General features: G+C 66.5%; 185 protein-coding genes, 2 tRNA genes and 1 other RNA gene (2 of these 188 cut by a window edge). 96 read left to right on the plus strand and 92 right to left on the minus strand.

All coding sequences use genetic code 11. From position 1 onward, the window contains the following. Positions 1-910, plus strand: the 3' portion of a protein-coding gene (locus DL238_RS05620; RefSeq protein ID WP_115491364.1) for a type II restriction endonuclease. It extends 386 nt beyond the left edge of the window; only the last 910 of its 1,296 coding nucleotides appear in the window; its start codon lies beyond the left edge, outside the window; it ends in the stop codon at positions 908-910. Here the strand turns inward: DL238_RS05620 and typA are convergent. Next, positions 828-2,666 (minus strand): translational GTPase TypA, encoded by a 1,839-nt coding sequence (gene typA / locus DL238_RS05625; protein WP_115491365.1) that lies wholly within the window; start codon positions 2,664-2,666, stop codon positions 828-830. The genes DL238_RS05620 and typA overlap by 83 nt on opposite strands. 201 nt (positions 2,667-2,867) lie before the next feature. Between typA and DL238_RS05630 the strand changes: the two genes are divergently transcribed. The 4 genes from DL238_RS05630 (at position 2,868) to DL238_RS05645 (ending at position 7,941) form a co-directional block, all read left to right on the plus strand. Next, positions 2,868-3,506 (plus strand): hypothetical protein, encoded by a 639-nt coding sequence (locus DL238_RS05630; protein WP_115491366.1) that lies wholly within the window; start codon positions 2,868-2,870, stop codon positions 3,504-3,506. Continuing rightward, a complete protein-coding gene (locus DL238_RS05635; RefSeq protein ID WP_115491367.1) occupies positions 3,506-4,429 on the plus strand; it encodes a hypothetical protein in 924 nt (307 codons plus the stop codon). The genes DL238_RS05630 and DL238_RS05635 overlap by 1 nt, the downstream gene beginning before the upstream one ends. 207 nt (positions 4,430-4,636) lie before the next feature. Then, the gene (locus tag DL238_RS05640) at positions 4,637-7,294 is read left to right on the plus strand and encodes a TonB-dependent receptor (protein WP_115491368.1); all 2,658 of its coding nucleotides are present in this window, start codon (positions 4,637-4,639) and stop codon (positions 7,292-7,294) included. 188 nt (positions 7,295-7,482) lie between these two features. After that, on the plus strand, positions 7,483-7,941 hold the full coding sequence (locus DL238_RS05645; RefSeq protein ID WP_115491369.1) for a DUF805 domain-containing protein: 459 nt from the start codon (positions 7,483-7,485) through the stop codon (positions 7,939-7,941). A gap of 7 nt (positions 7,942-7,948) precedes the next feature. On the opposite strand, the gene recF is transcribed toward DL238_RS05645, so the two are convergent. Next, the gene (recF, locus tag DL238_RS05650) at positions 7,949-9,055 is read right to left on the minus strand and encodes a DNA replication/repair protein RecF (protein WP_115491370.1); all 1,107 of its coding nucleotides are present in this window, start codon (positions 9,053-9,055) and stop codon (positions 7,949-7,951) included. A 540-nt stretch (positions 9,056-9,595) separates the two neighbouring features. Between recF and DL238_RS05655 the strand changes: the two genes are divergently transcribed. Further along, positions 9,596-9,811 carry a PspC domain-containing protein gene (locus DL238_RS05655; protein WP_115491371.1) on the plus strand — a complete coding sequence of 72 codons (216 nt, stop codon included), beginning with the start codon at positions 9,596-9,598 and terminating at the stop codon, positions 9,809-9,811. An 87-nt stretch (positions 9,812-9,898) separates the two neighbouring features. Here the strand turns inward: DL238_RS05655 and DL238_RS05660 are convergent, their stop codons facing one another. The 6 genes from DL238_RS05660 to DL238_RS05685 form a co-directional block, all read right to left on the minus strand. Then, a complete protein-coding gene (locus DL238_RS05660; protein WP_115491372.1) occupies positions 9,899-10,681 on the minus strand; it encodes an SDR family oxidoreductase in 783 nt (260 codons plus the stop codon). After that, complete coding sequence (locus DL238_RS05665; protein WP_115492787.1) at positions 10,666-11,175, minus strand: NUDIX hydrolase; 510 nt, start codon at positions 11,173-11,175, stop codon at positions 10,666-10,668. The genes DL238_RS05660 and DL238_RS05665 overlap by 16 nt, the downstream gene beginning before the upstream one ends. Before the next feature lie 74 nt (positions 11,176-11,249). Further along, positions 11,250-11,921, minus strand: coding sequence for a TPM domain-containing protein (locus DL238_RS05670; protein ID WP_115491373.1), 672 nt, complete (start codon positions 11,919-11,921; stop codon positions 11,250-11,252). Next, on the minus strand, positions 11,921-12,745 hold the full coding sequence (locus DL238_RS05675; RefSeq protein ID WP_115491374.1) for a TPM domain-containing protein: 825 nt from the start codon (positions 12,743-12,745) through the stop codon (positions 11,921-11,923). Before DL238_RS05675 ends, DL238_RS05670 begins: the two co-directional genes overlap by 1 nt. After that, the gene (locus tag DL238_RS05680; RefSeq protein WP_115492788.1) at positions 12,742-13,254 is read right to left on the minus strand and encodes a TPM domain-containing protein; all 513 of its coding nucleotides are present in this window, start codon (positions 13,252-13,254) and stop codon (positions 12,742-12,744) included. Before DL238_RS05680 ends, DL238_RS05675 begins: the two co-directional genes overlap by 4 nt. 11 nt (positions 13,255-13,265) lie before the next feature. Further along, positions 13,266-13,940 carry a LemA family protein gene (locus tag DL238_RS05685; RefSeq protein ID WP_115491375.1) on the minus strand — a complete coding sequence of 225 codons (675 nt, stop codon included), beginning with the start codon at positions 13,938-13,940 and terminating at the stop codon, positions 13,266-13,268. 170 nt (positions 13,941-14,110) lie between these two features. Here DL238_RS05685 and mscL point away from each other — a divergent pair, with 170 nt between their 5' ends. Both mscL and ssrA read left to right on the plus strand, forming a co-directional pair. Beyond that, positions 14,111-14,611: a large conductance mechanosensitive channel protein MscL gene (mscL, locus tag DL238_RS05690; protein ID WP_115491376.1), complete on the plus strand. Its 501-nt coding sequence runs from the start codon at positions 14,111-14,113 to the stop codon at positions 14,609-14,611. 149 nt (positions 14,612-14,760) lie between these two features. Further along, positions 14,761-15,115: a transfer-messenger RNA gene (gene ssrA, locus DL238_RS05695) on the plus strand. 149 nt (positions 15,116-15,264) lie between these two features. Here ssrA and DL238_RS05700 read toward each other — a convergent pair. The 8 genes from DL238_RS05700 to DL238_RS05735 form a co-directional block, all read right to left on the minus strand. Further along, a complete protein-coding gene (locus DL238_RS05700; protein WP_115491377.1) occupies positions 15,265-15,516 on the minus strand; it encodes a hypothetical protein in 252 nt (83 codons plus the stop codon). A gap of 122 nt (positions 15,517-15,638) precedes the next feature. Then, positions 15,639-16,904: an N-succinylarginine dihydrolase gene (locus DL238_RS05705; RefSeq protein ID WP_115491378.1), complete on the minus strand. Its 1,266-nt coding sequence runs from the start codon at positions 16,902-16,904 to the stop codon at positions 15,639-15,641. A 96-nt stretch (positions 16,905-17,000) separates the two neighbouring features. Further along, on the minus strand, positions 17,001-18,014 hold the full coding sequence (locus DL238_RS05710; protein ID WP_115491379.1) for an arginine N-succinyltransferase: 1,014 nt from the start codon (positions 18,012-18,014) through the stop codon (positions 17,001-17,003). Then, positions 18,011-19,204: a hydrolase gene (locus tag DL238_RS05715; protein WP_115491380.1), complete on the minus strand. Its 1,194-nt coding sequence runs from the start codon at positions 19,202-19,204 to the stop codon at positions 18,011-18,013. The genes DL238_RS05710 and DL238_RS05715 overlap by 4 nt, the downstream gene beginning before the upstream one ends. Before the next feature lie 54 nt (positions 19,205-19,258). Continuing rightward, complete coding sequence (rsmA, locus tag DL238_RS05720) at positions 19,259-20,086, minus strand: 16S rRNA (adenine(1518)-N(6)/adenine(1519)-N(6))-dimethyltransferase RsmA (RefSeq protein ID WP_115491381.1); 828 nt, start codon at positions 20,084-20,086, stop codon at positions 19,259-19,261. Further along, positions 20,083-21,087, minus strand: a complete 1,005-nt coding sequence (pdxA, locus tag DL238_RS05725) for a 4-hydroxythreonine-4-phosphate dehydrogenase PdxA (RefSeq protein WP_115491382.1) — start codon at positions 21,085-21,087, stop codon at positions 20,083-20,085. The genes rsmA and pdxA overlap by 4 nt, the downstream gene beginning before the upstream one ends. Next, positions 21,084-22,499, minus strand: coding sequence for a peptidylprolyl isomerase (locus DL238_RS05730; RefSeq protein ID WP_181883836.1), 1,416 nt, complete (start codon positions 22,497-22,499; stop codon positions 21,084-21,086). Before DL238_RS05730 ends, pdxA begins: the two co-directional genes overlap by 4 nt. Positions 22,500-22,678: 179 nt before the next feature. Beyond that, positions 22,679-25,027: an LPS-assembly protein LptD gene (locus DL238_RS05735; protein ID WP_115491383.1), complete on the minus strand. Its 2,349-nt coding sequence runs from the start codon at positions 25,025-25,027 to the stop codon at positions 22,679-22,681. Positions 25,028-25,173: 146 nt separating this feature from the next. Here DL238_RS05735 and DL238_RS05740 point away from each other — a divergent pair, with 146 nt between their 5' ends. The 7 genes from DL238_RS05740 to DL238_RS05770 all read left to right on the plus strand — a co-directional run bounded on the left by DL238_RS05740 (position 25,174) and on the right by DL238_RS05770 (position 30,409). Next, a complete protein-coding gene (locus DL238_RS05740; protein WP_115491384.1) occupies positions 25,174-26,634 on the plus strand; it encodes a leucyl aminopeptidase in 1,461 nt (486 codons plus the stop codon). A gap of 21 nt (positions 26,635-26,655) precedes the next feature. Continuing rightward, positions 26,656-26,805 (plus strand): DUF2256 domain-containing protein, encoded by a 150-nt coding sequence (locus DL238_RS05745; protein WP_199798054.1) that lies wholly within the window; start codon positions 26,656-26,658, stop codon positions 26,803-26,805. Then, complete coding sequence (locus DL238_RS05750; protein WP_115491386.1) at positions 26,805-27,251, plus strand: DNA polymerase III subunit chi; 447 nt, start codon at positions 26,805-26,807, stop codon at positions 27,249-27,251. Before DL238_RS05745 ends, DL238_RS05750 begins: the two co-directional genes overlap by 1 nt. A 97-nt stretch (positions 27,252-27,348) precedes the next feature. Next, positions 27,349-27,771 carry a nucleoside-diphosphate kinase gene (gene ndk, locus DL238_RS05755; protein ID WP_115491387.1) on the plus strand — a complete coding sequence of 141 codons (423 nt, stop codon included), beginning with the start codon at positions 27,349-27,351 and terminating at the stop codon, positions 27,769-27,771. Between the two features lie 389 nt (positions 27,772-28,160). Continuing rightward, the gene (locus DL238_RS05760; protein ID WP_115491388.1) at positions 28,161-28,433 is read left to right on the plus strand and encodes a PadR family transcriptional regulator; all 273 of its coding nucleotides are present in this window, start codon (positions 28,161-28,163) and stop codon (positions 28,431-28,433) included. Beyond that, a complete protein-coding gene (locus DL238_RS05765) occupies positions 28,430-29,062 on the plus strand; it encodes a hypothetical protein (RefSeq protein WP_115491389.1) in 633 nt (210 codons plus the stop codon). The genes DL238_RS05760 and DL238_RS05765 overlap by 4 nt, the downstream gene beginning before the upstream one ends. A gap of 69 nt (positions 29,063-29,131) precedes the next feature. Beyond that, positions 29,132-30,409 carry a DUF418 domain-containing protein gene (locus tag DL238_RS05770; RefSeq protein WP_115491390.1) on the plus strand — a complete coding sequence of 426 codons (1,278 nt, stop codon included), beginning with the start codon at positions 29,132-29,134 and terminating at the stop codon, positions 30,407-30,409. A 63-nt stretch (positions 30,410-30,472) separates the two neighbouring features. Here the strand turns inward: DL238_RS05770 and DL238_RS05775 are convergent, their stop codons facing one another. After that, positions 30,473-31,927: a tetratricopeptide repeat-containing sulfotransferase family protein gene (locus tag DL238_RS05775; RefSeq protein ID WP_181883837.1), complete on the minus strand. Its 1,455-nt coding sequence runs from the start codon at positions 31,925-31,927 to the stop codon at positions 30,473-30,475. A gap of 317 nt (positions 31,928-32,244) precedes the next feature. Between DL238_RS05775 and DL238_RS05780 the strand changes: the two genes are divergently transcribed. From DL238_RS05780 to DL238_RS05800, 5 genes are all read left to right on the plus strand, one after another. Further along, the gene (locus tag DL238_RS05780; protein ID WP_115492790.1) at positions 32,245-34,746 is read left to right on the plus strand and encodes a TonB-dependent receptor; all 2,502 of its coding nucleotides are present in this window, start codon (positions 32,245-32,247) and stop codon (positions 34,744-34,746) included. Between the two features lie 4 nt (positions 34,747-34,750). Next, positions 34,751-36,013: a Xaa-Pro dipeptidase gene (locus tag DL238_RS05785; RefSeq protein WP_115491392.1), complete on the plus strand. Its 1,263-nt coding sequence runs from the start codon at positions 34,751-34,753 to the stop codon at positions 36,011-36,013. 39 nt (positions 36,014-36,052) lie between these two features. Further along, positions 36,053-36,451 (plus strand): ACT domain-containing protein, encoded by a 399-nt coding sequence (locus DL238_RS05790; RefSeq protein WP_115491393.1) that lies wholly within the window; start codon positions 36,053-36,055, stop codon positions 36,449-36,451. 150 nt (positions 36,452-36,601) lie between these two features. After that, the gene (gene cls / locus DL238_RS05795; RefSeq protein WP_115491394.1) at positions 36,602-38,056 is read left to right on the plus strand and encodes a cardiolipin synthase; all 1,455 of its coding nucleotides are present in this window, start codon (positions 36,602-36,604) and stop codon (positions 38,054-38,056) included. 4 nt (positions 38,057-38,060) lie between these two features. Next, a complete protein-coding gene (locus DL238_RS05800) occupies positions 38,061-38,786 on the plus strand; it encodes an endonuclease/exonuclease/phosphatase family protein (RefSeq protein ID WP_115491395.1) in 726 nt (241 codons plus the stop codon). A gap of 30 nt (positions 38,787-38,816) precedes the next feature. Here the strand turns inward: DL238_RS05800 and DL238_RS05805 are convergent, their stop codons facing one another. Further along, complete coding sequence (locus DL238_RS05805; protein WP_115491396.1) at positions 38,817-40,691, minus strand: ABC-F family ATP-binding cassette domain-containing protein; 1,875 nt, start codon at positions 40,689-40,691, stop codon at positions 38,817-38,819. A 92-nt stretch (positions 40,692-40,783) separates the two neighbouring features. Here DL238_RS05805 and DL238_RS05810 point away from each other — a divergent pair, with 92 nt between their 5' ends. The 4 genes from DL238_RS05810 (at position 40,784) to DL238_RS05825 (ending at position 46,863) form a co-directional block, all read left to right on the plus strand. Further along, the gene (locus DL238_RS05810; protein ID WP_115491397.1) at positions 40,784-41,044 is read left to right on the plus strand and encodes a hypothetical protein; all 261 of its coding nucleotides are present in this window, start codon (positions 40,784-40,786) and stop codon (positions 41,042-41,044) included. Between the two features lie 127 nt (positions 41,045-41,171). Beyond that, positions 41,172-42,983, plus strand: a complete 1,812-nt coding sequence (recQ, locus tag DL238_RS05815) for a DNA helicase RecQ (RefSeq protein WP_407640841.1) — start codon at positions 41,172-41,174, stop codon at positions 42,981-42,983. Between the two features lie 136 nt (positions 42,984-43,119). Beyond that, positions 43,120-46,023 carry a M16 family metallopeptidase gene (locus DL238_RS05820; RefSeq protein WP_181883838.1) on the plus strand — a complete coding sequence of 968 codons (2,904 nt, stop codon included), beginning with the start codon at positions 43,120-43,122 and terminating at the stop codon, positions 46,021-46,023. Positions 46,024-46,146: 123 nt separating this feature from the next. After that, the gene (locus tag DL238_RS05825) at positions 46,147-46,863 is read left to right on the plus strand and encodes a Crp/Fnr family transcriptional regulator (RefSeq protein WP_115491400.1); all 717 of its coding nucleotides are present in this window, start codon (positions 46,147-46,149) and stop codon (positions 46,861-46,863) included. Between the two features lie 86 nt (positions 46,864-46,949). Here DL238_RS05825 and DL238_RS05830 read toward each other — a convergent pair whose 3' ends face one another. The 5 genes from DL238_RS05830 to DL238_RS05850 form a co-directional block, all read right to left on the minus strand. Next, positions 46,950-48,317, minus strand: coding sequence for an efflux transporter outer membrane subunit (locus DL238_RS05830; RefSeq protein WP_115491401.1), 1,368 nt, complete (start codon positions 48,315-48,317; stop codon positions 46,950-46,952). Next, the gene (locus tag DL238_RS05835; protein WP_115492791.1) at positions 48,314-51,430 is read right to left on the minus strand and encodes an efflux RND transporter permease subunit; all 3,117 of its coding nucleotides are present in this window, start codon (positions 51,428-51,430) and stop codon (positions 48,314-48,316) included. Before DL238_RS05835 ends, DL238_RS05830 begins: the two co-directional genes overlap by 4 nt. Next, the gene (locus tag DL238_RS05840) at positions 51,420-52,505 is read right to left on the minus strand and encodes an efflux RND transporter periplasmic adaptor subunit (RefSeq protein WP_234030979.1); all 1,086 of its coding nucleotides are present in this window, start codon (positions 52,503-52,505) and stop codon (positions 51,420-51,422) included. Before DL238_RS05840 ends, DL238_RS05835 begins: the two co-directional genes overlap by 11 nt. Before the next feature lie 176 nt (positions 52,506-52,681). Beyond that, a complete protein-coding gene (ppc, locus tag DL238_RS05845; protein WP_115491403.1) occupies positions 52,682-55,348 on the minus strand; it encodes a phosphoenolpyruvate carboxylase in 2,667 nt (888 codons plus the stop codon). A 162-nt stretch (positions 55,349-55,510) separates the two neighbouring features. Continuing rightward, complete coding sequence (locus tag DL238_RS05850; RefSeq protein ID WP_115491404.1) at positions 55,511-57,019, minus strand: tryptophan halogenase family protein; 1,509 nt, start codon at positions 57,017-57,019, stop codon at positions 55,511-55,513. 158 nt (positions 57,020-57,177) lie between these two features. On the opposite strand from DL238_RS05850, the gene DL238_RS05855 reads away from it, so the two are divergent. The 10 genes from DL238_RS05855 (at position 57,178) to eda (ending at position 72,649) form a co-directional block, all read left to right on the plus strand. After that, positions 57,178-60,333 (plus strand): TonB-dependent receptor, encoded by a 3,156-nt coding sequence (locus tag DL238_RS05855; RefSeq protein WP_234030980.1) that lies wholly within the window; start codon positions 57,178-57,180, stop codon positions 60,331-60,333. 198 nt (positions 60,334-60,531) lie between these two features. Further along, on the plus strand, positions 60,532-61,587 hold the full coding sequence (locus DL238_RS05860; protein ID WP_115491406.1) for a LacI family DNA-binding transcriptional regulator: 1,056 nt from the start codon (positions 60,532-60,534) through the stop codon (positions 61,585-61,587). Further along, positions 61,584-62,804 (plus strand): MFS transporter, encoded by a 1,221-nt coding sequence (locus DL238_RS05865; protein ID WP_115491407.1) that lies wholly within the window; start codon positions 61,584-61,586, stop codon positions 62,802-62,804. Before DL238_RS05860 ends, DL238_RS05865 begins: the two co-directional genes overlap by 4 nt. 76 nt (positions 62,805-62,880) lie before the next feature. Further along, complete coding sequence (locus DL238_RS05870; RefSeq protein WP_234030981.1) at positions 62,881-65,280, plus strand: glycoside hydrolase family 3 protein; 2,400 nt, start codon at positions 62,881-62,883, stop codon at positions 65,278-65,280. A gap of 89 nt (positions 65,281-65,369) precedes the next feature. After that, the gene (locus DL238_RS05875; protein ID WP_115491409.1) at positions 65,370-66,956 is read left to right on the plus strand and encodes a sodium:solute symporter family transporter; all 1,587 of its coding nucleotides are present in this window, start codon (positions 65,370-65,372) and stop codon (positions 66,954-66,956) included. 112 nt (positions 66,957-67,068) lie between these two features. Continuing rightward, positions 67,069-68,514: a glucose-6-phosphate dehydrogenase gene (zwf, locus tag DL238_RS05880; protein ID WP_115491410.1), complete on the plus strand. Its 1,446-nt coding sequence runs from the start codon at positions 67,069-67,071 to the stop codon at positions 68,512-68,514. Further along, the gene (gene pgl / locus DL238_RS05885) at positions 68,507-69,220 is read left to right on the plus strand and encodes a 6-phosphogluconolactonase (protein WP_115491411.1); all 714 of its coding nucleotides are present in this window, start codon (positions 68,507-68,509) and stop codon (positions 69,218-69,220) included. Before zwf ends, pgl begins: the two co-directional genes overlap by 8 nt. Continuing rightward, positions 69,217-71,052, plus strand: coding sequence for a phosphogluconate dehydratase (edd, locus tag DL238_RS05890; protein ID WP_115491412.1), 1,836 nt, complete (start codon positions 69,217-69,219; stop codon positions 71,050-71,052). The genes pgl and edd overlap by 4 nt, the downstream gene beginning before the upstream one ends. Then, positions 71,049-72,038, plus strand: coding sequence for a glucokinase (glk, locus tag DL238_RS05895; RefSeq protein ID WP_115491413.1), 990 nt, complete (start codon positions 71,049-71,051; stop codon positions 72,036-72,038). Before edd ends, glk begins: the two co-directional genes overlap by 4 nt. After that, entirely contained in the window at positions 72,035-72,649 is a 615-nt protein-coding gene (gene eda / locus DL238_RS05900) for a bifunctional 4-hydroxy-2-oxoglutarate aldolase/2-dehydro-3-deoxy-phosphogluconate aldolase (protein ID WP_115491414.1), read from the plus strand. Before glk ends, eda begins: the two co-directional genes overlap by 4 nt. Here the strand turns inward: eda and DL238_RS05905 are convergent. Continuing rightward, the gene (locus tag DL238_RS05905) at positions 72,646-74,646 is read right to left on the minus strand and encodes a RiPP maturation radical SAM C-methyltransferase (RefSeq protein ID WP_115491415.1); all 2,001 of its coding nucleotides are present in this window, start codon (positions 74,644-74,646) and stop codon (positions 72,646-72,648) included. The genes eda and DL238_RS05905 overlap by 4 nt on opposite strands. A gap of 121 nt (positions 74,647-74,767) precedes the next feature. Between DL238_RS05905 and DL238_RS05910 the strand changes: the two genes are divergently transcribed. Next, complete coding sequence (locus tag DL238_RS05910) at positions 74,768-76,366, plus strand: serine hydrolase domain-containing protein (protein WP_115491416.1); 1,599 nt, start codon at positions 74,768-74,770, stop codon at positions 76,364-76,366. Here the strand turns inward: DL238_RS05910 and DL238_RS05915 are convergent. The 10 genes from DL238_RS05915 to DL238_RS05955 form a co-directional block, all read right to left on the minus strand. Further along, a complete protein-coding gene (locus tag DL238_RS05915) occupies positions 76,350-78,185 on the minus strand; it encodes an ABC transporter ATP-binding protein (protein WP_115491417.1) in 1,836 nt (611 codons plus the stop codon). The two genes, DL238_RS05910 and DL238_RS05915, sit on opposite strands and share 17 nt — an antisense overlap. Positions 78,186-78,306: 121 nt before the next feature. After that, positions 78,307-78,609, minus strand: coding sequence for a DUF6072 family protein (locus DL238_RS05920; RefSeq protein ID WP_115491418.1), 303 nt, complete (start codon positions 78,607-78,609; stop codon positions 78,307-78,309). A 117-nt stretch (positions 78,610-78,726) separates the two neighbouring features. Next, the gene (locus tag DL238_RS05925) at positions 78,727-81,843 is read right to left on the minus strand and encodes a type 2 lanthipeptide synthetase LanM family protein (protein WP_115491419.1); all 3,117 of its coding nucleotides are present in this window, start codon (positions 81,841-81,843) and stop codon (positions 78,727-78,729) included. A gap of 3 nt (positions 81,844-81,846) precedes the next feature. Next, positions 81,847-83,025 (minus strand): cupin domain-containing protein, encoded by a 1,179-nt coding sequence (locus DL238_RS05930; protein WP_115491420.1) that lies wholly within the window; start codon positions 83,023-83,025, stop codon positions 81,847-81,849. After that, a complete protein-coding gene (locus DL238_RS05935) occupies positions 83,016-83,915 on the minus strand; it encodes a phytanoyl-CoA dioxygenase family protein (RefSeq protein WP_115491421.1) in 900 nt (299 codons plus the stop codon). The genes DL238_RS05930 and DL238_RS05935 overlap by 10 nt, the downstream gene beginning before the upstream one ends. Next, on the minus strand, positions 83,912-84,694 hold the full coding sequence (locus DL238_RS05940; RefSeq protein ID WP_181883839.1) for a phytanoyl-CoA dioxygenase family protein: 783 nt from the start codon (positions 84,692-84,694) through the stop codon (positions 83,912-83,914). The genes DL238_RS05935 and DL238_RS05940 overlap by 4 nt, the downstream gene beginning before the upstream one ends. Next, entirely contained in the window at positions 84,691-85,716 is a 1,026-nt protein-coding gene (locus tag DL238_RS16070; RefSeq protein WP_181883840.1) for a prenyltransferase/squalene oxidase repeat-containing protein, read from the minus strand. The genes DL238_RS05940 and DL238_RS16070 overlap by 4 nt, the downstream gene beginning before the upstream one ends. Further along, a complete protein-coding gene (locus DL238_RS05945; RefSeq protein WP_115491423.1) occupies positions 85,700-86,752 on the minus strand; it encodes a hypothetical protein in 1,053 nt (350 codons plus the stop codon). Before DL238_RS05945 ends, DL238_RS16070 begins: the two co-directional genes overlap by 17 nt. A 151-nt stretch (positions 86,753-86,903) precedes the next feature. Next, complete coding sequence (locus DL238_RS16075) at positions 86,904-87,050, minus strand: hypothetical protein (protein ID WP_181883841.1); 147 nt, start codon at positions 87,048-87,050, stop codon at positions 86,904-86,906. A gap of 242 nt (positions 87,051-87,292) precedes the next feature. Then, on the minus strand, positions 87,293-88,975 hold the full coding sequence (locus DL238_RS05955; RefSeq protein ID WP_115491425.1) for a cholesterol oxidase substrate-binding domain-containing protein: 1,683 nt from the start codon (positions 88,973-88,975) through the stop codon (positions 87,293-87,295). A 360-nt stretch (positions 88,976-89,335) separates the two neighbouring features. Between DL238_RS05955 and DL238_RS05960 the strand changes: the two genes are divergently transcribed. Next, the gene (locus DL238_RS05960; RefSeq protein WP_115491426.1) at positions 89,336-90,235 is read left to right on the plus strand and encodes an ABC transporter ATP-binding protein; all 900 of its coding nucleotides are present in this window, start codon (positions 89,336-89,338) and stop codon (positions 90,233-90,235) included. 14 nt (positions 90,236-90,249) lie between these two features. Beyond that, on the plus strand, positions 90,250-93,834 hold the full coding sequence (locus tag DL238_RS05965) for an ABC transporter permease/M1 family aminopeptidase (RefSeq protein ID WP_115491427.1): 3,585 nt from the start codon (positions 90,250-90,252) through the stop codon (positions 93,832-93,834). Between the two features lie 9 nt (positions 93,835-93,843). Here the strand turns inward: DL238_RS05965 and DL238_RS05970 are convergent, their stop codons facing one another. From DL238_RS05970 to DL238_RS05995, 6 genes are all read right to left on the minus strand, one after another. Next, entirely contained in the window at positions 93,844-94,830 is a 987-nt protein-coding gene (locus tag DL238_RS05970; RefSeq protein WP_115491428.1) for a DUF2891 domain-containing protein, read from the minus strand. Then, on the minus strand, positions 94,821-95,783 hold the full coding sequence (locus DL238_RS05975; RefSeq protein ID WP_115491429.1) for a DUF979 domain-containing protein: 963 nt from the start codon (positions 95,781-95,783) through the stop codon (positions 94,821-94,823). Before DL238_RS05975 ends, DL238_RS05970 begins: the two co-directional genes overlap by 10 nt. Further along, the gene (locus tag DL238_RS05980; RefSeq protein ID WP_234030982.1) at positions 95,780-96,577 is read right to left on the minus strand and encodes a DUF969 domain-containing protein; all 798 of its coding nucleotides are present in this window, start codon (positions 96,575-96,577) and stop codon (positions 95,780-95,782) included. The genes DL238_RS05975 and DL238_RS05980 overlap by 4 nt, the downstream gene beginning before the upstream one ends. Before the next feature lie 85 nt (positions 96,578-96,662). Beyond that, positions 96,663-100,295: a hydantoinase B/oxoprolinase family protein gene (locus DL238_RS05985; RefSeq protein WP_115491430.1), complete on the minus strand. Its 3,633-nt coding sequence runs from the start codon at positions 100,293-100,295 to the stop codon at positions 96,663-96,665. A 155-nt stretch (positions 100,296-100,450) separates the two neighbouring features. Then, positions 100,451-100,537 (minus strand) — tRNA-Leu (locus DL238_RS05990). Positions 100,538-100,690: 153 nt separating this feature from the next. Next, a complete protein-coding gene (locus DL238_RS05995) occupies positions 100,691-101,449 on the minus strand; it encodes a zinc-ribbon domain-containing protein (protein WP_115491431.1) in 759 nt (252 codons plus the stop codon). 167 nt (positions 101,450-101,616) lie between these two features. On the opposite strand from DL238_RS05995, the gene ftsE reads away from it, so the two are divergent. Genes ftsE through DL238_RS06015 form a run of 4 tightly spaced genes read left to right on the plus strand, consistent with a single transcriptional unit; the run spans position 101,617 to position 104,477 of the window. Next, positions 101,617-102,351 (plus strand): cell division ATP-binding protein FtsE, encoded by a 735-nt coding sequence (gene ftsE, locus DL238_RS06000; RefSeq protein WP_115491432.1) that lies wholly within the window; start codon positions 101,617-101,619, stop codon positions 102,349-102,351. Beyond that, positions 102,348-103,277, plus strand: coding sequence for a cell division protein FtsX (locus DL238_RS06005; RefSeq protein WP_115491433.1), 930 nt, complete (start codon positions 102,348-102,350; stop codon positions 103,275-103,277). Before ftsE ends, DL238_RS06005 begins: the two co-directional genes overlap by 4 nt. Next, a complete protein-coding gene (locus DL238_RS06010) occupies positions 103,274-103,804 on the plus strand; it encodes a YdcF family protein (protein ID WP_181883842.1) in 531 nt (176 codons plus the stop codon). The genes DL238_RS06005 and DL238_RS06010 overlap by 4 nt, the downstream gene beginning before the upstream one ends. A 1-nt stretch (position 103,805) precedes the next feature. Then, positions 103,806-104,477, plus strand: a complete 672-nt coding sequence (locus DL238_RS06015; protein ID WP_115491434.1) for a lysophospholipid acyltransferase family protein — start codon at positions 103,806-103,808, stop codon at positions 104,475-104,477. 33 nt (positions 104,478-104,510) lie between these two features. Here the strand turns inward: DL238_RS06015 and hisC are convergent, their stop codons facing one another. Further along, positions 104,511-105,608 (minus strand): histidinol-phosphate transaminase, encoded by a 1,098-nt coding sequence (gene hisC, locus DL238_RS06020; RefSeq protein WP_115491435.1) that lies wholly within the window; start codon positions 105,606-105,608, stop codon positions 104,511-104,513. A gap of 130 nt (positions 105,609-105,738) precedes the next feature. Here hisC and metX point away from each other — a divergent pair, with 130 nt between their 5' ends. From metX to metW, 3 genes are read left to right on the plus strand one after another with little or no spacing between them, the layout of a single operon-like run. After that, the gene (metX, locus tag DL238_RS06025) at positions 105,739-106,851 is read left to right on the plus strand and encodes a homoserine O-acetyltransferase MetX (RefSeq protein WP_115491436.1); all 1,113 of its coding nucleotides are present in this window, start codon (positions 105,739-105,741) and stop codon (positions 106,849-106,851) included. Next, entirely contained in the window at positions 106,848-107,270 is a 423-nt protein-coding gene (locus tag DL238_RS06030; protein WP_115491437.1) for a GNAT family N-acetyltransferase, read from the plus strand. The genes metX and DL238_RS06030 overlap by 4 nt, the downstream gene beginning before the upstream one ends. Continuing rightward, entirely contained in the window at positions 107,267-107,869 is a 603-nt protein-coding gene (metW, locus tag DL238_RS06035; protein ID WP_115491438.1) for a methionine biosynthesis protein MetW, read from the plus strand. Before DL238_RS06030 ends, metW begins: the two co-directional genes overlap by 4 nt. Positions 107,870-107,911: 42 nt before the next feature. Here the strand turns inward: metW and DL238_RS06040 are convergent, their stop codons facing one another. After that, complete coding sequence (locus DL238_RS06040) at positions 107,912-108,292, minus strand: VOC family protein (RefSeq protein ID WP_115491439.1); 381 nt, start codon at positions 108,290-108,292, stop codon at positions 107,912-107,914. A 113-nt stretch (positions 108,293-108,405) separates the two neighbouring features. Between DL238_RS06040 and bchI the strand changes: the two genes are divergently transcribed. Genes bchI through DL238_RS06060 form a run of 5 tightly spaced genes read left to right on the plus strand, consistent with a single transcriptional unit; the run spans position 108,406 to position 112,558 of the window. After that, positions 108,406-109,404, plus strand: a complete 999-nt coding sequence (gene bchI, locus DL238_RS06045) for a magnesium chelatase ATPase subunit I (protein WP_115491440.1) — start codon at positions 108,406-108,408, stop codon at positions 109,402-109,404. After that, a complete protein-coding gene (locus tag DL238_RS06050) occupies positions 109,404-111,098 on the plus strand; it encodes a magnesium chelatase subunit D (RefSeq protein ID WP_115491441.1) in 1,695 nt (564 codons plus the stop codon). The genes bchI and DL238_RS06050 overlap by 1 nt, the downstream gene beginning before the upstream one ends. Next, positions 111,095-111,973, plus strand: a complete 879-nt coding sequence (bchO, locus tag DL238_RS06055) for an alpha/beta fold hydrolase BchO (protein ID WP_115491442.1) — start codon at positions 111,095-111,097, stop codon at positions 111,971-111,973. The genes DL238_RS06050 and bchO overlap by 4 nt, the downstream gene beginning before the upstream one ends. Before the next feature lie 11 nt (positions 111,974-111,984). Next, the gene (locus tag DL238_RS16080) at positions 111,985-112,140 is read left to right on the plus strand and encodes a hypothetical protein (RefSeq protein ID WP_181883843.1); all 156 of its coding nucleotides are present in this window, start codon (positions 111,985-111,987) and stop codon (positions 112,138-112,140) included. After that, positions 112,130-112,558 carry a gamma-glutamylcyclotransferase family protein gene (locus DL238_RS06060; protein ID WP_115491443.1) on the plus strand — a complete coding sequence of 143 codons (429 nt, stop codon included), beginning with the start codon at positions 112,130-112,132 and terminating at the stop codon, positions 112,556-112,558. Before DL238_RS16080 ends, DL238_RS06060 begins: the two co-directional genes overlap by 11 nt. Positions 112,559-112,589: 31 nt before the next feature. Here DL238_RS06060 and DL238_RS06065 read toward each other — a convergent pair whose 3' ends face one another. Together DL238_RS06065 and crtD are read right to left on the minus strand one after the other, a co-directional pair. Then, positions 112,590-113,495, minus strand: coding sequence for a hydroxyneurosporene dehydrogenase (locus tag DL238_RS06065; protein WP_325048446.1), 906 nt, complete (start codon positions 113,493-113,495; stop codon positions 112,590-112,592). Next, positions 113,429-115,015 (minus strand): 1-hydroxycarotenoid 3,4-desaturase CrtD, encoded by a 1,587-nt coding sequence (crtD, locus tag DL238_RS06070; protein ID WP_115491444.1) that lies wholly within the window; start codon positions 115,013-115,015, stop codon positions 113,429-113,431. Before crtD ends, DL238_RS06065 begins: the two co-directional genes overlap by 67 nt. Positions 115,016-115,077: 62 nt before the next feature. Between crtD and DL238_RS06075 the strand changes: the two genes are divergently transcribed. The 9 genes from DL238_RS06075 (at position 115,078) to pufM (ending at position 123,962) form a co-directional block, all read left to right on the plus strand. Continuing rightward, a complete protein-coding gene (locus DL238_RS06075) occupies positions 115,078-116,208 on the plus strand; it encodes a methyltransferase (protein ID WP_181883844.1) in 1,131 nt (376 codons plus the stop codon). 208 nt (positions 116,209-116,416) lie between these two features. Then, positions 116,417-117,352, plus strand: coding sequence for a chlorophyll synthesis pathway protein BchC (gene bchC / locus DL238_RS06080; RefSeq protein WP_115491445.1), 936 nt, complete (start codon positions 116,417-116,419; stop codon positions 117,350-117,352). Next, positions 117,349-118,344 (plus strand): chlorophyllide a reductase iron protein subunit X, encoded by a 996-nt coding sequence (locus DL238_RS06085; protein WP_115491446.1) that lies wholly within the window; start codon positions 117,349-117,351, stop codon positions 118,342-118,344. Before bchC ends, DL238_RS06085 begins: the two co-directional genes overlap by 4 nt. Positions 118,345-118,348: 4 nt before the next feature. Beyond that, positions 118,349-119,890, plus strand: coding sequence for a chlorophyllide a reductase subunit Y (bchY, locus tag DL238_RS06090; protein WP_115491447.1), 1,542 nt, complete (start codon positions 118,349-118,351; stop codon positions 119,888-119,890). A gap of 166 nt (positions 119,891-120,056) precedes the next feature. Further along, complete coding sequence (gene bchZ, locus DL238_RS06095) at positions 120,057-121,517, plus strand: chlorophyllide a reductase subunit Z (RefSeq protein WP_115491448.1); 1,461 nt, start codon at positions 120,057-120,059, stop codon at positions 121,515-121,517. 124 nt (positions 121,518-121,641) lie between these two features. Continuing rightward, positions 121,642-121,806, plus strand: coding sequence for a light-harvesting antenna LH1, beta subunit (gene pufB, locus DL238_RS06100; RefSeq protein WP_115491449.1), 165 nt, complete (start codon positions 121,642-121,644; stop codon positions 121,804-121,806). A 77-nt stretch (positions 121,807-121,883) separates the two neighbouring features. After that, on the plus strand, positions 121,884-122,072 hold the full coding sequence (pufA, locus tag DL238_RS06105; protein WP_115491450.1) for a light-harvesting antenna LH1, alpha subunit: 189 nt from the start codon (positions 121,884-121,886) through the stop codon (positions 122,070-122,072). Positions 122,073-122,200: 128 nt separating this feature from the next. Continuing rightward, positions 122,201-123,025, plus strand: a complete 825-nt coding sequence (gene pufL / locus DL238_RS06110) for a photosynthetic reaction center subunit L (RefSeq protein ID WP_115491451.1) — start codon at positions 122,201-122,203, stop codon at positions 123,023-123,025. A 13-nt stretch (positions 123,026-123,038) separates the two neighbouring features. Continuing rightward, on the plus strand, positions 123,039-123,962 hold the full coding sequence (pufM, locus tag DL238_RS06115; protein ID WP_115491452.1) for a photosynthetic reaction center subunit M: 924 nt from the start codon (positions 123,039-123,041) through the stop codon (positions 123,960-123,962). Between the two features lie 70 nt (positions 123,963-124,032). Here the strand turns inward: pufM and DL238_RS06120 are convergent, their stop codons facing one another. The 7 genes from DL238_RS06120 to DL238_RS06150 all read right to left on the minus strand — a co-directional run bounded on the left by DL238_RS06120 (position 124,033) and on the right by DL238_RS06150 (position 130,609). Then, a complete protein-coding gene (locus DL238_RS06120; RefSeq protein ID WP_181883845.1) occupies positions 124,033-124,281 on the minus strand; it encodes a hypothetical protein in 249 nt (82 codons plus the stop codon). Between the two features lie 10 nt (positions 124,282-124,291). Then, positions 124,292-124,771 carry a TspO/MBR family protein gene (locus tag DL238_RS06125; RefSeq protein WP_115491453.1) on the minus strand — a complete coding sequence of 160 codons (480 nt, stop codon included), beginning with the start codon at positions 124,769-124,771 and terminating at the stop codon, positions 124,292-124,294. Between the two features lie 27 nt (positions 124,772-124,798). Continuing rightward, entirely contained in the window at positions 124,799-125,992 is a 1,194-nt protein-coding gene (locus DL238_RS06130; protein WP_115491454.1) for a geranylgeranyl diphosphate reductase, read from the minus strand. Continuing rightward, positions 125,989-127,326, minus strand: coding sequence for a BCD family MFS transporter (locus DL238_RS06135; RefSeq protein WP_115491455.1), 1,338 nt, complete (start codon positions 127,324-127,326; stop codon positions 125,989-125,991). Before DL238_RS06135 ends, DL238_RS06130 begins: the two co-directional genes overlap by 4 nt. Further along, entirely contained in the window at positions 127,326-128,228 is a 903-nt protein-coding gene (gene chlG, locus DL238_RS06140; RefSeq protein WP_115491456.1) for a chlorophyll synthase ChlG, read from the minus strand. Before chlG ends, DL238_RS06135 begins: the two co-directional genes overlap by 1 nt. Positions 128,229-128,294: 66 nt before the next feature. Continuing rightward, positions 128,295-129,713: a transcriptional regulator PpsR gene (ppsR, locus tag DL238_RS06145; protein WP_115491457.1), complete on the minus strand. Its 1,419-nt coding sequence runs from the start codon at positions 129,711-129,713 to the stop codon at positions 128,295-128,297. 14 nt (positions 129,714-129,727) lie between these two features. Then, on the minus strand, positions 129,728-130,609 hold the full coding sequence (locus DL238_RS06150; protein WP_234030983.1) for a cobalamin B12-binding domain-containing protein: 882 nt from the start codon (positions 130,607-130,609) through the stop codon (positions 129,728-129,730). Positions 130,610-130,886: 277 nt separating this feature from the next. Here DL238_RS06150 and bchF point away from each other — a divergent pair, with 277 nt between their 5' ends. From bchF to DL238_RS06225, 15 genes are all read left to right on the plus strand, one after another. Then, entirely contained in the window at positions 130,887-131,366 is a 480-nt protein-coding gene (gene bchF / locus DL238_RS06155; RefSeq protein ID WP_234030984.1) for a 2-vinyl bacteriochlorophyllide hydratase, read from the plus strand. Beyond that, entirely contained in the window at positions 131,363-132,658 is a 1,296-nt protein-coding gene (locus tag DL238_RS06160) for a ferredoxin:protochlorophyllide reductase (ATP-dependent) subunit N (RefSeq protein WP_115491459.1), read from the plus strand. Before bchF ends, DL238_RS06160 begins: the two co-directional genes overlap by 4 nt. 2 nt (positions 132,659-132,660) lie before the next feature. Further along, positions 132,661-134,289 (plus strand): ferredoxin:protochlorophyllide reductase (ATP-dependent) subunit B, encoded by a 1,629-nt coding sequence (gene bchB / locus DL238_RS06165; protein WP_115491460.1) that lies wholly within the window; start codon positions 132,661-132,663, stop codon positions 134,287-134,289. Then, a complete protein-coding gene (gene bchH / locus DL238_RS06170) occupies positions 134,279-137,821 on the plus strand; it encodes a magnesium chelatase subunit H (protein ID WP_115491461.1) in 3,543 nt (1,180 codons plus the stop codon). The genes bchB and bchH overlap by 11 nt, the downstream gene beginning before the upstream one ends. Before the next feature lie 10 nt (positions 137,822-137,831). Beyond that, entirely contained in the window at positions 137,832-138,719 is an 888-nt protein-coding gene (gene bchL, locus DL238_RS06175) for a ferredoxin:protochlorophyllide reductase (ATP-dependent) iron-sulfur ATP-binding protein (protein WP_115491462.1), read from the plus strand. Beyond that, positions 138,719-139,444, plus strand: coding sequence for a magnesium protoporphyrin IX methyltransferase (gene bchM, locus DL238_RS06180; protein ID WP_115492797.1), 726 nt, complete (start codon positions 138,719-138,721; stop codon positions 139,442-139,444). The genes bchL and bchM overlap by 1 nt, the downstream gene beginning before the upstream one ends. Further along, positions 139,441-140,871, plus strand: coding sequence for a BCD family MFS transporter (locus DL238_RS06185; protein ID WP_115491463.1), 1,431 nt, complete (start codon positions 139,441-139,443; stop codon positions 140,869-140,871). Before bchM ends, DL238_RS06185 begins: the two co-directional genes overlap by 4 nt. 22 nt (positions 140,872-140,893) lie before the next feature. Next, on the plus strand, positions 140,894-141,667 hold the full coding sequence (puhA, locus tag DL238_RS06190) for a photosynthetic reaction center subunit H (RefSeq protein ID WP_115491464.1): 774 nt from the start codon (positions 140,894-140,896) through the stop codon (positions 141,665-141,667). Next, on the plus strand, positions 141,664-142,308 hold the full coding sequence (gene puhB, locus DL238_RS06195) for a photosynthetic complex putative assembly protein PuhB (protein WP_234030985.1): 645 nt from the start codon (positions 141,664-141,666) through the stop codon (positions 142,306-142,308). The genes puhA and puhB overlap by 4 nt, the downstream gene beginning before the upstream one ends. Further along, positions 142,305-142,781: a photosynthetic complex assembly protein PuhC gene (puhC, locus tag DL238_RS06200; RefSeq protein ID WP_115491465.1), complete on the plus strand. Its 477-nt coding sequence runs from the start codon at positions 142,305-142,307 to the stop codon at positions 142,779-142,781. Before puhB ends, puhC begins: the two co-directional genes overlap by 4 nt. After that, a complete protein-coding gene (locus DL238_RS06205) occupies positions 142,781-143,083 on the plus strand; it encodes a hypothetical protein (protein ID WP_115491466.1) in 303 nt (100 codons plus the stop codon). The genes puhC and DL238_RS06205 overlap by 1 nt, the downstream gene beginning before the upstream one ends. Positions 143,084-143,154: 71 nt before the next feature. Beyond that, complete coding sequence (gene acsF / locus DL238_RS06210; protein WP_199798035.1) at positions 143,155-144,198, plus strand: magnesium-protoporphyrin IX monomethyl ester (oxidative) cyclase; 1,044 nt, start codon at positions 143,155-143,157, stop codon at positions 144,196-144,198. Positions 144,199-144,200: 2 nt separating this feature from the next. Then, positions 144,201-144,992, plus strand: a complete 792-nt coding sequence (puhE, locus tag DL238_RS06215) for a putative photosynthetic complex assembly protein PuhE (protein ID WP_234030986.1) — start codon at positions 144,201-144,203, stop codon at positions 144,990-144,992. 23 nt (positions 144,993-145,015) lie between these two features. Further along, a complete protein-coding gene (hemA, locus tag DL238_RS06220; protein WP_115492799.1) occupies positions 145,016-146,236 on the plus strand; it encodes a 5-aminolevulinate synthase in 1,221 nt (406 codons plus the stop codon). Positions 146,237-146,319: 83 nt separating this feature from the next. Then, positions 146,320-146,544 (plus strand): hypothetical protein, encoded by a 225-nt coding sequence (locus DL238_RS06225; RefSeq protein WP_115491469.1) that lies wholly within the window; start codon positions 146,320-146,322, stop codon positions 146,542-146,544. Between the two features lie 130 nt (positions 146,545-146,674). Here the strand turns inward: DL238_RS06225 and DL238_RS06230 are convergent, their stop codons facing one another. The 3 genes from DL238_RS06230 to DL238_RS06240 all read right to left on the minus strand — a co-directional run bounded on the left by DL238_RS06230 (position 146,675) and on the right by DL238_RS06240 (position 150,460). Next, entirely contained in the window at positions 146,675-147,256 is a 582-nt protein-coding gene (locus tag DL238_RS06230) for a pseudoazurin (protein ID WP_115491470.1), read from the minus strand. A gap of 88 nt (positions 147,257-147,344) precedes the next feature. Then, positions 147,345-148,589 carry a DUF3422 domain-containing protein gene (locus DL238_RS06235; protein ID WP_181883846.1) on the minus strand — a complete coding sequence of 415 codons (1,245 nt, stop codon included), beginning with the start codon at positions 148,587-148,589 and terminating at the stop codon, positions 147,345-147,347. A 428-nt stretch (positions 148,590-149,017) separates the two neighbouring features. Then, a complete protein-coding gene (locus DL238_RS06240) occupies positions 149,018-150,460 on the minus strand; it encodes an NAD-dependent succinate-semialdehyde dehydrogenase (protein ID WP_115491472.1) in 1,443 nt (480 codons plus the stop codon). A 98-nt stretch (positions 150,461-150,558) separates the two neighbouring features. Between DL238_RS06240 and DL238_RS06245 the strand changes: the two genes are divergently transcribed. From DL238_RS06245 to DL238_RS06260, 4 genes are all read left to right on the plus strand, one after another. Then, a complete protein-coding gene (locus tag DL238_RS06245) occupies positions 150,559-150,948 on the plus strand; it encodes a hypothetical protein (protein WP_115491473.1) in 390 nt (129 codons plus the stop codon). An 80-nt stretch (positions 150,949-151,028) separates the two neighbouring features. After that, positions 151,029-151,700 (plus strand): glutathione S-transferase family protein, encoded by a 672-nt coding sequence (locus DL238_RS06250; RefSeq protein WP_115491474.1) that lies wholly within the window; start codon positions 151,029-151,031, stop codon positions 151,698-151,700. A gap of 94 nt (positions 151,701-151,794) precedes the next feature. Further along, the gene (gene msrB, locus DL238_RS06255) at positions 151,795-152,211 is read left to right on the plus strand and encodes a peptide-methionine (R)-S-oxide reductase MsrB (RefSeq protein ID WP_115491475.1); all 417 of its coding nucleotides are present in this window, start codon (positions 151,795-151,797) and stop codon (positions 152,209-152,211) included. Between the two features lie 216 nt (positions 152,212-152,427). Beyond that, complete coding sequence (locus tag DL238_RS06260; protein WP_181883847.1) at positions 152,428-154,548, plus strand: transglycosylase domain-containing protein; 2,121 nt, start codon at positions 152,428-152,430, stop codon at positions 154,546-154,548. 99 nt (positions 154,549-154,647) lie between these two features. On the opposite strand, the gene DL238_RS06265 is transcribed toward DL238_RS06260, so the two are convergent. The 3 genes from DL238_RS06265 to hflK all read right to left on the minus strand — a co-directional run bounded on the left by DL238_RS06265 (position 154,648) and on the right by hflK (position 158,326). After that, entirely contained in the window at positions 154,648-156,174 is a 1,527-nt protein-coding gene (locus DL238_RS06265) for a Do family serine endopeptidase (protein WP_115491477.1), read from the minus strand. A gap of 164 nt (positions 156,175-156,338) precedes the next feature. Continuing rightward, complete coding sequence (gene hflC, locus DL238_RS06270; protein WP_115491478.1) at positions 156,339-157,181, minus strand: protease modulator HflC; 843 nt, start codon at positions 157,179-157,181, stop codon at positions 156,339-156,341. Between the two features lie 2 nt (positions 157,182-157,183). Further along, complete coding sequence (hflK, locus tag DL238_RS06275; protein WP_234030987.1) at positions 157,184-158,326, minus strand: protease modulator HflK; 1,143 nt, start codon at positions 158,324-158,326, stop codon at positions 157,184-157,186. Positions 158,327-158,443: 117 nt separating this feature from the next. Between hflK and DL238_RS06280 the strand changes: the two genes are divergently transcribed. The 4 genes from DL238_RS06280 to DL238_RS06295 are packed head-to-tail and all read left to right on the plus strand — an operon-like array spanning position 158,444 to position 164,370. Next, positions 158,444-159,454, plus strand: coding sequence for an Mrp/NBP35 family ATP-binding protein (locus DL238_RS06280; protein ID WP_115491480.1), 1,011 nt, complete (start codon positions 158,444-158,446; stop codon positions 159,452-159,454). After that, positions 159,451-161,829 (plus strand): xanthine dehydrogenase family protein molybdopterin-binding subunit, encoded by a 2,379-nt coding sequence (locus tag DL238_RS06285; protein ID WP_115491481.1) that lies wholly within the window; start codon positions 159,451-159,453, stop codon positions 161,827-161,829. Before DL238_RS06280 ends, DL238_RS06285 begins: the two co-directional genes overlap by 4 nt. A gap of 31 nt (positions 161,830-161,860) precedes the next feature. Beyond that, entirely contained in the window at positions 161,861-162,907 is a 1,047-nt protein-coding gene (hemH, locus tag DL238_RS06290) for a ferrochelatase (protein WP_115491482.1), read from the plus strand. Positions 162,908-162,966: 59 nt separating this feature from the next. Continuing rightward, complete coding sequence (locus tag DL238_RS06295) at positions 162,967-164,370, plus strand: cytochrome P450 (protein ID WP_115491483.1); 1,404 nt, start codon at positions 162,967-162,969, stop codon at positions 164,368-164,370. A 159-nt stretch (positions 164,371-164,529) separates the two neighbouring features. Here the strand turns inward: DL238_RS06295 and DL238_RS06300 are convergent, their stop codons facing one another. Then, complete coding sequence (locus DL238_RS06300; protein WP_115491484.1) at positions 164,530-164,736, minus strand: DUF1674 domain-containing protein; 207 nt, start codon at positions 164,734-164,736, stop codon at positions 164,530-164,532. On the opposite strand from DL238_RS06300, the gene DL238_RS06305 reads away from it, so the two are divergent. Next, positions 164,735-165,985 carry an RsmB/NOP family class I SAM-dependent RNA methyltransferase gene (locus DL238_RS06305; RefSeq protein WP_115491485.1) on the plus strand — a complete coding sequence of 417 codons (1,251 nt, stop codon included), beginning with the start codon at positions 164,735-164,737 and terminating at the stop codon, positions 165,983-165,985. The two genes, DL238_RS06300 and DL238_RS06305, sit on opposite strands and share 2 nt — an antisense overlap. Before the next feature lie 96 nt (positions 165,986-166,081). On the opposite strand, the gene DL238_RS06310 is transcribed toward DL238_RS06305, so the two are convergent. The 4 genes from DL238_RS06310 to msrA all read right to left on the minus strand — a co-directional run bounded on the left by DL238_RS06310 (position 166,082) and on the right by msrA (position 168,531). Further along, positions 166,082-166,501 (minus strand): pyridoxamine 5'-phosphate oxidase family protein, encoded by a 420-nt coding sequence (locus DL238_RS06310; RefSeq protein ID WP_115491486.1) that lies wholly within the window; start codon positions 166,499-166,501, stop codon positions 166,082-166,084. A 114-nt stretch (positions 166,502-166,615) separates the two neighbouring features. Next, the gene (locus DL238_RS06315) at positions 166,616-167,053 is read right to left on the minus strand and encodes an FKBP-type peptidyl-prolyl cis-trans isomerase (RefSeq protein WP_115491487.1); all 438 of its coding nucleotides are present in this window, start codon (positions 167,051-167,053) and stop codon (positions 166,616-166,618) included. Positions 167,054-167,209: 156 nt separating this feature from the next. Beyond that, complete coding sequence (locus tag DL238_RS06320; RefSeq protein ID WP_147290994.1) at positions 167,210-167,701, minus strand: hypothetical protein; 492 nt, start codon at positions 167,699-167,701, stop codon at positions 167,210-167,212. A 275-nt stretch (positions 167,702-167,976) separates the two neighbouring features. Next, entirely contained in the window at positions 167,977-168,531 is a 555-nt protein-coding gene (gene msrA, locus DL238_RS06325) for a peptide-methionine (S)-S-oxide reductase MsrA (protein WP_115491489.1), read from the minus strand. Positions 168,532-168,658: 127 nt separating this feature from the next. Here msrA and DL238_RS06330 point away from each other — a divergent pair, with 127 nt between their 5' ends. The 4 genes from DL238_RS06330 (at position 168,659) to DL238_RS06345 (ending at position 170,935) form a co-directional block, all read left to right on the plus strand. Beyond that, positions 168,659-169,489 carry a class I SAM-dependent methyltransferase gene (locus DL238_RS06330; protein WP_115491490.1) on the plus strand — a complete coding sequence of 277 codons (831 nt, stop codon included), beginning with the start codon at positions 168,659-168,661 and terminating at the stop codon, positions 169,487-169,489. A 13-nt stretch (positions 169,490-169,502) separates the two neighbouring features. Next, entirely contained in the window at positions 169,503-170,357 is an 855-nt protein-coding gene (gene aguB / locus DL238_RS06335; RefSeq protein WP_115491491.1) for an N-carbamoylputrescine amidase, read from the plus strand. Between the two features lie 2 nt (positions 170,358-170,359). Further along, positions 170,360-170,869, plus strand: a complete 510-nt coding sequence (gene folK, locus DL238_RS06340; RefSeq protein WP_115492800.1) for a 2-amino-4-hydroxy-6-hydroxymethyldihydropteridine diphosphokinase — start codon at positions 170,360-170,362, stop codon at positions 170,867-170,869. Beyond that, positions 170,860-170,935, plus strand: a tRNA-Lys gene (locus DL238_RS06345). Before folK ends, DL238_RS06345 begins: the two co-directional genes overlap by 10 nt. A gap of 39 nt (positions 170,936-170,974) precedes the next feature. Here DL238_RS06345 and DL238_RS06350 read toward each other — a convergent pair. Further along, a complete protein-coding gene (locus DL238_RS06350; RefSeq protein WP_115491492.1) occupies positions 170,975-172,801 on the minus strand; it encodes a gamma-glutamyltransferase family protein in 1,827 nt (608 codons plus the stop codon). 226 nt (positions 172,802-173,027) lie between these two features. Between DL238_RS06350 and DL238_RS06355 the strand changes: the two genes are divergently transcribed. From DL238_RS06355 to DL238_RS06365, 3 genes are all read left to right on the plus strand, one after another. Then, entirely contained in the window at positions 173,028-174,497 is a 1,470-nt protein-coding gene (locus DL238_RS06355; RefSeq protein WP_115491493.1) for an NAD(P)-dependent oxidoreductase, read from the plus strand. After that, positions 174,494-179,014 carry a glutamate synthase large subunit gene (gene gltB, locus DL238_RS06360; RefSeq protein WP_115491494.1) on the plus strand — a complete coding sequence of 1,507 codons (4,521 nt, stop codon included), beginning with the start codon at positions 174,494-174,496 and terminating at the stop codon, positions 179,012-179,014. The genes DL238_RS06355 and gltB overlap by 4 nt, the downstream gene beginning before the upstream one ends. A 115-nt stretch (positions 179,015-179,129) precedes the next feature. Then, positions 179,130-179,324 carry a hypothetical protein gene (locus DL238_RS06365; protein WP_115491495.1) on the plus strand — a complete coding sequence of 65 codons (195 nt, stop codon included), beginning with the start codon at positions 179,130-179,132 and terminating at the stop codon, positions 179,322-179,324. Positions 179,325-179,366: 42 nt separating this feature from the next. On the opposite strand, the gene DL238_RS06370 is transcribed toward DL238_RS06365, so the two are convergent. The 8 genes from DL238_RS06370 to DL238_RS06405 form a co-directional block, all read right to left on the minus strand. Next, entirely contained in the window at positions 179,367-182,651 is a 3,285-nt protein-coding gene (locus tag DL238_RS06370; RefSeq protein ID WP_115491496.1) for an efflux RND transporter permease subunit, read from the minus strand. Then, on the minus strand, positions 182,644-183,987 hold the full coding sequence (locus tag DL238_RS06375; RefSeq protein ID WP_115491497.1) for an efflux RND transporter periplasmic adaptor subunit: 1,344 nt from the start codon (positions 183,985-183,987) through the stop codon (positions 182,644-182,646). Before DL238_RS06375 ends, DL238_RS06370 begins: the two co-directional genes overlap by 8 nt. Beyond that, a complete protein-coding gene (locus DL238_RS06380; protein ID WP_115491498.1) occupies positions 183,984-185,516 on the minus strand; it encodes an efflux transporter outer membrane subunit in 1,533 nt (510 codons plus the stop codon). The genes DL238_RS06375 and DL238_RS06380 overlap by 4 nt, the downstream gene beginning before the upstream one ends. An 89-nt stretch (positions 185,517-185,605) precedes the next feature. Next, positions 185,606-185,737, minus strand: a complete 132-nt coding sequence (locus DL238_RS06385) for a DUF2474 domain-containing protein (RefSeq protein ID WP_115491499.1) — start codon at positions 185,735-185,737, stop codon at positions 185,606-185,608. Next, positions 185,734-186,741 carry a cytochrome d ubiquinol oxidase subunit II gene (gene cydB, locus DL238_RS06390; RefSeq protein ID WP_115491500.1) on the minus strand — a complete coding sequence of 336 codons (1,008 nt, stop codon included), beginning with the start codon at positions 186,739-186,741 and terminating at the stop codon, positions 185,734-185,736. Before cydB ends, DL238_RS06385 begins: the two co-directional genes overlap by 4 nt. Next, entirely contained in the window at positions 186,738-188,210 is a 1,473-nt protein-coding gene (locus DL238_RS06395) for a cytochrome ubiquinol oxidase subunit I (protein ID WP_115491501.1), read from the minus strand. The genes cydB and DL238_RS06395 overlap by 4 nt, the downstream gene beginning before the upstream one ends. 88 nt (positions 188,211-188,298) lie before the next feature. Beyond that, on the minus strand, positions 188,299-189,363 hold the full coding sequence (locus DL238_RS06400) for a GGDEF domain-containing protein (protein WP_234030988.1): 1,065 nt from the start codon (positions 189,361-189,363) through the stop codon (positions 188,299-188,301). Between the two features lie 237 nt (positions 189,364-189,600). Then, positions 189,601-191,778 carry a S46 family peptidase gene (locus DL238_RS06405; protein WP_115491502.1) on the minus strand — a complete coding sequence of 726 codons (2,178 nt, stop codon included), beginning with the start codon at positions 191,776-191,778 and terminating at the stop codon, positions 189,601-189,603. A 216-nt stretch (positions 191,779-191,994) separates the two neighbouring features. Here DL238_RS06405 and acs point away from each other — a divergent pair, with 216 nt between their 5' ends. The 5 genes from acs (at position 191,995) to DL238_RS06430 (ending at position 198,019) form a co-directional block, all read left to right on the plus strand. Further along, positions 191,995-193,917: an acetate--CoA ligase gene (acs, locus tag DL238_RS06410; RefSeq protein ID WP_115491503.1), complete on the plus strand. Its 1,923-nt coding sequence runs from the start codon at positions 191,995-191,997 to the stop codon at positions 193,915-193,917. A gap of 139 nt (positions 193,918-194,056) precedes the next feature. Beyond that, complete coding sequence (locus tag DL238_RS06415) at positions 194,057-195,466, plus strand: circularly permuted type 2 ATP-grasp protein (RefSeq protein WP_199798055.1); 1,410 nt, start codon at positions 194,057-194,059, stop codon at positions 195,464-195,466. 26 nt (positions 195,467-195,492) lie between these two features. Then, complete coding sequence (locus tag DL238_RS06420; protein WP_115491505.1) at positions 195,493-196,440, plus strand: alpha-E domain-containing protein; 948 nt, start codon at positions 195,493-195,495, stop codon at positions 196,438-196,440. Continuing rightward, a complete protein-coding gene (locus DL238_RS06425) occupies positions 196,437-197,237 on the plus strand; it encodes a transglutaminase family protein (protein ID WP_115491506.1) in 801 nt (266 codons plus the stop codon). The genes DL238_RS06420 and DL238_RS06425 overlap by 4 nt, the downstream gene beginning before the upstream one ends. Before the next feature lie 32 nt (positions 197,238-197,269). Then, on the plus strand, positions 197,270-198,019 hold the full coding sequence (locus tag DL238_RS06430; protein WP_115491507.1) for a peptidase: 750 nt from the start codon (positions 197,270-197,272) through the stop codon (positions 198,017-198,019). Here DL238_RS06430 and DL238_RS06435 read toward each other — a convergent pair. The 16 genes from DL238_RS06435 to DL238_RS06510 all read right to left on the minus strand — a co-directional run bounded on the left by DL238_RS06435 (position 198,016) and on the right by DL238_RS06510 (position 222,897). Further along, entirely contained in the window at positions 198,016-199,983 is a 1,968-nt protein-coding gene (locus DL238_RS06435; RefSeq protein ID WP_115491508.1) for a tetratricopeptide repeat-containing sulfotransferase family protein, read from the minus strand. The two genes, DL238_RS06430 and DL238_RS06435, sit on opposite strands and share 4 nt — an antisense overlap. A 74-nt stretch (positions 199,984-200,057) precedes the next feature. Then, positions 200,058-202,733: a TonB-dependent receptor gene (locus tag DL238_RS06440; RefSeq protein ID WP_115491509.1), complete on the minus strand. Its 2,676-nt coding sequence runs from the start codon at positions 202,731-202,733 to the stop codon at positions 200,058-200,060. 413 nt (positions 202,734-203,146) lie between these two features. Continuing rightward, positions 203,147-205,651, minus strand: coding sequence for a DNA ligase D (gene ligD / locus DL238_RS06445; protein ID WP_115491510.1), 2,505 nt, complete (start codon positions 205,649-205,651; stop codon positions 203,147-203,149). Beyond that, positions 205,648-206,121: an MgtC/SapB family protein gene (locus DL238_RS06450; protein WP_115491511.1), complete on the minus strand. Its 474-nt coding sequence runs from the start codon at positions 206,119-206,121 to the stop codon at positions 205,648-205,650. Before DL238_RS06450 ends, ligD begins: the two co-directional genes overlap by 4 nt. Before the next feature lie 5 nt (positions 206,122-206,126). Beyond that, positions 206,127-206,969, minus strand: a complete 843-nt coding sequence (ku, locus tag DL238_RS06455; RefSeq protein ID WP_115491512.1) for a non-homologous end joining protein Ku — start codon at positions 206,967-206,969, stop codon at positions 206,127-206,129. Between the two features lie 71 nt (positions 206,970-207,040). Then, entirely contained in the window at positions 207,041-208,237 is a 1,197-nt protein-coding gene (locus tag DL238_RS06460; RefSeq protein ID WP_115492802.1) for an ABC transporter permease, read from the minus strand. Continuing rightward, positions 208,237-208,974 (minus strand): ABC transporter ATP-binding protein, encoded by a 738-nt coding sequence (locus DL238_RS06465; protein ID WP_234030989.1) that lies wholly within the window; start codon positions 208,972-208,974, stop codon positions 208,237-208,239. Before DL238_RS06465 ends, DL238_RS06460 begins: the two co-directional genes overlap by 1 nt. Further along, positions 208,971-210,281 carry an efflux RND transporter periplasmic adaptor subunit gene (locus DL238_RS06470; RefSeq protein ID WP_115491513.1) on the minus strand — a complete coding sequence of 437 codons (1,311 nt, stop codon included), beginning with the start codon at positions 210,279-210,281 and terminating at the stop codon, positions 208,971-208,973. Before DL238_RS06470 ends, DL238_RS06465 begins: the two co-directional genes overlap by 4 nt. After that, positions 210,278-211,732, minus strand: a complete 1,455-nt coding sequence (locus DL238_RS06475; RefSeq protein ID WP_115491514.1) for an efflux transporter outer membrane subunit — start codon at positions 211,730-211,732, stop codon at positions 210,278-210,280. Before DL238_RS06475 ends, DL238_RS06470 begins: the two co-directional genes overlap by 4 nt. A 139-nt stretch (positions 211,733-211,871) precedes the next feature. Beyond that, positions 211,872-212,939 carry an ABC transporter ATP-binding protein gene (locus tag DL238_RS06480; protein ID WP_115491515.1) on the minus strand — a complete coding sequence of 356 codons (1,068 nt, stop codon included), beginning with the start codon at positions 212,937-212,939 and terminating at the stop codon, positions 211,872-211,874. After that, positions 212,936-214,540: an ABC transporter permease gene (locus DL238_RS06485; protein WP_115491516.1), complete on the minus strand. Its 1,605-nt coding sequence runs from the start codon at positions 214,538-214,540 to the stop codon at positions 212,936-212,938. Before DL238_RS06485 ends, DL238_RS06480 begins: the two co-directional genes overlap by 4 nt. Before the next feature lie 14 nt (positions 214,541-214,554). Beyond that, positions 214,555-215,577, minus strand: coding sequence for an extracellular solute-binding protein (locus DL238_RS06490; protein ID WP_115491517.1), 1,023 nt, complete (start codon positions 215,575-215,577; stop codon positions 214,555-214,557). Between the two features lie 250 nt (positions 215,578-215,827). Continuing rightward, complete coding sequence (locus tag DL238_RS06495) at positions 215,828-217,000, minus strand: patatin-like phospholipase family protein (protein ID WP_181883848.1); 1,173 nt, start codon at positions 216,998-217,000, stop codon at positions 215,828-215,830. 24 nt (positions 217,001-217,024) lie between these two features. Next, positions 217,025-218,461, minus strand: coding sequence for an efflux transporter outer membrane subunit (locus DL238_RS06500; RefSeq protein ID WP_115491519.1), 1,437 nt, complete (start codon positions 218,459-218,461; stop codon positions 217,025-217,027). After that, complete coding sequence (locus tag DL238_RS06505) at positions 218,458-221,706, minus strand: efflux RND transporter permease subunit (protein WP_115491520.1); 3,249 nt, start codon at positions 221,704-221,706, stop codon at positions 218,458-218,460. Before DL238_RS06505 ends, DL238_RS06500 begins: the two co-directional genes overlap by 4 nt. 3 nt (positions 221,707-221,709) lie before the next feature. Further along, on the minus strand, positions 221,710-222,897 hold the full coding sequence (locus tag DL238_RS06510; RefSeq protein WP_115491521.1) for an efflux RND transporter periplasmic adaptor subunit: 1,188 nt from the start codon (positions 222,895-222,897) through the stop codon (positions 221,710-221,712). A gap of 90 nt (positions 222,898-222,987) precedes the next feature. Here DL238_RS06510 and DL238_RS06515 point away from each other — a divergent pair, with 90 nt between their 5' ends. Together DL238_RS06515 and DL238_RS06520 are read left to right on the plus strand one after the other, a co-directional pair. Then, positions 222,988-223,605 carry a TetR/AcrR family transcriptional regulator gene (locus DL238_RS06515; protein WP_115491522.1) on the plus strand — a complete coding sequence of 206 codons (618 nt, stop codon included), beginning with the start codon at positions 222,988-222,990 and terminating at the stop codon, positions 223,603-223,605. Between the two features lie 299 nt (positions 223,606-223,904). After that, positions 223,905-226,241 (plus strand): TonB-dependent receptor, encoded by a 2,337-nt coding sequence (locus DL238_RS06520; protein WP_115491523.1) that lies wholly within the window; start codon positions 223,905-223,907, stop codon positions 226,239-226,241. Between the two features lie 139 nt (positions 226,242-226,380). Here the strand turns inward: DL238_RS06520 and DL238_RS06525 are convergent, their stop codons facing one another. The 5 genes in view from DL238_RS06525 to DL238_RS06545 are tightly spaced (at most 42 nt apart) and all read right to left on the minus strand, a layout consistent with a single transcriptional unit that may run on beyond the window. Continuing rightward, positions 226,381-226,911, minus strand: a complete 531-nt coding sequence (locus tag DL238_RS06525; RefSeq protein WP_115491524.1) for a nuclear transport factor 2 family protein — start codon at positions 226,909-226,911, stop codon at positions 226,381-226,383. Position 226,912: 1 nt separating this feature from the next. Next, positions 226,913-227,668, minus strand: a complete 756-nt coding sequence (locus DL238_RS06530) for an SDR family oxidoreductase (protein ID WP_115491525.1) — start codon at positions 227,666-227,668, stop codon at positions 226,913-226,915. Beyond that, positions 227,668-228,519: an SDR family NAD(P)-dependent oxidoreductase gene (locus DL238_RS06535; RefSeq protein ID WP_115491526.1), complete on the minus strand. Its 852-nt coding sequence runs from the start codon at positions 228,517-228,519 to the stop codon at positions 227,668-227,670. The genes DL238_RS06530 and DL238_RS06535 overlap by 1 nt, the downstream gene beginning before the upstream one ends. A gap of 42 nt (positions 228,520-228,561) precedes the next feature. Continuing rightward, entirely contained in the window at positions 228,562-229,488 is a 927-nt protein-coding gene (locus DL238_RS06540) for a winged helix-turn-helix transcriptional regulator (RefSeq protein ID WP_115491527.1), read from the minus strand. A gap of 5 nt (positions 229,489-229,493) precedes the next feature. Further along, positions 229,494-230,686, minus strand: the 3' portion of a protein-coding gene (locus tag DL238_RS06545) for an MFS transporter (RefSeq protein WP_325048447.1). 115 nt of this gene lie beyond the right edge of the window; the window shows 1,193 of its 1,308 coding nt (coding positions 116-1,308); the start codon falls outside the window, past its right edge — the gene reads right to left on this strand; the stop codon is at positions 229,494-229,496.

Raw genomic sequence — 230,686 nt, forward strand, 5'->3', positions numbered from 1 at the left:
TCAGCTTCTGTGGTTGTTCGGGCTCGACGAAAGTCCGTTGTTCCAGTTCACTTATACTCCAGTGGAAGGCAATCGCGACGCAGAGCTCGATTTCGCCGCCCGAGTGATCCTTGAAGCGCTGGGCATCGAGCCTGAGGAACCTGAGGCAGCTCTGCTCGATCGATTGATCGAGCCTTACGGCTTGAAGATGCCAAGGCCTGAAGAGCTGTCCACCCTCGCCCGATTATCTGTGGGCAAAGAAGCCGCAATCGATGATCCGGATGATGCACTTCTCCGCTGGATGGACCGAGAGACTCAGCTGTTTCGGCGGATCGAACGGCGGCTTGTGGCCGACCGGATTGCTAGCGGATTTGGCTCGCAAGGGCAGGAAGATGTCGACGGGTTCATCAAATTCTCGCTCAGCGTTCAAAACCGGCGAAAGTCGAGAGCGGGCCTCGCTCTGGAGAGCCACATCGAAGCTCTCCTTAAAGCCAATTCAATTGACTACTCTCGCGGGGCGATCACGGAAAACGGCAACCGGCCTGACTTTTTGTTCCCAAGTAGCGAGGCCTACCAAGACAGCTCTTTCCCAAACGAAAAGCTTCTCATGCTCGGCGCGAAGTCCACGCTCAAGGAGCGCTGGCGGCAGGTTTTGTCAGAAGCCGAGCGCATCCCGCACAAGCACCTGCTGACCCTCGAACCCGGTATTTCCGAAGCACAAACGGACGAGATGCGGGCAAAATGCCTGCAACTCGTTCTCCCACGCGATCTGCACAGAACCTATAAGCCCGCGCAGCAGGCGTGGCTTATAGGCGTGCGTGATTTTCTCGCTCTGGCGAAGGCTGTGCCTAGCTATCCATCTTGCGCTTGTGGCGCTTGCGCTCGTGGGGGTCGAGGTGGCGTTTGCGCAGGCGGATGTTCTGCGGGGTGACTTCGACCATCTCGTCGTCGTCGATATAGGCGATCGCCTGTTCCAGCGTCATCACGCGCGGCGGCGTCAGGCGGATCGAATCGTCCTTGCCGGTCGAGCGGAAGTTGGTCAGCTGCTTGGACTTCATCGGATTGACTTCGAGATCGTCGGGCTTGGCATTCTCGCCGATGATCATGCCTTCGTAGATCTTCGCGCCGCCGCCGATGAACAGTTCGCCGCGGTCTTCCAGCGCGTTGAGCGCGTAGGGCACGGCCTCGCCCGGCACCATCGAGATCAGCACGCCGTTCTGGCGGCCTTCGATCGGGCCCTTGTAGACGTCGTACTTCTCGAACAGGCGGTTCATGATCCCCGTGCCGCGCGTGTCGGACAGGAATTCGCCGTGGTAGCCGATCAGGCCGCGCGACGGGGCGGAGAAGGTGACGCGCGTCTTGCCCTGGCCCGACGGGCGCATCTCGGTCAGCTCGGCCTTGCGGCGCTGCATCTTCTCGACGACCGTGCCGGAGAATTCGTCGTCCACGTCGATCACGACGGTTTCGTACGGCTCCATGCGCTGTTTGCCATTGGGGCCGTCCTCTTCCTTGAACAGCACGCGCGGGCGCGAGATGCCGAGTTCGAAGCCTTCGCGGCGCATCGTCTCGATCAGCACGCCCAGCTGGAGTTCGCCGCGACCGGCAACCTCGAAGCTGTCCTTGTCCTCGGACTCGGTCACGCGGATCGCGACGTTGGTTTCGGCCTCGCGCATCAGGCGGTCACGGATCATGCGGCTGGTCACCTTGTCGCCTTCGCGGCCCGCAAGCGGCGAATCGTTGACGGCAAAGCGCATCGCGAGCGTGGGCGGGTCGATCGGCTGTGCGGCGATCGGATCCTTGACGCTCGGATCGGCGATGGTGTTGGCGACGGTGGCTTTCTCCAGACCGGCCATCGCGATGATGTCGCCTGCCTGCGCACTTTCGACCGGCACGCGCTCGAGCCCGTCGAAGCTCATCAGCTTGGTCGCACGGCCGACTTCGACCACATTGCCATCGCGGTCGAGCGCGTGGATCGGGTCGTTGACCTTGATCTTGCCCTGCTGGACGCGGCCGGTGAGCACGCGGCCCATGAAGTTGTCGCGGTCGAGCAGCGTGGCGAGGAAGGCGAAGGGCCCTTCGGTGTCGAGGCCGGGGGGCGGCACGTGGTCGACGATCAGCTTGAACAGCGGCTGGAGATCGCCTTCGCGCGCGGTTTCGTCGTCGCTCGCATACCCATCGCGGCCCGAGGCCCAAAGGCTGGGGAATTCGAGCTGCTCGTCGTTCGCGTCGAGATTGGCGAACAGGTCGAACACCTCGTCGAGCACTTCCTGGGGACGCGCGTCGGGCCGGTCGATCTTGTTGACCACCACGATCGGACGCAGGCCCAGCGCGAGCGCCTTGCCGAGCACGAACTTGGTCTGCGGCATCGGGCCCTCGGCCGAATCGACCAGCAGGATGACGCCGTCGACCATGGAGAGGATACGCTCCACCTCGCCGCCGAAGTCGGCGTGGCCGGGAGTGTCGACGATGTTGATCCGCGTGGTCTCGCCGTCATGCTCCCACTCAACGCTGGTGCACTTGGCGAGGATGGTGATCCCGCGTTCCTTTTCGAGATCGCCCGAATCCATCGCGCGTTCGTCGACCCGCTGGTTCTCGCGGAAGGTGCCGGACTGGCGGAAGAGCTGGTCGACGAGGGTGGTCTTGCCGTGGTCGACGTGGGCGATGATCGCGATGTTGCGAAGAGACATGGGAAAATTCGCTTTCGGGGGGAGGATAGGGGCGCATGGCGCGCTGGTCGCGCGCGGCCCTTAGCGATTCTGGTGCAATGCAGCAAGGGACCTACGGTGCTAGGGTGGCTTGTGACTCCGCTAAAATACGGACTTCGAATAAGTCGCCCGCTATGCTACAAGTCGCGACGTGTTTGCATCGTCTGCTGGGGGGCGTCGAAGGTGAGCCAAGAAAATCGAGTCGGTGGCCCGCCGGGGAAAGTCGAGCCGAGGTTTGACAGCAAATCTCCGCCCAACACCGACGAATCCATCATTGCCGCGGTAATTGCCTTGGGTGCTTTGATACTGACGACCTTGGCTCTGGCCTGGCTGGTATACCTCGCCTTTAATAATGATCTTGGCGATTTTTCGGACGACTCCAGCCCTCGCCTGCATTTCTCGTGGCAGGCGCTGAGCTGGGTCGCAGCCGAAAGCGGCTGGCTGGGTAAGCTTTTGGCCGGCGTAATCGCGGTGATTGCATGGGGAGCGGAATATCTGGCCGGAATTCACAAACGCCTATGGCATATCTTGGCCGTCGCGCTGATCTGCCTGACGGGAGCAGGGCTCTCGATCTTGCTCATGTTTCTGATTGATACCGGCGATACCCTAACGACGCTCCGCAGCTTCACTGATCTGGACAATGCAGCGATGAACAGGCGTCTCGACGGATTTCTTGGCGGACTGATCGTGTGGTTCGCTGTGTTTTTGACCGTTCTGTTGCACGTGAGCTGGGTCAAGCCGACCGGCACAATTTCCAAGTGGTTGAGTGAAGGTGGCCGATCCGGTCCGCAGGGAGCAGATCGGCATGGGGGAGACGAGTGATGCTTCGATATCTTCTGACGCTCGGCGTCGCTGCCATCCTTTCGTTGCCGGTGACGGTTTCCGCGCAGGCCCTGGTCAGAGCCAAAATAGACTGGGAAGCCGAAAAGCCGAACAAGGTCCATTTTCAGACTCCTGCCACCGGCAATTCTGATTTTTCGGACAGGACCGATCACTATTACGGCGAGGAAACTTTCGCCAACCGCATTTATCAGGTGGTAGACATCGTGGTGCGTTATGCCGACGGTACTAGCATCCCCTTCCGTGTGCGAGGGCAGGTGGGATCGGAACTCTTCAGTTTTACCGTACGGAAACCCAGTGGCTCAATCGCCTGCAACATCTCGGATGTCGAACGCCTTGAGAGACGGTCGCGCGGTCATGACCATTCGGAACTGGTAAGCGCACTGCAGTCGGCTCAGGCAATGCTGGAGAGCCGCGACAGTCCATGCCCTCAGTACCTCGAAAGACGGGTCGCCAAATCGGCGTTCGATGCGAATTGCAATCTGGCCAAGCGCACCACTTTTTTCGACATTAGCCCGCAAATCCGTGATCGCTTGCTTAGGATATACGAGGGACACAGCGGGATGCTTTCCATCAAACGCCAGATTGCCGCTTGCGAAAAGCAGGTGCGCGGCCAGGTCCTCGCACCGACATCGGTGGCCATGCAATCGGCCCTGTCGCGAGGCGACCTGCAAGAGTTTTTTGCTCTGGATAGCCAGGTCAGCGTCTTGCTCGAAGGTTCGGACTGGCGGTCTGGAGCCGCGGTGGTCGATCTGTCACCCGGATTTTTCGAGGATTTGCGCGAACAGGCCGCCACGATGGGAGAAGCTGTCAGCCCGGCTATGATGGAGGAAGGCCTCTATGTTCCGAGCTTTCCCGACGAATTGGACAACGCGGGCCAACCCGAGGCCGGACCCGGGGGGTAAGGGTTATGTCCGGCGAATAGGCGGCAACACACGAGAGCATTTACCTTACGTTACGGCATGCGTGCGGATGTGCCAAATTGGCCACAGCTTGCGCCAAGCCCTGCGGTTTGGGCGTTTTTCCGAGTTGAGCGAGGCTCTTCGCGTGTTTATTGCCTTGTCGTTAAGCGCAAAAACTGCGCGGATGATCATACTGAGAGGAAGCTTCCGATGGCACGTTCGTTCTCCGGCCTTGCCGGTTCTTCGCGCTACGCCCTGTACGCAGGCGTCGCAGCGCTCGCCCTTCCCGGCGCAGCCTTTGCCCAGGACAATGCGCCGGCCGGCGTTTCGGTCGATGGCGAGGATGTGGAAACGCAGGAGGAGCTCGAGCGCGCCCTCGGCGGGAACAACACCATCGTCGTGACCGCGACCAAGCGCGCGCAGACCCTGCAGGAAGCGCCGGTTTCGGTCAGCGTGACCACCGGCGAAACGCTCGAGCGTGCCGAAATCCGCGACCTTCTGGACGTGCAGACGGTTGCGCCGTCGCTGCGGGTCAGCCAGCTGCAGAACTCGTCGACGACCACCTTCATCATCCGCGGCTTCGGCAACGGCGACAACAATTTCGGGGTCGAGCCTTCGGTCGGCGTCTTCATCGACGGCGTCTTCCGCTCGCGTTCGGCGGGTGCGATCGGCGACCTTGCGAACGTGGAGCGGATCGAGGTGCTGCGCGGGCCCCAGTCGACGCTGTTCGGCAAGAATGCGAGCGCGGGCGTCGTCTCGGTCATCTCGCGTGAGCCGCAGTTCGAATTCGGCGGCTCGGTCAGCGCGACCTACGGCAATTTCAACCAGATGATCCTGAAGGGCGACCTCACCGGCCCGATCACCGACAGCGTCGCCTTCTCGATCGCCGGCGGCTACAACAAGCGCGACGGCTACGGCGAAGTCATCGGCTTCGACGAGAAGATCAACGACCGCAACCGCTGGAACACGCGCGGCCAGCTGCTGTTCGACAATGGCGGCCCGCTGCGCGTGCGTGCCATCGCCGACTACTCGAAGATCGACGAGCTGTGCTGCCAGGTGCAGAACCTGGTAGCCGGGCCGACCACGCCGCTGGTCTTCGCCGCGGGCGGTAACATCGTGACCGGCGATTTCTTCGGCGATGTGTCCGCGCTCAACTTCCTGCCGGTCAACGAGGTGGAAAACTACGGCGGCTCGGTCCAGGCCGACCTCGATCTGGGCGACACCCTCAGCCTGACGTCGATCACCGCCTACCGCCAGCTCGACAACTTCTTCAACCAGGACGTCGATTTCACCGGGCTCGATTTCATCCGCGAATTCCGCGACCAGCAGGCCAAGACCTTCACGCAGGAAGTGCGCGTGACGTCGGACTTCGACGGGCCGCTCAACTTCCTGCTCGGCGGGTTCTATTTCAACGACGATATCACGCAGGAAAGCGGCATCACGAACGGCGAGGACACCCGCCTGTTCTTCGATCTGCTCGCTGGCGGCGGAACCCCCGGAACGCTGGCCGGCGTCGAAACGGCGCTGGGCTTCCCGGCGGGATCGATCTTCGCCCAGGGGCCGAGCACGCGTGAGAACTTCGCGCTCCAGAATGAAAGCTGGTCGGTCTTCGGCACGGTCGATCTCACGCTGTTCGACGACCGTCTGACGCTGACCGGCGGTTTCAACTATACCGACGACAAGAAGGATTTCGCGCTGTCGCAGGACAGCTTCGATCCGCTCGCCAACACCAACCTGGTGGACGCGGTCATCGTCGGTCAGATCGCGGCGGCCACGATGACGCCGCCGTCGCAGATCGGCGCGCAGCAGATCCAGGCCTTCGCCGCCGCCAACCCGGCAGCTTTCGGCCAGATCGCGACCGTCGCCACGACGCCGTGCCCCGCAAGCGGCCCGACGCCGACCTGCAACCCGCTGCTCGGCCTGCAGGCGCTGCAGTTCCTGCCACCCTTCCTCGCCGTTCCGAACGCGGTGGAAGACGGCAAGACGCGTGACGACAACTTCAGCTACACCCTGCGCGCATCCTTCGAGATCGCGCCGGAGCTGAACGCGTATGTGACCTACGCGACGGGCTTCAAGGCGAGCTCGGTCAACCTCTCGCGCGACAGCCGTCCGCTCGCGAGCGACTACACGCCGGGTCCGTTCGGCAGCACGATCCTCGCCCCGTCCTCGCCGATCCGCGATGCCGGGCTGGCGGTTCCGAACCTGACGACCGGTACGCGCTTCGCCGGGCCGGAAGATGCCGAGGTCTACGAAATCGGCCTGAAGGGCAACTACCCGGGCCTGTCGTTCAACCTCGCGCTGTTCGACCAGACGCTGAACGGCTTCCAGTCGAACCTGTTCACCGGCACCGGCTTCGCGCTGTCGAACGCCGAGCAGCAGTCGACCCGCGGCTTCGAATTCGACACCGTGATCACCCCGGCCGATGCGCTGGCGGTCACTTTCGCGATGACCTATCTCGACGCCGTATACGACAGCTTCGCCAACTCGCCCGTCGGCGACCTGACCGGCGCGCGGCCGGGCGGGATTCCCGAAATCGCGCTGTCGACCTCGGCGACCTACACGCACGACTTCGGCGCGTCGGGGAATGCGCTGATCGGTCGCGTCGACTACAGCCACGAGAGCAACGTGTTCATCAACAACGGCCTCAACACGGTGCGGGACAACGATTTCCGCCGCGAGGTCAACCTGGTGAACGCATCGCTCACGCTGGCGCTGGCCAATGGTCTGGAAATCGCGGGCTATGTGCGCAACCTGACCAACGACCGCTACATCCTGACGGTCTTCCCGAGCGTCGCGCAGGCGGGCTCTGTCTCGGGCTACCCCAGCGCGCCGCGCACCTATGGCGGCACGGTGCGGTTCAAGTTCTGATCGCAACCCGATCCGACGAAATGCAAAGGGGGCCTTCGCTGGCCCCCTTTTCTTTTGCGAGCCGTGCTTCGGGCGGGCGCATTTTCACAAGGCGCCGCGAATGACCCGGGGCGAGAGACTGCGGCCATCGGGCGCGCTATAGGCGGGCACCTGCCCGGACGCGTCGGGAAAAGAGGAGAAGCGATGTCATGCGTTGGATGATCCTGCCGTTCCGGCGCTATTTCGATTTCGAGGGGCGCTCGCGCAGGCGCGAATACTGGGCGTTCACCCTGCTGAACATCCTCGTCACGGCTGTTCTCGCCACGCTCATCATTGCGGTCTCATACGATCCCGGCCGGATCGACCCCGTGGACGCCGGCACGCCCTTCGCTTCGCTGGGCGCGCTGTTCGGCGTCCTCGGTCTCCTGATACTCGGGTGGTGGCTTGCGGTGCTCATCCCAAGCATCGCGGTGACCGTGCGTCGGCTGCACGACCGCGACATGAGCGGGTGGTGGTATCCCGGCCTGATCGTCCTGGGCGCGATCCCGATGGTTGGCCTGATTGCCTCGATCGCGCTGCTGGTCATGATGCTGCTCCCCGGCACCGAGGGGCCCAACCGGTTCGGCCCCTCGCCCAAGAGCGAAGTGTCGGCCGAGGTTTTCTCCTGAGCGCGTCCTAGCCGTCCGCGCGCCGCAGGCGTCCGCCCGCAACGTCCCACAGGGCCGCGTGCGGCAGGATCGCTTCGAACGGCGCGCGTTCGGTGCCGGTCATCCAGACCTGTTCGCCATTGGCGGCCAGCCGGTCGAACAAGGCGGCGCGGCGGTCGGGATCGAGATGCGCGGCCACCTCGTCGAGCAGCAGGACGCCCGCCCGCCCGCCCTCGGGATCGCGCGCGCCGACGAGGCTGCCATGCGCGAGCGTGATGGCGATCAGCATCGCCTTCTGCTCGCCGGTGGAGGCATGGGCGGCCGCCACCCCCTTGTCCGCCAGCGTCACCGCAAGCTCGGTCCGGTGCGGGCCCAGCAAGGTACGGCCCGCCCGGCGGTCGATGGTGCGATTGTCGCGCAACGCGCGGGCCAGCGCATCGCGCTCTTCGGGGCCAGTCGGTTCGAGTGCCAGGTCGGGGCGCGGGAAGGGCAGGTCGGCGGCGGCGAGCAGCGCGGCGTTCAGTCCCTCGACCAGCACGCGGCGGTTGGCGGCCAGCACCGCGCCATGTTCGGCCAGTTGCGCCTCGAGCGCGTCGAGCCAGCGGGGATCGGGCGCGGCCTCGTCCGCCAACAGGCGGTTGCGGTTGCGCAGCGCGGTCTCGTAGCGGTTCGCCAGCGTCGCATGGCCGGGTGTCGTGGCGAGCACCAGCCGGTCGATGAAACGCCGCCGCGCGCCCGCGCTGTCGGTGAAGAGCCCGTCCATCGCAGGGGTCAGCCAGCGCACGGACAGCCACTCGGACAGCGCCAGCGCGCTGGCCTCGGCGCTGTTGATCCGCACGCGGCGGCGCGTGGGGTTCGCCGGATCGACCATCGTGCCAAGCTGCACCGGCTCGGCCCCATCCGCCGGTTGCAGCCGCGCCCCTATGGTGAAGCCGCCGCCACCGCCTTCGCGCGCCATCTCGGGCAGCTTCGCACGCCGCAACCCGCGGCCCGGCGCGAGCAGCGACAGCGCTTCGAGCACGTTGGTCTTGCCCGCGCCATTGGCCCCGACCAGCAGATTGAACCGTGCCGGGGCTTCCAGCGCGGTCTCGGCATGGTTGCGGAAATTGAGGATCGAGATGCGGTCGAGCGCCATGGATCAAGGCCTTTGAACCGCGCCTAGCGCGGGTAGCGCATCCATGCCAGCCCGGCGGGTGGTCTGCGGCCCGGAAGCCCCCTTCCAACAGTTGGGAAAAATTCCCAAGCTTTCGCATCCATGAACGATCGCTTCACGATCCGAGCCCTTGGAAACTTCGGAAATCCGCCATTTTTCAAGTTTGGCACGCCTCCTGCAATATACTGGCTGTCCGGCGGGATGGTCCCGCCAAGACGCCAAAAAGGAGACTACCAATGACCAACACCGATATCCGCAGCCGCCTGTTCGCCGCCGTTTTTGCTCTCAGCATGTCGGCCGTCTTCTTCGCCACCGCGATCGTTCCCGCCAGCCCCAACGGCCTGACGCTCGTCTGATCGCCAAACCACCGACCTTCTCCCAGACACACCAACACAAGGAAACAGTCACCATGTCTTCGCTCATCCGCAACCTGATCGCCGGCACCGGAGCCCTCGCTTTCACCGGCCTCGCCTTCGCCTTCGCCATCGCGCCCGTGATGGTCGACACCGCCGGGATGGTCGCATGAGCCATCCCGACGACAGCCGCCACGCAGGCCCGCCTGCCCGCACCTTCCACCTCGACAAGAACCGCGCCGCACTTGCTGGCGTATGTTCGGGGATCGCGAACTACGCCGGATGGGACGTGACGATGGTTCGCCTGGCCTTCGTGCTGACGACCATCTTCCTGACCGGCACGCCGATCCTGCTCTACCTGATCATGTGGGCCATTGCAGACTGACCCGGCCGGAGGCCCGCTCCGGCCATGACACCCGGTCGGGGGCGACGCGATCGCCCCCGCACCACACACCTAAGCACCATTCCAAGACTACATCGCGGAAATCCCGCCATCGAGCTTCAGCTCCGCCGCGGTCATGAAGCTGCTCTCGTCACTCGCGAGGAACAGGACGCCATCGGCGATTTCCCGCGGCTGGCCGACCCGCCCGAGCGGGATCTGACGCGCAAGCTTGCCCATCACGACCTCCTTGTCGATCCCCGCATTCTTCCCGATCCCGTCGAGGATCGGCGTATCGACGAAGGTCGGATGCACCGAGTTGCAGCGGATGTTCCAGCCCATCTTCGAACAATAGAGCGCGACCGACTTGCTCAGCATCCACACCGCCGCCTTGCTGGCATTGTAGCCCGGCATCGTGTCGCTCGCGATCAGCCCTGCGATAGAGCTTATGTTCACGATCGATCCCGGCTGGTTGTCCTTGAGCAGCGGCAGCGCCTTCTGGCAGCCGAGGAACACGCTATCGACATTGACCGCGAAGCCGCGCCGCCATTCGTCCAGCGTGCAGGTCTCAATATTGCCGCGAACGCCGACGCCCGCATTGTTCACTAGCACGCTCAGCCCGCCGAGCTTGTCCTTCGCCTCGGCCATCGCCGCGTCCCACTGGATCGCCTCGGTCACGTCGTGCGCCAGGCCGAAGGCGGTGCCATCGCCATACTCGACATTGATCGCCGCCGCCGTCTCGCGCGCGCCGTCGCCATTGATATCCGTACACAGCACGCGCGCCCCTTCGCGCGCCAGCGTCGTCGCCGCCTGTGCGCCAAGGCCCTGCGCCGCGCCCGTTACCAGCGCGAGCTTGCCCGCTACCCGTCCAGCCATCCGTTCTCTCCGATCTTTTGTGTCATGAGCAGCATTGCGATGCGCACGTCGATGCCGACGCCTGCCGTGCGTTTCGCCTCGACGAATTGCGCGAGGTGCTTCAGCGCCACGCGATGCACGGTAATGTCTTCGCTGTCGGTCCCGCCGCCTTCGCCGACCTTGGTCAGCCCTTCGGCCCGCAGCAGCGAGAAGCCTTCGGAGACCATGCCGGGGCTGGAGAAGAACATGCCGAGATCGGTGATGTTCGCCGCCTTGTAGCCGGTCTCTTCCTCCAGCTCGCGATGCGCCGCAGTGATCGCGCTCTCGTCGCTCGCCCCGTCATCGTCGCCGACCAGCCCGGCGGGGATCTCGAGGCAGCGGCGGCCCAGGGGCACGCGGTACTGTTCCACCAAGATTACGTGGGCGCCCTCTTCCGAGGTGTCGATCGCGATGATCGCGGCGGCGCGGATGCCGCGCGAACGGCTGGCATATTCCCAGCGGCCGCGCTGCTTCATGGTGACGAAGCGGCCCTGCCACTTGATATCCTCCGGCGCGTCCGCGTCGGGTGGCTTGCGATTGCTGTTACCGGTCAAAGCGAGATCAGCCGGTCGGGCAATTCGTTCTGATCGTCATCGGCGCGCGGGAAGTGCGGAGCGAGAATTTCGCCCACGTCGCGCACCCCTGCGGCGATACCTGCACCCAGCTGGCCCGCCTTGATCTCGCGCAGCATGTCGACCATCGCATCGCCCCACACTTCGGGCGGCACCTTCTCGGCAATCGCCGAATCGGCGACGATCTGCGCGCGATGTTCGCGCAGGGAGACGAAGATCAGCACGCCCGTGCGGCCATGCGTGCGGCGTTCGGCGCCGACCTTGAAATGGCGGATCGCGGCGTCTTCCACCCTCAGCGTTTTGACCCGCCCGGGCAGGATGCCGAAACGTACCGCCGGGATCAGCGTGAGCGCGAAGGTGACGAGGAACAACGCGATGCCGATGGCGCTGGCAATGCCGAGCAGGCCAGAGGGGGTCCATTCGGTGTTCCACCCGCCGGAAAGCGCGTCGAAGAGGCCCAGCACCGGCGCAGGAAAGAAGGCGAGCAGCACCAGCCCGGTAAAAGCGACGAAGGCCGACAGGGCGAGCGCGACATCGGTATAGCCGTCGCTTTCCTGCGCGACGACCGTGACGATTTCGCCCGATGTGGTGAGTTCGGCCGCCGCGACCGCTTCGGTCACCGCCCGATGATCTGCCTGGGTAATTTGCATCACCAGCCTCCGCTCGCGCCGCCGCCGCCGGACATGCCGCCACCGAAGCCGCCGAAGCCGCCGCCTCCACCACCGCCGAAGCCGCCACCTCCGCCGCCCCAGCCGTCGCCGTCACCTGCGTTGAGCGCGGAGTTGATCGCGGTCCACAGCAGGACGTCGCCCACCGCGCTGCCTGCGCCATAGCGCCGCCGCCTGCGGCCTTTCTTGCCGCGCCCGAAGATCGCGATGAAGGCGAAGATCAGCACCAGCCACACGACCGCGCCGCCGATGGTCGCACCGGTGATCTCGTCACCCTCGGCGCGGGCGGCGGCTTCCGCCTCCTCGATCGCGCGCGCGGTGGCCGGATCCATGTCGAGCGCCTCGATCATCTGCCCGACGCCCGCCACGATCCCGCCGGTGAAATCGCCCTGCTTGAACGCGGGTGTGATCGTGTTGCGGATGATCCGGCCTGCGGTCGCGTCGGTCAGCGTGGGGGTGGACCCATAGCCGACTTCGATCCTCATCTTGCGCTCTTCCTGCGCGACCAGCAGCAGCGCGCCCTCGTCGGTCTCCTCACCGCCGATGCCCCAGGTCTCGTAGAGTTCGACCGCGTAGCCTTCGATCGTTTCGCCATCGATGCTGGGCACGGTCGCGACGATCACGGCGCGGCCCGTCTCCTCGTTATAAGCGCGCAGTTGCCGATCGAGTTGCGCCTCCGCCGCGTCGTCGATCATGTTCGCGCCGTCGTAGACCGGCCCGTCCGGGCGCGGCGGCAACTCCTGCGCCGCAGCGGGGAGGGCCAACAGCGCCAGAGCCAACAGGAGCAGGGTTCTAAGCAGGGTCACGACGGGGCACCTTCGCGGCATTGCGGGGGATTGGGGGCGGTACGCTTGAGCTCTTCGATCCCGGCTAGCGTCCCTCCGGGAAGGTCGCCCGCGCGATAGAGCGGGATCATCGCATTTTCGATGATGCGCTTGGCGCGAACGTCGCTGACGTCGCCTTCCAGCCCAAGGCCCACTTCGATCCGCACGCTCCGCTCTTCGGGTGCGACGAGCACGAGCAGCCCGCACTTCGTCTGCTCGTCGCCGATGCCCCATTCATTGAAGGTCTCGTTCGCCACATGCTCGATCGACTCGCCGTCGAGCGAGGCGTCGGTGAAGACCACCAGCGCGACGCCGGATTCGCGCCAGTACTGGGTCAGGTCATTTTCGAGCGCGGCCTCGGTGTCGGGCGCGAAAATGCCGGCCTCGTCAAGCACCGGACCATCGGGCCGCTGCGCCACCTGCATCGCTGTGTCCGGCAGCGCACACGCGGCCAGCAGCAGTGGCAGGACAGCGGCCAGGCGGGCGGGCATGAACCGCCCGATCAATTGTCGGTGCCGGTCGCGGCCTGGCCTTCGGCGCTGTTGTCGTTGGCGGGTGCCGCGGCATTGCCGCCGCCCGACAGATCGCTCAGGTCGACATCGGGAGCGACCTCGCTGCCCGCCTCGGCCTGGAAGCCTTCCATCGGCTCCGCCCCGTAGATCACGTTCGCGGCGATCGTTGCGGGGAAGGTGCGGATGGTGGTGTTATAGTTCTGCACCGCCTCGTTGTAGCGGTTGCGCGCCACTTCGATGCGGTTCTCGGTGCCTTCGAGCTGCACCATCAGGTCCGCGAAGCGCGCCTGGCTCTGCAGTTCGGGATAGCGTTCGACCGTCACGAGCAGCCGCGACAGCGCGCCGCCGAGCTGGCTTTGCGCCTGGTCGAAGCGCTGGATCGCCTGCGGATCGTTCAGGTCGTCGGTCGTCAGCTGGGTCTGCGTGGCGCTGGCGCGCGCCTCGATCACCTGGGTGAGGATTTCCTCCTCGGACGAGGCGGCGCCGCGCACCACTTCGACCAGGTTGGGGATCAGGTCCGCGCGGCGCTGGTACGCGCTCTGCACGTCGGCCCAGCGGGCCTTGGCCTCTTCCTCCGCCGTGGGGACCGAGTTGATGCCGCAACCGCTCAGGGCGACGAGGCCGAGCGCAAGCAGGATCGAGCGAACGAAAGTGCGGTACGCCATCGAATTATCTCTCCGGAAAAATGGTGTATTGCCAATATACGACACGTGCGCGCGCACGCAAGGCCGGGTGCGACGACAGGGCGAGAAAGCAACAGGGCGACAGATTGTCTGGTTCCCGCCGCTATGCCAATGCTCATGCGACGAATAGCAGGAAAGGGGCCGCGTCGCACATGTTCAGGGAATTCAAGAAATTCATCGCGCGCGGCAACGTGATCGATCTGGCGGTCGGCGTGGTGATCGGCGCGGCCTTCAGCGGGATCGTCACCCAGCTGACCGACGCGGTGCTGATGCCGGTCATCGGCTGGCTGTTCGGCGATATCGACTTTTCCAACTGGTTCCTGCGGCTTGGCGAGATACCCGAGGGCTACGAGGGCGCGCTGGACAACTACGAACAGCTCAAAGAGGCGGGCGTGGCGATGATCGGCTACGGCGCGCTGATCACCGCGATCATCAATTTCGTGATCGTCGCCTTCGCGCTGTTCGTGCTGGTCCGCGGCGTCAACCGCGTGACCGAGGAAATGCAGCGCAAGCAGGCCGAGGTGGAGGACAGTTCCAAGAGCGACGAGGTGCCGACCGACCCGCAGCTCGACGTGCTCAAGAAAATCCTCGCCGAGCTGAAGGCGGAGCGGGGCGGGGCCGATTACGCGCCGGACAAGGGGCCGATGGGGTGAGAGGAGAAGCCGAGTAGCTTCCTTTCCTCGTCTTCGTCATTCCCGCGCAGGCGGGAACCCATCACCCCAGCATCTGCAATTTCGGCGGCAGGAGCTGGGCCCCCGCCTCCGCGGGGGTGACGATTATCGGAAAAATCGTAACGTCCCATCCACTTCACATTAAGCCGCAAACGCCTATATAGGTCGGTGCCGGTTTCGACCGGCTATGGTGATAAACTGCGGTGTATAATAGACGCAATGGACCCGGGGGCAGTACCCGGCGGCTCCACCAAAAGGCCCGGTCCCGATAGCGAGAGGGGCGGGCTTCCTGATGGGGCCGAACCAGGATCGACATGCGTTGAAAGGCACCGTTTTTGCCCGGAATGAGCACTCCGTAAAAAGCTCTTTTCACAAGTGCCAACGATAACGAAGCACTCGCTCTCGCTGCGTAATTTGATGGCCTAACGGCCTGAATTTACAAAGCTAAAGCGCGGTTGGACCGACCGGGCAACAGAACGGATACCGGGGGCCCGGGGGAGCCTAGCAACAGAATCCCCCACTTTCCCAATCGTCAGAATGCTCTCACGCAAAGACGCTAATATGCCGCGCGACGAGGAACTGGCCTGAACCGCATCTTGAACAATTACGACGAACGAAGCCCCTAGCGCGGCATATTAGCGTCTTTGCGTGAGACCAGGAGGCGCCACCTTCTCACCGCTTTCGTACTTGAGGCAATCGAGGATCTTCGCGCCCGCCATGAACACCGCGCCCGTGCAGGCAAGATACAGCAGCCAGCCGAACACGCCGGGATATTTGGTCAGGTAGGCCGCGCCCCGGCTCATCGCGCCCAGCGCCAGCGCGTAGATGATCAGAAACGCCTCGATCCGGGTCTTGATGACGAACAGGCGGGAAATCTTGCGAAGCATCCGGAATCCTTAACGCGATGGCGTTTTCACCGTCGCAATTCGCATGCCAACCCAAGATTTCGGGTCATGCGAAGGTTAACGTGGATTCGAATGTAAGCCTGCCCGACGCGGTGGCCAGAGCGTTAACTCAGTTCGGACAGATCTAGCGTGTCGAGAAGCGCGTTTCGCGCGGTTTGCACCTCCTGCGTCAATGCATCCGTCCCAAGCTGGGTCGGTTCGATGCTTTCCGGCCAGTGCCGGGCGATGACGGACTCGATCCGGTCGGCGTTCGTTTCGTCGAGCAGGAAGCGCGAATCGACCTTTGCGGGGTCCGCGACCACCCGCAGCCGCAGGCAGGCGGGGCCGCCGCCATTGGCCATGGACTGGCGCACGTCGACCGGAATCACCTGCCGGATTGGACCATTGCCCGCGATCATGCCTTCGCAGAATCGCCAGACGCTTGTCGACTCGCGGCATTCGCTCGGCACGATCAGCGCCATCGTCGAATCGGCCCCAGAATCGGGCAGCGTCACGAGCTGTGCGTTGAACAGGTAGGTGCGGATCGCCTCTTCCAGGCTGACCGCATCCTCGGGCACTTCGACCAGTTCGAGGGCCGGGAAGGCCTCGCGCATCGCGCCATAGGCCGCCTGCGGATCGGCGAAGGCGCGCGCATGGGTGAACAGCACACGCTCGTTGGCGACCGCGACGACGTCGTTGTGAAACGCGCCCGCTTCGATCGCCTCGGGGTTCTGTTCGATGAAGACGGTGCATGCCGGGTCGAGCCCGTGCATCCGCGCCACCACGCGGCTGGCCTGCTCGTGCTGGCGCGCAGGGAATTTGCCGCCCGGTCGGCCATAGACGAACACTTCGACGCCCACCTCGCCGTGGCTCTCGCACAGCCGCATGTGGTTGGCCGCGCCCTCGTCGCCGAAGGTGGGTGGCACCGCGTCGTGGACCGCAAAATGCTGTCGGTCACCGAAGGCGATGTCGAGCTGGGCCTTGGTGTCCTGCCACTCCTGCGCGCGATGGAGCATCGTGATGAGGTTGGCGGGCGTCAGATGGCAGCGCCCGTCTGCGGTGTCGGGGGCGGGCGAGACGGTGGCCGCATTGGCGGTCCACATGGCCGAGGCCGACCAGGGCGCGGCGCGTAGCCCGGGGTCTTCCGAACCATCGAGAGCGAGCACGCTCGCGAGGACCGGGTTGGGGCGGGGCAAGGGCAGCAGGAAGCCCTGCGACAGGCCCCGCGCCAGGTTGCCGCGCATCTTGGCGAGGCCCTGCAGGGCCGCCTCGCGCGGGTGGCTGGTCTGCCCGCGATGGCTCGCGCTGGCGATATTGCCGAGGCTGAGCCCTGCATAGTTATGCGAGGGGCCGATGATCCCGTCGAAGTTTATTTCTTTGAGCTTGGTCACGAATAACTCCGTCCGTGCTGAGCCTGTCGAAGCGCGGCCAGCGCTCTGTTGCCATTCGCCCTTCGACAAGCTCAGGACGAGCGGGGTGCCCCTAGACTATCGCGGGACGCTCCACACCGTGTCGCCTTCGCCCACCTTCAAGGTCTGCGCGCAGTCTGCACCGATTCCGATGCTTTCGCCGTCGATCTCGCGCGCTCCGTAGCAGCAGCGGAAATCGGTCAGCGTGCCGGTCGCGAGGAGGGCTTTCTCGCCGCCCTCCAGCGCCGTTCCGCCAACCGGACGCGGCGCGGCATCGGCCACGCTCACCACATCGTCGGTCCGCGCGAGCATGGTCGGGCCGCCGTCGAAAATGTCGACATAGCCTTCGTAGCGAAAACCTTCCTTCTCCAGCATCCGCATCGCCGCGCGGCCGGTGGGGTGGGGCAGGCCGATCACATCGCGCGCATCGTCGTCGAGCATGGCGACATAGACCGGGTGCTTGGGCATCAGGTCGGCGATGAACTGGTTGCCGTTGATCGCGTTGAAATAGTCGGCTTCCTGGAAGCTCATTCCGAAGAAGCGCCCGGCGACCCCGTCCCAGAAAGGCGAACCGCCGCGATCGTCGATGATGCCGCGCAGCTCCGCCAGCACCCGGTCGGCAAAGCGTGCGCGGTGCATCGCGATGAACAGGTAGCGGCTGCGCGCGAGCAGCAGGCCGAGGCCGCCGGCGCGCTCGTTGGGATGAAGGAACAGCCCGCCGACCTCGCTGCAGCCTTCCAGATCGGTGGACAAGCTCAGCATTTCGGCGCGTACCGTCCGGTCCAGTTCCTGGCTGTACTGGGTCAGCGTGTTGAGGCGGTAGGAATAGAACGGCCATTGCTGGCCGACCTGCGTCATCAGCTGGCAGGTGCCGCGCACCGCGCCGGTCTCGGTATTCTCGAGCACCAGCACGAAGGTTTCGTCGACCAGCTCGTCGCCGGTGTTGGCGAAGGCCTTGGCCGAGGTTGCCAGCTTGCCCGCCAGCGCATCGCGGTCGGCGGGCAGGTTGGTGAAGCCGCCGCCGGTCAGCTTGGCCATTTCGTACAGATGCTCGAGGTCGTCCTCGCGCGAGGGGCGGATCACGAAGCTCACAGCGCGTCTCCCTTCGCGATGCGGGAGAGGACGAGGGCGGAGAGTGCGGCGCGTTCGGACAGCGAGGGCACGATCATGAATTCGTCGGCCGAGTGGATCTTGCCGCCGCGCACGCCCATCGTGTCGACCACCGGCACTCCGGTGGCTGCGATATTGTTGCCGTCGCACACGCCGCCGGTCGATTTCCAGTCGATCTCCTGCCCCAGCTGCGCGCCGCAGTCGCGCACCAGGTCGAACAGCGCCTGCGCCTTGCGGTCGACCGGCTTGGGCGGGCGCGAGACGCCGCCGTGGACCGAGATGTCTACTTCGCGTGCCTGCTGCACCTCGCCGACGAGTGCGGTCAGCTGCTGCGCGAAGCGATCGGCCGCATCGGGGGCCTTGGGCCGGATGTTGAACCGCAGCACCGCGTGCTCGGGTACGACATTGTTGGCCGATCCGCCGTCGATCTTCGCCGGGTTGATCGAGATATCGTCTTGCTGGAGCGCTTCCAGCTTGAGCGCGATGGCCGATGCGGCGAGCACCGCGTTGCGCCCGTCCTGCGGGTTGCGACCCGCATGGGCGGCGCGGCCCTTGATCGTCAGCGAATAATTGCCGCTGCCGCCGCGCGCATGGGCCAGCATGCCCTCGGGCGTCGCAGCAGGCTCGTAGGTCAGCGCGGCGTATTTTCCGCGCGCCAGGTCCTCGATCAGCGCGGCGGAGGAAAGCGAGCCCGTTTCCTCGTCGGCATTGATCATCACGTCGTAGCCGAGCTTTGCGCCGTCGCCGCTGCGCTCCAGCGCCATCAGCGCGTGCAGCATCACCGCGATCCCGCCCTTCATGTCCGCCGTACCGGGGCCGTTGACCACCTTGTCGTCCAGCCAGCTATTCTCCTGGAACGGGTGATCGGGCGGGAACACCGTGTCCATGTGCCCGGTCAGGATCAGGCGCCGCTCCGCTTCCGGCCGCACGCGGCAGACGAGATGCCTGCCATTGGCGACCTCGACCTCGCGCCCTTCCGCATCGATCGCGACGACGGGCGCGGGATCGACCAGCTCGACCTTGCCGGGAAGGGCGGAGAAGGCCTCGGTCAGTTCGTCGGCCATTTTGGCAAGGCCATCGAGATGGCCGGTGCCGCTGTTGATCGCCGACCAGCGCAGCGCCTGTTCGCACATGGCCGCCTGGTCGATCGCTTCGAGATGTTCGCTGTCCATATTGCGCGCGGGTCTAGCGGGGCGGGCGCGCAACGCCAAGCGGTGTGGCGAGAGCTACTGCGAGAGACGGCGCGCTATCGCGACGAACTCGTCGACGCTCAGCGTCTCGGCACGCCGTTGCGAATCGATACCCAGCGCCTCCAGCGCGCCCAGCGCACCCGCCACGCCCTTGAGGCTCTGGCGCAGCATCTTGCGGCGCTGGCCGAAGGCGGCGGCGGTGATCGCCTCGAGCTTCGCGGCGGAGACGCCTTCCGGCATCGCGGCGGGGGTCACGTGGACGATGGCGCTCATCACCTTGGGTGGCGGCGTGAAGGCGCTGCGGTGGACCTTCATCGCGAGCTTTGCGGTGCCCCGCCACTGCGCCAGCACCCCGAGCCGCCCGAAGGCACTGCCGCCGGGCTGCGCGACGATCCGTTGCGCCACCTCCTGCTGGAACATCAGCGTCAGGCTGGTCCAGTTGGGCGGCCAGCCCTCTCCCCCCATCCAACGCGTGAAGAGCCCGGTGCCCACGTTGTAGGGCAGGTTGGAAAGGATCGCGTAGGGCTCGCCATCCATCAGCGCATCGTGATCGAGCTTGAGCGCATCGCCCTCGATAATGGTGAGCCGACCGGGGAAGGCCGCGCCCAGTTCGGCGAGGGCGGGGAGGCAGCGCCGATCCATCTCGATGGCGGTGACCTTCGCTCCGGCGCGCAGCAGCGCCCGTGTCAGCCCCCCGGGCCCGGGGCCGACTTCGAGCACGCGTCGGCCCGAAAGATCGCCCGGCAGGGCCGCGATGCGGGCGAGCAACTGCTCGTCGAACAGGAAGTTCTGGCCGAGCGACTTCGACGCGCTGAGGCCATGCGCGGCGATCACTTCGCGCAAGGGTGGGAGGTCGACGGTCATTCCGCGCTCTGCCGCGCTGCGATCTCGCCCGCCATGCGAATCGCGGCGATCATCGCGTCGGGCCGGGCGACGCCCTGTCCGGCAATGTCGAACGCGGTGCCGTGGTCGGGCGAGGTGCGCACCAGGGGCAAGCCGAGCGTGACGTTCACGCCCTCATCGAAATCGAGCGCCTTGATCGGGACCAGCGCCTGATCGTGATACATCGCAATCGCAACGTCGTAGCTGCCGCGCCTGTGCGGGGCGAAGAGCGTGTCGGCGGGATGCGGGCCGGTGGCGTCGATGCCCTCGGCGCATAGTGTCGCGATGGCGGGGGCGATGATTTCGATCTCCTCGCGCCCCATCCGGCCCTCCTCGCCCGCATGCGGGTTGAGCCCGGCGATGGCGATGCGAGGGTGTTCGATGCCGTAATCGCTGCGCAGCGCCGCTGCGACGATCCGGCTGCGCCGGACGATCAGATCGTGCGAGAGGCGCGCGGGCACATCGGCGAGCGCGCAGTGCACGGTCATCGGCACGGTCTTGAGCGATGGTCCGGCGAGCATCATCACCGCATCCTCGCGTGCCATGCCGCACGCATCGGCGAGGAATTCGGTCTGCCCGACGAAGCCGGGATCGATCTTGGCGATCTGCGATTTGGCGACCGGAGCGGTGACGATGGCGCTCGCATTCCCCGAAACGGCCAGCTGCGCCGCCGCGCTCAACGATTCGAGCGCCAGCTTCGCCCCGTCGCGGTCGGGCGCGGAGGGGGCATAGGGACCATCCAGCTCGCCCAGCACCGGCAGTGCCACGGGGAAGACCCGCGCGGCCTGGCCGGGACTGGCGACGGGCTCTACCGCGATGTCCAGCCCGCGCGCCTCCGCGGCGGCGAGCAGCACCTCGCGCCCGTGCATCGCAAAGAAAGGAGGCAGCGCGAACTCGTCGCGCCGCGCCCAGCTTTGTGCGATCAGTTCGGGTCCGATCCCGGCCGGATCGCCCAGGCTGACCGCGAGGCTCTTCACGCTCAGTTGTATTCGATGATCGCGTCGTTGCGCAGGTCGCGCAGGAAGCGCTGCGCGCGCTTGCTGATACGCTCTTCCTCGATCCGGTCCATGATCTGGTCGAAATCGGGTTCGGCACCGGTTTCAGGATCGTCGCGACCGCACAAAAGCAGCACGCGCACGCCTTCCTCGAGCGAACCGAAGGGCGGTGTCGCCTGGCCGACCTGCAGCTGGAGCATCGAGCCCTGCAACTGTTCGGGCAGGTCGCGAACCCTGATCGAGTTGTTGTCGACCACGTCCGCACCCACCGTCTCGGCGATCCGGTTGGCATCGCCGCAGCCGCGGATCGAGGAAACCGCTTCGGAGAACCGCTTGACGCGGGCATTGGCCTCTTCCTGACTCAGACCTGCGGGCATCCCGATCGAGATCTGCTTGAGGCTGAGCACCGCGTCGCGCGGATCGGCGGTGAGCACCTGCTGCTTGTCCACCAGCAGCATGATCACGTAACCGCCCGGAATCTGCACCGGGCCGACCAGCTGGCCCGGTTGCATCTCCTGCGCTATTTCGGCCATCTCTTCGGGCAGGGTGGCGAGGCGGACGAAGCCGAGGTCGCCGCCGACCGCAGCGGTGGTCGATTCGGAAAACTGCCGGGCATAGGCCTGGAAGCTGCCGCCTTCGCGAATCTGCTGGATGATCCGCGCGGCGTTCTGCTGAACCGCAGCGGCGGTCTCCGGCGTGGCCGACAGATAGATTTCGGCGAGTCGATATTCTGATTGCCCGCGCGAGGTTTTCAGACGCTCCATCGTGTCGTTCACCTCTTCGGCGGAGACGTTGATGAAGGGCGCGACATTGCGGCGGAGCAGATTGTTCCACGCAATCTCGCCCTGGATCTGGCGCTTGAGCGCGGCGGGCGAAGAGCCGACGCCGATCAGGTATGCATCCATCTGGCTCGGGTTCTGGGCGAAGTTCTGCTGGGCGAGCGCGCGATAGCGCTGTTCGACTTCGTCCTGGGATACCGGCAGCTCCTGCGCTGCGGCGGCCTGGATCTGCAGCGTCTCGTCGATCAGGTTGCGCAGCACCTGCATGCGCAGCTGCTGTTCTTCCTCCGGAGCAAGCTCGGTCCGCTCGGAAGCGGCCAGCACCAACGCGACGCGATGGTCGATATCGGTGCCGGTGATGACCGCGCCGTTCACCTTGGCAGTGGCGGTGCGCTTGTTGGGGTCCTGCTGTCCGAACAGCGTTCCGTCGGTGGGAAAGCCGAAGGGATCGTCGGCAGAAGCCTGCTGGGCTTCCTGGGCTTGGGCGTCCTGGGCCTGCGCTTCCTGAGCCTGCTGCGCCTGTGCGGCCACGGGGAGGATCGCCAGCGCCGAGGCCGCGATCGCGCCGATCGCGCCGTGAAGCGTGGAGGAGGGGAACTTGCTGAGAATGCTATCGGTCACGAAGAAAGCCTGTCGTCCTGTGAAATCCGGGCGCGGTCGGTGCGCGCGTCCCTTCCTATGGGGCCCGCGCGGCTGAACCTTTGCTGAGTTTGGGTGCCGCCTCTAGCGCGTTCGCGCGGACCTGCCAATGGACGTGCCCCCGATGCCCTGCCGATCGACGCGCGTGACCCGCGCGCCTTCTAATTGGAGAAGCCGAGATTGAGCAGGCGGAAGGTCAGCTCGATCGTGTTGCCGCGCAGCGCATCGCCCTGGCTCACGAAATCGCGCCGCCAGGTTACGCCCAGATCGATGCAGTCGTCCTGGTAGGCGACGCCGAGCCGGGTCCGGATCGGTTCGAACCCGTCGGTCTCCAGGGTCGGGTCCTCGTCGCGATTGGTCATGTTGACCACGGCTGCGCCGAACACCGACCAGTTGTCGGCAAAGGCCACGCGGCCCGCGGCGCGCAGTTCCTCCCGGTCGCCCAGATCCTCGTTGATCTGGGGGATATTGCGGTCGAGCCTCAGGTAGCCGATTTCCGCATAGGTCTTCCGGCTGCCGATGGTCGCGTCGACCTCGGTCCGGCGCGCGGCGAGATTGTCCTTGTCCATCCGGAAGCGATAGGTGAGCGAGACGAAATCCTTGTAGCGCACGCGGGTGCGCCCGACGATGTCGGAGAACCGGTCCGACAGTCCTGTCCCGTCGGGAAAGATGATCGCCTTGTCGTCGAGCCGATAGGACTGGCCGATATTGGCGGACACGCGCCAGTCGGGCCGCGTCACTTCCCAGTCGACGCCGTAGGTGACGCGCGCGCCATCCTCGAACCGGTCTTCCCCGGGAAAGCGGTTGAGCGAGAACAGGTTCACGTCCTCGAGGTCGATCGCGCGCGAATCCTCATTGGGTATGTCGGTATTGCTGATCGGCGGAGTGCCGACCACCTGCACCCGCGGCGTGAGCACCTGGGTCCCGCCGAAAAGCGGACCTGCCAGCGGCCACGAGACATCCACTGCGGCCAGCGCGATTGCGCGGCCTTGCCAGCCATCCTCGCCGCGATAAGCGGCAAAGCGCGTCTGCGCGCTCTCCTGCGTATGATAGACATCGCCGCGGGCCAGCGCGGTGAATTCGACCACCTGACCGAGCCCCGTCACGCGCCGCAGGTTCCATTGGGCAGAGGCCAGCGCGCGCTGGGTATCCTGCCCTTCGGGACGGACGATCGAGAGGCTGTTGCCGCGCAGGGTCACCGTGCCGCCCAGCAGCGGGTCGTCGATCCGGCGGCGATAGTCGATCAGCGGCAGCGCGACGGGCACCTGGCCCTGCGGCTGGTCGAGCCGCAGCGTCTGGGTCGCGAAGCCGGCCACCACGAAATAGCTGTTAGCATCGATCCGCTCCAGCTCGCCCACGGTCCGCAGGCGATCGTCGCGGCTGATGTCGTACCGGCGCAGGAAGGTCCGGTCGCTGGCGATGCGCGCCGATCCGGTGAAGCGCCAGTGATCGCTCAGGTTGTAGCGTCCGTTGGCGGACAGGTAGCCGCGGAAATCCTGCTCGCCCTGCGACGCCAGGGTGAAGGGATCGACCCGGCGGCTGCGCGTGAGATAGCCGGTCGCCTCGAAAGCGCCGTCATTGCTGAGCTCGCGATAGGTCCCGCTCACCATCGGTGGCGCTTCGGTGAAGACATACGCGCCCAGTTCCAGATCGCGGTTCTCCGCGAGGCGCCAGTAATAGCTGCCGCTGACTTCGACCCCGTTCGAGCGCGAGATGCGCAGGCTCGGCACGAGGAAGCCCGAATTCGGCCCGCCGTCGGTCCGCAGCTCGAGCGTGGGGAGCGGGAGGATGCGCTGGCCGAACAGCGAGAAGAAGCCGTTCTCGAACCGCACGCGGCTGGTGTCGGGATCGTAGACCACCCGTTCGGCCGTGATCTTCCAGCTCGGCGTCTTGGGGCAGCCGTCTTCGGTCACGACCGCGCAGCCCGAATAGGCGCCCCGCACGAGCGAGATGCGTCCGTCCTCGGTCCGCTCGCCGCGTTCCGCCGCCAGCCGCCCGCCTTCGCGCAGGACCAGCAGCAGGTCTTCGAGCGCGCCGGTTTCGAACGCATCGGTCAGCTCGAGCTCGCTGGCGAAGAGCTGGTTTCCGTCGCCATCGACATAGCGCACATTGCCGCTGGCATTGATCGTGCCTGCGGGCCGGTTCCAGCGGACTTCGTCGGCGCGCACCGACCGGTCGCCTTCGCGCAGCACCACCGTGCCGCGCGCAATCACCGTGTCGCCGGTCGAATCATATTCGAGCGTGTCCGCTTCGAAGCCGATGTCCCGCTGGCCGCCCGGCGGGGGCGGGCTGTCGCCGTCGATATAGTCGTTGACCGCCTCTTCGACCGGACCCGCTTCCTCGTCGTCGGCCTGCTGTTGCGCAGTGTCTGGCGCAGGGTCTGGTGCAGTGTCTTGCGCGCGGGCCGGAGCCACGATGGCGAGCGTGGCGAGGGCCGTCAGCGCCACGCCTTCGAGCAGCGATCCGCGATTCGCGATCGGAAACAGGGCGGAACGGTTCGTGGGGCGCATCGCTTGCCTATTGCACTCACCCTGCCTAATCGCAATCGCACTTACCGGGGGGCGCGACAGCGACGCGCTTTGTGGCCGCCAGGCCACGGGTCCGTCAGCCGGCCATCCGGTCGATCACTCGAATTTTTCCGAAGGACTCCCTCTTCATGCACATCACCTTCGCCGACACCCTTCCCACCGACGCCGCCCTGATCGCCTCGATCGCGAACAAGGATTCGCTGCCCGACGGGATTGCCCCCGTGCTGGCCGAAGGGGCCAGGCGCGCTCGCTTCAAGGGTTCGCCCGGGCAGGTGGTCGACGGCTTCGTCGAGCATGAGGGCAAGGTGGTGCGCGTCGCGCTGGCAGGCGCGGGCGATCCGGGCGCGAAGGATCGTCGCGCGAACCTGGAAAAGGCGGGCGGCGCACTCGCTGCGAAGTTCCTCACTTCGGGCGAAGAGAGCCTCGCGCTCGATCTCACGAACTCCAGTCTCTCGGCAGACGATGCCGCCGCCGTGCTGCTCGGCCTGCGGCTGCGCGCATGGCGGTGGGACGAATATCGCACCACGCAGAAGGATGCGGAGAAGGTCTCGCTCAAGGGCGTGGTCGTGGTCGGCGCGCCCGAGGGAATCGATGCGGCATGGGCGCGCGAGGGTGCGCTGGCAGAGGGCGTCGAGTTCACCAAGGAACTGGTCACGCTGCCGGCCAATGTCCTTTATCCCGAAAGCTTCGTCGAACGCTGCCGCAAGGCGCTCGAAGGAACGGGAATCGAGATCACCGTGCTGGACGATGCCGAGATGGAAAAGCTCGGGATGGGCGCGCTGCTCGGCGTGGGGCAGGGGTCCGAGCGGCCTTCGCGTATCCTCGCGATGAAGTGGAACGGTGGCGAGGCGAATGCCAAGCCGACGCTGCTGGTCGGCAAGGGCGTCACCTTCGACAGCGGCGGCATCTCGATCAAGCCGGGCGCGGGCATGGAAGACATGAAGTGGGACATGGGCGGCGCGGGCGCGGTCGCCGGAACGATGGTCGCGCTCGCCAAGCGCAAGGCCAAGGCGAACGTGATCGGTGTGTGCGGCCTCGTCGAGAACATGCCCGACGGCAAGGCGCAGCGTCCCGGCGATGTCGTCACCACCATGAGCGGGCAGACGGTCGAAGTGATCAACACCGACGCCGAAGGCCGGCTGGTCCTGTGCGATGCGCTCCACTGGGCGCAGGAAGAATACAAGCCCGCAGCCGTGGTCGATCTCGCGACGCTGACCGGCGCGATGCTGATCGCCTTGGGTCACGAGCAGGCGGGTCTGTTCTCGAACGACGATACGCTGGCGGGCAACCTTTCCACCGCCGGCCAGACCAGCGGCGACAAGGTGTGGCGCATGCCGATCGGCCCGGCCTACGACAAGCTGATCGACAGCCCGATCGCGGACATGAAGAACGTCGGTCCGCGCGAGGCGGGATCGATCACCGCGGCGCAGTTCCTCAAGCGGTTCATCAAGGACGGCACGCCGTGGGCGCACCTCGACATCGCCGGGATGGCCTGGTCGAACAAGCCGGGCGCGACCTGGGGCAAGGGTGCGACCGGATACGGCGTGCGCCTGCTCGACCAATATGTGCGCGACGTGCTCGAAGGCTAGGCGAGAGCCCGCGTGCCCAAGATGCGCAAGAAGGGCGACCTGCCGAGCAAGACCTGCGCAGGCTGCGGGTTGCCCTTCACCTGGCGCAGGAAATGGGAACGCGACTGGGACGCAGTGAGGTATTGTTCGGAGCGGTGCCGCCGGTCGGCGAAATCGGCTAGCGTCAGCTGATGAAGGTCGATTTCTGGCTCCTGTCCCGCGACCCGGCGGAGCGCGTGGTGGCAATGATTGCCGAGCGTGTGCTGGCCGATGGCGGCCGCGCGCTGGTCGTCAGCGGCGAGCCTGCGCAGCGCGAGGCCATCGGGCAGGCTCTGTGGGACGCGAAGCCCGAAGCCTTCCTCGCCAATGGCGAGGCGGGCGGGGAGCATGATGCGCGCCAGCCGATTCTTATCGCCGACCGCAGCAAGCCGGCGAACGGCGCCGCCGCCTGCATCCTCGCCGACGGGCAGTGGCGGCCCGAGACGCTGGAGGGCGCGGTGTTCGAGCGCGTGTTCCTGCTGTTCGACGATGCGGGCCGCGATGCCGCGCGCGCCGCGTGGCGCGAGGTCTCGGCCGACGAAGGCCTCGAACGCAGCTTCTACGAACAGCGCGACGGACGCTGGGTAAAGGTCGCCTGAGCGCCGCGTTCCCGCCACAGGCTTGCCGTAGGCGTGGAAGCTGCTAGGGGCGCGCGCGATAGTTTTATCTCCCCCTGAAAATCCGAAGGACAAGACCATGGCGGCCACCCGCACCTTTTCGATCATCAAGCCCGACGCCACACGCCGCAACCTGACCGGCGCGGTCACCAAGATGCTGGAAGAAGCCGGCCTGCGCGTCGTCGCTTCGAAGCGCATCCGGATGACCGAGGACCAGGCGAAGAAGTTCTACGAAGTCCACGCCGAACGTCCGTTCTACGGCGAACTGGTCGACTTCATGACCAGCGGCCCCGTGGTCGTTCAGGTCCTCGAAGGCGAAGACGCCGTGAAGCGCAACCGCGACGTGATGGGCGCGACCAACCCCGCCGACGCCGAAGAAGGCACGATCCGCAAGGCCTATGCCGAATCGATCGAAGCGAACTCCGTGCACGGTTCGGACAGCGACGAGAACGCGGCCAAGGAAATCGCGTTCTTCTTCAGCGACGACGAAATCGTCGGCTGATCTTCGGTCCGACCGATCCCAAAAAAGAAGGGCTCCGGAGCGATCCGGAGCCCTTCTTGCATGGTCACTGGCGGCTTCGGTGACCCGGTGAGCGCGCAAGGCCTGCTTGCTTTGTAGGTACCGGGCTTGCCGCGCTGACATTCAGGGGTCGTCTCAAGCGCGGCCTGAACTTGATCCTTCCCGCCCCGGCAGCGCAAAATGGGGGTGCCGCTCACCTTCCTGCGGACTGGACGACAGCGGGCAGCAAATCGCCCGGTCATTCGATCACCAACGTCCCCCGGATGCGCGATGCCAGCATATTCGACGGACCCGCAAAAAGTGGATTGCGCCAATAAGTCTACATATATAAGATTTGTCCGATGGTTCGGTCCCGACGCCCCTCTCCGCAGATGCTCGCTGTGCTTGCCGCGCTGTACGATCGGGCGCCTGAACGCATTCATGGGTACGATCTCATGAAACAGACCGGGCTGAAGTCGGGATCGCTCTACCCGCTCCTGATGCGCATGAGCGACCGGGGTCTGGTCTCTTCGGAATGGTGCGAGCCCAGTGCGCCGGGGCGGCCGCCGCGACATGCCTATCGGTTGACGGCGACCGGCCTGGCGCTGGCCCGCGAGGCGAAGGGCGATCCCGGTTCCTTCGGCCTTTCGGACGCAAAGGCATGAGCATCCTGGTCGCCCGGCCTGTCATGAAGCTCGCTCTGGCGGGGATGGGCTCGCATCGATGCGAATGGGCCGCGGCGATGCGCGCCGAGTTCGACATGGCGGAAGAGGCTGGCGAGGGACTGTCCTTCGCGCTCGGCTGCCTCGCCACTGCGTGGCGGGAACTGCCATGGCATCCCGAGGGCCGCCTTGCGCTGTCGCGCTACATCTGCGCGATCGGGCTTATCCTGCCCACGGCGGCCCTACTGTTGGCCGGCTGGTGGTGCGGCTACCCCTGGGTCGAGCCGCCCTATGCCGACGGCATTGCGCGCGTCGCCAGCATGCCCAGAGGTCTGGCGACGACGCTCTACGCAGGCAATGCCTTCGCCCTCCCGGGGCTGACGGCCTTGCTCTTGCTGCGGATTGCAGGCCTGATTCTGGTCGCCTGGTTCGTGGTCGATGCCGATTGGGACCGGGCTGGTGCGATCCAGCGCGCAGGCGCGGCAGCCACGATCACGCTCACGCTTTTTTCCGCCGTCGCATTGCCTGATCTTACCTGCGTTGTCCTGCCGTTGCTCGCGGTCGGCGTCGAGCTCGTGTCGATCCCCTTGCTGCAACGCTGGCACGAAGGCGGCGACATCGCAGAGGCATAATCCGGTTCAATTCAATCCCGCTCGGTGGCCCCAGGGCACGTTGACCAGCATACAGAAAAGGACGTCACGATGATCGACGACCAGACCGAGCCGCGCGTCGGACCCGTCCCGGCGACGGGACAGCAGCGGTTGGCAAGCCTCGATTTCATCCGCGGCATCGCGATTTTGGGCATTCTTGCTGCCAATATCATCGCCTTTGGCCAGCCCTCGTCCGCCTATATATGGCCCGGCGGTTTCCTGACCGAACACGGGCCGGTGTCCGATTGGCTCTGGGTCGCCCAGTTCACGCTGATCGACGGCAAGATGCGCGGCCTGTTCACGCTGCTGTTCGGCGCAGGCATGATTCTGTTTCTCGACCGGGCCCGTGCGCGGGGCAGCGGCCGCTGGCTGCAGGCGCGGCGGCTCGTCTGGCTGTTCGCCTTCGGCTGTGTCCATTACCTGTTTATCTCGAAGACCGACATTCTCGCGACGTTCGCGACCTGCGGCCTCATCGCCCTGCTGTTCGTGAAATGGAAACCGAAGACGCAGCTTTGGGTCGGGATCGTTGTCTACCTGCTCAGTGCGGTGAAGGATATCGTCGTCTGGGGGAGGATGTATGCGATCGCGGCCGGAGACATGGCCGCGCCTTCGGGCGGTATGGCGGACATGGCCGTAGAAATGCGCGATGCCGGGGCAGCCGATGACCGGATCGAAACCGCGCTGATCCAGTCGGGCAACTACGGTGGCCTGGTCGCGCATAACATCGCCGAGCATTGGTCGCAGCCGCTGCTGTCGTGGTTCCAGAACGGGCTGGAGACGATCCCGCTGCTTCTGATCGGCATGGCGCTCTACCGCCTCGGCCTGTTCGACGGGCGGCTCGATCCGCGCCGCCAGACGCTCTGGGGGTGGATCGGCCTGCTCGCCGGCCTTGCCGGGGCGCTCGCGATCGCGCTGTGGAACCATGCCGGGGGCATCAGCTACATGGGCGCGCTCTGGTCGTTCGACGGGCTTGCGAGGGTCCCGAACCTGCTCGCTATCGTGGGACTGGCGGCGCTGCTGGCGCTGTGTGGGCCGCGCGCGACGGGCTGGCTGGGATCGCGGGTCTCGGCGGCGGGGCGGATGGCCTTCACAAACTATCTGGGCACCTCGATCCTTATGCTGTTCGTCTTCCACGGCTGGGCGCTCGGCCTGTTCGGCGACCTGACCCGCCCGGCCCTGTATGGCGTGGTGCTGCTAACTTGGGCGATCATGCTGGCGTGGTCGCCCGCATGGCTCGCACGCTACCGGTTCGGTCCGCTCGAATGGCTGTGGCGCTGCCTCACCTATGCGCGCTTCTTTCCAATTCGGCGCGAGGCGGCACCCGGCTAACGGTTCTGCAGTTGCCGGGGCCCCTCGGTTCGCGTCCGTCGTCGGCCCAGCTCGCGCGGGCAGTCATCCACTCGAAGGCGCGATCCCGAATTGGGCGAGCTCCTCGACCGCACGATCGGCAGCCGCGCCGTATCGCTTCCAGCGATCGATAGATCCCGAATGGACAGGGGCGCGGACCTGGACGGCACTGGCGGTCGCCACCGCCTGACGATTGCTCTGCGGAGAGAGGCAGGCGTCATCCCATTCGAGGCCACAGAACGCAATCAGCTTTCGCGTCTGTGCCTCCTGATCGATCACCAGATCTTCGTACCGCTGCACCATGAAGCGATCCGCAGGCAGCGTGGCGGCGAAGCGATCGCACAGGCTTTCGAACCGGGCGACGAAATGCGCGGTGTCTACGAAGTCGTAGGCGTAGGAATAATAGCTGAAGCCGGTTGCGAACAGCTGACGGAAATTGGCGAACAGAACATCGAAGGGAGAGCGCCGGAGGCAGACAATCCGTGCCTCGGGCAACGCACGTAGGATCGCCGGTGCGTAGAAGATGTTGAACGGCATCTTGTCGGTGAAGACTGCCGCGTCTCCTGCCAAGCCTGCAACGATCCTGAGATATTCGCGACCGACAGGGGCCAGATCGTCCGTGTCGCTCGCGGCTTTCAGCAGGGCCTCGTCAAGTACATGACGCCCGGGGGTGTCGAGGTGGCGCTTGAGCGCGATTCCGAATTCGGACAGCTCGCCCAGCGACCTCACCTGCGGATGCGCAGCGACGATCCGTTCGATCAGCGTCGTGCCGCTTCGCGGAAGGCCGACGATGAAGATGGGGCGGGCGACCGGTCGTTTGGCGATCGCGGGGAAAGCGCCTTCAGCTCCGGCAGCTGCGGCGCTGAACAGGCCTTCCGCTTCAGCGCGATCATGTGCCACCTCGCGCGCCTTGCGGTCCTTCGCACGCTCCAGCCATTCGAAGCTTGTCTCCCACTCGACGTGCGCTTCATGCCAGCGGGCGAGTGCGTGGCCGCAGACGAGCCGCATCTCGGTCTCGTCGCTGCGGGCGAAGAGCGCCGCCAGCGCCTCGCGCCATGCGACCGGCGGATCGTCGCTCAGCCCGACCAGCGCGAGCCAGCCCTGGGCATGGTCGGGCGCCAACTCCACCAGCGCTTCGAACTCGGCCCGTGCGGCGTCGAGGTCGCCGTTGAACTGGAGTTCGATGGCATGATTGTAACGATAGCCGGGATTGCGGGGTTCGCCCTCAACCGCCTGACCCGAGAACCGGACGGCTTCCGCATGAAGTCCGGTGCGCGCCAGCACGACGCCGATCTGTGCCGCCAGGTGCGGATCGCGCGTCCCGGCCACCGCTGCACGCGTGATCGCTTCCCGCGCCGTGGCCCCATCCTGACGGGAAAGCGCCAGGCGCGCGTCGATCAGGTCGAGCCATGCCTCGCGATGGCCGCTCGCGCGGATCAGGCGGGCGAGCTGGTCGGCTCCCGCAAAATTCTCGTGCTCGAGCGCGATCTGCGCGAGCACCAGCACCGCGGCAGGATTGCCCGGGTGTGTCTGCAGGTGTTGCTGCGCCGCAACATGCGCTGCGCGGAAACGCCCGACGAGAACATCCTCCCGGGCCTGCAGAAGCGACCGTTTTGCTGGCGAAATACTACTTTCTCCCATGGGTTGAATGAAGCTGGATTGACATGTCGCAGCGCACAAACGTAGTTTTTTCTTACAAACGTATCACCCAAGATTGGTGCATTTGCACGCTCAGGGAGGCTCGTCGAATGCAAAGTTTCAACAGCAAAAAATACACCATGCGTTCGATGCTGCTTTGCAGCACTGTCATTGCAGCAATGTCCGCCGCGCCGGCATGGGCGCAGACCGCCGGTACCAGCGACCTCCCTCCCGAGGAGACCGGAGCCGAGCCTGACGGGGATGGCAATGCCGCACCCGCGGTTCCGACCAACACCATCATCGTCACGGCCACCAGGCGGGCGGAGAGCGTGCAGGACATCCCGCTCAACATCACCGCCGTCGGCGGCGAGCAGATCGAGGAGCAGGGCCTGACCGAATTGTCGGACCTGCTGCCCTTCGTTCCGGGCATCAACATCGTCGATCGCGGCGGACGCCAGGGCAACCCGATCATCGTGCGCGGCCTCAACCTCGACGGGATCGGTTCGGGCGACGGCAACAACGACGGCGGCGGTACGGTTGCGACCTATATCGGCGAAATCCCGCTGTTCGTGGACCTCAAGCTCAACGACCTCGAGCGGGTCGAAGTGCTGCTTGGCCCGCAAGGCACGCTGTATGGCGCGGGCACGCTGGGCGGTGCGATCCGGTATATTCCGGTGAAGCCGCAATTCGGTGAGTTCACCAGTGAAGCGCGGACCGAGCTGTCGAAATATTCCGAAGCGGAGAGCGCCAGCTATCAGTTGGGCGCGACGATGAATCTGGGCCTCAGCGACACTTTCGCGATCCGCGGTTCGCTCGACTACGAGGATGACTCCGGCTTCATCGATTACGTCAACGTGGTCGACACGATCGGCGTCACCAATCCCGATACGCCAGCCGGCCTGAACCGCATCGAGGATGCGGACGGCGAGGAGACCCTGTCCGGGCGGATCGCGGCACGTTACCAGCCGTCGCCGCAGTTCGAGGTCACGGCGACGTACTATTACCAGAAGGCCGAGATCGAAGGGCGTCGCGTTTCGCACTACCGCAGCGACGTGCCGGGCCTGCTCGACGGCACGGCCAGCGTCGGCCGGTACGAGAATGCGTTCCGCGTGCGGGAGCCCAATACAATCGAGAACGATCTGATCGCGCTGGAAGCGACGGTCGACCTGGGTTTCGCGGAGCTGACATCGTCCACCGGCTGGAGCAGCTTTTCCGACGACGGGCAGCGCGACCAGACGACGCTGCTGATCACGCTCGAATACAGCTACGAACTCTTCCCGAGCTTTACCGCCTTCACGCGCGAAGTCGGGGAATCCGACCGTTTCAACCAGGAAGTGCGGCTCGTTTCCGCCCATGGGGGCCCGCTCTCGTGGATCATCGGCGGATTCTACAATCGGCTGGATTCGGTCGGCTCGTCTTCCGAATTCGTGCCGAACTACGTGCCTTACGTGAATGCGCCGCCGCTCGAGTTCGGCCTGACCGACCGGCCCGATGCGCTCGAATATTTCTCGACAGGCCGCAACCGGCTGGAGGAATTCGCGGTCTATGGCGAGGCAAGCTACGAACTGTTCGACGGCTTTACCGTGACGCTTGGCGGGCGGTATTACAGCTACGACCTTGCGGCGGTCTCCACCGTCGACTTCCCCTTGTTCGAGCCGCTTTCGTACACGCCGCTGTCTTTGGACGAGATCGCTCGACTGCCTTTCGATCCCGCGCTCGCCCAGTCCGACGACGGGGCCCTGTTCAAGGCGAATGTCGCTTGGGAAATGTCCGACGATATCCTGCTCTACGGCACGATCAGCGAAGGCTACCGGATCGGCGGGGTCAACGGGGTCGGTCCTTGTCCGCCCTACGATCCCGACGCCACCCAGGGTGCCTGCGCGCTGGCACCGGGTCAGGAGTTCGACGCGGGCAACGGGCAAGTCGGCGTTTCCGACCGGGACGAACGCCAGTTCAGCCCCGACCAGACCCGCAACTACGAAATCGGCGTGAAGTCGACGCTCGCCGACGGGACGCTGATCTTCAATGCCGCCGCCTACTATATCGACTGGATGGATCCCCAGCTGGGATCGGCGACCGTCAACGCGAACATTCCCATCACGGTCAATGGGGAAGGCGCCGAGTCCAAGGGTGTCGAGCTGAGCGCGGACTGGCGACCGACCGATCGCATCAACCTGCGCGCGAACTTCACCTATATCGACAGCAAGCTGACGGCTCCGGTGCCCGATCTGATCCGGACGATCTCGCCCCCGGGCTTCGGCAGCGCGTTCGAGGACGGTGCCGATGGCGATCGTCTGGCGGGTTCGCCCGAGACGCAGTTCTCCATCTTCGGGGCCTATGCGCTGCCGCTGGCAAATGGCGACAACCTGCGTTTCAATGCCAGCTACTCGTGGCAGGGCGACGTCGAAACCCGCACTGCGGGGCGAGGTAACGGCCTGATGCTCGACAGCTTCGGCGTAGCGAACGCGGCGATCAGCTACGAGGCGGATAGCTTCATCGCCACGCTGTTCGCCGACAACCTGTTCGATACCTTCGCGGAAACCGGTGCGATCGGCACCGCGCTGTCGAACCAGGACGTTTTCGATTTCAACGGCGATCCGGTCTATGTACGCGGGTTCTCCACGCATATCCTGCCGCCACGCCAGATCGGCGTGCGCCTCAAGTTCCTGTTCGGAGAGTGACCGGATGAAGTCGTTTCTGTTGGCTGCGGCGGGGCTTGCGCTCGCTCTGGTATCCCCTGCCGCCGCCGAACCGGTCTATGTCAGCGCGCAGCGTGCGCTCGACGTCGAAACCGGTCGCTACATCGCCGATCCGGTCATCGCGATCGAGGACGGACGGATCGTCTCGGTCGAGGCGGGTGGGACGATCCCTGCCGGTGCCGAGCGGATCGATCTGCCCGGCATGACGGTGCTGCCCGGCCTGATCGACATGCACGTCCACCTCGATGGCAGGCCCGAATATGGCGGCTATTCGAACCTGCAGTTCTCCGACCGGTTCTGGACGGTGATCGCGGTGGAGAACGCCCGGCGGATGCTGAATGCGGGCTTCACCACGGTCCGCAATCTGGGCGCGGATGATTACAACGTCGTCGGGCTGGACCAGGCGATCGAGCAGGGCTGGGTCGAAGGCCCGCGGATCGTCGGCGCCGCGCATGCGCTGGGCGCGACCGGTGGGCATTGCGACAGCACCTTCCTGCCGCCGAGCTATGCCGATCGCAGCCCCGGCGCGGCGGACGGCGTGGACGCGCTGCGCGCCGCGGTGCGCGAACAGCGCAAATACGGCGCCGAGGTGATCAAGGCCTGCGCCACGGGCGGCGTATTCTCGCGCAACACGCTGCCCGGCCAGCAGCAGCTGCGCGAGGAGGAACTGCGCGCGATTGCCGAGGAAGCCCATTTCTGGGGCCTGCGCGCGGCTGCGCATGCCCATGGTGCCGAAGGGATCAAGGCCGCGATCCGTGCGGGGTTCGACACGATCGAGCATGCCAGTTTCATCGACGATGAAGGCATCGAACTCGCGCTGCAACGCGGCGCGGCGCTCTCGATGGATATCTTCAACACCGAATATACGCTCTCCCAAGGGGAGGCGAACGGTGTGCTCGAGGAAAACCTGGCGAAGGAACGGATGGTCAGCGCCGCCCAGCGCGACGGCTTCCGCCGGGCCAATGCCGCCGGAGTGAAGATGGTTTTCGGCTCCGACGCGGGTGTCATGCCGCACGAGGATGGCGGCGGGCAATTTGCCGTCATGGTCCGTTTCGGAATGACGCCGCTTCAGGCGATCCAGGCAGCGACGGTGAATGCCGCCGAGGCTCTCGGTCAAGCAGGCGACGTGGGGGCGATTGTGCCCGGCGCATGGGGCGACCTGATCGCGGTCGATGGGGATCCGCTGGCGGATGTCGGCGAGCTGGCCGATGTCGATGCGGTGATCAAGGGCGGTGTGCGCGTCAAATAGACGATTGGCGCAGCTGCATGACTGGCCTAGCCAGAGGTGATGACCGTCAGCGAAACCGGAGCCATGATCGCGGCGATGGATCCCGACCTCGATCCGTTGTTCTATGCATTCCGCACCGGAGACGAGATCCCCGCCGACGCGCAGCTCTTCGCTTCGATCGAGGAGGAGGAGGAAGGGACAACCCGTATCCTCGGCTTCGCGAAAGGTGAGTTTGCCGGTCATGCGCATGAGGCATACCGCCGGATCGTCCTGCGGGTGAATTCCTCGCTCGACGGGGTCGGATTGACCGCCGCCGTCTCGACCGCGCTGGCGCGCGAAGCGATCCCCTGCAACATCGTGGCGGCCTTTCACCACGACCACGTTTTCGTCCCTGCGACGCGCGCGAACGATGCCATGCAAATCCTCGCGGAGCTGCAACGAAGCCACCGTGACGGCTAGCCAGTCGGGGGAGAGAGAACTCCCGCGGAAGGGATAAAGGGGTGCAGGGTCGAGCGGCACCGTGCTAGGCCCGTGGGGCAAGCCGGGAGCGCGTCGGGTCAGCAACGCAATGTTCGATTTTCCACCTAATCCAGCCGCGAGCGGGGGCCGATGATCGATCTCGGCTTGGCGATCGACGGCACCTTCGCCTGGCTGTGGTCCAACAGCCTGGCGATCATCGGCTGGATCATCGCCGTGATAGCTTTCGTGGTCGTGCCCTTCCGCCGCCCGCCGGCCGAAGCGCGCAACTGGCTGCTGATCTTCTTCGCGCTGCCGTGGGTCGCCCTGTTGATCTACTGGCTGATCGGCCGCCCGCGATATGCCAAGCTTAGACGCAAAAGGGTCAGGGACCTGCCGGGGATCCTCGATCGTATCGTCCGGTGCGCCGGGCTCGACGATGCAGAGAAGTCGCCCGTCCTTTGCGAAGACAACCTCTCGCTGGCCAACCTCGCGCGTGGCCTCGGCCAGTTCCCGGCAATCGATGGCAACCGGATCGACACGCTCGGCGACTATTACGGCACGATCGACCGGATCATCGCCGAGATCGACAGCGCCCGGCACCATGTGAATGTCGAATTCTATATCCTGAAGAACGACCGCGTCGGAGAGCGTCTGCTCACCGCGCTCGAACGGGCAAGTGCGCGCGGCGTGACATGCCGTCTGCTGATCGATGCGCTCGGCTCCTACGGCTCGGTCGCGTCGATCAAGCGGCGGCTGGAATCTGCCGGCGTCGAGGTGCAAGACATCCTGCCGCTGCGCCGGCGCCTGTCGAGTTCGCGCGTGGACCTGCGCAACCACCGCAAGATCGTGGTGGTGGATGGGCAGATCGGCTACACCGGCTCGCAGAATATGTGGGCGCCCGAGGACCATGGGCGGCGGGCGAACCGCGAGCTCGCCGTTCGCGTCACAGGGCCGCTTGTCGCGCAGCTGCAGGCGATCTTCGTGTGCGACTGGTATCTCGAAACGCTCGAGGAACTGGTCGAGGACGACATGTTCCCCGCACGCGCCCGGGACGAGGGCGTGGCAGCGCAGATGATAGCAACGGGGCCCGACAATCCGGCGGGCGGCCTCGACCTGATAGTCACGCAGGCGATGCACAACGCCAGCGAAGAGATCGTGATCGTCACGCCCTATTTCGTGCCCAACGACTCGCTGCTGACCGCCATTCGCGGGGCGGTCTTGCGTGGGGTGCGGGTCAGCCTGATCACGGCAGCGAAAAGCGATCATTTCCTCGCCGGGCTGGCGCAGCGCAGCTATTACGAGGAGCTGCTGGCGATGGGCGCGCAGATCCACCTCTTCGGCCCCGAATTCCTGCACGCCAAGCATTTCCGGGTGGATCACGAAGTATCGATCCTCGGTTCGAGCAACATGGACGTGCGCTCGTTCGAACTGAATGCCGAGATCGACCTTTTGTGCTATGACAGCGTGTTCGCGGAAGCCCTGCAGAAGGTGGAGAATGGCTATCTCGAACAATCGCGGTCCCTGTCCTTCGCCGAGTGGAAGGGGCGTGCGTTGAGGCACAAGGTGCTGGAGAACACCGCGCGAATGATGAGCGAGCTGATCTGACCCGATGGACGACGCCGCTTCCGATGCCAGCTTCAAGCTTGTCAGTTACAACATCCACAAGGCGATCGGCACGGACCGTAAGCGCGATCCCGTGCGCATCCTCAAAGTGCTGGGCGAGGTCGATGCGGACATCGTGATCCTGCAGGAGGCGGACCGGCGGTTCGGCGAGCGGGAGCGCACTCTGCCCGATTTCCTGGTCGAACAGCATACCGACTATGTGCCGGTACCCTTCGATGTGCAGCACGATTCGATGGGCTGGCACGGCAATACGATCATGGTCCGGCGCGATATCGCCGTGCTCGAGCATGACGTTCTCCATATCCCCTTCCTGGAACCGCGCGGCGTCGTGACCGCGACCCTGCGGCTTCCGGCCGGGCCGGAACTGACTGTGTTCGGCATGCATCTGGACCTGTCCGGTCTGTGGCGCGTGCGGCAGGCCCGGGCGATTTCCAGACTCGCGCAGGCGGCGCAGGAACAGCGGCCAACGCTCCTGGCCGGCGACCTCAACGAATGGCGCCCCAATGGCGGTTGTCTGAAGGAATTCGCGCGTCACTTCACGCTGCTCGATTGCGGTCGCAGCTTCCACAGCCTGCGCCCGCTCGGCCGGCTCGACCGGATCATGCACGGTAGCCCGCTTGAGGCACTGGCCTACGGCGTGCATCGCAGCGCTTTGGCCTCGCGTGCGTCCGACCATTTGCCCGTATGGGCCGAGTTCCGCCTGCCGGGCTGAGAGCCGGGTCTGGCCTCGGCCTGCAGGATACTAGCCGTGCCCGATCGCCTCGAGTGCGGCGCCTGCGGCCAGCCACGCTTCTTCGGCCTCGGCCAGGCGGTCGGCGACTTCGGCGCGCTCTCTCAGGAGCTCTTCCATCGGTGCAGCGCCCCGGTCGCCTTCCTTCCCGGTGCGTTCGAGGATCAACCCATCGAGCTTCGCCACATCGGCTGTCAGGCGTTCTACCGCTTTTTCCGCCTTGGTCAGTTCCGACTTGGCGTAGCGCGCCTTCCCCTCGCTGTTGCCCCCGCGCGATCCGCGAGATTTTCCGCTATCCTTCCCGCCACGCCGGTCCTCCTTGGGTTTGCGACCCAAGACCAAATCGATGTAGTCCTGCATGCTCCCGGCATATTCGCGCGCGGTCCCGGCATCGACCAGGATCAGCCGGTCGGCGGTCAGTTCGACCATGTGGCGATCGTGGCTGATGAGGATGACGGCGCCCGAATAATCGTTGAGCGCCTGGATCAGCGCTTCGCGCGCGTCGACGTCGAGGTGGTTGGTCGGCTCGTCGAGGATCAGGAGATGCGGCGCGTCGCGCGTGATCAGCGCCAGCGCCAGCCGCGCACGCTCCCCGCCCGAAAGCTTGTCCACCCGCTGCTGCGCGCGCGGGCCCGAAAACCCGAACCGCCCCAGCTGCGCGCGCACCGCGCCCTGGGCCGCGCCGTCCATCGCGCGGTTCATCAGGTCCAGCGGCGTGTCCTCGCCCGCCAGTTCCTCCACCTGGTACTGCGTGAAATAGCCCACCTTCAGGCGACCCGGAGCGTTCACTTCGCCCTCGGCGGCGTCGAGCTGCGACGCCAGAAGCCGTGCCAGCGTGGTCTTGCCGTTGCCGTTGCGGCCCAGCAGGGCGATGCGATCGTCGGCTTCGATGCGGAAGTTCAGGCGTTTGAGGATGGGAGGCGCTTCGCCATATCCCACGGCCGCCTGATCGAGCGTGATCATCGGCGACTTCATCTCCTCCGGATCGGGGAAATCGAAGCTGAGGCTCGGGTCTTCCATCAGCGCCGCGATGGGCTGCATCTTGGCGAGCATCTTCGCGCGCGACTGCGCCTGCTTGGCGGTGGAGGCGCGTGCGCTGTTGCGTGCGACATAGTCCTGCAACCGCGCGCGTTGCGCATCCTGCGACGCCTTGGCCGCCGCCAGCTGTGCCGCGCGTTCGGCGCGCTGCTTCTCGAACGCGTCGTACCCGCCGGGATAGAGCGTCAGCTGGCCGCCCTGGAGGTGCAGGATGTGGTCGACGACCTTGTTCAGAAGGTCGCGTTCGTGGCTGATCACCACCAGCGTCGCGGGATAGGACTTGAGGAAGTTCTCCAGCCACAGCGTCGCTTCGAGATCGAGGTGGTTCGATGGCTCGTCCAGCAGCAGGATGTCGGGTTCGGAGAACAGCAGTGCGCCCAGCGCAATGCGCATCTTCCAGCCGCCGGAGAAGCTGTCCACCGGGCGCTGCTGCATTTCCTCGTCGAAGCCGAGGCCGTTCAGGATCTTGGCCGCCCGCGCCGGCGCGCTGTAGGCGTCGATCGCGAGCAGGCGATCGTGGACATCGCCCATCCGGTCCATATCGGTGCAGGTTTCCAGCTCTTCGAGCAGTTCCGCACGCTCGGTCGCGGAGGCCAGCACGACCTCTTCGGGGGTCATCGCGCCGCTGGGCGCTTCCTGCGCGATATAGCCGATGCGCGAGCGCGACGGCTTGCTGACTTCGCCCTCGTCGGGTTCTATCTCGCCGATGAGCGCTTTCATGAGCGTGGACTTGCCCGCGCCGTTGCGCCCGATGAGGCCGACGCGCGCGCCCACCGGCACGGTCGCGCTCGCGCGTTCGAGAATGGGCCGCCCGCCCAGCCGCACTGTGACACCGTCGATGGTAAGCATGCGCGCGCCCCTAGCAGGCATGGCGCCCGCCGCCCAAAGAAAATAGAAGGCGTGTCGCTTGCACGATGCGCCGGGTGCGCTAGCGCTGACGCATGGAGATGCAAGACCTGCTGCTGCGCTACTTCGGGACGCCCGATCTGGCCGATGTCGATCCCGTTGCGCTGCCTGCCGGCATTGATCGCATGCTCGTCGATTTCGGGCTGGAGCGCGATCGCGGCCGACGCTTCGCGCTCTGGACGCTGCTCTACATGCTCGACGCGGCTCCCGATCTGGATGTCGCGTTCAAGGATCCGGCGGACCGGGAGGCGGCACGCAACATGATGGACATGATCGCCGCCACCAAGCCGGACTGAGGCGCGCGGGTGGCATTCTCGCCCGATCCCGCTGCCGGGACGCGCGGCTGCGCTGCCTCCCGAAGTCTTGGTACAGCCGCACGGCAAGCGCTTCTCTGCCGCAGACCGATCTGGCATGGCCGTGGACATGACCGTCGAAGCACGCCCCGCCGAAGAGTCCTCGCCCATGCTGGACAAGCTGCACGAGGTTTTCGGCTTCCGGTCCTTCCGGGGCGTGCAGCAGCAGGTCGTGGACCGCGTCATGGAAGGACAGTCGACGCTTGCGGTCATGCCGACGGGGGCAGGCAAGTCGCTGACCTATCAGCTGCCCGCCACGATGCTGGAGGGCACCTGCGTCGTCATCAGCCCGCTGATAGCGCTGATGCACGACCAGCTGCGCAGCGCGAGCGCGAACGGCATCCGAGCCGCTACGCTAACGAGCGCAGACGAGAACCGTGCCGAGACGGTCCAGCGCCTGCGTGCGGGCGAATTGGATTTGCTCTATGTCGCGCCCGAACGCGCGAGCCAGGGCCATTTCCGCGATCTTCTGTCGCAGTGCCGGATAGCGCTTTTCGCGATCGACGAGGCGCATTGCGTCTCCGAATGGGGGCACGATTTCCGGCCCGACTACCGGCTTCTTCACCCATTGATGGACCAGTTCGCGCAGGTGCCGCGCCTTGCGCTTACCGCCACTGCGGATGCGCACACCCGCTCCGATATCCTGACCCAGCTGGGGATCGCGCCCGAAGGCCTGATCGTCGCCGGGTTCGACCGGCCCAACATCCGCTACACCATTCGTCCGCGCAATTCTCTCACTCAGCAGCTGCGCGGCCTGCTCGACGAGAACCCCGGCCCCGGCATCGTGTACGCGCAGACCCGCGCCGCGACCGAGCGGCTGGCAGCCTCGCTGTCCGACGGAAAGCGCGAGGTGCGCTGCTATCACGCTGGCCTGCCGCCCGAAACGCGCGCCGTGAACCAGGCGGCCTTCGTGGCGAGCGAGAACATGGTGATGTGCGCCACGGTCGCCTTCGGCATGGGGATCGACAAGCCCGACGTCCGCTTCGTCGCCCATGCAGGGCTGCCGAAATCGATCGAGTCCTACTATCAGGAAACGGGCAGGGCGGGGCGCGACGGCGACCCCTCGGCGGCGCACCTGTTCTGGGGCGCGGACGATTTCGCAAGGGCGCGCATGCGCATCGGCGAGGTGGGCGAAGCCCGCCAGCAGGGCGAACGTACGCGGCTGGCGGCGCTGGGCGCGCTGGTCGAGACCGCCAGCTGCCGCCGCGCGATCCTGCTGCGCCATTTCGGCGAGAACCCGCCCGAGACCTGCGGTAATTGCGACAATTGCCTGAACCCGCCCAAGGCCGTCGATGCGACGGTCGTGGCGCAGAAATACCTCTCCGCCGTGGCGCGCACGCGGCAGATGTATGGCGCGGGGTACATCGAAAGCGTGCTGACCGGGCAGTCGAGCGAACGCAGCCGCGCGCAGGGCCATGACACGCTGTCTGTCTTCGGGATTGTCGAGGGCGAGGAAGCCGCGCTGCTCAAGCCCGTGCACCGCGCGCTGCTGGTGCGCGGCGCGCTGCTGCCGACCGAGCATGGCGGGATGATGCTGGGCCCCGAAGCGCGCGGTTTCCTGAAAGGAGAGGAACCGCTCGATCTGGTCATTCCGCCCAAGCGGGTAGGCGGCAAGGGTCGCAGGACTACGGGCGGATCGGGCCAGGCGCTCAACCCCGTCGGCGATCCGCTATTCGACGCGCTGCGCGAATTGCGACGCGATCTGGCGAAGGAGCATCAGGTCCCGCCATACGTCATCTTCCACGACTCCGTCCTGCGCGACATGGCCGGCCTCAGGCCCCAGACGCGCGCGCTGCTGGGCGAGCTGCCGGGCATCGGGTCGAAGAAGCTGGAGGCCTATGGCGACGCCTTCCTCGCGGTCATCCGCCAATACGAGCGCTAGGCGTTGCAGCTTGCGCCCGTTGCTTGCGCGCTTGCGCATTGCCTCTGCGCCATCGGTATCGGACATTTGCACTATGTCGACGTTTGCTATCACTGCTAACCTCTTGGCGCTCGTTTCAATCGATCGAAGGATGCCCATGCACCGCTTGTCCCGCGATAGCCGTTTCTCCTCCTCCTTCATGGCGATCGCCGTCGGCCTGTCGCTGGCCCTCGCTTCCGGTGCGGCCGCGCAGACCGCCCCGTCTTCCACGCAGGATGGGAATACGCAGGAAGCTGCGCAGCGTACGTCGACGGGTGTACCCGAATGGGGCATCGAGAGCCCGGCCTTCGAAGCCGATCCCGACGTCGTCTTCGGCGTCTTGCCAAATGGCATGCGCTACGCCCTGCAGAGGAACGCGACACCGCCCGACGAAGCGGCGATCCGGTTCAATGTGCAGGTCGGCAGTCGCGAGGAAACGGCGGCGGAAAACGGCGCGGCGCATTTTGTCGAGCACATGGCCTTCAACGGCTCGACCGACATTCCGGAAGGCGATCTGCTGCCGATCCTCGAGCGGCTGGGCCTCGCATTCGGTGCGGACACAAACGCGGAAACCTCGCTCGACTATACGACCTACAAGCTCGCCCTGCCAAACCTGCAAGACGAGACGGTCGATACGGCGCTGATGGTCATTCGCGAAATGGCGGGCGAGCTCACTTTCGATCCGGACGCGGTCGAGCGGGAACGTGGCATCCTGCTGAGCGAGGCGCAGGTTCGCAACAATCCCCAGCGGCGACGCGGGGCCGACTACTTGGCCGCCGCCCTTCCGGGATCGCGCCTCGGCGACCGGATCAACGCCGATGTCGAGCGGATCCGGAATATCTCGGCGGCTGACCTTCGCGCGTTTTACGAAGGCTACTACCGTCCCGAGCGCGCGACGCTGGTGATCGTCGGCGATTTCGACGTGGCCGAAATGCAGCGCAAGGTCGAAGCGGAATTCTCCGACTGGCAGGGCGAGGGCGAAGCGCGACCGCTATACGACGGTCCGGTCGCCTCGCCGTCGCAGCCGGCGATCTCCAATTTCGTCGATCCTTCGATTACGGAAATCGTCGAGCTCCAGCGAATTTCGGATTGGGACCCGACGCCGAACACGGTCGAGGCGCAACGCGACGAGGCGCTGCGGGCCATTGCCGGGGTCGCGCTTTCCAACCGCATCAATGCGCTGTCGCGGGCCGCGGATTCTCCGACGCTCGGCGGACAGGTCGCCGGCCAGCCGCTCTTCCGCAGCGCGCGCTCCTACGGTTTGCTCACCGTCGCCAAGGACGGCCAGTGGCGCGAGACGCTGGCGCTGGCCGAGCAGGAGCTGCGGCGGGCGCAGCAATACGGCTTTACCAGCGACGAAATCGTCGAGGCGAAGGCGAATATCGAAACGGCGCTGACCAACGCGGTCGCACAGGCGGATGGTCGATCGAGCGCGGCGCTGGCCGAAGGCCTCGTTGCCGCGAGCCTGAACGAGGCGGTGCCGCTGTCGCCCGAAGGCAATCTCGCCTTCTATCGCGCGATCGAGCCTTCGCTGACCGCCGAGGCGGTGAGCGGCGCTTTCCAGGCCGCATGGCAGGACGGGCCGAGCGTGGTGCATGTCTCCACCAAGCGGCCGATCGAAGGGGGCGAGGCAAAAATTGCGGCGGCGCTGCAGGAAAGCGCGTCTGTGGCCGTTGCTCCGCCCGCAGAAGCCGAAGCGGTCGAATTCGCCTATTCCGAGTGGGGCGAGCCCGGGCGCGTGGTGGCGGACGAGACGATCGCCGACTTGGGCATCCGGACCGTCCGGTTCGAAAATGGCCTGCAGCTCAATATGAAGGTGACCGACTTCGAGCCTGGACGCATCGCCTTTTCGATGAGGGTAGGCGAGGGGACGTCCGCGTTCCCGACGGACAAGCCGGGGCTGCAGCAACTAGTGCCGATCGCGATCAGCCTCGACGGGCTGGAGGCACATACGCCGGACGAATTGCGCCGCGTGCTCGCGGGAGAGCAAGTCGCGCTCGGCCTGAGCGGATCGACCGGCGCGCTCGTCTCGTCGGGGACGACCACGAAGGACGACCTCGAGTTGCAGCTCGACCTGCTGGCCGCACAACTGACGGCCCCCGCATGGCGACCGGAAACGCAGGCACAGCTGGCCGGTGTCATCCCCGTCGCGGTCAACAATATCCGGTCCGCGCCGACGCAGGTCCTCTCCGCCGCGCTCAATTCGGTGCTCGCGGGTGGCGACGCGAGGCTCGGGACGACCGAGGTGAGCAGGCTTGCGGAGCTGTCGCTCGACGATGTTCGCGCTGCGGTCGCCCCGCAGCTGGCGCAGGGAGCGCTGGCGGTCGGGCTGGTCGGCGATTTCGATCCCGAAGCCGCAATCTCGGCGGTCGCCGCGACACTCGGCACGCTTCCCGCGCGCGAGGTCCGCAGCGAGTCCGTAACTTCCTCAGCACCGGTGTCCTTCGTCGAGGATCGTTCCCCGGTCACGCTGACGCATACGGGCGAAAGCGATCAGGGCGCGCTGTCGCTCAGCTGGAAGACCGACGACAGCGAAGATCTGCGGGACGATATCACTCGCGATCTGCTGGCTGCGGTGATGACCCTGCGTTTGACCGAAACCCTGCGCGAAGAGCTTGGCACCACCTATTCGCCGCAAGCTTTCAGCTTTTCGCAGAGCACCTATGACGGGTTCGGCCATCTGACGGCCGTCGCCACGGTTGCGCCCGAAGCGATGGACGATGCGGCGCGCGTCGTCCGCGAGATTGCGGCCGAAATGGCTGCCGAGCCGGTCGCCGACGACCTTCTCGAGCGTGCGCGCAATCCGATCCGCGAGGGATACGAGCGCGCGGAGAGCGCGAACTCGGGATGGGTCAGCCTTGTTGCGGCGGCGCAGAGCGATCCGGACCTGCTCGATCGCAGGCGCGCGCGGCTCGCGATCCTCAACGAGGTGACGCCGGCGACGATCCAGGCTGCCGCGCGCACGTACCTGCAGGGCAGCGCCCCGGTCGAAATGCGTGTGACACCGGAGGATGCGGACTGAGGCACTGACGGGAGTCCTCCCGGGTCCGTCCGTCCGTATTCGCGCGACCCGAGGAACGCCGCGCGGATTTGGCCAATCGGCATCTTCACCGATCGCGTGAATTTCGCTAGGTCGCGAGAGGTCATGGACCAGCCCTTCCTCAATCGCGGCACGAACTTTTGCGACGCCTGTACGGTGCGCAATCGCGCGATCTGCGGCGATCTGGACAACGAAGAGATCGTCGCGCTCAACGCGATCGGGCAACGCCGGCAACTCGCGGCGGGCGAGAACCTGCTGTGGGAAGGCGAGGAAGCCGTGGTGGTCGCGAACGTGGTGGAAGGGCTGCTGAAGCTCTCGACCAGCACGGCCGAGGGCAAGGAACAGATCCTCGGCCTCGCCTTTCCCGCCGATTTCATCGGGCGCCCGTTCGGTCACTCCACGCCCTATTCGGTCGAGGCGCTCACTGACGTGCTGGTCTGCGTCTTCCGCCGGGCCGATTTCGACCGCTTCGCGCGCGCGCATCCCAACCTCGAACACAAGCTGCTGGAGCGCACGCTTACGGAACTCGATCGCACGCGGAAATGGATGCTGCTGCTCGGCCGGATGACGGCGGAACAGCGCGTGGCGACCTTCCTGCTCGATCTGTCGTCGCGGGTCCCGGCGGGCGAACCGGGCGGGATGCCGGTCGATGCTTTCGAGCTGAAGCTCAGCCGGGGGCAGATCGCCGACGTGCTGGGGCTGACGATCGAAACCGTCAGCCGCGTATTCACCAAGCTCAAACAAGCCGGGGTCCTGTCTCTCCCCAATCGCAGGGAGGTCGCGATAGAGGACCGCGAAGCGCTCGTGCGGCTCGCCAGCTAGCGAGCTCTCTCCGATTGATATGCGCCGTGCCGGCCGCCGCAACCGGAATGCCGACCGGTACAGGATGCGCGTTCGCTCGTTCTCGCCTAGGAAGGCCTTTCGGGCTCTTCCTGCGAACCGATCGCCGCGTGGAACGAGACGAAGGATGTGGCGAGCGCGGCCTGGCTGTCGATCAGCGACTGGCGGCTCGCAATCAGCTGGCGCTGCGCGTCGAGCAAGTCGAACAAGGTCGCCAGCCCCTCGCGGTAGAGCGCATCCGACTGCTCCAGAGCGGCCTCGCTCTGCTCGATGGCTTCGGACAGCGCATCGATACGCTGGCCATTCGCGTCGAGTGCGACGAGCGAATTTTCCACTTCGCCGAGCGCTTCGAGGAAGGTGAGCCGGTACTCGCCGAAGCGCGCGTCGGCCTCCGCTTCAGCGGCTTCGACTTCGGCCCTGCGGCGCCCGCCATCGAACAGCGGCAGGTCGAGTGCCGCACCGATGCTTGCGATAAATTCGTCGAGGATGCCGCCGATCGACCCATCGCCCAGCGCCACGCTGGCGGGAATGGTGAGCGAGGGGCGAAGGTCCGCCTGCTCGATCCCGACATCGGCGGCGGCGCGCAGCAGCGCGGCTTCGGCGGCGAGGATATCCGCGCGGCGGCGCAGCAGGTCGACGGGCGTGCCCGCCGGCGGCCCGCCAGCATAGTCGGGAATGGTACTGTCGCCGATAGGCGCGGGCGGCTCGAACAGGCCGGGTGGCTGTCCCAGTAGGATCGCCAGCCGATTGGCCGCGCCCGCGCGCGCGATCTCGATCAGGCCGCGACGTGCACGTGTCTGCGCGAGATCCGCTGCCGCCCGGCGCACGTCCAGATTGGCGGCGAGCCCGGCCTCGAACCGCAGGGTCACGATCCTGAGCGTGCGCTCCTGCAATTCGGTCGACTGCGCCACGAGCTCGAGCTGCGCGCCGGTGCGGCGATATTCGATATATTGCGCCGCGATGGCAGCCGCGACGAGCCGCCGCTGGTCGGCGACGATATATTCCGCCTGCGCATAGTCCGCCGCAGCGGCGCGTATCTCCGCGGCGAGCCGCCCCGAAATGTCGGGATCGAAGGTGCCGAGCAGGCCGACGCTTGCAGCATCGCTGTCGAACGTGCCGAGCCCGATGGAGGCATCGGCGGCGCCGTCCACGCGCGGCAGCCGGTCCGCGCGCTCGGCGCGCAGCAGCGCCGCCGCGCCGCGCAGCCGGTCGCGCGCGATGGCGATGTCGATATTGGCGGCGAGGCCCTGTTCGACCAGTTCCTCCAGAACCGGGTCGTTGAAGCCTTCCCACCAGTCTTCCGCCACGCCGCTTTCCGGCAGATCTCCCGCGTAAGCCTGCGGCGCGAGGACCGGACGCTCTGCGGGATATTGCTCGATCGACGCGCAGGCCGAAAGCGCGAGGGCGGCACAGGACAAGGGGGCAATACGGATCATGCGGGCGCCATGGTCATGTCTTCGTCGAGCGCGTCGATCTCCTCGTTCAGCTTGGCAAGATCGACGCTCCGCGGCTGCCCGAAGCGTGCGATCACGAGGTACAGAACCGGCGTGAGGAACAGGGTGAACAGGCTCGCGATGCCGAGCCCGCCGAAGATGACCCAGCCGATCGACTGGCGTGCTTCGGCCCCCGCACCGCTCGCGAGGATCAGCGGGGTTGCGCCGATCACGGTGGAGATCAGCGTCATGGTGATCGGGCGCAGGCGGATGGCGGCGGCTTCCTCTACCGCTTCGCGCACGCTGCGGCCCTGATGGCGTAGCTGATCCGCGAATTCGACGATCAACACCCCGTTTTTGGCCATCAGCCCGATCAGCATGACGAGACCGATCTGCGAATAGATGTTGAGCGAGACGCCCGACAGGAACAGCGCGAAGACCGCCGCAGCGAGCGCAAAGGGTACCGTCAAGAGTACCACAAGCGCACTGGTGAGGCTTTCAAACTGGGCTACGAGCACCAGAAAGACGATCGCGAGCGCAAAGCCGTAGGTCAGCATCAGCGCGTTGGAGCTTTCCTCGAGGCTTTCGGCATCGCCCTGCAGCAGCATGTCGATATCGTCCGCCACCGCCTCTTCCGCCAGCCGTTCGACCTCGTCGACCGCATCGCGCAGCGGCGTTCCGGCGGCGATATCCATGTCGACCTCGATCGCGCGGCGCTGCTCGGTCCGGTCGAGTTCGGCGGCGATGCCCTGTTCGACGATCGTGGTCACGGCGGACAGCGGCACGAGGCGGTTGCTGCCGGCGTCCGGGGACGAGCCGCGCACGTAGAGATTGCGCAGGTCGTTGGGATTGGTGACGCTGATCGCCTGCGCGGTGAGGAAGATTGGCACCGCCTGGTCGCCGACATTGAGATCGACCAGTTCCTCGCCCCCCACCATCGCGCGCAAGGTCTGCGACAGGTCTTCCAGATCGACGCCGAGGTCGGAGGCGCGCTGGCGGTCGATGCGGATCGAAAGCTGCGGCTGGGTCGGCTGGTAGGAAATATCGGCGTTGGAGAGGATGTCGGACTGCGTATCGATCGCCGTGGCGAGGGCGTCGGCGCTTTCGTAGATCCGGTCGTATTCAGGGCCGGTCAGCGCGACCTCCAGCCCTTCGCCGCCGCCGCCGAAGCTGAGCGTGCCGCGCCCGCGCGCATTGGTACGCGAGCCGGGGATTTCGGACAGCGGTTCGTTGAGTTCCTGGACGATCTCCGTCTGGCTGCGGTCGCGCTCGCTCCAGTCGGCCAGCTCCGCCGTCACGCGCACGCGGTTGGGGTCATAACGGCCGACGATGGAAAAGGTGCTCGTGATCACGCCGCTCTCCAGATAGGGCTCCAGCACCTGTTCGACCTCGTCCAGTTCGCGGTCCATGAAGGCGAGCCCCACGCCGTCCGGGCCGGTCGCATCCACCGTGATCACGCCGCGATCCTCGTCGGGCACGAGCTCGTTGTCGAGCTGGGTGTAGAGCAGTCCGGCCAGCGCGGCGATTACGACCGATCCGGCAATCATCGCCTTGGGCGCGCCGAGCGCGCGGTGCAGGAGCCGCTCGTACCCATCGGTTGTCTTGCGTCCGAAGCGCGACAGGCGGCTGTTGCCTTGCGTGTCGCTCGTCAGGTCGAACTTCGCGGCAAGCGCAGGCACGAGCGAGAGCGCCACGAAGCTCGACAGGATCACCGCGACTGCCAGCACGAAGCCGAATTCGCGGAACAGCCGCCCGGTCTCCGACGGCAGGAAACTGATCGGCACGAAGACTGAGACGAGCACGGCGGTCGTCGCCACCACCGCGAAGAACACCTGCCGCGTTCCCACGACCGCCGCAGCGCGCCGTCCCAGCCCCTTGTTCTGCAACCGCTGCGCGTTTTCCAGCACCACGATCGCGTCGTCGACGATCAGCCCCGTGGCGAGAACCAGCGCGAGCAGGGTCAGCAGGTTGATCGAGAAGCCCATGATCCAGATCCCTGCGACCACACCCACCAGCGCGACTGGGATCGTGGTGCTCGGGATCATCGTGGGCCGCCAGGCGCGGAAGAAAATGAGCATCGTCGCCACCACCACGGCGATGGTGAAGGCCAGCGTGATCAGGACTTCGCGCACCGAGATGCGGATGAATTCGGCATCGTCTGACACGATCTGAAGCTCGACATCGTCGAACCGGCGATTGACCCGCTTGACCGCCTGCCGGATCGAGTCCGAAATCTGGATCGTGTTCGAGCTGGCCTGCCGCACCACGCCCAGCCCGATGATCGGTTCGCCATCGAGGCGGACGAAATTGCTCGCATTGGCGGGCGCGAAATCGGCCTGGGCGACGTCCCCGACGCGCACATTGTCGCTTATGACCACGCTCTCGATCAGCCCAGGCTCGGTCGCGCTGGCATCGGCGCGCACGACGAGGCTCTGCGCGTCCGAGCGGAAGGAGCCGACGGGCACGTCGAACGGCGCGTCCTGCAGCGCGTCCGCCACGTCGGTCAGCGTCAGGCCGAAGCGGTTGAGCCGCAGCGGATCGACCGCCACGCGCATCTGCCGCTCGCGTGCGCCGAACTGCTCGATGCTGGCGACGCCTTCGGCGGTCAGCAGTTCGGGGATGATGTCGTTGTCGACCAGACGGGTGAGTTCGGACTGGTCGTAGGCATCGCTCAGCACCGCCAGCGTCATGATCGGCTGGGCGTCCTGGTCGGCCTTGACCACCGTCACCTGCTCGACGCGTTCGGGCAGGTCGCGCTGGGTCCGGCTGACGGCTTCGCGCACGTCGGTGGCGGCCGTGTCGAGATCGATGCCGGGGTTAAACTCCACCCGGATGCGCGAGTTGTTCTCCTCGCTCGAGGAGCTGATCTGGCGCACGCCGGAGACTCGGGCGACCGCGTTTTCGAGGATGCTGGTGACCTCGGCATCCATCGTTTCGGGCGCGGCGCCGGGGAGGCTGGCGGTGACCGACACGATCGGGCGGTCGACATTGGGTAGCTCGCGCACTTCCGCACCCAGCAGCGCGGCGACGCCGGCGATCACGATCAGCAGGTTGAGCACACCGATCAGCAGCGGTCGCTTGACCGCCAGCATGGGAAGATCGGTTCTAGTCTCCATCGGCGGCGGCTGCATCCTCGACGCGCACGTTGCGTTCGGGCTCGCGGGCCTGGCGGACGAGGCGGATAGCCTGCCCGTCGCGCACCTTCTGCACGCCTTCGACGATCACGTGATCCTGCCGCGATATGTCCCCATCGACGAACACGCGCCCGTCGCGGCGCGAGGTGATGGTCACGGGCACGCGCACCGCCGCGCCGTCGCGCACCAGGAAGATGTGCGACCCTTCGCCGCCCCAGATGATGGCCTCTTCCGGGATGGCGGCCCGGGTCGCTCCGTTGCGGGAGAAATTGACCCGGAAGCTCATGCCCGGGCGCAACCGGTCCTCGCTATTGGGGATCGCGGTGCGCACGATGAAGTCGCGGCTTTCCTGAGAGATGCGATTATCGGTGGCGACGACCTCGGCCGAAATCGTCCGGCCCGGCTCCGAGAAGGGCACGACCTCCACGCTGTCGCCGCGGCTGAGATTGGCGAACACCTCTTCGGGCGCGAGGAAATCGACGTAGAGCGTGCCGCGCTGGTCGATCTGCGTGATCGGGGTGGAATCGTTGACGCGGTCGCCCACGTCGATCTCGGTCAGGCCGACATGGCCGGAGAACGGCGCACGCACCGTCCGGTCGGCCAGCGACGTTTGCGCCTGGCGCAACTCGACCCGCGCCGCGGCGAGCGCATTTTCGCCCGCTTCGATCTGGCTGTCGGAGATCGCGCCGGTATCCTCGATCCGGCGGTAGCGGCCCAGCAGCTGGCTGGCCTCCTGCACCGCAACGCGTGCCGCCTCGACATCGAGACGCTCCGCGCGACTGTCGAGTTCGAGCAGCGTCGCGCCCTCGCGCACATAGTCGCCGGCGGCGAACCGCACGCGGGTTACGCGGCCCGCCGTCTCGGGAAAAAGCTCGGCAGAGGTCGCCGCGCGCGCGGTGCCGATGGCTTCGACCTGCGACACTTCGGGGAGGAAGCGCACCTCCTGTGCGACGACCGGAACGGGCTCCTCTTCCCGCTCCTCCTCGCCCGAAGAGCAGGCGGCAATCAGCAAGCCGAGGCTGCCGAGCACCATAGTCTTGAAGCGAAATCGGTTCATTGAATTCCCGTCTATGGAACCAGGCAGGCGGACGGAAGCTTTTCCGCGTGTGGTGCAGGACCCGCAACACCTTCTATGGTCGGGGGTTGTCCCAGCCGGTGCCATACGCCGCGGCGAACCCGTTCGGGTCGACAGGCCCGGTCCACTCCTTGCGGATCCGGGGCCGGACAGATGCGTCAGCCGCTATTCCTGAGCGCCGTCGCGATCGCGTTGATCGACAGCTTGATCCCTTCCGCGATCCGCTCGTCGGAATCGCCGGCCCGGTGCCGTTTGAGCAGTTCGAGCTGCAGCAGGTTCAGCGGCTCGATATAGGGCAGCCGCAAGCGGATCGACGCATCGAGCTTCGGCGCGTTTTCGAGCAGGAAGGATTGTCCGGTGATCTCCAGCAAGGCATCGTGCGTCTGCTGCCAGCCGTCGCGGATCTGGCCGAACACCGTCTTTGCCAGGGCGCGATCCTCGACCAGCCCGGAATATTCCCCCGCAATCGCCATGTCCGATTTGGCGAGCACCATCTCCATGTTCGCGAGCGTGTTTTTGAAGAATGGCCATTGTTCGACCATGTCGCGCAGCAGGGCCTTGTCCTCGAACCCGGCGAGCGCCTGACCCGTGCCGTACCAGCCGGGCAGCATGACGCGCGCCTGACTCCACGAGAAGACCCAGGGGATGGCGCGCAGGTCCTCGATCCGGTTCGATGCCTTTCGGCTGGCCGGGCGCGATCCGATATTGAGCGTCGCGATCTCGGCGATCGGGGTCATCTGCCGGAAGACGTCGGGAAACCCTTCGGTCCCGTAGACCAGATCGCGATAGGCGATGAAGGCGCGGTCGGAAATATCGTCCATCGTGGCGGCGAAGGTCTGGTATTCCTTCGTGGCGAGCTTCTGCGGTTCCAGCGTGGCGAGCAGGGTCGCGCTGGCCACGGCGTCGAGGTTCTTTGCCGCGGTTTCGATCGTCCCGTATTTCGCGGCGATGACCTCGCCCTGTTCGGTGATCCGGATGCGCCCGTTGACGGTGCCGTGCGGCTGGCCGCGGATCGCATCGAAGGCGGAGCCGCCGCCACGCCCCACCGAACCGCCGCGGCCATGGAACAGCTGCATGGTGACGCCCGCTTCGGTGAAGACCGGGGCAAGCGCTTCGGAGGCGCGCGCGAGCATCCAGCTGGACGTCAGATAGCCGCCATCCTTGTTGGAATCCGAATAGCCGATCATCACTTCCTGATATCCGCGCGCACTCGTCATGGCGGCGATCTCGGGGATCGCGAAGAAGGCGCGCATGACGTCGGGTGCGCTTTCGAGGTCGCCGATGGTCTCGAACAGAGGGACCGGCATGATCGAGCAGCTCGGCGTGTCGCCGGCCCGATAGAGCCCCGCCTCGCGCACCAGCAGCAGGACCTCGAGCATGTCCGACACGCTTTCGGCCATCGATACGACATATTGCGTGATGCAGTCCGCCCCGAAGGTCTGCTGGGCCTGCGCGACCGCGTCGATGATCGCGAGCTCCTTCGCCGTCGCATCGGAATAGCTGGCCCAGGGCGTGCGCAGCGGACGGTTGCCGGCGAGTTCGTCACGCAGCACGGCGACGCGCTGCTCTTCGTCGAGGGCGAGGTAGTCGACATCCTCGCCCGCGACCTCGAACAGCTCGGCGACCACGCGTTCGTGAACCGAACTGTTCTGCCTGAGGTCGAGCGTGGCGAGATGGAAGCCGAAGGTCTGCACCGCACGGATGAGATGGCCGAGCCCGCCGACCGATCCGAAAGCCTCTCCGCCGATTTCCGCCAGAGACCGGGCGATCTGCCGCAGGTCGGCTTCGAAGGCGTCCGGGCCCGCATAGGGTTCGCCGTCGACGCTCGCCGGGCGGGCAGGCGGCCTGCCGCAGACCTGTTCGAACGTGGCCGCGAGGCGTCCGTAGATGCCGATCAGCGCGCGCCGGAAAGGTTCGTCCTCGCGATGGGTGGACTCATCGCCGCTGGCCTCGGCGAGGGTGACGATTTCGCCCGGAATCTCGGTCAGCTCGCTCGACACGGAAATGTCGGCGCCGAGCTGCTGCAGCGCATCGAGGTAATAGCCGAGCACGGTCTCCGCACCGTGGCTCAGCGCGTATTGCAGGCTGTCCTGCGTCACGAAGGGGTTGCCGTCGCGATCGCCGCCGATCCAGCTGCCGAGCCGCAGGAAGCTTTGCGGCCGCGCCGGGAGCACGCGTTCCCACCGGCGATAGAGTTCGGGCAGCACCGGCAGGAAGACGCTGCGCATGAAGTCGAGCGCGTTGTCGACCTCGTCCACCACGTTGAGCTTGTCGCGCCGCAGGGTGCGGGTGTGCCAGATGAGCGCGATCTGCCGCTCGATTTCCTCTTCGACGGGGCCTGTGTCTTCGCCTTCGGCAAGCACCTCGTCGCGCCGTTTCATCAGGTCGGACAGGCGCGTGCGATGATCGATGATGCTCTTGCGGCGGACCTCGGTCGGGTGCGCCGTCAGCACCGGCACGATCAGCGCGTGATCGAGCTGTTCGAGGATCGTTTCCTCGGTCACGCCGTGTTCGCGCAATTGCCCGATCGCTTCGACGAAGGTCGTCTGCTCGGCCGCGCCGACTGCGTCGCGGTCCTCCGCCAGATTGGCGAGCATCGAGAACAGGCCGAAGCCGCGAACGAAGGCCAGGGTCTCGTCCAGCGAGAGCTTTTCCAGTTCGAGATCGACCAGCTCGTCGCCGCGGTGGCGGTTGATGCTGGAAGAGCGGATGTGCTCGGTGCGCTCGTACAGGCGCTCCCCCCCATGCTCGCGGATCACGTTGCCGAGGGTCTTGCCCAGGAAGCGGATGTCGGCGTTTTGCTGAATGCGGGGGCGGTCGGTCATCTCGTCGTGGGGTTCCCTTGTTCAGGTTCGGATGCGGAGGTGTCGGTCGATCTTCGTAACGTAAGGTGCGCCGCACTCAACGGCATGGATCTGCTGTCGATCGGCGCTGTCGAGGGCGGTGAACCTGCTCCCAGCGAATGTTTCAATCGGCTGCGGCGTTCCTCATACGGCCTGCGCAGGGCAATAGCGGGCCAGATATTCGGCATGAGCGGGCATGTGACCGACGAGGTAGCGGATCGAATTTTCCATCTCGTCGAATTCCTGCCTGTAGTCGGTGACGGACATTGTTTGCGCGATGGGGCTGTGGCCGCCCATTTCGATGCCCTGGCCCAGCATGACGGCTGCCCAGCTGGTCTCGGTGAACAGCTCGTCCTCCTCGCGGAAAATCTGGCCGTTGCTGCGGAACAGATCGATTTTCTCCAGCAGCGTATCGGGCACGTCCATCGTGCGGACGTGGTTCCAGAAGGGGCTGTCGTCGCGCCGGGTGGCATTGTAATGCAGGACCAGGAAGTCCCGGATACGCGCATATTCCTTGGCGGTCAGGCGGTTGAAGGCGTCCTCCTGCGTCTGCGTGATCCCATCGAGCGACAGGATCGCGATCAGCTTGTTGATCCCGGTGTTAACGAGGTGGATCGAGGTCGATTCCAGCGGTTCCATGAAGCCTGCCGCGAGCCCCAGTGCCACGACGTTCCTGTTCCAGAACTTCTTGCGCCGCCCGGTGACGAAGCGCAGGAAATTGGGGTCGGCCTGCGGCTTGCCCGCGATGTTTGCGGTCAGGATGTCGAGCGCTTCGTCGTCCTGCATATATTCGCTGCAATAGACGTGGCCGTTTCCGTTGCGGGTCTGCAGCGGGACCTGCCACTGCCAGCCTGCGCTGTGCGCGGTCGCCTTGGTGAAAGGTGCCGGAGGGCTGCCGTCCTCGCGCGCGCAAGGCAGAGCCACCGCCCGGTCGCAGGGGAGATAGTGGCGCCAGTCCTCGTATCCGGTTTCGAGCGCCTGCTCGATCAGCAGCCCGCGAAAGCCCGAGCAGTCGACGAAGAGGTCGCCCGCCATTTCGGTGCCGTCGTCCATCGTGACCGAGCGGACGAAACCCGATGCGCCGTCGAGCGTGGTGTCGCTCACCCTGCCTTCGCGCCGCACCACGCCGCGCTTTTCGGCGTAGCCACGCAGAAAGGCCGCATAGCGGGTCGCATCGAGGTGATAGGCGTAGTTCATCGGTGGGAGATCGTCGCGCTCGTAATCCTGCGTACGCGCAAACTTCCCGAAATACGCCGCCATCGTTTCGAGGTTGAAGACCTGCAGCGGACGCTTGTCGCCCTCGCTTTTGGCGCGGTGCCAGACCTGGTGGAACGAGAGTCCGTCCAGCTGGTAGCCGTAGTTGCCGAAGGGATGGAGATAGGTCTCGCCGACGTTCCCCCAGTTGGCGAATTGGATGCCCAGTTTGAATGTGGCCTGCGTGGCCGCCATCATTTCGCGTTCGTCGATTCCGAGAAGTTGATTAAATTCGCGCATGGGAGGAATGGTGGCTTCCCCGACGCCGACCGTGCCGATCTGTTCGGATTCGATAAGCGTGACGCAAACCCTGCGGCTTTCCGACAGGCGGGAGAGCGCCGCGGCCGCCATCCAGCCCGCGGTGCCCCCGCCGACGATCACGATTTTCTCGATAGCCATCGATCCGCTTCTCTCACATCCCTCGGCGCAAATCGATAGCACGGTGCCGCACGATGTGAACGTTCATTTTCCCTTGTGAACGCTCACAACACGGGATATGCGGCCCCCCTTTGATGGAGTCGGTCCTCAAGCCGGCCCGCGACCCGAGGGAGGAAATCTTGACCAACACGCAGATCCGTGCGCCGCGCCAGTCCTGGCGCTCCTTCGCCCTGATGACGGTTTCCGGCATCGCGCTGACCAGCATCGCGCAGCCCGCCTTCGCGCAGGATGCCGCGCAGCCCGCAGGCGAAGACGAGCGCGAGACCGAAGCCGGCACGCCCGAAGAGGTGGCCGACCAGGAAAACGTCATTATCGTCTCCGGCTTCAGGGCCTCGCTCAGCAGCGCGCAGAACATCAAGCGCAATGCCGACACCTTCGTCGACGTCATCACCGCAGAAGACATCGGCGCGCTTCCCGACCGATCGGTGGCCGAAGCGCTCCAGCGCGTGCCCGGCGTCAACATCAGCCGTTTCGAACAGCGCGACGACCCGGACCGCTTCTCGGTCGAAGGATCGGGCGTCATCATCCGCGGTCTGCCCTACGTGCGGTCCGAACTGAACGGACGCGACATCTTCTCGGCCAATGGTGGCCGTACGCTGAGCTTCAATGACGTGTCGCCCGAGCTGCTCGGCCGGGTCGAGGTGTTCAAGAACAACACCGCCGACATGATTGAGGGCAGCATCTCCGGCACGGTCAACCTGGTGACGCGCAAGCCGCTCGATAACCGCGGAACGAGGATCGCGGGGACGGTCGAAGCCAACTACGGCGACTTCGCCGACGAATGGTCGCCCGGTTTCTCCATCCTCGGCGCGCACAGCTTCGAGACCGACATCGGCACCTTCGGCCTCCAGGTCGGCTATGCCCAGTCCGAGCTGAAGACGCGGACCGATGCGTCGCAGGTCACCGATCCGTGCTACCGCGCGCCGACGCTCGACGGGCCCTGCATCCGCGTGCGCGCGGTGGGCGACGCAGGCTTCAGCGGCGATCCGATTTTCGGTCCGGACAACTTCCCGCCGGAAGGATCGGTCGTCGTGCCGAAGGGCGCGGGCGTGCGCACCACCGACCTGGTGCGGGATCGCAACGCCATTTCGGCGATCGGGCAGTGGGAAAGCAGCGATGAAAGCGTGCTGCTGACGCTCGAATATCTCCGCGCGGAGACCGAGGCGACGCTCGACGAATATTCGCTGCTGGCACTCGTCAACAATGATGCTCTGTTCCCGGTCCCCGCAGCGGGCACCAGCTTCACCTTCGACGAGAACGGCATCTTCGAATCGGGCACGCTGACGCAGGGCGGCGGGATCCCGACCGAAGCGCTTCGCTTCCAGCGCGAGGACGAGGCCAAGACCGAGGATTTCTCGTTCGATCTCAACGTCAATCCGAGCGACCGGCTGGGCATCAACATGGAGGTCCAGCACATCAGATCGGACCGGCAGGAGAACGGCCTGATCGGCGCGATGCAGACGTCGTCCGACATCTTCCTCGACAATAGCGGGAACGTGCCGATCGTGCAGTTCCTGCAGCCGGGTACGTCCGAATCGCCGGCATCCTATTTCAGCGATCCCGACCAGAGCTACTACTGGTTCCTCATCGACAACCAGGTCCGCAACGAGGGCGAGCTGTGGAGCATGCGCGCCGATGTCGATTACGACATCGCCGATGGCGGCGAATCCTTCTTCCGCACGGCCCGCTTCGGCGCGCGCTGGTCGGACCGCAATCGCGTGACCCGCACCACGAACTTCTCCAACTGGGGCAACCTGTCCGCTCCCTGGACCGGGGGCGGTGCGGTCTACGCCGACGACTATCCCGCCTCGCAGCTGCGCAGTCCCTTCGTCGACTTCCAGCGCGGCAACGTGCCGGTGCCGGCGGGCGACGGATCGGCCTTCTTCTTCGGCGGCGACGATCTGGTCGACGAATATCTCAGCGGCCTGACCGAGGAGCAGGCGCGCGAACTCAACGCACGTTCGCAGACGCCCAACCCGTTCATCCCGATCTACGCACGGAACGACCTCGTCGACGGTACGCCGTACCGTGCCGGTGAGATCTCCAACGTCGATGAAAGCAGTTTCGCCGCCTATGGCCGGCTCGACTTCGGCTCATACGATTTCCTTGGCAACGGCTGGGATCTGCAGGGCAATATCGGGGTCCGCTATGTCCGCACCAGTGTCAATTCGGGCGGTTCGATCGGCTTCCCGTCCTCTCAGGGCTTCGAGCTGACGCCGAGCGGAGAGATCGATTTCGCAGCGACCTGTTCTGACCTTGCGGATGCGCCGGGCGGCATTCCCGGGTTCTGCCAGCTTTCGCCAGAACGCCAGGCACAGTTTGCCGCAGTGTTCGATAACCCGACGATCAACGATTCTGCCGCCGCAGAATTCGATTACTGGCTGCCGAGCTTCAATGCGAAGCTCGACGTCGGCGGCGGTCTGCTGTTCCGTGTGGGCGCGTCGAAAGGCATCTTCCGGCCCGATCTGGCGCTTTACCGGACGGGCGGCGTCATCGGTGACAACACCAATACGCTTCGTCAGGAAGGGACACTGGAAACCGGTCCGCTGTTTGCGCTGGACACCGGCAACAGGCTTCTCACTGCGACGGAGAGCTGGAACTACGATCTTTCGGTCGAATACTATTTCAGCCAGGTCGGATCGCTTACGGTCTCCGCATTCCTCAAGGATCTCTCGGGCATCGTGAACGCCGGTGCCACAACCCGCAGCTTCACGACGCCGGACGGGGTTGATTTCGATGTCAGGATCGACGGTCCCGACAACACCAGCAGCGGCATCCTGAAGGGCGTCGAAGTGGCCTATCAGCACACCTTCGATTTCCTGCCTTCGCCGCTCGACGGGCTCGGTACGCAGCTGACATATACCTATGTCGATGCGGGCGATTTCACGAACCCCGATCTCGACGGCAACCGCAGCCTCTTCGCAGAGTTCGTGCCGCTGGCCGGTGTTTCGAAGCACACGGTGAACGCGACGGTGTTCTACGAGAAGGGTCCGCTCTCGGCGCGCGCCGCGTATAACTGGCGTTCGGAATACCTCCAGACGCCGCGCGACGTGATCTTCCCCTTCTCGCCGATCTATGGCGAGGCGACGGGGCAGCTCGACGCGTCGATCTTCTTCTCGGTCACCGACGACATCAAGATCGGCGTCCAGGGCGTGAACCTGCTCGACGAGATCACCCGCACCTCGCAGGTGATCGATTTCGACGGGACCCGGGTCACGCGATCGGCCTTCCGCAACGATCGCCGCTACACCTTCATCGCGCGCTTCGACTTCTAGCAGCGCGGCGGAAGCAGCATGACGGAGCGGGCCTTTGCACGACGCGAAGGCCCGCTCCTGTCGTATCGGCACGGCAGGCCTCAAGACGGGGCCACGGCACGGATTTCAGGCAGCGCGTGGACGCCGATACGTCTTGCGGCTGGCAATGCGCGCGCGAAGGCGATAGCCAGCCTGCCTGATCCTGGGGGTTGATATCGGATGGCGAGGCGGCGCCAAGCAGTTACGATCAAGCATGTGGCGGCCGATGCGGGCGTGAGCCTGCAGACGGTCAGCCGAGTCATCAATCGCGAGCCCAGCGTCCGCCCGGAAATGCAGGAGCGGGTGCAGGCCTCGATCGACAAGCTGGGTTACGTCCCCTCGATCGCGGCGCAGCGGATGAGCGGGTCGCGATCCTACCTGATCCTGGCGCTCAACGATCGCGAGCGGACCATCGGCGACTGGACCGCCCGTCAGGGGAGCGACTGGGTCGACCAGATGCTGCTCGGCGGGATGCTCAAATGCGCCGAGCACGGGTACCGGATGATCATCGAACTGGTCGACACGCACAACGACCATGTCGAGCGTGAAATCAACGCCGCGCTCGTCGCGCTCCAGCCCGACGGGATCATCCTCACCCCGCCGCACTCGGACGATCCGCTCATCACCGGACTGCTGGACGAGCGGGGCATTCCCTTCGCGCGCATCGGTTCGATGGGCAATGGCTGCGGCATTCCGCTGATCATGGGAGACGAGGGTGCCGCGCGCCTGGCCACCGATCACCTGCTGGGGCTGGGGCACACGCGCATCGGCTTCATCACCGGGGCGCAAGGCTACGAACTGAGCAAGTGGCGCGCCGCCGGGTGGCGCGCCGCGATGGCCGACGCCGGCCTCGCGATCGAGGGCCTGTGCGAAGAGGGCGACTTCACCTTCGCCTCCGGCCTGAGCGCGGCGCGCAAGCTGCTCGCCCGCGAGCCGCGTGCGACCGCGATTGTCGCGAGCAACGACCAGATGGCGCTCGCAGCGATCGACGCGGCGACAGAGGTGGGCTTGACCGTTCCCCAGGATCTGTCCGTCGTCAGCTTCGACAACACGCCGATCGCCATGTTCAATGAGCCTGCGCTGACGGCGATCGACCAGCCCATCGCCGCGACCGTCGCCCGCGCCGTCGAACTGATCATCGCCGCAAATCGGGGCGGGGAATTGCCGACCGCGCCCGAAGTGGTCGAGGCGGATATCATTTTGCGCAAATCGACCGCGCCCGTGACCCGCGAATGACGGCTGAGGCTGACCAGGGGGCCGGGGCGGAGCGCGGCCAGCAGGCGACGCGCTTCCTGCTGCTCTATGCTCTGGCGGCAGCCGGCGGCGCGATCGCCTATGTGCCGTTCCTGACGATCCTGCTGCCGATCCAGGTCACCACGCTCGCCGCCGACGCGGACGTCGCGTGGCTTGCTTACGCCACGTTCACAGGGGCGGTCGCCGCGAGCCTCGCCAACATCGCGTTCGGGTGGCTGAGCGACCGGACGCGGACGCGCCGAAAGTGGATCGTTGCGGGCCTTGTCGTGTCGTCCGTTCTGCTCGTCCTGACTTCGCGAGTCGAGAATGTCGGCTGGCTTATCGTCCTGGTCGCGGTGTGGCAGGTGGCGCTCAACATGATGCTCGCTCCGCTCGCCGCATGGGCAGGCGATTCGATTCCCGACGGCCAGAAGGGAACGCTGGGCGGGCTGCTGTCCTTTTCGCCTGCCGCTGGCGCGCTGGCGGCTGCGTTCATCACCCTGCCGGGCTTCGCGGGCCCCGAAGGACGGCTCTGGCTCGTCGCCGCGCTCGTGGCGCTCTGCGTCCTGCCCGCCGTCCTGATCGGCCACCCCAGGCGTCTGCCGCATCTCGCCCCCGAGGCGCCCGGCGGCCATGCGGCGGAACCGGTCCGGCGCGAGCGGTCGCGCATCGTCGTGGTGCGCATGTGGCTGGCACGCCTGCTCGTCCAGACCTGCGAGGCGGCGCTCTTCGCCTTCCTGTATTTCTGGTTCCGGACCGTCGACCCGGCGATGACCGATGCGCGGGTCGCACAGATCTTCAGCGCGATCCTGATCGTGTCGGTCCCGCTCGCGATTGCGATCGGTCGCTGGACGGACGTGCATGCAAGGCCGTTCCTGCCGCTGTGCGTCACGGCCGCCTGCTCGACCGTAGGCCTCGTGATGATGGCCCTGTCGACCTCGCTGGGCGGGGCGGTGACCGGCTATCTCCTGTTCGGCGTCACGGCATCGGTCTTTCTCTCGCTGCATACGGGCCAGACGCTGCGGGTGCTGCCGCAGCCGCGCAATCGCGGGCGCGACCTCGGCATTTTCAATCTCACCAACACCGGCCCGTCGCTGATCATGCCGTGGCTGGCGCTGGCCATGATACCGGTCTTCGGCTTCGCCGGACTGTTCTTCGTCCTCGCCGGCTGCGCGCTGCTCGCGGCGCTCCTGCTGATGAATTTGCCCCGTCAGTCCTAGCCGCTTGCAATCGCAAAGCGGGAATGCAAGAAGCCCTTTGAGAACGTTCACACGGCCCCAGTGAGAGGCCGGGAGCATGCGAGGGATTGGAATGCGGGTCGGGATTTTTGCAGCAATTGGTGCACTGCTGGCGACGGGCTGCACGCCTGCGCAGATCGGGACGACGGCACCGGCAATCACACCTCAAGCGGCGCCGGAAACGGACGAGGACGTGCGCGTCGCCGACCTGCTGTCGCGCATGTCGCTCGAACGCAAGGTCGCGCAGCTGATCCAGCCGCAGATCAACTCCTTCACGCCCGAGGATATGGCGCGCTACCGCTTCGGCAGCTACCTCAACGGCGGCAATGGCGGGCCCTACGGCGACGAGTTCGCGCCCGCGTCCGAGTGGCTGCGCTACGCCGACGAAATGTATCGCGCCTCGATCCGTCCGCTGCCGGGCGACGAACCGGTGATCCCGACGATCTGGGGCACCGACGCGGTCCACGGGCACACGAACGTGCCGGGCGCGACGATCTTCCCGCACAATATCGGGCTGGGCGCGACGCGCGACGCCGATCTGGTCCGCCGCATCGGCGCGGCGACCGCGGCCGAAATCGAGGTTACGGGGATCGACTGGAATTTCTCCCCCACCGTGGCCGTCGCGCGCGACGATCGCTGGGGTCGCACCTACGAAAGCTATTCCGAAAACCCGCGCATCGTCGCCGAGATGGGCGCCGCGCTGGTCGAGGGGCTGCAGGGTAAGCCCGGAACCGACGACTATCTGGGGGCAGGCCGCGTGGCCGCGACGGCCAAGCACTTCTTCGCCGATGGCGGGACCGACCAGGGCGTCGACCAGGGCGACGTCAATGGCGATATCGAAGCGCTCAAGGCCATTCACGCCGTCCCATACCCGGCTGCGATCGACGCCGGCGTCGAAGTGATCATGGCCAGCTTCAACTCCATCAACGGCGTCAAGATGCATGGCAACCGCGCCCTCCTGACCGGGGTTCTGCGCGAGGAAATGGGCTTCGAAGGCGTCGTCGTGGGCGACTGGAACGCGCACGGCCAGATCGCCGGATGCAGCGTGGACGATTGCCCGCAGGCGCTGCTGGCCGGGCTCGACATCTACATGGTGCCCGACGACTGGAAGGGCCTGCTCGAAAATCTCGTCGCGCAGGTCGAGGACGGGACGATCCCGATGGCGAAGCTCGATGAAGCGGTCGGGCGCGTGCTGCGGCTGAAGCTTCGCCTCGGGCTGCTGGAAGAGGGCGCGCCTTTGCCCTCGCAGCGCGCCAATGCAGGCGACGACGCGCTGCTCGGCTCGTCCGAACATCGTGCCTTGGCGCGCGAAGCGGTGGCGAAATCGCAGGTCATTCTCAAGAACGACGGTGTCCTTCCGTTGAAGGAGGGCGCGAAGATCGTCGTCGCCGGTAGCGCCGCAGACGACATCGCAACGGCCGCCGGTGGCTGGACGCTGACCTGGCAGGGCGGGGGCGAGCTCGACAATTCGTATTTCCCCAACGCCACGTCGATCGCGGCGGCCATCGCCGACGAAGCGCGCGCACAGGGCGGCTCGGCCACCTATGCGCCCGACGGCGAGACCGCGGGCGGGGATTACGATGCGGCGGTGGTCGTGTTCGGCGAGGAGCCTTATGCGGAGTTCGTCGGCGATCGCAAAACGCTGGTCCTCGAAGATAGCGAAGGCCTCGATCTCATTCGCAAGTTCAACGCTGCGGGCACGCCGGTGGTGGCGGTGTTCCTCTCGGGCCGTCCGATGTGGATGAACCGCGAGCTCAATGCCGCCGATGCATTCGTCGCCGCATGGCTTCCCGGCAGCGAGGGTGCGGGCGTGTCCGACATCCTGTTCGGCAGGCGCGATGCGACGGGCAGGCTCTCCTTCAGCTGGCCGGCCGAGTGCGGCGGAGCGCCGGTGAACGGGCCCGAAGGCGCGCTGTTTCCGGTCGGCTACGGGCGGGCGCTCTCCGACACCGCGCCGCTCGGTCCGCTGTCCGAGGATTGCGGCTACCTGACCCAGGGCAGCGCTGCGACATGGTACGACATGGGCCGTCTCGCGAGCGATATTTCGGCCTATGCCGGTGAAACGCGCCTGCCCAATCTGATAGGAGAGGGCGAGGGCATCGTCGCGCGGGGACTCGATCGCACGCGGCAGGAAGATGCGCGCGAGATCGCTTTCGCGCCGGGTGCAAGGCTCACCCTTTCGCAAGGCGATGGCGGTTCGGGCGACTACCGCATCCTGTACAACCTCGAGGCGCAGCCCACGGGCAAGGTGTCGCTGACGCTGGGCGAGACCACGATCGACATCACGCGCAATCTCGCGCTGAGCGCGGGCAAGGGCTGGCGCGAGATGATCATCACGCAAGACTGCATGCCCGACCTCGGCGACACGCTGTCGATCACCTCCGAGGCGGCGATGACCTTGGGAATTGCGCGGATCGTCCGGCAGAATATGCCGGAAGGCGCACAATGCTCCTTCTAGAGGCAGGCACTCGATTGCGGCGCGGGCCGCTCGGCTGAGGGATTTGAGGCAGGTCTGCGCGAAAGAGGCGCATTCTGCACGGGGGATACATGGCACTCGAGACCATCGATATCGTGATCATCGCGCTTTATGCGCTGGCCTTGCTGGGCATCGCGCTCGCGGTGTCGCGTCAGCCCAAGGGCTCGACCAAGAATACCGAGGATTATTTCCTCGCCGGGCGCGCCCTGCCTTGGTGGGCGATCGGCGCCTCGCTGATCGCGTCCAACATTTCCGCCGAGCAGATCATCGGCCAGTCGGGCCAGGGCTATGCGGTCGGCATCGCGATCGCCGCCTATGAATGGCAGGCCGCGCTGGTCCTCATCATCGTGGCCAAGTTCTTCCTCCCGATCTTTCTCAAGCGACGCATCTACACGATGCCGCAATTCCTTGCGGAGCGGTACGGCGAGGGCGTGAAGACGCTGATGAGCGTGTTCTGGGTCGCGCTTTATACCTCCGTCAACCTCACCACCGTGGTATGGCTCGGCGGGCTCGCCATCTCATCGCTCACCGGCTGGGGCGTGTTCGCGGCGATGGCGGCGCTGGCGGCGTTCGCGGCGCTCTATTCGCTCTATGGCGGGCTCAAGGCGGTCGCGCTGACCGACATCATCCAGGTCGTGATCCTGATCGTCGGCGGCTTCGCGATCACATGGATCGCGCTCGACGCGCTGGCGGGCGCGGACGGGGCCATCGCCGGGCTCGGCGTGCTCATGGAAGAGATGCCGGGCCATTTCGAGATGATCCTCGACCGGGACAATCCGGCCTATGGCGACCTGCCCGGGATCTGGACGCTGCTGGGCGGATTGTGGGTCCTCCATTTCAGCTACTGGGGCTTCAACCAGTACATCATCCAGCGGGCGCTGGGGGCGGAGAGCCTGGGCGAAGCGCAGAAGGGCCTCGCCTTCGCCGCCTTCCTCAAGCTGCTGGTGCCCTTCATCGTCGTCATCCCGGGCATCGCGGCGGTGATGCTGGCGCAGCAGGGTGCGCTGGACGGCAGCGCGCTCGCCGCGCAATCCGACCGTACCTATGGCGAACTGATGGCCTTTGCGCCCGCCGGTCTGCGCGGGCTGGTGTTCGCGGCGCTGATCGCGGCGGTGGTTTCCAGCCTCGCGTCGATGATGAACTCGATCTCGACCATCTTCACGATGGACCTCTATCGCTCGTGGAAGCCCGATCGGTCGGAGACGCATTATGTCACCGTCGGCCGGATCACCGCCTTCGCCGCGATGGCCATCGCGCTCGTCTTGGCGCGGCCCTTCCTCGGCGGCTTCGACAGCGCGTTCCAGACCGTGCAGGAATATACCGGCTTCATCGCGCCCGGCATCGTCATCGTCTTCCTGCTCGGCTTCTTCGACAGGCGCGCCAATGCCGCCGGAGCCTACACCGCGCTCATCGGCTCGGTCGCGGCGAACGTGGTGCTCAAGTTCGCGGCACCCGACATTCCCTTCATCATCCGCATCTGGATCGTCTTCGTCGTCGCGCTGGTCGCTTCGATGCTGATCTCGCGCCTGACGGGCAGGCCCCGGGAAGAGCAGACCGTGCGGCTGGGGGACATCGCCTTCGGCACGAACGCGCTGTTCAACACGCTTGCGGTGCTCGTGATCGGGATTCTCGTGGGCTTGTACGTCTGGCTGTGGTGAGGCAACCGGGCGCGGGGAACCTGCCGGTGCCGCAATGCATACCTATGCATGTGGCATCCGACACTGCCTTGCGCCTATACCCCTGCCAAAACGCGAAAGAGGTACGCACCGCATGAGCCAGTCTTCGTCCACCCTGCTGCTGTTCGGCGCGACCGGCGATCTCGCCAGGCGCATGCTGCTGCCCTCGCTCTATGCGCTGCACGAGGACGCGCTGATCGCGGAGGACCTGCGCATCGTGGGCACCGCGCGCAGCGAGATGAGCGACGCCGAATTTCGCGAGATGGCGCGAGAGGCGCTGGACGAATACCTGCCCGAAGACCGCAAGGATGAGGGCAAGATCGGCTCGTTCCTCGACCATCTGCAATACCAGCCGCTCGACGCCTCGACGATCGAGGGCTTCGACGATCTGGCCGAGAAGCTGGGCGATATCTCGGGCGGGCTGTCGATCTTCCTCTCGACCGCGCCGTTCCTGTTCGAACCGACGATCCGCGGCCTCAAGTCCGCAGGCCTCGCGGGCGACAATGTGCGCATCGGTCTCGAAAAGCCGCTGGGCAACGATCTCGCCAGTTCGCGGGTGATCAACGATGCGGTGGCGAGCGCCTTCGACGAGGACCGGATTTTCCGGATCGATCACTATCTGGGCAAGGAAACGGTGCAGAACCTGATGGCGCTGCGCTTCGCCAATGCGATGTTCGAGCCGCTGTGGAATGCCAACGGGATCGACCATGTCCAGATCACCATCAGCGAGACGGTGGGGCTGGAAGGCCGCCATGCCTTCTACGACGAGACCGGCGCACTGCGCGACATGGTCCAGAACCACATCCTGCAGCTGCTCGCGCTGATCGCGATGGAGCCTCCGGCCGACTTCGACGCGACCAGCATTCGCGACGAGAAGGTCAAGGTGCTGCGCAGCCTGCGCCCGGTCCAGCCGGACGAGATGGTGCGCGGCCAGTATGGCAGCGGCGCGGTGAACGGCGGCGCGGTCGGCGCCTACGAGGACGATCTGGGCGAGCCATCAGAGACCGAGACGTTCGTTGCGCTGAAAGCCCATGTCGAGAACTGGCGCTGGCAGGGCGTGCCCTTCTACCTGCGCACGGGCAAGCGCATGGCGGAGCGCCGCAGCGAAATCGTGGTCCAGTTCAAGAGCGTGCCGCACAACATCTTTGCCGAGCGTGGCGGGAAGCTGGCTGCGAACCGGCTGGTCATCCGGCTCCAGCCCGAAGAATACGTGCGCCTGATGGTGATGGCGAAGCAGCCCGGAATGGACCGCGACGGGGTGACCTTGCGCGAGGTCCCTCTCGACCTGTCGCTCACCCACGTCTTCGCCAAGGCGCGCAGGCGGATCGCCTACGAGCGGCTGCTGCTCGACCTGATCGACGGCGACCCGACGCTGTTCGTGCGCCGCGACGAGGTGGAAGCGCAGTGGAAATGGATCGATGCGATCCGCAAGGTGTGGAGCGAGACCGACATGAAGCCCAAGTCCTATGGCTCGGGCGGCTGGGGTCCGAGCACCTCGGTCGCGCTGACCGAACGCGACGGAGTGAGCTGGCATGAGTGACGAAACGCGCCTCTCGCGGCCCGAGGGATGGCACGAATTCGCCGACAATGCTGCGATGGCTGCGGCCTGCGCGGATCGGGTGAGCGCGATCATCGCGGATGCGATCGCGGATCGCGGCGAGGCGGTGGTCGCCTTTCCGGGCGGATCGACCCCGGTCGCCGCCTTCGAGCTGCTGAAAGAGCGTCCGCTCGACTGGGAGAAGGTGACGATCCTGCCGGGCGACGATCGCATGGTCGATCACACCGACAAGCTTTCCAACTTCGCCATGCTCGAAGCGCATTTCGGCGCTACGGCTGCGCGCCTCGTGCCGCTGGTGGGCAAGGGGGAGAAGGCTCTCGCGGACGCGGCCCCCGTGAACGAGAGGCTGAGCGCACTGGCGTGGCCGCTCGACCTCGCATGGCTCGGCGCGGGCGGCGACGGGCACACCGCGTCGATCTTTCCCGGCCCCGACTACCGCACGGCATTGACCACGAAGGCGCGCGCGCTGAAAGTGACGCCCGACCCCTTGCCGCCCGAAGCGCCCGTTGCGCGGATCACCTTGAGCGCGGCCTCGATCCGATCGGCGCGCCATCGGATGGTGTCCATCCGCGGCGGCGACAAGCGCGACGTACTGCTCGCCGCCCTGTCCGACGGGAGCGAGAGCCCCTACCCGGTGGGTGTGGTGCTCGATTCCTCGCCCGCCGAATTCTACTGGAGCCCGGCATGATGCTGAACGACACGATCGCCAAGGTTACCGAACGCATCGTCGAACGCTCGCGCGAAGGCCGCCGACGTTACCTCGACCTGATCGACCGCCAGCGCGACGAGGGCGTGCATCGCCCGACGCTGAGCTGCGGCAACCTCGCCCACGGTTTCGCCGCGAGCGGAGAGGACAAGGCGACGATCCGCGGCGGCAACGCGATGAACATCGGCATCGTCACCGCCTATAACGACATGCTCAGCGCGCATCAGCCGTACGGCCGCTACCCCGAGCAGATGAAGATCTTCGCGCGCGAGCGCGGCGCCACCGCGCAGGTTGCGGGCGGCGTGCCCGCGATGTGCGACGGCGTGACGCAGGGGCAGGATTCGATGGAGCTCTCGCTGTTCAGCCGCGACGTGATCGCGATGGGCACCGCGGTCGGTCTGTCGCATGGCATGTTCGAAGGCGCGCTGCTGCTGGGCATCTGCGACAAGATCGTGCCCGGCCTGCTGATCGGGACGCTGCGCTTCGGCCACCTGCCCACGATCCTCGTCCCCGCAGGCCCGATGCCATCGGGCCTCGCCAACAAGGAGAAGATCCGCGTCCGCCAGCTCTATGCCGAGGGGAAGGTAGGCGAGAAGGAGCTGATGGATGCCGAGTCCGCCAGCTATCACGGCGCGGGCACCTGTACTTTCTACGGCACCGCCAATTCCAACCAGATGATGATGGAAATGATGGGGCTGCACATGCCCGGTTCCAGCTTCGTCAATCCGGGCAACAAGCTGCGGCAGGAGCTGACGCGCGCGGCTGTCCACCGGGTGACGGAGATCGGTTGGGCCAAGGACGGACAGGCAAACGATGATTATCGCGCGCTCGGCCATTGCATCGACGAAAAGGCGATCGTGAACGCGGTCGTCGGCCTGCTCGCCACCGGCGGATCGACCAATCACGTGATCCACCTGCCTGCCATCGCGCGCGCGGCGGGCATCATCCTCGACTGGGACGACATGGACGAATTGAGCGACGTCGTCCCGCTGATCGCCAGCGTCTATCCCAACGGCGCGGGCGACATAAACTACTTCCACGCCGCAGGCGGCATGCCCTACGTCATCCGCGAACTGCTGGGCGCCGGGCTGGCGCACGACGATATCCTGACGGTCTACGGCAAGTCGCTGTCCGAGGGGGCCCGCGAGCCGGTGATGGATGGCGACACCCTCGTCTGGAAACCCGCCGCAGAGGAAAGCCGCGACGACACATTGCTCAAGCCCGTGTCCGATCCCTTCCGCAAGGATGGCGGCCTCGCGCTGCTGCAAGGCAATCTCGGCCGTGCGACGATGAAGGTCAGCGCGGTCGATCCCGAGCGCCACACGATCGAGGCACCCGCGCGCGTCTTTTCCGACCAACACGCCGTGGCCGAAGCCTTCAAGTCGGGCGAGCTCGATCGCGACGTGGTGGTGATCCTGCGCTTCCAGGGCCCGGCTGCCAACGGGATGCCCGAACTGCACAAGCTGACCTCGCCCTTGGGCGTGATCCAGGATCGCGGCTACAAGGTCGCGCTGGTCACCGACGGACGCATGTCGGGAGCGAGCGGCAAGGTGCCCTCCGCCATCCACGTCTCGCCCGAGGCGTTCCACGGCGGCCCGCTGGGCAAGGTGCAGGACGGAGACGTGGTTCGCGTGTGCGCGACCACCGGCACGCTCGAGGCACTGGTCGACGAGCGCGAATGGGATGCGCGCGAACAGGCGAGCCCGCCGCCGCCCGCACTGGGCACGGGGCGCGAGCTCTTCGCTATGCTGCGCCACCACAGCGACCCGGCGGAAAAGGGCGGCAGCGCTATGCTGGCGGAGGCCGGTCTGTGATCGAGCGGCCGGACCGCATCGTTGCGGTCGATATCGGGGGCACCCACGCCCGCTTCGTCATCGCCAGCTTCGATGCCGAGGGCACGATCACGCTGGGCGAGCCGGTCACCCTGAAGACCGAGGACCACGCCAGCTTCCAGACCGCGTGGGAAGATTTCGGCTCGATGCAGGAGGGCGACCTGCCCCGCGCGGTCGCCATCGCGGTAGCCGGGCCGGTCGGCGGAGAGGTGATCCGCTTCACCAACAACCCGTGGCTCATCCGCCCCGCGCTGGTGAAGTCGAAGCTGAACGTCGACGCCTTTACCATCGTCAACGATTTCGGCGCGGTCGGCCATGCGGTCGCGCGCGCGCAGGACAGCGATTTCCTCCACCTGACCGGGCCGGACCAGCCACTGGCGAGCGAGGGGACGATCAGCATCGTCGGCCCGGGCACCGGGCTCGGCGTGGCGCAGATCTATCGCGACGGACATGGCGGCTACCGCGTCCAGGCGACCGAGGGCGGCCATATCGACTTCGCCCCGCACGACATGATCGAGGACGCTATCCTCGCGCGGCTGCGCAAGCGGCATAATCGCGTGTCGGTGGAACGCGTCGTCTCGGGCCCCGCGATCGTCGATATCTACGCAACGCTCGCCCGGATGGAGAGCCGCGGCGTGATCGAGGAGGACGACCGCACGATCTGGCAGGCGGGCATGTCGGGGGAAGACAGCCTCGCTGCGGCGGCGGTCGACCGGTTCTGCCTCTCGCTCGGCAGCGTGGCGGGCGACATCGCGCTCGCGCAGGGGGGCTTTGGCGGCGTGGTCATCGCGGGCGGGCTCGGCTACCGCATCCGCGATACGCTGGCCCAGTCCGGTTTTGCCGAGCGGTTCCAGGCCAAGGGCCGCTTCCAGACGCTGATGTCGACCATTCCGGTCAAGATCATTACCCATCCCCAGCCCGGCCTGTTCGGCGCGGCAGCGGCCTTCGCCAAGGAGCATTTCGTATGAAACCGATCGAGCAGCTGATGCGCACCGCCCCGGTGATCCCCGTCCTGGTGGTAGAAGATGCGAGCGACGCGGTCCCGATGGCCGAGGCGCTGGTGGCAGGCGGCCTGCGCGTTCTGGAAGTGACCTTGCGCACGCCCGCCGCGCTCGATGCGATCCGCGCGATGCGCGGCGTCGAGGGGGCGATCGTGGGTGCGGGCACCGTCACCAACCAGGCTCAGTTGCAGGATGCGATCGATGCGGGGAGCGAATTCATCGTCTCGCCCGGCCTCACCGAAACGCTCGGCCGTGCAGCCGTGCGGGAAGAGATTCCCTTCCTCCCCGGAATCGCCAATGCGGGCGATATCATGCGCGGGCTCGACCTCGGGCTGAGCCACTTCAAGTTCTTCCCTGCCGAAACCAACGGCGGGATGGCCGCGCTCAAGGCGCTTGCCGGGCCGTTCGGCGATGTCAAATTCTGCCCCACCGGCGGCATCAGGCAGGAAACGGCGGCGGACTGGCTCGCGCTCGATCCGGTCCTGTGCGTGGGCGGAAGCTGGCTCGTGGGCAAGTCCCCGCTCGACTTCGCCGCGACCCGGCAGCGGGCCGAAGACGCCGCCGCACTCGCGCGCTAGGCGGGCAATCCGTCGACGGCCGCAAGGCTGGCGGCCGCATTGTCCGGGTGGCGCATCATGGCCCAGCGATCCATGTCGACATAGCCGCCGGGAAAGTCCTCCTGCGCGTCGGGGATCGGCGTGACCCGGTTCATCACCAGGCTCATCACATTGCCCTTCTGGCGCAGAACCAGTCCCCTTGCATCGAGCCATTCGAGCGCGCTTGCCACGCTCTGGGCATCGGCGAATTCTGCCAGCGCCGCGTCGGACCGCATCGCTTCGGTCGCTTCGAGTATCTGCACTTCCAGATCGCCGGGCACGTGCCTGCCGCCGAAAGCGGGGCGGGTGTCGTCGATGACCCGCCGGCCCTCGGCGTCGGTCGCCCAGAGCAGGCTCGGCCGCGCCTCGTGCGGCAAGAGCCATGCCCTGTTCCATAGCGCGATCAGGCGCACGGTCTCGCGCAGGCCTGGCCTTTCGCGCAGCACCTCGGCGGCGGGGCGGCGGCGCGCGTCCTGATGGTAATAGGCGAGGTCGGCCAGGTCGCGGGCCGACACGGGGTAGACCGCGCGGTAGCTTTCGAATGGCTCCAGTTTGAGCCCGAATTCGGCCGAGCGCATGTGGTAGGGGCTGAAACGGTGGAACTGTATCCGGTCGATGCCGGGGGGCTGGAGATGGCTGACGCGCGGCAGCCAGCCGGCCATTTCGGCGTACCAGGCGTCCTGTTCCCCCGGCACGTCCCACAGGAAGTTCCAGGTGATGAAGATGCCGAGCTCGCGCGCCCATTTGAGCAGCCGCAGGTTGATGAGCGCGGTGGTGCCCTTGTCGATCAGCCGCAGGATTTCGTCGTGCATGTTCTCGATTCCCGGCTGCAACCGGCGCACGCCTGCCGACGCGAGCACTTCGAGGTGGGGGCGCCGCAGGTTGGCCTTGGTCTCGTAAAACAGGTTGTAGGTCTCGGGCCGTTCGAGGCGCGGGAGCAGGGTCTGGATGTACGAAAGGTCGAGGATGTTATCGACCACGTTGAAGCGGGTGATCCCGTAACGCTCGGCAAGCCCGTCGAATTCCTCGAGAACGCGGTCGGCGGGTTTGGAGCGAAAGGCCATGTTGCCGCCGTTGAGCCCGCAGAACGTGCAATGGTGCTTGGCCCCCCACCAGCAGCCGCGCGAGGTTTCCATGGCGAGGCCCGGCACGACGCACTCGGCCAGCGGCGAGGACGCCAGGGCGGAGAAGTAATCGTCGAAATCGGGGGTCGGGGTCCGCTCCATGTCGGGGATCGAGACGCGCGGCGCCTTGGCGGAGTCGCCCAGCGCAGGATGGCGGCCGTCGATCACGCCATAGGGCAGCGGTTCGTCGCCGATCGACCCGTCGAGCGCGCGGCGGCACAGCTCCGGCAGCAGCAGGTCGGCTTCGCCCGAGACGACGTAATCGACCCAGTCGAATGCGCGTTTGGTGGCGACGCCCATAGCGCCTTCGCAATTCGCCCCGCCCAGCATCGTGACGACATGCGGCGCGAGCGTCTTGATCCGGCGGAGCAGGGCGAGCGAAGGCACGTGCTGGGTAAAGGTGGAGGTGCAGCCCACGATCCGCACATCGCGCGCGACGATGTCGCGCGCGATGCGATCGACAAACGCATCGGCCTGCGCGCGCACGCCTTCGAGCAGGTCGCGCGGATCGCCCAGCGCCGGGCTGCGCGCGATGATCGCGGCGGTGACCGGCTGGGCCATCAGGCGGTCGAGATAGCCCGGATCCTCGGGCGCATCCTCGCCGAAAGCGGCGGCCGCGAAGACCCATTCGCCGACCAGAAGTTCCTGCTTGCTGTCCGAAATGAAGCCATAGGCATCGAGCCCGATCTGCCTCGCGAAATCGAAACAGGGATAAAGGGCGGTCGCATTCATGCCTGCATTGCGCAGCGCGGCGACGAGAAGCCCCAGCGCCATCGAAGGCTGGTTGAGCGGCGGAAAGGGCATGGAGACCAATGCGATGTCGCATTGGCGGTTCATCTTCTCGACCTGTCCCATGCTTCCCCTTTCTTGGTATTTTTACCAAGTATTGCTAGAACATCATTGCCTTGAGCCCAATAATGATCGAATCATGTCGGTGCGCATCATCGATATCGATAATAAATACGAGTAGCGAAGCTTGATCAACGACGAAACGCGATTCGCTATCGATGATCTGTTTTCATCGCATGCCCGTAAAGGCTCGCCCGGCGCGGTCTGCGGCGTCGTTCAGGATGGGAAGCTGGTCTTCGCCGAGGGGTGGGGGTGGGCCCATCTCGAGCATGCGGTGCCTATGGAAACCAACACCGTCTTCCATGTAGCCTCGCTGTCGAAGCAGTTCACCGCAGTCACCGCCGCACTGGTGTGCGACGAACGCGATATCGCCTTCGACACCGACCTGCGCCATTTCGTGCCGGAAATTCCCGACGGGCCGCCGATCACTTTCCGGCATGCGATCCACCATACCAGCGGGCTGCGCGAGCAGTGGGATCTCCTGCGCCTCTCCGGCTGGCGCGACGCAGACCTCAAGACCACCGGCGATGTGCTGCGGGCCGTGGCGCGGCAGGGGGCGAACAATTTCGCGCCGGGCACGCGCTTCCAGTATATCAACACCGCCTACACGCTGGTCGCTGTCGCGCTGGAGCGGATCACGGGCGAGAGCATGCGCGCCCTTGCCGACCGGCTGATTTTCGCTCCGCTCGGCATGCGCGACACCTTCTTCCTCGACGATCACGATGAGATCGTGCCGCGCCGCGCGCAGGCCTATGCCCGGCAGGACGACGGAAGCTATCGCATCTGCGTGCCGCATTTCGAGACCGTCGGCCCGTCCAACCTGCAAAGCACGCTCGAAGATCTCGCCCGCTGGGAAGCCAACCTCGCCAATCGGGTGGTCGGCGACGGGGATCTGATCGCGCGCATGGCCTCGCCTGCGCAGTTCGCGGAGGGCGCGCGGATCGATTACGGCTACGGCCTGATCCTCGGCCATCACGGCGCCTATGCGACGCTCGAGCATGCGGGCGGCGATGCGGCATTCCGGGCCTATTACCTGCGCGTGCCCGATCACGGCCTGTCGGTCATCATCCTCGCCAATTTCCTCGAGATCAGCCCGAGCCAGATCGCGCGGCAGATCGTCGACCTGATCCTGCCCCAGCCGGACGGTGGCGCGGCCCGATCCTCCACCGCGCCGCTCGACCTCAAGCTGCACAATGTCGCCCGGATCGACGGGCTCTACCGCCACGACGAGAGCGGGGTGACCTGCGAGATATCGCTGCGCGGGGGGCAGCTGCATCTGGCGTCGAGCGGCACCGATTACGAACTGGTGCCGCTGGCCAACGGCAATTTCCGCGTGCGCGATATGGATATCGAAGTGGTGTTCGACCTGACTCGGCCCGGGCCGGCGCAATCGGTCGCGGTCCATGTCGGCGGGAACACGGTCAACCGCTGCGCGCGCGTGACCGCGACCGAGCCGAGCGACGGTGCCGAGCTGTCCGACTTCGCCGGGATCTTCGCCAGCTCCGATCTCGACGCCACCTACTCGGTCGCGCCGCGCGAGGGGGTGCTGATGGTGCGCGGGCCGCGCGGGCTGGCCATCCGGCTGCGTCCCACCCATCGCGATGCCTTCGCGGCGCTCGACACCACGATCGACGTCCAGTTCCAGCGTTCGCAGGACGGCAGCGTGTCCGGTTTCCTGCTCAGTTCCGAACGCGCGTGGAACATCCCCTTTACCCGGTCGGAGTAGGGGCAGATGCCTTGCGCTTGCGAGCGCCGGGCCGGGGAGGCGGTGCCTCGCCGCCCGTCTGCAGGGTCCAGAGCCAGGCATAGATCCCGCCCCTTGCGACGAGTTCGTCGTGCGTGCCCGTTTCCGCCACGCGTCCCCGGTCCATCACCACGATCCTGGTGGCGTTGCGGATCGTGGCGAGCCGGTGGGTGACGACCACCAGCGTCTTGTCGGGCGCCAGATCGTCGATCGTGCGGCGGATCATGTCTTCGGTCTCGTAATCGAGATGCGAGGTGATCTCGTCCAGCAGCAGCACGGGCGATCCGCGCAGGATCGTCCGCGCGATCGCCACGCGCTGGCGTTCGCCGCCCGAAAGGTGCCCGCCGCGCTCGCCCACCTGCGCGTCGAGGCTGTCGGGCGGCCGCTCGAGCAGGTCCGCCGCGCCCGCCTGCTCCATTGCCGCCCGCAGCGCATTGTCGTCCGCGTCGGGGTCGCCGTAGCGCAGGTTGTCGCGGATGGTGCCTTCGAAGAGATAGGTCTCCTGCGAGACGAGACTGATCGCCTTGCGCAGGTCCGGCAAGGAGAGATCGCGCAGGTCCACGCCGTCGAGCGTGATGCGCCCGCCGTCCGCTTCGTAGAGGCGCGCCATCAGCCGCAGCAGCGTGCTCTTGCCCGATCCGGTGCGCCCGACGATGGCGACCATTTCCCCGCGGCCGACCTCGAACGAGATGTCCCGCAGCACTTCGCGCGTTTCGTCATAGGCGAAGGAGACATCCTCCAGCGCCAGCCGCCCGCCGATATCGCCCGCTGGAAGGCGCTGCGTGCCGCCGACGATCAGCGGCTGATGGTCGAGCACTCCGGCGATCCGTCCGGCCGCATCGGTCGCTTCCTGATAGGTGCCCATCAGGCCCTGCAGATCGGCAACCGCGGCAAGCAGGTTGGGGTAGAGATACAGGATGCGCGCGAACTGTCCGCTCGTGATGCGACCGCTGCGGACGAGGCCGCCGCCCTGCGCCGTCACCAGTGCGAATGCGCCCGCGCCGATCGCCTGGGTAAGCAGGCCCGAGGTCGTGGCGAGCGAGAAGGCGTCGAAATTCGCGTCGTTCATGCGCTGCCCCGCCTTGCGCAGCCGGGCCGCCACGCGCGGTTCGGCCTGGAACAGCTTGATATCGGTAATGCCCGCAAGCAGCGACTCGAGCGCCTGGCTGTAATCGCCGCGCATCGAACCTGCCTCCGCGTAGCGCGCAGCGAGCCGCGAGCCGAGCACCATGGAGGGCGCTGCCAGCAGCGCCAGCGGTGCCGCCGCGATCAGCGTGAAACGGGGGGATACACGGACCAGCGTGAACGCGGCGAAACCGCCGGTCATCGCCTTCTCGATCAGCTGGTCGGGCAATTGCTCGATCAGGTTGCTGACGCGCTGCGTATCTTCGGTGATCAGGTTGAGCAGGTGCCCGGTGCCGTGTTCGTCGAAGAAGGCGAGGTCCTGCTCCGCAATCGAGTCGATCAGTGCGGTGCGCAGCTCGTCGCGAAATTCGAGGGCGGTCTGCCGCCAGGCTCGCCGCCGCGCATTCTGCGCGACCAGTTCCACCCCGGTCACGCTGCCCGCGGCCAGCAAAGCGCGCCCGCCGCGCTTGCCCGACTGGGTGCGGGCGGCGTCGACCGTGCCGACGAAGAGATTGCCCTGGAGAAGGTGCAGCCCGTGCGCGACTGTCGTGAGCGCGACCGGCTTGACCAGACCGCGCGCCGTGAACCGCCCGGCCTTGAGGACACGCCGCAGCGCCCGTCGCGGCGAAGGCGGCGCAAGCGGCATGCGCGTGGGCACGCGACGCGATCCGCTCATGCGCTCGTCTGCAGGAGAAACGTCATGTCGCCCGGTCCTGCCCCCCGGTCATGTCGGCCCATCAGAACACGGATGGTCGTGTCCGCAGCGCGCGGCCTGAGAACGGGTCGCCCAACGGCCTTCAGCTCTTCGTGGACTTGCGCGTCGAGGAGGTGCTTTCTTCCGCCTCTTCTTCGTCCACCTTCGGCTTGGTCAGTCCGAGATGTTCGGTCAGGTGCCGGCCCGACTGCGCCTTGACCAGCGAATTGGCGGATACCAGCGCAAGTCCGGGCAGGCCGAACATGGTGCGGGCTGCGAGACCCACGACAAGGTGCAGGCCGCCCTGCTTCAGATTGCCCCGCACGAGATGCGCGCCACCGGGCACAAGTGCCTCGCCGGCGTAGGATGTGGCAAGCTGTACGGCCTCAGTCTGTTCGTCCTTCATATCGGGCTCCTGTAGTGGTCCAGTCGTTTATTCTTTTGATACTAGATAGTCGAAGTCGAGTCTATCCGAATTGGGCTGCGATCGATAGAAAATCTCCAAGACGAGCAATGACTTGTACTAATCCCATGTAAGCAAGGACGGAATCTGCGCTGGCTCGACTATTCTTAGGAGCTGGTAACCAATTCCCGACAGGCCCTGATACAGCGAAGGGTCGAAGAAATCGGCGCCCGCGACTCCGGAAAGCGAGAAGTGTCCGGCATTCTCGGCCCGGTCGAGCACTTCACCTGCGACGGCCAATGCTGCCCCGCCGTGCCCCGTCGCGAGAAGCAATTCGGTCCGCGCCATCGTCCCGCAGCACAGTCCGTCCTTGGCGAGCGGCGGGGCATCGATATTGCGCGAGAGCGCGAGCGCAATGTCGTCTTGGTGATCTCCCGCACGCTCCAGCGCGAGACGGGTGAGACCGATGCCGAGGGCGCCGTGGCACCAGGTGTTCATGAAACTGGCCGGTGCCTCCGCGCCTTCGCGCAGGTCGCGCCAGTTGCGCGCATCGCGATCGATGAAGGCGCTTTCGAATGCGATCGCCTTGTCTGCCACGCAGCCGAAGCGTTCGTCACCGGTTGCGGCGGCGAGGCGCACCAGCGCCAAAGCTACACCGGAGGCGCCATGCGACAGGCCTGTGGTCGGCGGGTAGGAACCGCTCGCCCAGCCGCAGCCGCCCGGCATGTCCTGCATGGTGGCAAGCAGATGTTCGCCGCACATCCGCGCGCGGTCGAGCACCGATCGATCTCCGGTCGCCTCGTAAAGCGGCAGCAGCCCCAGCAGTGTGCCGGCACTGCCCGACATCGCGTCATGTTCGCGGTCGCCGGCAATGGCATCGGCATCGATCAGCCGCGCCGTGGCGAGCGCATCCTCGAACAGGTCGGGGGCGTCGAGCAACTGCGCGCAGCGCGTCAGCGCGTAGACGATCGATCCGATCCCGGTCGCGCCGCCGATGGTGTGGCCGCTGTCGATGAAGCTCTGCAATGTCCGAGGCTGCGCGCTCCGGCGAAGGGGAAGCAGCGCTGAGAGCGCCAGGTCCCGCTGCTCGCCGGTGACGCGCGACAGGGCTGCCAGGAAGAGTGCGACACCCGCCTGCCCGCCGTAAAGGTCGAGCCGGAGCGGGCGGAGCTCGTAGCGATTGGAATTGGCGAGGATCTGCGGCGCGATCCATGTGACGCTGCCGTTCGCCGCGTGGATTGCGCGATCCGCCAGTTGCCGGCCGATGGCGCTTGCCGCAGCCTGCGCGCGTTCGCGCGTCATCGGGCGCGTTCGGCTCGGCGCAGGCGTTGCGAATGCGGGCGGATCGTGCGCTTGCGCGCTCGCCATCACGAGCGAGGCGCGCACGATCTCGCTCTGCAGCGCAAGGTCGGCCTCGTCCATCCGCCTCAGCCGGTCCGCTATCCGCTCGATCGCCGCCCGCGGGAAGGCGTCCCGGATCGGATCGGCATCGGGCAGCGGCAGGGCGGTCGAACCGGCTGCGAAGGTAAAGAGCGGGATATCCTGCCGTTCGAGCGCGGCGCGTTCGGCCTCCAGCAGTCGGCGAAAGGCGCGCTTGCCGGGTTGGGTGAGGTAGAAGCGCGCCATCACCTCCATCTCGATGCTGCGATCGACGCCGCAGCGCATCGACCTGGGTGCGCCGAGCCGCTTGAGCATCAGGCCATAGAGCCGCGTGGGATGAAACACGACGCGCAATGTTTCGCCGCGCATCGCGTCGATCCCTCCGCCGGGCGCCAGCAAGGCATCGCGGCGTTCGACGAGCGCGCGGTACGTCTCCTCGAAACCCTCGACGACAGGCTCGACATGATCCCCGACATGGAGCGGCTTGCCGTCGAGGAACGGCAGGTGGTGGATGCTCTCGACCACGATCGCTTCGTGATGAAGCGTCATCGCGTCGGTGTTGATCGCGCGCCAGCGTCGCCGCACATAGGACGTCACCTGCTCGGCATGGGCGCCGAGCCCGCTGATATCGACGACCCGGCCATCGCCGCCCGCTTCCCACACGGGCAGGAGGCCGGCCCGCAGAACGCTGTTGAACAGCAGATCCTGTGCCTGCCCGCTCGCCGCAGAGGCGCCAGAGCTGCCGCCATCTTCGGGTCGGATCAGCGGATGCATCAGCGTTTCCATGTCGATCAGCACGGGGAAGGCCCCCTGCGCGACGACATTTTCGTGAAAGCAGTCCGATGCCTCGAGCGTGTAGAGCAGGGCGAGCAGGTTGCCTGCGCGCCGGTAGTAGGCGGCGGCCTGCCCGGCGTCGTCGAGCGGGCCGTGCTCGGCGATCTCGACCCAGCCGCGATCGCCCCGGTCGAGGACCGCGAGCGACCGGAATTCGCCTGCCTCGCCATCGAGCGAGGCGAGCAGGGCGAACCAGCGCGCCTCGATCCCGACCGAGCGTGGCTTGTACGCCAGGCGCAGGCCTCCCGTGAAACGCATGATCGCGACCGAACGACCGTGATTATGCGCGTCCGACAGCGACGGCTCGATCGCTTCGACACGCGCGTCCGCATCCGTGCCGAAGGTCGCCGCAATCGCCTCGCGATCCTCCGCCACTTCGCGCGCCATCGTGCCCACATGCCCGACCCACTGCTGGCAGGTGATCGCCAGCAGGCGGGCGAGCGCGGCATGCTCTTCGCACAGCGTCACGAGCCCGCCGGCCGCCATGCGGGCGCAAAAGGCGTCGAACCGCTCGGTCCCCGGCCCCGGGTGGGCGCTGCGGAAGGCGGCGAACTCGACCTGCAGGACCGGAGCGCCAAGATAGCTCAGCTTCACGAACAGATCGTCGATCAGCCTCGAAGCGGCTGGTGGTGCGAAGACCTCGCGCCATTGCGAGGGCAGCTGCTCGATGGCGGCGTCCACGAAGCCTGCGAAGACCGGACCGAACGGGTGGGCGCAGGCTTCGTCGAACCGCGTTTCGCCCCGGTCGAGCGCGTCGGCGAGGAAGCCGGCCCAGTCGGGCAGCTGCGCCAGCGATCCCTCGCCGAGCCTGCGGACCAGCGCGTCCTCGCCCGGCAGGTCGAGCCAGTCGAGCCGGGTCCGGAAGGCATCCTCGTCCCCCTGCGCCACCCTGTCCTTCCACCGATCGAGCCTCGCCCGGCCGAGCTCCAGCGATTCTGCGCTGTCCGCAGCCTGCCAGTCGGGGCCGAAGCGCTCGCCCAGCGGCGCGGCGCGCGCGGCGATGCGGTGGATCGCGGGATCCACGCGCTATTTTCGCGCCGCGGGATGGACCACGCCTTCCCTGACCAGACGCCGCGCGAGGACGAGGGCTTCGCGCTCGCCAAGTCCGGGAAGGTCCTGCGGCGACCAGTCGCGCCGGGCGGCCACGAAGGCGATCGCCTCGGCGATCTTGGCGGGTCCGCGCAGGATGCCGCCGCTATAGATCAGCGCAGGTTGGCCGGTGTCCCCTTCCGCCACGCAGATCACGCCCTCGCGCCGGGTGAGCGCGGTATCCTTCCCCAGCGGCACGTCTTCGGCCAGCAGACCCTCGCGGGGCAGCGGCGCCGCGTCGGTCATGGTGCGCGCGAGCGCGGCGCGGCCACCGCCGAGAGTGATCCAAGACGGCAGCGCCTCCACCCGCTCCGCCAGCGCATCTTCCATGCCCGGCGGCGTGTCGAGGAAGCCGAGCGGCAGGGACTCGCGATAGCGCGGGTCGCTTCGCGCAGCCTCCATCGCCGCCGAAAGAAAATCGAGCCAGGTCGTCACCTTTACGCCGATGGTCAGGTGAAGCGATCGCTCGTCGGTCGCACGCGCGGCGTGGATGTGACCGCGCGGGATATAGAGCGTCTGACCCGCGGCGAGCGTCCCTGTCCAGCGCGGATCGGGAAGCTGTGCCGGATCGATTGCCATATGCTCGTCCGCCAGCGGCATCGCGCGCGCTTCGCCCCACAGGCTCCATTCCTTGCTGCCTTCGAGCTGGAGGACGAACACGTCCATCACATCGAAATGCGGGTCAAACCCTCGCGTCCCTGCGGGCGTGAGGTAGAGATTGGCGTCGACCGGGTGATGGATATCGGCGTGCAGCGCGGCGCAATAGCGTGCCACCGGCTCCCAGAACCGGGCCACGTCGTTGAGGACGATCGAATAGCCGTCGTGCCAGGCCGCGCGGACCTGATAGCTGCGCGGGCGGCCCCGATCGTCCATCCAGTTCACGTCGTAGTGGCGGCTTTCCCTGACCAGCATGATGTCGCGCGGCGGGTGAAGCTCGGCAAAATGGAGCAGGCGATCGACGTCGCCGGTCGCCATGAGCCCGTCGAAGCGGTCCGGCGCACCGTCGATCACGACCGGCTCCTTCCCCCAGTGGCGGCTGACGAAGTCGTCGCGATCCATCGCGCCGAGCAGCGCAGCAAGGCCGGCTGGCGCGGGTGCTTCGCACGTCAGGCCCATGGGTCCGCCGCGCGATCATAGACCACGGGCACCATCGGCCCATCGGCGGGGGCATCGTGGGCCAGCCCGGCGAGCGATATTGCGCGGCTGTTCGCGCGAACCTGCGCGATCTGCGGGTAGGGCGCGACCGCCGGACCTTCCGGAGGATCGACGACGACCCGCACTCCGTCGGCGACATAGAGGATGACCACCGCCTCGCGCGGCACGGGCGCGCTGTGCGCGAAGGTCGCGTGCATCGTCCACGCCGCGTGGAAGGCGACATCGCCTGCCTTCAGCGCGTCGTAGGTGGTCAGGCGATAGCCCTGGTGGACGAGGCTCTTTTCGAAATGCCGCATCGCGGGTTCGCCGCCGGGCGACAGGCCGAGGAAGCCATCGCGGTGCGATCCCGAAGCATAGGTCATCGGAGAGCTTTCGGGGCTCATGTCGTTGAGCGCGATCCACGCGGTGACCATTTTCTGCGGTGCCAGCGGCGTGAACAGCCCGTCCTGATGCCACGGCGTGCCCGCGCCGCCCGCGCCCTTGAAATAGGACTGGTCGCGGAACAGCCGGACGCGCGGTTCATCGAGCAGCGCGGCGGCGATCCGGGCGAGGCGCGGCGCCATGATCAGCTGCCGCGCGTCCTTGTCCAGCGTCCAAAGATTGTTGACGAACTGCCAGTTGTTGGCCGAGGCGCCGACATCGTCGTGCAGGGCATGATCGCTGTCGAGATTGTCGGCCACCACCCGCCCGATGACGTCGCGATAGGTCGCCAGCTCGTCCGCATCGAGCACGCCCGACAACGCGACATGTCCGTCGCGCGCAAAGCGATCGAGATCGTCCTGTGCCAGCGGGTAGGGTGTGTCGACCGGCGGCATGGCCGACGTGGCTCTGGGTGAAACGGCTGCGGTCATTGCGGTACTCCCGAAACGCGCGGCGGGGCCGGGAAGACGACCGGATTGGCGTCGCTCCGCGCGCGATCGCCGGGTTCGAGCTCGGCGAAATAATGCGCGCGCATCGCGGCGCGGAAGGGCGCGCCATCGTCTGCCGAAATGCGCGCTCCGTCGGCATAGAAGCAGATCGCGATCGCCTCGCGCATCGCGTCGCTCGTGTTGGCGCCGCCGCAATGCAGCGTGCGGGCGAGATGGAAGGATATGTCGCCGGGCTCCATCGCGCCGGTGGTCACCGCCCGTGCGGGCGGGCCTGCGCCGTCCCGGGTCTCCGGCGCGGCGAAGCCGAGCATCCCCATCGTCGCATCGACGGGGAGGAGCGGGATCCACGCGGTCACCACCTGGGGCGTATCGACGGGAAGGAAGGCGTCGTCGCGATGCCACGGCGTCGGGGCACCGCCCGCAGGCTTGAAGAAGCCGCAAAAATGCAGGAGCCGCACGGCGTCCACACCCAGTAGGTCCGCCGCCATCGCCCCGATCCGCTCCCCGGTGACGAAGGCCCTGACCTCCTCGGGCGCGTCGGTCAGCTTGAACGTCGGCGAGGTCGTGCTCGCTCCCGTCGCGCGCGCGCCGTCGTCCATCGCCTCGATACGCGCCATGACATAGTCGCGCAGCGCGGGGCGGTGCGCTGCGATCCAGCGCGGGTCGATGGCGCTGCGAAGAACCACGAAACCGTCGCGCTCGATCGCGCCTCTGACCGATGCGGCTTGCGAGCGCGGCGCGAGATCGCTCGCCGCGTTCATGGCGCCACCGCATCGAGCGCGCGCAGCACGGTCGCGGTGGTGAATGCGCGCCGATGGTCGAGGCTGGTGATGGTGAAGGTCATCGCGAGCAGATCGTCGAGCGATTGCGGCGCCTGCGAAAGCCCGGTCCATTGCCGCCATCCTGCCTCCTCGGGCGCGATCCGGTCCGGGCGCGGGACGCGCAGTCTGGCCGAGGCGGGCCAGCTGCCGTTCCCGGCCTGCCCGGTTGCCAGCATGGCGATCGCAGCATCGGGCACGTGCCGGCCGCAGCGTGCGAGGATGCGGATGCATTGCGCGAGCGCGAAAGCGGGCGGTTCGTCCATCATCAGCAGGACATCGATCCGGGTGCGTGCGAAAGCGATCGCCGCGTCGGCAGCCTCGCCCGGGCCGAGCGCATCGACCGCCTCGGCGCTCGCATAGCCGGGATCGAACCACCAGTAGCTCGGCCAGTGGCCATCGGCGGCCTGCATGGCCGGCAGGCTCGCGCGCGCCGCTTCGCCGACGGGGCCGGGCAGGGCCGCCGCGGCGGCGGTGACGCAGACATGGGGTCGGACCCAGCCCCTGAAATCGACCGTGGCGGGCAGGCCGACATAGTCGCGCGGGGCGCTCTGGCTGGCGTAGGTCGCGATGCCTTCGCCCTGGCGGACATGCGATGCGAGGAACTCGTATCCGTGCGCTGCCTCGCCGCTCGCGCCCTCGCCGATGGCGTGCGCCAGCCGCAATGCCCAGATCGTGCTGTCGGCATCGGGCGGGGTCGCGGCGTTGTAACCCCAGCCGCCGCCGAGCTTCTGCGCGCTCCTGAGATGGTTCCAGCCGCGCCGTGCGGCGGCTTCTTCCTCGGCATCGCCGGTGGTGGCGAGGGCGCCTGCGACATAGGCGGTGACCCAGTCGTTGCTTTCGCCTGCCGGAAGGAAGAAGTCGTGCCAGGTGCCGTCTTCGCGCTGTGCGGCGAGCAGGAAATCGCGCGCATGCTCTCTCGCCACCGCGAGCGAGGCCGGGCGGATGTCAGGCTGCGACAGCATCGGAGGTCGCCGTGTCGTTGCCCTGGGCGAGATCGCGGATCGCGATGCCGTAGTAGGCCTTGCCTTCGGTGCTGCCGTCGCCCTGAAACACGAGCTTCAGATGGCTGAGGCCCCGCAGCAGGGCGACCGGACGCGTATCGAGCGTCACCACTTCGTGCCCCGGCCATTCGAGCAGCGCGTCGCGTTTCTCCGGGACGAGCGCGCCCTCGGCGGCGAACACGTCGAGCTGGCCCTGCCAGCGCGGCTCGCGGTGGGGCTGGCGCGCCCAGCTCGAGGCCGTGAAGCCGGGCTCGATCCCGATCCGCGGGAGGGCGGTGTGGGCGATGTCGAAATGCAGCCCGACGAAATCCGCGTGCGGGCGCAACGCCTCCACCAGCACCGCGACGTGCGACACATCGCCGTCCCACCCGATCGCGCGGGCGAGCCTGGGCAGCGCCTCGGGAGCGAGGTCGAAGACGCACAGCCGCACCGCCGGGATGGCGCGCGCCGACATCAGGCCGATCTGCAGATCGTCCGCCCCGCCGCAACAGTCGAGGCCAGCCTCCAGCCGGGCGCGCGTGGGGTCGGGGAGGGGCGTGCCCAGCGCCGCCGGGATCGCCCGGTCGACCAGCCACTCGCGCGTGCGCATGGGATCGTGGCCGCCGGGGAAATAGCCGAACATGAGATTGGGCAGCATCTGCGGGGCGCTTGCCTGGTCGAATTCGAGCCAGATGCGCGTCAGGTCGGCGCCGGGGCTGGCGGATGTCGCGGACCAGAGTTCGAGAAAGGAGCGGATATTGTCCCACACGGGACCGGTCGGCGCAGCGATGCCCGCAGTCCTGCCGGCGAGCCATTCGAGCGCGGCGGGGTTGAGGTTGAGCGCACAGTCGGTCGGCCCGTTGCGGTCGCCGAGCCGGGTTTCGAAGCCGAGGAACTCGGAGGTCGAGGCGGGAATGAAGCGAAGGAACTGCCGGAGCCAGTGGTCGTGCTCGACCGGCGTGAGAGTGCGGTCGAGATGAGAGGCAATCTCCGGCCAAAAGACGTCGAAACTGGCCACCAGTCCCCTTCCGCGACCATTCAGTCAGAGCAATGCAAGGGCAGCAGCCATTGCAGTCTTTTCGATCCTGCGGGCCAGAACTCTACGTTCTGCCGCCGGTATGCCTGGAGCACGGCGGCGACCGGAGACCGGCCGCCGCTGCTTCAGGTCATCAGCACGCCTTGTTGCAGTTGGCGCCCCACGAGCTTGCGCCTTCGGCAAGCTGGACGAGCTGATCGTCGCTCAGCTCCTGCTCCATTGCGGCGTTCATACGCTCTTCTTCGAGAGCCTTGAGACTATTGGCTTCCTTATTGATCATGGCGTAAACCTCCAGCAATTGTGGAAAGTGACAGCACGTCTTGTACTGCATTGTCGCCGAAATGTTTTCCGACAAAGCAAAACTGCATCCAACACTTGTACGAGTCAACAAGAATCGAAGTCATTTATGGGCAGATATAATTACCTAACGAAATGAAAATGATACTAGACGTTGAATTCCCGAGGCTTATTTTTGCGCCATACAAGGTATGTTTATGAAATCGAAGAGGTCTCTTCTATAGGTCAGAGAGAATCGACGAAGAGTTCGCTCAGAAGCGGTGTCGCGAACAGGCCGGCGCTGTCGTACTTGGCCATTGTCCGGACGACGTAATTCCAGTCGCTGGTCGCATCGCGGCCATCGGAAAATGCCTCGCGCATCATCGCGAAGAACTCGCCATTGGTCCATGCGCCGCCCTTTTCCGTATAGGCCCAGCCTTTCGACCATTCGGGCATCAGGCGATACTCGGGCGCGGGGAAGCGCTGCACGAACCAGTCTTCCAGCTCGGAATAGAAGTCGTTCTCGTATTTCGTGCCGGGCAGCGTCAGGACATCGAACCAGACCGCGCAGTCCCACCCGTTCGACCTGGCGTCCTCGTCGCAGGTCAGGGCAGAGATCAGCGGCGTCTGAGCATCGCCCCCGCCGGGTGTGACGATGTGCGAGGGATCGTCGAGGCCGGTCACCCGGATCTCCAGCGGAGCATTGACCGGGTACCGGCCCTTCGCCTGGTAGGCGTGAAGCATGTCGTTGAACTGCACGGCGAAGTCGTGGACCGACTGCTGCACGTCGGCGCGCTTCATCTGGATCGCATAGCCGTTGGCGGTGACGCGCAGGGTCTCGTCCTTGATGTAGAGCAGCGTGTTCATGGACGCGCCCCACAGGTCGCTGAGGCCGTTCTTGCTCAGTTCGAACTTGGTGAAGGTGGCGAACGCTTTCTCGAAATCCGGTGTCAGGCTGGGCAGGCCCGAGGTGAGGGCCTTGAGAAGCGTGGTCACGATCGTCGGCAGATTGTCCGAGAAGGGGTAGTTGTAGGGCGCCGTGACCAGCTTCGATCCCGCTGGCTGCGTCGGCATCGCGGTCCAGACCTTGAGCCACGGCTCGTCGGTGAAGGGATACCAGATCGCTTCGACCCGGCCCGACTGCTCCAGAAAGGAATCGAGGCTGTCGGGTGTCTCGACCGAGGTTATCGGCGGGGCGAAAAGGTCCTGCCAGTGGATGTCCATCCGGCTCTGGCAGCGCAGGTTGTAATTCTCGATCACCTGCAGCGTCGCGCTCACGATCGTGAGGCGTCCGGCATGGACGAGCAGTGCATCGGTCTCCGCACTGCCGCGCTCGAACGTCTTGACCGCGTACGTACCGCTGTCGTCCGAGACGACCGCATCGAACGAAACGATCTGGTTGCTCAGCGAACCATAGGCGGTGTCGAAATTCTCGTTGTCGTTGGGGATCGCGGTGCCGTGACCGTCGATCGCGAGGACGCCGCCGACCGTCAGGTTGCCCGGCGCAGGCGTGTGCGCGAAGCTGTATCCGTTCGCCGTGCCGCTGCCGCCCGACTGCTGCTGCAGAAAGGTGAGCAGCGCGTCCATCGTCACGCCGGCGCCCGCCTTGACCATCGGGGGCTTGCCCGTGCTCGCCGGGATCATCTCCAGCGAGGTGAGGCTCTTGGTCATGTCCATGATGATCAGATCGGCCATCGGCTTCGTCTCTTCGCCGATCGTGAGCGGGGACCAGCCATGGCGGCAGCCGCGCGGGCGAACCTGCCATGGGGGACTCTGGTCTTTCGCCCAGTTGCAGACCTGCGCGACTTCGTCCGCATCGGCCGGCTCGCAGGTATACAGGTCGTCGACGACGATGGTTTGCGACCAGTTGCGGTAGGTTCGCGAATGAAGCTTGATGTTCCTGGGCCAGCCATCGGGCTTCGTCGTCATGGAGTATCTCCCCGCGCGCCCGACCGAGCCAATTCGAGTCGGTTCTACTTCAGCGTGCCATTTGTGATCAAAATCCGAGGGGGCGCAATAAGGTAAAACACAGATCTATAAGTGGCCGAGTCGCGCGCGAGAGAGGTTAAAAGCGTATTTATACAAAAGCGCTTTGTTTTATATTCATTTCGATTGAAGCGGAAAAAAGTGATTGCCGAGATTTTCTGCACGCCAGAAATCGGCGCAAGCGCAAATCGTCGCGCGTGGCCGAGTCGGTCATCGACCAGCGACATAGGCCAGTCGATCTGTGTCGATAGACGCCGGGCCGCGTTCTGATAGGTTCGACCAATGGTGGAGGGAAACCGATCAATGCTCGAACTGGACCACGTCACTCACGTCTATCCCAATGGCACGCGCGCGCTCGACGACGTGACGCTGTCGATTCCTAAGGGGATGTTCGGCCTGCTCGGCCCCAATGGCGCCGGAAAGTCGACGCTGATGCGCACGGTCGCGACGCTGCAGACGCCGACCGAGGGCAGCATCCGCTTCGGCGAGATCGACGTTCTCCAGAACCCCGAGGCGCTGCGCGAAGAGCTTGGCTATCTGCCGCAGGATTTCGGCGTCTACCCGCGCGTTTCAGCCTATGACATGCTCGACCACATGGCGGTGCTCAAGGGCATTTCCTCGGCCAGCGACCGCAAGGCGACGGTCGAGACGCTGCTCAACCAGACCAACCTGTGGGGCGTGCGCAAGAAGGCGATCGCGGGCTTCTCGGGCGGGATGCGGCAGCGCTTCGGCATCGCCCAGGCGCTGATCGGCAATCCCAGCCTGATCATCGTCGACGAGCCTACCGCTGGCCTCGACCCCGAAGAACGCAACCGCTTCCTCAACCTGCTGGCCGAGATCGGCGAGAACGTGGTCGTGATCCTGTCGACCCACATCGTGGAGGATGTCGCCGACCTGTGCCCGCGCATGGCGGTGCTGATCGACGGGAAGATCAGCCTGCAAGGCGCGCCGAAGGATCTGATCGCGCAGACCCGCGGCACAGTGTGGGCGAAGACGATCGATCGCGGCGAGCTGGACGAGATGCGCGCGCAGCATGAAGTGATCTCGACCCGGCTCTTCGCGGGCCAGACGATCATCCACGTGCTGTCCGACGGCGCGCCGGGGCCCGGATTCACGACGGTCGATGGCGGGCTGGAGGATGTCTATTTCTCCACCCTCGCCACCGCGCGCCGCCCGGCCGCGTCCGCCGACGTCGCAGCCTGAGGGGGGAAGACGCGATGTTCGGCAAGATCACGCTTTTCGAGCTGCGATACCAGCTGCGCAACCCGGTGTTCTGGGTCGCGGCGGTTATCTTCTTCCTGCTGACCTATGGCGCGATGGCGAGCGACGACATCACCATCGGCGGGGGCGGCAATGTCAATCTCAACGCGCCCGTCGCGATCGTCACCACCCATCTGGTGCTGACGATATTCTTCATGTTCGTGACGACCGCCTTCGTCGCCAATGTGATCGTGCGCGACGAGGAAAGCGGCTTCGGGCCGCTGATCCGATCCACCCGCGTGAGCAAGTTCAGCTACCTCTTCGGGCGCTTTACCGGCGCCTTCATCGCCGCCGCGCTCGCCTTCCTCGTCGTGCCGCTGGGCATCTGGCTGGGGTCGCTGATGCCGTGGCTCGATCCCGAGACTCTCGGCGCCAACCGCTTCGCCTACTATGCGGTCGCCTATCTGGTATTCGCACTGCCGGGCATCTTCCTCACCAGCGCGCTGTTCTTCGCGATCGCGACCATGACCCGCTCGATGATGTACACCTATGTGGGCGTCGTCCTGTTCCTGGTGCTGTATATCGTGCTCAACGGCGTGATCGCCTCGCAGCCCGAATGGCGCGAGACGGCGAGCGTGATCGAGCCCTTCGGCATCGCCGCCTTCAGCGATGCAATCCGTTACTGGACGGCCGCCGAATCCAACACGCGGATTCCGCCGCTGACCGGTCCGCTGCTGCTCAACCGGGCGATCTGGCTGGGCGTCGCCTTTGCCATGCTGGCGCTCGCCTACTGGCGGTTCCGCTTCGCGAGCAAGGCGGTGTCCGCCCGCAAGGCGCGCAAGGCCGCGAAGAAGCAGGCGAAGCTGGCGCGCAAGCAGCCGACGCTGGTCGAGACGCTGCCCGATGCCACGCCCGAGAAGGCCGGCTGGGCGCGCGGCTGGGCGCGCACGAAGTTCGAAATGGGGCAGGTGGTGCGCAGTCCGGCCTTCTTCGTCCTGCTGCTGCTCGGCCTGTTCAACGCCTTCGGCGGGCTTTATTTCGGCAACGAGATCTACGGCACGCCCGCGCGGCCGCTCACCTTCTCGCTGATCGAGCCGCTGATCGGCAGCTTCGTGATCATCCCGATCATCATCGCGATCTATTACGGCGGCGAGCTGGTGTGGCGCGATCGCGACAGGAAATTCCACGAGATCATCGATTCCACGTCGGTGCCGGGCTGGTCCTACCTCGTTCCCAAGACCATCGCGGTCGCCTTCGTCCTGATCGCCACCCTGCTGGTGTCGGTGCTGGCGGCGATGCTGATCCAGACGCTGCGTGGCTATACCGATTACGAGGTCGGCAAGTACCTCGCCTGGTATGTGCTGCCGATGGCGGTCGACATGGTCCTGATCGCGATCCTCGCGGTGTTCGTGCAGGCGCTGAGCCCCAACAAATATGTAGGGTGGGGGATCATGGTGCTGTTCCTGATCGGCACCTTCGTGCTCGCCAGCCTGGGCCTCGAACATCCGCTGTTCCTTTACGGCGATACGGGCGAATTGCGGGTTTCCGACATCAATGGCGCGAATGTGGGCTGGGCGACGGGCTGGTGGCTGCGGCTCTACTGGGGCGCGATCGCGCTTGCCCTTGCGGTGCTGGCGCACATGCTCTGGCGTCGTGGCGCGGATGCGGCACTCTTGCCCCGCATCAGGCAGATGCCGCGCCGGCTCGGCTCGGCATCGGGGGCGGTCCTCGCGGGCGCGCTGATCGTCGCGGCGGTGACGGGCGGATACATCTACCACCAGATGAACGTCGTCGGCGAATACACCACCGGCGACGATGTCGAGGCGATGCTCGCCGCCTACGAGAAGAAGTACCTGCAATACGAAACGCTGGCCCAGCCCGCGGCGAGCGACATGCGCCTGACCGTCGATCTCTATCCCGAAGAAACGCGGATGGAAGCGCGCGGACGGGTCGCTTTCGTCAATGATACCGACCGGCCGATCGAGCAGCTGCACCTGCGCCTGACCGATCCCAATGCCGAGATCCGCGCGATCGAGATGGATGGTGCGACGCTGGAAATGGACGACGCCGAAAACCGCTACCGCATCTATCGCTTCGATACGCCGCTGGCCCCGGGCGAGGAAGGCGTGTTCACCTTCGCCACCCGCAGGTGGCAGCAGGCCATGCGCGCGCAGGGCGACGATACGCGGCTGGTGGAGAACGGCACGTTCCTCAACAACAGCGAGTTCGTGCCGCAGATCGGCATGGACCGCGCGGGCCTGCTCACCGATCGCGCCACGCGCCGCAAGTACGACCTGCCGGCCGAACTGCGCCCCGCCAAGCTGGAGGACGAGAGCGCGCGCCAGCGCAACTATGTCGGCAATGCCCCGTGGGTCACGTCGGACATCACGGTGTCGACCGTGGCGGGCCAGACGCCGATCGCGCCGGGCCGCCGCGTGTCGGACGTGGTCGAGGGCGACAGGCGGATCGCGCGCTTCGTCTCGCAGCAGCCGATCCTCGCGTTCTTCTCGATCCAGTCGGCGGATTACGAAGTCGCGCGGCGCCAGCACGGCGACGTGACGCTCGAAATCTATCACTACCCCAGCCACGACTTCAACGTGGAGCGGATGCTCGACGCGATGGAAGTGGGCCTCGACTATTACGAGGCGAATTTCGGCGAGTACCAGTTCGACTATGCGCGGATCATCGAATTCCCGGGCTATGCCAGCTTCGCGCAGGCCTTTGCGGGGACGATACCCTATTCTGAGAACATGGGCTTCATCGCCGACAATGCCGATGCGGAGAACATCGACTACGTCACCTATGTCACCGCGCACGAGCTGGGCCACCAGTGGTGGGCGCACCAGCTGATCAGTTCGGACCAGCAGGGCAGCACCATGCTGGTGGAGACGTTGGCGCAATATTCCGCGCTGATGGTGATGAAGGATCTCTACGGCGAGGACCAAATCCGCCGCTTCCTCAAGTACGAGCTCGACAATTACCTGTCGGCGCGCGGCAGCGAGGCGATCGAGGAACTGCCGCTCGAACGGGTCGAGAACCAGGGCTACATCCACTACCGCAAGGGCGCGGTGGCGATGTACCTGCTGCAGGACCGGCTGGGTGAGGATCGCGTCAACGCCATGCTCGCCGGCCTCATCGATCGCTACAAGTTCCAGGGCCCGCCCTACGCCAACGCGAACGACCTGGTGGGCGGTTTCGTCTCGCTCGCCCGCAACGAGAGCGAGCGCGATCTGGTCGAGGACCTGCTGCGCCGCATCACGCTCTACGACCTCACGGCGGAGGAAGCGAACGTGCGCGAGCTGGAGGACGGCAGGTTCGAAACCGTGGTCGAGGTCGATGCGGAGAAGTTCTACGCCGATGGCGAGGGCCGCGAGCGGCAGGCGATGCTGACCGACGAGATCGAGATCGGCCTGTTTGCCGAGAAACCCGGACTGGGTGCGTTCGACCGGGACGATGTGATCTCGATGGCGCGCTATCCGGTCCGTTCGGGCACCCAGACCATCCGCGTGGTCACCGATCGTCGCCCCGCATTCGCCGGGATCGATCCCTACAACAAATATATCGACCGCAACTCGGACGACAACGTGGTCGCGACCGAATAGGCGGGCGGCTCAGCGCGGGGCGTCGGCCAGCAGGGCGAGCAGCGCGAAGCTGGCCAGCCAGTGCTCGCCCATATAGTCGCCCGTCACATGCGGCAGGGCGGCGTCGAGATGCGCGGCCGCCATCGCATGGAGCAGGTTGCGATCCTCGGCACGCAGGCAGGGCGCGATCGCGCGCAGGCACCACGCGCGGCTGAGATTGAGCCCGTCGAGATGGGCGATCTTGCCGTCGCTCCGGTCCGAAACGCTCGCGGGCTCGAGCCGCTCCACCCAGCCATTGTCGAGCACGAGTGCCGCAAACCAGCGGGCGAACTCGCTGGGCGGCAGCGCATGGCGCATCGGCATCGCGGCGCTGAGGACGGGGGAGAGGAACTCGTCGCCACCCGGCTCCCATCCGCGATAGTCGCTGCGATGGGCGAAGGCGGCGCGGGTCCATGCGTCGATCGCTCCGGCCAGCTCCGGATCGCGGTCCTCCGCCCATTCGCGCGCGAGCGTCAGCGCGAAGGCGGTGTTGTAATGCGTGCCGACGAAGACCGGATAGGTCAGCACGGCGAGGTACTGCCTGAAGGCGCTCGCGAAATGGCGCGCCAACGGTTCGAGCCGTGCGGCCCATCGCGCATCGTGGCGCGCGGCTTCGTGATGGAGGTAGAGCAGCCAGCCCCAGCCATAGGGCCGCTCGAACCCGCGCGAGGATGGCCGCTGCGCATAGGCCAGTTCCACCGCCAGCTTCTCCGGCGTGAAGCTGCTCTCGGCCAGTTCGGCGATCCGCGCGGCCTCGGGCATCTCGGGAAACAGCCGCCGCAGCGTCAGCAGCGTCCACCAGCCGTGAACGCACGAATGCCAGTCGAAGCTGCCGAAAAACACCGGATGCAGCGCGCGCGGAGGGCGGACGTCGGCGTCGCCGTCCATCACATGGTCGAGCTTGTGCGGGTATTCGCGCGCGACGTGGCCGAGTGCGGCCTGCGCGAAGCGACGGGCGGTGTCTTCGCTCAGTTCCACAGGAGGAACGCTCCCACATAGATGATCGCGACATTGCAGACCCACAGCGGGATCGCGGTCCACACCTGCTGCCGGATGACGCCGTTCTGGTCGTCTAGCTCGAGCAGCGCGGCGGGCACGATGTTGAAGTTCGCGGCCATCGGGGTCAGCAGCGTGCCACAGAAGCCCGCGAGCATTCCGACCGCGCCGATTACCGCCGGATTGCCGCCGTAGCCCTCGACCAGCAGCGGGATGCCGATAGCGGCGGCCATCACCGGGAAGGCGGCGAAGGCATTGCCCATGATCATCGTGAAGATCGCCATGCCGAGGCAGAAGACGATCACCGTCAGGAGCACGCTGCCTTCGGGGATCACCGCGCCCGCCAGACTGCCGATGATATCGCCCACGCCCGCCAGCGCGAAGACCGCGCCCAGCGCGGCGAGCATCTGCGGCAGGATCGCCGCCCAGCCGATCGAGTCGAGCAGACGGCGCCCTTCCTCGGCCGGGGCCAGTAGCGGAGGCCGCAACCACGCCATGGCGACGACGAGTGCCGCCAGCACGCCGATTGCGAACAGCAGCAGCGTCTCGCGGCGTTCCTCGAACAGGCCGGTCTCGTTCAGGGGCGTATAGTTGTAGAGCAGCGTCCCCGCGACCGCGACGAAGGGCACGATCAGCGCGGGGATGAAGAGTCTGTTGCCCTTCAGCCGCGAAAAGTTGAGCCGCTCCTCCAGCGTGGTCGTCGGCGGGGCGCTGCGGCCCAGCCCGCCGACGCCCGCAATGCCGACCAGCGCCAGCACCAGCACCCCGTTGGCGAAATCGCCGATATGGCTGCCGAACAGGAAGCTGCCCGCAAGCAGCCCCCAGAACGCCGCATTGCCCCAGCGCTTGCCGTTGCTCCGGTCGAGCGCGCTCAGCAGCGACCAGATGGCGAAGAAGATGCCCGAGAGGACATAGAGCCATTCGTAGGTGATCATGACCGGTCCTCCCCGGCACGGGGAGGGGGACCGCCACGCGCAGCGTGGGGGTGGAGGGGCACCGGATCGGAATTCGGCAAGCTAGCCCCGCCAACATCCTGCGGATGGTCCCCCTCCCCCGATGGGGGAGAAATTCGTCCAAGCCGCCGGTCCATCGCCATGATCCGGCTCGAGTGGATCAGGAAGGCGCAGATCGCGGTCGGGATCGCCCAGACCGAGAGCTGGAGCGGCGACATCGGATAGCCAGCCGCCTCGAACACCCCCTGGATCAGCAGGATCGACGCGATGGCGAAGAAGATGTCCTCGCCGAAGAACAGCCCGACATTGTCGGTCGCGGCCGACATCGCGAGCACCTTCTGCCGTTCGCCGTCGGGCAGGTCGCCGTGGGACTTCGTGGCGGCGGCCTCGGCCATCGGGGCGACCAGCGGCCGCACCGCCTGCGGGTGGCCGCCGATGTCCTTCATACCCAGTGCGGCGGTCAGCTGGCGAAATACGAGGTAGATCACCAGCAGCTTGCCCATGGTCGCGCCGCGCACGCTCTCGATCAGACCGCGCGCGCGTTGCTGCAATCCGTACCGCTCGAGCAGGCCGATCACCGGCAGGATGATCCAGGTCACGCTGATGTAGCGGTTGTCATTAAACGCCCGCCCCAGCGCCTCGATCACCGAAACCGGATCGAGCCCGGCCAGCAGCCCCGTCACGACCGCCGCGCCGACCACCACCAGCAGCGGATTGAACCTGAGCGCAAACCCGATGACGACCAGCGCAATGCCGATCAGGGGCCAGTAGTTCATGAAATCCTCCCCGAAACGGGGAGGGGGACCATGCGAAGCATGGTGGAGGGGCCGCTTCGGCCAACCATGTACCGCACCGTCTTTATCACTTCGAGGGTGCCCCTCCACCAGCCTGCGGCTGGTCCCCCTCCCCATTCTGGGGAGGATCGCCGAAACCGCCGCCGCCGGGCGTGAGGATCACGAAGGCATCGCCGGGGCGCATATCGGCCGACTCGGTCGCCGACAGGTTTTCGCGGGTGCCGTCGCCGCGCTCGACCCAGTTCCTGCCGGGCAGGGCATCGCCGCCGCCGCGAATGCCGCGCGGGGGCACGGCGCGCCGGTTGGCGAGCATGTTCGCGCGCATGTCTTCGAGGAAGGTCATCCGCCGTTCCACCCCGTCGCCGCCGACATGCGCGCCCTTGCCGCCCGAGCCGCGCCGGATCGCGAAGCGGTCGAGCCGCACGGGCAGGCGCGTTTCGAGAATTTCGGGGTCGGTCAGGCGGCTGTTGGTCATGTGGGTCTGCACCGCGCTGGTCCCGTCATGGTCGGGGCCCGCGCCCGATCCGCCCGCGATGGTCTCGTAATACTGGTGGTTCTCGTTGCCGAAGGTGAAGTTGTTCATTGTGCCCTGGCTGGGCGCGAGGCGACCGGTCGCGGCGAACAGGCAGTCGGTAACCACCTGGCTCGTCTCGACATTGCCCGCGACCACCGCCGCGCCGGGCTGCGGATTGAGCATCGAACCTTCGGGCACGACCAGCTCGACCGGGCGCAGGCACCCGTCGTTCATCGGGATCGGATCGTCGATCAGCGTCCTCAGAACGTAGAGCGCGGCGGCGCGGGTGATCGATCGCGGCGCGTTGAAATTGTTGTCCTGCTGATCGCTCGTCCCGGTGAAGTCGAACACCGCGGAGCGGTTCGCATCGTCGATCCGGATCGCGACCTTCACCTGCGCCCCGTTATCCATAGGATAGGCGAAGCTGCCGTCCTCCAGCCGCCCGAGCAGCGCGCGCACGCTTTCTTCCGCATTCGAAAGAACGTGGTCCATATAGGCCGAGACCATCTCGGCCCCGCGATCGCCCGCCGCCTGGTGGAGCAGTTCCGCGCCGCGCGTGCAGGCCGCCAGTTGCGCGCGCAGGTCGGACAGGTTGCGGTCCGGGCGCCGTGCGGGATGCTTCGCATCGGCCAGCGCTTCGCGCACCGCATCCTCGCGGAAAGTGCCTTCGTCGACCATCAGGAGGGCGTCGATCAGCACGCCTTCTTCCTCGATCGTGCGGCTTTCGGGCGGCATCGAGCCGGGCGCGATCCCGCCGATATCGGCATGGTGGCCGCGCGCCGCCACGAAGGCGTCAGGCGTGTCGCCATCGTCCGAGTAGAACACCGGGGCGATCACCGTGATATCGGGCAGGTGGGTTCCGCCGCGGAAGGGATCGTTGAGGACATAGGCATCGCCGCGCCGGATGCCGCGACCGTCCCTGGGCTCGCCATTCTCATCGAGACCGCGCACCTCGAGCACGCGTGCGACGCTTTCGCCCATGCTGCCCAGATGCACCGGGATATGCGGTGCATTGGCGATCAGCTCGCCCTGGTGGTTGAACAGCGCGCAGGAGAAATCGAGCCGCTCCTTGATATTGACCGAGGTCGCGGTGTTCTGGAGCACCACGCCCATTTCCTCGGCAATCGCCATGAAGAGGTTGTTGAAGATCTCCAGCTTCACCGGATCGACTTCAGTGCCAGCAGCGCGCTCCCGCTCCAGCGGAACCGCGCGCGTCAGGACGAGGCTGCCCTCGCGGGCGAGCGTCGCCTCCCAGCCTTCGTCCACCACCGTGGTCGATCCCGGATCGATGATCAGCGCGGGGCCGGTGACCGCCTGGCCGGACGTCAGCGCGGCCCGCTCGTGCGTCGGCCAGTCGCCCGAAGGCGTGCCGTCGGCTGGGACCGGCTCGATCGTCGCGTGTTCGAGCCCGCCCGAGGTGCCGCTGGCCTCCACGCTCAGCGCCTCGACGATGATCGCGGCCTCGCTGTCCGAATAGCCGTAGCGCTGGCGGTGCTGCACGCGGAACGCCGCGTCCATCGCGTGGGGATCGGTGCAGGCGACCGTCAGCATCGAATCGCTGCCTTCGAAGCGCAGCCGCGCGCGCGGGGTCAGCTCGATCGCATCTTCGGCTACGCCCTGCGCAGTGAGGTCGGCGCGGGCATCGGCCTCCAGCGTGGCGAGGTCGTCCGCGAAGTCGTCGTGCAGCGGGCGCACCAGGCTGACCTCGCGGATCGCCTTAACCGGCGCGAGGCCGATGCCGTAGGCCGACAGGATGCCCGCCAGCGGATGGACCAGCACGGTCTCGATCCCCAGCTCGTCCGCCACCTTGCACGCGTGCTGTCCGCCCGCCCCGCCGAAGCAGGCGAGCGCATATTCGGTCACGTCGTGCCCGCGCGCGACCGAGATCTTGCGGATCGCATTGGCCATGTTGTCGACCGCGATGGCGAGGAAACCGCGCGCGATCTCGTCGAGCGGCTTGGGCTCGGGAAGGGCGCTCGCAATTTCTTCGAGCCGGGCCTTGGAGGCTTCGGGGTCGAGCGGCTGGTCGCCATCTGGCCCGAAGACATGCGGGAAGAAGGCGGGGTCGATCCGGCCTAAGACCAAGTTGCAGTCGGTGACGGTCAGCGGGCCGCCCTTGCGGTAGCAGGCGGGCCCCGGGTCCGCGCCGCCGCTTTCGGGCCCGACGCGGAAACGCGCGCCATCGAAGGAACAGATCGAGCCGCCGCCCGCCGCCACCGTATGGATCTGCATCATCGGCGCGGCGACGCGCACGCCTGCGACGAGGTTCTCCGCCGCCAGCTCCAGCTCGCCCGCGTAATGCGCGACATCGGTGCTGGTCCCGCCCATGTCGAAGCCGATCAGCTTGCGATGGCCGAGCGGTTCTCCGGCTGCGACCATGCCGACCACGCCGCCCGCGGGGCCGGAAAGGATCGCGTCCTTGCCGCGAAAGGCGCCGACTTCGGCGAGGCCGCCGTTCGACTGCATGAAGCGCAGCCGCTCGACCGGCGGCAGGCCTTTCTGCAGGCCGTCGGTATAGCGCTTGAGGACGGGCGAGAGATACGCGTCGACCACCGTGGTATCCCCGCGCGGCACGTATTTGATCAGCGGCGCGACCTCGTGGCTGACGCTGACCTGCGCGAAGCCGAGATCGCGCGCGATTTCGGCCAGCCGCGCCTCGTGCGCCCGGTATTTCCAGCCATGCATGAGGATGATGGCGAGCGCTTCGAATCCCTCGGCGCGCAGGGCTTCGAGCGCGGAGCGCGCGGCGTCCTCGTCGAGCGGCTGCAGGACGTCGCCATCGGCGCTCACGCGTTCGTCGATCTCGATCACGGTCGCGGGCAGCTGCTCGGGCAGGATGATGTGCCGCGCGAAGATTTCGGGCCGCGCCTGCGTGCCGATCCGAAGCGCATCGCCGAACCCGCGCGTGGTGACGAGCGCGAGCCGCTCTCCCTTGCGTTCGAGCAGCGCGTTGGTGGCGACGGTGGTGCCGATGCGCAGTTCGGCGATGGTGCCTTCGCCGTGCTCTTTCATCAGGCGGTGCACCGCTTCGGTCGCGGCATCGTCGTAATGGCCCGGATTTTCGGACAGCAGCTTGTGCGTCACCAGCGCGCCGTCGGGCGTGGTCGCGACGACATCGGTAAATGTCCCTCCGCGGTCGACTGCAAAGCGCCAGGCACCTTGGTTGGGGGTCGCATCGCTGGACATGCCGGGGCTCGCTTGTCTGCCGGTAGAGGAAGGGCGGGCGCGTCTTTTAGGCGGGCGCGCGCGCAAGTCCAATCCCGGCATCCGCGGTATCGGGCATCGTTACGACAAACGGATGGTTTTGGGGGCGGGCGCAACCATCGCGCCCGGGAAAATGTTGGTGCGGTCGAGAAGACTCGAACTTCCACGGCCTTGCGGCCACAACGACCTCAACGTTGCGCGTCTACCAGTTCCGCCACGACCGCACACATGCCCTGCTGTCACAAGGCTCATTTCGAAGCGCGCCGCGAGGGCCCGCTCGTGAGGAAGCGGCCCACTAGCAGGGGTGTTCGCACCCTGCAAGCGGCTTTGCTTCACAATCTGGTACTAATCTCGACGAAGGCCATCGCCGCCGCGTGTCAGGACGGGCTCCAGCCGATCTCCGCGAAGCGCGCGGACTTGGGCAGGTCGGTGATCGCTTCGTTGATGCTGAGCGTCTCGCCCGGCTGTAGGCGGCCCTGCCGCGGCAGGATCTCCCAGTTGTAGACTTTGCGGTTGCGCGAATCGTACAGGACGATGAGGACCGGCGGCACCGGCCTCGTCTCGCGCCCGACATTCCTGATCTCGCCCGCCACGCCGAAATATTCGCTGCCGTCGGGCAGCGTGCGGCGATCCTGCTGGTCGGCGGGGAATTCGAGCACGAGGTCCGGCTCGTTCGTCGCGAAGGTCGGACGGCTGACGGGCACCCAGTCGGGCAGGCCGGCATAGCTCACCGCCGCGATCGTCCCGACCGAAATGACGGCGAACAGGCTGGCGGCCATGCCCCACATCTTCACCGGGTTGCGGCGCGGACGGAACGGCGGCTCCGCCGAGAATTGGGAGCGATCATCCGCCGGGGCGGGCTCTTCGCGCTCGCTCCCGCCGATCGGGGGTACGTCGTGCCATGGCTGGCGTTCAGGCTCGCGCTGTCCAGTCTCGCGCTGTCCAGTCTCGCTCCGGGCAGGCTCGGGCTCGGGCTTGCCCGATGCTTCCTTTTCCAGCGCTTCCAGATCGAGCTCCGTCCCTTCCTGGAACCAGCTATGGCGGCAGCGCGCGCAGCGCACCGTGCGCCCGTCCGCGCCGATGGCGCTATCGGGCACTGCGTAGCGGGTGTCACAGGCGGGGCATACGAGTATCATGGTGGCAAATATATTACGCCTCGCAAGCCAGGCAAAGCAAGCGCCCCGCCGGTGGACGCACGGGTTTTGCGCCTTTTGTCCACACTGGTTGCGTTCTATATCCTACACTGGATTAACCATGGGACGGGTCGGCAACAGCATGAAGCGCGCAATGAAAGGCGGCAGTGATGTCGGGAGGTGACGGGGAAGTCGCCTTCTTCGACAATGTCGGCTTGCGCTACGGAACCGGCAAGGAAGTCCTGACCGACGTCAGCTTCTCGCTGTGGCCGGGCAGTTTCTATTTCCTCACCGGGGCCAGCGGTGCGGGCAAGACCAGCCTGCTCAAGCTGCTCTATCTCGCGCAGCGCCCCTCGCGCGGGATCATCCGCATGTTCGGCAGCGACGTGATCACCCTGCCGCGCGCGCGCCTGCCGGGCTTCCGGCGGCGGCTGGGCGTCGTGTTCCAGGATTTCCGGCTGGTCGAGCATCTCTCCGCCTTCGACAACGTGGCCCTGCCGCTGCGCATCGCGGGCGTGGACGAGAGCGAGCTGGTCCAGCCCGTCTCCGACATGCTCGACTGGGTGGGGCTGGCCCACCGTGCCGAGGCGCGGCCCGAAACGCTTTCGGGCGGGGAGAAGCAGCGCGTGGCGATCGCCCGCGCCGTGATCGGCCGGCCGGACATGCTGCTGGCGGACGAACCGACCGGCAACGTCGATCCGGACATGGCGCTGAAACTGATGCGCCTGTTCGAATCGCTCAACCGGCTGGGGACGACGGTCATCGTCGCGACCCACGATGTGCACCTGCTGCAGAACGTGCGTTCATCGATGATCATGCGGCTCGACAAGGGGCGTCTGGCCGATCCGACGGGCGCGCTGCGCTACCCGCCGCGCAAGCCCGCGATGGCCGAGGCCGACCGGTGAGCGAGCCACCGCTGACCGACACTGCGCGCGGCGGCCATGCGTCGTTCGAAGGCGACAAGGCACAGGCGCTGATCCCGCAGGCGCGGCTGGCCGGGCCGATGCCGTGGGTGCTGGCGATCATGGTTGCGCTGACCGTGCTGGCGGCAGGCGCCGGGCTCTCGCTCGGCAATCTGGCGGGCGATGCGCGGTCCGAGCTTTCGGGCGGGGCGACCGTGCAGATCCTCCAGGCCGATCCGAACCAGCGGGCGGAGCAGGCGGCGGCGGCGCAGGAGGCGTTGCAGACGATGGATATCGTCGCGCAAAGCCGCCTCGTCCCGCAGGAAGAGCTCGACGCGCTGCTCGAGCCGTGGCTCGGCACCTCGGGCGATGCGGAGACCGTGCCCGTGCCCGCGCTGATCGACGTGCGGCTGGGCGGGCGCGCGGACGACCGGGCGATCGAGGCGCTGCGCGACCGGCTGGCGAATGTCGCGCCCGATGCGCGGGTCGATGCGCAGTCGTCGTGGCTGCAGCCGGTCTTCGGGGCGCTGGTGTCGCTGCAATATCTCGCGCTGGCACTGGTGCTGCTGCTGGCGGTGACGAGCGCGGCGGCGGTGTTCCTCGCGGCGAGGAGCGCGCTGGGCAACAACCGCGAAACGATCGCGATCGTGCACCTGCTGGGCGGCACCGACGGGCAGATCGCGCAGCTTTTCCAGCGGGCGATCCTGCGCGATTCGATCATCGGCGGTGTCGTCGGCCTCATTTTGGGACTTGCGGCGGTGCTCGGCCTCGGCTTCCAGTTCTCCGCCCTCGACAGCGGGATGATCGCGAGCGCCAGCCTCGACTGGATGGACTGGATAGTGATCGCGGCTATCCCCATTCTGGGCGTGGTGCTCGCGGTGACGACCGCGCGCTTCACGGTTCTGGCAGCGGTAAGGAAGATGCTGTGATCTGGCGTGTCGGCCTCGGTATTCTGCTCGTCTGGGCGCTCGGCTTCATCTGGTTCGCCGGATGGCTGCCGGGTCCTGCACCGATGGAGCGGACCGATGCGGTGATCGTGCCCACCGGCTCCGCCGGGCGGATCGAGCGCGGGCTGGAAGTGGTCCAGACCGACAGCGCCGAGCAGTTGCTGGTCACCGGCGTCGACCCCGAAGTGAAGCCGGGCGAGTTCGCCGCGCAGTTCGAAGTGCCCGACGATGTGATGGAATGCTGCGTCACGCTGGGCATGGCGGCGACCGATACGCGCGGCAATGCGCAGGAAACCACGCAGTGGGCGGAGGAGAACGGGATCGACAGCCTGCGCCTCGTCACCAGCGACTGGCACATGCGCCGCGCCTCGATCGAGCTGCGGCGCGAACTGCCCGACAATGTGAAGCTGGTGAAGGATGCGGTGCGCAGCGAGCCGAGCCTGTGGATGCTGTTCGTCGAATATCACAAGTGGCTGGTGAGCAGCACCGTGGGGCCCCTGTTCAGCTAGCATGAACCTGCTGCGCAGCCTCCTGTTCTACCTGGCGTTCTACAGCGGCACCTTCGTGCTGCTGCTGATCGCGCCCTTCCAGCGCAGGGCCGGGATGCGCCGCGTCGCGGGGGCCTGGAGCGGCCTGCATCGCTGGTGCGTGCGGCATATCCTGCGCATCCGGGTGATCCACGAAGGCGCACCGATCGACGGGCCCGCGCTCTATGCCATGCGGCACGAGAGCTTTTTCGAAGCGATCGACGCGCCGTGCGTGTTCGGCTGGCCGGTCATCTTCGCCAAACGCGAACTGCTCGAGCTTCCTGTATGGGGCAATGCCGCTGCCACCTACGGGATCATCCCGGTCGCCCGCGACGAGGGTGCAAAGGCACTGCGCGGCCTGATGCGCGCCGCGCGCGACGCGAAGGACGAGGGCCGGCCGTTCCTGATCTTTCCCGAAGGCACCCGCACGCCGCACGGGGAGGAGGCACCGATCGTCTCGGGCTTCGCGGGGCTCTACAAGCTGCTCGACCTGCCGGTGGTGCCGGTGGCGGTGAACAGCGGGCCGCTCTATCGCGGCTTCGTCAAGCAAACGGGCCAGATCACCTATCGCTTCGGCGAAGCGATTGCGCCCGGTCTCGACCGCAAGGAAGTGGAGCGGCAGGTGCGCGAGGCGATCAACGCGCTGAATGCGTGAACCTGTTCAAACTGCGGGATAGGCGGTTAGCGACTAAAGCCCCGCCTCGATCGCATCGCCGACGCGCGCCATGTCCTCCTCGCGCCCGATCGTGATCCGCAGCGCTTCGCCCAGACCCTGGCCCGGCAGGTGGCGCACCGCATAGCCCGCGTCCGCAATGGCATCGCGCACGCGCTCGGCCGTCGGCTGGTCGGGGAAGCGGACGAGCACGAAATTCGCCTCGCTCGGCACTGTAGCGATACCGCGATTGCCCAGCGCATCGAGCCGCGCGACGAAGACCTTGCGGAGACGGGCATTCTCCTCGCGCGAACGCTTCACGAAATCCTGATCGCCGAGCGCGGCGAGCGCGCCCGCCTGCGCCGCGCCGGTCACGTTGAACGGTCCGCGAATCCGGTTGAGCGCATCGACCAGATGCGGCGCGCCGGTCGCCCAGCCGACCCGCGCCGAAGCGAGGCCGTAGATTTTGGAGAAGGTCCGCGTGACCAGCACGTTCTCCGCCTCGCCCGCCAGCGCGAGGCCGGGTGCGCCCCCATCGGGCAGATATTCGGCATAGGCCTGGTCGAGCACGAAGAGCACATCGCGCGGCAGGCCCGCACGGAGCCGCGCGATTTCGTCGTGAGGCAAATAGGTGCCCGTGGGATTGTTCGGGTTGGCGATGAAGACGATGCGCGTCCGTTCCGTCACCGCTGCCAGCAGCGCATCGACATCCGCGCCGAAATCGCGCGCCGGCGCTTCGACGGGTACCGCGCCCACGCGCCGCGCCGCGATCGGATACACCGAGAACGAATATTGCGGCATCAGGACCTCGTCGCGGCCCTGCGCATCATGGCCGGCGAAGGCCTGCGCCGCGAGGTTGAGCAATTCGTCCGACCCGGTGCCGCACACGATCCGCGCAGGCTCGATCGCGTGGAGTTCGCCCAGCGCGGTGCGCAAGGCGATACTGTCGGGATCGGGATAGCGCGCGGTCTCGTGACGCCGCGTCATCGCCTCGCTGGCCGCGTCGCTGCAACCCAGCGGGTTCTCGTTCGCCGACAGCTTGATGAGCGCTCGCCCGTCCGCAGCCTTCGCCACGCCCGGCACATAGGGCGCGATGTCGAGGATGTAGGGTTTGGGTTGGGGTTTGTCTGTCATTGCGCGTTCAGGCCATAGAGAAATACAGGCCTTCGACAAGCTCGGGACGAGTGGTTAGAGGGAAGGCCTCAAACCCCGTTCGTGCTGAGCCTGTCGAAGCACTGTTTTCTCTTGTGGTCGAAGGCCGGTTTTGAACACGCCGCAGCAATCCCTGTCCCTAACCCTGACTCTGCCCGATCCGCTGCCGCTCGACAGCGGGGCGCAGCTGTCGCCCGTGACCATCGCTTACCAGCAATATGGCGAGCCGCGCGACGACGGCAGCAATGTCGTGCTGATCTTCCACGCGCTGACCGGCGACCAGTATGTCGCCAGCCCCCATCCCGCGACCGGCCGGCCGGGCTGGTGGGATCGCATGGTGGGGCCGGGCAAGCCGATCGACACCGACCGTTTCTGCGTGATCTGCGCCAATGTGATCGGCGGGTGCATGGGATCGACCGGGCCGACCAGCGCCGATCCTTCGGCCAGCGGCGATGGCACGCCCTACGGGCCGAACTTTCCGGTCGTGACCATTCACGACATGGTGCGCGGCATTGCCCGCCTGCTCGATGCGCTGGGGATCGACCGGGTTCATGCGGTGGTCGGCGGATCGATGGGCGGGATGCAGGCGCTCGCCTTCGCGTCCGACTTCCCCGAGCGGGCGGAGCGCGTGCTGGTGCTGGCGAGCGCGGCGCGCCAGTCGGCGCAGAACATCGCCTTTCACGAGGTCGGGCGACAGGCGATCATGGCGGACGCGAACTGGAACGGAGGCGACTACCACGACGGGCCGCAGCCCGACGCAGGCCTCGCGGTCGCGCGGATGGCGGCGCACATCACCTATCTTTCGGAAGCCGGCCTGACCGAGAAGTTCGGTCGGCGGCTGCAGGACCGGGATGCCAAGTCCTTCGGGTTCGAGGCGGATTTCCAGGTCGAATCCTACCTGCGCTATCAGGGCAGCGGCTTTACCCGGCGGTTCGACGCCAATTCCTACCTCTACATCACCCGCGCGATGGACTATTTCGATCTGGCGGAAAAGCACGGCGGGCGGCTGGCCGATGCCTTCGCGCACACCACCGCGCGCTTCTGCATCGTCAGCTTCGATACCGACTGGCTCTATCCGACCGAGGAAGGCCGCCACATCGTGCGCGCGCTGAACGCGGCGGGCGCGCCGGTCAGCTTCGTCGAGCTGTCGTCGCCATACGGCCACGACGGCTTCCTGCTTGATACGCCGGGTCTGGACGAGGTCGTGCGGGGGTTCGTGTCGTGACAGGCCTTCCCGAGGGGTACGAGCTGCGCGAAGGAGCCGACGCGCGGGCCGCACATGCCTACCTGACGCAGAGCTACTGGTCGCCGGGCATCGCGTTTGCAACGGTCGAGCGCGCGCTGGCCAACAGCCTGTGCGTATCCGCTCTGCACGCCGGTGCGCAGGTCGGCATGGCACGGGTCGTCACCGACCGCGCCACCTTCGCCTACCTCGCCGACGTCTACGTCATCGACGGGCATGGCGACAAAGGGCTGGCGAAGGCGATGGTCGGCTATCTTCAGCAGCATCCCGAATTGCAGGGCCTGCGCCGCTGGATGCTGGCGACCCGCGATGCGCACGGCCTGTACGAAGGGCTGGGCTGGCAGCGGCTTCCAGACCCGGACATCTTCATGCAGCGCCATTTCCCGGACATCTACCGATGAGCAAGCTTCCCGATCTGCGCCCCGATCTCGCGGCGATTGCAGGGACCATTCCGGATGGTTCGCGCGTGCTCGACATCGGCTGCGGGGAGGGCGCGCTGCTCGCCGCGCTGGCGGGGCACAAGAACGTTGATGCCCGCGGGCTGGAGATCGATCCCGAACGCGTCGCGGCCTGCGTGTCGCGCGGGCTTTCGGTCGTGCAGGGCGATGCCGAGGCCGATCTGGTGCACTATCCCGACGACGCGTTCGACTATGCGATCCTTGGCCAGACGATCCAGATGGTCGACCGGCCCGCAGACGTGCTCGACGAATTGCTGCGGGTGGGACGTGCCGCCTTCGTCAGCTTCCCCAACTTCGCGCACTGGCGGATGCGGGTCGCGCTCGGGCTGGGCGGGCGCATGCCGGTGACGCCCGCACTGCCGGAGAGCTGGCACGCGACCGGCAATATCCGCAACCTGACCGTGGTCGATTTCAAGGAATTGGTGGGCAATCGCGGCGCCCGGATCGAGCGCGCGTGGTATTTCGGCAAGGGCCGCGAGATCGGCGAATTCGGCGCGAACCTGCGCGCCGAATTCGCGCTCTTCCTGATCGGGCGGGGTTAACGCCGAAGACTCGCCCCTCTCACGAGGGACGAGTTACGGGCATCAACCCGGGCGGTGCATCGCGCAAATCTTGTTGCCCGCCGGATCGCGCAGGTAGGCAAGATAGAGCTTCATGCCCGCACCTTCGCGCAGGCCCGGCGGGTCTTCGATCGCGGTGCCGCCCGCCGCCAGCCCGGCCGCGTGCCATGCATTGGCCTGCTGCTCGCTCTCGGCCGCGAAGCCGATGGTCGAGCCATTGCCGCAGCTCGCGGGCTGCCCGTCGATCGGCTTGGTCAGCAGGAAAATACCGCCGTTGTGAATATACATCACCCGGCCCTTGGGATCGACCGAGCCTTCGCGCCCGCCCAGCGCCTTGAAGCATGCATCGTAGAAGGTCTTCGACGCCTCGATATCGTCGGCGCCGAGCATCACGTGACTGAACATTGGTTTCTCCCTGTGTGGTGTTTGTTTGCGCCAGCCCTAGCAGCGCGGGCGCATCGCACAATGCGGATCTAGGCCCTTGCCAGCGGGGACATGCTCCGACACTCTCCCGCCCGATGGCGCGTTTCCCTTTTTCCGCAATCGTCGGCCAGGACGAGATGAAGCAGGCGCTTCTGATCGCGGCGGTCGATGCGGGCGTGGGCGGGGTGATGGTGTTCGGCGATCGGGGGACGGGTAAGTCCACCGCCGCGCGCGCGCTTGCCAACCTGCTGCCGCCGATCAGCGCGATCCGCGACTGCCCCTACCAGTGTTCGAAGGAAGACCAGGCGCGCTACCCGGATGTGTGCGGCACCGGCCCGGTGCGCAAGCGCGCCGTGCCCTTCGTCGACCTGCCGCTGGGCGCGACCGAGGACCGCGTGCTCGGCGCGCTGGATCTGGAGCGCGCGCTGCGATCGGGCGAGAAGGCGTTCGAGCCGGGCCTGCTGGCGAAGGCGCATCGCGGCTTTCTCTATATCGACGAGATCAACCTGCTCGAGGATCACCTGGTCGACCTGCTGCTCGATGTCGCCGCCTCGGGCGAGAACGTGGTCGAGCGCGAGGGGCTTTCGGTCCGCCACCCCGCGCGCTTCGTGCTGATCGGCAGCGGCAATCCCGAAGAGGGCGAGCTGCGCCCGCAGCTGCTCGACCGGTTCGGGCTGTCGGTCGAAGTGCGCACCCCGCCCGATATCGAGACGCGGGTGGAGATCATGCGCCGCTGCGCGAAGCAGGAGGCCGACCCCGAAGGCTTCGCGCAAAGCTGGGCCGACGAGGAAGCCGAGGTGCTCGGGCGGATCGACCGCGGGCGCAAGCGGCTGGCGAAGGTCGCGGTGCCCGATGCGATGCTGACCAAGGCGGCCGAGCTGTGCATGGCGGTGGGGGCCGACGGGCTGCGCGGCGAGTTGACGCTGATGCGCGCGGCGCGGGCGCTTGCCGCGCTGGCGGGTGCGAAGACGCTGACCGAGGTGCATCTGGTCGCGGTGGCGCCCTCCGCGCTGCGGCATCGCCTGCGGCGCGAGGTGCTCGACGAGACCGGATCGACCGTGCGGATCGAGCGCGCGATCGCCGAAGTCTTCTGATGGCGCAGGCGGACCCAGCGCCGCCTGTCGACCCCGCGAAGGACGCGCTGCTCGCCCTGTCTCTGTTCCTCAGCGCGCCCGACCGCTTGCGCGGCATCAGCCTTCGCGGCGGAGGGCCGGTGCGCGATGCGCTGGTCGAGACGCTGCGTGGTGCGGGCGTGGCCGTGCGCCGAATGCCTTCGCATATCGACGACGAGCGGCTGCTGGGCGGCACCGATCTCGCCGCCAGCCTCGCCATCGGACGCAAGGTGCGTGCGCGCGGGCTGCTGGACGAGGTTGCGGGCGGCGTGCTGATCGCGCCGCTGGCCGAACGGATCGACGATGCGCTGGCCGGGCGGTTGTCGCAGGCTCTGGACGAAGGCGATGGCGGCTTCGGGCTGGTGCTGCTGGACGACGGCGCGGAGGACGAGGCACCGCCTGCCTCGCTGCTCGAACGGGTGGCGTTTCACTGCGACCTCGGCCCAGCTGCGACGATGCCGGGCGGATTGATGGCGGGCGATCCGGCAGCGGTCGCGCCGCTCGACGAGGAGACGCTTCATGCGCTCGCCGCGACGGCCACCGTGCTCGGCGTGGATTCGGTCCGGGCGTTGCGCTTCGCCGCGCTCGCCGCGCGGGGCCATGCGGCGCTGGAGGGGCGGACGGCGGTTGTCGCACAGGATATCGCCGCCGCCGCGCGGCTGGTGTTGGCCCCGCGCGCGACGCAGCTTCCCGCGCCGCCCGATGCGGACACCGACGACGCAGCGCCTCCTCCCGAACAGGGCGATGGCGCAGAACACGAAGACAGCGGCGATCCCGCCGACAGGCCGCTCGACGACGTGGTGCTCGATGCGGCTCTCGCCAGCATCCCGCCCGACCTGCTCGCGCGGCTGGCCGAGGGCAGGGTGCGGCGCGGCGGCGGCGCGGGCGGCGGGGGCAAACGGCAGCTCTCCGGCCAGCGCGGCAGACCGCTTGGCGCACGCCCCGGCCGCCCGCGCGGCGGCGCGCGGCTGGCGTTGGTCGATACGCTGCGCGCGGCGGTGCCGTGGCAGGAGGTGCGGCAGCAGGAGATTGCGCATGACGGCGGGCGCAATGGCCTCGTCATCCGCACGTCGGACCTGCGCGTACGCCGCTACGAGGAGCGGTCGGGACGCGTCACCATCTTCTGCGTCGACGCCTCGGGATCGGCGGCGGCGGCGCGGCTGGCCGAGGCCAAGGGCGCGGTCGAGCTGATGCTCGCGCAGGCCTACGTCACGCGCAGCGAAGTCGCGCTGGTCGCCTTCCGGGGCGAGGGGGCCGAGCTGCTCCTGCCACCCACGCGCTCGCTCACCCGCGCGCGTCGCACGCTCGCCGCGATGCCGGGCGGGGGCGGCACGCCGCTTGCGCTGGGGCTGACGGCGGGGCGCGAGACGGCGGAGGCGGTCGCGGCCCGGGGCAAGACGCCGCACCTCGTGATCCTGACCGACGGTCGCGCGAATATCGACGCGGAGGGCAAGGGCGGCCGCGCACAGGCGAAGGAGGATGCGCTCGCCGCCGCCCGCGCCATCGCCGCGCGCGGTTTCGACGCGCTGGTGGTCGACATTTCCGCGCGCACCGCGCCCGAGGCGGGCGAGCTTGCCCACGCGATGCAGGCACGCTTCCTCGCGCTGCCGATGGCCGATGCGGCCAAGCTCCACGCGGCGGTCAAGGCTGCCAGTCCGCAGGCGCGTGCAGCATGAGCGAGCCGCTGAACTGGGAGCGCGACGGACGCCACTGGCCGCATCGCGAGGCGAGCCGCTTCGTCGAAAGCGGCGGCATTCGCTGGCACGTGCAGGAGATTGGCGACGGTCCGTCCATCCTGCTGCTGCACGGCACCGGCGCCTCCTCCCATTCGTGGCGGGACGTCATGCCCGCGCTGGCGGACCGCTACAGGCTCGTCGCGCCCGACCTGCCGGGTCATGCCTTTACCGGCGGCATGCGCGATGCGCAGATGACGCTGCCGGGAATGGCCGAGGCGGTGATGCAGCTCGTCGAGACGATGGACATCGCTCCGCACGCGATCATCGGCCATTCGGCGGGCGCCGCCATCGCGCTGCGGATGGCGCAGGAGCGTTTCCCGGAGACGCCGATCATCGGCCTCAACCCCGCGCTCGCGCCGTTCCCGTGGCCCGCGACGCAGGTCTTCCCCGCCATGGCGCGGCTGCTCGCGCTCAACCCCTTCGTGCCCAAGGTGTTCTCGGGGATAGCGCGGATCGCGGGCGATGCCGACGGCTTCCTCACCCGCTCCACCGGATCGAGGATCGATCGCGCGGGTGCGCGCTGCTACGCCACCCTGATGGGCAACAGCCGCCATGCGCGCGGCGCACTGGCGATGATGGCCAACTGGGATCTGGAGCCGCTCGCGCGCGCGCTGCCCGAGATCGCCAATCCGGTCCTGCTGATCCACTCGGATCGCGACGAGGCGATCCCGCTCGACAGTGTGGAAAAGGCCGCGCGGCAGCTGCCCGATGCCAGACTGGAAGTGCTGCCGGGGCTGGGCCATCTCGCCCACGAGGAACGCCCCGATCTGGTGGCGGAGCTGATCGCCACGTTCCTCGCCGAACGCGAAAGCTGAGAGGGAGCACGATGGGAAGCCTGGGCTGGATCGAGATCGTCTTCATGGTCGCCGCGCTCGGCTTCGGCATCTGGCAATATATCTCGGTCAGCCGCGAGATCGAGCGTGACAGGGTCGAGCAGGGCAAGGTCGAGCGGGAGGAGCGGGAGGGGCGCAATGGGCGCTGACGCCGCCGCCCCTCACACCGATCCGCTCGTCTTCCTCTACGGTATCCTGCAGCAGGGGGAGGAGGGCTATCGCGAGCTCGACCTGGCGAAGAGCCTGCAGCTCGTCGGGCCCGACGATGTGCGCGGAGTGCTTTACGACCTCGGCGATTATCCGGGTTACAAGACCGGCGGCACGGGGCGCGGCACGGGGCACGTTAGGGGCCAGCTGCACGCGGTGAAGCGCCTGTCCGTCCTCCCGCAGCTCGACGCGTACGAGCTCTACGACCCCGCCGATCCCACCAATTCGGACTATCTACGCAAGCGCGTCACGACGCTGTCGGGCCGCGAGGCGTGGATCTACGAATATAACCGCGATGTCGGCGATGCGCCGATCATCGCGAGCGGCAGCTGGAAGGAACGGCGCGCGTCCGGCAACTGACCGGGCGAGGGCCGAACCCAGGCTCGCCGTGTCAGCCCGCCGCCCTTGGCATCCGGTAGGGCAGCATGAACTGGACCACCGGCGATGCGAAGCGCCGCAGGTCGAGGCTTTCCTGCACCGCCACCACCTGCTCTCCGAAAAGGCGCGAGGCGAGCGTGGAGCGGGCGTAGAAGGGCGAATCCTCCCAGGTCCTGATGACGCTCGCATGGCCGCGATCGCCGCGCGTCCTGCGCTCCATCTGCCACGCCGTGTTGGGCAGCGGCGCGGTCAGCGGCAGCTCGACCTGTTGCGGCAGGCCATAGCAGTCGAAGCGCAGCGCGCTGGCGAAATGCGATCCGTCGGACCGCCGCCCCTCGTAACAGACCACCGCTCCTTCCTTCAGGTGCGCGCGCGACCAGTGCCAGACGTCGAAGCCTTCCTCGAGCGACTCGGAGCCGAAATTGGAATCGAGATAGGCGCGCCCCGTCCAGCTGAGATCGGGCTCAAGCATATCGACCTCAATGCGCGCACGCGGCGCAAGGCAGTGCCAGTGGTGCTTTCCCTGCGGATCGAGCGCGAAGCCCACGGGGTTGAGCGCCTCGGGGATCACGCGGATGGTCCCACGAACCGCGCGCTGCCACGGAATGCCGAGCCGCTTGTCGCGCTCCTCGATATCGATCTCCAGCGCATCGCCCGTCCAGCGCACCGCGCTCGGCCCGATGGCGAGCGTATCGCGCTCGCGGGCTACGTTCCCGCGCCCGCGCTCGGTCATCGCCCAGCGTGCCTTCGGGCCGTACAGCGCCACGTTGAGCGCCGCATGGTCGATCGGATCGCCGCGCCCGCTCGCCTTGTAATAGGGGGAGAAGACGCTGCCGAGGAAGGCGATGATCGTCAGGCCGTGGCGCCCGTCTCCACTGATCGCGTCGACATACCACCAGCCGTAGCCGCCGGGCGGAATGTCCGCATCGAAGCGAGGCGTTCCATCGCCGCGCGCGCCCCGGTCCGCCCGGACAAGGCGGCCATCGGCACGCCCGCGCCGGGATGGGTGCTCCCCCCGACGCAATAGAGCCCAGGGATCCGCGTGCTCGCGCCCTGGCGCAGGAAGGACGCCGCCCATCCGTGCGAGGCCCGTCCATAAAGGGCCCCACCCGTCGAGGGGAACAGCGCTTCGAAATCCGCCGGAGTGACGAGGCGATGCGGAAACTGCGGCTCCAGCTCCAGTCCGCATCGGGCGAGGCTGCGCGTCATGGCCTGCGTGCATTGGTCGAGCTCCTTCTGGGTGAATTCGTGGGTGTCGCCATTGGCGGGCGCGTTGACGATGATCTGGAAGCGTTCGCGGCCGGCTGGCGCGGACTCTGGGGCGGGGGCTGGCGCGGCGTCGTCGGCAAGCGGGTCGCGGTCCTGCGCGCACAGGTAGACCGACGGATCGGCGACCTGTTCGCCGCGCCGGAGCTGCGCGAATTCCGCGCGGTAGTCGGGCGAGAAGAACACGTTGTGGCGCGAGAGCGCGAAGCCCTGCGTCTTCGCGTGACCGAGCCACACCAGCGCGGACAGCGATCGGCGGGAGCGCGGCGTGCGTCCAACCGCGCTGCGTGCCTCCTCGCCGAAGCGCCCGCTGGCGAGTGCGGCGGGATCGGCGTTGCACAGCACCGCGTCGGCTGCGATCCGCTCGCCATGATCGAGGATGACGCCGGTCGCGCCGCGCGGTCCGGCCTCGATCCGGGCCACCCCTTCGCCGAGCCGGAACCGCGCGCCGTTCTTCTCCGCGAGGGTTTTGAGCGCCTCGGCCAGCGCGCTCATTCCGCCCTCGATCAGCCACACGCCCTTCGCCTCGACATGCGCGATCAGCATCAGCGTGGCGGGCGAGTCGAAGGGGGAAGAGCCGCAATAGGTGCTGTAGCGGCCGAACAGCTGGCGCAGGCGCTCGTCGCGGAAATGCGCGCCGAGCACCTTCCACAGGCTCTCGTAAGGGCGGATCGCGGCAAGATCGCCGAAGCGGGTGAGGCCGATGCGCTGCATCAGCGGGAGCGGCCAGTACACCTTCTCCTGTCGCAGCAGGCTTTCATCGAGGATATTGTAGATTCGCCGCGCCTCGGTCCTGAAGCTGCGATAGCCGCGCGCGGCCTCGGCTCCGGCGAAGTCGCCGATCGCCTCCTCGCTGCGCATCGGATCGGCGAAGAGGTCGAGCCGCTCGCTCTTGGACCAGGCATGGCGCGCGATGACCGGGGCGGGGCGGATGGCGAGCGCGGAGCGCAGATCGCCGCCGCAGCTTGCGAAAATCTCCTCGAACACATCGTGCATCGTAAAGACGGTGGGGCCCGCATCGATTCGCTGCCCGTCGACGCAGAGCTGGCGCGCCTTGCCGCCGACCGATGCTTCCTTCTCGATCACCGTGACGTCGTGGCCACGCGCGGCGAGGAGGGCTGCGCTGACCAGCCCGCCGATTCCGGCTCCGATCACGACGGCGGCTCCGCTCATCCTCGCGCCTCCTCTCCGAAGCGATTGCTATTTACAGCACGAGTGTCCAATCAAGTGGACATATGTTGGATCGTCAAGCGCAAAACACGCAACACCCCGATGGCTGGCGCATCCGGATGGTCGGCTGGCGCAACCGGATCCTCGGCAATCCGGGCTTCCAGCGCTGGGCAGCGGCGAGCCCTTTTCTGCGTCCCGTTGCGAGGGCGCGTGCGGGGGCTCTGTTCGACCTTGTGGCCGGGTTCGCCTACTCTCAGGTGCTGTTGAGTGCGGTTGAGAGCGGTTGTGTGGAACGGCTGGCTGCGGGGCCGTGCTCGACCTCGGAAATGGCGCGGATCGCAGGGCTTTCGCAGAATGCGGCCGAGCGTCTGCTGCGCGCCGCGGCGGCGATCGGGATCGCGCAGGAGGTTGCGCGACAGGGCGGGGAGGCCTGGTGGATGCTGGGCCGCCACGGCGCGGCGCTGCACGGCAACGAGGGTGCGCTGGCGATGATCCGGCATCACCGCCTGCTCTACGCCGACCTTGCCGATCCGCTCGCGCTGCTACGCCAGGATCGCGCCGAACCGACGCATTTGTCGCGTTTCTGGACCTATGCGGCGGAAGGCGCGGAGGGTGACGCAAACGCCTATTCGCAGCTGATGGCGGCCTCGCAGGCGCCGGTGGTCGAGCAGGTGCTGGCCGCCTGCGACCTCTCCCGCCACGACTCGCTGCTCGATGTCGGCGGCGGGCATGGCGCCTTTCTGCGCGGCGTGGCGCAGGCCTGTCCGAAGCTCCGGCTCGGCCTGTTCGACCTGCCCGAAGTGATCGAGAGCGCGCACGAGTCGCTGGGTGAGTCGGTCGCGCTCCACCAAGGGAGCTTTTTCGACGACGATCTGCCGCGCGGCTACGACTGCAGCTCGCTGGTGCGGATCCTGCACGACCACGACGACGCGCCCGCCATGCGCCTGCTCGCGAATATCCGTCGCTCGCTGGAGCCTGGCGGAACGTTGCTGATCGCCGAGCCGATGGCCGCGACTCGCGGGGCGGAGGCGATGGGCGATGCCTATTTCGGCCTCTACCTGTGGGCCATGCGCTCCGGCCGGCCCCGCAGCGCGCGCGAGATCCAAACCATGCTGCGCGAGGCGGGCTTTGCAAGCAGCCGGAGCATTGCGACTCGTCAGCCGCTCATCACCTCGCTGATCGTCGCGCGCACCTGACCTGCCCGCGCATTCCTACGCGCAAGGTCTTGGAATCGGCTGCGGCATCGCGGATCCCTGCGGGCTCCGCGCTATACGTCGAAAAGTTCTGACAGATGATGTGTCACCTGCAATTGACAGTTCGGAACGTTAGGCGTAGCTGACAAATGGGCCTCCGCAGCGTTTCGCTCCGGCGGCTCCAAGGGAAACGGGGAGACGCAGGCAGACAATGGATACGATGGCGGTCACACTCGAAGGACCGGAGCGCATGGCGCTCAAGCGTCTCGAGCTGCGCGGCATCGGGGCCAGCGATGTCGTGGTCTCCATTCACTACAGCGGTGTCAGCACGGGGACGGAGAAGCTTCTCTGGACCGGCGAGATGCCGCCCTTTCCCGGCATGGGTTATCCGCTGGTGCCGGGCTACGAATCGGTCGGACGGATCGTCGATGCCGGGCCCGACGCGCAATCGCGGATCGGCGAGTGGGTCTTCGTACCAGGAGCCAATTGCTACACCGATGCACGCGGGCTCTTTGGCGGAACGGCGCAGCGGCTGATCGTACCGGCGGCGCGCGCGCTGCCGATCCCCGAGTCGCTGGCAGAACAGGGCGTGCTCTTCGCGCTCGCCGCGACCGCGCGCCATGCGCTCGGCGGTGGCGATGCGCCCGACCTTATCGTCGGCCACGGCGTGCTCGGGCGGCTGCTCGCCCGGCTGACCATCGCCACCGGCGCACCCGCCCCGACCGTGTGGGAAATCGATCCCAGCAGGCGTGCGGGCGCGCAGGGCTATTCGGTGATCGATCCCGCAGCGGACGAGCGCCGCGACTATCGCAGCATCTACGACGTCAGCGGCGATGCCTCCGGCCTTGATCGGCTGATCGGGCGGATCACCAAGGGCGGCCAGATCGTGCTCGCGGGTTTCTATCGCGACCGGCTCGGCTTCGACTTCGCGCCTGCCTTCCAGCGCGAGGCGCGCCTGCGCATCGCCGCCGAGTGGCAGCCGCAGGACCTTGCCGCGACACAAACCCTCATCCGAACCGGCGCACTGAGCCTCGGCGGACTCGTCACCGACGTGGCCCCCGCCAGCGACGCCCCCACTGCCTACCCGAACGCCTTCGAGGACCGCGACTGCCTCAAGCTGGTGCTCGACTGGAGCGAACTTGCATGACCCATCTCGACCAACTTTCTGCCGTGGAGGCTCTGCGCGAAGAGGCCGCGATCGAGCCCGATCCGGTCCACGACGGAGAAGTGACCAAGCAGACGCAGGTCATCGCGATCTACGGCAAGGGCGGCTCGGGCAAGAGCTTCGCGCTGTCCAATCTCAGCTACATGATGGCGCAGCAGGGCAAGCGCGTGCTGCTGATCGGCTGCGATCCCAAGAGCGACACGACCAGCCTGCTGTTCGGCGGCAAGGCGTGCCCGACGATCATCGAGACCTCCTCCAAGAAGAAGCTCGCAGGCGAGGAGGTGAGCATCGAGGATGTCTGCTTCCAGCGCGACGGCGTGTTCGCGATGGAGCTGGGCGGCCCCGAGGTCGGTCGCGGCTGCGGCGGTCGCGGGATCATCCACGGGTTCGAACTGCTCGAGAAGCTCGGCTTCCACGAGTGGGGCTTCGACTACGTGCTGCTCGATTTTCTGGGTGACGTGGTATGCGGCGGCTTCGGCCTGCCGATCGCGCGCGACATGTGCCAGAAGGTGATCGTGGTCGGGTCGAACGACCTGCAATCGCTCTACGTCGCCAACAACGTGTGCAAGGCGGTCGAATATTTCCGCTCGATGGGCGGCAATGTCGGCGTCGCGGGCATGATCGTGAACAAGGACGACGGCACGGGCGAGGCGCAGGCCTTTGCGAAAGCCGTCGACATACCGGTGCTGTGCGCGATCCCGGCGAACGAGGATATCCGCCGCAAGTCCGCCAACTATCAGATCATCGGCAGGCCCGGCACCGAGTGGGCCCCGCTGTTCGAGGAACTGGCGGTTAACGTCGCCAATGCCCCGCCGCAGCGCCCGACACCGCTCGAAGGGGACGGCCTGCTCGACCTGTTCAGCCCTGAAGACACGGGCGGCAACGTCCAGCTGATCCCGGCGACCCAGGCGGACATGCGCGGCGGCTCGTTCGAGCCCAAGCCGAGCCTCGAAGTCGTGTACGACGAGGTCTGAAGGGATGAGCGACCCCATCACCCCCGACACGAGAAGCGCCGACCGGCTCGATCTTGGCAAGCCCGACGAGGGCGGCTGCGCCAGTGGCGACACGATGCGCGAGGCGGCCCGCAAGGCGGGAAAGAGCGACATCCTCGACCAGTATGCGCGCGACTATCCGCTCGACGAGGCCAAGCAGGGCCCGCACGACCAGCCGCAAAGCATGTGCCCTGCGTTCGGGAGCCTGCGCGTCGGCCTGCGGATGAAGCGCACCGCGACCGTCCTGTCGGGCAGCGCGTGCTGCGTTTACGGCCTGACCTTCACCTCGCATTTCTACGGCGCACGGCGGACGGTCGGCTACGTGCCCTTCAGCTCCGAAACGCTCGTCACCGGCAAGCTGTTCGAGGATATCAAGGAGGCGGTCGAGCAGCTCGCCGACCCCGCGCAGTACGACACGATCATCGTCACCAACCTGTGCGTGCCCACCGCCAGCGGCGTGCCGCTGCGGTTGCTGCCCGACCAGATCAACGGTGTGCGCGTGATCGGCATCGACGTACCCGGCTTCGGCATCCCGACCCATGCCGAGGCGAAGGACGTCCTCGCCGGGGCAATGCTGAAATATGCGCGCGAGGAGGCCGACGAAGGTCCGGTCGCCGCGCCGACCCATCGACCGGACCGGCCGACGGTGACTCTCCTGGGAGAGATGTTCCCCGCTGACCCGGTCGTGATCGGGCAATTGCTCGAACCGCTTGGCCTCGCGGCCGGCCCGGTCGTTCCCACGCGCGAGTGGCGCGAACTGTACAGCGCGCTCGACTGCGCGGCGGTCGCCGCAATCCACCCCTTCTACACCGCCAGCGTGCGCGAGTTCGAGGCGGCCGGGCGCGGCGTGGTCGGCTCCGCGCCGGTCGGGCGCGATGGCACCGCGGCGTGGCTCGATGCCATCGGAACGGCCTGCGGCATCGCGCAGGACAAGGTCGATGCGGTCAAGAACGCGATCCTGCCCGCGATCGAGGGCGCGCTCTCGGGAGCGCGCATCGACGGTCGGATCACCGTGTCGGGCTACGAAGGCTCCGAACTGCTGGTCGCGCGGCTGCTGATCGAAAGCGGCGCCGAGGTGCCCTATGTCGGCACCGCCTGCCCGCGCACCCGGTGGTCCGATCCGGACCGCGAATGGCTCGAGGCAAAGGGCGTGCGGGTCAATTTCCGCGCGAGCCTCGAGGAGGATATCGCGGCCTACGAGGAGTTCGGTCCCGATCTCGCCATCGGCACCACGCCGGTGGTGCAGCACGCCAAGCAGCGCGCGACGCCTGCACTCTACTTCACCAACCTCATCTCCGCGCGCCCGCTGATGGGCCCGGCGGGGGCGGGCAGCCTGGCGCAGGTGATCAACGCGGCGCTGGGCAACAAGGCGCGCTTCGACCGGATGCGCGATTTCTTCGAAGGCGTCGGTGCAGACGACAATGCGGGCATCTGGGAAGACACCCCGGTCGACCGCCCGCAGTTCAAGAAGAAGTTCGCCGCGCAGACAGCTGCCGCGCTCAAGGCGGCCGAGGCGGTGGGATCATGATGGCCGTGCGCTCAATCCTCCCCTATCGGGGGAGGGGGACCAGCCGCAGGCTGGTGGAGGGGCACGCTCGCGTGATCCGACCGCCTGTGTTGGCCGGAAGCGCCGACGGTGCCCCTCCACCCCGTGCTGCGCGCGCGGTCCCCCTCCCCGTTCCGGGGAGGATGGCATGACCCTGGTTCTCGATCACGATCGGGCCGGCGGCTACTGGGGCGCGGTCTACGTCTTCACTGCGGTGAAGGGCCTGCAGGTCGTCATCGACGGGCCGGTCGGCTGCGAGAACCTGCCGGTCACATCCGTCCTCCACTACACCGACGGCCTGCCGCCGCACGAATTGCCGATTGTCGTCACCGGGCTGGGCGAGGAAGAGCTCGGCAAGACCGGCACCGAAGCCGCGATGAAGCGGGCGTGGAAGACGCTCGACCCCGAACTGCCATCGGTGGTGGTCACTGGCTCGATTGCCGAGATGATCGGCGGCGGGGTGACGCCCGAGGGCACCACGATCCGCCGCTTCCTGCCGCGCACGATCGACGAGGACCAGTGGGAAAGCGCGGACCGTGCATTGAGCTGGCTGTGGACCGAATTCGGGCCGAAGAAGATGCCCAAGGCCAAGGCGCTCAAGGAGGGCGAGAAGCCGCTCGTCAACATCATCGGCCCCGCTTACGGCATGTTCAACATGGCCAGCGACATGGCCGAGATCCGCCGTCTGGTCGAAGGGATCGGGGCGGAGGTGAACTGCGTCTTCCCGCTCGGCAGCCACCTCGCCGACATGCGCAAGCTCGCCAACGCCCACGCCAACGTGTGCATGTATCGCGAGTACGGCCGCAACCTGTGCGAATTGCTCGAGCGGCCGTTTTTCCAGGCGCCGATCGGGCTCACCTCGACCACCAAATTCCTGCGCTCGCTCGGCGAGGAGTTGGGGCTCGATCCCGAACCCTTCATCGAGAAGGAAAAGCACACCACGATCAAGCCGCTATGGGATCTGTGGCGCTCGGTCACGCAGGATTTCTTCGGCACCGCCAATTTCGGGATCTGCGCGAACGAGACCTACGCGCGCGGCATTCGCCACTTCCTCGAGGAGGACATGGGTCTGCCCTGCAACTTCGCCTTCGGGCGGCGTGCCGGGGTGAAGCCGAAGAACGAGGACGTGCGCGCCGCGATCCATGCCAATCCGCCGCTGGTGGTATTCGGTAGCTACAACGAACGGATGTACATGGCGGAGGCCGCAGGCGGTGGCCACGGCCCGCAGGCGCAGTTCATTCCCGCAAGCTTCCCGGGCGCGGCGATCCGCCGCCATACGGGGACGCCCTTCATGGGCTATTCGGGCGCGACCTACCTCGTCCAGGAGGTGTGCAATGCGCTGTTCGACGCGCTGTTCCACATCCTCCCGCTCGGAACCGATATGGACAGGGCCGAAGCGACTCCGGCGCGCAAGCAGGCCGAGCTGTGCTGGGAACCCGAAGCCAAGGCGCGTTACGACGCGATCGTCGAGGCGCAGCCGGTACTCGTGCGGATTTCGGCCGCCAAGCGTCTGCGCGACGCCGCCGAAACCGCCGCGCGCCGGGCGCAGGAAACCACCGTCACTGCCGATCGGCTTGCCGACGTGCTGCTCGAAGGAGCGGCGCGGTGAGCCGTCCGGTCCAGCCATCCGCCCGGCGACGGGCCCACAGATCTGCGCGCACGGCAGTGCCGTCACGCGGGTGCCACCGGGGCGGCGTTGCCCCGATCTGTCCAGCAAGTTTGGAGATTGATCAATGAACGATCCGACACCTGGCGACGACCGCTTCGGTCTGCGGACCTACCTGACGCCCGAAGAAGCCAAGGAATTTCACAAGATTTTCATGGGCTCCTTCATCGGCTTCACGGGGATCGCCGTCCTCGCCCATATCGCGCTGTGGGCCTACAAGCCCTGGCTCTGAGCCAGACGCATCTTTCGCCGATGGTGGCCCGCGGGCTGCGGCGGCGAACCCTCCACCATTCTTGAAGGAGTAAGACCATGTGGAGAATTTGGCTGATTTTCGATCCGCGCCGGGCACTGGTGGCACTGTTCGTGTTCCTGTTCGTCCTTGCGCTGCTGATCCACTTCATCCTGCTCAGCACCAACCGCTACAACTGGCTGGATGGCGCGGCGGCAGTTCCGGCGACCACCGCCGCAAGCACCGAGGCTCCGGTCCGGACCGGCTAGAGAGCAGGTGACGCGACGACGGGAGCGGGTTCGCCCGCTCCCGGGGCCGATAGCGCTCAGGCGCTCCCGGCCGAGACCTCTGGGATGAACCAACAAGACCCGTCTGTGACGACGGGGAGGATGGACCTATGGCGCTCCTGAGTTTCGAGCGGAAATACCGCGTGCGTGGCGGCACGTTGATCGGGGGCGACCTGTTCGATTTCTGGGTGGGTCCCTTCTACGTCGGTTTCTTCGGCGTGACGGCGGCGATCAGTGCGCTGCTGGGCACCCTGCTGATCTTCGCCGCGGCCTCGCAGGGCCCGACCTGGAATCCGTGGCTCATCTCGATCGACCCTCCGCCGATCGAAGCGGGGCTGGCCGCCGCGCCGCTCAACGCGGGTGGATACTGGCAGATCATCACGGTCTGCGCGCTGATCGCCTTCGGGTCGTGGGCGCTGCGGCAGGTCGAAATCTGCCGCAAGCTGGGGATGGGGTACCACGTGCCCATCGCCTTCAGTTTCGCCATACTGGCCTACGCGACGCTGGTCGTGTTCCGCCCGCTGTGGCTGGGGGCCTGGGGACATGGCTTCCCCTACGGGATATTCTCGCACCTCGATTGGGTGTCGAACATCGGATACCAGTACGTCAATTTCCACTACAACCCGCTGCACATGGTCGCGATCACGTTCTTCTTCACGACGAACCTCGCGCTCGCCCTGCACGGTGCGCTGGTGCTTTCGGCGGTGAACGTGCCCAAGGGCGAAGAGGTCAAGTCGCCGGAATACGAGGACACCTTCTTCCGCGACTTCATCGGCTATTCGATCGGCACCATCGGCATCCACCGGCTGGGCCTGCTCCTGGCGCTCAATGCCGGTTTCTGGAGTGCGGCCTGCATCATCATTTCCGGTCCGCTGTTCGTGGGCAGCTGGCCCGACTGGTGGGACTGGTGGCGCACCATCCCGGTCTGGTCCTGAGGAGGAGGCGATAATGTCACGCTATTACAACATCTTCACCCAGGTCCAGCTCGACGGCCCGGCAGAGATGGGCATCGACCTGCCCTTCGCCGACGAGCCGCGCATCCCGCTGCACTGGAATGCCCACTGGTTCGGCAAGCTCGGCCAGGCGCAGTTCGGACCGATCTATCTCGGCTGGCTCGGCCTTGCGTCCTGCATATTCGGCTTTCTCGCGATCTCGATCATCGGCTGGAACATGCTCGCCTCGGTCGGCTGGAGCCCGATCGCCTTCATGCGCGAGTTCTTCTGGCTGTCGCTCGACCCGCCGGGACCCGAGTACGGCTTCTCGCCCTTCGTTCCGCTGGCCGAAGGCGGCTGGTTCATCCTGACCGGCTTCTTCCTCACCATCTCGGTGCTGCTGTGGTGGGCGCGGACCTATCGCCGGGCAAAGGCGCTCGGCATGGGGCTGCATGTCAGCTGGGCCTTCGCCAGCGCGATCTGGCTGTTCCTCGTGCTCGGCTTCATCCGCCCGATGCTGATGGGCAGCTGGTCCGAGGCGGTGCCTTACGGCATTTTCCCGCATCTCGACTGGACCAACAATTTCTCGCTGGTCCACGGCAACCTGTTCTACAACCCGTTCCACTGCCTCTCGATCGTGTTCCTCTATGGCTCGGCGCTGCTGTTCGCGATGCACGGGGCTACGATCCTCGCGGTCGGCCGCTATGGCGGGGAGCGCGAGATCGAGCAGATCACCGATCGCGGGACCGCGGCGGAGCGTGCGGGCCTGTTCTGGCGCTGGACGATGGGCTTCAACGCTTCGATGGAATCGATCCACCGCTGGGCCTGGTGGTTCGCGATCCTGACCACGCTGACCGGCGGGATCGGGATCCTGCTGTCGGGCACGGTGGTCGACAACTGGTACGTGTGGGCACAGGAACACCACTACGCCCCCAGCTGAGCGAAGGGGTTCGAAGCTGCACAAGAGGAGCCCGGCCTGCTGGTCGGGCTCTTTGCTTTTTGTGGTTGTGCTATCCGCGGGTCCGGGCGCGCAGGTCGATGAGGTGGAGCGGGAAGGCGAGCGCTACTGGCAGCGCGATCCAGTACCACTCCGCACCGACCAGCGCGGCGCGCAGGCCCAGCACGATCAGCGCGGCGGGGCCGAGCAGGCGGGCCAGCTCCGCCGTCCGCCATCCGCGCAGCCGCAGCAGCACGGCCTCCGCCGCCAGCACTGCGAGGACCACGTCCGCCGCGTGACCGGTTTCGAAAAGCCATTGCATCAAGGTCGCCCTAGAACGGACCGTTGAGCTCGACCACGCTCCAGTTGAGCGCGCCGGCGATCGTGACCCAGACGAGGTAGGGCACCAGCGCGAGTCCCGCGACGCGCGAATAGCGGGCGCAGAACAGGATCAGCGCGGCGACCGAGAGCCACAGCAGCATCAGTTCCGCAAAGGCCCAGTCGGGCCGCTGCATGCGAAAGAAGATCAGGCTCCACAGCACATTGAGGAAGCCGTTCAACGCGAACAGGCCGATCACGGTGTCGGCCACGCGCGAATTGGGCGCCGCGCGCCATGCGCTGACCGCTGCCAGCGCGGCGAGCGCGAAGATCGCGGTCCACGCGATCGGGAAGACGAAGCTCGGCGGGCTCCAGTCGGGCTTTTCGAGGCCCTGGTACCACGGCCCCAGATCGGTGATCGTCCCGCCCAGCATAGCAATGCCCAGCGCCGCGACGCCCGCCACGATGATCGGCAATACCCAGCTGCGACCCATCAGGCGCCGATCTTCATGCGGGAGCCCTCATGCCGCAGCCCTGAGGCCGAGCAGGTGCGCGCAATCCTTCAGGAAGATGCGCATATGCGCGGCAGGCCGCGCGCGCACGAGCCGCTTGTTCATGTAGGCCTCCCACGTCAGCTGCTGCACGTCGCGGTCGGCGCACATGGTCACGAAACGCTCGCGCCGCTTGTCGCTCGAATACCAGAAATGCTGCATCATGCCGAGGATCCAGAACACCTTGCCGTGCTCGCGCATGAAGGCCTTGCGCGCTTGCCTGAGCGCGGCGGGTTGCCCGGTGGCGAGGAACTGCTCGGCCGCCTGTGCCACGCAGCGCCCGCCCATCATCGCGTAGTAGATCCCCTCGCCACTGGCGGGGGCGACCACGCCTGCGGCATCGCCCGCGACGATCACGTCCGCACCATTGTCCCACCGCTTAAGCGGTTTGAGCGGGATCGGCGCGCCTTCGCGGCGGATCGTCTCGCAGCCGTCGAGATGCAGGTCGCCGCGCATCCGCGCGACCGCGCCGCGTAAGCTGAAGCCCTTGTTCGCGCTGCCCACGCCGACACTCGCGGTCTCGCCATGCGGGAAGACCCAGGCGTAGAAATCGGGCGAGAGGTGCCCCTGATAGAAGACGTCGCAGCGCGAGCCGTCGAAACCTTCACTATCGTTGGCAGGCGACCGGATGATCTCGTGATAGGCGAAGACGCATTTCATCCGCTCCGCCCCCGCGATGTTCTGCGCCGCGACGGTCGAGCGCGCGCCGTCGGCGCCGATCACGAGCCGGGTGCGCACCCGTTGCAGCTCGCCGCCGCGTCGTTTGCGGTAGCAGACCGTCGAGGGTTGGCCTTCCTCGCGCTCGATCGTCTCGAAGGTGCCGGTGCGCCGCTCGGCCCCCGCCTGCGCGGCACGGGTCCGCAGCCATTCGTCGAACACGTCGCGGTCGACCATGCCGACATAGCCGATCTCGCCCACCGGCATGTCCACCTTGCGGTCCGAGGGGGCGATCATCCGGGCCGAGCGCGCGCGGGCGACCAGCAGGCTTTGCGGTACGTCGAAATCCTTCAGCAGGCGCGGGGGCACCGCGCCGCCGCAGGGCTTGATCCGGCCCGCCCGGTCGAGGAGCAGCACGCGCCGCCCGGCATCCGCCAGGTCCTTCGCGATCGTCGCCCCGGAAGGCCCTCCGCCGACCACCACTGCGTCGTAGATGTCCTGTGTCATGCCGCTGCCACTCCCTCTCTGGCCCGTACTGGTGCGCGCCGTTTTGCCTGGACCGCGAGCATCGCGGCGAGGATGAAGAGCGAGGCTTCGAGTGCGAAGATCAGCTGGAAGGCGACGCCGTCCTGCCCCGCGACCCGCCGCGCAATATCGACGCCGATCGCGCCGCCCAGGCCGCCGAGGCCGAAGGCGATCGCCTGCGCCGCGCCCCACACGCCCATCCGCACGCCCTCGCGCGTCTTTTCTCCCGCGCCCGCCAGCCCCATCATCGCTCCGATGGCGGAGACTGCGAAGACGCCGTTGCAAAAGCCGAGGACGAAGACATTGGCGGCGAGTGGCCAGCCCGGCCCCGCCAGCGCGGCGATGGCCAGTCCGAAAAGCGCAATTCCTGATCCCGCGCAGCCCGCGACGATCCACAGGCGGAGGTCGACCGGCAGCCGTCCGGCAAAGGCGCTGCCGCCGATCCCGGCAAGGATCATGCCCACCAGCACGCCGCCGTGCTGAAGCCCCGAAAGCTGCGTCGACTCGCCGGGGCTCATGCCGAAGACGAGGCCCGCAAAAGGCTCGAGGATCAGGTCCTGCATCGAATAGGCGAGCATCGAGACGAAGATCAGCACGGTGAAACGGCGCGCAGCGGTCTCCTGCATTATCTCGCGCAGTGCATCGGCGAAGCCGGGGGCATCCCCCCGATCCCGATCCGCGAAGTCGGCCATGGCACGCGGTTCGAGGCGCCAGATCGCGGCGCATGCCAGCGCGAAGGCGGCCAGCGCGACTCCGTTCGCCACGGCAGCGAGGCGCGCCTGCGAAAAGGGATCGAGCAGCGCGCCCGCGACGCCCGCGGCGACCACGATCCCGGCGATCATCATCGTCCAGGTCACCGCCGCCGCGGCAGCGCGCCTTTCGGGGACGACGCCCGAGGCGAGCAGCGCGAGCATCGATGTGCCCGCCGCGCCCACGCCCGCGCCGATCATCGTGAAGGCCAGCACCGCGAGTGCGCCACCGGTGAGCGCATCATCGGGCAAGAGCACGGTCGCGCGCACCGCCAGCAGCGCTCCGCCCGCGAGCACCGCCATGCCGCCGACGATCCACGGCGTGCGGCTGCGCCCGTGATCCGATCCATGCCCCCAGAGCGGCCGCGCGAGCTGCACCGCATAGTGCCACGCGACCAGCCCGGCGGGAATCGCGGCGGCGAGCGCATATTCGACCACCATCACGCGGTTGAGCAGCGATGCCGCCAGCATCACGATCGCACCGATGGATGCCTGGACGAGGCCGAGGCGGATGATGGAGAACCACCCGAGGCCGGTCGAGTCAGAACGGGGCAGGGCGGGGGCCATCAGATATAGCCCCCGAGGCCCAGCCCGGCCGCGAGCATGCCGAGGACATAGAGCGTAACGCCGGTGGTGCCGTACCACGGGGCGTGCTTCGCCGGATTGCGCAGCAGTCGCGGCATGAGCGCGAACTGCCCGGCGAGCAGCGCGGCGACGATCGCGCCCGAAAGCGTGTGCCCCCATGCGAAGAGCAGTGCGATGACGATGGCCTGCGTCACCACCATGGTCGCGCAGGCGAGCAGGCTCGCATTACGCACGCCGAGCGTGACGGGAAGCGAGCGCAGTCCGGTCGTGCGGTCGCCTTCGACCGCCTTGAAATCGTTCAGCGTCATGATCCCGTGCGCGCCGAGCGAATAGAGGATCAGGATGGTCAGGACGGAAGGCGCGGGCATCGCGCCGAGCATCACGGCGGCCCCGGTGAACCAGCTCAGCCCTTCATAGGTCAGACCCACCACTGCCGGGCCCCACCAGCCGCTCGCCTTCAGGCGGAAGGGCGGGGCGCTGTAGGCCCAGGCGAGCGCGAGGCCGACGGCCGCTGCACCCAGTACGAGCGGACCCAGCGCCGGTGCCAGCAGCAGCGACAGCAGCGTTCCGGCAATGGCGATGGCGAGGCCCCAGCGGCCCGCGACCCTGCCCGAGGGAATCGGGCGGTCCGGCTCGTTGATCGCGTCGACGTGCCGGTCGAACCAGTCGTTGACCGCCTGGCTGGTGCCGCACACCATCGGGCCGGCCAGCAGCACGCCGCACGCGACCAGCAGCCAGCGCCTGTCGACCGCCGCGCCGGACGACACGACCCCGACCGCGAAGGCCCACATCGGCGGAAACCAGGTGATGGGTTTGAGCAGCGCGAGGACATCGCGGGCCGCAGGCGGCGGCGACGTCCGGAAAGTGAGCGCCGATCGTTCCATGCGCCGAGGTTATGCCCCTCGCACGGCACCGTCAAACTGTTTTGACGCTCGATCTGTCAGGTTTGATTATCTGGCGTCTTCGCCCTGCTTGCCCAGACCATAGCGGTTGAGCTTGGAATAGAGGCTCTGCCGGCTCAGGCCGAGGATTTCGGCGGCGGAGGCGCGATTGTCCGACGTGTAGAGCAGCGCGGCCTCGATACACAGTCGCTCGATCAGGTCGGTGCTTTCGCGCACGATGTCCTTCAGCGGCATGCGCCCGACCAGATCGGTCAGTTCGTCGACCGAGCGGGGCAGGTCTTCGCCACCCGTCGCGACTTCGCGCAAGCGGCGGGCGACGGGGCGGATGACGAAGCCGAAATAGCGCGGATCCTCCTGCGTCGCGACGGCCGAAATCTCGACCGGCTCTTCGGACGTGCCGCCGATCGATCGGACCACGCTGGTCACGTTGCGGGCGACTCCGTCCTTCTCCATCTGGCCCGCGATCAGATCCAGATCGATCCCCGGCCGGCCGAGCAGGCGCGACAGCGACCGCCCGCTCAGCTGTTCCTCGCTCGCGGCCTCGACCAGTTCGACGAAGGCCGCGTTGGCGCGCAGGATGCGCATGTCCGCATCGGCGAGGACGAAGGCGTCGGGCATGGTCTCGACGATTTCGGACAGGTGGTGGTCGTCGCGCACGGGATGCTCGTCGACCGGAGTGACGATCAGCAGGAGGTATTGGCGGCGATTCTGGCTGAACCCCGTCGCCGCGACGGTCACTTCGCGGTTGCTCCTGGAAAGCCTGGCTTGAAGCGGCGTGGCCGAATCCGAACCGAGCGCGGCGCCGAGCTGGGTGGTCAGCGAATCGCGCGAGGAGGAATCGAACAGGCCGCCCAGCTTCTTGCCGGGCAGGCTGTCTGCACGTGCGCCGGCCAGTCTTTCGGCGGCGGGGTTCGCTTCGCGGATACGATGGCTGTCCGCCTCGACGATCAGCACGGCCTCGCGCGACCGTTCGAACAGCATACGGTAGCGTGCCTCGAGCTGGCGCATCCGCATGTAGTCGCGTTCCAGCGCCTGCTGCACCTGCAATAACCGCTGCTGCGTGCGCGCAACGTCGCGCAGGTCGCGGCCGAAGGCGAGGTGGCGGCCGTTGCCGAGTCCGACCAGCGAATAGCGCACCGGTACGTCGCCGTCGGTCGTGGGATGGTTGACCTGTCGCCAGCGATGCGACTCGCCCTTGCGGGCCGCGGCGAGCATTTCCATCAGCTTGGGGCGGCTTTCGATCGTGACCGTTTCGAGCCAGTTGGTGCCCGTCCAGTCCTCGAATTCCGGGAATTCGCGCAGGTCGATCGCGCTGTCGAGGATGTCGCCGGTGTCGTCGATGACCAGCGCGATGTCGCCCGCGACGATGGCGAGGCGCTGCGCGGCATCGGCATCGAGCGCGCCGAAGACGTCCGCGCTGTCTGCGAACGAGCGTTCCGCGTCACTACCGTGCTTCTTGGTCAGCATTGGATACTCACCCCCTAGGGTGCGGGATTGGTTTCGAGTCCCGTTTCCGCAACCATGCGTTCCGCGATTTCGAGCGCGGCGAAGGCATCCGCTGCCGAGACGTCGGCACCGACTTCCTCCGCCAGGCCAGGATTCGCGTTGACCATCCGACCGCCGATCATGATGCATATTGCGGGATTGGCCGACACGGTGCGAATGGCCCGGATCAGGGATTGAAGCGCGCTGCTAGGTGAATCGGTGGTGATGGTCAATCCCACCAAATCCAAGGATTTGCGCGAAATTACCGTCAGAAGCTCACGCCGCTGCGGGTCGATCAATGCTTCGCTTTCCCATCCGGCGCGTGCAAAAACCTCATCGATCATCAGCGCGCCGAAGCTGTGCTGGTCGCCCGGCATGGGCGAAAACAAGGACTTCGCGGGTGCGGCCAGCGACCCCGCGATGGGCGGCGCACGCGAGGCGACTTCGCGCATGACTTCCTGCAGCCGCCACAGTCCCATCGTGACTTCCACGAAATCGCACTCGTCCTCTTCCCACATCCTGCCGAGCGTGCGCGCGGCGGGGGCGAGAAGATCGAGAAAGACCGGCTGCACGCCGTAGCCGCGCGCGACCAGCGCCTCGACCTCGCGCAGCGCGCGGTCCGCGTCCCACTCCAGCAGATTGACGGCGAAGCTGTCCGCGAAATCGGGTGCGATCGGATCGAGAGCTTCCGCCCTGGCGGTAGGTTCGACGCGCGACTGGGCGAGCATCAGGCGGGGGATCATCTGGTGTTCGATGACACTGCCCAGATCGTCGGGATAATGGCTCGGCTGACGATAAGGCGAGCGACGGCGCGTACCCAGAGGGTTCGCGATCATATTCCTGAGGGCGGACGATCCCATCCCGAAAACCGATGCCATTGCAGACTCTCCCAGTCTGTTAGCGGCGCGGATTGCGTCGGCCCGGGCATGCTTGGTGAGGTTCTGCGACTCCGCCTGAGCTTCGGCAAGCGTACGCCTCTGATCGCGACATGGCAAATCGATAAGTGTCCAATTAACTTGTCGTCATCTAAGATTGACACTCTCGGCAAAGAGGGCCTAGTCTCCGGGCTGGAGAGAGGAGGTCGTCGCAAGCCCAATGTCGCACGACGAGTCGCCAGCAAGGGACCAGAGCCCACCGCGTGATCGGGCAAACGCGATGCCGCAGGGTGGTGCGGCGCTTTATACGCCCGCCGAGCGTGCCCGCCGCGACGCAAGCGCGTGGACGATCGTCCAAGGCGTGCTCGCACCTCTCCAGTTCGCGATTTTCCTGCTCAGCCTCGTGCTGGTGCTGCGCACACTGCTCACGGGCCAGGGCGCGCTCGCCGCCGATCTCTCGATCATCGCCAAGACCTTCGCGCTCTACGCGATCATGGTCACCGGCTCGATCTGGGAGAAGGAGGTCTTTGGAAAATGGCTCTTCGCCCGGCCCTTCTTCTGGGAAGACGTGTTCAGCATGGTCGTGATCGCGCTGCACACGGCCTACCTCGCCATGCTTCTGGGCGGCATCGGTAGCGTCGAGGCGCGGCTCCTCGTCGCGCTGGCGGGATACGCCGCCTATGTCGTCAATGCCGGTCAGTTCCTGCTCAAGCTGCGCGCCGCGCGACTCGCGGACAGCGTTCAGGCGGTGCCCGCATGAAGGCCGACGCATTCTCGCTCCCCGTCGATAGCGGCTGCGCGGCCCCGCCCACCCGCGAGGTGTTGCGCGAGCGCGGGCAACGCGAAGTTTTCTGCGGGCTGACCGGGATCGTCTGGCTCCATCGCAAGATGCAGGACGCCTTCTTCCTCGTGGTCGGATCGCGCACCTGCGCGCACCTGCTGCAATCGGCCGCGGGCGTCATGATCTTCGCCGAGCCGCGCTTCGCCACTGCGATCATCGAGGAGCGCGATCTGGCGGGCATGGCGGACTGCCATGAAGAGCTGGACCGCGTGGTCGACCGCCTGCTGGCCCGGCGGCCCGAGATAAAGCAGCTGTTCCTCGTCGGCTCGTGCCCGTCCGAAGTCATCAAGCTCGACCTCGGCAAGGCTGCCGAGCGACTCGGCGCAAAGCACGCCGGGCAGGTTCGGGTTCTCAATTATTCGGGCAGCGGGATCGAGACGACCTTTACCGAGGGCGAGGATGCCTGCCTTGCCTCGCTGGTCCCCGCCATGCCTGCGAGCGCGCCCGACGCGGCGCCCGCATTGCTGATGGTCGGATCGCTGCCGGATATCGTCGAAGACCAGTTCCTGCGCCTGTTCGCGCAGCTTGGTATCGAAAACGTCGGCGTGCTGCCCGCGCGCACTGCTGACGGCCTGCCGGCTGTCGGCCCGAACACGCGAATTCTCCTCGCGCAGCCCTTCCTCGGCGAAACCGCACAGGCTCTCGAAGCACGCGGTGCCCAGCGGATCGACGCGCCGTTCCCCTTCGGTGCCGAGGGCACCACCGCCTGGCTCAAGGCGGCGGCGCAGGCTTTCGGGATCGACGCGAAGCACGCCAACGCGGTGATCGCTCCGGGCCGCGAGCGCGCCAAGCGCGCGCTCGAACATCATCGCGAGAAGCTGGCGGGCAAGCGGATCAGCTTCCTGCCCGACTCGCAGCTCGAAGTGCCGCTGGCGCGCTTCCTCGCCACCGAACTGGGCATGCAGCCGGTCGAGGTCGGCACGCCCTATCTCAACCGCAAGCTCGTCGCGCGCGATCTGGAGCAATTGCCGCAGGCCACGCGCATCAGCGAAGGGCAGGATGTCGACCGGCAGCTCGACCGGGTCCGCGCCGACCGGCCCGACCTGACCGTGTGCGGCCTCGGCCTCGCCAATCCGCTGGAGGCCGAAGGGCTTTCCACCAAATGGGCGATCGAGCTGGTCTTCTCGCCCATCCACGGCTTCGAGCAGGCGGGCGACCTCGCCGAGCTTTTCGCGCGCCCGCTGCGCCGCCGCGACGTGTTGCAGGTGTAGCGGTGCAGCTGAGCGTCTGGACCTACGAGGGACCTCCCCATGTCGGCGCGATGCGGATCGCGACGGCGATGCGCGGGGTGCACTACCTGCTCCACGCGCCGCAGGGCGATACCTACGCCGACCTGCTGTTCACGATGATCGAACGGCGCGGTGCACGCCCGCCGGTCACCTACACCACCTTCCAGGCACGCGATCTGGGCAAGGACACCGCCGAGCTGTTCCAGCAGGCGGCGCGCGATGCCCATGCGCGTTTCCGCCCCGATGTCATGCTGGTCGGATCATCCTGCACCGCCGAGCTGATCCAGGACGATCCGGCCGGCATGGCCGAGGCGATGCAGCTCGACTGCCCGGTCGTCCCGCTCGAACTGCCGAGCTATTCGCGCAAGGAGAACTGGGGCGCGGGAGAGACTTTCTACCAGATCGTGCGCCATCTGGCGGACCGAACGATCCTCCCCGGAACGGGGAGGGGGACCGCCGAAGGCGGTGGAGGGGCACAGGGTGCGAAACGCCCACTCGCCAACATCCTCGGTCCCGCAGCGCTCGGTTTCCGTCATCGCGACGATGTGCGCGAGGTGCGCGGCATTCTCGACCGGCTGGGGATCGGCGTGAACTGCGTCGCCCCGCTGGGCGCATCGGCTGCGGACATTGCACGCATCGGCGCGGCGGATTTCAACATCGTGCTCTATCCGGAGATCGGCGACAGCGCCGCGCGCTGGCTGGAGCGCGAGTTCAGGCAGCCGCGCACGACAACCGTGCCGATCGGCGTCGGCGCCACGCGCGATTTCATCACCGAGGTCGCCACGCTGGCGGGTGTTGATCCGGCACCCGCGCTCGCCGACGACGAATCGCGCATGCCGTGGTGGAGCCGCTCGGTCGACTCGACCTACCTCACGGGCAAGCGCGTGTTCGTCTTCGGCGATGCGACCCACGCCGCCGCCGCTGCACGCGTGGCGCGCGACGAGCTCGGCTTAGAGGTCGTCGGGCTGGGGTGCTACAACCGCGAATTCGCGCGTGAAATACGCGATGCGGCGCGAGCTTATGGCGTCGAGCCGCTGATCACCGACGACCATCTCGAGGTGGAAGACGCGATCGCCGCCGCCGCGCCCGAGCTGGTGCTGGGCACGCAGATGGAGCGTCACATCGCCAAGCGGCTCGGCATCCCCTGCGCGGTGATCTCCGCCCCCGTCCACGTGCAGGATTTCCCCGCGCGCCACAGCCCGCAGATGGGTTTCGAGGGCGCGAACGTGCTGTTCGACACCTGGGTCCACCCGCTGGTGATGGGGCTCGAAGAGCACCTGCTCACGATGTTCCGCGAGGATTTCGAATTCTCCGACGATGCAGGAGCGTCGCACTTGGCTGCCCATTCGCCTTCTCGTCATGCTGAACTTGTTTCAGCATCCAGCGCTCCAACAGCCACGGCAAACCAGGAGGAGGGCTGGACCCCGGAACAGGTCCAGGGTGACGATGAAGACGCGTTATGGACCGCCGAAGCCGAAGCCGAACTCAGGAAAATCCCCTTCTTCGTGCGTGGCAAGGCGAAGCGGAACACGGAAAACTTCGCCGCCGAGCAGGGCCGCGGCGCGATCGACCTCGAAACGCTCTACGACGCGAAGGCGCATTATGCCCGCTAGCGCGCTCCCCCGGACTCGCGTCGTCATCGTGACGCTCGACAACCACCTCAAGGGTGCGGTCGAGCGGGCGAGCGAGCGGCTGGCGGCGGAGAATATCGAGATTGCACTGCACGCGGCGTCCGACTGGGACCGTGTGTCCGGATCGCTCGAAGCGACGGAGCAGGATGTCGGTACAGCCGACATCGTCATCGCGACGATGCTCTTCCTCGACGATCACGTGCGCGCGATCATTCCCGCGCTCGAGGCGCGGCGCGAGGACTGCGACGCGATGCTCGGCCTGATGTCGGCGGGCGAGGTCGTGCGGCTGACCCGGATGGGCGGCTACCGGATGGATGCGCCCGCCAAGGGTCCGCTCGCGCTGCTCAAGAAGCTGCGCGGTTCCGGCAAGCCGGGCGCCAGCTCGGGCGCGGGGCAGATGAAGATGCTGCGCCGCCTGCCCAAGATCCTCAAGTTCATTCCCGGCACCGCGCAGGATGTACGCGCCTATTTCCTGACGCTGCAATACTGGCTCGCCGGATCGGACGACAATGTGGTCGCGATGGTGCGCGCGCTGATCGATCGCTACGCCGCGGGCGAGCGCGAGGCCCGGCGCGGCGCGACCGGTGCCGATGCTCCGCTCGAATATCCCGAGGTCGGCGTCTATCATCTGCGCACCGACCAGCTGATTTCGGAGAGCGCGCGTCTGCTCCCGCGCCTGAAGGGTGCGCAGGGCCGGGTCGGGCTGCTGATGCTGCGCTCCTACCTGCTGGGCCGCGACACCGCGCATTACGATGGCGTGATCGCGGCGATGGAAGCCGCCGGGCTGGAGGTGGTGCCCGCCTTCGCCTCCGGCCTCGACGCGCGTCCCGCGATCGAGACATTCTTCGTGAAGGACGGCAGGCCCACGGTTGACGCGATCGTCAATCTGACCGGTTTCTCGCTGGTCGGCGGGCCTGCCTACAACGACACGGCGGCGGCGGTGAAAACGCTGTCCGGTCTCGACCTGCCCTACATCGCCGCGCACCCGATCGAGTTCCAGTCGCTGGAGAGCTGGGCCGAGGGGCGGATGGGCCTGCTGCCGCTCGAAACCACAATGATGGTCGCGATCCCCGAGCTCGACGGGGCGATCGCGCCGAGCCTGTTCGGCGGGCGCAGCGACGATGCCGAGGGCCCGGTTCGCGCGATGCGCGGCCATCCCGAACGCGCCGCCGCGCTGGCAGCGAAGACCGCGAAGCTGGTCACGCTGCGCAAGTCCGCGCGGGCGCAGCGCAAGCTCGCGATCGTGATCTTCAACTTCCCGCCCAACTCGGGCGCGACCGGCACGGCGGCGCACCTCGCGGTCTTCGAATCGCTCCACGCCACGCTCGTCCGGCTGGCCGCCGAAGGCTACGCGGTCGAGGTGCCGACAAGCATCGAAGCGCTGCGCGATGCGGTGCTGCACGGCAATGCGGAGCGGTTCTGCGCCGACGCCAATGTCGCAGCGCGCATTCCCGCCGACGAGCATGTCCGGGCCGAGCCGCACCTGAAAGAGATCGAAGCGCAGTGGGGCCCCGCGCCGGGCAGGCAGCAGGCGGACGGCTCCGCGATCCACATCTACGGGATCGAGCTGGGCAACGTCTTCGTCGGCGTCCAGCCCGCCTTCGGGTACGAGGGCGATCCGATGCGGCTGCTGTTCGAAGGCGGCTTTGCCCCGACGCATGCGTTCTCCGCTTTCTACCGCTGGATTCGGCGCGATTTCGCCGCCGATGCGGTGCTGCATTTCGGCACCCACGGCGCGCTCGAATTCATGCCCGGCAAGCAGGCGGGCCTGAGCGGGGATTGCTGGCCCGAGCGGCTGCTGGGCGACCTGCCCAACTTCAACCTCTACGCCGCCAACAACCCGTCCGAAGGCATTCTGGCCAAGCGGCGCGCTTCGGCGACGCTGGTCAGCTACCTGACCCCGCCGCTGGCCGAGGCAGGTCTCTACAAGGGCTTTGCCGACCTCAAGGCGCTGACCGAACGCTGGCGCGGGTCGAGCGACGCGGAAGAGCGCGCCTCGGTCGAAGCGATGATCGCCGATGCGTGCGACACGCTCGAGATTTTCATGGGCGATATCGAAGACCTCTCGGGTCGCCTGTATGAACTGGAGCGCACGCTGATCCCGCACGGGCTGCATGTGTTCGGCGCCAATCCGGAAGGGGAGGAGCGCGAGAGCCTGCTCGACGCCATCGAGTGCGCCGACGCCGATGCCGACCGTGAAGCTTTCGAAGACAAGCTCGACGCCAATGACGAGATGTCCGCGCTGATCCACGCGCTCGACGGCGGCTACGTCCTGCCGGCGCCGGGTGGCGATGTGCTGCGCAATCCGGACGTCCTCCCGACCGGCCGCAATATTCACGGCTTCGACCCGTTCCGCATCCCGAGCAGCTTTGCGGTCGCCGAGGGGGCGCGGCAGGCGGAGCAGCTGCTCGCCCGGCACCACGCGTCGAATGACAAAGCGCCCGAGAGCATCGCGATGGTGCTGTGGGGGACGGACAACCTCAAGAGCGAGGGCACGCAGCTGGCGCAGGCAATGGCGCTGATCGGCGCGCGTCCCCGGCTCGATTCCTATGGCCGCCTGAGCGGGGCCGAACTGATCCCGCTGGAAGAGCTGGGGCGCGCGCGGATCGATGTGGTTGCCACGCTCTCGGGCATCTTCCGCGACCTGCTGCCGCTCCAGACCCGTATGCTCGCCGAAGCCGCATGGCTTGCGACCATCGCCGACGAGCCGGTCGAACAGAACTACGTCCGCAAGCACAGCCTCGCTTTTGCGCAGGCACATGGCTGCGACCTCGAAACCGCGAGCCTGCGGGTCTTCTCCAATGCCGAGGGGGCCTACGGGGCGAACGTGAACCAGCTGATCGACGGCGGCGTGTGGACCGATCCGGACGAGCTGGCCAATGCGTTCGAGACGCACAAGGGTTATGCCTATGGGCCCAAGGGCGCGCCCGTGCAGCGGCGCGAGCTGTTCGCCGCCGCGCTCGCATCGGTCGATTTCACCTACCAGAACCTCGAAAGCGTGGAGGTCGGGATCACCGATCTCGACCAGTATGTCGATGGCCTCGGCGGCATGAACCGCGCGATCGCGCGCGCCAAGGGTGGCGAGGAAGCGCCGGTCTATATCCTCGATGCCACGCACGGCGCGGCGAAGGTGCGCACGCTGGGCGAGCAGATCGATCTCGAAACGCGCACCCGCACGCTCAACCCCAAATGGTACGAAGGCATGCTCAAGCACGGCTTCGAAGGCGTGCGCCATGTCGAAATGCACGTGACCAACACGCTCGGCTGGTCGGCCACCACCGGCGATGTGAAGCCGTGGGTCTATCAGCAGATCAGCGAGACCTTCGTGCTCGACGACGCGATGCGCGCGCGGCTTTCCGCGCTCAATCCGAAATCTTCCGCGCGGGTGGCCAACCGCCTGCTCGAAGCCTGCGAGCGCAAGCTCTGGGAACCCGACGACGAGACACTGGCGGCCCTGCGCGCGGCGAGCGACGATCTGGAAGATCGGCTCGAAGGCGTGGTTGCGGCCGAATGAGGAGAACGTGATGCTAGACGCCGCGACACTTGCACCGCCGGACGGTGAGGGATCGGTCCAGGTCCAGCTCGACCCGAGCGACAGGATCAAGGGCGCGAAGGTTTTCGCCGTCTACGGCAAGGGCGGGATCGGCAAGTCGACCACCTCGTCCAACCTCTCCGCCGCGTTCAGCAAGCTCGGCCACCGGGTGCTGCAGATCGGCTGCGATCCCAAGCACGACAGCACCTTCACCCTGACCAAGAAGCTGATGCCGACGGTGATCGATGCGCTGGAGCAGGTCGAGTTCCACTCCGAGGAGCTGCGGACCGAGGACTTCATGTTCGAAGGCTATAACGGCGTCATGTGCGTCGAGGCGGGCGGGCCGCCGGCGGGTACCGGTTGCGGCGGCTATGTGGTCGGCCAGACGGTCAAGCTGCTCAAGCAGCACCACCTGCTCGAAGACACCGATGTGGTCATCTTCGACGTGCTGGGCGATGTGGTCTGCGGCGGGTTTGCCGCGCCGTTGCAGCATGCCGAGCGCGCGCTGGTCGTCGCCGCGAACGATTTCGACTCGATCTTCGCGATGAACCGGATCGTCGCCGCGATCGGCGCGAAGGCGAAGAACTACAACGTCCGGCTCGCGGGCGTCGTGGCCAATCGCAGCCGCGAGACCGACGAGATCGACCGCTTCTGCGACCAGATCGGGATGCAGCGGCTGGCGCATTTCCGGGATGTCGACGCGATCCGCCGCTCGCGCCTCAAGAAATGCACTCTGTTCGAGATGGACGACTGCCCCGAGGTGATCGCCGCGCAGAACGAATATCTGCGCCTCGCGCAACTGCTGTGGGACGGGGTCGATCCGCAGGAGGCGACCGCGATGAAGGATCGCGACATCTTCGACTTCCTGGGGTTCGAATGATGGCGAGCATGGCACCCCCCCAGCACTCGGTCCAGCACTCGGCGACCTACGACGCCAACCGCGACCGGCTGGCGACCTATTTCGACAGCACGGCGCGCAAGGCGTGGATCGACCTCACCTCCGATGCGCCGGTCAGCGGCGTGCGCGCGACCGTGCGCGCCGGGCGCGAGGAGATGCGCAACACGCTGCTCGGCTGGCTGCCCGAGGACCTGCGGCGCACGCGCATTCTCGATGCGGGATGCGGGACGGGCGCGCTGAGCGTCGCGGCGGCATGCCGGGGTGCCGAGGTGGTCGGCGTCGATGTCGCGGGCGGGTTGATCGAGGTCGCGCGGCAGCGCGAGCCGTTCACCGGCCACGGCCGCATCCACTGGCAGGCGGGCGACATGCTCGACCCGGAGCTGGGCACCTTTGCGCATGTGGTCGCGATGGATTCTCTGATCCACTACCGCGAGGCGGACCTGATCGCGGCGATCGAGACTTTGGGCGAGCGGACCGCGCAGTCGATCCTGTTCACCTTCGTGCCGCGCACCCCGCTGCTCTTCGCGATGTACCAGACGGGCAAGCTGTTTCCGCGCAAAGACCGCTCGCCGCGTCTCGTGCCCATCGCGGAAGCCGACCTGCGCCGCAGCCTCTCGCGCCTCGACGGCTGGCAGGTCGCACGCAGCCACCGCATCTCGCGCGGCTTCTACACCAGCCATGCGATCGAACTGGTGCGCCGCGGATGAGCAATCGCCCGCCCTTGTCTGCCCGGTGGATGCAGGTGGCCACGACGTGGCTGCCCTTCGCCGATGCGGCGAGCGCGGACCTGCCGCTGGCGCGCCTGCTGCGCCTCGCGCTGTTCCAGGTGAGCGTGGGCATGGCGACCGTCCTGCTGACGGGCACGCTCAACCGCGTGATGATCGTCGAGCTTTCGATTCCCGCCGGTCTCGTCGCGACGATCATCGCGATCCCGCTGCTGGTCGCGCCCTTGCGCGCGCTGATCGGCCACAAGTCGGACACGCACCGCTCGCTGCTCGGCTGGCGGCGCGTGCCGTTCATCTGGCTCGGCACGCTGATGCAGTTCGGCGGGCTGGCGATCATGCCGTTTGCTCTGCTGCTGCTTTCTGCACCGGGCAACGCCACGCTCGGCATCGCGGTCAGCGCGGTCGCGTTCCTCCTGACCGGCGCAGGCCTGCACACGACGCAGACTGCAGGGCTCGCGCTCGCGACCGATCTCGCCCCGCCCGACAAGCGGCCGCGTGCGGTCGCGCTGCTCTACGTGATGCTGCTCGCGGGCACGATGCTGGCGGCGCTGGCGATCGGTTCGCTGCTGGGCGATTTCACGCCCACGCGGCTGGTGCAGGTGATCCAGGGGGCGGCGCTGCTGACCCTCGTGCTCAACCTGGTCGCATTGTGGAAGCAGGAGCCGCGCGGTTCCTCGCTCGCACCTTCGGCACCCGCCGGGCCGAGCTTCGCGGTCCTGTGGCGAGCATTCGTGGCGGAAGAGCGGACCGCGCGCCTGCTCGCCGCGATCGGCATCGGCGCGGCGGCCTTCGCCATGCAGGATGCGCTGCTGGAGCCCTACGGCGGCGAAATTCTCGGCCTTTCGGTCGGCAGCACGACGATGCTGACCGGCGCCTGGGCCGCGGGCGCGCTGGCCGGTTTCTGCCTTGCCGGGCGCAGCCTGTCGCATGGCGGAGACCCGCTGCGGCTGGCGGGCACCGGCCTCGTCGCCGGTATCGCGGCGTTTCTGATGGTGCTGTTCGCATCGCCCTTCCAGTCGAGCCTCCTGCTGTTCGCGGGTGCAACCTCGATCGGGCTCGGCCTCGGACTGTTTTCGGTCGGCACGCTGACCGAGACGATGGCCCGCGCGCAGGGAGAAGGCGCGGGGCTTGCTCTGGGCGCATGGGGCGCGGTGCAGGCGAGCTGTGCGGGCGTCGCCATCGCGGTCGGCGGCACGCTGCGCGATATCATCTCGCAAACCGCGAGCGCGGGCGGCCTGTCGGGCGCGCTCAATAACCCGGCCGCCGGATATGGCAGCGTCTACATCATCGAGATCATCCTCTTGCTGGCCGCGCTCGTGGCGCTCGGCCCGCTCGTCGCACGTCGTCGGGACACCGTCACCGTGCAGCCCATCGCGCAGCGCTTCGGCCTCTGCGAGTTCCCGACATGACCGCCACGCCAGGAGAGCCCCAATGACCGATTCCTATATCGTGGGCACGTTCGACATCACGGAGCTGGTGTTCCTCGCCTTCGTCCTGTTCTTCATCGCGCTGGTCTTCTACCTGCGCCGCGAAGACCGGCGCGAGGGCTATCCGCTGGAGGACGAGGCCACGGGCCGGGTCGAAAGCCTCGGCGGTCCGCTCAGCCGGGCCAGCCCCAAGATCTTCCACCTGCCGCACGGCCGCGGCGTCGCTTCGCCCGAGAGCGTTGCGCGCGAACGGCTGGACGTGCCGGGGAAGCGGGCTTTCGGCTCCAATGGCGCGCCCTACGTGCCGACTGGCGATCCCCTGATCGACGGGATAGGCCCGGCGTCGTGGGCCAATCGCAAGCCGTTGCCCGATCTGACGCATGACGGCCGCCCCCGGATCGTGCCGCTGAGCCTCGACGCGCATATCGCCATCGCCTCGCAGGATCCGAACCCGATCGGCATGACCGTGCTGGGCGCGGATGGCGGCATCGCGGGCAAGGTCACCGAAGTGTGGATCGACCGGGCCGAGCATGTGATCCGCTACCTCTCGGTCCTCACCGAAACGGGCAAGACCGTGCTCGCGCCGATGGCGATGGCGGTGGTCAAGGGGAAGCATGGCAAGATCATCATCGATGCGCTCAACGCGGCGCACTTCGCCGGAGCGCCCGTCCCCGCCGCGCCTGACGAGATCACGTTCTACGAGGAAGAACGGATCGTGGCCTATTTCGGCGGCGGCTATCTCTACGCCAATCCGCGCCGGCAGGAGCCGGTGCTGTGAGCAGGCGCCACGCTCTCAACCATGCGCAGGCGCAGATGCTGTGGAACCCGCAGCGCGACGAGACCCTGCTGTGGCAGGGCAAGCCCGATGCGCTGGTGCTCGCCCGCACGGCGTTTCGCGCGCGGATCGTGGCGGGCTACTTCCTCGCGCTGACCGCACTGGCGCTCGTCTTCGGGGGCGGGACCGGGGCGATCTTCATGCTGCTGGCAGGTCTCGCCACGCTCGCCATCCTTCATGGCCTCGCTTACCTGTCCGCGCGCACCACGACCTACCTGCTGACCGATCGCCGCGTGATCCTGCATATCGGCATGGCGATCGAGAAGACGATCAACCTGCCGCTACGCCAGATCGGGGCCGCCCACCTGAGCGACAAGGGCGGCGGTTATGGCGAGATCGCACTGGAGCCCGCGGCCGAGCATACGCTCGGCTACGCGCTCTTGTGGCCGCATGCCCGGCCATGGCGCTATGCGCACCCGCAGCCGATGCTGCGCGCCGTGCCCGCCGCGTCGCCGGTGGCCGAAAAGCTCGCGCGCGCGGTGGCGGCGCACCAGGCGATCGAACGCGGCGAACTGCCGGCGCGCACACCGCAGCCTGCCAAACCCCGGGTCGAAGGCGCACCGGTCGAAGGGGCACTCGCATGAGCCTCGATCACGATCACGACGAGGATATTCCCCGGGTGCCGCTGATGATGATCGGCGGGATCGCCCTGCTGTCGGTGGCGCTGGCGACGGCCGCGAGCTTCGGCTTCGTGGCGCGCGACGCGGTGCCCGAAACCTCGCGCGCGATGGCGGGCACGCAGGCGCTCGCCAAGCGCAGCCTGTTCTTCAGCGATACGAGCGACGGCGCGGTGCTGGTCGAGGATGGGGCGACGCGCGAACACATCGCGCGGATCGAGCCGGGCACGGGCGGCTTCATCCGCTCCACCATGCGCAGCCTCGTCCATGTCCGCATGCGCAAGGGGATCGGCCCGGAAACGCCCTTCGAGCTGACGCGCTGGGACGATGGCGGGCTGACGCTGAGCGATCCGACGACGGGCGAAACGCGCGAGCTGATGGGCTTCGGCGCGACCAACCGCGCCGCCTTTGCGGTGCTGCTCGAACGGGAGGCGGGCTGATGCTCCAGTCACGCAACACCGGCAAGCAGTTCGACATTCCCTGCCGTATCTCGGTCGAGCAGAGCTTCGAGCATTTCCACGCCCATGTCGAACTGGCGGAGGATGTTGCCATCCGTCCAGGCGACAAGGTGCGCGTCCACGGCGCGCCGATCCGCATCGCCTTCGGCGAAACCGCGCAGTTCGAGCGGACCGCCACGGTCACCCGCGCGGGGCCGATCGCGCAGGCGCTCACCCGGCTCGCGGCCTATTTCGACCTGCGCGAACTCTACGAGGTCAGCTTCAATCCCGGGAGGATCAGATGAACGCGCCAGCCAAAATTGCGGGGGCCAGAATCCAAGAGGCGAAAGCCGAAGCGGCCCCTGGTGGAAAGATCATGACCAGCGACGAGGCCATGGCCCTCGCCACGCAGGACACGATCCTGACCCCGCGCTTCTACACCACCGATTTCGATGCGCTCGACGCGATCGACGTGAGCCTCGTGCGCGAGGAGTGGGACCAGCTGATCGCCGACATGGAAGGCGACCCGAACAAGCGGCATTTCCGCGACAAGGGCAGCTTCGCCGGGATCATCGAGAATCTCGAGCCTGCGCTGCGCGCCGAGTTCACCGATTTCATGGTCAGTTCGATGACCTCGGAATTTTCCGGCTGCGTGCTCTATGCCGAGATCGCGCGGCGCACGAAGAACCCCGACGTGAAACAGCTCTTCAGGCTGCTGGCGCGCGACGAGAGCCGCCATGCCGGCTTTATCAACGAAAGCCTCAAGGATGCCGGCATCGGCGTCGATCTGGGCTTCCTGACGAAGACCAAGAAGTACACCTTCTTCAAGCCGAAATTCATCTGGTACGCGGTCTATCTGTCCGAAAAGATCGGCTACGCGCGCTACATCACGATCTACCGGCACCTCGAAAAGCATCCGGAAAACAAGTTCCACCCGATCTTCGACTGGTTCGAGGAATGGTGCAACGACGAGTTCCGCCATGGCGAGGCCTTCGCCATGCTGATGCGCGCCGACCCCGGGCTGCTGAAGGGCCATAACACATTGTGGATCCGCTTCTTCCTGCTCGCGGTCTATGCCACGATGTACGTGCGCGACCATGCGCGCCCGGTGTTCCACAAGGCGCTGGGAGTCGATCCGACCGAATACGACTACAAGGTCTTCTCGGTCTGTAACCAGATCGCCCGGCAGGTCTTCCCGGTCGAGCTCGATACCGACAGCCCGAAATTCCGCGCGCATATGGAAGCGCTGCGGCAGGCGTCTTTGCGGATCGAGGATGGCAAGGCGCAGGGTGGCATTGGCGGCCTTGCGAAGCGCGCGAGCGGAATGGCCGGGGCAGGCTGGAACTTCGCGCGGATGTATTTCCACCGCGCGCAGAAGAACGAGCTGCCGCAGACCGTTCGATTGCAGCCCGCATGGTGAGCATGACCGGCCATGTCCTGCCCGTGCTGGCGACGATCGCGGTGTGGTTCTTCGCCACCGGGCTGATCGCGTGGGCGGCGAACGCCTCGCGCGACGGGTTCTCGCGCAGCCTCGTGCTGGCGGGCGTGGCGGGCGTTGCGGGGCTGGGCGCGGTGCTCGCGTCCTTGCGCATGACCGGCATCGACGGCAGCTATCTCGGCTTCGTCGGCGCGCTGGCGATCTGGGGCTGGCACGAGCTGGCTTTCCTGACCGGCGGGGTCACCGGGCCGCGGCGCGAGGCGGCGATGCCGCACGCACATGGGCTCTTGCGCTTCCGGCAGGCGAGCGCGGCGGTCATCCATCACGAACTGGCGCTCGGCGCGACGGCGGCGATGCTCGTCGCGCTCAGCTGGGGCCAGCCCAATCCGCTGGGCGCGCAGGTCTTCGCGCTGCTCTTCGGCCTGCGCCTGCTCGCCAAGCTCAACCTGTTCGCAGGCGTGCCCAATGCCAGCACCGACATCCTGCCGCGCCACCTCGCCTATATGACCAGCTATTTCGGGCCCAACCGCTTCACCGCGCTGCTGGGCCTCAGCATCGCCGGAACCGTCACGCTTGCCGCCTGGCTCGGCGTTCAGGCCGCGATGGCGAGCGCCGGCGGGGTCGCGACCGGTGCGAGCCTGCTGTTCGCGCTGGCCGCGCTGGGCGCGCTAGAACATCTCTTTTTCGCCCTTCCTCTGCGCGATGGTGCGCTATGGGGCTGGGCAATCGCCGCGCGGGACAGGCGGGCGCACACGAATGCGATGAGGGGACTATAATGGACAAGATGGAGATTTCCCCGATGGACTACGATGCGTTCTTCAAGGCCGAGCTCGATGGCGTGCGCGAAGAGGGGCGCTATCGCGTGTTCACCGATATCAAGCGCCATCGCGGCGCCTTCCCGCAGGCGACGCGCTTCGTGGGCGAGGAGACGCAGCCGGTCACCGTGTGGTGCTCGAACGACTATCTCGGCATGGGCCAGCACCCGGTCGTGGTCGACGCGATGCACGCCGCGCTGGACGAATGCGGCGCGGGCGCGGGCGGCACGCGCAATATCTCGGGCACCAACCATTTTCATGTCGAGCTCGAGCGCGAGCTGGCCGACCTGCACGGCAAGCAAGCCGCGCTGCTGTTCACCAGCGGCTATGTCTCCAACTGGGCGGGGCTGGGCACGCTGGCGGCGAAGATTCCGGGCTGCGTGGTGTTTTCCGACGCGCTCAACCACGCCAGTATGATCGAAGGCATTCGCCACAGCCGCGCGCCCTACAAGATATGGTCGCACAACGACGCGGAAGATCTCGACCGCAAGCTGTCGGACTACGGGCCGGAGGTGCCCAAGCTGGTGGCCTTCGAAAGCGTCTATTCGATGGATGGCGACATCGCGCCGATCGCCGAAATTCTAGACGTGTGCGAACGGCACGGCGCGATGAGCTATATCGACGAGGTCCATGGCGTCGGCCTCTATGGGCCGCGCGGCGGCGGGGTGGCCGAACGCGAAGGCCTGATGGACCGGATCACCGTGATCGAAGGGACGCTGGGCAAGGCATTCGGCGTGATGGGCGGCTATATCGCCGCCAGCGCCGACCTGATCGACTACGTGCGCACCTTCGCAAGCGGCTTCATCTTCTCGACCGCGCTGCCCCCCGCCGTGGCGGCGGGCGCGGCGGCGAGCATCCGGCATCTGAAGACCAGCCAGCTGGAGCGCGCGCGGCACAAGGACCGGGTGGCGCAGGTGCGGCGGCGGCTCGATGCGATGGGCATCCCGCATCTTCCCAACCCCAGCCATATCATCCCGGTGATGGTGGGCGATGCGCACAAGTGCAAACGGATCAGCGACTGGCTGATGGACAACCACGGCATCTACGTTCAGCCGATCAACTACCCGACCGTGCCTGTGGGGACGGAGCGGCTGCGGATCACGCCGTCGCCGGTGCATAGCGATGGCGATATCGACCGCCTGATCGCGGCGCTGAGCGAGATCTGGTCGCAGTGCGAACTGGCGCGGATGGAGGCAGTCGCCTGACCGCGCAAGCAGGCCTGCGGAACACAAGCGCCGCCGCACCCGTTGAGTAAGCGGCGGAAGAGGGAAGACTGGGAGAACCTCCGATGCTGCTCACTTCATTTCCGATGCTGTCGACGATAGCCGCACCGCTCAATATCGTGACCCTGCTGATCGTCCTCGCGATTGCAGTTGCACTGTTCGTCTTCTTCATGCGCAAACGCTCCAACCGGCATCCGATGGACACGCCGCGCGGCAAGGCCGCCGAGGAAATGCGGCGCGAGGAAGCCGAAGAGGAACGCCGCGAGGAAGGCCGCCCCAAGGTCGACTGATCCCTACTGTCGCGGGGCAACGCGCTACCTGCCGCCTCGCTGTTCAATCGCCCGCTGCCTCACGCAAAAAGAAAGGCCGGACCTCGCGGTCCGACCTTTCCTTCGATCAGTCGATCGATCGAGCTGTCGCTTACGAGCCGAGCATGCCCTCGGACTGCGCCTGGTCGAAAATCTCTTCGAACTTGCCACCGGCAAGCCCGGGGTGCGACGTTTCGCGCGCGGATTCGAGATTGTCGGTCATGCCGTCGCCTTCGACGATGATCAGGCCGACCATGCCCGCCGCGTAGTGCGGCACGCACTTGTAGCCGTAGATCCCTGGCACGGGGACGACGTAATCGACCGGCTCGTTGATCTCGCCTTCCCAGCCGCGCGCGCCATCGGGGACCATTCCCTCGATGGAGGACGACTGGTGAGTCGGGTCGGTCGGGATGAAGCGGATCGTGTCGCCGACCTGCGCGGTGATCAGGCGCGGCTTGAACACCTGCAGTCCGCTTCCGTCGGGATCGCGCGTCAGCATCTGGATCTCGATGATGTTGCCGTTGGGCTCGACCTCGGGCTCCTGCGACATCGCCGCGGCCTCGGTCGTTTCGGCAGCAGCGGGAGCCTGCGTTTCGGCAGTCGCCGGCTGCTCCTCGTCCGCGCGGCTGTTGCAGCCTGCGGTCGCAATGAGTCCTGCAAGAGCAATGCTGCCTAGAAGGGCACGTTTTTTCATAGTCTTGATCCTCTCCTCTGTTCGGCTGGGACCGTCCCCACCCGTGCAATACCCCAATTGGTGGAGCAAAGAAAGCAGCCTGTGGTGGCTATTTACCTCGAATATTGGCCTCTTTTACAAAGCGATGCCTGATTCTCGACACGAGGAGGAAGATGGTCAGGATGACTAGTGGCGTGACGACTCCGATGACGATGTCGACGACGTTGCGCGTGCCGAGCGCCTTCACCCCCTTGGCCATGTAGGCGATCAGCGCGACCGCGTAGTAGCTTGCCGCGATGACCGACAGCAGCTCGACCAGGTTCTGCAGCCGTAGCTGGAGATTGAAAGTGCTCTCCATCGATCGCAACAGGTCGAGATTCTGCGCCTTGATGCGCGTGTCGATCCGCGTGTTGAGCAGCGCGATGGCATCGCCGCTGCGTTCGGACAGGCGCTGGAGCCGGTTGACGAATGTCTCGATCGTCCGATTGGCGGGGACCAGCCGCCGTTCGGTGAAATCGGTCAGGCTCTGGAAGCCATCGATCGGCTCCACGCCCAGCCCGTCGAGCCGGTCGCCGGCAATCTGGGCATAGGCCCGGCTGGCGCTGGTGCGATAGCTGTTTTCGGCGCGAAGCCGCGCGAGTTCGGCGGAAACCTTCGAGAGATCGCCCAGCAGCCCCTCGTCGTCGTGTTCGGCATCGTCGGCCAGCGCCTGTACGTAGGCGGCCAGCTGCGCTTCGAGCGTGTTGAGTTCGGGCATCAGACGCTGAACGGGCGGCAGGCCGACGAGGGCGAGATTGCGGTAATTGCCAAGCTCCTGCAGCCGCTGGACGATCCGCCCCAGATCGTCCGCCTGCCGGTTGGGCGCACAGATCAGCAGCCGCCCGTGCCCATCCTCGCGGATGCGAAAATCCGACCATACCCGCACGCCCGAGCAGACGTAGCAGGATACCAGATCCTCCCGCTCGAACTCCATTGCGGGCAGAAGCTCTTCGGCCTCGGCCTCGCTTGCCTCGACATAGACCTTGGTGGCGCGCAGCACCGCCCCGGGCCAGTCGCCGAACCAGCCGGTGAGCGCGTCGCGGGTGGCGTTCTCCTGCCCGCTGCCGATCAGGGTGACGGTCACCGCTTCGGTATGCCGTTCCCACAGCACGGTCACATCATCGGCGAAGCGCAGAACGGCAAAGCGGCTCTCGCGTTTCTCGCTATGCGGTGGGATCGGTGGATTGGCGAGATGCTGCTGTTCGGTATCGCGCCCTGCCTCTTCGACGAGGCACACCATCTGGATGATGCGCGAGGGTGCCCGGACCGGAGCGAAGCGGCGCAGGTGCATCTCGTGCACCAGTTCACGCCGCAAGGGATGCTCCGTGAAGGCCATGGCGTGCAATACACCAAAAGCGGACCATGCGGAAGCAGCGCGCGCGGGGCGCTGCACGCACGCGCGGCGCGATCCTGCGCGCCGTATCCGGAGCGCGAGGCGCGGAAGCAGCCTGTGCGTCTTCGCCTGTCCTACACCGTCCGGAGCCGCTAGCGTGACGGCGGCTCTTTCCTATCGTCGTTCGTCGGATCCGCGCGCCTGACGCTCACAGGCATTTTTCGCGCCGCAAATCGGCAAAGTGTCACCTTGAGCATATCAAGTCGCTGAGAATGCGGCATTTTGTCAGGGTGACACATGGGTGACACCTGTCACCCTGTGTCACCCCCCGACATCGCGCCGATATTGCGCCAAAATGCCGGTTGGGGGAGGGGGCGCACCAGCCCCCCTCCGTCCCGATTGGGAAGCGATCAGCTTTCGTGGATGGTCTTGGCGACCATGCAGTGCATCACGCCTTCCTCGCCGTCTTCGCGCCCGAAGCCCGACCATTTCACGCCGCCGAAGGGCGCATCGGGCGCGCTCACATTGGCGCCGTTGATCGCCAGCATCCCGGCCTCGACCTCGGCGGCGAGGCGGCTGCGCAGCTTGGGATCGTTGGTCCAGGCATAGGCGGCGAGGCCGTAGGGCAGGCGGTTCGCCTCCTCCACGATCGCATCCGCATTGGCCATCGGGTTGAGCAGCGCGATCGGGCCGAAGGGCTCCTCGTTCATGATCTCCGCGTCGAGCGGCACTTCGCTGAGCACGGTCGGTTCGAAGAAGAAGCCCTGGTTGCCGATCCGCTCGCCGCCCGTGTCGAGCTTCGCGCCCTTGTCCTTCGCGTCGGCGATCTTCTTGGCGAGGCCTTCGGGTCCGCGCTCGTTCGCCATCGGGCCCATCTGGGTGTCCTTCTCCATCCCGTTGCCGACCTTGATCGCCTTGGTGCGCTCGACGAAACCGTCGCGGAAGGCGGGGAACAGGTCTTCCTCGATCAGGAAGCGGGTGGGGCTGACGCAGACCTGCCCGGCATTGCGGTAGGCCGCGCCGACCATCGTATCGAGCACGGTGTCGACGTCGCTGTCCTTGAACACCATCACCGGCGCGTGGCCGCCCAGTTCCATCGTGGTGACCTTCAGATCGTCCGCCGCCAGCTTGACCAGATGCTTGCCGACCGCGGTCGACCCGGTGAAGGTGACCTTGCGGATGATCGGCGAGCCAAGCAGGTGGCGGCTGACCTCGTCGGGTACGCCGAAGACCACCTGGCAGACATCGCCCGGCACGCCCGCATCGAGCAGCGCCTGCACCAGCGCGAGGCCCGCCGCCGGGGTTTCTTCGGACGGTTTCACGATGACCGAGCAGCCCGCCGCGATCGCGCCGCCGACCTTGCGCACGACGTTGATCGCGGGGAAGTTCCACGCTGCGAAGCCGGCGATCGGGCCGACCGGCACGTAGATCACGCGCGCGCTCTGCCCTTCGGGGCGAACCAGCGTGCGGCCATAGGCGCGCTTGCACTCGCCCGCGTAGAATTCGAGGAGCATCGCGCAGTAGATGACTTCGCCCATCGCCTCGCGCTGCGGCTTGCCCTGTTCGCGCGTCAGCAGCTCGCCGATCGCGCCGGCACGCTCGCGCAGCAGCGCTGCCGCCTTGTGGAGCGCGGCGGCGCGCTTGTCCGCGCTTTCTTTGCGCCACGAGTGGAAGCCCTTGTCCGCATTGGCGAGCGCGGTGTCGAGATCGTCGCTGGTCGCATGCGGCAGGCTGCCGAGCACTTCGGCCGTCGCCGGGTCGATGACGTCCTGCGTCTTGCGGCTGCCGCCGGAGACTTTCTCGCCGCCGATCAGAAGGTGAAGGGAGGAATGGTCGCTCGGTGCATCGGTCATATGGGCAGGGTCCTTTGGCTAGCGGTTGGTCTCGTGTCCGCGCCGTTCTTTCAGAAAGAGGCAGCGCCGGGCGTGCGCTTCAGGTATGGTCCCGGGTCATGATCGCCAACCTCTTGCCGCTCGTTTTTCTCGCCCTCCAGCCCGCGACCGCTGCGGACGGGCCTGCCGCGCCCCCCGCTTCGACGGAAAAGGAGGCCGTATCGCTGCCCGCGGACCAGCAGGGCGCGATCCGCTGTTCGGCGGCCTTCGCGCTGATCGCCGAACGCCAGCGGCTGGGCGAGGAGGCGGCGCTGGAATATCCTCCGCTGGCCGAGCGGGGGCGCGAATTCTTCGTCCAGGCAAGCGCACGGGTGATGGACGAATCCGAACTCGACCGGGCGGCGATCAGCGCGCAGCTGCGCAGCCAGGCGCAAAGCATCGTCGCGGAGGGCACGCTCGACCAGATCATGCCGCCATGCCTCATGCTGCTCGAAGCTTCGGGCATCTGATCGCCTGATTGCGCACAACTGGCCGCAGTCGCACGCAAGCATCTGGATTTGCGGACACGAATACCCCAAGTGGGGCGCGCATGTGGACCGTCCACCAATTCCCGCTCTGCCCGTTCAGCCGCAAGGTACGCATCCTGCTGCGCGAGAAAGGCGTGCCTTTCGCCCTCAACCGGCTCGATCCGTGGAAGGCCGACGACGATTTTCTCGACATGAACCACGCAGGCCGCGTGCCCGTGGTCGAGGAGACCGAGAAGGGGATCGTGCTCAGCGATTCGACCGCGATCTGCGAATATTTCGAGGAAACGGTCGACAAGGCGCCGATGATCAATGGGTCGGCGCTCAACCGCGCGGAAATCCGCCGGCTGGTCGCTCTGCTGGAGGAGAACCTGTTCGGCGATGTCACCATGCCGCTGCTGCACGAGCGGATGAAGAAGCGCTTGGTGCTGCGCGAACCGCCAGATTCGCGGATCATCCGCGAGGCGATGAAGCTGGCGCACGCGCATCTCGACTATCTCGACTGGCTGCTCGATCACCGCGCCTGGATCGCGGGCCCGCAGATGAGCCTCGCCGACATCACCGCCGCCGCCCAGCTTTCGGTCGCGGATTACCTCGGCGGAATCGACTGGAAGGATCACGGCCCCACGCGCGACTGGTACGCCGCCTTCAAGAGCCGCCCGAGCTTCGGCCCGCTGCTGAGCGAGCGGATGGACGTGATCCAGCCGCCCGCGCACTACGCGCAGCTGGACGACTAACGCCTCTGGCAGCGGCGGGTGGCGCGCGGCGATAAGCGCCGAAACTGGAACTCCGCGGATTGCGGGCCATATAACCGGGAAAGGAGTTTCCCATATGTCCGACAAGCTCGAACTGACCGAAGACCAATGGCGCGAGCGCCTAACCCGCGAACAGTACCAGGTGCTGCGCGAGGCGGGGACCGAGCGTGCCTTCACCGGCGCCTACGACAAGCTGAAGGACGAGGGCGAATATCACTGCGCCGCCTGCGGCAACCTCGTCTTCCGCAGCAACGAGAAATACGACAGCGGATCGGGCTGGCCCAGCTTCTATGCCCCGGTCGAAGACGATGCGGTGGAAACCAAGCAAGATGTCTCGCACGGCATGACCCGCACCGAGGTGCTGTGCGCGAACTGTGACAGCCACCTGGGCCACGTCTTCCCCGACGGCCCCAAGCCCACCGGGCTGCGCTACTGCATCAATTCGGTCGCGCTCGAATTCGAAGCCGCGGGCGATCCTCCCGTCGGGAGCTGATGCGCGAATTGCGGCAAAATCATGTCGTTCATTCGCCATTGAGCTTTGTCCGTGCATAGGCGAGATGCGTAAATTCGGGCGCGCGTCGCGGCGCGCCACAGGTTGGGACGAAGCATCTAGATGGCGGGATATGGCACCACAGGCGCGAAGGGGAAGCGGAGATTCCCCGGCGCCAGGACGTGGGAGAAAACCCCCCGCTGGCTGCGTCTGACGGTAATGTGGCTGGGCGGCCTCGCCGCTCTCGCCGTGATCTTCCTGATGCTGGCGGTCGCTTTCGCCGCTCGTTCGCTTCCATCCTACGAGGAACTCAAGGCCGCGCAGACCGCGCAGACCATCGTCGTACGCGCGGCCGACGGCAGCGAGATCCTGGAGCTCGGTCCAAGCTACGGCGAATGGCTCGACAAGGAAGAAATTCCCGATGTCATGAAGCAGGCGATGATCGCGGTGGAAGATCGCCGGTTCTATTCGCACTTCGGCGTCGACGTCGTGCGGACCGGCGGGGCGGTCCTTGAGCCGATCTTCGGCTCGCGCTCGCGCGTGGCGGGGACCTCCACGATCACGCAGCAGCTGGCGCGCAACGTCTTCCTCAATTCGAACCGCACGATCGACCGCAAGCTGCGCGAAGGCGTGCTGGCCCTGGCGCTGGAAGCGAAGTTCGACAAGGAGCAGATCCTCGAACTCTATCTCAACAAGGTCTATTTCGGCGGCGGCGCCTATGGCGTCGACAGCGCCAGCCGCAAGTTCTTCAGCCATCCCGCGACCGAACTTTCGACCGCCGAGGCCGCGATCATCGCAGGCCTGGTCAAGGCGCCGAGCCGCTATTCGCCGACCGCCGATGTCGACGCCGCCGTGGGCCGCGCGCAGGTCGTGCTGCGGCTGATGCGCGAACAGGGACGGATCAGTGCCGAGCAGGCATCGGTCGATCCCTCCGCCGTGAGGCTCAAGGAAGAGAGCGGCCAGAACTCGGTGCGCTATTTCACCGACTGGGCGCTCCCGCAGCTAGACATCCTGCTGCCCAACACGCTCGAACCGATCGAGGTGTGGACCACGATCGACACCGGAATGCAGGCTGCCGCGACCGCCGCGGTCAAATCGAACGCGCCCAGCGGGGCGCAGGGCGCGCTCGTCTCGCTCGATCGCGACGGTGCGATCCGCGCGCTGGTCGGCGGGACCGACTACGTCCAGAGCAATTTCAACCGCGCGACCGTGGCCCAGCGCCAGCCCGGCTCGGCCTGGAAGCTGTTCGTCTATCTCGCCGCGCTCGAAAGCGGATACCGCGCCGACGATACCGTGGTCGATGCACCGATCACGATCGACGACTGGAGCCCCCGCAACTCCAGCGGACGTTTCTCCGGCGAGATGAGCATGCGCCAGGCCTTCGCCTATTCGGTGAACACCATCGCCGCGCAACTGGGCAACGAGGTCGGCTTCGGAACGGTCGCGTCGATGGCGCGGCGCTTCGGGATCACGTCGGACATTTCCACCTTCCCCTCGATGGTACTGGGCAGCTCCGAAGTCCGCCTGATCGATATGACCCGCGCCTTCGCCTCGGTCGCGGCGGGCGGCGTCTCGGTCGAACCCTACGGCATTGTCAAGGTCACGACGACCGGCGGAGAGACGCTCTACCAGCACGAGCGTGCGCGCGAAGTGCGGCTGGTGCCCGACTATGTCGCCACCCAGATGACCGACCTGCTGCAGGCGGCAGTGCAGACCGGCACGGGCCGCGCCGCGCAGATCGGCCGCCCGGTGGCCGGCAAGACGGGCACCACCAGCTCGAACAAGGATGGCTATTTCGTCGGGTTCTCTTCCGGCCTGACCACAGGCGTATGGATGGGCCGCGACGACAACAACGCGGTCAGCGGGCTGTCGGGCGGGCGAGCCCCTGCGCAGGCCTTTGCCGCCTTCATGCGCTTTGCGGTGAAAGACCGCCCGGTCGAGGAATTCGATACCGATACCGACCTGCCCGATTGGCAGATCGAGCCGGACGAGGAATTCAATTACGGCGATCCGGAGGATTATTACTTCATCGACGAGCAGGGCAACCTGATCGAGCCGGGACGCGGTGCGAGCGAACCGGGCCCCGCCAGCGAGGGCGCGACCGAAGGCACGCGCGGCCAGCCCGGGCAAGGCGCCGACGGCGAGCAGCAGGCGGTCGACGACGATTTCCTCGAACGCGCGATCGGCGGTAATCAGGGCGGTAATCAGGGTGGGGGCCAGACGACCCGGCCGCAGCCTCCGCAGCAGCAGCCTCCGCCCCAGCCGAGGCCATCGCCGCAACCGGCGCAGCCCGGGCGCGAGGCCCCGCCGCTCGCTCCCCAGCGATCGCCCGGCCAATAGCCCGCCGGCGCTTCGCTCCTAATTGTGTCGCCCAATCAAAAGCCCCGCCGGATCGCTCCGACGGGGCTTTTGATTGCGGTATGTTCGGTCTGAAAGCGCCTAGTCGCGGATACGCACCGCGAAGTAGCCGCTCTGACCGCGCGAACGCTGGATCCGCAGCACCACGGCATCGCGGCCCTCTTCGTCGGCCTCGCGCACGATCGCTTCGAGCTGTTCGGTCGAGGTCACCGGGCGGTAGTTGGCCGACAGAATGATGTCCCGTCGCTGCAGGCCCTTGCGCGCAGCATCGGAATTCCGGTCGACCGCGGCAATGGCGAGGCCCTGCGTATCGGCAGGCACGCCGAGCTGGCGCGCGATGGTCGGATTGATCGCCACTGCGCCGAGGCCCAGCTTTTCGGCGAGGAATTCGTTGCCGTCGAGCGGGGCGTTCATCCCCTCTTCCTCGCTCTCGTCCTGTCCGAACATCTGCGAGCGCGCCATTTCCTCGGCGCTGGGGCGGGTGCCCACGGTCAGGCGGATGGTGCGGCGTTCGCCGTCGCGGATCACCGTGATCGGGATGGTGGTGCCCGGTTCGATATTGGCGACGAGGAACGACAGCGTCTGGTCCGGCGTAACGTCGCGGCCATCGACCGCGATCACGACGTCGCCCGCTTCGACCCCGGCGCGCGCGGCGGCTTCGCCGTCGACCACCGATTGCACGATCTCGCCGCGATTGCGCGGCAGGCCCAGCGCGGCGGCGAAATCGTCGCTGACCGGCTGGATGCTGACACCCAGATAGCCGCGCTCGATCGTCTCGCCGCGACGCAGACGCTCCACGATAGGCGCTGCGGTTTCCGCCGGAATGGCGAAACCGACACCCACACTGCCGCCCGAGGGCGAGAGGATCGCGTTGTTGATGCCGATGACGTTGCCCTGCATGTCGAACAGCGGGCCGCCCGAGTTGCCGCGGTTGATGGCCGCATCGGTCTGGATGTAGCGGTCATAGGCACCCGCACCCGCGGTCCGCAGGACCGAGGAGATGATGCCGCTGGTCACCGTGCCGCCAAGGCCGAAGGGGTTGCCGATCGCGACCACCCAGTCGCCCGCGCGTGCCTGGTCCGAATTGCCGAAACGCACGAAGGGGAAGGGCTCCGACCGCTCGATCTTCAGCACCGCGAGATCGGAGTCCGGATCGGTGCCGACCAGTTCCGCCTCGTATTCGGTGCCGTCGGGCATGGTCACGGTGATTTCTTCCACCGTGCCGTTGCCCTGCGGCGTCACCACGTGGTTGTTGGTCACCACCACGCCGTCGGCCGAGATGATGAAGCCCGAGCCGAGCGACTGGCCTTCGCGCGTCGTCGGCTGGCCCTGTCCGCGATCGCCGAACATGCCTTCGAACGGCGTGCCCGCGAAGGGGTTGGAGCTTTGCACCTCGACGCGCTGGCGGGTGGAAATGTTGACCACCGCCGGGGCGAGCTGTTCGGTCAGGTCGGCGAAGCTCGCCGGCGCTCCGGCGCGCGGCACCGCGGCATTGATCTGGGCGTTCTCGTTCTGCGCGACCTGGGCGCCCGCAGGCTGTCCGGTCACGAGAGAAATCGTTGCACCGCCGATCAGCAGTGCGGAAGTCAGGCCATAAGCGTATCGCACGGGTCTCACGTCCTTCTGGTTCCTTTATATTTCGGCCGCTCTCGCGCATTCAATGCGCGAAGGGCCGCTCTATTTCCCGCCATCCCTTCAAAGGGGCGGGCGCTTAATCCCGATTGAACGACCGGGACCCGCTCTGCCGAACGGCAATGCCGCTCGACGAACGGTCAACGCTGTCCGCGGAACTGCCGCAGATATTCGTTGTCGGGCGAAAGGATGATGTTGCTCTCGCTTTGTGCATCGCCATCGCGGCCGGTCTCGAATGTCTGGTCGTAGCTCTGCATCGCGCGGTAGAAATCGTAGAAATCGGCGTCTTGCCCGAAGCTTTCGGCATAAATGCGGGCGGCTTCGGCGTCGGCCTCGGCGCGGATGATCCGCGCGTCGCGGCTGCCGCCGGCGCGGATCGTGCGCGCCTCGCGCTCGCGATCCGATTCCATCCGCCGGAAGGCCGATTGCAGCGGAGCTTCGGGCAGGTCGGTGCGCATGATCTTCACATCGACCACTTCGGCCCCGTACTGGCGTGCCTGACGGTCCAGATTGGCGCGGACATTGGCTAGCGCATTGCCGCGCTCTGCGGTCAGCATCCCCTGGAAGGTGCGGCGGCCCAGTTCCTGCCGCAGCACCGAGTTGAGGATCGGCTCGAGCGCGTTGCGCACGCCATCGGTCGTGCCTGCACGTTCCACCATGCGGACCGGATCGACGATCCGGAAGCGCGCGTAGGCGTTGACCAGCAGGCGCTGCTGATCGGCCGAGAGGACTTCCTGATCGTTCATCTCGAGGTCGAGCAGCCGCTTTTCCACGCGGCGAACCGAGTCGATGAAGGGCACGCGCAGGTACAAGCCTGCATCTGTGTCTCCGCCGATCGTGTTAACGGTGCCGACCGGGTCACCCGTGCGCACGATCACAGCCTGCTCTTCCTCGGGCACGATATAGACGCTCATCAGCAAGCCGACGATCAGAATGCCCAGGACCACCAGGGCGATGCGGTATCTTTCCCAGAATCCGTTCATGATTACTGGCTCCCTGCGGGTGTCGCGGTCGGCGCGGTCGGCGCCGCGTCACGGCGGCGATTGATCTCGGGCAGCGGCAGATAGGGCGTGACGTTGTCGGTCTCGACGATCGTCTTGTCGGTCCGGCTCAGCACACGTTCCATGGTTTCGTAATAAAGGCGGCGGCGGGTCACTTCGGGGGCAAGGCGGTACTCCTGGTACACCTTGTCGAAGGCCTGCGCCTCACCTTCCGCATTGGCGAGCACCTGCTGCGCGTAGCCCTGCGCCTGGTTGCGCGCCGCATCGGCGTTCTGTTCGGCCACCTGCACGTCGCGGAAGGCATCGACCACCTGTGCCGGCGGGTCGGCCTTCTCGATCTCGACACCCAGCACGCGGATACCCGCGCCATATGCGTCGAGCGTCGCCTGCATCCGTTCGCGCACGTCGAGCTCGATCGCGGCGCGCCCCTGGCCCGAGAACGTCTCGTCCAGTTCGGTCTCGGCCACGGCGGCACGCATCGCCGCCTCGGCCGCTTCGTTCACGGTCTCGATCGGATCGACGACGCGGAAGTTGAAGCCTTCCAGATCCTTGATGTTCCAGCGCACGATGTAGCTGAGGTCGACCAGGTTCTGGTCGCCCGTCAGGATCAGCTTGGCCTGCGTGTTGCTGCCGGGAATGCGGACCGAGCGGACACCTTCGACATCCTGGACATCGACCGTCTCGATCGGGAAGGGCGCGGTGAACTGGAGCCCGGAATCGAGCGTGCGCGTGTAGTTGCCCAGCGTCTTCACGACCGCTTTTTGCTGCGGGCCGATCAGGTGCGTGCTGGTTACGCCGATCCAGATGATCACGACGATCGCGACGATAATGGGCACCCAGCTCTTCCCGCCGGGGCGCTCGGGCAGGCGGAAGTTCGGGCCACCCGGGCCACCGCCGCCGGACCTGCGACGCGGACCTTCGGGGCCGCGGTTTTTGAAGATATCCTCGATCGAGGCGGAGCGACGCGGCTCTCCGTCGCCGCCGCGCCCGTTGCCGCCCTGCGGCAGCCACGGATTGCGCGGACCCTTGGGCTTGTCGCTGCCGGGACCGTCGCCTTTTTCGCCTTTCGGCGGATCGGACCGATCGCCGTCATCGGAAGACCCGCCCCAGGGATTTTTGCCAGCCATCGCCAGCGCGATTTTCGAGTGAAACCCGTCCAAGATTTTCATGGTTCCCTGTATAGGGAGCGTCGGCTGCGAAAAACAGGGGTTGTCCGCCCATTTTTGCTGTTATGGACGCTTCCGATGACGAAGGATGCGGGACGAGAGCGAGCCACGGAACTCACTGCGGTCAGGGAGGCGCTTGGCCCGGAGCTGGCGGAGCGGATCGCGGCGGTGCGCGCGCGCCCCGACACCGGGGCGGGAGGCGCGCTGTCGCTGGTGGTCGACGGCTCGGGGCTGAGCGAAGCGGCGCGCACGGCGCTCGAAGGCGAGCTGCGCGAAGGGCTGGCGACGATCGCCGCGGGTCGCGAGATCGCGATCGCCTTCATGGGCGAGCGGGTGAAAAGGCGGATCATCGCGATCGGATCGGGCAAGGGCGGGGTCGGCAAGTCGACCGTGACCGCCAATCTCGCGGTGGCGCTGAAGCGCGCCGGGGTGAAGGTCGGCGTGATCGATGCCGATATTTACGGTCCCTCGCAGCCGATCCTGCTGAAAAGCGAAGACATGAAGCCCGAGGCCGAGGGTGAGACGCTGCAGCCCGTGGTCGGCGCGGCGGACATTCCGATGCTGTCGATGGGGCACTTGGTGAACAAGGGCCGCGCGCTCGCGTGGCGCGGGCCGATGGCCGGGCGCGCGCTGGCGCAATTGTTCGAAGCGAACTGGGGCGATGCCGAGGTGCTGCTGGTCGACCTGCCGCCGGGCACGGGCGATGTGCAAATCACCATGCTGCAGAAGTTCCGCCCCGATGGCGCGGTGATCGTCTCGACGCCGCAAGACCTCGCGCTGGCCGATGCGGCGCGCGCGGGTTCGCTGTTCGACCAGGGCGAGGTGCCGATCCTCGGCCTGATCGAGAACATGGCGGGCTATGTCTGCCCGCATTGCGGCGAGGCGAGCGACCCCTTCGGCAGCGGCGGGGTGGAGCGCGCGGCAGGCCGCCTCGACCTGCCCTTCCTCGGGCGCATTCCGCTCAGCCATGCGGTGCGCGAATCGAGCGATGCGGGCGCGCCTGTGGCCATGGGCGACACGCCCGAGGGCAATGCCTTTCGCGCGATCGCGGAGAAAATTGCGCAGGCGCTGTCCGTGAAAACGGCATGAAGGTTTCGCGCCGGGGCGTGCTGGCGGGCGCGGCGGCGGGCGGTGGCCTGCTCGTCGCGTTCCTGCTGCTGCCCCAGCGCTTCGACGCGCCGCTCGAACCAGCGGAGGGCGAGGCGGGCTTCAACGCCTGGCTCAAGATCGCCGGCGATGGCGTGGTCACGGTTGCCGTCCCCCAATGCGAGATGGGGCAGGGCGTCACCACGCTCATCCCGCAGATCGTCGCGATGGAGCTTGGCGCGGACTGGCGGCAGATCGCGGTCGAGCCCGCGCCGCCTGCGGGCGCCTATCCCAACGTGCCGCTGGCGAGCCTGTGGGCGCCGCTGTGGCTTGCGGGCGGCGCGGACCTCGCCAGCGACGAGGATTCGCTGCTCGCCCGCCGCTTTGCCGAGCGCACGCGTTTCAACGCGACCGCCGCAGGCACCACGCTGGCCGCCTACGAAGCGCCCGCCCGCGCAGCCGCCGCGACTGCGCGCGCTATGCTGATTGCCGAGGCTGCCGCGCGCTGGGGCATCGCGCCAGAGGAATGCCGCGCGCAGGACGGATTCATCGTCGCGGGCGAGCGGCAGCTGCGCTTCGCCGATCTGGCAGAGGCCGCTGCGCAGCGCGATCCGCCCGATGTCGCACCGCTGCGCAGTGAGCCTCCGGCGGAACCGCCGACCGGCCCGGGCGCGCGGGCCGAGACCGATTTTCCCCGCCTCGACCTGCCGGCCAAGGTCGATGGCAGCTTCCTGTTCGCGGGCGATATCCGTCTGCCCGGCATGGCCTATGTCGCGATCCGCCACGGCCCGATCGACCGGCCGCGCCTGAAGCGTTACGAGCGCGAGGCGGCCGCGAAGGTGCGCGGTCTGGTGGGCGTCGTTCAGGGCAATCGCTGGCTTGCCGCCGCGGGCGAGACATGGTGGGCGGCGGAACGGGCGCTGGCCGCGATGAAGCCGGTCTTCGGCATCACCGATCCCGTGTCGAGCGAGGGCGTTGCGCGCGCAATCGATCGCGCCCTTGCCGATGGCGAGGCGCACGAAGTTGCGCTGGTCGGTGCGCGCGAGGTGGTCGACGGGCGGGCCACGCTTTCGCGCCGATACGATATCGCGCCTGCCGTCCATGCGCCGATCGAGACTGCGTCGGTCACCGCGTGGCTCGACGATGGCAAGCTGACGATGTGGATCGCCAGCCAGGTGCCCGAGCGGGTGCGGGTCTCGGTCGCGCGTGCGGTGGGCATCGAGGTCGAGGATGTGATCCTCGTCCCGATGGCGGCAGGGGGCAGTTTCGATGCGCGGCTCGACCATGCCCATGCGATCGAAGCGGCGGTGATCGCGCGCGAACTGGGCCGTCCGGTCCAGCTCGTCTGGTCGCGCTGGCAGGAAATGATCGCCAGTCCGCCGCGCGCGCCCGCGGCGGCCCAGCTTTCCGCGCGGCTCGGCCGGGATGGCGCCATCATCGCGCTGAAGAGCAGGATCGCGGTCCCGCCCTTCATGCACGAACAGGGCGCGCGCCTGTTCGACAATCGCACCACATGGGCCGCACGCGAAGACAATGCGGGACGCGCCGATCCGCTGGCGGTGGCTGGCGCGGTGCCTGCCTATGCGATTGCCAATCTGGCGGTCGATCACGTGCCGGTCGACACGCGCCTGCCCGTCGCACGGATGCGCGGGGGCGGCGACGCGCTGACCGCATTCTTCACCGAGTGTTTCGTCGACGAGGTGGCGCAGTCGCTGGGGCGCGAAAAACTGTCCTACCGCATCGCGATGCTGGGGCAGGATCTTGCGATGGTCGAGGTGCTCCAGCGTGCCGCCCGCCTCGCCCAATGGGACGGAGGCGCCGCTGCGGCGGGGCAGGGCATAGCCTGCCACAGGATGGTGCTGGGCGAGCGCGTCGGGCGGATCGCCTGCGTGGCGCAGGCAACGCCGGGGGAGGGCGGCATCCGCGTATCGCGCCTCAGCGTGGCGGCGGATATCGGGCGGATCGTCAATCGCGACCTCGCGCGCCAGCAGATCGAGGGCGGGCTGATCTTCGGCCTGTCGCTCGTGCTGGGATCGGCCATAGGCTATGATGGCGGTCTGCCTACCAGCGCGCGGCTGGGTTCGCTGGGCCTGCCCACGCTGGCCGATAGCCCCGACATCGCGATCGATTTCGTGACCAGCGACCAGGAGCCGTTCGATCCCGGCGAACTGGGCACCGTGATCGCGGCGCCCGCGATCGCCAACGCCCTGTTTTCGGCCACGGGTCAGCGTTTGCGCTCGCTCCCGCTCGACCTCGCGGCTGCCCAACCACCTGTCCAGCCACCTGCGCAGCCGGAGCAGCCCGATCCGCCGGAGCCCGCCTCCGGAGCGCCATCATCCGAGCCATCGCCAGAACCATCGATTGAAGAGCCGTCTTGACGCGGGACCTTCCTTCGCGTTGGCGAAACGCATGACTTGGCAAGACCAGCAGCTTCCGGCCGACCATCCCCCCGTACGCTCGGGCAGGATCGGCGTGCTGGTCGTGAATCTCGGCACGCCCGCCGCGCCGACGACGGCCGACGTGCGGCGCTATCTCGCCGAATTCCTGTCCGACCGGCGGGTGATCGAACTGCCGCCGATCGCTTGGCAGCCGATCCTACGCGGGGTCATCCTCAACACCCGGCCCGCCAAATCGGCCGAAGCCTATCGCAAGGTGTGGGGCGAGGACGGATCGCCGCTCGCCGCGATCACGAGAGCCCAGGCCGAAGCGATGCAGCCGCGCTTTGCGGAAGGCTCGGACGACCGCGTTATCGTCGACTGGGCGATGCGCTACGGCGAGCCGACGATCCAGGACAAGCTGACCGCGCTGAAGGAGCAAGGGTGCGACCGCATCCTGCTCGCGCCGCTCTACCCGCAATATTGCGCGGCGACGACCGCGACCGTGGTCGACAAGGCGAGCGACTGGCTGCGCGAACAGCGCTGGCAGCCGAGCCTGCGCACCCTGCCGCCCTATCACGACGACCCGCTCTATATCGACGCGCTGGCGCAGGATATCGAACGCCAGCTGGCCGCGCTCGACTTTGTCCCCGAGCTGCTGGTGACGAGCTTCCACGGCATGCCCGCGCGCACGCTGGCGCTGGGCGACCCCTACCACTGCCACTGCCACAAGACCGCGCGGCTGCTCGAGGCGCGGATGGCCCAGTCCGGCTTGTACCCCGACCTGCGTTTCCGGATCAGCTTCCAGTCGCGCTTCGGCCCGGCCAAGTGGCTCGAACCCGCGACCGACCAGGTCCTGATGGAAGAGGCGGGCAAGGGCACGAAGCGCATCGCCATCGTCGCGCCCGGCTTTTCCGCCGACTGCCTCGAAACGCTCGAAGAGCTTGCGATGGAAGGCAAGGAACAGTTCGAGGAAGCGGGCGGGGAGCAATTCGCCGCGCTGTCCTGCCTCAACACCTCCGACGCGGGGCTGGCGATGCTCGAGGCGATCCTGCGGCGCGAACTTTCAGGGTGGATTTGAACGGCTGGATTTGCGGGCGCAGCTAATTTACATTGGGGTCAATAAGGAGAGCACACCCGATGGCCACCGCACCCGTTCAAGACATGCCGGCCCACCAGCCTGCGCAGGTCCGCCCGACGCACTGGAAAGAGGCCAATCCGTCCCTGGCGGACCTCTCCCACATTCCCGGCGAACAGGGCCTGCCGTTCGTCGGCAACACCTTCAAGATGCTGGCCGATCCGCCCGCCTTCACCCGCGCGATGGTGGAGAAATACGGGCGCGTCTATCGCAACAATGCCTTCGGCGGCACGGTCGTCGCGCTGGTCGGCGCGGATGCGAACGAGCTGGTGCTGTTCGACCGCAAGAAGATCTTCTCCAGCGAACAAGGCTGGGGCCCGATTCTCGACCAGCTGTTCCCGCGCGGGCTGATGCTGCTGGATTTCGACCATCACCGCGCCGACCGCAAGGCGCTGTCGATCGCCTTCAAGCCCGAGCCGATGCGGCATTATGTCGGCAGCCTCAATCACGGCATCGCCCGGCGCATGGAGGAATGGGGTTCCGGCTCCATGAAGTTCTACCCCGCAATCAAGCAGCTCACGCTCGACCTCGCGGCGGACAGCTTCATCGGCATTCCCTTCGGCGAGGAATCGGAGAAGGTGAACCAGGCCTTCGTCGACATGGTGCAGGCCTCGGTCGCGCCGATCCGCCACTCGCTGCCCTTCACCAAGATGAAGCGCGGCACCGATGGTCGCGCCTATCTGGTCGAGTATTTCACCAAAGAGACCGAGCGTCGCCGGGCCGAAGGCGGCGGCCAGGACATGTTCAGCCAGTTCGCCACCGCGACGCGCGACGACGGCGAGCTGCTGCCGGTCGACGAAGTGGTCGACCACATGAACTTCCTGATGATGGCTGCGCACGACACGATCACCTCGTCCGCGACCTCGCTGGTCTATTTCCTCGCGAAGAACCCCGAATGGCAGGACAAGCTGCGCGAGGAACTGCGCGCGATCACCGGGGGCGAGGGCCGCGCACTCGAATACGAGGATCTGGCCAAGGCCGAGCTGACCGAGATGGCGTTCAAGGAAGCGCTGCGGATGATGCCGCCGGTCCCCTCGATCCCGCGCCGCGCGCTGGAGGAATTCGAGTTTCACGGATACCGCATCCCGGCGGGCACGCCGGTAGGTGTGAACCCGAATTTCGTGCACAACGACCCGGAGATCTGGGATTCGCCCAAGACCTTCGATCCCATGCGCTTCACCCGCGAAGCGGAAAAGGCACGGCACAAATATGCCTGGGTGCCCTTCGGCGGCGGCGCGCACATGTGCCTAGGGCTCCACTTCGCCTATATGCAGATCAAGATCCTGATGGCGCACCTGCTGACCCGCTACCGGATCGAGGTCGCTGAAGGCTACGCGCCCGACTGGCAGGCCTGGCCGATCCCGCAGCCCAAGGACGGCTTGCAGATCAGGCTGGAGAAGCTTTGAAAAGATCCTCCCCGTTTTCGCTTAAGCGCAAATGGGGAGGGGGACCGCGATACCGCAGGTGTCGGGGTGGAGGGGTAACAAGCGCTCATCCCCCTCCGTCAGCCGCCTGCGGCGACTGCCACCTCCCCAAATGGCTACGCAATTTGGGGAGGATCAAGGCTAGAAATCGATTGCGATCCCGTCTTTCACCCAGTCGCCGTAACGCGTCGGGCTGAGGCCCTTCGGGTCCTCGACGCTCGCGTCGATTGGTTCGGGCGCGGGCGGCGGATCGTCGCTCCAGTGCGCGGGCTTCTTGAAGTCCTCGGGGCGTTCTGTAGCGCGTTTCATATGACCAAGATGATCTTCCCGCACCGGCGTTTCAAGCATGTCTAAAGGCGGTAGCGAAGCCGAAGTCGCGGGCCTGCCCGCAAGGCGCGCCGCATTGCGCATGCTCGACGGCGTGCTGCGCCGGGGCGAAACGCTCGAGCAGAACGAGACGGCGGCGCTGCGCGGCCTGCCCGCCTCCGACGCGGGGCTGGCGCGCGCGATCGCCGCCGAAACCCTGCGCTGGCTGGTCGATTTCGATGCGGCTGTAGACAGCGCGACGCGCGAAGTCCTGCCCGATGATGCCAAGCCGCGCACCGTCCTGCGGCTGATGCTGGCGCAATGGCTGCGGCTCGACACGCCGCCGCACGCGGTCATCGCGACCGCGCTGCCGCTGCTCTCGGGCGGGCCGAAGAGGCTGGCGCATGGCGTGTTCGGCGCGCTCGCCAAGCGCGGCTTAGAGCTGCCCGCCGCACCGACTTTGCCCGCGGCGGTCGCCGCGCGCTGGGGCGAGCGAAGCACGGCGATTGCCGCAGGGCTGGCCGAGCCGCCGCCGCTCGACCTGACCTTGCGCGATCCGGCGAAGACCGCCGAATGGGCGGTGAAGCTGGGCGCGGACAGCTTGATGCCCGGCCATCTGCGCCTCTCGCGCGGGCAGGCGGTGCACGGGCTCGAAGGGTTCGAGGATGGCGCATGGTGGGTGCAGGATCTCGCCGCCTCGCTCCCCGCCCGCATGCTGGGCGACGGCGAAAGAAAACGCGCGCTCGACCTGTGCGCCGCACCGGGCGGCAAGACGCTGCAACTGGCGGCGCAGGGGTGGCAGGTCACCGCGCTGGACATCTCGGCCAAGCGATTGAAGCTGCTGGAGCAGAACCTCGCGCGCACCGGGCTGGAGGCCGAGGTGATCGCTGCCGATGCCTTCAAGTGGGAGCCCGAAGCTCCTTTCGACGCGATCCTGATCGACGCGCCGTGCACCGCGACGGGGACCGCGCGCCGCCACCCGGACGTGCTCCACCGCATCGGCCCGCGCCAGATCGCCGACCTCGCCGAAGTGCAGGCACGGCTGATCGAGCGCGCGAGCGGCTGGCTCACTCCCGGTGGCACGCTGGCCTACGCGGTGTGCTCGCTGGAGAGCGAGGAAGGGGAGGGGCAGGTCGCGAACGTCTCGCTCACGCCCGATCCGATCCGGGCGGAAGAACTGCCCGAAGGCCTGTCACCCAGCGCACAGGGCCACCTGCGCACCGATCCGGGTATGCTGCCCGAGCAGGGCGGGCTCGATGGCTTCTTCGTCGCGCGCTGGCGCAAGGGTTAGATGCAAAACTCTCCTCCCTCGGGGGAGGGATTGGAGGCTCCGCTCCATAGGCGGGCACACCCCCACCCAACCTCCCCCTCAAGGGGAGGAGGGACACTAGCCGCCCATGTCGACCACGCCCTCGTTCTCGCCGTAGAGCTCGGCCTCGTCTGCGGTCACCTTGATGATCAGCACGCCGTCCTGCTCGTCCGGGCCGTGGCCGAACCATTTCTCGATATCCGGCGTCCAGTGCTCCTTGATCAGCTCCGGATCGTCGTGGACGCTGGCGGTGCCGCGGATGGTCAGCCACACGCCCTCGTTCTGGAAATCGAGCGCCACGTGATCGTCGCGCGCGATATCGCGCAGCTTGCGGGTGTCGGGCGCGGTGAAGAAATAGCTGTCGCCGTCGTAATCGACCTGCGCGTTGTTGCTCATCGGACGGCTGTTGAGCGTGCCGTCGGGGCCGTGCGTCGTCATCATGCACAGGTCCATGCTGCGCATGGTCTTGGCGATCATTTTCTTGTCAGGCTTGGGCATCCGGCAGACTCCTCGGTGCGTCTGCCAAAACGAACCCCGATGCAATCTGCGCGTTCCGCGCAATCGCACCGGGTGTCATATTTTCCAAAGCCTTATTCGGCCTTCGGAAAAGCCTTACGCGGCTTCCTTGATCTCGACCAGCGTCACGCCGAAGGTCAGGTCTTCGCCTGCCAGCGGGTGGTTGCCGTCGGCCTTGACCGAATTTTCCTGCACTTCGGTGATGACGAGCTGGATCGGCTGGCCGTCCTGGCCCTGCGCCGAAAGCTGCATGCCCGGCTGCGGGGCGGGCTCTGCGGGCAGGTTTTCGCGCGGCACGTCGATCACCAGCTCCTCGCGGCGCGGGCCGAAGGCGTTTTCGCTTTCGATCTTGACCGTTTCGACCGAGCCGACTTCCATTCCGTCGAGCGCGGCTTCGATCGCCGGGAAGATTTCCTGCTTGCCGAGGGTGACGACCTGCGGGCCGCTTTCCTCGGTGTTGCCGACGACCTGTCCGGCATCGGTCTTCACGACGAAATCGATGGCGACGGTGTCGCCGTTCTTGGCTGTAGTCATTTCGATGGTCCTCTCTGACTGAGGGGTGAGGGCCGCAAGCTTGAGCGGCCACGGGGAAATTCGGTGCCCCCAACGTGGGGCCGAAGGCGCGAGGCGCAACCCCGAACCTGACGCGAAGTTCGCCTGGACGGGACCCCGAACCGGTTCTCCGCCGCCCTAGTCGCGTGGGTTCAGGACCGGCGCACTGTCGAGATTGAGGAGATACTCGATCCGGATCACCTGCTCGTCCGCGAAAGTGTAGCGCACGATCTTGAGGGGGCGCACCGGATGGAAAACCGTGTCCTTGCGGATCGGCATCCAGAACTCCTCCGTCACCACGCGCCCGTCTTCGTCCCAGTAGAAATTCTCGATCAGCATCTGATGGCGATCGAGACTGGCATCGTAAAAAGTGCTCTCGCGCCACTCGATCCAGGCATCGGGCCCTTCGAGGAAGGGCTCACCCTCCCACATCACCTCGAGATCGTCGGCCAGCATGGCGCGCAGCTCGGCAGGATATTCGGCCGGGGCCGTTTGCGGAAGCGCTGCGAAGAAGGCCCGCTGCGCGGACGCTTCGGGTGGAGGGGGCGGGGGCGCCGCGAAGCCGGGGCTGGCCATGACGCAGGCCAGCACTGCTGCAAGAAATCCCAACTGTCTGCGTCCGGTCGACATCTGCGCTCCTTCACTCTCCCGCTGGGGCGGAAGCAGACGGGAGCCTAGGCCGATCCGGCCTGCGTGCAAGTGGTAGAGCAATCGCGCGCTGACAGGCAGGCGGCGACTGCGCTGTCCTACAGGCCGCTGCCCGTGGCATGCATGCGCCATGCCGCCGTGTCCGCCAGTCGATTGCAATTATTCGAACGGTGTCGGCAATCCGGGCGATTTTTATCCCCTGGACACTGTGTCAGGTGTGTCAGAAACCCTACGTGGAAGGGCGCCCGGCGCGTCGTTCAGGCGTCGTCCTTCACGTATTTCTGGAAGCTCTTGCGCAGCTTCATCAGCTTGGGTGGGATCGTCGCCTGGCAATAGGGATTGCGCTGGCCTTCGCCGTCCCAGTAATCCTGGTGGTAGCCCTCGGCCGAGTACCAAGTCGCGGTCTGCTCGCCGTTCGACATGCCTTCGATCGTGGTCACGGCCATCGCGCCATTGGCGGCGTTCCAGCGGCCGATCGCGGCTTCGGCTTCCTCTTGCTGCTTCGCGTCCATCGGGAAGATCGCGCTGCGGTACTGGGTGCCGACATCGTTGCCCTGCCGGTTGAGCTGGGTCGGGTCGTGCGTGCCGAGGAACATGTCGAGCAGCTCGCCATAGCTGATCGTGTCGGCGTCGTAGGCGACCTTCACCGCTTCGGCGTGGCCGGTCTTGCCGGTGCAGATCTGCTTGTAGGTCGGGTTCTCGGTCTCGCCGCCGATATAGCCGCTTTCGACGCTTTCGACGCCGATGACGTCCTTCATCACGGCCTCGGTGCACCAGAAGCAGCCGCCGGCAAAAATCGCGGTCTCGGTCATGTCCTATTCTCCTTTGGCGACGGAAGTAGGAAGCCTGTGCGCGATTGCCATGATCGGACCTTCGGCACCCTTGCGCTGAACCGGTCGCCGCCTAATGTGCACCCCACAAACACGGGGAGAAAACCGGATGCTTCGTACTGCCTGCCTTGCCGCCGTCGCCAGTCTCGCGCTTGCCGCGCCTGCCGTGGCCGACGATCATGCCATGACGCTGGAAGAGGTGCTCGCCGCCGACCTGCGCGACGACGATCGCGCGCGCGACCAGTATCGCAACCCGGCAGAGACGCTGGAGTTCTTCGGCGTCGAGCCGGACATGACCGTGGTCGAATGGGGCCCGGGCGGCGGGTGGTACACCCGCGTGCTCGCGCCGTGGATCATGCCCCAGGGCACCTATATTGCGCTCAACAGCGACAGCGATGCGGGCACATACCCCAATCCCGAAGCGGAAGCGCGCGCGAAGGCCTGGGCCGACACTTTCAAGACGACCTACGCGCAGGCGATGGGCGTGGAGCCCGCCGCCATCGGTGCCTACGAAATCGACGAAGTGCCCGAGGAAATGCTCGGCACGGTCGACCGCGTGCTGATCTTCCGTTCGATGCACGGTCTCAACATGAGCAACACCGCCGACGACGTGCTAAAGGCTGCGCGCCGGATGCTCAAGGACGATGGCATGGTCGGCGTGGTGCAGCACCGCGCTCCGGAAGGCGCGAGCTACGACGATTACGGCGCCCAGCAGCGCGGCTATATGCGCACGCAGGATGTCGTCGCGATCTTCGAGGCGAACGGCTTCGAACTGGTCGAGGAAAGCGAGATCAACGCCAATCCGAACGACCCAGCCGACTGGGAAGGAGGCGTGTGGACGCTGCCGCCCGTGCTTCGGTATGGCGAGCAGGACCGCGCGCGTTACGAAGCCATTGGCGAAAGCGATCGCATGACGCTGTTGTTCAAGAAAGCCGACTGAGAAGAGGGCGCATTTGACCCGTGACATCACCGTGGCGGCGCTCCAGCTGACGCTGGGCGCTGCCGACGAGACCGAGAATATCGAAGCCGTTTCCGCCATGGTGGAGGAAGCGGCCTCTCGCGGTGCGCAGGTGATCCTGCCGCCCGAGCTGTTCGACGGGCCGTACTTCTGCAAGGTGGAGGAAGAGGCGCTGTTCGCCCGCGCCGCGCCGACCGCCGATCACCCCAACGTACGCGCGATGGCGAAGCTGGCGAAGAAGCTCGGCGTGGCGATCCCGACCAGCTTCTTCGAGAAGGACGGGCCGCACCACTACAACTCGCTCGCCATGATCGACGCCTCGGGCGAGATCATGGGCGTCTACCGCAAGAGCCACATCCCCGACGGACCGGGTTACGAGGAAAAGTACTACTTCCGCCCCGGCAACACCGGGTTCAAGGTGTGGGACGTTTTCGGGACGAAGATTGGCGTCGGCGTTTGCTGGGACCAGTGGTATCCCGAAACCGCCCGCGCGATGGCGCTGATGGGGGCGGAACTGCTGTTCTACCCCACGGCCATTGGCTCCGAACCCTACGATGCCAGCTTCGATACCAGCCGCATGTGGCAGCGCGCGATGCAGGGGCATTCGGTGTCCAACTGCATGCCGGTGATCGCCTCGAACCGCATCGGGGTGGAAGATGGGCAGGCCTTCTACGGCCACAGCTTCATCACCAACGAATGGGGCGACAAGCTGGTCGAATTCGGGCGCGAGGAGGACGGCGTGCTGGTCGCCACGCTCGACCTCGATACCGCCGCCAAGCACCGCGCGGGCATGGGCTTCTTCCGCGACCGCCGGCCCGAGCTTTACGGTCGGCTGGCGGAGGACGTCTGAGCCTGCCGCACACCTACCTGATCGCGCTCGGCTCGAACCGCCGCCACGGCGAGCACGGCCGCCCCGAAGGCGTGGTCCACGCCGCGATGGAAGAGCTCGCCGCGCTGGGGACGGTGCGGGCGCGCAGCCCGGTGATCGACAGCGCGCCCATGGGCGCGGCGCGGCGGCGCTTCGCCAATGCGGTGGCGGAGCTGGAGAGCGACCTGTCGCCGCCGGAGCTGCTGCGCGAGTTGAAGCGCCTCGAACGCGGTTTCGGGCGGAGGCCCGGGCAGGCGTGGGGCGACCGGGTGCTAGACTGCGATATCGCGGCGTGGTCGGGCGGGGTGTGGCGGTCTCGCGAGCTCGGCATTCCGCACGCGGGCCTGGCGCAGCGCGACTTCGTGCTCGTCCCCGCCTGCGCCATCGCGCCGGGTTGGCGCGACCCGAAAAGCGGGCTCGCGCTACGACATTTGCAGGCACGCTTGACCCGCCCGCAAGCCCTCCTTAGGGACCGCACCCGGTCGGACCCTTAGCTCAGTTGGTAGAGCAAGATACTTTTAATATCGAGGTCGCTGGTTCGAGCCCAGCAGGGTCCACCATTCTTTCCTACACCGCCTTCGCCGGTTAGGCTCCTGCCCTCAATAGCCGGAAGCCTGCCCGTCCTTGCGCATCTCCGTGGCACCGACATAGACGCCGGTTTCCGGATCGCGCGCGATCGCCTGATAGCCGCCGAAGGGAATGCCGGTGGTCTCGATCTCGACATTGTGGCCCATCGCGCGCAGCGCCTCGACCGTCGCTGTCGGCACCCCGGGCTCGACCATCAGCGTGCCCAGATCGTCGATATCGACGGTGTCGGCTGCACTGCCCAGAAGCGCGTCGGTCGGCTGGCGTCCGCCATCGTGCATCAGCCGCGCGGCATCGCCCGCTTCCTGGAGGTTCATGCCGTAGTCCACCAAATTCACCAGAATTTGGACATGGCCCTGCGGCTGCATCCCGCCGCCCATCAGCCCGAAGCTCATGAAAGGCTTGCCGTCCTTCTTCACGAAGGCGGGGATGATGGTGTGGAAGGGCCGCTTGCCGGGGGCGTAGGCATTGGGGTGCGCGGGATCGAGGCTGAAGAGCTCGCCGCGGTCCTGGAACATGAAGCCCAGCCCCGGCGCAACCAGCCCGCCGCCCATGCCGCGATAGTTGGACTGGATCAGGCTGACCATCATCCCGTCCTTGTCGGCCACGGTCAGGTAGGTCGTGTCGCCTTCGCCCTCCAGCTTCGGTTCGCCCGGACCGAAAGCGGGCGTTGCACGCGTCGGGTCGATCTCTGCAAACCTTGTGCGCCCGTATGCGTCGCTCAACAGCTCTTCGGGTGCAGAGGAAAACTCGGGGTCGGCGTAGAAGCGCGCGACATCCTCGAACGCGAGGCGCTTGGCCTCGGTGATGTAGTGGAGCACCTGAGGGGAGCCGCGGTCCCATTGCGACAAATCGACGTTCTTGAGGATGTTGACCATCTGCAGCGCGGCGAAGCCCTGGCTGTTGGGCGGGAGTTCGCACAGCTCGTAGCCCTTGCGATAGCCGACGCAGGAGACATCGACCCACTCGCTGTCGTGGTTGGCGAAATCGGCAAGCGTGAAGGCGCTGCCCTGTTCGCGCAGGTAGTCCACGATGATCCGCGCGGTTTCGCCCTCGTAATATTCGTCGCGGCCATTCGCGGCGATCCGTTCGAGCGTGTCGGCGAGATCGGGGTTCCTGAACATCTCGCCCGGCTGGGGCGCGTCGCCGTCGGCAAACCAGGTCGCGCGGGCATTGTCGAAATCGTAGTCGAATCGTTCGAGGCGGGCCTCGTAGGCACGCAGCGAGCGTTCGAGATACATCGAGATGATCGGTGCGACCGGATGTCCGTCGCGCGCGTAGCGAATCGTGGGCGCGAGATTGTCCGCCATCGAAAGCTTGCCGAACCTCTCGTGCATGTCGAACCACGCATCGACCGTGCCCGGAATGGTAATCGGCAGCGGGCCGACCGGCGGGATCGAGGTGGCGTCCCCGAGCTTCGCCTTCAGCTGGTCGAGAGTCTGGCCGGAGGGGCTGCGGCCCGAGCCGTTGATGCCGTAAAGCTTGTCGGTCTTCGGATCGTAGACGATCGCGAAAAGGTCACCTCCGATGCCGTTTCCGGTCGGTTCCATCAGACCGAGCGCGGCATTGGCTGCGATCGCCGCATCCACCGCGCTGCCGCCCGCCTTGAGGGTATCAAGCGCGATCTGGGTCGCCAGCGGATGCGCAGTCGCGGCCATGCCGTGGGGCGCCGTCACGGGCGAACGGCTCCAGTTCGCGCCCACCGGCCGCGCGCCCGGGCCGATTCCCTGTGTGGCGTTCTCGGTCGTGTCGGCAGTATTGATTGCGGGCGGGGTGTCCTGTGCCAGCGCAGGCGCGGCGAACAATGCGGTGCCAGCCAGAAAACTCGAAATTGCGCGCATCGGGACTCTCCATTCCTCGGTTGGCGCGCAGGCTAGGCGAAAGAGGTCTGGCGCAAAAGGGCCGGGTACCGATAGTCGGTAGTCTAGTGGGGGACAGGTCTTCGCATTCGCAGCAATTTAGCATTGAAATTTCCTCCCGTGTCGCCAATGCTATTAAAGTTATGCGCAGAAGGGTGCGCAGGCTTTCCGAAACGCAAATTCCCACGCATCTGACCGAGGCGACCCCATCGCACGTAACGTAACCAACACCTTCGTCGACCGCGAACAGGCCTATCCCGAGAAACGCCCGGCAGACGCTCGCCGTGCGGATTTTCTCGAGATCGGGGCACCTTTCGCCGACGAGCAGGCGCAGCAGCAGGCGAGCCGGTGCTCGCAGTGCGGCGTGCCCTATTGCCAGTCGCATTGTCCGCTGCACAACCACATCCCCGACTGGCTGCGGCTGACCGCCGAGGGGCGCCTGCAGGAAGCCTACGATCTCTCGTCGCGCACTTCGACCATGCCCGAAATCTGCGGCCGCATCTGCCCGCAGGATCGCCTGTGCGAAGGCAATTGCGTAATCGAGTTTTCCGGCCACGGCGCGGTGACCATCGGCAGCATCGAGAAATACCTGGGCGACAATGCCTGGGCCGAAGGCTGGGTGCGGCCCATCGAGCCGGGCCCCCCGACCGGGCAATCTGTCGGCATCATCGGTGCCGGCCCCGCCGGGCTGACCGCAGCGGAATATCTGCGCAATGCGGGCCACGAGGTTCATATCTACGACCGGCACGACCGCGCGGGCGGGCTGCTGATCTACGGCATCCCGAACTTCAAGCTCGACAAGAGCGTTGTCGATCGCCGGGTCCGCCGGGTCGAGGAAGGCGGCATTCGGATCCATCGCGGTGTCGAAGTGGGCGGCGAGGGCGAGCGGGACGTGACGCTTTCGCAATTGCGCGAGAAGCACGATGCGATCTTTATCGCCACCGGGGTCTACCAGTCGCGCGAGTTGACGGTGGATGGTGCCGACAAGGATGGCGTGATCCGCGCGATCGATTTCCTCACCGCATCGAACCGCAGCGGGCTGGGCGACGAGGTCGAAAGCCATGCCGACGGCAGCCTGCTGGCGAAGGATCGCAATGTCGTCGTGATCGGCGGCGGCGATACGGCAATGGACTGCGTGCGCACCGCCGTGCGCCAGGGTGCTGCCAGCGTCAAATGCCTCTACCGCCGCGACCGCGACAACATGCCCGGCAGCCGAACCGAGGTCGCCCATGCCGAGGAGGAAGGCGTCGAGTTCCTGTGGCTCTCGGGCCCCGCCTCGATCGAAGGGGGCGAGCGCGCCGAGAAGGTGCAGGCCAACCGGATGCAACTGGGCGAGCCCGGTGCGGATGGCCGTCGCCGTCCGGAAGTCGACCCGTCGAGCAGCTTCGCGCTCGATGCGGATCTGGTGATCCTCGCGCTCGGCTTCGAGCCCGAGCCGCTGCCCGCGATCTTCGGCGAGGAAGGCCTGGCCGTGACCGATTGGGGCACGCTCGAATGCGACGAGACCATGATGACCACGCTTCCCGGCGTTTTCGCGGGCGGCGATATCGCGCGCGGCGCGAGTCTCGTGGTATGGGCGGTACGCGATGGCCGCGACGTCGCGGAGCACATCGAGAATTTTCTGGTCACGGAGCGCGCGCGCGGCCGTGAGCAAGAGCGGGGCTTTGCTGCGGCATGACGAAGCAGGAAATCGAAGCGCGCCGCCTCGCGGCGCACGGCATGTATCACGCCGACAGCGAGCACGATGCGTGCGGCGTCGGGCTGATCGGTGAGACCTCGGGCAAGTCCACGCGGCGCGTGGTCGACGCGGCGATCGAGGCGCTGTCCTCCATCTGGCACCGCGGCGCCGTGGATGCGGACGGGAAGACCGGCGATGGTGCGGGCCTTCTGCTCGACCTGCCGGTCGATTTCTTCGCCAGCGCGATCAATGCGAGCGGGCACGAAGTGCGCGACGGTCGGCTGGCGGTCGGCGTCATCTTCCTGCCGCGCACCGATCTGGGCGCGCAGGATGCCTGCCGCACGATCGTGGAATCCGAGCTGATCCGTGCCGGGCTGTTCGTTTATGGCTGGCGTCAGGTGCCGATCGATACCTCGGTGATCGGACGCAAGGCGAAGGCAACCCGGCCCGAGATCGAACAGGTGATGATCGCCGGGCCCACGCCCGACCAGCAATCGCTCGATGAGTTCGAGAAGCAGCTTTACGTCGTGCGCCGCCGGATCGAGCGGCGGATCGTCGAAGCGCAGCTGCGCGATTTCTACATCTGCTCGCTGTCCGCGCGCTCGATCGTCTACAAGGGGCTGTTTCTCGCGGAGAGCCTGGCGACCTTCTACCCCGATGTCCGCGATCCGCTGGTCACCAGCCGGATGGCGATCCTGCATCAGCGCTATTCGACCAACACCTTCCCGCAATGGTGGCTGGCACAGCCGTTCCGCACGCTGGCGCATAATGGCGAGATCAACACGATCCGCGGCAACAAGAACTGGATGCGCACGCACGAGATCAAGATGGCGAGCCTCGCCTTCGCGGGCATGGCGGACGACATCAAGCCGGTGATCCCGGTCGGTGCGTCGGACACCGCCAGCCTCGATGCCGCGATCGAACTGCTGGTCCGCTCGGGCAAGGCGATGCCCACCGCCAAGTCGATGCTGATCCCCGAAGCCTGGCAGGTCTCGCCCGACATGCCGGACGAAACCCGCGCGATGTACCAGTACATGGCGTCGGTGATGGAGCCGTGGGACGGCCCCGCCGCGCTCGCGATGACCGATGGTCGCTGGGCGGTCGCGGGGCTCGACCGCAACGCGCTGCGGCCGCTCGCCTTTTCGCGGACTGCGGATGGCCTGCTGGTGGTCGGATCGGAAAGCGGCATGGTGTCGCTCGAGGAAGATCGCGTGGTCGAGAAGGGCCGGCTTGGCCCGGGCCAGATGATCGCGATCGACCTCCACGAAGGCCAGCTGCTGCGTGACGAGGAACTCAAGGCGCGGATCGCGCGCGAGGCCCCTTACGGCGCGCTGGTGGCGGGCTTTCGCGGGATCGACGCGCTACCCAAGCAGGACGAAAGGGCTGCTCCCGCCCTGAACGAGGACGATCTGACGCGCCGCCTGACCGCTGCGGGCATGTCGACCGAGGACATGGAGCTGATCCTCGATGCGATGGCGCTCGACGGCAAGGAAGCCGTGGGTTCGATGGGCGACGACACGCCGCTTGCGGTGATCAGCACCAATCCGCGCCCGGTCAGCCAGTTCTTCCGCCAGAACTTCGCGCAGGTCACCAATCCCCCGATCGACTCCTTGCGTGAACGGCACGTGATGAGCCTGCGCACGCGCTTCGCCAACCTCGCCAATATCCTCGAGGAAGAGGACCAGAACGACAACGTGCTGGTGCTCGAAAGCCCGGTCCTGACATCGCAGGAATGGGCGCGGCTGCGGGTCGGCTTCGGCGAGAATGTCGGGACGATCGACTGCACCTATCGTGCCCACGGCGAATCCGCCGATCTGCGGCGCGCGATCGAGCGGATCAGGGCCCAGGCCGAAGCCATGGCGAAGGACAGGAAGCTGGAGATTTTCCTGACCGACGAAGGCACGGGGCCGGATCGCGTCGGGGTGCCGATGATCCTCGCCGCGGCGGCAGTGCACACGCACCTCGTGCGCAAGGGGCTGCGGTCCTTCACGTCGATCAACGTACGATCGGCGGAATGCCTCGACACGCACACGCTGGCGGTCCTGATCGGCGTGGGAGCGACGACCGTGAACCCGTATCTCGCCGAAGCGGCCTTGCTGTCGCGCCACCAACGCGGCCTCTACGGCGACATCACGCGCGAACAGGCGCTCGCCAATTTCCGCACTGCGCTGGAAGACGGCCTGCTCAAGATCATGGCCAAGATCGGCGTCTCGGTCATCTCCAGCTATCGCGGCGGCTACAACTTCGAAGCCGTCGGCCTCAGCCGCGCGATCACGGCGGACCTGTTCCCGGGAATGCCGAACAAGATTTCGGGCGAGGGCTACGCGTCGCTCCATCTCAGCGCCTCAAAGCGCCATGCGAAGGCCTTCGGCAAGCGGCATCCGGACGTGCCCGTGGGCGGTTTCTATCGCCAGCGTGCGGGCGAAGAGACGCATGCGTGGGGCGCGCAGGGCATGCATGCGCTGCAGACCGCATGTGCGACGGGCAACGAAAAGCAATGGCGCCGCTTCGTCGACGTGGTCGAGAATCAGCCGCCGATCTACCTGCGCGACCTGCTGGGTATCGACGAGGCGGCCGAGCCGCTGGCGCTCGACGAGGTCGAGCCGGGCGAGGCGATCCGCACACGATTCCTGACCCCGGGGATGAGCTTGGGCGCCCTGTCCCCCGAAGCGCACGAGACGCTGGCGATCGCGATGAACCGCATCGGGGCCAAGGCGGTGTCGGGCGAAGGCGGCGAGTCCGCCGAACGCTTCACCCGGCGCGAGAACGGCGATCTGGCGAACAGCGGCGTGAAACAGGTGGCGAGCGGGCGCTTCGGCGTCACCGCGCACTACCTCAACAATTGCGAAGAGATCGAGATCAAGGTCGCGCAGGGCGCAAAGCCGGGCGAGGGCGGGCAGCTGCCGGGCTTCAAGGTCGACGAGGTGATCGCGAAGCTGCGTCACTCGACGCCGGGGGTGACGCTGATCTCGCCTCCGCCGCACCACGATATCTACTCGATCGAAGATCTCGCCCAGCTGATCTACGACCTCAAGCAGATCAATCCGCGCGCCCGCGTGTGCGTGAAGCTGGTCAGCGCGGCGGGGATCGGCACGATCGCGGCGGGCGTGGCCAAGGCGCATGCCGATGCGATCTTGATCTCGGGCCACACCGGCGGCACCGGGGCGAGCCCGCAGACCAGCATCAAGTTTGCAGGGACGCCGTGGGAAATGGGCCTAGCGGAGGTCAACCAGGTGCTCGCGCTCAACGGCCTGCGCCACAAGGTGAAGCTGCGCGTCGACGGCGGGCTCAAGACCGGTCGCGAGATCGTGATCGGCGCGATTCTGGGCGCCGAGGAATTCGGCATCGGCACGATGAGCCTCGTCGCGATGGGCTGCATCATGGTCCGCCAGTGCCATTCGAACACCTGCCCGGTCGGCGTGTGTACGCAGGACCCGCGCCTGCGCGCGATGTTCGGCGGCAGCCCCGAAAAGGTCATCCAGCTGATGGATTTCCTTGCCGAGGATGTCCGGCGGATTCTCGCCAAGCTGGGCGTCGCGACGCTGGAAGAGGTGATCGGACGTACCGAGCTTCTGCGGCAGGTCAGCCGCGGTGCCGAGCATCTCGACGATCTCGATCTCAACCCAATCCTGCAGAAGGTGCAGACCGACGAGCCGCGCGTGTTCAGCATTCCCGAACATCGCAATCCGGTGCCCGACAGTCTCGATGCACAAGTGCTGGAAGAGGCGCGTCCGGCGCTGGAGGATGGCACGCAGACCACGATCCATGCCGAGGTCCGCAACGTTTATCGCGCGGTCGGCACGCGCCTGTCGTCCCACGTCGTGACGCGGCACGGGCCGGAAGGGCTGTCCGACGGCACGCTCGACCTGCGGCTGACCGGAAGCGCGGGGCAATCGCTCGGCGCGTTCCTCGCCAGGGGCATTCGCCTGACGGTTGCGGGCGATGCGAACGACTATGTCGGCAAGGGGCTGTCCGGCGGCGAGATCGTGCTGCATCCGCCCGAAGGGGTCAATCGCGAGAGCCAGGCCAACGGTATCATCGGCAACACCGCGCTTTACGGGGCCACGTCGGGTGCGCTGTTCGCGGCGGGCAAGGCGGGCGAGCGGTTTGCGGTCCGCAATTCGGGCGCCGTGACGGTGGTCGAAGGGTGCGGTGCGAATGGCTGCGAGTACATGACCGGCGGACGGGCCGTGATCCTCGGCTCGGTCGGCAGCAATTTCGGGGCCGGTATGACCGGCGGCATGGCCTTCGTCTACGATCCGGACGGCAAGTTCGAACGCATGGCCAATCCGGGCTCGATCTTGTGGCAGCGGCTCGCAAACGATCACTGGCGCGGCGAGCTGCACGACCTCTTGCAGCGGCATGTCGACCTGACCCACAGTGCCTATGCGAAGGGCCTGCTGGACCGCTGGAGCGAGACGCTGGAGCACGTCTGGCAGGTTTGCCCCAAGGATATGATCGGCAAGCTCGACCAGCCCATTGGCGCTCCCGAAGAGGAGGCAGTTGCCGCCGAGTAGGGCTATTAAGGGGCTGGCCGCGATCCGTGCCGAAATCGGTCAGCCCCTATCAAGCAGCTCGACATGGCGCGGTAGGCGACGCAATTCTCCTCCCGATCGAGTAAGGAGAATTCCAGTGAAACTGCTCACCGCGCTTGCCGGGATCGCGATCCTCGGTTTCGCAACGCCTGCCGCAGCCTATACCAAGCCGCCCCATGGCGAGCCGACCGGTTCGCGCGGCGGTGGTTCGCACGAAGTGCCCGCTCCGCCGATCGCGCTGATCTTCGGCCTTGCCGCCGGGGCGATTCTCGTTCGCCGCAAGCTGGCCTGATCCCGACCCTCTGACCAGTCGGGGGGCCGACGCGTACCTGTGTTAGGTCCCCATCGGTTCTCCGCCGGGGGCCGTTTCCTTGCGACCCCTTCCGCGCCAGCGCTGGATGCGTGCGACCGCGCGCATTTGAATGATTGCGAGTGCGGGGATCAGCAAGATCAGCAGCGCGGTGCCGAACAATACGCCGAAGCCGAGGCTGGCGGACATCGGGATCAGGAACTGTGCCTGCAGACTGGTTTCGAACGTGATCGGCGCCACGCCCAGGAAGGTCGTGATCGCGGTCAGCATGATCGGGCGGAAGCGCGACTTCGCCGCATCGATCACCGCCTCGTCGGGCTCCATCCCCGCTGCTAGATTCTCGTTCAGGAAGTCGATCAGCACCAACGCGCCGTTGATAATCACGCCCGACAGCGCGATGATCCCGAACATCGACAGGATGCCGAGCGGAATGCCCAGCAGCAGGTGGCCGATCAGCGCCCCGATCATGCCGAAGGGTATCGCCGCCATAATGATGAGCGGCTGGACGTAGGAGCGGAAGGGTACCGCAAGCAGCCCGTAGATCGCGACGAGCGCCAGCAGGAAGGCGCTGCCGAGATCGCCGAAGCTCTCCTGCTGCTCTTCCTGCTCGCCGCCGAAGTCGTATTGCAGCGAGGGGTAATCCGCCGTCAGCTGCGGCATGATCTCTTCCTGCAGCAGCGCGGCGACCTCCTGCCCGGTGATCGTGTCGCTGTCGACGTCGGCGGTGATCGTGGTGATCCGCCGCCCGCCCTCGCGCCGGATGACCGAGGGCGCTTCGCCGAAGGACACGTCCGCAAGGCTCGACAGCGCGACTTCGCCGCCGGGCACGCGCACGCGGTAACTCTCGATATCGGCGATCGAGTCGCGTTCGTCCTCAGGCAGGCGGATATAGACCCGCACATCCTCGCGCCCGCGCTGCACACGTACCGCTTCGGCGCCGAAGAAGGCGGCGCGGACCTGGCCCGCGACATCCTGCAGCGTCACGCCCAGCGATCTTGCCGAGGGCTTCAGCCGAAGCTCGATCTCCTGCTGGCCCGCGTCCTGGTCGCTTTCGATATCGAACACGCCGCCGACCCGCGAAAGCTCGTTCATCAGGCGATCCGCCGCGAGATCGAGCACGGCCTCGTCGGGGTGGCTGAGCTGCACGTTGACCGGCTCGCCGAGCCCCAGCAGCGAAGATGAGATGGTGAGCGAGCGGGCCTCGGGCACCTCGCCCAGTTCCTCGCGCCAGGCCTCCTCGATCTGGACAGCCGAAACCTCGCGCTGGGCGGATGGCACGAGGCTCACCTGCACATTCGCGAGGTTGGGGCGGATCGTGCTCTGCGGGCCACCGGGACCGCCGCCGGTCTGCGCGAGGCCGATGGTGGTATAGACCGCTTCGAGAAAATAGGGCCCCACGCCATTGTCGGGCGCGTCCTCGCCGGGCGGATCGCCGTCGAAGCGTGCGATCGCGCGATCGGCCGCCGCCTCGATCCGCTCGGTCACCGCAGCGGTGCGCTCCACCGTCGTGCCCGAGGGCATTTCGAGCGTGGCGCTGACGATGTCGCCCTCGATCTCGGGGAAGAAGCTGAACTTGATGATGCCCGCGGGCAGCATCGCCACGAACAGGATCAGCAGCGCGACCCCGCCCGCGAGAATCAGGTAAGGCATCTGCACGGTGAACTTGAGCGCCCGGTCGAGCGGGCCGTTCACGAAGGCCTGGAAGCGCGCATCGACCCACGTCTGCACCCGCGCGAAGAAGCGGGTGACCCTGTTGCCGGCTTTATGCTCGGGATCGGGCAGGGTGCTGAGATGGTGGGGCAGGACGTAAAGCGCCTCGATCAGCGACAGGCCGAGCACCGCGATGACGACCAGCGGGATGTCGGCGAGGATCTTGCCGATGACCCCGCCGACGGCCAGCAGCGGGAGGAAGGCGGTGATGGTGGTGGCGACCGCGAAGAAGACGGGCACTTTCACCCGCTGCGCCCCCGCGATGGCGGCGCCCATCCCGGTGCGCCCGCGTTCGCGCTCGGCATAGATGTTCTCGCCCACGACCACCGCGTCGTCGACCACTAGGCCGAGCGCGAGGATGAAGCCGAAGAGCGAGAACATGTTGATGCTTGAGCCTGCCCAGTCGAGGATGAAGATCGCGCCCACGAAGGTCGCGCCGATGCCCACCGCGGTCCACGCCGCGAGCCGCAGGTCGAGGAACAGGGTCAGCGCGCCAAGCACGAGGATCAGCCCGAAAGCCGCGTTGCGCAGCAGCAGGTCGAGCCGGTCCTGCAGCAGCTCGGAACTGTCTTCCCAGATGGCGTATTCGACTCCCGCCGGCAGGTCGAAGTCGCTCTCGATCAGCGTCTTCGACGCTTCGGCCACATCGAGCACGCGTTCGTCGCTGGTGCGATAGATGTCGACGAAGGCGACCGGCTGGTCGTTGAAGCGGGTGATGAGGTCGGCATCCTCGAACCCGTCCTGCACGTCGGCGATGTCGCCCAGCGTCAGGCTCGCGCCGTCGGGCGTGGTGAGGACGAGGATGTTCTCGAAATCCTGCTGGTCGTAATTCTGGCCGATCGTGCGCACGCGCACTTCCTCCGACCCGGTTTCGATCGCGCCTGCCGGGGTGTCGAGGCTCGACTGGCCCACGATCTGCGCAATCTGGGGAAGCGAGAGGCCGAGCGCGCGCAAGCGCGATTGCGGGACGTCGGCATAGATCTCGTAATCGCGCACTGCGGACGTGGTGACATAGCTGATCTCGGGCAGCGCCGAGGCCGCATCCTCCAGCTGGTAGGCCGTTTCCTTGAGCGTGCGTTCGCTGACATCGCCGAACAGCGCGATCCGAAGCACCACCTGCCGGGTGGTGAGTTCGCGAATATCGGGTTCTTCGGCCTCGTCGGGGAAGGTCTGGATCTGGTCGACTTCCGACTTCACCTCGTCGAGCGCGCGGGCGATATCGCTACCCAGATCGAGCTCGACATTGACCGAGCCGCGCCCTTCCGAGGCGGTGGCCGTGATTTCCTTCACGCCTTCGATCGCCTCGACCGATTCCTCCACCTTCTGGACGATCGATTCCTCGATCTCCTCGGGCGTTGCGCCGGGGTAGGTCACGGAGACGGTGATCGTATCGAGGCTGCTCTCCGGGAACACCTCCTGCACGATGCTGGTGTAGGAAAAGTACCCGGCGACGAGCATCAGCAGCAGCAGCAGGTTCGCGGCGACACCGTTGCGCGCCATGAACGCGATGGGGCCCGAGCGATCGCGCGCGCGGTCGGACGCCTCGTTACCGTGGCGGTCGACCGCGCCGCCCGGCTGGTCCTGCTCGGTCTCACTCACCTGTCGGTTGCTCGTTCGAAGCGGACTGCCGCTGTTCCTGGCGCCGACCTTGGGGCGCTTGGGTGCGCACGCGCATGCCGTCGGTCGGTGCGCGCAGGTTGCTGGTCACGATCCGCCCGCCCGCAGCGAGGCTGGGCGTCGTGACATAGGCAATTTCGTCGGTCCGCTGGATCACGCGCACAGGCAGGATGCGAAGCCGCCCGTCGCGCACCACCCACACCTCGTTTCCGGGGCGCAGCGCGGTAACCGGGATGCGGGCGAAGGGCACGGAGGCTTCGCCCGTGATCCGCGCATCGACGAAGCTGCCGAGCAGCAGGGGCGGCCCCGGCGGGGCGTCTTCGGTCACCGGCTGCCCGCCCTGCAGCGGCGCTGGCACCCGCAGGAAGACGTCGATGGTGCGCGTCTCGGGATCGAGGATCGGGTCCGCGCGATCGACGAAGGCTTCCCAGCGATAGGTGATGCCGCCGTAATCGAAGAAGACGCTCGCCGGAATGCGACCCCCGCCCGGGCGCAGCAGCGAGGGGATCAGCGCAGCCTCGTTTTCGGTCAGTGCGACGCGCACTTCGAAGGCATCGGTCGCCACCAGCGTGCCCAGCGCCTGACCCGGCTGGACCAGCGTGCCGACAGCCGCGCTCTCCTCGCGCACCAGGCTGCCGAAGGGCGCGGAGATGCGCGTGCGCGAGAGCGAGAGCTGGGCTGCTTCGAGGTTCGCCGCCGCCCGTTCCCGTGCAGCCTGGGCGGAGCGCAGCTGCGGCTCGCGCGTGGCGAGGCGGCTTGGTGCCGGCGCGGAAGACGCTGCGCCGTCTCGCGAGCCGGAAAAGGCCTGCCGCGCCAGCACCGTCGGCGGCAGGATGCGCGCCGCGTAATCGTCGGGGTCGATCCCCGCCTGCAGCACGTCGCGCGTCGCCTGCCGCTGGCTGAAGCGTTCCAGTTCGTCGCGCGCGATCTCCACCTCCTCGCGCGCCTGCAGCACCGCGACGTCCTGCGCCGCCACATCGGCGCGGGCGGAGCGGACCTGGTTCTGGAAATCGACCGGGTCGATGCGGAACAGCGTCGCGCCGCGCGCAACCATGCGGCCTTCACGAAAATCGGGGTTCACGTAGACCAGCCGCCCGGCGACTTCCGCGCCCACCGTTACGCTTTCGCGCGGCTGCACCGTGCCGCTTCCGCGCACTTCGAGTTCGCCGGTAGCGGATTCGAACGGCGCGGTCTGGACCAGCGGGGCCTGCTCGATCCTTTCCTGCTCTTCTGCTTCGGGCCGCAGAAAGATCATCAGCGCAGCCAGCGCGACAGCACCGCCGAGCACGGCGAGAACGAGGATCGCCTGACGGCTCATTCTTCGGGTCCTTCCTCACTGGGTGTGGCCTCTGGGAGAGCGGGAACCAGCTCCACCACGTTGGGCTCTATCCCGGCGGCCCAGTCCCCGCCGAGCGTCCGGTGGACGCCGAGCCGCGACAGGGCGACGCCGCGCCCGGCCGACGAAAGCGCGGCCTCGACCTGATAGACCGCGCGCAGCGCATCGAGATAGCTGACGTAGTCTCCCACACCCGCTTCGAACCGGCGCGCCTGCAACTCGGCGGAGAATTGCGCCTCCTCGAGCTGGGCGAGGATCAGCTCGTACCGCTGGCGGTTTTCCTCGTAATCCTCGATCGCGCTGTTGGCTTCGCGGAATGCGGTGAGGACGGTGCGCGCATAGATCGTGGCCTGCACATCGTAGTTCGCGCGCGCCGCCTCGATATTCGCGGAGATGCGCCCGCCCTGGAAGATCGGGGCGGTCAGCCCTGCGGCAAGGTTCACCGCCCAGTTGTTGGCGACATCGAACGCGCCCGCGATATCGCCGCCCTGCGTGCCCGGACCGGCGGTGAGATTGATCGAGGGGAAGCGCTCTGCCTTGCGCGCGCCGACCCGCGCCCGCGCCGCTTCCAGCCGGGCCCACGCGGCGGCGACGTCGGGCCGCTGGCCGAGCAGTTCGGCGGGCAGCCCCGCAGGCACTTCATCGAAGACGAGGCGCGGGGTAAGCGGCCGGGCAAGCCGCGCTTCCATCGCGTCGGGATACTGGCGCACCAGCAGCGCGAGACGCCCCTGTGCATCGTCCAGCGCGGCTTCCGCCTGAGGCAGCGATGCCTGCGTGTTCCGCTGATCCTGCTGTACCTGGTACAGCTCGAAGCTCTGGGTCAGGCCGCGGCGGAAGCGCTCCTCGGTCTGGGCCACGCGTTCGGACAGAAGGTCGATCGTCTCCAGCGTCAGCTCGATCTGGCGCCGTGCGTCGACGACTTCGAAATAGGTCGCGATGGTCTCCGCTGCGGCGGCAAGCTGGACCGAGCGGAAATCGTACTCGGCGGCGATGGCATCGGCGCGCGCGGCAGCGAAATCGTTGCGGACGCGGCCGAAGAGGTCGAGCTCGTAAGATGCGCCGAGGCCGAGTGAGTAGCTGTCGTTCTCGATCCGGGTCGGCGGCTCCTGACCGCCCTGACCGCCATCCTGCCCCCCTCCCTGTGCGCCCGCCAGCGCACCGAAGGCATTTCCGGAGAGCGGCTGGTTCGAATAGTTCGCATCGACGCTGGCATTGACGCGCGGGAACAGGGCGGAGCGGGCAATACGCGCCTGTGCCGCAGCCTGCGCGACTCGCGCGGACGCTTCGGCAATGTCGAGATTGTCGGCCAGCGCATCGCGCACCAGCGCGTCGAGCACCGGATCATCGTAATCGGTCCACCAGGCATCGGGCCGGTAAGGGCCTGAATTCTCGGAATTGGGGAAGTCGCCGGGGAGCTGGGCGGTGATCTCGGGCTGGGCACGCTGGGGCGCCAGGTTGGCGCAACCCGCCAGTGCGAGGGCGGCGAGAGCGAGAGGCAACGCGGCGCGCATCGCCTTCCGCTATAGTTTGGCGGTCGCCGAATGACGAGGGAGCGGCGAAAATTAAGTTTCGATTGGCGACCGATGGTCGCGGCGGGGCGTCAGCCCAGGCTGAGCCACCAGCGGATCGCATAGGCCACGATGCCGAGTACGCCCACGCTCGCCCCCCAGATCGCGGCCATCCAGCCCAGCCGTTTCCACAGCGGTGCTTCGGGTTCGCCCTGCCGGGTCAATGATACCCCTCGTCCCCTACCTTGCCGCGGAAGACCCAGTAGGCCCACGCGGTGTAGGCGATGATCAGCGGCATGGTGATCGCCACGCCGACAAGCATGAAGATCTGGCTCCGTTCGGGCGCGGCAGCTTCCCAGATGGTGAGGTCGGGCGGGACCACGTGGGGCCAGATGGTTGCGCCAAGACCAGCCATTCCGAGGAAGAACAGCGTCAGGGCCAGCCAGAAGGGCTTCGAGTGCCGATCGCGCGACAGCCCGTGCCACATCAAACCGGCGACGATCAGCGTGGCTATGGGGATCGGAGCGACGAAGTAGATCTGCGGCGCGGTCAACCACTGGTCGGCGTATTCGGGACGGACGAACAGGTTCATCAGGCTGACCGCGGCCATCAGGCCGAGCGTCGCCAGCGCGGCGATCTTGCCCAGCTTGCGCGCGTGCGCCTGCCCCTCTCCGTCGAGCTTCCACACCAGCCACGTGGCGCCGAGCAGGGCATAGCCCGCGACCGTGCCGATGCCGGTCAGCAGGGTGTAGGGGGTGAGCCAGTCGAACCAGCTGCCCGAATAGGCCCGGTCGGTCACTTCGATACCCTGAAGCAACGCGCCCAGCGTCATGCCCTGCGCCAGCGCGGCGACGATGCTGCCGCCGGTAAAGGCGGCGTCCCAGTATTTGCGGTGGCCGGGATCGCGCCAGCGGTATTCGAAGGCGACCCCGCGAAACACCAGGCCCAGCAGCATCGCGATGATCAGCGGATAGGTCGCGGGCAGGATCACCGCATAGGCCAGCGGGAAGGCCGCGAACAGCCCGCCGCCGCCCAGCACCAGCCAGGTCTCGTTCCCGTCCCACACCGGTGCGATCGAGTTCATCGCGCGGTCGCGCTCGCGCCCCGGCGCGAAGGTGGGGAAGAGGATGCCGATTCCAAGGTCGAAGCCGTCCATCACCACGTAGGCGAAGATCGAGAAGGCAATGATGAAGGCCCAGATCGTGGTCAGGTCGGTGCTGACGTTCACAGTTTTACCTCCGGGTCTTCGGGCTCGACATATTTGAGCGACGACAGCGAGTCGGGGCTCAGGTTTCCAGGATCCTGCGTCGGGCCCGGGGTGATGCCGGCGGTCCGGATCGGACCGGTATCGCCGCGCTTCACTCCCATCTCGCCCAGATGCGGCGGATGGCTCATCAGGCGCAGGATGTACCAAGTGCCGGTGCCGAAGACCGCGAAGTAGACCACCACGAAGGCGATCAGCGAAGCGCCGACGGCAGGCGCGTCGAGCGGGCTGGCCGCATCGGCGGTGCGCAGCAGGTTGTAGATGACGTAAGGCTGGCGACCGACCTCGGTGGTGATCCACCCCGCGATCACCGCGACGAAGCCCGCCGGCCCCATGACCAGCGCGGCCCGATGAAGCCAGCGCCAGTCGTAGAGCTTGCCGCGCCAGCGCGCGAGCAGGCTCCACAGGCCGACGCCGAGCATCGCGAAGCCGAGCCCGACCATGACGCGGAACGACCAGAAGACGATGCCCACGGGAGGCTGTTCGTCGAGTGGTATCGTATCGAGCCCGTCCAGCGGAGCGTTGAGATCGTGCTTGAGGATCAGGCTGGAAGCCTTCGGAATCTCGACCGCGTACTTGACCTCGCGCGCCTCGCTGTCGGGAATGCCGAAGAGGATCAGCGGCGCGCCGTCGGGATGGCTTTCGTAATGCCCTTCCATCGCCATCACCTTCTGCGGCTGATGCTCCAACGTGTTGAGCCCGTGCATGTCGCCCGCGAAAATCTGGACCGGCACGACCAGCGCAGCCATCCACATCGCCATGGAGAACATCTTGCGCGCATGGCCGTTCGTCCGGTCCTTCAGCAGGTGCCACGCGCCCACGCCGCCGACCACGAAGGCGGTCGTGATGTACGCGCCCAGAACGGTGTGGACGAGGCGGTAGGGGAAGCTGGGGTTGAAGATGATCTCGACCCAGCTGTCGCCGGGCAGGAACTGGCCGTTCGCGCCCATCTCGTAGCCGACGGGGGTCTGCATCCAGCTATTGACCGAGAGGATCCAGAACGCGCTGATGAAGGTGCCGCCCGCGACCATCAGAGTGGCGACATAATGCAGCTTCTTGCCGACGCGGTTCATCCCGAACAGCATCACACCGAGGAACCCGGCCTCGAGGAAGAACGCGGTCAGCACTTCGTAGGCCATCAGCGGACCGACAACGGGCCCCGCCTTGTCGCTGAACACTGCCCAGTTGGTGCCGAACTGGTAGGACATGACGATGCCGGAAACGACGCCCATGGCGAAGGCGATCGCGAAGATCTTCAGCCAGTACTTGAACAGGTCCATGTAGACCGTCTTGCCGGTCTTCAGCCAAAGTCCTTCCAAGACAGCAAGATAGCTTGCCAGCCCGATCGAGAAGGCCGGAAAGATGAAATGGAAGCTGACCGTGAACGCGAACTGGATCCGGGCCAGGGTGATGGGATCGACGGCATCGAACATGGTGGTTCGCATACCCGCCATGACCGATAATCTCTAGCGCGGATCGGGTACCGTTTGTTGCGTTAGGCGCAACCAAGCGGAGAGATTTTCACGCCGCTAGCGAGGGTTCGTAACGCGTGCCGAAGCCTTTGCCGGCTTCCTTCGCGGCGTACATGGCCCGGTCGGCAAGGATATGAAGGTCGGCGATGTTGGTGGCATCCTCCGGATAGCACGCGAAGCCCGCGGTCACGCCGATCTCCACGAGGCTCTTCGCATCGACCGCATAGGGAGCGTCGGAGACGCGGGAGAGGACCCGGTCGATCGTCGTCTCGGCGGCGAGCGGACCCTGACCCTTGAGCAGCGCGAGGAACTCGTCCCCACCGATCCGCGCCAGCACCTGCCCGTCGGTGAGGGCGTCCTTCATCCGGTCCGCGACCTCGCACAGCAGGCGATCGCCGGCGGCGTGGCCGAAGCGATCATTGATCGGCTTGAACCCGTCGAGGTCGAAACACGCCAGCGAGAAGACCTCGTCGCTCGCCAGGCCTTTCATGATCCGCTCCAGCCCGTGGCGGTTGAGCAACCCGGTCAGCGGATCGTGCCGCGCGCGATCGGCGTTGATCATCTCCGCATGCAGTGCCGTGAGCATGGCGTTGCGGTAATGTGCCAGCAGCTGGGTCGAGCCGAGCATGAAGCCTGGAAGCAGGACGAGCAACGCCAGCATGAGCGGCTCTCCCGTGCTTATCGCGCCGAGAATGAGCGGGCCGACACACAGCGAGACCAGCAGCAGGGCCAGCTTCGGCGCGGCGTAATTGCGCGCGCACAGGGGGCCCACCAGTCCCATGCAATGGGCGGTGCAGATCACCATCATGACCGGGTTCGCGGATCGCATCGCGAAAAAGAGTAGGCCTCCCTGCAGGGCGCACCAGAGGATCGACAGATAGACGGACGTGTCGATCGCCGGAACCTCACCCTTAGCGCGGATGGCAGCAACCCGCTTCTGGCTGACCAGACGGGCAAGCAGCAAAAGCAATTGCGCGACGGCGATGGCGGTGATTACGACGCCGCCGATGACGTAAACGGCAAGCGCGGCGAGCAGAAGGCCATTGATCGCACCGAGGATGATCGCGCCGGGGGAAGAGAGCAGCGCTCCGCCCATGGCGGGCCGCAATTCCATCGGTGTGCCGTGGCTCCATCGCATGAGCCACGGGAGCAAGCCCTGCGTCGCCCTCAACCGCCCCTCGGGGCGATCGGACGAGGCGGCCGGGAGCCTTTCGTCGATCCTCATAGGGAACCACTAACCGGTCATGCCTAACAAAGCTTGAAGGCGTCGGTCGGTACCCGTGCGATCGGGCCGTACGACACAGAAAGGGCGACCCGCAGGCCGCCCCTCGTTCCTTGCAGAACCGTCGTATTATTCGACGATATCCATTTCCGCGATCAGGTTGTCGGCTCCGTCGACCTTTTCCATCACCCACAGCATGTAGCGCGAATCGACATGGATCGAGCGGGTCGTGCGCGGATCGAAATCCCAGTCGGAATTGACGCTTTCGAACGTACCGTCGAACAGCAGGCCGACTAGTTGCCCTTGCGCATTGAGCGTCGCCGAGCCGGAATTGCCGCCCGTCACGTCGAGATCGGACAGGTAGTTCACCGGCACCGAGTCGATCGAGGCGAGTTCGTAGCTGCCGTAATCCTTGGCCTCGATCAGATCGAGCTGGCGCTGTGGCGCGTTGAACGGATCTTCGCCGGTGTCCTTCTGGGTGATCCCTTCGAGCGTGGTGAAGGGCAGGTAGGCCATGCCGTCGAAGGGCGATCCGCCCATCACGTTGCCGAAGGTGATGCGCAGCGTGGAATTGGCATCGGGGTAGGGCAGTTGGCCCTGCTCGCTCTGCCATTGCGTGATCGCTTCCATGTAGGCGGGACGCAGGGCGAGGGCGCGACCGGCGCGTTCCTCCGCTTCGTCTTCGAGACCGCGCTCGTACTCGTAGAGCGCGATGGCGAGCTTCATGAAGGGATCCTCGCTCGCCTCGAGTTCGGCGATGCTTGCATCCATCAGCGCAAGGCGCGTCTCGCTCTCGTCGAGCGAGGTGTTGGCATAGTAGCCGTCGAGGATCGCATCGAGCTGCTTTGCATCGTCGACGCCCGTCAGCCCCAGCGCCTCGTCGAACACAGCCACGCGCTCGGCCTCGGGCTGGTCGAGGTAGCCATCGAGGAACAGCTTCCACTCGGCCTTGTCGACGCCTGCGTCGTAGCGCCGGTCGAGTGCCTGCAGACCCTGCCGGAAGAACGCCATGTCACGCTCCTGATAGCCCGACTCGCGCTGAGCATCTGGCTTCTCGCGCTCTTGGGCGAGACGATAGAGGCGCTGCGCCACGCCGAGCAGCTGCGCGCGCGTAGCGTTGCCGTACCAGAAGCTTGTCCGGGCCGCGGTGGCGCTTTCCTGCGAGAGCGCGGAGAGGTCGGCGATCGCGGGGGCGTAATCGCTGCGCGACGGATCGGCCGCGATCCAGGCGGCCAGCGCCTCTTCACGCTCGCGCCGACGTTCGATCAGGCCGACGCGGCGCGCGCCCTCGATCTGGCCGCGCAGGTTCTTCTCGTAATTGTTGAGCCCGGCGAGGCGGCTTTCGTACTTCACGCGCGCGTCCGACCCTTCGGGCGCAGCCGTCTCGATGGTGTCGATCCAGTCGGTCAGCAGGGTCTGGAAGGTCGGGTAGTTCCACCCGAAGGTGTTCTCCACCTCGGCCAGCATGGCATAGCGCGAGGTCGAACCGGGATAGCCCGCGACCATCACGAAATCGCCGTCGTCAAGGCCGGCCGCGCTCACCTTCAGGTGGTGGTCGGGCGCGTAGGGCACGTTCTCTTCGGAATATTCGGCGGAGGAGCCGTCGGGCGCAACATAGGCGCGGTAGAAGGAGAAATCGCCGGTGTGACGTGGCCACATCCAGTTATCGACGTCGCCGCCGTATTTCCCGATCGAATCGGCGGGCGCGTAGACGAGCCGCACGTCCTTCACTTCGAGCTGCTTGATCAGCTTGTACTGCGCGCCGCCGTAATAGCTCGCGACCCGGCAGCGGTAGCCGGCATCCTGCTCGCACTCGGCGGTGATGTCCTTCGTGCGCTGGTCGACCGTGTCGTAACGCTCGTTCGGGGACAGCGCCTCGGTGCCCTCGCGCACGCGCTGCGTCACGTCGCTGAAGGCGGTCGTCACGTAGATGCGCGATCCGGGTGCGGCGGGCAATTCGGCACCCATCGTCTTCGCGAGGAAGCCGTTTTCCAGATAGTTGTTCTCGGCCGTCGAGTTGTACTGCACCGATCCGCGCGCGCAGTGGTGGTTGGTGACGACGAGGCCCTGCGGCGAGACGAAGCTGGCCGAACAGCCACCCAGCGATACGACCGCGCCCATCGGGAAGCCGGTCAGGTCGGAGAGGACTTCGGGATCGAGTTCGAGACCAGCCTCGCGCAGATCCTCGGAGATTTCGGGCAGCTGTTCGGGCGTGAACATGCCTTCCTTGGCGGCGAGCGGTCCGGACAGCGACGATGCCGCGACCCCCGTCATCAGCATGGCGAGCGTGAGTGTTCTGGTACGCATCTGAAATCCCCTGAAAAAACCGATCGGTCCAAACCCGGCGCCGATGATATATAGCCACCTGCTATTGGCCCGTGTTGGCCGACGCAAGCGCGCGCAAGTCGTTCGTCGATCCGCGATGGGAGTTGGTCGGCGCACTTGCATCGGCTTGCCGCAGGTCGCCAAGATGCGCGCCATGCGATAGCCCTGCGCAAAATGCATTCCGGGAGAGAGCCGTTCATGAGCGAATTCGTCCAGCCGACGCAAACCACCAGCACCAACTGCACGCGCGCGCAATACGACGCGGACTATGCCCGGTCGATTGCCGATCCCGACGCCTTCTGGCTGGAGCAAGCGCGGCGTCTCGACTGGATCGAGGCGCCCACGAAGGGCGGCGAATGGTCGTTCGATCCGGTCGAGATTGCATGGTTCGCCGACGGCACGCTCAATCTGTGCGACAACGCGGTCGACCGGCATGTCGCGGACAAGGCCGACAAGCCCGCGTTGATTTTCGAACCTGATGATCCCAGGGGCGAGGTTCGCACGCTCACCTTCGCAGAGCTTCACGCGCAAGTCGTGCGCATGGCCAATGCGCTGAAGGCCATGGGCGTGACCAAGGGCGCGCGGGTCACGCTCTACATGCCGATGGTCCCCGAAGGCGTGATCGCGATGCTCGCCTGCGCGCGGATCGGCGCGATCCATTCGGTGGTGTTCGGCGGCTTCTCTCCCGAAGCGCTCGCCGGGCGGATCATCGACTGCGACAGCCACTTCGTGATCACCGCTGACGAAGGCGTGCGCGGAGGTAAGCCGATCGCGCTCAAGGCAAGTGTCGACGCCGCGCTCGACGAGCACGAGACGCCGGTGGAGGGCGTGCTCGTGATCGCGCATACCGGCACCGCCATCGCGATGAAGGAGGGCCGCGACCACTGGTACGCGGACCTCGCCAGCGATGAGGATTGCCCGTGCGAGCCGATGGCCGCCGAAGATCCGCTGTTCATCCTCTACACCTCGGGATCGACGGGCAAGCCCAAGGGCGTGCTCCACACCACCGGCGGCTACGGCGTGTGGACCGCGACGACGTTCCATTACGTGTTCGATCACCGGCCCGACAACATCTTCTGGTGTTCGGCGGACATCGGCTGGATCACCGGGCACAGCTACGTCACCTACGGCCCGCTGCTGAACGGCGCGACGCAGGTGATCTTCGAAGGCGTGCCCAACTACCCCGATCACGGGCGCTTCTGGGAGGTGGTCGAGAAGCACAAGGTTTCGATCTTCTACACCGCGCCGACCGCGATCCGCGCGCTGATGCGCGAAGGCGACGGCTTCGTGACCGCGCATGACCGCTCCAGCCTTCGCCTGCTCGGCACGGTGGGCGAGCCGATCAATCCCGAGGCATGGCGCTGGTACCACCGCGTGGTGGGCGAGGGGCGCTGCCCCGTCGTCGACACGTGGTGGCAGACCGAGACCGGCGGCGTGATGCTGACGACCCTGCCCGCCGCGCACGCCATGAAACCGGGCAGCGCGGGCCTGCCGTTCTTCGGCGTGCAGCCGCAGCTGGTCGACAACGAAGGCGGCGTGCTCGAAGGCGAGGCGCAGGGCAACCTGTGCATCACCGCCAGCTGGCCGGGTCAGGCGCGCACGGTCTATGGCGACCACGATCGCTTCGTGCAGACCTATTTCAGCACCTACAAGGGCAGGTATTTCACCGGCGACGGGTGCGAGCGCGACGAGCGCGGCTATTACCGGATCACGGGCCGGGTGGACGACGTGATCAACGTCTCCGGCCACCGCATGGGTACGGCCGAGGTGGAGAGCGCGCTGGTGCTGCACCCCAAGGTGTCGGAAGCGGCGGTCGTCGGCTTCCCGCACGATATCAAGGGGCAGGGCATCTATTGCTACGTCACGCTGAATGCGGGCGAAGAAGGCTCGGACGATCTTGCCGCCGAACTGCGCCAGCAGGTCCGCACGGAAATCGGGCCTGTCGCCACGCCGGACCGCATCCATTTCACCGACGGCCTGCCCAAGACCCGCAGCGGCAAGATCATGCGCCGCATCCTGCGCAAGATCGCGGAGAACGACTACGGGTCGCTGGGCGACACCTCGACCCTCGCCGATCCTTCGCTGGTCGACCGGCTGATCGAGGGCCGGGTCGATGGCTGATATGTGGGGATTGAGGTGAAGATTTCGCAGTTGCGGAACAAATGCTTGGCAAGCGCTGTTGGATAGTTGACTACGGGCAGTCGCCTGAACCGAGAAAGAAAACAACGTAAGGCCGGGGGCCCAATTGAACTTCGACGAAATGCTCGGATATGATGATGGCAATGGCGATGATATTCGCCCGGCCTATCGCGCATTTCGCAACTGGCTCGATTCCCAGCCCGACCAGCGCGTTGCCCGCAAGTCCGAACAGGCGGAGAATTTCTTCCGCAAGATCGGCATCACCTTCAACGTCTATGGCGAGGATGAGGCCGACGAGCGGCTGATCCCCTTCGACGTCGTGCCGCGCGTGCTTTCGGGCAACGAGTGGCGCAAACTTTCCAAGGGCATCGAACAGCGGGTGAAGGCGATCAACGCCTTCCTGCACGATATCTATCACCGGCAGGAAATCCTGCGATCGGGCCGCGTGCCCGCCACCCTGATCGCCAACAACGCGGCGTTCCTACCCAAGATGATGGGCTTCGATCCGCCAGGCGGCATCTACACCCACATCATCGGCACCGACATCGTGCGCACCGGGCCCGACGAATTCTACGTCCTCGAAGACAATGCGCGGACCCCCTCGGGCGTGTCCTACATGCTTGAAAACCGCGAGATCATGCTCCAGATGTTCCCGGAGCTGTTCGCCGAAGTGCCGGTATGCGAGGTGAGCGATTACCCGACATGGCTGCGCCGTTCGCTGTCGGCTTGCGCGCCCGCCGCATGCCTCGGCAAGCCGAACGTCGCCGTGCTGACGCCGGGCACCTTCAATTCCGCCTATTTCGAACACAGCTTCCTCGCCGACCAGATGGGCGCGGAGCTGATCGAGGGGTCGGACCTGCGCGTGGTCGATGGCCGCGTCGCGATGCGGACCACGCAGGGCTACAAGCCGGTCGACGTGATCTATCGCCGGATCGACGACGAATATCTCGACCCGCTCAGTTTCAATCCCCAATCGATGCTGGGCGTGCCCGGCATCTTCGACGTCTATCGCGCGGGCGGCGTGACCATCGCCAACGCACCGGGCACCGGCATTGCCGACGACAAGGCGCTCTACAGCTACATGCCCGAGATCGTGAAGTTCTACACCGGCGAAGAGCCGCTGCTGAAGAACGTGCCGACTTGGCGCTGTTCGGAGCCCGACCAGCTGGCCGAAGTGCTCGACAGGCTGGACGAACTGGTGGTCAAGGAAGTCCACGGATCGGGCGGCTACGGCATGCTCATCGGGCCCGCTGCGAGCAAGCAGGAGATCGAGGATTTCCGCGCCAAGCTGAAGGAAAAGCCCGAAGGCTATATCGCGCAGCCCACGCTGGCGCTGTCGACCGTGCCGATCTTCACCGAGCAGGGCCTGGCCCCGCGCCACGTCGATTTCCGGCCCTTCGTGCTGATGTCACCCAATTCGATCGAGATCGTGCCCGGCGGGCTCACCCGCGTCGCGATGAACGAAGGATCGCTGGTGGTGAACTCCAGCCAGGGCGGCGGCACGAAAGATACGTGGGTGCTGGATGATTGATCGCGTCACCACACGGGAGGCACGCAATGCTGGGTAAGACCGCAGCCGGCCTGTTCTGGATGTTCCGCTATCTCGAGCGGGCGGAGTCGACTGCGCGGCTGCTCGATGCGGGCTTTCGCATCGCGCTGACCCGCGCGGGCTCGTCGCGCTCGGAATGGGAATCGGTGCTGACCACCGTCGGCCAGCTCGAATCCTATCGCGAGCGTCACGGCGAAGCGAAGTCGTCGAACGTCATCGAGTTCCTGCTCAGCGACCGCGAGAACCCCTCCAGCATCATTTCGATGGTCAAGTCCGCGCGGGACAACGCCCGCGCCGTGCGCATTGCGCTGACCCGCGAGGTTTGGGAAGCGACGAACGAAAGCTGGATGACGCTCGACAAGCTGCTCTCGGGCAAGATTCCCGAGGCGGACCTGCCCGACACGCTCACCACGATCCGCCAGCAGAACGCGCTGGTGCGCGGCGCGACCACCGGCACCATGCTGCGCAACGACGGCTTCAATTTCGTGCGGCTGGGCACTTTCATCGAACGCGCGGACAACACGGCCCGCATCCTCGATGTGAAGTACTACCTGCTGCTGCCTTCGATCAGCCAGGTCGGCTCGACCCTCGACGTCAAGCAGTGGGAGACGATCCTGCGATCGGTCTCCGCCCTTCGCAGTTACCAGTGGCTGCACGGCGCCACGGTCAATCCGCGCGACATCGCGCAATTCATGATCCTGCACGACCAGATGCCGCGCAGCCTTGCCTTCTGCTATAACAAGATATGCGACAATCTCGGCTATCTGGCGAAGGATTACGACAACAAGACCGAGGCGTGCGAAATGGCCGACCGGATCCATCTCGATTACCTGCGCCGGTCGATGGACGCGATTTTCGACGACGGCCTGCACGAATTCATCGGCGGCTTCCTGGGCGCGAACGGCCGCCTCGGCATGCAGATCGCGAAAGACTATTCCTTCGAGGTGACGGCATGAGGCTGCGGGTCGATCACGAAACGCGCTATTGCTACGATGCGCCGGTGGCCTACGGCCTCCAGCAAGTGCGCCTTCGCCCGAAGGAAACGCGCGGCCAGAAGGTACTCGACTGGACGGTGTCGGTCGAAGGGGGCAGCAGCCAGCTGCGCTACGACGACCATAACGGCAACCATGTGGAACTCATCGGGATCGAGCCGGGCCGCACCGAGACCGCGATCCGCTGTGTCGGCATGGTGGAAAACACATCGAGCGACGGGGTGGTCGGCGAGCATCGCGGGCTTCTTCCGCTCTGGCATTTCCGGCGCTCGTCCGATCTCACCAAGGCGGGCGAGGGCGTGCGCGCGATCGTCGAAGGGCTGAGCCAGACCGATACGAGCCAGGTGTCGACGGGCCACGCACTATCTGCCGCAATCCTCGAGAGGGTGGGCTACGAAGGCGGCAACACCCATGCCGGCTCGACGGCGGAAGAAGCGATCTCCGGTGGCACCGGCGTGTGCCAAGACCATGCGCATATCTTCTGTTCCGCCGCGCGCCTGATGGGCCTGCCCGCGCGCTATGTCTCGGGCTACCTGATGATGAACGACCGTGTCGAACAGGATGCGAGCCATGCCTGGGCCGAGGCCCACTTCGAAGGGATCGGCTGGGTCGGTTTCGATATCTCCAATGGTTATTCGCCCGATGAACGCTATATCCGCGTGGCGACCGGCATAGATTTCCGCGAAGCTTCCCCCATCAACGGAATGCGGATGGGGGGAAGTGGCGAGGGCGTGCTTGTCAGCCTCAGGGTCGAGCAATAATTTACGACCTGTAAGAGTCGAGATCCGAGAAAATGACTTATTGCGTTGGCATGCGGCTGGACCGCGGCCTGATCTTCATGTCCGATACGCGGACCAATGCGGGCGTCGACGACGTGTCGCAGGTGCGCAAGATGCGCCACTGGGAAGAGCCGGGCGAACGGGCGATCACGCTGCTTTCGTCCGGCAACCTCGCGACGACGCAGGCGGTCGTCAGCCTGCTGGACGAACGCACCAAGGCACCTTCCGAACGCGATCCCTCGATCATGTCCGCGCCCTCAATGTTCCAGATCGCCACGATCGTGGGCAACACCTTGCGCGAAGTGATTTCCAGCCTGCGCAACGAAGGCCAGCAGGCGAGCTCGAAATTCAGGGCGAGCCTGATCCTTGGCGGGCAGATCGAAGGCAGCGAGCCGCGCCTGTTCCTGATCTATCCCGAAGGCAATTTCATCGAGGCGGGCGACGATGCGCCCTTCTTCCAGATCGGCGAGACGAAGTACGGCCGCCCGATCATCGTGCGCACCTTCGATCCGGCGATGCCGTTCGAGGATGCGACGCGGTTGCTGATGGTGTCCTTCGATTCCACGATCCGGTCGAACCTCGCGGTCGACCTGCCGCTCGACCTCGCGATCCACGAGCGTGATACCTATCGCATCGGACACCAGCAGCGGATCGAGACGAACGATCCTTATTTCCGGCGCATCTCCGAACAGTGGAGCCTGTCGCTGCGCGAGGCGGTGAACCGGCTCCCCGCGTTCGAATTCGCGAGTGGCGAGGACAGCTAGGCCGAGCCAGGCAGGGCGGCTTTCAAAGGCTCCAGCCACTGCTCGAAAGGTTTCCAGGCACCTTGCCCGCTACGATTGATCGGGCGGCGCACCTGTTCGCTGCTGGCGGTGCGCACCGCGCGATCGGTCTTGTGGAATTCGAGGCAGGCTTCCTCGAACGGGACGCCGATATAGTCGAGCATCCGCCGCGTCTGGCCTTCGAGGTCGTCGAGCACGTCCTCGTGCTGCACGCGCAGGATACGCCCCTCGGGCAGCACCGCGTCCCAGTGCTCCATCAGATCGACGTAGTCGGCGTAGTAGCGGCCGACTTCCTCCAGCCCGTACGTAAATTCCTGCCCTTCGGCGAAGAGCTGCTTGAAGCCGGAGAAGCAGCAATCCATCGGGTCGCGCCGTGCGTCGATGATCTTCGCATTGGGCAGGATCAGGTGGATCAGCCCGATATGGCGGAAATTGTTCGGCATCTTGTCGATGAAGAACGGCGCGCCCTGCCGGTGGACGCGCGTATCCTCGATATACTGCTCCCCGAAACTCCCCAGTTGCTCGGCGCCGAGATCGTGCAGAATGTCGGGATAGGGTGACTGGCTCGCCTTGCGGCCCCGCAGGCGATGGGCGAGCGAGAGGATGTTGGGCAGTTCCAGCGTGCCGTCGATCTGGCTGTGGCTGGCAAGGATCTGCTCCAGCAGCGTCGAGCCTGCGCGCGGCAGGCCGAGGATGAAGATCGGATCGGGCGCGGGGTGGCCGTCGCCCTCGTGCCGGGCGAAAAGCTCCGGCGTGCACGCCGCCTTCTGCCGTGCAAGCTCTGCGGTCATCGCATCGGCGCTGTAGCGGGTCTGTGCCCGCTTGAGGGCATTGCCCTCGTCATAGAAGCGGAAGGCCTGTTCGTAGTCCTTGCGATCCTCGTGCGCCTTGGCGAGCGCGAAGGTGAGGTGGACGCGGTCCATGAAGGCCAGGTCGCCGCGCGCGACCTGCGTCTGCATCGCGGCCATCTCCTCGTCGGTGAAGCTGTAGGTCTTCAGGTTGGCGAGCGCGTACCACGCATCGCCGTGATCGGGCTTCGCCGCGACCGCTGACCGGTAGGACTCGATCGCGCGCGCCTGTTCGCCGGTCGTCTTGAGCGCATGCCCGCGGCTGGTCAGCGTCGCGGGATCGCGCGGCAGGCGGGTGAGGATTTCGTCGAAGAGTTCGAACGCGCGGTCATAGTCCCCGGTCTGCAGGCTCTCGATCGCTAGGTGCGACTGGAAGCGCGGATTGTCGGGCTCGCGGGCGTGCAGCGCCTCGGCCTGGTCGCGCGCATCTTCGAATTTCTGGCGGCGGCGCAGCGCGTCGATATAGTCGAGCCTGATCTGGATATCGTCGGGCGCGAAGGTGGCGGCGCTTTCGAGCAGGAACTCCGCATCGTCGAGGATGCCCAGCTTGATGCCGATCTGCGCGAGCAGGCGCATGCCCTCGGTATCGCGGGGATGGGTGCGCAGATAATGGCGGCAGATCTCTTCCGCCCGCAGCAGCCGCCCCTCGTACAGGTGATTGGTCACCGCGAGCAGCTCGCGCGGGAGAGCGGCGATGCGCTGCGCCTGTGCGGCCGCGTTGCGCGCCTCGCCCTCGCGCCCGGCAGCGGCAAATAGCTGCGCCAGTTCGCGCCAGCTCGCATCGAGAGCCGGATTGAACCGCACCGCCCGGCCATAGGCAGCGATCGCTTCATCGGATTTTCCTTCGGCGCGCGCGAGGTGCCCCGTTTCCTGCCAGGCGCGGCCATATTCGGGCAGGGCCCGATGCAGCCGTGCGAGGAAATCAGCAGCCGCTGCATGGCGCCCGCCATAACGCGCGGCCACGGCTGCGAGATAGAGCGCCTCGCCGTCGCCCTCGTCTTCGTCCAGCAAGCCCTGCGCGCAGTCGAGCGCACCGGCCGGATCGCCCGCCTGCAGCGCCTTCTGCCCCGTTTTCAGCGTCTGAGTGCGTGTCGCCATGGCTGCGCCTTAAATGAAGAACGGCGGCGAGCGCAAACCGCCCGCCGCCGTCCTTTTGCCTATGAGGCTGTCGATCAGTAGTCGAAGCCGACCCGCAGACCGACCGTGAGCGGACGATTGGTCACGATGCGAGGGCGATCATAGTAGAAGTCGCCCGCGATCTGCGCCCGTTCGTCCGACAGGTTCTCGCCGAAAATCTCGACGTTCCAGCGATCCGCCTCGATCCCGGCAGACAGGCCGAAGGTGGTGTAGCTGTCGAGTTCCAGACGGTTGATCGTGATGATGTCGGTGAACTTCGATGCCGAATAGGTCACCTGCGGCATGATGTACGCGTCGAGCTCGGTGCTGACGCCCCACTGGTAACGGACCCGCGCATTGCCCTGGAAATTGGGCGCATAGGCGAGGTCGCTGCCAAGCTCGACATCGTCGGTCGGGGTCAGGACTTCGGTGATCTCGCTGTCGAGGAGCGAGAATGCGCCCGAGAACGTCAGCCCTTCGAGGCTGTAGGGTGCGTAGGTGAACTCGGCTTCGAGACCCCAGATCTCCGCATCCGCCGCATTGTCCGAGAAGAACAGGTTGGTGATGCTGGGATCGAAGATCGTCGTCTGCAGGTTGCTGATGTCGACATAGAACACGCTGCCGTTGAACCGCAGCTGGCGGTCGAACAGCTGAGTCTTCCAGCCCAGTTCGTAATTGGCGACCGTGTCGGTTTCCAGCTCGAAGGGAACGATGAAGTCGCCGGGGCCCTGTGCGCCGCCGGGGCGGTTGAGCAGGCCGGGCCGGAAGCCTTCCGAATAGGTCGCATAGAACAGCACGTCGTCGGCCGGCGTCAGGGTGACGGTACCCTTCAGGATCACGCCCTCCGACTTCGCGACATCGGGTGCGCTCAGTGCGTTGAACACCTGGGTGGCCTGCGCCATCGAAAGCCCGGCTGCCATGATGTCGTCGATGGTGTCGCCCTGGTTGAACGTCTGGCGCAGGTCCGCGTCGCACGACCCGATGAAGGTGTACTGCCCGTCACCGTCGTACAGGTCGGAGATGTTGGTACCGAAGGCATTCTGGTCCTCCGCAGCGCCCGCGTTGCAGAACGCGCTGTTGGCGGTGCCCTGGAAATCGACTTCGACGTTGTAATAGCGCGCGCCGATCGCTGCGGTGAGCAGGTCGGGCACGATGTCGAAGCTCGCTTCGCCGAAGACGCCGATCTGCCGGTCGGTCCGCTTCACGTCGTTGCGGAAGATCGCGGTCGCGGGCAGCGGGCCGGCATCGCTGTTGTAGGCACCCGGGAACGGGAAGTTGGGCGCGAAGCCGCCGAACGGCGCCGCTTCGATGTTGCCAGGATAGTTGTAGTCGTTGCGTTCCTTGAGGATCAGGTTCGAATAGAACCCGCCCGCGCTCACCCGGAAACGGTTATAGTCCGGCGTGCTGACGCGCAGTTCCTGGGTGAACACCGTGGTCTCGGTATCCGAGGTGACGAACAGGTTGGGTTCCTGGCACGTGCCGCTGGGGTCCGCGGCGCCGGGATAGGTCACCGATCCGTCGCAGATGTAGTACGGCAGGTACTGCCCGGCGAACATGTAATCGGTGTAGTCGATCCGCTGGTCGACCTCGCGATCGGTGTAGGCACCATTGTAGACCACATCGAGCATCGCGAGGCGGCCTTCGACCGTCCAGCTGGTGTTCGAGAAGTTGTCTTCCAGCCGGTCGTCCTCGAAACGCTGGATTTCCAGCTCGTCGAGGTCGAGTTCCGGATCGGCGAAGAACACGCCGTCGGTTTCCAGCGACTGACGCGTGTGCGCCACGGTGACCTTCCAGTCGGGCGAAATCTCGTACAGCGCGGAGGCGCGGAAGCCCGAATATTGCGCATCGTTGAAATTGTCTTCGACCAGACCCGCATTGTCGGCTTCGTTGAAGGTGACGTCCGAGAGGTCCGCCCCCGCCTGGATGCCCGCCCGGCGCGGCGCGACCGGAACGCCATTGCGGCGCACCGTGCCTGCCTCGCGGAAGCGAGCGCTTTCGCGAAGATCGCGGGTGCCCGCGACATTGTCGATATAGCCGCCCTGATCGTCCAGATAGACGACGCCGCGCACCGCGAAACTATCGGTCACCGGCACGTTGATCATGCCTTCGGCCTTGTAGCTCTGCTCGCCGCCCTTGGTGAAGGACGTCCCGGCGGTGAAGCTGGCATCGAACCCGGCAAGGCTCGGCTTGTTGGTGATCAGGCGCACGACGCCGGCCTGCGAACTGGCGCCGAACAGCGTGCCCTGCGGGCCCTTCAGCACCTCGATCCGCTCGAGGTCGGCGGCATAGACGTCGAGGTTGCGGCCCGGCTGCGCGAGCGGCTGTTCGTCGAGATAGAGCGAGACGTTGGGCGCGAGGCCTGCAACGCCTGCGGTCGTCAGGTTGGGCGTCGTGGAGGCGAGGCCGCGAATATAGATCGTGCTCTGTCCGGGACCGCTGCCGCCCGCCGTGACGGAGGGCAGCTGTTCGAGGTAGTCGTCGAAAGTGTTGATGTTGAGCTGGTCGAGCTCTTCCTGCCCGATCGCGTTGACCGCCACCGGCACGTCCTGCAGGTCTTCGCTGCGACGCTGCGCGGTCACGACGATGGTCTGCACGCCGCCTCGACGGGCCTGCGCCTGGGCCGGAGCCGGCGTTTCGGCCTGCGGCTGTTGCGGTGTGTCCTGCGCGATGGCGGGAGAGGCCATGGCGATGGCGATCGCGCTGACGGAGGCGCGCGCTGCAATATTCTTCATGTCGATGGAATCCCTTCGAACCGGTTCTTCTGATTTTTTGTCGACCCCGCAGCGGATAAAACGGGGGAGGCGCTGGCAATGAATGCCGCGCCCGTGTGTTTTAAATCCGTATGCGTAGACCGGCTCGTTAGAAGGCCGGCTCGCGGTTGGCCACCGTCTTATAAATAAATGTTACATCCTCGACAGAACCGTTGCATGATCGCCACACCATGAATTGCGGAGGCCGTGTATGTTGCAGGTCGTGCCGACATACTCAAATGCAGGGAACGAAAATTCAAATATCAGTCGGATAAATGAATAATTTGATCGGTCGGAACAATTTTCGAAGATCAAGTAAAGTCATTTATCGTCTTGGCCGTACTTTGGCGCCTGCCGGTTTGCGTTCGCGAGGTCGGCCGGGTCGACTTGGCCCCTCAGGCGTCGGGCAGGCGCTGGTCCGAAAAACCCCATCCGGCGAGGGACTTGGACCCCGCGCGGTCGAGCAGGCGTTTGGCATCGTCGATGGTAAACCCGCGCGCATCGTCGAGCGTCTTGAGCTCATTCCACGCCACCGGGGCCGCCACCGGCGCATTTTCCCGCGCCCGTGCCGAGTAGGGCATCACCGCCGTGCTGCCGCGCTGGTTGCGCAGCCAGTCGATGAAGATGCGGCCCTTGCGCTTCTCCTTGCTCATGGTGGCGGTGAAGCGATCGGGTTCGGCCTGGGCGAGCGCCCTGGCGAAGCGTTCGGCGAAGCTCTTGTGCGCGTCCCACGAATGGCCGGGCGTCAGGGGGACGACCACGTGCACCCCCTTGCCCCCGGTGACCATCGCGAAACTGGTTAGCCCGATATCGGCGAGGTGCTTGCGCAGGTCGGCAGCGGCATCGCGCACATCCGTGAAATCGAGGCCTTCGTCGGGGTCGAGGTCGAACACCATCCGGTCGGGTTTCTCGACCGCGTCGGTCCGCGCGCCCCAGCCGTGGAATTCGATCGTCCCCATCTGGACGCATTGCAGCAGCCCGCGCGCATCCTCGACGAAGAGGTAATCCTCGCTCCCGCCGTCCTTCTCCTTGATCGGCACGGCCTTTACGCCGTCGCCGAAACCGCCATTATCGTGCTTCTGGAAGAAGCATTTCTTCGCGCGCCCTTGCGGGCATCGCACGAGGCTGATCGGGCGCCGCGCGGCGAAGGCCAGCATGACCGGCGCGATCGCCTCGTAATAGTCGGCGAGGTCGCCCTTGGTCTGCTTGCTGTCGGGTAAGATCACGCGATCGCGGCTGGTGATTTCAACCTCGGTCTTCGGCTTGGGTGCCGATACCTTGTGCTCTGCGGCCACTTCGTCGGCATCCTTGTCCTGCCGCAGACCCAGGAAGCTGCCATGCCGCACGCGGCCCTCGCCCGTCAGTTCGGCAAAGGCGATCTGGGCGACCAGATTGGGCGTGACCCAATGTGCCTTGCGGGCGTCGGCCCTAGGCACCTCGAGCGGCGGCGTCTTGCGCGAAAGGCGGTCGAGCTTGCCCGAGAGCGAGTCGAGGTCGTCGCTGTCGAACCCGGTGCCGACCTTGCCGCGATAGACCAGCTCGTCGCCAGCGCGCGTTGCCAGCAGCAGCGAAGCGAAGGGCCGCGCCTTGGCGCTGCTTTCGGACCAGCCGACCACGATGAACTCTTCGCGCCGGACGCATTTCACCTTCACCCAGCTTTTGGTCCTGCTGTGACGATAGGGCGCATCGATGCGTTTGGAGATGATGCCTTCCTGACCCGCATCGCACATCTGCCGGTACAGCTTCTCGCCCGCTCCGATGACATGCTCTGCGACGTGGATGGGCGGCTTGGTACCTTTCAGCAGCGCCTCGAGCCGCTCCTTGCGCTCGATATTGGCCCGTTTGGTGAGGTCGGTGCCATCCACCTCGAGCACGTCGAAGGCGAAGAAGGCGAGCTTGTCCTTCGGCCCCTGCGCCCCGTGTCCGCGCTTGAGGACCGATTGCAGCGTCGAGAAATCGGGGTTTCCTTTGCTGTCGAGCGCCACGATTTCCCCGTCGATAAGGCACGGCGGCAGGTCGAGTGCGGCGATCGCTTCGACCAGCGGGCCGAACTTCTCGGTCCAGTCCTTCCGGTTGCGCGTCCATACGGTGGCATTCTCGCCCGACACCGCGATCATCGCGCGATAGCCGTCGAACTTGATCTCGTGCATCCAACCATTGCCGGTCGGCACGTCGTCGACCAGCGTGGCGAGCTGCGGCTTCGCGAATTCCGGCGGTTTTCCGGCCTTCTTGCCGCGCCGTGCGTGCTTCATTTCGGCGAGGTCTTCGACGCCATCGTCCTTGCCCGTCGCCTCCTCCGGTTCGCGCGCGGCCGCGATTTCCGCCATCGAACGGCCCGTGTCGATACTGGTGAGACTTTGCTCGACCAGCGCGTCGCCTTCCCCGGCATATTCGTCGTCGAGCTTGCGGAGCAGCCAGTTCTCGCGCTTCTCGCCCTTCTTCGCCTTCATCCGGATCAGCAGCCATTCGCCCTTCATCCGCTCGCCATCGAGCACGAAGTGCAAATGGCCGTCCTCGATATCGTCGGCACTCTTGCCCTCGATCGGTTGCCACGTACCGCGATCCCACAGCATCACGGTGCCCCCGCCATATTCGTCGGCCGGGATGGTGCCTTCGAAGGTGGCGTAGTCCATGGGGTGATCCTCGGTCCGCACCGCAAGCCGCTTCACATCGGGATCGGGGGAGGGGCCCTTAGTTACCGCCCAGCTCTTCAGCACACCCTCGTGCTCCAGCCGCAAGTCCCAGTGCAGCCGCGTCGCGTCGTGCTTCTGGACCATGAAGATGCGGTCCTTACCGCTCTTGCCCGCCTTGCCCGCCTTGCCCGCCTTGCCCGCAGGCTCCTTCGTGCGGCTGAAATCGCGCTTGGCGTTGTATTCGGCGAGGGGGTCCTTGGCGCTCATTCGGTATTGGCCTCGGTGTGGGGAAATACGCGGTCCTCGACCACATTTAGGATCACGAGCAGCACCAGCCCACCCGCGCCTGCGATGGCCACGATCGGCCACAGTGCAGCCCCGCATGCTATGCCGATCACCGCCGTGAGCCACAGGTGCACCGCGGTCGTCACGTTCTTGATCGACCCCTTGGCGAACACCACCAGCCCGGCGCCGATAATGCCGAGGAACGCCGCTGCGGCCTCGAACACGCGCAGCGGATCCACGCGGCTACCGCCCAACTGGTAGAACAGCGCGAGCGCCGAAACCGTCATCGCCGCGCTTGCAAGGCAGATGAGCCCATGCGTGCGCAGGCCGGCAGCATGGCCGCGCAGTTCACGATCCAGTCCGAGCAGGAGGCCGAGGACGGTGGGTACGGCGAGCCGCAGCACCAGGTCGGCGTCGAGCGCGGAGATGGGTTGGGGAGGGTTCAGCTCCATGGCGGCTAGGCGCTCTTCTTCTTGCGCGAGGATTTCTTGGCCTTCTCGCCGCCTTTGTCCCCGTCGACCGACTTCTTCAGTGCCGCCATCAGGTCGATCACGTTGCCGCCGGATTCTTCGCCATCGCTATCGTCGGTCTCGACGATCTTGGCATCGCCCTTAGCCTTGGCCTTCTTGTCGATCAGGTCCCGAAGAGCCTCGGCATAGCGATCCTCGAACTCGCCCGCGTCGAAGGGTGCGCTCTTCTTCTCGATCAGCGTGCTGGCGAGGTCGAGCAGCTCCTCCTCGGGCTCGTCCTCGGCAATGCCGCCGAAGAACTTCTGCCCTTCGCGCACCTCGTCGGCATAGCGCAGCGTTTCGAGCAGCATGCCCTTGCCGCACGGCTTGATCGCGACGAGCTTTTCCTGCCCGCGCACCGATAGCTGGCCGAGCGCGGTCTTCTTCGCCTTGCGCAGTGCCTCGCGCAGGACGATGAATGCCTCCTCCGCCAGATCGTCCTTTGGCACGACGTAGTAGGGCTTTTCGAAATAGAGCGGGTCGATTTCCGACTGGTCGACGAACTGGACCAGCTCCAGCGTCTTCTTGCTCTCGATCTTGACCGCCTCGATCTCCTCGTCCTCGAGCAGGACGTAGTTGTTCTTCGACAGCTCGAAACCGCGGATGATGTCGTCGCGGTCGACCGGGCCGATGCCTTGAACCACCTTCTCGTAGGAAATCCGCTTGCCGGACGGCTCGTGGATTTGCCGGAAGCTGATCCTCGCGCCGCTTTGCGATGCCGAATAGATCTCGACCGGGATCGAAACCAGCGCCAGCCTGATCTGCCCTTGCCAATATGCGCGTGCGGCCATGTGCTCTCCTTCGTTCGTTACCGAACGAGCGAGGGTCGCAAATGGTTGCGATCGCGCGGCGCGGACCCTGCCTACTCGTGCCGCAGCGCTTCGATCGGATCGAGCTGCGAGGCGCGCCGGGCGGGGTAATAGCCGAAGACGATCCCCATGAAGGCGCAGAAGGCGAGCGCGAGGATGTTGATCATCGGATCGAAAACGAAGGGCACGTCGATCACGCCCGCCAGCGAAATCGAGGCAAGGAAGGCCAGAAGCAGGCCGACAAGGCCGCCCAGCGCGCACAGGACCACTGCTTCGGTCAGGAACTGCAATCGCACCTCGCGCGCCAGTGCCCCGATGGCGAGGCGGATGCCGATCTCGCGCGTGCGCTCGGTCACGGAGACGAGCATGATGTTCATGATCCCGATGCCACCGACCAGCAGGCTGATCGATGCGATCACCGCGACCATGGCGGTCAACGCTCCGGTGACCGAGCCCAGCGCGTCATTGACCTGTGCGGTATCGATCACGTTGAAATCGTTCGCTTCGGCGCCTTGCAGCAGACGCCGTTCGCGCAGGAGGTCTACAAGAGAGTTCTGGATCGCGGAGGATGCGTAGCCGGCATCGTACTTGAGCACGAAGAAATCGAGATCGTCGCTGCCGCGAAAGCGCCGCTGGACCGTCTTCAACGGCATGAAAACGGTGTTGTCGTCGTCCGCGCCGCCGCCGCCCTGGCCGCGTTCCTCGAGCACGCCGATGACGGTGCAGGAGACTTCGCCCAGCCGCATCTGCTCGCCCAGGGGGGAGACGTCGGGGAGGAAGATTTCCTCGCGCACCTTCAGGCCGAGGAGGCAGACATTGCGGCCGGCGACTTCTTCCTGCCGGTTGAAGGCGCGCCCTTCGGTCACGTCGATCGACTGCGCTTCGAGGAAAACGCTGTTCGCGCCGGTCACGCTCGTGTCCCAGTCCTGCCCGTTGTGGAACGCGGTCGCATTCGCGCCGACATTGCCCGCCGCCACCGTCACGCCCGCGATCTGCTGCGCGACCGCGTCAACATCGGACTGGTCGAACGGGCGGATGGTGCCGCGATCGGTCCGCACCGGAAAGACGATGAAGTTGCTCGCGCCGAGCGAGGAAATTTCCTCCTGCACGCTCGCCGTCACGCCATTGCCGAGCGTCACCATCGTCACGACCGCCGCCACGCCGATGATGATGCCGAGCGTTGTCAGGATCGAGCGCAGGATATGCCGCCGGATTTCGCGCAGTGCGAGGTTCAAGGTGGCGCCGAGCATCATGCCGGCTGTTCCATGCTGCGCGCGCCGCGTTCGATGCGTTCTACCAGCCCGTCCTTGAAGTGCACGATGGTCTTCGCGAAGGCCGCCATTTCCTCCTCATGGGTCACCATCAGCACGGTGATCCCCTCGGCATTGAGCTTGCGCAGAAGCTCCATGATCTCGACCGAACGTTCGCTATCGAGGTTGCCGGTCGGCTCGTCCGCCAGCAGCACGTCGGGATCGGTCACCAGCGCGCGGGCGATGGCGACGCGCTGCTGCTGTCCGCCGGAGAGCTCCGCCGGAGTGTGGGAGGCCCACGGGCCGAGGCCGACGGCGTCGAGGCTGCGCATGGCGGCTTCCTGCCGCACGGATTTCTTCTCGCCGCGATAGAGCAGCGGCAGCTCCACGTTCTCCAGCGCCGTGGTCCGCGCCAGGAGATTGAAGCCCTGGAACACGAAGCCGAGATACTTGCGGCGCAGCAGACTGCGCTGGTCGCGGTCGAGCTTTTGCACCTCCACGCCCTTGAACCGGAAGACCCCGGCAGTGGGCACGTCGAGGCAGCCGAGAATGTTCATCGTGGTCGACTTGCCCGAGCCGGACGGTCCCATGATCGCCACGAATTGCCCGCGATCGATGGTCAGGTCGACGCCCTTGAGCGCTTGAAACGCGGCGCTCCCGGTGCCGAAGACCTTGGTGATGCCTTCCAGCTCGATCAGCGGCTGTGAACTGGCCGGGGCGCTCATTTGCGCGCTCATTCGCCTTGCGCCTGCACCCCGGTGACGACCTTCATGCCGGGCTTGAGATCGGCGGAGCGCACGGCGGTGCGGCGGCCGTCGCTCTGCCCTGTCACGACCTCGATCGCGCGCAGCGTCCCGTCATCCTGCAGCACCTGCACCTGCTGGCGGCTGCCCGCGCCGATGCCCGATTGCTGCTCCTGTTCCTCCAGCCCGATCTGCGGATTGAAGACCCCGCCGCCACCCTCCTGCTGCTGGTCGGCGCGGAAGCGCAGCGCGGCATTGGGGACCAGCATCACCTGCCCGGTGGCATCGGTCGCGATGGTCGCCGTCGCGGTCATGCCCGGGCGCAGCAGGCCCTCGGGGTTGTCTACTGCAAGGCGCGCTTCGTAGCTGACCACCGAGGCCCCGGCCGCGGCCGCGCCCTGGTTCTCGACCGTGTTGCCCGAGGCGAGATCGACCCGTTCGACCGTCGCCGGGAAGCGGCGGCCGGGATAGGCATCGACGGTGAAGCTGGCGCGCTGCCCGGCATCGACCGCGCCGACATCCGCCTCGTCGATCGAGACGCGCAGCTGCATCGCCGAAAGATCCTCGGCGATGACGAACAGCGTGACCGTGTTGAAGCTCGCGACGACGGTCTGCCCCGGTTCGATCTGGCGGGCGAGGACGACGCCGGTGACGGGCGCGCGGATCACCGCGCGGCTGCGGGTGGTGAGGTTGGCCTGCAGGCTCGCCTGCGCCGCCTCGATATTGGCGCGCGCGGAAGCCAATGCCGCGCGGTCGCGCGACACGGCGGCCTGCGCCTGCTCCAGCTCCACCTGCGAGGGCACGCGTCCGTCCGACAGGCGGCGCACTTCCTCCAGCCGCTGCAGCTGGGCGGTGTCGACGTCGAGCGTGGCGCGCGCCTGTGTCAGGCTGGCGCGGGCTGCGTTGAGATTGGCGCGGGCCTGCGCGATCTGCTGATCGATGATTTCGGTATTGATCACCGCGATCACCTGTCCGCGTGTCACCCGGTCGTTGACGTCGACCAGCACGCGCTCGACCGGTCCGTTGACTTCGGAGCCGACCGTCACCTGGTTGGTCGGGCGCAGGTTGCCCGTGGCGGTGACCGTGAGGTCGAGCGATCCCCGCTCCACTTCCTCGGTAATGTAGCCCGGTCCCTCGTCGCCGCCCGAGCAGGTGGCTACCAGCAGCACCAGCGCGAGGATGATAACCGCAGGCAGCCAGAACTTCATCCAGCGGCGCCAGCGCGGGCGCGGTTTTTCGCCCAGGAACTCGTCGACGTTTTCGGGTCGATCTTCGGTCGCAGCGGTGTCGGTTGCGTTCATGGCTGTTCGGGTCCTGTTGCAATGGCCGCTTCGATGGCTTGCGCAGAGCGCCAGCCGCCGCCGAGCGCGCGGGCAAGATTGACGAAGGCGATGGCGCGCGATGCTTCGGCGGAAACCTCGGCGGTGCGCGCGCTCAGCAACTGGCTTTCGACCGTGAGCAGCCGCTGAAAATCGATCAGCCCCGCTTCGTACTGGCTGCGCGCGAGGATGGCCGCGTTGTTGGCGCCGTCGCTCGCTTCGATGAAGGCGGCGACGCGCTCGTCGCTGGTTTCGAGATCGACCGCGGCGGTCTCGACATCCTCCAGCGCGACGAGGATGCTCTGCCGCCATCCGGCGAGCGATCCGTCCGCGATGGCTTCGGCGCCGTCGATCTGTGCGCGGGTCCGCCCGCCGTCGAACAGCAGCTGGCTGAGCCCGGCGAAGACGTTGCCGGTGATCACGTCGAGCAGGTTGTCGACCCCGAAGGCGCTGCTGCCGACCGATCCGGTCAACCTCAGCAGCGGGTATAGCTGCGCGCGCGCGATGCCGACCCGCGCGAGATCGGCGGCCAGTTGCGCTTCCGCGGCGCTCACGTCGGGGCGTCGGCGGAGCGTGTCGGCAGGCGCGGAAAGGCCGACCTCGCGTGGGGGCAGAGGCACTTCGCGCGGCTCGGCAACCAGTGCGGCGTAGACCGCGCCGGGCGGCTCGCCGATCAGCGTCGAGATCGCATTGGCAGTGGCGACCAGATCGCTTTCCAGCTGCGGGATCGTGGCGGCAGTCTGCGCACGCTGCGTCCGCGCCTGCTCGACATCGAGGCTGGAGACGAGCCCCGCCTGGTTGCGCCAGCGCGCGATCTGCAGGTTGTCGTCCTGATTGGCGAGCGTATCGCGCGAGATTTCGAGCTGCCGCGCGAGCGACCGGGCGGTGATCGTCTGCGTCGCGACCGAGGCGACTATCACCCGCTCCAGATCGGCGAGCGAGTAGCCCGCAGTGAGCAGGTCGGCCTGCGATGCGTCGATCGAATTGGAAATGCGTCCGAAAAGGTCCGCTTCCCACGCTACGTCGCCGCCCAGCACGAACTGGAAGTCATCCTCGGCAAAGTCGCCGACATCGCGGCCGACGCCCGCATTGGCGCTGATGTTGGGCAGACGACCCGCCCGCGCTTCCCGCAACCGTGCCTGCGCACTACGCAGCCGCGTTACTGCCTGCGCGAGATCGAGGTTGTCGGACCGCGCGCGATCGACGAATTCATCGACGAGCGGATCGCCAAGGAGGGTCCAGTAATCCTGCAATTCGATGGCCGGTCCATCCCGGTCGGCAATCGCCCATTCTTGCGGCACGTAGCGTGAATTTTCGGCCGGGGGCTGGGTTGCATCGAGCGTGGCGCAGGCCCCCAGCGGGACGACGAGCAGCACGCTCGCAAGCAGCCCGGCGCGGCGATACAGCGCGTGATCATTGTGGAATTTCTGCATCTTGTCGCCCCCGTCATGCACATCATGCCAGCACGGCCCCGGCAATCAAGCGTCAGGATGACCTTTGGTCGATCAAGGTTGCGGATACGTCGAACGCAACGCGAGAAGAGGGCAGGCAAAGCGGGGGAGAGGGCAGGCCCTAGCGGTGTTCGACGAAGGTGATCCTGCCGCTATCGAAAGTGACTTCGACCGCTTGCCCCTTAGCGAGATCCTCTCCGCCAGGCAGGAGGGCGACGATACGCTCGCCCTTCGGGTTCTCGATCGCGAGCATCGTGTCGGAGCCCCGGAAGGTGCTGCGCACGACGCGAAGGCGGGTATCGGCGGTGGCAGCCATGGCGGAAACCACGCAGGGCCGCACGAGCGCCTCGATCCGCTGCCCTTCCGGCAGGCCGGGAGCTGCGATGGCGCCGAACTCCGTGCGGAGCAGTCCGCCCTCGACCCGCCCCTGGAGCACGTTGATCTCCCCCAGAAGCGAGCCGACCAGCGCATTGTCCGGCGACCAGTAAACGGTTTGCGGGGCGCCTTGCTGCAGCACTTCGCCTGCGGCCATCACGACGAGATCGTCGGCCATCTCCATCGCCTCGTCCGGGTCGTGGGTCACCATCAGGACCGCCGCACCCGACTGGCGCAGCAGCGCCTCGGTCTCGCGCCGCAGTCCCCGGCGCAGCTGCGGGTCGAGGCTGGAGAAAGCCTCGTCGAGGAGGACCACCGCAGGCCCCGGCGCCAGGGCGCGGGCCAGCGCGACGCGCTGCTGCTCCCCGCCGGAAAGCTCGTGCGGGTAAGCATCGGCGCGATGCTCCAGCCCAAGCCGCGCGAGCCATTCGAGTGCGGTGGTGCGCATGTCCGCGCCGCGCAGGCCGAAGGCAATGTTGCGCCAGGCATTGAGGTGCGGGAACAGCGCAAGGTCCTGCACCACCATGCCGATCCCGCGCCGCTCGGCCGGGGTCATGCGCGCGCCGTCGGTCAGCGTGGTACCGTCCATCGCGATCACGCCGTGCGTCAGGCGCTGGAATCCCGCAATAGCACGCAGCATGGTCGACTTTCCGGCCCCCGACGGGCCGAGGATCGCGGTGATCCGGCCGGGATGCAGGTCGAGATCGGCCGAGCGCAGCGCATGGGTGTCGCCGAAGCGCACCGATGCTCCGCGCACGGTGAGGATCGCTGCGCCGTGCGCTTCGTCGTGCCCTGCTTCGGCATGGGGAGTCATGGGTTAGTCCTCAGCAGGTTGAGCATTGCGGTGGCCGGAATACTGATCGCCAGCAGCAGGAGCGAGGGGAAGGCGGCGAATTCGAGCCGCTCGTCGGAGGCGAAATTGTGCGCGGTCACGGCCAGCGTGTCGAGGCTGAAGGGTCGAAGGATCATCGTGGCAGGCAGTTCCTTGATCACCTCGATTCCCACGAGCACGGCTGCCGCGCCGAGCCCGGCGCTGATGAGCGGCAGATGGATCCGGCGCAGGATCGTGACATGGCGCGCGCCGAGCGACCGGGCGGCCTCGTCGAGGCTGGTCGACACGCGGGCCAGGGCGGTCTCCGCAGGCAGGATGGCGATGGCGGCGAAGCGCACCTGGTAGGCGAACAGCAGCGCGGCGATGCTGCCGCCGGTCAGGGCGATCGCGCCGCCGACCCGGAGCGACTCCGCGCCAGCTTGCACGATGACGAGGAATGCCAGCACGGCAATTGCCGCCACCGCGCCGGGAACGGCGTAGCCGGCCTGCACCGCTCGCACCGCGAAGCGCGCAAAGTTGCCGCCGCTTCGAACCGCATAGGCGCAGGCGAGGCCGATGATCACCGCGAGCGCCGCGGAGATCGTTGCCAGCAGCAGGGTTCCCTGGATGGCCGGCAGGACGGCGCGCGACGAGCGCGCATCGATGGCGAGCGTGACCAGATGCAGCAGGGGCACGATCAGCCCGAGCAGCAGGGGGAGCGCGCAGACCAGCATCGCCGCCTCGCGCAGGCCGGGCCCCAGCCGCTCGCGCTCGAAACCGGGCGCCGCCGATCCGAACCGCCGCCGGCCGCGGCTCGCACGTTCCGCGCCCAGCGCGAGCATCGAAGCGAACAGCAGCAGGACCGCGAGCTGCGCCGCCGCAGCAGGGTCGCCGAAGGACGACCAGGCGCGCACGATGCCGACGGTGAAGGTCGGAATGCCGAGGAAGTCCGCCACGCCGAAGTCGGCGAGCACCTCCATCGAGATCAGGGCGACGCCGGCCGCGGCTGCGGGCCAGATGGTCGGCAAGTCGATCCGGCGGAACAGATCCCAGCCGCTCGCGCCCAGGCTGCGTGCGACTTCGCGCTGCTTGGGTCCGTTCATCGCCAGCACGTTTCGCACGAGCAGGTAGACGTAGGGATAGAGGGTCAGGGCGAAGACCAGCGCGCCGCCGCCGAGCCCTGCAACGGTCGGGATGCTCCCGCCGGTCGCGTCGTAAACCGGCCCGCCCGGCGCGGTCATGTCGTACCACGCATAGGCCGCGATATAGCCCGGCATGGCGAGCGGGAGCAGCAGGGCCCCGTCGAGAATGCGCCGCCCGGGAAAATCGTAGCGCGAAACGATAAATGCCGCGCCGATCCCGATGCAGGCTGCGAGCCCGCCCGCCATCAGCACCAGCGCCAGCGACGTGGTGGTGAATTCGGCGAGCCGCGTCGCGGTGAGATGCGAAACATAGGTCAGGTCGCCGCCCGCCGCGAGCGCGATCAGCGCAACCAGCGGAGCGGCCAGCACCAGCGCGAAGGCGATGCCCAGCCATGCGGGCTCGCCGCGCAAGCGAAGGCCCGGCAGCGTACGGATACGCGCCGGGCTCGGTCTCGCAATCATGTCAGGCGCGCTGCTCAGGGCCAGCCCGCGCGGTCGAAGACGCGCTGCGCAGCCTGCTGGTGCTCGCCCATCCGGCCTGCGGACAGCGGATCGGCCTTGAACGCGCCCAGCCGGTCCAGCACCGGGTTGTCGTAGGCTACGCCCTCTACAACCGGGTATTCGTTGTTCAATTCGGGGAAGAAACGCTGTGCCTCGTCCGAGACCGCGAATTCGAGGAAGCGTCGCGCCAACTCGGGGTGCCGGGCATTGGCACCAATGCCCGCACCCGAGATGTTCACGTGCACGCCTTCGCCTTCTTCGGGCCAGAAGACGGCGAGGCCTTCGACCGATGCAGGGTCCTCGCGCGCCATGCGGGCGAAGTAGTAGTGATTGACGATCGCGACATCGCATTCACCCGCCTCGACCGCTTCGATCTGGTCGGTATCGCCGCCCTGCGGGGCACGGGCGAGATTGCCCGCCACGGCGGTTGCCCATTCCTGGGCGCGGTCCTCGCCCCAGCGATCGATCAGGGCCGACAGCAGCGAGATATTGTAGATATTGCCCGACGAACGCGCGCAAATGCGGCCTTCGAAGGCCGGATCGGCGAGGCTTCCGTAGCCCTGAAGGGCGTCTTCGGGCACGCGGTCCTCGGCATAGACGATGACCCGGGCGCGCTTGGAAATCGCGAACCAGCGGCCCTCCGGATCACGTCGGCTGGCGGGCACGCGCTGCTCTAGAATGTCGGACTGCGTGGGTGCGAAAAGTCCTTCCTCCGTGGCGCGCCAGAGGCGCCCGGCGTCGACGGTGACGATCACATCGGGCGGATTGCTGGCGCCATCGGCCTTGACCCGCTCGATCAGCAGGTCGCCGTCGGCTTCCACCACTTCGACATCGATGCCGGTTTCTTCGGTGAAGGCTTCGTAGAGCGCGTAGTCGGCATCGTAGTGACGCGCGCTGTACAGGACGAGGGTTTCACCATCGGCAGCGCCGCCATCGCTGCAAGCTGCCGTGCCGAGCACGACCGCTGCTGCGGCGCAGAAGGAGATGATTGAACGCATTCGGGGGTGTCTCCGGATCAGACTTCGATCGGTCATGGACGCGAACGTTTCCGCGCCTGCCGTGCGGAAGCATTGATGGCAATGCCTGCGTCAGACATGGTGCCAGAACCGCGCTCGCATGCACAGTTTTTGATTATGGTTTGCATTAGCGGTTGGATAGCAATCCTTGCATCAAATGCAAACACATCCTGTGCTCACGAGGGCGGAAAGGAGGCATTTCCGGGCCGAAACGCACTCGCGCAGCTTGCGCTCATTCGTCGGCGCCTGCGGCGCGTTCCGCATCGGCCATCCCCATCTGGAAAAGCCGCTGCATATAGTCCGGATCGAAAAGATCCGCGTCTTCTGCTTCCGCTTCCGGGCCGGCCGCGTAGACTTCCAGCGCCAGCTCGTTCGTCTCGGCGAATTGCCGCAACTGGCGGAGCGAGCGACGGTCCGCTTCCTTGATCGAGGCGGTGAGCGCGCGCTCCATGATGGTGAAAGTGCGCGGTTCGACCGTGCGGTAGGTGGGGCTGATCGCACCGTTGTAGAGAATGACGAGCCTGCCCTTGGCGAAGCCGTCCGAACGATCGGGCGAGAATACGATTGCCGGGGGCAGCGCAAACAGGCTCGAAGTGGTCCCGCCGTCGACGTGCATCTCCCGGAACGCACGTCCGTCGGCGACGACGTCGATGAGAACGGGCGGGAAGAATCCCGGGATGCTCGCCGAGGCAAGCAAAATGCGCCGGAAGAGCGCGAGCCTGTCGGGTGCGCCGCTCGCGGCGATTGCGCCCATGTCCCAGACGACTCCGCGCTCGGCATCGAGATTGGTGGTCTGGACCAGCAGGCGTCGACCCTTCGCGTGCTCCGCGGCGATCGCGTCGAGCAGCGGCAGGTCGGCATAGCGTGCGATCAGCTCTTCGAGGGGGGCGGTGTCGGCCAGCGAAGGCCCGCCCACGAGACCTTCTATCGGTGTGATCCGATAGATGTCCGAAGCGTCGATGCCGGTATAAAGATCTCGCAGGACATGATCATAGTCGGGGCCGAGGAAGGCGAAGGGCGCGATCAGCGCGCCGGTGCTCACGCCTGAGACGACGTCGAAGCCGGGACGCTCCCCGGTTCGGGTCCATCCGACCAGAAAACCAGCCGAATAGGCGCCTTTGTCCGATCCGCTGGAAATCGCCAGCATGCTGACCGGCCCGCCGCGATCCGCCGTTTGCGATCGCGCTTCGACGAGCCCGTCGCGCCAGACGTGCCACTCGGACACGTCCGCGTCCTGCCAGATGCGGATGTCGCCATAGCCAGCGACGCGTGCCTCGGCCTGCATCTGCGCAGTTGCCGGCATGCGGTCGGGCCAGGTCGCACATCCCGCCAGCGCCAGGACCATCGCGAGTCCCACCACGGTTCGCAACGACTGCACGACCATCGCTTGCGCCCGACGTGCCATGACGTGCGCCGATGCCATCTCGATCTACTCCGCCGCTCCGCCGCCGAGGGCCACGAACAGCGTCGCGCGGTTCTGCAGCCAGGCACGCTGGGTTGCCAGCAATTGCTGGCGCGCGCTGAACAGGTTGCGTTCGGCATCGAGCACTTCGAGGTAATCGGCCACGCCTTCACGATAGCGCAGGCGGGCAATGCGGGCGATACGCTCTTGCGCTTCGACCGCGCGTTCGAGCGTTTCCACCTGCTCGGCCAGCCAGCGTCGGCCGGCGAGGGCATCGGACACCTCGCGGAAAGCGCCCTGCACGGTGCGGTCGTAATTGGCGACCTGTTCCACTTCGAGCGCCTGTGCGAGGTCGAGATCGGCCTCGCGCGCGCCCCAGTCGAAGATCGGCAGCGAAATGCTGGGGCCGAAGCTCCAGCCCAGGCCATCGCCGGAGAACAAACCGTCGAGGCTGTTGGACGAGAACCCGGCATTGCCGGTCAGCGAGATGGTCGGGAAGAAAGCAGCGCGCGCCGCGCCGATATTGGCGCGAGCGGCGCGAAGCTGTTCTTCCGCCCCGATGATGTCGGGCCGTACGAGCAACAGGTCGGACGGCAGCCCCGCCGCCAGCCGGCGCTTGTCGCCCTGAGCGGCCAGGGTGAGGCCACTCGGCAAGCCGTCGGGCACGCGCCCGCCGACCAGCACGGCGAGCTGGTTGCGCAGTTGCGCCAAGGCCAGCCGCTCGCTCGCGAGCTGCTGTTCGGCCTGGGTCAGCAGGGTTTCCGCCTGCCGGTAGGGGAGGGCGGAAGTGACCCCGTTGTCGAGCCGCAGCTTGGCGATCCGCAGGCCCTCGCGGCGGCTATCCGCCGTCGCTTCGGCCAGCGCGATCTGCTCCTCGGTCTCGACGATCTCGTAATAGGTGTTCGCGGTATCGGCGATCAGCGAGAGATAGAATGCCCGCTGCGCCGCGACCGTGGCGAGATATTCGGCGCGCGCCGCGTCGCTCAGACTGGCGACCCGGCCCCAGAAATCCAGCTCGAACGCGCTGACGCCTACGCCGACGTCGAAGCGGTTGAAGGTCACGGCGTCCGACGCGCCCTCGACGTCTCCGGCGTCGAGAGAGGGATTGACGCCCAGCGGCTGGCGGGTGCGCGTCCCGCTCGCATCGGCGACCACTGTGGGTAGCTGGCGGCTGTCCTGGATGCGGTAGCGTGCGCGAGCCTGCTCGATCCGAGCGGTCGCGGCGAGCAGGTCGCGGTTGTTCTCCAGCGCACTGCCAATCAGCTGCACGAGGCGCGGATCGGCGAACCATTCGCGATAGGAAAGCTGCGAGGCGACCACTTCTCCATCCGGGCGATATTCCGGATCGAAGGCGGGCGCGGTGGCTGCCTCCGGCCGGACATGCTCGGGCGCCATGCTGGCGCATCCCGCCAGCGCGCTCGACGACAGGGCGAGGGCGATCAGGGTTCGGACAGAAAGGTTCATCGCGCGGGCTCCCCTTCGGTGCCGGAGGCGGGTGGTTCGCTGGCAGGTTCTTCGAGATGGCCTGTCGCGCTGGGCTGCTTGCGGCTGACGTTCCGCCGTACCAGCAGGTAGAGCATCGGGATCAAGAAGATGCCGAGCACGGTCGCGGCTATCATGCCGCCCATCACGCCCGTACCCACCGCGATGCGGCTCGCCGCGCCCGCGCCGCTCGCCAGCACCAGCGGGACCATGCCCATCGAGAAGGCGAGCGAGGTCATGATGATCGGGCGCAGGCGCAGGCGCGCGGCGGCCTTCACCGCGTCGATACGGCGCAGGCCGCGTTCTTCCTCCTCGATCGCGAATTCGACGATCAGGATCGCGTTCTTCGCGGCGAGGCCGATGATCGTGATCAGGCCGACGTTGAAATAGACGTCTGCCGACAATCCGCGCAGCATCGAGAACAGCACCGCGCCAAGCACGCCCATCGGGACGATCAGCAGCACCGCGAGCGGAACCGCCCAGCTCTCGTACAGCGCAGCGAGCACCAGGAACACGATGACGACCGACAGCCCCAGCAGCAGGCCGATCTGGCCGCCCGCCTGCTTTTCCTCGTAGGAAATGCCGGTCCACTCGTAACCGATGCCCTGCGGCAGCTGGCTGGCGAGCTGCTCCATCTCGGCGAGCGCGGCGCCCGACGATTTGCCCGGTGCAGCCATGCCCGACAGGGTCATCGCCGGATAGCCGTTGTAGCGCGAGAGGCTGGCGGGCGCTGCCGACCAGTCGGCGCTGGCGAAGGCGCTGAACGGCACCAGTTCGCCCTGCGCATTGGGAACGCGCAGCGCCAGCACATCCTCGGGCGTCATCCGGTAGGGCGCATCGGCCTGCACCAGCACCTGCAAGACCCGGCCCTGCCGGTTGAAGTCGTTCGCATAGGCCGAACCGAAGGTGATGGAGAGCGCGGCGTTGACGTCCGACAGCGACAGGCCGAGCGCACGGGCCTGCACGCGATCGATGTCGATTTCGACCTCGGGGCTGGGGCCCTGGTCCTCGGGACGCAGGTTGGCAATGATCGGGCTCTGCGACGCCATGCCCAGCAGCTGGTCGCGTGCCGCAGTCAGCGCTTCGCGCCCGACCCCGCCACGGTCCTGCAGCTTCAGGGTGAAGCCGCTCGCCTGACCGAGCGACTGGATCGCGGGCGGCTGGATCACGAAGGCCATCGCGCCGTCGATCTGGCTGAATCGGCCGGTTGCATCGGCGAGCATCGCCCCGGCGCTGCTGCCTTGTCCCGTGCGTTCCTCCCAGGGCTTGAAGGGGGAGAACATCAGGGCGTTGTTCTGGCCCTGGCCGAAGAAGCTGAAGCCGCGCACGACGACGAGATTCTCGACCTCATCACGGTCCATCCAGTAATCGGTGATCGGCTTGAGCGCCTCGTCGGTCCGTTCCTGCGTCGCCCCCGGCGGGGCCTGCACGGCGGTGATCAGGTAGCCCTGGTCCTCGGTCGGCAGGAAGGCGGAGGGCAGGCGCATGAATAGCAGGATCGTGACGAGGCCCAGCGCAAGGAAGACTGCGAAGGCACGCCAGGGGCGCGACAGGATCCGGTCGTTGGCGCGCCCGTACTTGTCCTGCATCCGCGCGAACCAGCGGTTGAAGCCGCCGAAGAAGCGGGTGGACAGGTTACGCGCCTTCGCGACGCGGCCGCGCCAGCCGGGCTGGGCTTCCGCCTCGGTGTCGATCTCGGGCTCGGCCAGATGGTCGTGCCCCTTCTCGATCGGCTTGAGGAAGGTCGCGCATAGTGCCGGGGTGAGCGACAGCGCGAGAAATGCGGAGAAGAAGATCGCGATCGCCAGCGTGACCGAGAACTGGCGATAGATTCCGCCCGTCGATCCGGGGAAGAATGCCATCGGCAGGAACACCGCGATAAGCACGGCCGTGATACCGATGATCGCGCCGGTGATCTGGCCCATCGCCTTGCGCGTCGCCTGCACGGGCGGCAGGCCTTCCTCGCGCATGATCCGCTCGACATTCTCGATCACGACGATTGCGTCGTCGACCAGGATACCGATCGCCAGTACCATGCCGAACAGCGACAGCACGTTGATCGAGAATCCGAACAGCCACAGGCCGAGACACGCGCCCGCCAGGGCGATGGGAACCACGAGGGTCGGGATCAGCGTTGCGCGCCAGTTCTGCAGGAAGAGGAACATGACGAGGAAGACGAGGACCATCGCCTCGACCAGCGTCTTGACCACTTCGTGGACGGAAGCTTCGACGAACGGCGTCGTGTCGTAGGGGATCGACCAGGCGACATCGCCCGGTAGCCCCGGCGCGATTTCCGACATGCGTTCCTTCACGCCCTCGGCCGCGGCCAGCGCATTTGCGCCGGTGCCGAGCTGGATGGCCATCCCGGCCATCGGCTGCCCGTTGAGCGTGGTCGAGGTGGCGTAGCTCTGCGCCCCGATCTCCACCCGCGCGACCTCGCCGAGGCGCACCACCGCTGCCCCGCTGTCGGCGCGCAGGATGATGTTCTCGAACTCTTCCGGGGTCGTGAAGCGACCATCGGTCGAGATCGTCGCGGTGATCTGCTGACCATCGGCGAGAGGCTTCGCCCCGATCGAGCCGCCTGCGGTCTGCGCGTTCTGTTCGCGGATCGCGGCGAGTACGGTCGAGGGGGAAAGATTGTAGGAGGCCAGCGCATCGGGATCGAGCCAGATGCGCATCGCGTATTGCGACCCGAACAGGGTGACGTCGCCGACCCCGTTTACCCGGCGCAATTCGTCCACCACCCGCGTGGAGGCGATATTGCCGAGGTCGGTCGTGCTCAGCGCGCCGCTTTCGGAGGTCAGCGCGACGATCAGCAGGAAGCCCGCATTGGCCTGTCGCACGGTGATGCCCTGACGGCGGACCTCTTCGGGCAGCCGCGCTTCGACCGTGCTCAGCCGGTTCTGCACCTCGGTCTGGGCGATATCGATATCGGTCCCGGCCTCGAAGGTGAGCGTGATGCTGGCCGTGCCGTTGGAGGCACTCGAGGAGGACATGTAGAGAAAGCCGTCGACGCCGTTGAGCTGCTGCTCGATCACCTGGGTGACGTTTTCTTCCAGCGTTTCCGCATCGGCGCCGGGATAGACGACGTTGATCGCGAGCGAGGGCGGGGCGACTTCCGGATATTGCTCGATCGGCAGGGCGCGCAGCGCCATGAAGCCGGCGAGCAGGATGCCGAGCGAGACGACCCATGCGAAGATGGGGCGATCGATGAAAAAGCGTGCCATGATTTACTCCGCTCCGGTCGCGCGGGCGGACGGTTTGGCAGATGGTTTTCCGGAAGGCTTGGCCGCAGGCTTGCGCCCGGTCGGTGCGTTGGCGACCTTCACCGGCGCGCCGGGGCGGATCTTCTGCAGATTGCTGACGATCACCTGGTCGCGGGGCTGGAGGCCGCTTTCGACGATCCATTCGCCATCGACCATCGCGCCGAGCTGGACCGGGCGGACCGCCGCCTGGCCATTGCCATCGACGACGAACACCGATCCGCCGTTTTCCGTCAGCGAGACCGCGCGCTGGGGGACCATGATGCCGTTCTGGACGGCACCGGCATAGATCTGAGCGCGGACGAACTCGCCCGGCAGCAGAAGGCCTTCGGGGTTGGGAAATTCGGCGCGCAGTTCGACCGTCCCGGTCTGCTGGTCGACCGAGAAGGCGAGGAAATCGATATAGCCGGGCACGGGGTATTCGGTCCCGTCGGTGAAGGTCAGGCGCACTTCGACCCGATCGTTTTCGTCGAGCTCGATTTCACCGGCGGTAATCGCGCGGCGCAGCCTCAGCACCTCGCTCGCAGCCTGCGCGAAGCTGACATAGACGGGCGAGATTTGCTCGATCCGGGTCATCAGCGTGCCTTCGGTCTGGCTGACCAGAGCGCCCTCGGTCACCTGCGCCCGGCCCACCCGGCCGGCAATCGGCGCGCGAACCGTGGTGTAGCCCAGCTGGAGCGATGCAGCGTCGAGCTGTGCGCGGATCTGCGCGACATTCGCCTCCGCCTCGCGCGCGGCAGCCAGCGCCGCGTCGTATTCCTGACCGCTGATCGCGTTCTCTTCCACCAGCGGGCGGTAACGGTCGACCACCGCGCGGGCATTTGCCGCCGTGGCGCGCGCGCGGGTGAGCGCGGCCTGCGTTTGCGCATAGCTCGCCCGCAATTCGCGCGGGTCGATCCGGAAGAGCGGCTGGCCCGCCTGCACGTCGGTGCCCTCCTCATAAAGACGCGCCTGAACGATGCCGGTCACTCGTGCGCGGACCTCTGCGGAGCGGACGGGCTCCACTCGGCCAGGGAGTTCGATGACGTTGGGCACCGACTGGCGGGTTACCTCGATCGTCTTCACCGGAACCGCTTGCGGTTCGGGCGCGGGCTCCCCGCCGGAGCATGCAGAAATGACGAGGCAGGCGATCATGCCTGAGAGGATGCGCTTCATGGGGACGGCTTTCAGCTTTTGTGCAGGTGCGAAGGTGTAATAGTGATTACACCATTGCCCCGCAACCCGCTTTCATAGAGCTATTATAGAATGAACGATGCCCAAGATTTCTGTCGCCTGGATCGCCGCAGGAATGCGGTTGTCGAGGCCGCGCGAGCCCTTTTCGTCGAACAAGGCTTCGAGCGTACGACTCTTGGCGACATCGTCGAGCGGGCCGGCGGGTCGCTCGCGACCGTCTACAAGGTGTTCGGCAGCAAGGACGGGCTGCTCGAAGCTGTGGTCTTCGAAAAGGCGGCCTCGGGCGAGGAGATCATTCAGGGCGTGGTGGCCGAAGGAGGTTCGCCCGCGCACATCCTGCAGCGGATCGCCGAAGGGCTGCACGGCCACTTCCTCGATCCCGAGGTGGTCGCGCTGGTGCGGATCGTCATCGCCCGAAGTATAAATGACCGCGATTTCGCGAGTCGCTTCTTCGAGCGAACAGCCACCCGCACCAAACGCGCCCTCGAGGTCGCCTTTTCCACTTGGGAAAAGGAAGGGGTGGCCATGGATGGGGAGCCCGAGGCGCTGGCCGAAATCTTCCTCGATATGATCGTGAGCGACCTGCATGCCGAGGCCATTTCGCACGGCGTCGGTTCCCGCCATTCGAGCGACCGGTTGCGAGCGCGGACCGAGTTTTTCCTGGCTGGAGCCGGCATGGCGGGCCGCTGATGCCGCGGCATGGCGGCTTGGTTTGAAAGTCCGATTTCAAAGGTGCCTTCTGACGACGATGTCGCTGCCGCCTGAAGCCCGTTGGTATTACTTTGAAAGAGATAGGACTCCCGATTGCAGACGTTTTGCGAGAGCGAGCGCTTCGCAGACGCGTTACGGCAACAAGGGAAAGCGCCGAGAATCGCCAATCTGCTACAGGAAATAGGGTTGGGGGCAATCAACTTGCATTGACGAACCCACTTCGGTGATCTAACTCCCAGCCAACGAGCAGCAACAGCTGCCATTTGAGGGAGAGGAATATGACCCGCTTTTTCGCGTGCAGCTCACTGGCGGTGGCGACATGCCTGCTGGCATCTCCGGCAGTCGCTCAGGATTCCGTGGTCGCCGACAACGAGGCCATGGAGGAGCAGGCCGACCCGGATTCCGACAATAATACGCTCCAGACGATCGTCGTGACCGCCCAGCGGCGCGAAAGCACCGTCCAGGACACCTCGGCCGCGATCTCCGCCTTTTCCGGCGATGCCTTGGAAGAGACCCGCACGCTGAGTTTCGAGGATCTGGCGGGGCAGGCGACGTCGCTTTCCTTTACCGCGCTGTCGCCGCTCGACCAGGAGTTCAACATTCGCGGGATCACCAACACCCGCCTCGACTCCCCTTCGGCCGACCAGTCGGTCGGTATCTTCGTCGACGACGTTTACGTCGGGCGTTCGGGCCTGTTCAATTTCGACCTGTTCGACGTCGATCGTGTGGAGGTCATCCGCGGTCCGCAGGGCGTGCTCCTGGGCAAGAACGTGGTCGGCGGCGCCATCAGCATCTATAGCGCACGGCCCGAGCGGAATTTCGAAGGCGGCATGACCGCGTCCTACGGCAATTACGACGAAAAGCTGGTGCGCGGACACATTACCGGGCCGATCAGCGACACCCTGGCTGCGCGCCTCGCGTTTCAGGTGCGCAACCGCGACGGCTTCAACTACGATGTCGCCCATGATGTCGACCTCGACAATGTCGACAGCGTGCAGATGCGCGGCCAGATCGCTTTCGAGCCGCTGGATTCCGCGTTCTCCGCAGTTTTCATCGCCGACTATACCAACGACGATTCCAACGGCTTCCACTCGGTCACCCTCGATGGTCCCGCCGACGGTGCCGGCCCGTGGAGTACCGCGCGCGAGCAGGTTGCAGCGCTGCGCCCCGGCGGGCTCGATATTCGGGAAAGCTTGCCCGACTACCAGACATACAAGGGCGATACATCGCCCACACCCCAACAGTTGCATCGCGAGGCCTTCGGCCTGACGCTCAACATGAGCTACGACTTCGACGTCGCCACTCTTACCAGCATCACCGGCTATCGTGAGGGCGAAGCCTTCAGCGTGTACGATCAGACGGGGATCGGGCCGAGCAACGAATACGGGATTATTGTGCCGTTGCTGTTCCGCTCCCCCGTGCGCGAGGCGGAGGAAATCAAGCAGTTCACCCAGGAAGTGCGGCTGGTATCGCCCGTGGCGGAAATCAGCGGCTTCGACTGGATCCTGGGCGGCTACTTCCAGCATGACGAGGTCAGCAAGGACGACATCATCTCCTTCGAGATCCGGGTTCCCGTCATCCCCACCCTCAACGGACAGTCCGCCTGGTTCAACGAAGGGACCAACAAATCCTATGCCGTCTTCGGGCAGCTGGGCTACCGCTTCAGCGAAGCGTTCCGCGTCGTTGGCGGCGTGCGTTATTCGCGCGACGAGAAGAGCGGTACGGTGCGCGGTCTGGCGCTGGAGACCGGCGACCGGTTCACGCCTGACGATCCCGTGCCGTCCTCGCCGCTATCGCCGACCTATGTCGAGGGGGGCGGCTACACGACCGACTATTCGAACAGCTGGGAAGAGATCACGCCGCAGTTCACGGTCGAATTCGAACCCAACGACGATATCCTGCTCTATGCGACCTTCTCGAGAGGCTTCAAGGGAGGTGGTTTCGAAGACGATCCGGCGAACCCCCTGGCCGCGCAGAGCAGCTACGATCCCGAGACGGTCCAGAACATCGAAGTCGGCGGCAAGTTCGAGTTCTTCGATCGCCGCGCTCGCCTGAACCTTGCGGCGTTCATGATGGACTACAAGGATCTGCAGGTTACCCAGACCTCGGACGTGTGTCTGTGCAACATCACCGACAACGCGGCGGACGCCGAGATCAAGGGTATCGAAGCCGAATTGCAGGTGGTCCCGCTGCCCGGTCTCACGCTCAGCGGGGGGCTCACGCTGCTCGACACCGAATATATCGAGTTCACCGACTCGGTAGGCAATGTAAACGACGGCAAGTTCCTGCAGCGCACACCCGATTATCAGTACAGCCTGTCGGCCCGCTACAGCACCGATCTGGGCAACTGGAGCGACGGTTTCTCGGCCAGCCTGAGCTACAACGAGCAGGGCAGCATCAGCTGGAACCCCGAAGGCTCCGCCAACGAGCCTGCCTACGGCCTGCTCGACGGACGCATCTCCATCAGCCCGACCCCGGACCTGACCTTCTCGATCTGGGGCCGCAACCTGACCGACGAGACCTATCGCACGAACGCCATCGCGTTCTTCGGCGACGAGGCATCGCGCCTGGGCGCGCCGCGCACCTACGGTGCGGAAGTCTCGGTCCAGTTCTAACCATCTTCCAAGCGCGGGCGCCTCTTCGGAGGCGTCCGTCCCAAACTCGAAAGCCCGCAGGTCGAACCTGCGGGCTTCTTTTTTGGGGCTGGGGCTGGTGAGTGGGGGACCCCAGCCCCCGGGATGTGACGGGCCGCGCCTATGCGCGGCGGTAGGTAAGGTCGTCGGGGGCCTTCTGGCCCATGACCATGTCCTCGTGCCCGGTATCGAACAGGCCGAGGCACCACGTTTCTGCGGTTGGCGCATCGCGGTTCCAGTCGAATACCGCCTGGCGGTGCGCGATACGCCATTCGCCGTCGCGCTTCTCGAACCGGTCGAAGGCGCGCGCGCCGGTGAAGGTGTCGTAATCCTGCCCGTCCTTCGCGAAGCGCGCGAAAGTCAGGATGTAGGTTTCGACATGGGCGGTGTCGTCGCCGTCCAGTTCGATGTGCATATTGCCGATGAAGTGCTGCATGACGGGCTTGTTGGCCTTCATCCGTTCGGCTGCTCCCTTCAGGTAGGGGACCGCCGGGCCGTTATAGGCCGGGCCGTGGATCTCGTGCGCATCCTCCCAGTAGCAGCTCAGCAGCAGCTCTTCGTCGCCGCGATCAATCCCGCGGGCGTAGCGCATGATGCAATCCCGGATGTCCTGCTTGGCAAGCAGTGTATCGAGCGTGTTCGCATGTGCCATGTCAGCGTTTCCCGTCCGGATTTTCGAGACCGCGGGCCATCGACGCCTTGAGCGTGGCGGGATCACGCGCGAGGAAGGCGCGGACGGAAACCGCGTGCGGATCGGTATCGTGCTCCTCGATCCCATGCTCGACCGCGACGATCCCGGCCTTGCCGATATCGCGCGGGGAGGCCTGTTCCATCCAGGTGACATGCTTGGCCATGCGCGTGTCGACCGAGCCGACGATCAGCGCGTGCAGGCTCGTACCCTGTTTCGCCAGTTCGGGCCGCAGGCAATCGCCCGCCGCCCGCATCGCGAATTTGGACGGGCTGTAACCGCCCATCGAGGGCACCGCGACGATGCCACCGGCCGACAGCACGTTGATCACCGCGCCTCCGCCATTGGCCTTGAGCACTGGCGCAAAGGCGCGGATCATCCGCACGGGGCCGAAGAAGTTGACCTCCATCGTCTCGCGCATCGAGTCCTCGTCCTCGGCGCCGAGCAATGTCTGCCCGAGGTGGAAGACCCCGGCATTGTTGACGATCAGATCGACGTCCGTGCACTTTTCTGCGGCTGCGCGGACCTGCTCGGCACTGGTCACATCGAGTTGAACAGCTTCCAGGCGATCATCGCCATCGGCGATTTCCTGTGCGTCCTCGAGCTTGCGCGACGCTACGTAAACCTTGCGCGCTCCCTGCTCCAGTAACTCCTCCACGAAACCCTTGCCGATGCCTCGGTTGCCACCCGTTACAAGGGCGGTGCAGCCTTCTATTTTCATCAATCCTCTCCGAATGCGTCGCGGTAGAAATCTGCGAAAGCGGCCTCCCCGCCGCCGAAACTGCGTGGCTGCGGCATGGCCGCCAGCTCGTCTATGCGATCGGGGGCGAATGGCGCGGCGCGGCTCTCCATCGCCTTTGCCGCGCGCATGTGGTCGCCGCCCGCCACCCAGATCTCGCCCGTCCGGTCGCACGCCGCGCTTGCCAGCCAGGCGCAAATCCCGGCGGCGCCTTCGGGGGAGAGGCGTGGATCGGGCACGCGGTCGGGCCGTGCGGTCATCTTGGTCTGCGCGTAGGGCGTCAGAACATTGACGAGAATTCCTTCGCGCCGCAGTTCGTCGGCGAGGCTGAGGCCATAGGCCGTGATCGCCCCCTTCGAAGCGGCATAGGCCGACCGGCCGCGCACCCCGTGAAGTCCTCCGGTCGAAGAGACGATCACGATCCGGCCGGCGTCCGATAGGCGCAGAAGCGGCAGCGCGGTTTCGACCAGCCGGGTGTTGGCGAAGAAATTGATCTCCATGACCTGGCGAAGCTCGGTGTCGCCATCGCCGACCTTGATCGCCGGCCCGCTGATCCCCGCATTGAGAACCAGCGCGTCGAGACCGCCGAACTGATCGACGGCAGCCTGAACGATCGATTCCGGACCGTTGGGATCGTCGACCGCGTGTTCGCTCGTCGCTGCGGAGCCGCCCGCGGCGGCAATCTCTTCGACGACATCATCGGCCGGGTAGGGCCGGCCGGCATGGCGGCGGTTGTTGACAAGAACGCGCGATCCGCCAGCGGCGACTGCTTTCGCGAATGCCGCACCCAAACCGGTACCGGCACCGGTCACGATAGTCGAACGTTGAGTCATGCCTCGAAGGCTAGACGGGTTGGTTCGATAATGAAAGTGTAATCAGGATGCCTCGCCGACGATCTCGAACTCGACGTCGGTGCTTGCGATCGGCTCGTGGCATTCGGAGCAAACGACCTGCGGGTTGAGCGGCTGGCCGCAGTTCTTGTGGAACAATACCACCGGCGGCCCTTCGGGCGAGGCGTAGTAGCGGTCGCCCCAGATCATGAGCATCAGCAGCACGGGGTAATATTCCACGCCCTTTCGCGTTAGGCGGTACTGGGTGTGCGAGGAGGAGTCGGGATCGGGCTTCTGTCGGATGACGCCGATGGATTCGAGCCATTTGAGCCGTTCGGACAGAATGTTGGTCGCGATGGCCGTGTCCTGCCTGATCTCGTCGAAGCGGTTCAGATGGGTGAAGATCGACCGCATGATCAGGCTGGCCCAGCGGTCGCCCATCAGTTGCGCGGCTTCGTTCATCAGCGTCGTCGCGGTTTCGGGCGAATGGCGCTGACGGCGGCGGCGGCTGTAGATCGGGGCCATCAGGCCGACACCCGGGCCCTCGCGCCAATCGACCTCGAACGCATTCACCACTTCGCCGCAGCTCCCGCAGGCGGGCTCGGGACGGAAGCGTTTCCCACAATTCTTGTGGGTCAGCTCGACCGCGATATTGCCCGATTTTGCCCAGCCGGTTTCCCAGCGCAGCATCATCAGCGAGATCCAGTAGACGTCGCGTCCCTTCTCGGTGAACACGTATTCGTAACGTTCGGGCGTGTCGCAATATTTGCGCTTTTCGAACAGCCCCGCAGCGACCAGCTTCTTCAGCCGGTCGCTCAGCAGCGCCTTGAGCAAGCCGGTGCGTTTGCGAAAGCCGTCGAAGCGGCGCTCACCCAGCCAGCTCGCCTCGATGACGAGCAGGCTGGGCGTGTCGCCGACAACTTCGAGGCTCCGCCATATGGAGCAGGTACGAATTCGGGCCGGAGCGTTCATAGCTCTCAGCGCCTAGCATGCTTCGCCGCGTTGAAAAACAGTGCTGCGCCGATTGCATATCCGAACGGTGCCACGATCGCCATGGCGTTGCGAATGCCGTCTCCACCGGGGAACAGCGCGTCGGAAATCGCTGCGGTCACGCTGGCACCGATGCCGATGCCCACCGCGTTGATGACGAACACGTACACCGCCGCGATGGTTGCGCGCATGCCTTCGGGCGCCAGTTCCTGAAGCACGCTGGGCGCGGCGCTCACCACGGCTGCGGCGGCGGTGAAGAAGGCGACGAACAGCAGCCCGGCGAGCCAGATGTTGGGCACCAGCGGAAAGGCAACGGCGGGAATGATCGCAATGGCGACCGCCCAGCCGCAAAAGCGCATCCGCGCGGCCGGTACTCCGCCGCCGACGCGATCCATGATCGCTCCGCCGCCGACCATGCCGAGCAGTCCGCCTGCGATCAGCAGCACGCCTGCGATATAGCCAGTGGTCGAAAGATCGGTCTGGAAGCCGCGCATGTACATTGCCGGCAGCCAGTTCACCGTGCCGAGGACCGACAGGTTCACTGCCGCGACGCCGCCGAAGACCGACCAGTAGAATCCTGCCCGCTGGCGCAATTCGGCAAACACGGTGGACCATGGCAGGCCTTTGGTCTTGACCGCGCGGGCGGCGCTGCCGGGATCGGGAATGAACAGGAAGGCCAGCGCGATCAGCAGGCCCGGCAGTCCGGCCACGATGAAGGCGAATTGCCAGGGGCGCACCGCGCCGAAGAACGGCAGCTGCATTGTATCCGCTTGCGCCACGAGAGCGACAACCCCGCCGCCGATCATGAAGGCAAGCCCTGCACCCGTCGCGCTGCCGAGCCCGAACAGACCCATCGCCAGCCCCAGCCTGCGGCGAGGGAAACTGTCGGCGATGATGGAATAGGCGGCGGGCGAGAGCACGGCCTCGCCCACGCCCACGCCCATGCGCGCAAGGAACAGGCCCATAAAGCTGCTCGCCTGACCGCACGCGACGGTCGCCGCGCTCCATGCCGCGATACCCGCAGCGATCGCGCGCGTCCTGTTGACCCGGTCGATCAGCCGCCCGATCGGGATCGAGGCGACGGTGAAGAAGATCGCAAAGGCCAGGCCCTGGATCAGGCTGATCTGGAAATCGCTGATCTCCAGGTCGGCCTTGATCTGGTCGACCAGCAGGCTGACGA

The organism is Alteriqipengyuania lutimaris (assembly GCF_003363135.1).
Taxonomy (GTDB): domain Bacteria; phylum Pseudomonadota; class Alphaproteobacteria; order Sphingomonadales; family Sphingomonadaceae; genus Alteriqipengyuania; species Alteriqipengyuania lutimaris.

Bases quoted from the DNA above. Each gene is read 5' to 3' on its own strand.
- DL238_RS06350 (WP_115491492.1), bottom strand. From the start codon at position 172,801: ATGCGCGCAATTTCGAGTTTTCTGGCTGGCACCGCATTGTTCGCCGCG.
- DL238_RS05765 (WP_115491389.1), top strand. From the start codon at position 28,430: ATGAGCATCCTGGTCGCCCGGCCTGTCATGAAGCTCGCTCTGGCGGGG.
- DL238_RS06310 (WP_115491486.1), bottom strand. From the start codon at position 166,501: ATGCCCAAGCCTGACAAGAAAATGATCGCCAAGACCATGCGCAGCATG.
- bchI (WP_115491440.1), top strand. From the start codon at position 108,406: ATGGCGCGTTTCCCTTTTTCCGCAATCGTCGGCCAGGACGAGATGAAG.
- DL238_RS05635 (WP_115491367.1), top strand. From the start codon at position 3,506: ATGCTTCGATATCTTCTGACGCTCGGCGTCGCTGCCATCCTTTCGTTG.
- DL238_RS06160 (WP_115491459.1), top strand. From the start codon at position 131,363: ATGAAGGCCGACGCATTCTCGCTCCCCGTCGATAGCGGCTGCGCGGCC.
- hflC (WP_115491478.1), bottom strand. From the start codon at position 157,181: ATGAACGGATTCTGGGAAAGATACCGCATCGCCCTGGTGGTCCTGGGC.
- DL238_RS05860 (WP_115491406.1), top strand. From the start codon at position 60,532: ATGGCGAGGCGGCGCCAAGCAGTTACGATCAAGCATGTGGCGGCCGAT.
- DL238_RS06450 (WP_115491511.1), bottom strand. From the start codon at position 206,121: ATGGAGCTGAACCCTCCCCAACCCATCTCCGCGCTCGACGCCGACCTG.
- DL238_RS06120 (WP_181883845.1), bottom strand. From the start codon at position 124,281: ATGCAATGGCTTTTCGAAACCGGTCACGCGGCGGACGTGGTCCTCGCA.
- cls (WP_115491394.1), top strand. From the start codon at position 36,602: ATGATCGATCTCGGCTTGGCGATCGACGGCACCTTCGCCTGGCTGTGG.
- DL238_RS06515 (WP_115491522.1), top strand. From the start codon at position 222,988: ATGAACGATGCCCAAGATTTCTGTCGCCTGGATCGCCGCAGGAATGCG.
- pufB (WP_115491449.1), top strand. From the start codon at position 121,642: ATGAACGATCCGACACCTGGCGACGACCGCTTCGGTCTGCGGACCTAC.
- acs (WP_115491503.1), top strand. From the start codon at position 191,995: ATGAGCGAATTCGTCCAGCCGACGCAAACCACCAGCACCAACTGCACG.
- mscL (WP_115491376.1), top strand. From the start codon at position 14,111: ATGTTCAGGGAATTCAAGAAATTCATCGCGCGCGGCAACGTGATCGAT.
- DL238_RS06225 (WP_115491469.1), top strand. From the start codon at position 146,320: ATGCTGCTCACTTCATTTCCGATGCTGTCGACGATAGCCGCACCGCTC.
- metW (WP_115491438.1), top strand. From the start codon at position 107,267: ATGAGCAAGCTTCCCGATCTGCGCCCCGATCTCGCGGCGATTGCAGGG.
- ndk (WP_115491387.1), top strand. From the start codon at position 27,349: ATGGCGGCCACCCGCACCTTTTCGATCATCAAGCCCGACGCCACACGC.
- DL238_RS05975 (WP_115491429.1), bottom strand. From the start codon at position 95,783: ATGATCACCTACGAATGGCTCTATGTCCTCTCGGGCATCTTCTTCGCC.
- hflK (WP_234030987.1), bottom strand. From the start codon at position 158,326: ATGGCTGGCAAAAATCCCTGGGGCGGGTCTTCCGATGACGGCGATCGG.
- DL238_RS05750 (WP_115491386.1), top strand. From the start codon at position 26,805: ATGAAGGTCGATTTCTGGCTCCTGTCCCGCGACCCGGCGGAGCGCGTG.
- bchM (WP_115492797.1), top strand. From the start codon at position 138,719: ATGGCGAGCATGGCACCCCCCCAGCACTCGGTCCAGCACTCGGCGACC.
- ftsE (WP_115491432.1), top strand. From the start codon at position 101,617: ATGTCGGGAGGTGACGGGGAAGTCGCCTTCTTCGACAATGTCGGCTTG.
- DL238_RS06415 (WP_199798055.1), top strand. From the start codon at position 194,057: ATGCTCGGATATGATGATGGCAATGGCGATGATATTCGCCCGGCCTAT.
- DL238_RS06435 (WP_115491508.1), bottom strand. From the start codon at position 199,983: ATGGCGACACGCACTCAGACGCTGAAAACGGGGCAGAAGGCGCTGCAG.
- ppsR (WP_115491457.1), bottom strand. From the start codon at position 129,713: ATGCTGACCAAGAAGCACGGTAGTGACGCGGAACGCTCGTTCGCAGAC.
- DL238_RS06300 (WP_115491484.1), bottom strand. From the start codon at position 164,736: ATGCTTGAAACGCCGGTGCGGGAAGATCATCTTGGTCATATGAAACGC.
- DL238_RS06150 (WP_234030983.1), bottom strand. From the start codon at position 130,609: ATGGCATCGGTTTTCGGGATGGGATCGTCCGCCCTCAGGAATATGATC.
- DL238_RS05745 (WP_199798054.1), top strand. From the start codon at position 26,656: ATGCGCAAGAAGGGCGACCTGCCGAGCAAGACCTGCGCAGGCTGCGGG.
- DL238_RS06400 (WP_234030988.1), bottom strand. From the start codon at position 189,363: ATGGAATTGCGGCCCGCCATGGGCGGAGCGCTGCTCTCTTCCCCCGGC.
- msrA (WP_115491489.1), bottom strand. From the start codon at position 168,531: ATGACCGAGACCGCGATTTTTGCCGGCGGCTGCTTCTGGTGCACCGAG.
- DL238_RS05995 (WP_115491431.1), bottom strand. From the start codon at position 101,449: ATGATACTCGTATGCCCCGCCTGTGACACCCGCTACGCAGTGCCCGAT.
- DL238_RS16070 (WP_181883840.1), bottom strand. From the start codon at position 85,716: ATGCTGTCGCAGCCTGACATCCGCCCGGCCTCGCTCGCGGTGGCGAGA.
- pufM (WP_115491452.1), top strand. From the start codon at position 123,039: ATGTCACGCTATTACAACATCTTCACCCAGGTCCAGCTCGACGGCCCG.
- DL238_RS06500 (WP_115491519.1), bottom strand. From the start codon at position 218,461: ATGAACCTTTCTGTCCGAACCCTGATCGCCCTCGCCCTGTCGTCGAGC.
- DL238_RS05875 (WP_115491409.1), top strand. From the start codon at position 65,370: ATGGCACTCGAGACCATCGATATCGTGATCATCGCGCTTTATGCGCTG.
- DL238_RS05940 (WP_181883839.1), bottom strand. From the start codon at position 84,694: ATGAACGCGGCGAGCGATCTCGCGCCGCGCTCGCAAGCCGCATCGGTC.
- DL238_RS06440 (WP_115491509.1), bottom strand. From the start codon at position 202,733: ATGAAGAATATTGCAGCGCGCGCCTCCGTCAGCGCGATCGCCATCGCC.
- DL238_RS05870 (WP_234030981.1), top strand. From the start codon at position 62,881: ATGCGAGGGATTGGAATGCGGGTCGGGATTTTTGCAGCAATTGGTGCA.
- DL238_RS06280 (WP_115491480.1), top strand. From the start codon at position 158,444: ATGACGAAGGATGCGGGACGAGAGCGAGCCACGGAACTCACTGCGGTC.
- edd (WP_115491412.1), top strand. From the start codon at position 69,217: ATGATGCTGAACGACACGATCGCCAAGGTTACCGAACGCATCGTCGAA.
- DL238_RS06295 (WP_115491483.1), top strand. From the start codon at position 162,967: ATGGCCACCGCACCCGTTCAAGACATGCCGGCCCACCAGCCTGCGCAG.
- DL238_RS06240 (WP_115491472.1), bottom strand. From the start codon at position 150,460: ATGACCGATGCACCGAGCGACCATTCCTCCCTTCACCTTCTGATCGGC.
- DL238_RS06505 (WP_115491520.1), bottom strand. From the start codon at position 221,706: ATGGCACGCTTTTTCATCGATCGCCCCATCTTCGCATGGGTCGTCTCG.
- DL238_RS05840 (WP_234030979.1), bottom strand. From the start codon at position 52,505: ATGAACCGATTTCGCTTCAAGACTATGGTGCTCGGCAGCCTCGGCTTG.
- bchO (WP_115491442.1), top strand. From the start codon at position 111,095: ATGAGCGAGCCGCTGAACTGGGAGCGCGACGGACGCCACTGGCCGCAT.
- bchZ (WP_115491448.1), top strand. From the start codon at position 120,057: ATGACCCTGGTTCTCGATCACGATCGGGCCGGCGGCTACTGGGGCGCG.
- pgl (WP_115491411.1), top strand. From the start codon at position 68,507: ATGAGTGACGAAACGCGCCTCTCGCGGCCCGAGGGATGGCACGAATTC.
- DL238_RS06535 (WP_115491526.1), bottom strand. From the start codon at position 228,519: ATGACTCAACGTTCGACTATCGTGACCGGTGCCGGTACCGGTTTGGGT.
- DL238_RS06490 (WP_115491517.1), bottom strand. From the start codon at position 215,577: ATGCGTTCAATCATCTCCTTCTGCGCCGCAGCAGCGGTCGTGCTCGGC.
- puhC (WP_115491465.1), top strand. From the start codon at position 142,305: ATGAGCCTCGATCACGATCACGACGAGGATATTCCCCGGGTGCCGCTG.
- chlG (WP_115491456.1), bottom strand. From the start codon at position 128,228: ATGGAACGATCGGCGCTCACTTTCCGGACGTCGCCGCCGCCTGCGGCC.
- DL238_RS05785 (WP_115491392.1), top strand. From the start codon at position 34,751: ATGAAGTCGTTTCTGTTGGCTGCGGCGGGGCTTGCGCTCGCTCTGGTA.
- DL238_RS06510 (WP_115491521.1), bottom strand. From the start codon at position 222,897: ATGAAGCGCATCCTCTCAGGCATGATCGCCTGCCTCGTCATTTCTGCA.
- DL238_RS06245 (WP_115491473.1), top strand. From the start codon at position 150,559: ATGATCGCCAACCTCTTGCCGCTCGTTTTTCTCGCCCTCCAGCCCGCG.
- DL238_RS05960 (WP_115491426.1), top strand. From the start codon at position 89,336: ATGCTCGAACTGGACCACGTCACTCACGTCTATCCCAATGGCACGCGC.
- DL238_RS06375 (WP_115491497.1), bottom strand. From the start codon at position 183,987: ATGAGCCGTCAGGCGATCCTCGTTCTCGCCGTGCTCGGCGGTGCTGTC.
- DL238_RS16080 (WP_181883843.1), top strand. From the start codon at position 111,985: ATGGGAAGCCTGGGCTGGATCGAGATCGTCTTCATGGTCGCCGCGCTC.
- DL238_RS06075 (WP_181883844.1), top strand. From the start codon at position 115,078: ATGTTGGATCGTCAAGCGCAAAACACGCAACACCCCGATGGCTGGCGC.
- ppc (WP_115491403.1), bottom strand. From the start codon at position 55,348: ATGACCGACCGCCCCCGCATTCAGCAAAACGCCGACATCCGCTTCCTG.
- DL238_RS06185 (WP_115491463.1), top strand. From the start codon at position 139,441: ATGAGCAATCGCCCGCCCTTGTCTGCCCGGTGGATGCAGGTGGCCACG.
- DL238_RS05935 (WP_115491421.1), bottom strand. From the start codon at position 83,915: ATGACCGCAGCCGTTTCACCCAGAGCCACGTCGGCCATGCCGCCGGTC.
- DL238_RS06230 (WP_115491470.1), bottom strand. From the start codon at position 147,256: ATGAAAAAACGTGCCCTTCTAGGCAGCATTGCTCTTGCAGGACTCATT.
- DL238_RS05955 (WP_115491425.1), bottom strand. From the start codon at position 88,975: ATGACGACGAAGCCCGATGGCTGGCCCAGGAACATCAAGCTTCATTCG.
- DL238_RS05920 (WP_115491418.1), bottom strand. From the start codon at position 78,609: ATGAAGGACGAACAGACTGAGGCCGTACAGCTTGCCACATCCTACGCC.
- DL238_RS16075 (WP_181883841.1), bottom strand. From the start codon at position 87,050: ATGATCAATAAGGAAGCCAATAGTCTCAAGGCTCTCGAAGAAGAGCGT.
- DL238_RS05980 (WP_234030982.1), bottom strand. From the start codon at position 96,577: ATGAACTACTGGCCCCTGATCGGCATTGCGCTGGTCGTCATCGGGTTT.
- bchF (WP_234030984.1), top strand. From the start codon at position 130,887: ATGCCGCAGGGTGGTGCGGCGCTTTATACGCCCGCCGAGCGTGCCCGC.
- ku (WP_115491512.1), bottom strand. From the start codon at position 206,969: ATGGCCGCACGCGCATATTGGCAAGGGCAGATCAGGCTGGCGCTGGTT.
- DL238_RS06320 (WP_147290994.1), bottom strand. From the start codon at position 167,701: ATGTCGACCGGACGCAGACAGTTGGGATTTCTTGCAGCAGTGCTGGCC.
- DL238_RS06305 (WP_115491485.1), top strand. From the start codon at position 164,735: ATGTCTAAAGGCGGTAGCGAAGCCGAAGTCGCGGGCCTGCCCGCAAGG.
- DL238_RS05905 (WP_115491415.1), bottom strand. From the start codon at position 74,646: ATGGGACAGGTCGAGAAGATGAACCGCCAATGCGACATCGCATTGGTC.
- DL238_RS06260 (WP_181883847.1), top strand. From the start codon at position 152,428: ATGTGGCTGGGCGGCCTCGCCGCTCTCGCCGTGATCTTCCTGATGCTG.
- DL238_RS06485 (WP_115491516.1), bottom strand. From the start codon at position 214,540: ATGATTGCGAGACCGAGCCCGGCGCGTATCCGTACGCTGCCGGGCCTT.
- crtD (WP_115491444.1), bottom strand. From the start codon at position 115,015: ATGAGCGGAGCCGCCGTCGTGATCGGAGCCGGAATCGGCGGGCTGGTC.
- DL238_RS06480 (WP_115491515.1), bottom strand. From the start codon at position 212,939: ATGACTCCCCATGCCGAAGCAGGGCACGACGAAGCGCACGGCGCAGCG.
- DL238_RS05655 (WP_115491371.1), top strand. From the start codon at position 9,596: ATGAGCCATCCCGACGACAGCCGCCACGCAGGCCCGCCTGCCCGCACC.
- DL238_RS06085 (WP_115491446.1), top strand. From the start codon at position 117,349: ATGACCCATCTCGACCAACTTTCTGCCGTGGAGGCTCTGCGCGAAGAG.
- DL238_RS05805 (WP_115491396.1), bottom strand. From the start codon at position 40,691: ATGCTTACCATCGACGGTGTCACAGTGCGGCTGGGCGGGCGGCCCATT.
- hemA (WP_115492799.1), top strand. From the start codon at position 145,016: ATGGACTACGATGCGTTCTTCAAGGCCGAGCTCGATGGCGTGCGCGAA.
- DL238_RS05930 (WP_115491420.1), bottom strand. From the start codon at position 83,025: ATGGGCCTGACGTGCGAAGCACCCGCGCCAGCCGGCCTTGCTGCGCTG.
- msrB (WP_115491475.1), top strand. From the start codon at position 151,795: ATGTCCGACAAGCTCGAACTGACCGAAGACCAATGGCGCGAGCGCCTA.
- DL238_RS06315 (WP_115491487.1), bottom strand. From the start codon at position 167,053: ATGACTACAGCCAAGAACGGCGACACCGTCGCCATCGATTTCGTCGTG.
- DL238_RS06135 (WP_115491455.1), bottom strand. From the start codon at position 127,326: ATGGCCCCCGCCCTGCCCCGTTCTGACTCGACCGGCCTCGGGTGGTTC.
- DL238_RS06460 (WP_115492802.1), bottom strand. From the start codon at position 208,237: ATGCTCGGCGCCACCTTGAACCTCGCACTGCGCGAAATCCGGCGGCAT.
- DL238_RS05825 (WP_115491400.1), top strand. From the start codon at position 46,147: ATGGACCAGCCCTTCCTCAATCGCGGCACGAACTTTTGCGACGCCTGT.
- DL238_RS05800 (WP_115491395.1), top strand. From the start codon at position 38,061: ATGGACGACGCCGCTTCCGATGCCAGCTTCAAGCTTGTCAGTTACAAC.
- DL238_RS05770 (WP_115491390.1), top strand. From the start codon at position 29,132: ATGATCGACGACCAGACCGAGCCGCGCGTCGGACCCGTCCCGGCGACG.
- bchY (WP_115491447.1), top strand. From the start codon at position 118,349: ATGAGCGACCCCATCACCCCCGACACGAGAAGCGCCGACCGGCTCGAT.
- pufA (WP_115491450.1), top strand. From the start codon at position 121,884: ATGTGGAGAATTTGGCTGATTTTCGATCCGCGCCGGGCACTGGTGGCA.
- DL238_RS05735 (WP_115491383.1), bottom strand. From the start codon at position 25,027: ATGCGCCCCACGAACCGTTCCGCCCTGTTTCCGATCGCGAATCGCGGA.
- DL238_RS06430 (WP_115491507.1), top strand. From the start codon at position 197,270: ATGACTTATTGCGTTGGCATGCGGCTGGACCGCGGCCTGATCTTCATG.
- DL238_RS06330 (WP_115491490.1), top strand. From the start codon at position 168,659: ATGCTTCGTACTGCCTGCCTTGCCGCCGTCGCCAGTCTCGCGCTTGCC.
- DL238_RS06040 (WP_115491439.1), bottom strand. From the start codon at position 108,292: ATGTTCAGTCACGTGATGCTCGGCGCCGACGATATCGAGGCGTCGAAG.
- DL238_RS06250 (WP_115491474.1), top strand. From the start codon at position 151,029: ATGTGGACCGTCCACCAATTCCCGCTCTGCCCGTTCAGCCGCAAGGTA.
- acsF (WP_199798035.1), top strand. From the start codon at position 143,155: ATGACCAGCGACGAGGCCATGGCCCTCGCCACGCAGGACACGATCCTG.
- DL238_RS05660 (WP_115491372.1), bottom strand. From the start codon at position 10,681: ATGGCTGGACGGGTAGCGGGCAAGCTCGCGCTGGTAACGGGCGCGGCG.
- DL238_RS05700 (WP_115491377.1), bottom strand. From the start codon at position 15,516: ATGCTTCGCAAGATTTCCCGCCTGTTCGTCATCAAGACCCGGATCGAG.
- eda (WP_115491414.1), top strand. From the start codon at position 72,035: ATGAAACCGATCGAGCAGCTGATGCGCACCGCCCCGGTGATCCCCGTC.
- DL238_RS06465 (WP_234030989.1), bottom strand. From the start codon at position 208,974: ATGAGCGCGCAAATGAGCGCCCCGGCCAGTTCACAGCCGCTGATCGAG.
- DL238_RS05790 (WP_115491393.1), top strand. From the start codon at position 36,053: ATGACCGTCAGCGAAACCGGAGCCATGATCGCGGCGATGGATCCCGAC.
- DL238_RS06470 (WP_115491513.1), bottom strand. From the start codon at position 210,281: ATGAACGCAACCGACACCGCTGCGACCGAAGATCGACCCGAAAACGTC.
- DL238_RS05640 (WP_115491368.1), top strand. From the start codon at position 4,637: ATGGCACGTTCGTTCTCCGGCCTTGCCGGTTCTTCGCGCTACGCCCTG.
- DL238_RS06125 (WP_115491453.1), bottom strand. From the start codon at position 124,771: ATGGGTCGCAGCTGGGTATTGCCGATCATCGTGGCGGGCGTCGCGGCG.
- DL238_RS05740 (WP_115491384.1), top strand. From the start codon at position 25,174: ATGCACATCACCTTCGCCGACACCCTTCCCACCGACGCCGCCCTGATC.
- puhA (WP_115491464.1), top strand. From the start codon at position 140,894: ATGACCGATTCCTATATCGTGGGCACGTTCGACATCACGGAGCTGGTG.
- DL238_RS05965 (WP_115491427.1), top strand. From the start codon at position 90,250: ATGTTCGGCAAGATCACGCTTTTCGAGCTGCGATACCAGCTGCGCAAC.
- hisC (WP_115491435.1), bottom strand. From the start codon at position 105,608: ATGACAGACAAACCCCAACCCAAACCCTACATCCTCGACATCGCGCCC.
- DL238_RS05670 (WP_115491373.1), bottom strand. From the start codon at position 11,921: ATGCAAATTACCCAGGCAGATCATCGGGCGGTGACCGAAGCGGTCGCG.
- gltB (WP_115491494.1), top strand. From the start codon at position 174,494: ATGACGAAGCAGGAAATCGAAGCGCGCCGCCTCGCGGCGCACGGCATG.
- zwf (WP_115491410.1), top strand. From the start codon at position 67,069: ATGAGCCAGTCTTCGTCCACCCTGCTGCTGTTCGGCGCGACCGGCGAT.
- DL238_RS05810 (WP_115491397.1), top strand. From the start codon at position 40,784: ATGGAGATGCAAGACCTGCTGCTGCGCTACTTCGGGACGCCCGATCTG.
- DL238_RS05645 (WP_115491369.1), top strand. From the start codon at position 7,483: ATGCGTTGGATGATCCTGCCGTTCCGGCGCTATTTCGATTTCGAGGGG.
- DL238_RS05915 (WP_115491417.1), bottom strand. From the start codon at position 78,185: ATGAGCGGATCGCGTCGCGTGCCCACGCGCATGCCGCTTGCGCCGCCT.
- DL238_RS06495 (WP_181883848.1), bottom strand. From the start codon at position 217,000: ATGGCACGTCGGGCGCAAGCGATGGTCGTGCAGTCGTTGCGAACCGTG.
- DL238_RS06380 (WP_115491498.1), bottom strand. From the start codon at position 185,516: ATGCGCGCCGCGTTGCCTCTCGCTCTCGCCGCCCTCGCACTGGCGGGT.
- DL238_RS05865 (WP_115491407.1), top strand. From the start codon at position 61,584: ATGACGGCTGAGGCTGACCAGGGGGCCGGGGCGGAGCGCGGCCAGCAG.
- DL238_RS06015 (WP_115491434.1), top strand. From the start codon at position 103,806: ATGAACCTGCTGCGCAGCCTCCTGTTCTACCTGGCGTTCTACAGCGGC.
- DL238_RS05820 (WP_181883838.1), top strand. From the start codon at position 43,120: ATGCACCGCTTGTCCCGCGATAGCCGTTTCTCCTCCTCCTTCATGGCG.
- DL238_RS05835 (WP_115492791.1), bottom strand. From the start codon at position 51,430: ATGGAGACTAGAACCGATCTTCCCATGCTGGCGGTCAAGCGACCGCTG.
- DL238_RS05830 (WP_115491401.1), bottom strand. From the start codon at position 48,317: ATGATCCGTATTGCCCCCTTGTCCTGTGCCGCCCTCGCGCTTTCGGCC.
- DL238_RS05685 (WP_115491375.1), bottom strand. From the start codon at position 13,940: ATGGCGTACCGCACTTTCGTTCGCTCGATCCTGCTTGCGCTCGGCCTC.
- DL238_RS05760 (WP_115491388.1), top strand. From the start codon at position 28,161: ATGCTCGCTGTGCTTGCCGCGCTGTACGATCGGGCGCCTGAACGCATT.
- bchH (WP_115491461.1), top strand. From the start codon at position 134,279: ATGCCCGCTAGCGCGCTCCCCCGGACTCGCGTCGTCATCGTGACGCTC.
- hemH (WP_115491482.1), top strand. From the start codon at position 161,861: ATGACTTGGCAAGACCAGCAGCTTCCGGCCGACCATCCCCCCGTACGC.
- recQ (WP_407640841.1), top strand. From the start codon at position 41,172: ATGACCGTCGAAGCACGCCCCGCCGAAGAGTCCTCGCCCATGCTGGAC.
- bchL (WP_115491462.1), top strand. From the start codon at position 137,832: ATGCTAGACGCCGCGACACTTGCACCGCCGGACGGTGAGGGATCGGTC.
- puhE (WP_234030986.1), top strand. From the start codon at position 144,201: ATGACCGGCCATGTCCTGCCCGTGCTGGCGACGATCGCGGTGTGGTTC.
- bchC (WP_115491445.1), top strand. From the start codon at position 116,417: ATGGATACGATGGCGGTCACACTCGAAGGACCGGAGCGCATGGCGCTC.
- DL238_RS06525 (WP_115491524.1), bottom strand. From the start codon at position 226,911: ATGGCACATGCGAACACGCTCGATACACTGCTTGCCAAGCAGGACATC.
- DL238_RS05850 (WP_115491404.1), bottom strand. From the start codon at position 57,019: ATGGCTATCGAGAAAATCGTGATCGTCGGCGGGGGCACCGCGGGCTGG.
- DL238_RS06130 (WP_115491454.1), bottom strand. From the start codon at position 125,992: ATGACACAGGACATCTACGACGCAGTGGTGGTCGGCGGAGGGCCTTCC.
- DL238_RS05780 (WP_115492790.1), top strand. From the start codon at position 32,245: ATGTCCGCCGCGCCGGCATGGGCGCAGACCGCCGGTACCAGCGACCTC.
- DL238_RS06205 (WP_115491466.1), top strand. From the start codon at position 142,781: ATGCTCCAGTCACGCAACACCGGCAAGCAGTTCGACATTCCCTGCCGT.
- ligD (WP_115491510.1), bottom strand. From the start codon at position 205,651: ATGAGCGCCAAGGACCCCCTCGCCGAATACAACGCCAAGCGCGATTTC.
- DL238_RS06520 (WP_115491523.1), top strand. From the start codon at position 223,905: ATGACCCGCTTTTTCGCGTGCAGCTCACTGGCGGTGGCGACATGCCTG.
- DL238_RS06530 (WP_115491525.1), bottom strand. From the start codon at position 227,668: ATGAAAATAGAAGGCTGCACCGCCCTTGTAACGGGTGGCAACCGAGGC.
- DL238_RS05680 (WP_115492788.1), bottom strand. From the start codon at position 13,254: ATGCCCGCCCGCCTGGCCGCTGTCCTGCCACTGCTGCTGGCCGCGTGT.
- typA (WP_115491365.1), bottom strand. From the start codon at position 2,666: ATGTCTCTTCGCAACATCGCGATCATCGCCCACGTCGACCACGGCAAG.
- DL238_RS06395 (WP_115491501.1), bottom strand. From the start codon at position 188,210: ATGTTCGATGCCGTCGATCCCATCACCCTGGCCCGGATCCAGTTCGCG.
- rsmA (WP_115491381.1), bottom strand. From the start codon at position 20,086: ATGACCGTCGACCTCCCACCCTTGCGCGAAGTGATCGCCGCGCATGGC.
- pufL (WP_115491451.1), top strand. From the start codon at position 122,201: ATGGCGCTCCTGAGTTTCGAGCGGAAATACCGCGTGCGTGGCGGCACG.
- DL238_RS06050 (WP_115491441.1), top strand. From the start codon at position 109,404: ATGGCGCAGGCGGACCCAGCGCCGCCTGTCGACCCCGCGAAGGACGCG.
- recF (WP_115491370.1), bottom strand. From the start codon at position 9,055: ATGGCGCTCGACCGCATCTCGATCCTCAATTTCCGCAACCATGCCGAG.
- DL238_RS06425 (WP_115491506.1), top strand. From the start codon at position 196,437: ATGAGGCTGCGGGTCGATCACGAAACGCGCTATTGCTACGATGCGCCG.
- DL238_RS06420 (WP_115491505.1), top strand. From the start codon at position 195,493: ATGCTGGGTAAGACCGCAGCCGGCCTGTTCTGGATGTTCCGCTATCTC.
- DL238_RS05985 (WP_115491430.1), bottom strand. From the start codon at position 100,295: ATGTCCAGCGATGCGACCCCCAACCAAGGTGCCTGGCGCTTTGCAGTC.
- DL238_RS06060 (WP_115491443.1), top strand. From the start codon at position 112,130: ATGGGCGCTGACGCCGCCGCCCCTCACACCGATCCGCTCGTCTTCCTC.
- DL238_RS06475 (WP_115491514.1), bottom strand. From the start codon at position 211,732: ATGCAGAAATTCCACAATGATCACGCGCTGTATCGCCGCGCCGGGCTG.
- DL238_RS05715 (WP_115491380.1), bottom strand. From the start codon at position 19,204: ATGGACAGCGAACATCTCGAAGCGATCGACCAGGCGGCCATGTGCGAA.
- DL238_RS06285 (WP_115491481.1), top strand. From the start codon at position 159,451: ATGAAGGTTTCGCGCCGGGGCGTGCTGGCGGGCGCGGCGGCGGGCGGT.
- DL238_RS06540 (WP_115491527.1), bottom strand. From the start codon at position 229,488: ATGAACGCTCCGGCCCGAATTCGTACCTGCTCCATATGGCGGAGCCTC.
- DL238_RS06405 (WP_115491502.1), bottom strand. From the start codon at position 191,778: ATGCGTACCAGAACACTCACGCTCGCCATGCTGATGACGGGGGTCGCG.
- DL238_RS05665 (WP_115492787.1), bottom strand. From the start codon at position 11,175: ATGAAGCAGCGCGGCCGCTGGGAATATGCCAGCCGTTCGCGCGGCATC.